The following is a 230,686-nucleotide window of genomic DNA, read 5'->3' as shown; positions in this document are numbered from 1 at the left end:
TCTTCAAAATTAGAAAAGAAAAGTTCGAAAAGTATTGATGGCCAAATGTACTCGTATTTGAGTTGGTTTGCTTTAAAATCCGTCTCGCTCAGGACGTTAAACTGGAGAAATTAAGGTAAGCCAACCAAGTATTGTAATTTAATCAATTTGTGTATTATGCTCTTTCATAAAAGCATAACCAAATTCTGTTAACTTATAATGATTTACTTTGTTCACCTTAGTTTTATAGATAATCTCTGAAGTTTCTAATTCATGAATTATCTTAACAACATACTTTCTTTTTTCAATCTTTGAAATTACATAGACATCTTTTATAGATAACCCTTTATCATTGGTGTTATTATAAAAAATATTCATAATAAGAACTCTTAAAAAAGATGTTCTAAGGTCATCTATTGTTGTAACAGTGCCAGAATTATGAAGCAGCGTCTCATGCGTATTAGATGCCAATACTTTTTTAATTTCTCGAGTTACTTTTACAAAAAGAGCATCTCTTTGACCTTCAGTCATACTCACCAAAGGCTCGGAAGGTGCGTTAATAGCCTGAAATTTTGAAATAGCATCTATATCAGAAAACATGCAATGACTAACGATGATGATAAAAATATTAGCCCCTTCGTCTTTGGCCATACTTAACAAAGCGGGTAACTCTTCATATCCTATAAACTCTGAAGAAATAAAATTAGCGCTTACCAGTAAAACTGCTACCTTGGTATTATTAATAGCATTATGTATTTCACTACGCCAATCGGCTCCAGCTTCTATTCTTGAATCTTCCCATATTGTAAATTCGTACTTTCGTTCTAAATAACTAAGATGTGTTCGTAGATAATCTAACCATTTAGCATCTTTCTTGCTATAGCTTATAAATACACCTTGTCTTTTGCTCATACTGTTTCTTTGAGAATAACGAATTTCTGAATTGAATATTTAAATATCGTCATATTGCGAGAAATAAATGACAATAATAGATGATTAAATATAATTAGAATCTTTTCCATATTAAAATAGAACATCTACGTATTATTTTGCAAGTGTTACACCAAAGCTAATCGCATTATTTCTTTTAAATAAAGGCTCCTCTTGTCCGTTAGAATAAGTAACATTAAATCCTACATTTGGCGTAATGTATATATCTAATTTACTACTGAAATAAAAATAATTATCATCTTGATTAATTAGTGGGTTATCCTCATAAACATAATTATATTTAAGCGAGCTAATCCAGTTTACTCTTCTATATTTTCGTTCTTTAGGTGATATTGCATTCCAAAAGTTCATTTTTAAAAAAAACGGAATAGTAAGTCTACCATACGAATCGGTTTCAAGTTCTATCTGATTCCTGACCCCATTGGCATTGGTTACTCCAGACCAAACATCTATCAAAATATCGTCATTCAAGAATTCATATTTAAAATATGCGTTAATAGACAAATAATGTAGATTGTTTTTAAATGTCTTATCTGCAATCATTTCGGGAGATCCTTCTAGATAAAATGAGAAAATCCCGATATCACTTTTCTTAAAATCATATACCAAACCTATAGGTACACCTAATGATATATTATTAGGAGAGCTAGAAACACCACTACCAATATTTACATCTATAGTAGGTTTTATGTAATATCCCCAACCTTTGGTTCCTATAACATCATTTACAAAATAATAACCTCCCGCCCTTTCACTTTGACCAGGGATTCTATTCAAATCCAAAGTTAAATTAACCGTTGTAGAATCATTGGATACAAAAGTTTTTCCGTATCCAATAGAAAAAAGCTTTACTTGACTATACGAACTAGCGCAAAGCAAACAAATGACTAGTGTAAAAATTGCTCTTTGTATCATATCGTATAGGAATCAACTTTAACAACAATATCAGCTATCTTTTTTATACTCACGAAAAGTTCATTTGTTACAGATGTAGTATCTATTTCCTCAAATTTTCGTTTAAGTTCTCTTGCTAATCTATCCGCCATAAAAGAAGAAATGAATTTATCTATAGGGTCTGATAATTTTATCTCATCAAAAGAAAATCTACTGTTTTGAGCTACTACTTCTTTAACACCTCTTTCTGTTCGGGTCATTTAAATTTAGTTTTTAATTATTATGCTCTTCTACAAAATTAGTTAATCATTGGTTATAAAAAATACCCAATCCACGGTATATTTTAGCAGATATACTCTGCTTACGTTAATATATTGATTTGTTAATACTTAAAATTTAATATCAAAATTTTATTAAAATAAAATAACATGTTACACTACTAAATCTGGAACCACAGATTCTAGGTAATGTTGCGTGAAATATTTACTCAAAAACATATCTGTATTATTGTAAAAAACCCTATCTGCAACCTCTGCAGCTGTTTGTCCTAATAAAAATCCTTGAATTTCTACACCCGAAAGTTCGCCCTCTTTGCGCTCATTATCGCCTAAGGTTATAATCTTATAATTATGATTATCAGGATGGTCATAATTGTCAATGAAATTAACGATATCCATTTTAAAATCTGTAAGATCGGCCGCAGTATCATAATGATCAAAAGGGTCAACTATTCCATCATTATCACTACCTAAACCTATGATTTTCCAGGCATCTTTTTCTTCTATTTTAGACGTTACTCTATTTTCATTTTCCACTCGAATAAAATTGAGATTTACTTTTACAATATGAAATACATTAGTAAGAAACATTTGTACATGAAGCTTTTTCAATTTTTTTCTGTCTTTACCGGCTTGTTTAATTTTTTTTCTGAATTTACCCCCTGGCATTCGACCATCGTGCATACATATTCCTATCAAACCATCAGATTTAAAGGTTTCTATAATATCCTCGTTGGTAATATTAATATCATACCTACTCACAAATGAGTGCTTATCCGAAGGTCTCGAATCGATTTCTTCCTCAGCCTTTTGTAATGTCGAAATACCACTTACAGCTGTATGACTACTAATAATAGGGATGTTTTCATGTAAAGAATCATCTTTTCTAATCTCATTAATCATTTCATAATAACGTCTACGAGCTTTTATAGACATGTGTTTGGTATCTATTAAAATTCTTGGACCATGCTCTCTTGATAACAGGTATTCTCTGATAAGTTTTTCACCAAAAGAAGTTATTCCTGTATTCATTCCTGGTAATTGATTAAAAATATCTTTAAATCCAGGTTGTATAAATTTATGATCTGCAAAACTAGCCGCATGACCTGCAACTAGACTATTAAAATGATGTGAAAGCGTAATAAAAAAAGGCGGGTATTTTTGCTTCTTTACCTGCACTATATTATTTGTAAATTCCCTTTTTAAACGGTTTTGATCATTATCCGATAGGTCATCAATACTATTCGCAAACAAAAGATTACTTCGTTTGTATTTCGCAAAAGAATGAATCCCTTCTACTGTAAATACACCACATATAACATCTTTATTTTTTTTAGTTTGTAATTCTTCATAATTCTTTACCAAACAAAATTTTGGAGTAACACCGTCTTGTGTATTAGGAGAAGTAGTATTATCGTAATTAAAAATAAAGTCGCGTTCTTTAATATATTCATCATAATATTTGATGTATTCTACACCATCTCTATGTATTCTATCAATTACCTTTTGCAACCACTCTAAAGATCCCCCAGATAATAGACTACTAATTTTGACATCAATTTTGATACCCCACGGGTATACCTTTTTTCTAAATAAAACTTTAAGAGCAAATCTATGAAATCGCTTGGCTCTAGAAAATGGTCTATCCGGTCGTAAAAAAGGTCGTTCGAAAGGGTAAATTGAGCAAAATACTAGTCGATTCCCCCCTTTATAGCAATCATCAAGATTAGATTGCGAAAAAGTAGCCATCTTTTTTAAAACTGCATTTATGATCCATTTCCTAATGCTTATTGTTTTAAAATAATCCTTTGGTTCTTTATTTCTGCCATGAACCCATATATTCTTGAACTGCTCTTTATTCCTAAAAGGTTTAATACTAGGATGGCAGTGTAAATCGGCAATTGGTTTTTTATGTGTCATGTTAACCCTATTTAATTAATGTATATACACTTTGTATTAATTAAACATATTGTCATCAACCACGCCTAGGGCAAAACATTTTGAAGAAGGACATTTACAAACATCTAATATCGATTACTAAGAATGATACGATGTTCTCAATTTATTAATACATATATGGGGTAAACATGACGATTGAAGTAGGTTAAATGTACCACGTTTTTTTAAAATACACCAATTTCTTAATCCAAAATAAGCCAAATTGGAGTAGATATTATATGGAATCAAGAAAACGTTACACAAATCAATAAAAAAAAAGGAAAACAACTGTGAAGCCGTTTTCCTTTGCATAAAGGTTAGTTCAGGGTATTGATATATATTTTAATTCTCTGCTAGTAGTACATATGCACTGGTTACAGGAGAAATACTATAATCTTTAATATTTTTAACATCTTTCAAATGTTTCTCAGCCTCCATAAAAGCGGTTTCTAACGCGCTTAAGTCTGAATCTTTATCCACAACTATTGTTTTAGAAATCACACTACCATTGGTGTACTCGATATTAATTTTCCACTTCTTTACAGAGTGAACATTTTTATTTTCAAAAGTTCCTTCTCCTCCATCTTTTTTCTTTTCGGTAGCATTTTTCTCTTTTGAATTCGTAGGCTCTGTAGATAATGATTTAGCGTTCCCGAAGGTCACACAAAACAACATTGTTGCTAATAAAAGTTTCATAGTTGATGATTTGAATTTGTATTTCACGAATATACATATAAATTTTTAATATTCAAGTATTTTTTTAATAAAAATTTATTTGTATATTTGATTCCTTTTTACTTATTTTATTATGGTTAACAAGAAATTAAAAAAGCTCTTAAGAAAAAGTAAAGGAGCAAAAACAGTGTACGGTATATCTAAAGCTCTTGGGGTTAGCCCACAAGCTGGAGATTATGTCGTGAAACGAAAAAATTTGGTTAAGGACTTTGAACGATTACAAAAAATCGCTGATTATATGGGAGTCGAAATAAAAGATATCCTTGATCATAAGGAGCAATAAATTAATATGTGGAAACAACATTTCGGTTATTGAATTCTTTCTTTTTAATCCTTCTGCAAAACATCTACTACTCCACTATTACGATTTTTAAGAAGTAAGTCATTACAACATACATCCCATTTTTCTAAAGTGTTCTTTATTCTATATTGTATTTCTTTAAGATATATTTAATACGTACTACATAAAGATTTTGTTATTTCTTTAACTGTAGACGCACCACTTTTTATCTACTTTTAGAATCAACGATCATTCTATAATTCTTATCTCATGAAAACATTAATAACTTTCGTTGTTCTTCTGACATTATTTTTCACAAAGAGCATAGCAAATGACATTTCTTCTCTTAAAGAGAATTTTAAAACTGGAGACCCTGGTATTACCTCTATCAATGCCATTACTTTTGGCCCTGAGAATATCCTATTTATTGGAGATAGCAAATCGGCACAAATCGTAGCCCTTGATGTTAGCAATCATTCGGAAGTCGATAATTCTAAAGTAAAAATTGATCAATTGGATAAATTGATTGCGGATAAACTAGGGACAGCATTAGATCAAATACAGATCACAGATATGGCTGTAAATCCAAAAAATAAGAATATATACATATCAGTTTCGCATAGCTCGGGTTCTCCGGTACTCTTTAGGATTGAAAACAATTCTTTAAGTCCAGTGGATTTAAATAATGCTTCGTACAGTAAAATAGCTTTGGTAGATGCCGTTACCAAAGATGCTAAAGATAAAAGAGGTAGAGCACTTAGAAAATGGGCTGTAGCTGATATAAAATATGCTTCAGGAAAAATATTCTTATCAGGATTGAGCAATAAAGAATTTGCTTCGACTTTTCGATCTATTGATTTTCCTTTTACCGAAAAACAAGATTATGGTTCTTTAGAGATTTATCATGCTGCACATGGTAAATATGAGACTCATGCTCCTATTAAAACATTTATCCCGACTACCATAAAAGGTAAATCTCATATTGTAGCGGCTTATACATGTACACCTCTTGTTGTTTTCCCTACAGATGATATCAAATCTGGCCAACACAATAAAGGGAGAACAGTTGCCGAGTTGGGTAGTGGCAATTCTCCATTAGACATTGTTGAAGTAAAAAGTGATGAAACTCGATATCTTCTTATTTCAAATAGTAATAGACCTTTAATGCGTCTTGATTTTTCTGATCTTGAAGCTTTTGATAAAACAATGACCACTCCCGTTACCATAAAAGGAGCCGCTGAAGGGGTTGCCTATGTTAATATGCCCTTTGTAAATGTACAGCAATTAGATGCATATGGTGATAATGGTTTTGTAATCATACAAAGAGAATCTTCGGGTAATCTTGCTTTGAAACAAGGAAGTAGTTGGTGGATTCAGAAATAAAGTATACTGTTTGATTCATTTAAAATAGTCATACCCATAATGCATGAGAAATCTCATCTGTATTTTAATAGTCTTAACTCATATTCCAGAGATATTAGCACAATCATCTCTGGAATTTAGTTTTAATAAAGAATCTATCTCAATATCTAGATATTCTAGTTCGCCTGATATCGTTAAAATATATCGAGGTCATCTAACCGAAAAAGAAATTAAAAACACCTCTGCCATTTTGGGGCAGATTGTTGTTAATCTTGATAACCTTCAATTCGCACCCATAGTACCTTTTAGCATAAATCAAGAATACACAATAGTATATGACGATTTTATTGAGTATTTTAAGATTAATATACCTAAGTCTTATTCATATCTAACGGTAACATCTGTCTATCCCTCGGCCAAAAAAATACCCGCAAATATTCTTAAATGGTATATTCAATTTTCTGAACCCATTAATGAAACCTGGGTATATAAACACGTACAATTTAGAAATGCTCAAGGAGATACCTTATCAAGGGCTGCTCTTGCATTAAACAACGCCCTTGTGAGTGATGATGGTAAACTTTTAACTATATGGGTAGAGCCAGGAAGACAGAAACGTGATCTCATTCCTAATAAACAGTTAGGAGCGGTTTTTGAAACTGGTAAATCATATACCCTATGGATTCAAAAAACGCTAAAAAACAAAGATGGCACCCCAATGCAAAACGATTATGTGCATTATTTTGAAATTGAAAAAGCAGATCGAAAACAACCCGAAATAACCACGTGGACAGTTGATACTCCTATGCCAAATTCGATATCAGATCTAACCGTACACTGTAACGAATCACTAGATTATGGTAGCATTATACATAGTCTTGCCATACAGGATAAAAACGGTAAAGAAGTAATGGGTACATGGACATTACAAAATGCAGAAACTATATTAAGTTTTACTCCTCTCCTGCCTTGGATTGCTGATACGTATAAAATTATATGTAATTCTAGAATCGAAGATTTGGCTGGAAACAATTTAGAAAGAATGTTTGATCAGAATATTGAAAAACCTTCGATCTCGAATCATCCAAAAAACTATACTTTAGATTTTATTATAGAATAAAAAAGACTTCAATTGATATTGAAGCCTTTTCTTAAAATAGATTCGTTTCTACTACATTTTAATAAATCGTATGGATCTTGTTTCTTGATTACGTACTATTTCTATTATATACACTCCTTTAATCAAACCAGATACATTAACATTATCCTCGATCATTCTACCCTTCATCACCGTTTGACCAATATAATTTGATATACTATATTCAATATTTTCACCTTTTATTCCACTTAAGTACAAGTAATTATCATATACTGGATTTGGATATAGTGAAATTTGATCCAACGCAATTGTCTTTGCTATATCGTTTCCTTTGGCAGAAACAACACCACCAATATTAACCGTATAGTCTTCAACTTCTCCATAAGTAAACGTTTCGCAGGCTGTAGGAGCACTATTATATTTCATAGATACTCTCATTCTAGTCTCTCCGGACAAAGCTGATGTTGGTATAGTAAAATTATAAGATTGATCCGTGCTACTTGATGTAGATTCAGAAACGATTTGCTCAGAAGATTCAAAAGTTCCATTTTTATTATAATCGATCCAAACAGCCCAAAATTCTGTGTATGAAGTATTTGCAAACCCGACGCTTAACGTAATTGTATTTGCTCCATATGGCAAAATAGCAGCTGCCAAGCTTGTAAAATCACTATAACCCGAAGTTGCTGTAGTTGGATTACTCACACCTCCTAAAGCAACTAAATCGATATACTCAAAATTTATATTATTTCCTTGCGAAGCACAATAGGTAATATCCCCTTCAAGCGTAGTAGCGCTAGCGGTATTACTAGATGCAGATGTATTACCTGCTCCATCTTTTGCAACTACCGTAAATGAGTACGCCGTATTAGGCGTTAAACCAGATACCACACTAATCAAACCACTACCAGTTGTACTATCAATCAAATTAGTTCCTTGATATACATCATAACCCACAACCCCGATGTTATCACTTGATGCTTCCCACGAAAGCGTAATGCTCGATGAAGTTATATTAGATGTAACAAGATTAGTAGGAGCCGATGGTGCTTCGTTATCTGGAGTTGACGATTCTATTTTAATATTATCTATAGCCATATCACTTCTCCAACCGGAGCCCGTGATACCTTTAAACTGTAATTTAACTACTGACCCACTATAAGCCGAAATATCTAGAGAACCTTGATTCCAAGAATTTCCTTTATTACCACTCTCTGACCAGATCGAAGTATAGGTTGTTCCATCATCTGTACTAACTAATACTTCCATACTTCCCATGGTGGCACCGTACATATGATATCCAAACTCTAATGATGCACTTGCAAATGCCGACAAATCGATACATGGACTGTTAAGAATTGCTGTTTTGTTTGGGCTACCCGGAGGGTTACCGCTAGTAGAAGCTTCTGTAAACAAATAAAAAGCTCCATCTTGCCCTGTTGATGGTCCTGTTGTGTTTGAAGGTGTACCCCCCGAATCACGTGTCCAATTAATATCATCTCCGGTAGCATTGGTCCAAGCGCCAAGTCCAGATTCAAAACTCTCTACATAAGGAAAAGCATTAATTCCAGCACAAGCTGGTATTGCCGTAGTTGTAAAGTTTACAGAAGTACTATACGGGGAACTTGATCCTCCTGCACAATTACTTCTTACTTGAGCTTCATAATCTGTAGTTGCAGATAGACCTGTTATATTTATTGAATTATTGTTAGAAGGTACCGTAGTCCAATTCGTATTACCTATCGCTCGATAGCGTACATCATATGTTGCACTAGAAGTACCTTGCCAGCTTATCGTAGCTGATGATGATTGAACATTTGTAGCTGACAAACCTGCTGGAGCTACTCCTCCTATTGGAGTTAACTGCACATCTTGAATAACTGTAGCATAATCCGCAATACTTATTCCTGTTAACGTTAACGTTTCATAACATTCAGCCTCGTATATAATATTATAAGTTCCAGCTTTTATGGGCCTATAATAATCTCCTTCGGGTAACTCTGTAGGCACCCATGATTCGTAATTTTCTTTTCCAACAATAGTAACCTTGGCTTGTATTGCTTGATTAGTTATTGCATCTGTAACTACTCCTCTTATCCCATAGTTTACCTGTTTAAGAAAAGCTATAAGTGCATCCTGATTGTAGTTCCAAAAATTTACCAACTGATTTGCTGCTGGAGTTTTGGCATCTGATAATTCTACGGTCACTTCTCTTCCTTTGTGATTATAAATCTGATAATCCTGTCTTCCTCCTTGTACTTCATACCAAGCAAAACCATTTGTGATTCCATTATTTAAGGCATCAAAATACCCTGATGGACTATTGGATTGGCATAGATCTCTATACTCTTCAGAAACATGAATAAAATAATCTTCATCTGGATGTGCACCTGCATACGTATCCCACGGATAGTTGATTAGTTCGATACCACCATGAAAATTTGCTGATAATACAAAATGTTTTGTACTTGCAAAATTCATAAAAGCCAAAGTCTCTGTTTGATAAGCATTACCATCAGGATTGGCGCCATCATCGGGATCGGGATAATTTCTATTTAAATCTACATTATTTGCATTTCCTCGAGTTGCATTGGCTACAGATGTGTTTCCTGGGCTATTTCTAAAAGTACCATCAGGATTGGCTAATGGGTTTATCCACACTTCATTATTATCTAATAAATTTTTGATTTCTGCATGTCGAGGATGACTTGTATCATTATAAGTTTCTAATAAAAAATCAATTAGATTAAGCATCATAGGATATCCTGCTATTTCATCTCCGTGCATAGATGACGTATACATAACTCGGGGTTCTTGTTCATTTGCATTAACGTTGTCTGATAGTTTCACAAATAGTAAAGATTTATCTCCCTCTGTGGTAGCTCCTATATCTTCAACTTTACATAATGTTGGATTACTACTTGCAAAACCACTCATCATATCCACATAATCCGAATATGTTGGATAAGCAGTTAGTGGAAAGCCTGGCGACTTACCTGTAAGATCAGATGTCATCGTTCTATACCCAATCACATTATCTTTGGGATGAACATTAAACGTTATTTTCTTTTGTAAAAAAGAAGAAAATTGTGTCGCATTTGCCATTACCTTAACGATATTGGTTTGCTCATCAAAATGAACAATAGACAGTTCTTTTGTAATGGTACTCAATGATGATTTATCATTTACGACAAAATCAAAAATCACTTCTCCTTTAAGGTTAAGATAGGTGTTGGCTAGTTCTTTTGCACTTTGTTGTGCAAATACGGGGATACTTATGGCGAATGCCAAAAGTATCAGGATTGTACTTTTTTTCATGGTTTTAAGAGTAAATTAAATTGAGTTAATGATTAGGTTTTAAAATTGTGTAAATATTTAGTTATTTAAAGGTACTATAATTCTTTAGAATAAAAAACATCAACTTAAAATACTGGTAATAAAACAAATAACAATAAACCTCTCTTGACAACTATTCAAAAAATCAATACAATTTTTATTTTCATCTTCATATTATTTAAGTAAAATACGTATCTTAGAAACATATTTCACCCCTCCTAAAGCATATCTTTTTGAAAATCTTATTGATTATCAAATGTGTGTGATTTCATTTTAACAATATATAATATAACCAACTTAAAAAATACATTGCATTATGGCTTACGATGATCAATTCTTGAAAGCTGTTCAAACACATTTATTATTTCATAAAACTATTGAACAGGATGAAACAGTAACCAATAGAAATATAAAAAATCAAATTTTCGAATTTCAGGAAAAAGCAGATATCTTTACAGATGGTATTATAGGGCCCGAAACATTATGGGAACTTCAGTTTCCATTTGTTACCAGTACTCAAAAAATGAACTGGGTTCGTTGTGAAGCTGATAAAATTAACGGGATTGAAGGTTTTAATAATTTCATTTTACGCGAAGATGCCGCTCGACAATATAATTTACTGAGACAAGAAATTGTAAGTCTAGGTGGTAAAATTACTAGTAGTGGTGGTAAACGTTCTTTACATGCCGGTGTTAATCAGCATAGATCAGCAAAATCTATGCATTATGCTGGTCTTGCCATGGATCTTTCTATAAATTCTGGATTCTTTTCTCCAAAAACAGATCCTTTTGTAATGGTAAAGAACAAAAGTAATTCTAGCACTAGTTATTGGCAAGTGTATTGTAGAGCCAGTGGCGGAGATTTGATTGAGATTGAAGCAACATACTGGGATAGTTGGGGTTCTGGTAAGGATAAAAAAATGAAGATTAAAGATCGATTTATTGATTTCACTACAATAGCCGATAAATATGGGTTTCATCCCATACCTCCCAGAAGAGGATACCTAAGATCTAGTAATAAACAGTATTTAAGTTCAGAATGGTGGCATTTTCAAGTGAATCCATTACTTATTCCAGGGTTTTCGCAATTTGGTATTGAGTTATTAAAAATAGAAGATTATACTCCTGAATTTATTCGAATGCAAAATCGAAGTATTTGGGAAAATAGAAAATCAATATTTAGAAAAAATTGGTGGTAAAACTACTGCACCGTTTATACTACTATTAATAGTTATCGTATATGACTACCGGCGTTCATATCTATAGTGGCTCCGGTAGCATGATCCATATGACCGCTACACATTAGCGCAATAATAGATGTCAGATCTTCTGGTTTTGTTAGTTCATTAAGTGCTATTTCGTTAAGTATTTTTTCTTCGCCATGATCTTTAATGAAACTCTCTGCCATTTGTGTGCGCGTAAATCCAGGAGATAAAATAAAAGACTTAATATTGTGTTTACCAAAAGAACGTGCTACACTTCTTGCTAATGAAACCATTCCTCCTTTTGATGCGGCATAACCCAAATATTCTTCGGTTTCTCCCCTAAAAACTGCTCTACTACCTACATAAATAAACCTTCCGCCTGTATGAGTCATAAAATGATCAATTCCTAATTTGGTAAGTAATCCAGTTGAATTTAGATTAATATCTATGGTTCTTTTCCATGTAGAAAACCAATCAGCAGTAGTATTAGCTATTGGATGTTGCATAAAAACACCTGCATTTAAAATAACGCAATCAATTTTTCCGAAAGCTTTTTCTACCTCTTCAAACATGGTGTACACTTCATTTTCGATAGACAAATTTGCTTTAAAAGCCCTTGACCTCGTTTCCTTATAGTTTTGTACAAGGGTATCGGCCGATTCTTTATTCGTATTGTAATGCACAGCAACCTTTGCTCCCATTTTCATAAGAAACTTAGCTGTAGCCTTCCCTATCCCATCAGAAGCTCCAGTTAGAAGTACTGTTTTATCGCGTAAATCTATTTGTACCATGACTCGTATTTATGATAAAAATAAGAAATGTAAAATCACATAACGTCTTTAAAAACAAAAAAACCAAATCCGTATGGGATTTGGTTTTAAAACAAGAACTAAAAAGCATCGCCTAGCCTTATTATAGGTTAATTTTGGGTTTCAAATTTCTTTAAATTGTTTTCAAAAATCTCTAATTGTGCATCCTTATGTTTTGTTGCAGTTGCTACTGCTTTTTTATAATTTGCAAGAGCTAGTTCTTTATTATTATTTCTGGCAAGAGCCTCTGCGTAACTATCGTATACATTGGCAGATTCGGGAAACAATAATGTGTTGGCTTTAAAAAGAACAATAGCAACATGATTCTTTGCATTTTGTAAATAAGAATATCCTAAATTATTAATTTCTCCCTCATCAAGCATATTTACTTTTAACAGCGTTTTTAGATTAGCAAGAACATCAGTATGGTTATTATTGGAGATGTTTTTATCTGTTATCTCATTTATTGCTTTTTCTAATGGCTTATACAAAGCATTACTATAATTTTTCCCCGAAGTTTTTGACAGTTCTTTTGCTTTATCCAAAGCAAGATCAGCAGACATTTTTATATCTGGTTGTACTCCCGTTCCTTCCCAATTAGTTTTAGTTATTGTATTGACTGTTCGAGCAAAAGGAATACTAATTCCAAAATCGCTATTCTCTATCTGATGATATCTTGTGGGGTGAGCTCCTCCTCCTGTAACCTCTCCGATTATAATAGCTCTTTCTCTACTTTGCATTGTATACGAAAAATCTTCAGCACCAGAGAAGGTTTTTTCGCTTGTAAGAATATAAACCGGAACTTCGGGTCTTTTATTACCATTTACATCTGCAACCCACATTTCTTCGGTATGATCATGTACACGTGCATAGATCGTATTTAATAATAGTTTCTCATCAAAAAAATAGCTGGATAAGTAATTTACCGTATCAGGACTGCCGCCGCCGTTTCTTCTCATGTCAATAATTATTGCATCTGCTACTCCCATTTCTTTCATCACTAAATCTATTTTGGCTCTATGCTGTGGTGAGCCACCAAAAAAAGCAAGGTCTATATATCCAATATTATCATCCATAAGCTGAAACCCTCTAAGCATAGGAGTTCTATACCTTCCAAAATTCTCGGTAAATTCTATTTTAGATTTTTTTGAAACTTGTCTTGATTTTGTATATGAAAACCTAAGATGTTTATCCTTAGTGATTTTACGCAGTTCTTTTGTTAGTAATGTTGCGAAATCATTTGGAGTTGTATTATCAAAAGCCCCGTTTTGTACCAGCTTATCCAGATGTGCATTCGTTTCTTTTGCTTTATCCAAAAAAATATAATTTTTTTCTAAAAGCTCTTTAACCTGATTAATGGTTGTAGTATATGATGATTGTCCGTAATTGATTGATTGAATTAAAAAAGTAACTATAATAATAGTAAACTTTATGAATATGATGATCTTTCTCATGTCATAAGTAGTATTAGGTGATTTTGATTAATGAGTTGTACAATTTTGAATTATCTTATTTAAAGTTTGTTCTAATTGTAGTAGTTCTTCATGTGTAATTTCTTTTAAAGCAGTATTTCTATTTTCGAGAATCACTGGCGGTAATTTTTTAAGTATTTCCTTTCCCTTACCCGTAATTTCTATAGTATGTCTTCTTCGATCTTTACTATGGGTAGATCGTATTAAATATTCTTTTTTAACCATCAAGTCTATCATTCTAGTCATAGAAGCGTTATCCTTAAATACCAGTGCTGCTATTTCTTTTTGAGATAATTCTGGATAATCATTTAAAAACAATAATATCAGTCCTTGATCAACAGTAATATCATCTATCGTTTCAGAAATCTTTTTTTGAGCAAATTTCCGATACTCCTTTATTGCTCTCTCTATTCTATAAAAGACCACCTGTGATGGATTTTCAATATTCATATTCTATATTTGATACAAATATATTTGATATATCAAATACTTGCAAAATAATATGATTCTTTTAACAGATAAAACCATTTATAACATACAGGAAATAACATCTTTTTCATCAAATTTAAGATCATATTATCGTTATCAAAATTGATAATAATATTAACAACAAACACGGCTAAAAATAGAATAAATTAACGTATATTTAACCCTAGATCTCTTCTTGTCAGCAAGTTACATCTTACAACAAATCACATGCATTTTATCTCTTATTAACTTTTAATTCCTAAAATTATGAGTATCTCACAAGCATCTCCAAAAAGTAGTGTAAACAAACCAAGTTTTAAAGCTCAATATGAAAATTATATTGGTGGCGAATGGACCGTACCAATAAAAGGCCAATACTTCGAAAACATCTCACCTGTAGATGGAACAAGTTTTACAAAGATAGCCAGATCAACTGCTGAAGATGTTGAATTGGCAATTGATGCTGCCTGGAAAGCTGCACCAAAATGGAACAACTCTTCGGCTACCTACCGTAGTAATTGTTTATTAAAAATAGCGAATGTTATTGAAGATAATCTTGAACTACTAGCACGTTCGGAAACCTGGGATAACGGAAAGACTCTACGCGAAACCTTAGCTGCAGATTTGCCTTTGGCTATAGATCACTTTAGATATTTTGCCGGAGTTATTAGAGCCGAAGAAGGTTCTGTTAGTGAATTAGACGCAGATACAGTGTCACTCAATCTTCAAGAACCATTAGGTGTTGTAGGGCAAATCATCCCTTGGAATTTCCCTCTATTAATGGCTACTTGGAAAATTGCACCCGCTCTTGCAGCCGGAAATTGCGTGATTCTAAAACCAGCTGAGCAAACTCCGGTTGGAATAATGATCTTAATGGAACTTATAGAAGGTATTCTTCCAGATGGTGTATTAAATGTTGTAAATGGTTTTGGAGCAGAGGCTGGTAAACCACTAGCATCTAGCCCTAGAGTAAATAAGGTTGCTTTTACTGGAGAGACTACGACCGGGCAACTTATTATGCAATATGCGTCTAAAAATATAACCCCAGTTACTCTTGAGTTGGGTGGAAAATCTCCAAATATTTTCTTTGAAAGTATTATGGAAGCCGATGATGACTTTTTTGACAAAGCAATAGAAGGCGCAGTAATGTTTGCTCTTAATCAAGGGGAGGTATGTACATGTCCTTCAAGAATTTTAATACAAGAAAGTATATACGACAAATTTATAGAGCGCGTGATTGAACGTACCGAAGCTATAAAATTAGGTCACCCTTTAGATCCCCAGACAATGATGGGAGCACAAGCCTCTAATGATCAATTCGAAAAAGTGTTGAACTACATTAGCATAGGAAAAGACGAAGGATGTGAAGTGCTAACTGGTGGTGAAGAAGCGTACATTGAAGGCTTAGAAAAAGGCTATTATATCCAACCAACATTATTGAAAGGCAATAATAAAATGCGTGTTTTCCAGGAAGAAATTTTTGGTCCTGTAGCGTGTGTAACTACATTTAAAAATGAAGCCGAAGCTATAGAGATTGCAAATGACACCCTTTACGGTTTGGGTGCCGGAGTATGGACACGTGATATGCATCAAGCATACCAAATATCGAGAGCAGTACAAGCAGGTCGCGTTTGGGTGAATTGTTATCATAATTATCCAGCTCATGCTCCTTTTGGAGGATACAAAAAATCAGGTATTGGTAGAGAAAATCATAAAATGATGCTTAACCATTATCGCCAAACCAAAAACATGCTTATCTCATATGATAAAAAAGCAATGGGATTCTTCTAATATATTATTATGGTACAACGGGTAAAAATAACAGATGCAGCTGCTGCTGTAATTGATACCCTTAAAAAAGAACACGGGGAGTTGATGTTTCATCAAAGCGGAGGATGCTGTGATGGCTCCTCCCCGATGTGCTTTGAAAAGGGTGAATTAATGATTAATGAAACCGATATTTGGTTAGGCACTATCCATGAATGTGATTTTTATATGTCTCATGATCAATTCGAATATTGGAAACACACACAACTCACGGTAGATATTGTAAAGGGTCGTGGGGCTAGTTTTTCTCTTGAGATTCCTATGGGTATACGATTTATAATCAAATCAAGAATATATAACGATCAGGAAGCAAAAGAATTAACTCCAGTTCATAGTGGCGAAATCATCTAAAATATAATAGAACTATTGTAGGTAAATTACAACATTAAAGTCAATATCATCAGAAAGAGCTTTATCTCCTAAATCTTTATAAATACTACCAGATTTATACATTACATTCCATCGAGTACGATCGATCACAAATTTTGATGTAAAAATAGTCTGTTGATCACTAATAGTAAATATACCATCAAATTGGATAGGCTGCGTAATACCTTTTATAGTAAGGTTTGCCTCTACTTTTACGTTTGGATGATTCGTATAATCCATTTTGGTAATTTCTAATTTTGATATGGGATAAACGTTTGTTTCAAAAAAATCTTCATCCTTCAAATGATCAATAAGAGAAGGACTATATTCTCCATCAGTATTAATGATTGTATTCATATCTACAACAAATTGTCCGCCATTAATAATGTCATCTTCGAGTAACCACTTACCACTTTTAAAACTTATTCTTCCAAAATGATTATTGAACTTAAAAGCATCATAACCAGTCCATTCTATATAGCTTTTTTCTACATCTATTGTTCTTGCTTCTCCTTGTTTAGAATGAGTACTTGTTTCTGTTACTATATCAACAAGTTTAATTTCATGTATTAATATAGAATCTGGATGAGAGAAAGTAACTTCTTCTGATTTTATATATAGAGAGGGAGGTACAATTAGTTTACGAATTTCTCCTATTTTCATTCCTATAAGTCCCTCATTTAAGCCTTGAGTCTCTTGTTCATCTATCAAAATCTTAATTGGTTTTATCTGTTTATTAGATGAAAACACAACAGAACTATCTCTGTACTTTGTAGTTTGATGAATTAAGATTTCTTGTCCTTTATGTATACCAGATCCATTTCCTTGTTTTACAATTTTATATTGCAATCCAGAAGTAGTGACAGTAAATTTATCATTCTTAGTATGCTGCGCGCATGATAATGAGATTATACACAATAAAATAAGACTATTCATAATTTTAAAATTCTTCATAAGGTTTTTATGATTTTTTAGCTTTTTTGTTATACTTTGTTTGGTAATTACAATTGTATTTTAAATATAGAGTCATCACCAACCTAACCTTATAAATCAATTGTAAAAAAGTGTAATCGAATTGTAAAACCTTAAGAATTGAAATCGTATACAAGTTTTAAAAGTATAATTATCAAAATGTTACCCCTTTTATCGATTTTATGCGTTGGGCTATTTAAAAGTTATGCCCAAGAAATTAAACCTGCATATCAACTAGAAAAGATAAAGATTGCTGTACGAGAAATTGGAAATAGTTTGCTCTTGGATAATAACGATTCTACTTCTTTGGTCATGCCAGTGAAAAAACTGAAAGACAATGAATTCGAATTATCCTTTCAGTACGACTTATCTATAAGTCCAGAAATTCTAATTAGTGCTACCAAAACAGCATTTATACGTTCAGAAATAATCTCAGACTATATCACCGAGGTATTAGATTGTCGTATGCAAGAAGTAGTTTATAGCTATCAAAGTAAAGGAGCTCTAGAAAACAATTTAGTTTCTTGCGGAGGGAGAAAGCTTTCAAACTCTTGTTATACCATACGTATCATCTTTATTTCTACAGAAAACTCTTCCTTACCTCCCACCTCAATTGTCAAATCTACAATTAACAATGCCACTATTTCAACTTCTAGTATTCCCGGTACAACTTATTTGATTTCGACACTTTTAATTTTATTTATTTTAACTACTGGTGTTTTATTAGTTAAATATCAAATCATAAAAAGGCACTTACCAGATCAATCAGATAAAAGTGTAAAAATTGGTAACTCCATTTTTTACCCAGAACAACAACTGGTAAAACGAGGAGATCATAAAATTGACCTTACGGTTAAAGAATCAGAATTACTCAAAATTTTTAGCCAAAGTCCAAATCAAATCATAAAACGTGAAGAGTTACTAAAAATGGTTTGGGAAGATCATGGTGTGGTTGTAGGTAGAAGTTTAGATATGTTTATTTCAAAATTGAGAAAAAAATTACATTATGATGCTACAGTAAAAATTGTGAACATACATGGTGTAGGATATAAGATGGAAGTTTAATACGTTTATTCTTTATTCGATTTTACTCCTACTAGGACCCATATTCTTTTATCGGATTCGTTTTTCCAATTTCCAAAATCCTTTATTTCTGTACTAATTAAAAAACCGGCTTCTTCTAATTCAGATTTCACAAAACCTAAGGATAATGTATGTGCACCTACCTGCTCTTCTCTACTTTTGTTGAGCATGTGTTTTTTAAACTTTTCAATAATTACAATTTTACCACCAGGCTTTAAAGACTTTTTAATATGTTCTAAAATGATCATATACCTTTCCATTTCATGATAAGTATCCATTACCACAACAACATCTAATGTTTGTAATGGCAATTTAGGATTATCATAATCTCCTAATATAACGTCGACATTAGATAATGCTCTATTTTTTAAATGCTCTTGTAATATATCAAGTCTATCTTTTCGTACATCGACAGCATATACTTTTCCTTGTTTTCCAACTTTTTTAGACAGGTGTATAGAGAGATAGCCCTCATGACAACCCACATCTGCCACATTATTTCCTTCTTCAATTTCGGCAAGGTCGAATATTTTAGATACATCCATCCAAGTATCTCTACTCTTCCAATCGTTTTCTTTGTATTGAGCCTGTATAATCTGAAAAGAAATCATTACAAACGAAAAGGCTAATAATCTACATCGATACTTCATCTCATTTTCTTTTTGGAATATTACATATTGATATTCAAAATACTCCTTAAATGAATAGCGTACTTTCATTTTATGAAAAGTTTGTGTTTTTGGCTCTCTTTATTAAGTTAGGTTTTTACTTTTTTTCGACATAATGTTTCTAAAATTAATTGAAAATCATAGGTTAACCTCAATTTTTAGGCGTATCAAATGTTAATTTTAGTTAAAATAGTACCTTTTTATACATAGTACTGTAACGAATTTGAATTAAGTACGTCTTGTAGGTATATAACAATTTAAAAACATATAAAAATGAAAAATCAAATTAGTAAAAAACCACAAGCAACAATTGGAAATATCTGGAACGCTAAAAGACGTTATAGATAATCAAAAAGAGTAAAAACAATAATTAAAAAATCAACAACATGAGAACTTTAGACAGTAACCAAATCAGTAAAAAATTAATAACATCCAAAGGATATATCTGGAATACCAAAAGACGCTATAGATAATCTAATCAAATAATTAATTAAAAAATCAACAACATGAGAACTTTAGACAACAATCAAATCAGTAAAAAATTATCGACTACAAAAGGATTTATCTGGAATACTAGAAGACGTTATAGGTAGTTACACCTTATTTATCAATCATAAAAACACTAATCATGAAGTCATTAAAGAATCTTAGAAAAAAAATAAATGTGGCTGTACAAAAACCTAGTGCGTTTTTGGATCATTCACTAAACATTTACAGTCATGAGTACATTATGCATAAAAAAATTAAGTGCTATACTTATTAATAAGACGAATTATTTAATTATAAGCTGAATATTACTTTAAAGGTATATTCAGCTTTATTTTTTTATCCCATTAATTATGAATTTAGGGTGTTTCTTTTTCAAACTTTGATCCTTCGGGAGCTCTATATCCATCAAAAGGGAGTTTAAGTAATTTCGTAATTTTTGCATTAGAATCAACATCTGGGTAAGTATCTACTCCATATATTAAATCTTCATTCCTAATTTTTGCAAAAGTACCAAACATTCTATCCCATATAGAAAATATATTTCCATAATTTGTATCTGTATATGGCAATACATAGTGATGGTGTACTTTGTGCATATCTGGAGAAACAATCAACAAACTGATAATATCATCCAATTTTTTAGGTAGAGATATATTTGCATGATTAAATTGAGATAAAATCACAGATAGGGACTGATATAACATGATAATACCGACGGGTGCTCCTACTACAAATACAGCCAAAATCGTAAACAAAAAGCGTATTATACTTTCACCTGGGTGATGCCTGTTTGCCGTTGTTGTATCCACATGATTATCTGTATGGTGAATTAAATGAAACATCCATAACGGTTTAATCATATGTTGTACATAATGAGCCAACCAAGCTCCGATTAAATCCATTAACGCCACTCCTATCAAAATAGTAGCCCAAAGGGGTAAATCTAACCATTGTAATACTCCAAAACCATTATTAACCGACCAATCGCTAGTTTTTAATAAAAGAAAGGCAAGAATAAAATTAACAATTATAGTAGTTAATGTGAAGAAAATATTAGGCCAAGCGTGCTTAATTTTTTTATAGTTAAATCTAAATAAGGGAATGGCATATTCTATGATCCAAAAAAAAGCTATTCCTCCTACCAAAATTAGACTTCGATGTGATGATGGTATTGTTTCAAAATAGTGAATGATCTTTTCCATAGGTACAAAATATTCTATTTTTTAAAACTAAGCAAGTTTTTCCGCTATCCAAGCCTTTGCATAATCTAGATTATCAAAAGTCATAATACCATCTTCAAAAAACATATTTTCTATACGTACACTAGTTTCTTGAAACTTATTATATACAACAACAGCAAAAGCTGTAAGATTCGGAAAAACCTCTTTTATCCTCATATAATCTGTAGCTTCTAATGAATATGAGTTTACACGATGTGATATATAACCAAATGGAAGATCTCCGAAATGCAAATTTGTTAATACGGACAGTTTTGTTGCTTTTTCATGGTTAAAAGAAATCCCTTCGGCCACTTCAATCACTAAATAGTTTTTATAAAAAATTACTTTACCAATATCAAGATCATAACTTTTTACTACATCTTCTACATTCATAAATAAATATCTTCTGTAAGTTTTGGTTTTACTAGGGATACAAATATGAATAATAAATTCGGAAATAGACCAAGTAACAGCGGTTTTAACTATCATGACGCCTATTTAGTATTTGCAATTTAAACCGTTTCTAGTTACATTGTTTATTCAAAACAACTTAATAATCAACATCATATGGAAAACACAAACAAACTCCCTGCATGGTACTGGGTCGTTAGTATTGTAGCATTTATTTGGAATATTATAGGCGTACTAGCATATATAGCTCAAGCATATATGACCGAAGAAGCCCTAGCCGCGATGCCCGAAGGAGATCAAAATTTTTATAACAATATGCCAGCCTGGGTAACTGGAGTATTTGCAATTGCCGTATTTGGTGGTACATTGGCATGTATTGGATTAATCTTAAAGAAAAAATGGGCCTACCTCCTATTTTTGGTATCACTTATAGCTGTGTTAGCACAAGCTATATATAATTTCTTTTTACAAGATTATGTTTCTCTATCGGGTCCAAGAATAATGATGCCTTTATTAATAATTATTGTAGCATTATTTTTAGTTTGGTTTTCAAAAAAAGCTATAGCCAAAGACTGGATTTCCTGATTAAAAACGCTATTAATTCCTTCAACCTGTATCTGTCTGATACAGGTTTTTTTGTTCAATCTATACTTGTTTATTTTTAAATTTTAAGAAACTTTAACGGTTTTTTTAACGCCTTCTTAAACACTATTCATCGATTTATACTAGTTAATAACACGTGCACAAATTCACTATTTTTTTAAATTTAAACTAAACTCAATGAAAATTAAAACAGCATTAAAAGGACTAAAAGTTAGCATATTAGCTATAGCTTTGTCTTTTGCTTCATGTGAAAAAAACGAAAACTTTGATCAAGAAACCGATACCACAGGTCAAGAACAAGAATTAATTGAAAAATACTTCTTGGGTGAACGTGTTCTTGTAAAAAAAGAAAATGATGGTACATATAGCCTTCAAGGAACCGATGCCCGATTATTTGAAGATCAATTAACCGATACAAAAATTGCTCCGGATCTTGATGCAGCACCAGACGAAGGAATCAACGAAAAACTCGGATTAGCCGGCGGTGTAAGGAAATGGACTAACAATACCATAGTCTATGTTACCCAAGGTTTAAGTAATTCTGTACGTAGCGAACTTCAAAAATCTATGGACGAGTGGTCAAGTAAAACCAATGTACGGTTTAAAGAACGTACTAATGAATCTAATTATGTTACCATAAGCAGTAATGGTGATAATTGTAACTGTGGAGTCGCCACTCTAGGAATGAATGGATCTAGAGGATTTATACGATTAGGTACACGTACCACGGCGGTAGTAATTATTCATGAAATAGGACATACACTTGGATATATACATGAGCAAAATCGATCAGACAGAGATAATCATGTCATTATCAATTTTGAAAATATTCAAAATGGTGCAGAGGACCAATTTTACAAAAGTAATTCTGCTACCCTGATTACCAGAGATTTTGATATTAACTCAACTATGATGTATGGTAGTTACACATTCAGTAAAAATGGCCAGCCTACAATTACAGATTTAAACGGAAACGTATTACCTAGAAGACAAGCAGCTATTTCTGCTCTTGATATAGAAGGAACAAATAATGCGTATTCATCAGATACGGGCGGGACTCCTGATACTAACCCTTGTCAAGGTATCGAAGAATGGGTAAGAGGAAGATCCTACTCTGTTGGTGATAAAGTAACATATAGAGGATTCTTATACGAAAGAGATTTTACACGTTGGAACAGAATTGCTGAGTGTACAGATACTCCTGCAAGTGCCGATATTTGTACGGATGTTTCTGAATATGACAGTAGAAGAAGTTATACCGCAGGAAGCAAAGTAACGTATAATGGTTATCTATATACTTTAGGAACTAATGGAAGATGGGCCAATGGTGGGCGTTGTGGTTCATAATTATAAAGTAAAAACATTAACTTATTAATACCAAAAAAGGACTGTTTTACTACAGTCCTTTTTTAACATGTCTTTACTTCTAAATCCTAAACATTTGTGTCTTCTAATTCTTTTATCAAAGACTCTGCAGAATTAATATTGTTATTATAAAATTTCATTACCCATTTCGAAAAAACAATAAAAAACACAATAGCCAAAGGTATTGCGATAGCAAAAGGCCAAACTCTCTTTGTTTCAGAAAATAAATCTTTATTATTAAGTATTTTGGTTGTTACTGGCATAATAGCAAACATCAAAATAAAACCAAGATAGTATCCCCATTTTGTAACCGTCTGAAATTGTTTTTTCCCTTTGGCATAATTCAAAAGTGTTTCTTTATAATTACTGGTTGCTATTTCTACTTTACGCATTCTATTGATTGATGTTAAAGACAATACAGGCAGTATAATCAAAATAAATAGTGTCACTATTCCCGATAGAAGAGTATACCAATTATCCAATTTATTAAAGTTTACTATTATCAAAATAGCAGCTCCAAAACAAACAAATGTTCCTATTATTTCTGGGTATGCTATTTTGTTTATTTTACTTCTAAATTTGTCTTGCGTCATCATAATAATCATTTTATCCGTTAATTTCTTTTGTTTTTCTAATTGGCCGCTTAGTTCAGACCAAATTGATTGCATTTCTTCTAATTCCATTTGCTTATTCTTTAATGATCTGTGTTCTTAACTTTTCTTTTATTCTTGATATCCTTGTTCCAACATTACTAGGCGAAAGCCCCGTAATACTTGCTATCTCTTCATATTTCTTACCTTCGAGAAGTAATAGCATTAATCCTTTTTCTAGTTCGTTAAGTCCTTTAATATGAGAATACAATATTTTTAATCGCTCTTCAAACTCTGTATCATATTGCTCGGTTTGCAACATGATTACTTTATCAATTCCAATTCTGTTTCCTCTTCGTTTTTCTTTCTTTATTCTCGTTATAGCTGTATTTAATGCTACTCGATACATCCATGTACTAATTTTAGCATCTCCTCTAAAACTCTCAAAAGCCTTCCATAACTGATAAACAATTTCCTGATACAGATCTTTTTGATCCTCTTGATTGTTTGTATAAATTGTAGTTATCTTAAAAATGACGCCCTCGTTATCCTTAATTATTTGAGTAAACTCATACTCTTTACCCATATAGTTCACGTTTTTTATAATTAGTATACGTTAGATTAAAAAAATCACAGAAAATGTAAAAAAAATATTATGAATAACTTTTTCTATATATAGAATAAAAAGAAGTGGTATAGAAATGTTACCGAATAGCGGTTATATGTATTGTGTAGAAGATTACGAAAAGAAAATACTATTCTTTTACCACAATTAAGGTAGCCTTTACACCTGTAGTAAGGTTCCACTCATTTCCGGTAATTAAATTTCCTTGATCATCATAAAGTTGAAACTCTGCAGTATTAGGGCCAGATTCACCTTGGTTTAGAGCTTGAATATCTATTTTATTGAATCCTTTTATTAAATCAATTTTAATACTCTTATAATTCGCTGTAAGAAATACTCTAGGACCAATGATGTCTTCATTAATGAAAATCCGTACTATATCTCCATCCACATATTCATGATCTCGATATACAAGATTTACAAATTTGCCATTATTTTTAAAATCGCCAAGGTATTGATCGCTTTTGTACTCATCCTTGATATCACGATCCTTTGTAAACCATTTTGGCGTAGCTTTGGTTTTAGGTTTAAAAAAACCATCATTATCATTCATACTAAATGATTGTTCTTTTTTTCTAAAATCGCTACCATCTTCAGGAGTGCTTGAAAGCGTAAATTTATTTTTGGCATCGGGCTTAGGTAAACCCGAGGATAGTCTATATTTATCAGTTTTTAAATCTCCTGTATCAATGCGCAATGAAGAAGACTTTTCTATCTGTCCATTCATAAAACCGTAAACACCAATAAAAAAAACTAATAAAAATTTACTTCTCATAATCATAAAATCTACTGCTCACAAGGCTTAAAGATATATATTATAATATATATGTCTGTTAATTCCCTGTAAAACTTTAGGTTTTTTATCGATAATTATAAAAAATAACAATCCAAATTTGTAAGATAAACCTTATATATCTTACTTTGCTACTAACAAAAAAACAACTATGATATTTTATATACTCGGAGGATTACTTCTGGCTATAATTCTTTTTCTTTGGATGCGATGCAGAAGTATTACAGAAACACTGAATAAAAAGAGTACAGAGTTTGAATCTTTACTTAAAGAATCCGAGAAACAGTTTCAAGCACAACAAGATTATATTTCTCTTCTTAGTCAAGAACTAAGGATTCCTTTATATGGAATCATGGGATTAACGAATTTAATCGCCGAAGAGCACCCAAAACTAAAAGAAGATAAAAAATTAAAGTCTTTAAAATTTTCAGGAAATTACCTGTTAACATTGATTAATAATGTTTTACACGTTAATTATATTAATTCTGAAGAGATCAATAGTCACAACATAATTTTTGATTTAAATCAAATTACGCAAGATTTAACTAATTCTTTTAGTTATGCAACAGAGAGTAGTGATAATACCTTACAATTTGATTTTGACCCAGAAATCGATCAAATGGTTGTAGGAGACCCAGCTATATTATCGCAGATATTAATGAATTTAATAAGTAATGCTCTAAGGTTTACTAAAAATGGAAATGTGAATTTTTCTGTCAACTTAATTAAAAAAAAGGAAGACAATTTTACCGTTTCATTTAAGGTTACTCATAATGGTTATGGAGTATCTAAAGAAGATCAAAAATCAATCTATCAGGAATTCATTAATGTAGATCAAGCCAAAACATCATACTTAGGTACAGGGCTCAATTCTAAAATTGTTAAAAAATTAACCGCCGTATTAGGGGGAGAAATTATCATAGAAAATAATTCGAAGACAGGTTCAGAATATGCATTGGTGGTTGATTTTAAAATATTACCAAGCCAAAAATCTAAAAAAGATAAAAACGTACCTCATATTACTACACTAAACACTACGAGTAAAGAACAGTTAAAAGCATTGGTCGTAGATGATAACAAACTAAATTTACTGGTAGCCGAAAAAATGTTATCCAAAGAAAATTTTAATTGCACTACTATTGATAATGGTTTTGATGCTATCGAACTTGCAAAAGAAAATCAATATGATGTTATATTAATGGATATTAATATGCCAAAACTTAATGGTATTGGTACTACAAAAAGGATTCGTGAGTTTGATCCAAAAACGCCTATTATTGCTTTAACAGCAGTTGATATAACGCAACTGAACCGACAAATTATACAGGCAGGTCTTAATGATTATATTTTAAAACCATATAATAGAAGTCATTTATTAGAAATGATCAATAAACATATAAAAGATAATGTACCTAAATGATATGAGTTTAAAGGGCAGTTAAATTAATTTACAATTATTTGCTGTCCTATTTTTAAAACTGAGTTATGGCGTATAGCATTTATTTTGCAGATTTCGGATACTCCTAACCCATATTTATTGGCAATACCATACAATGTATCTCCTTTTCTAACGGTATAGATCTTTTTTTGATTTTCTTTAATTTTCGCAATATCATCCAAAGTCGTACATATAACAATTTGACTTTTTCGAGTTGATCTATGATATCTTGGAGTTATCCATTTTCTGGTAACGAATAATTTATTTGATCTTACCTTGGTATTATCATTAGAAAACTCAAATAAATACTCAGGGTTTATTGATTTACCATGATATCTAACTTCAAGATGCAAATGGCTACCTCTAGAGTTACCGGTAATACCACCTTTTCCTATTGCTTCTCCTTTTTTTACTTCTTGATTTTCTTTTACCAAATATTCTGACAAGTGTGCATAAACGGTTTCCAAACCATTCTTATGTCTAACCACAACAGTCTTACCATGCCCTCCATGATATCTTACATAACGTACCTTACCATCCAAGATAGTTCTAACGCTATCGCCAACTACTAAGTCTATATCTATACCCTGATGCGGTCGCCCTCTTCTCCAACCATAACGCGAAGTTACTACCATTTTGCGATCCACAGGAGATGCAAATTCTTTACTATCAAAAGCCAGTTCTAAAGGGAATTCAATATTCTCTCCATGAAAAGGATTAAACCTAACGGTATCCCATTTTACTGCAAAATTATCTATTACCTGCTCTTTTTCAGCTATATTAAGAGGGTCAATATTATCTAGAATTGATTTTTTATTTTCAGGAAGAATTGGTAGATACAAGATTTTACTTTTTACGATAAGAGTCTTGTAATCAACACTAACATTGTTTTGTTGGCTAATCATTTCTTGAGTGAACATCAAGAAAAAGGAAAATAAAAATACACTATAAGATACGTGCCTTCTTTTGGTGAAAAACATCAATTTTAATACTATTCTTTTAAATTTTACTTGTAGATATGGGCAAGGTATCTTCGTCGTACAATATAACAGTAAAAATAATACGTTGTTGCATTAAACCTAAAATTTATCTTCAAAAAATTAACTTCTTCAATATCTGATTTTTATACAACTATGAAAATCAAGACATTAAGATAGCCTTCGTATGAGAGCTCTCCGTAATCGGATTATGGGATAACATTGTAAGTGAAATTTATTAACACTTTTTAAGAAATTGATATGAAAAAATTAGTAATCGTGGAAGCAATAAATAAAATAAGAGATAGTTAAAATAGCATAAAATAAAATTAAATAACCATGAAAAAATCATTCACACTAATCGTATTGTCTGGAGTATTAACTCTGACTTCTTGTGTATCAAAGAAAAAATACGTGGCCTTAGAGCAAGATCTACAAGATACTCGTAGTACTTTGCAAAAAACTGCTGTCGAAAAGGAAGAATTAGAAGAAAAGTTTGCTAAGATAGAAGCTCGTGTAGCAGATTATAATTCAAAAATTAATTCTTTAAAAGAATCTAGCGATGAAAAAATGGTAATGGTAGATGACGTAGCCATGATATCTAATACTACTAAAGAAAAAATGAAATCAACACTAAGTAAAGTTGATTCTGAAAAACTTGCTGGAGCCACTTCGCTTAAAGATTCTATGAATTTGGCAGTTTCTTACAACCTAAAAAGTTCTTTATCTGATAACTTAAAAGAAGATGAAGATATTTCTATAGATATTGACAACACTGTCGTTATGATTTCTATTTCTGATAAAATGTTATTTAACAGTGGAAGTTATAGAGTAAGCAACAAGGCTGATGATATTCTTAAAAAATTAGCTGATGTAATTAATTCTGAACCAAGCTTAGAAGTTATGGTAGAAGGCCATACAGATCCTAGAACAATTAGCACCACAGTGCTTGAAGACAATTGGGATCTAAGCGTAAAAAGAGCAACTTCTATCGTAAGAAAACTACAAAAAAGCTATAGTGTTGATCCTGGAAAATTAATAGCATCAGGAAGAAGTAGTTATAAACCATTGGTTGAAAATGACACTAACGAAAATATGGCCATTAACAGACGTACACGAATTGTACTGTTACCAAATATGGATAAATTTTTCGCATTATTATCTGCTAACTAATAAGACGTTTACCACTCTTATTAAAAAAGGGAAGAGTCATTCTGATTCTTCCCTTTTTTTGTTTTTTGTTTACAAGATTTGAATAATATTTTTTAAAAAAACATCGCACATATTAAACCTTTTCTAAAAAGTATAGTCAAAACAGTATTCAAATAAAATTCTTAAAGACTATGAAAAATACAATCCAGAGAACCCTTGCAATACCTTTATTACTAATCATACTGTTTGTTGGAAATAGTTTTACATCAAAAACTTTAAGATGGGAACATCTTGGATCTAGAACTGTGAACTATAAAATTGATAGGGATGTAATTAAAGTTACTGCAAAAGAAGGTGGTTTTAGAAAACTTAAAATCAAAGTTACGGGTGGTGCTATAAACATGCACAAAATGATCGTACAATATGGTAACGGAAAAAAAGATATTATTTCCTTAAAATATAATTTCACAAAAGGCAGCACTACTAGATTAATAGATTTACAAGGAAATAAAAGAGTTATTAGAGATATAACTTTCTTTTATGACACTAAAAATTTATCGAGAAAAAAAGCAAAAGTGCATGTCTTTGGAAGGCATTAGAATACAATATTTGTTTGAAAGCTATGAACATTCAGTTTTTACTAAATAGTAATTTCTGAATGTTCTTAATCTAATATATAGTATCCGCATTTCAGATATGCACCTTCAGTAAAATTGATAGGATGATCGATATCATGATACGTTTTATCCTGTATTTCAAAACTTCTTCCTGCTGCAAGTATATGCTCCTCTGATATCTCAAAAAAATCATCTGCAACAATTCTTGAAGAACATGAAGCTAACACAAGAATTCCTTTAGAATTTACCAGTTGAGCTCCTAGTTTGGCCAGTTTAGCATAACTTTTCTTAGCCCGCGAAATTTCGTTTTCCCTCTTAGCAAAAGAAGGAGGATCTATAACTACGACATCATATTTTTGTTTTTGATTAATTAAATCCTGTAATCCATCAAAAGCATCTGCAACAATAACTTCATGTGCTCCTTTATGAGAATTCAGTAATGCATTTTCTTTAGCCATTTCTATAGCTTGCTTACTAATATCTAAACTGGTAACATTTTGAGCGCCTCCCTGCAAAGCATGGACCGAAAATCCTCCAGCATAAGAAAACACATCTAAAACTGTTTTATTATAGGACAACTCCCCTACTCGTTTTCGATTATGACGATGATCTAAAAAATATCCTGTTTTATGGCCTTTAATTACATTAGCTGAAAACAATACTCCGTGCTCCTTAAAAATGACAACTTCATTTTTCAGATCACCATAAATTACTTGCCCATCCCGCAAACCAAAGGTTTCTCCTTTGGATTGTAATGATCTACTTAAACGTAATACAACAGCGGTACAATCAGTAATTTCAATCAAACTAGGAATTATCCAATTTAAATACGGAAACCAAATATGCGAATACAACTTTATAACCAATACGTTATTATATACATCTGCTATAAAACCAGGTAAATGATCATTTTCACCAAAAAACAACCGATAACTATTAGTATCTGTTTCTAAAAGAGGTTGTCTAATTTTAAAGGCTTCTATACTTCGATTTATGAACCACTCTTCATCAATCTGAGATGGTTTTTTATATTGGATTAATTTAACCCGGATTGGCGAATGTGGATCATACAATCCACAGGCCAAAAAGTTATTTTTTTTATTGTCATATATAATGGCAAGATCCCCTGCTTTTCCATCTTCATTTTGTTTGAAGATGCTATTTTCAAAGATCCATGGATGCCCTTGCTTAACCATCTTTTCGGCAGCAGGCCTAAGTTTAATAGCTAATCTTTTAGTTTCTATAAAGGGTGTGATTTTCATTGTAAACAAGGATAAGCATATTTTCTATGATTTCTTGTACGATTTATCTGTTTTTTAAATTTCATAAGTTATCACTTATAATCTTTTATAATACTCCAAAGAATAAGAAATGTTACAAATAAAAAAAGCACCTATCTCAAGAAGTATCAAGATAGGCGCCCTTATGTGTATCGTTAAAACTAAGTTTGTATTCAGGTGATTACAAATTTTCTATAGCCTTTATTTACTAGACGAGCATATTGCAATTTTGTTACATCAAATCAAAAAAAATATTATTCAATAACATATTTATAAAATTAAATATGTATATTTGTTTTATGACAGATAAAAAAATTCTTGAAATTAATAAAGCCTTATCTAATGCTACTCGCCTAGATATTTTGAAATGGTTAAAAGATCCAGAATCTAACTTTCCGCCACATGAAAGTCTTGGTCATTTTAATGATGGTGTATGTGGACAACATATTAAGGATAAGTCCGGACTGTCTCAACCTACGATTTCTCATTATCTATCTGGAATGCACAAAGCTGGCTTATTGAGCACTACAAGACATGGCAAATGGACCTATTTTAAAAGAAATGAAGAGGTGATACAAGAGTATCTTAATACCTTAAATACAATATAAAAAAATTTAACAATACATATTTATAAAATTAAATATATAATTATGAAGATATTAATAATTGGGGCAACAGGAACTATAGGTAAAGCGCTCTACAACAGCTTTAAAGAAGAATATGCAGAGGTATACGCTGCCCATCGAAATAGTAAACATTATCCTGTAGATATTACCAACTCGACATCTATTGCGAATTTATTCGAAAAACTTCCAAAACTCGACATTGTCATTAATGCCGCAGGTACCGCAGTATGGAAACCATTAATAGAATTATCTGAGGAAGATTATTATGTTGGCATTCGCAGTAAACTTATGGGGCAGGTTAACCTTGTACATATCGCCAAAGATTATATAAATGACAATGGAGTCATATTACTCACCACAGGTATTCTTGCAGAACATTATGAACCCAATGCAGTTGCATTATCCCTTATTAACGGTGCAATCCATAGTTTTGTCAATGCGGCTTCTAATGAAATCGGTAGAGGAATTCGTCTTAATGTAGTAGCGCCCGGAGCTATATCTGGGGATTTCCCTAAAGACAAAAAATTTGCTAATCATCTTCCCATTACTATAGAAGAAACTATTAATACCTATAAACAAGGATTACAAACAACGAACACAGGTCAAATCTTAAAAAAATATTGAATATGAAAATTCCAATGTATCAAATAGATGCTTTTACCAAAACATTATTTGGCGGGAATCCCGCAGCTATATGCCATCTACCCTATTGGCTCGATGATTCGCTAATGCAAAACATAGCCAAAGAAAATAACCTAGCCGAAACGGCTTATTTTGTGAAAAAAGACGATATATATGAGATACGATGGTTTATGCCTCATGCAGAAATCGATTTATGCGGTCATGCTACTTTAGCTTCTGCCTATGTGATTTTTAATTATCTCAATTCGGATATTAATGAAGTTACATTTTCATCAAAAAGTGGTCTGTTGAAAGCTACAAAAGAAAGTGATGGAGCTATTACATTAGATTTTCCGTCTAGACCTCCTCAAGAAATTGAAATTCCTAAAGAAATACATGAAGCACTAAATACTAAGCCGCTTAAAGCATTTGCTAGCAGAGATTTGTTGATTACAGTATCTTCTGAAGAAGAAGTACTAGCCATAAATCCTAAACTCGAAATGCTTAAAGAGCTACCATACTTATGTATTATTATTACGGCCGAGGGTGAAAATTCTGATTTTGTATCTCGAGTTTTTGATGCAAATGCTCCCACTCTCCCCGAAGACCCAGTAACGGGATCGGCTCACACTTCTCTAGTACCATATTGGTCTCAAAAATTAAACAAAACAAACCTAAAGGCATTACAATTATCAACGCGTCGTGGTGAACTGGATTGTAGGTTAGATAAAGATCGTGTGTTTTTGAGCGGTCATGCTGTCCCTTATTTAAAAGGCGAAATCGAAATATAGTTTAATACATATCACACAACCAAAACAAAATTAAAATGAAAACAATTGGATTAATTGGTGGGATGAGCTGGGAATCATCTACCATGTACTATGAATTGATCAATAAACACACAAAAGAATTACTAGGAGGACTTCATTCTTCCAAATGCATTTTAAATTCTGTTGACTTTGCCGAAATTGAACGTTTACAACGTCAAAACGATTGGGATGGTCTAAATCAATTAATGATACAATCTGCAAAACAATTAGAAAATGCTGGTGCAGATTTAATCGTATTATGCACGAATACTATGCATTTATGTAGCTCTCAAATAATTAAGAACATTTCTATTCCATTTATTCACATTGCAACTGCCACAGGTCAAGAAATTAAATCTACTGGGCTTAAAAAGATAGCTCTTTTAGGGACTAAATTTACCATGGAAAAAGATTTCTATAAAAACATCCTTAAAGAAGATTATGACATTGATATTATTATACCAAACATAGCAGATAGAGAAATTGTTCATGATATTATTTATAAAGAGCTCGTACTTGGTAATATTAGAGATACTTCTAGGGAATCTTACAAAAAAATCATAAAAAAATTAGAACAACAAGGTGCCCAAGGTGTTATTTTGGGATGTACAGAAATACCGCTATTGATAAAACCTACCGATGTTGATATACCAGTATTTGATACTACAAAAATTCATGCAAAAAGTGCAGTTACAATGGTATTAAATCATGAATCCGCGCAGCACTCATAAATTATGAGTGCTTTATGTTCGTAAAAATGAATTTATTCCAAAAGCACTAAATATGTTGTGGTACAAAAAATGGAAAACTAATCGTAATAAGGTAATCAAAAATTATTCGTCCATAAACAATTGATTAATTTTGGATCTTAACTTTCGTTTATAATCTTCTTCTAACCAATCCCTATAGTTTTTGGTACTCTTACTAATACAGTACGAATATCTACGTACTCTATACTCAATATCATTATCTAGTAGTCTACTAAGAATACGCGCATCAAATACGTCTTCACTATTTTCTGCACATATTTTTGCGTGCTGATCTATTGATTTTTCTAGAACCGTTAAACTTCTAAGACTATATCGTTTAGTTTTTGCATATTCTTCTTCAACATCAAAATCGAAATCAGTAGATTTTGCAAACTCTTTTTTAATATCGTCCGGCATAACATATCTAAAATTCCTTTCGATTTCTTCATCTCCAACAAGGTTATCATAATAGAAATCCGGTGACCTAAAAATGGATTGCCAATCCACATCAGAGTTCCATAATCCAAATCGAGCTGTATTATTACCCAAATCAATAATAGAAAATTCAGGTTTAGTAGGTAATATCCTAGACCCCCTACCTATCATCTGAAAATAAAGAGTTAGTGATTTTGTTGCTCGATTTAAAATAATACTTTCTACGGTAGGTTCATCAAATCCCGTAGTTAAAATACTAACCGAAGTTAATATAGCATCCTCGGTTTCCTTGAACCAAGCCAAAATATCTTCTCTTTCTTGTCTACTATTGGTGTTATCCAAGTGTCTAATAGGATACCCTGCTTTTTTAAAAGTATCGTATACATAAACAGATGTGTTAATACCGTTATTAAAAATCAAAGTTTTTTTACCCTTGCATCGTTCTTCATATGCAATAAGGAGCTTATCCTGCATTTGCATATTCGTGTATAACTCTTCTGATGATTTAACTGTATAATCACCATTCATTCCTATTTTTAGAGATCCGAGCCCTACATCATACGTATACGTAACTGGTTTGGATAAAAACCCATGATTAATTAATGAATCAATAGTGTCACCCACTATCAACTCATTGTAGTTATCCTTCATCGGGAGTTTCATATTAGAACTTAAAGGAGTAGCAGTTACTCCAAGAATAAAACAGTTCTTAAAAAACCTAAATAGTTTTCTGAAAGAATTATAATGAGCTTCATCTATAATGACCATCCCAATATTGTCCAATTCTAATTGATCGTCGTTAAGGCGGTTATTAAGTGTTTCTACCATTGCCACAAAACACATATACTCACCTTGATCATAAAGTTGCTTTACAGCACTATTAATGATTTTATTCTTAACCTGAAACTCGGTTAACATTTTGGATGTTTGCCCACAAAGTTCAATACGGTGTGTCAAAACCACTACTTTCTTTTTTGTAGTTTCTATATACCGTCTAACGATCTCTGAAAAAATTACCGTTTTCCCTCCTCCCGTAGGAAGTTGATATAAAAGATTAAAGTTTTCTGGAAACTCTTCTAGACGGCTGAATATTTTATCAATATCCCGTTTTTGATAATCATATAGAACTTTTTGTTCCTTTTTTTCTATCTCTGTTTGAGATAATCCCATGAAATGCTGATTAAAAATAAGCTACAAAATTAAGCACTTTATCAAGTTATACGAAACAATTCTCTAAATATATTTCTTAACTCTCTTTTTTTTAAATGTTAATTATTCCTAATTCTTTGATTCAAAAGTGTCTATTACATTAATTTTGAAGCCTCAAATCAACCAATTATTTTACAAAGTGGAAAAAGATTCAATTCCTGTCCAAGCACTATTACTTCCTAAATCTATATTATATACTGGAAAAATATTAAACTGGATTTCTCCTTTTCTAGCCTCTAGGTTTGCAGCTAGAATGTTTCTTACTCCTTATAGTTATGAAATGCCTAACCGTGAGAAAGAGATGTATGATAAAAGCGCTAAAGAACTGGTTAGGGTTACAAAAATTAATCGTGAAATTATGGTGTATACTTATGGCCAATCTGATAAAAAAATTCTTTTGACTCATGGCTGGTCTGGTAGTGGCACTCAACTTTCAAAAATTGCAGATCAATTACTAAAAAATGGGTATAGCACTATTAGTTTTGATGCTCCTGCTCATGGTAAATCTCCAGGTAAAAGAACTATATTACCTCATTTTATAGAAACTATTCACCATCTAGAACAATCCCATGGACCTTTTGATGCTGCAATTGGCCATTCTTTAGGGGGTATGTCTTTATTAAGAACTACAAAGTATGGTTTAAACATAAATAAACTAGTCATTATAGGTACCGCAAATAGTATTACGGCAGTTACTCAAAATTTTGTCAAAAACCTTCAATTAGATCAAAAAGTTGGTAGACTATTAAAATCATATTTTGATAAAAGATATGGTGAAGATCTTAACAACTATTCTGGTGCTGAATCTGCAAAGGGAGTAAAAACACCAACCTTGGTGATACATGATAAAAACGATGTTGATGTGCATTACAGTGCTGCTCATGAAATCATGGACGAACTAGAGAACGGAACGTTATTAATTACAGAAAAGTTAGGGCATCGAAAAATTTTGGGAGATAAAGTTGTAATCTCTAAAATTATCGAATTCATTTTGGAATAGTTGTTGATACGTTATTCAAAGATGATTTATACGACTATTACTAAAACTTTAATTAATTTTAATCAAAAAAACATGACACGTTCAATTTTATTATGTTTAGTTGCTGTAGTAATTAGTTGTACTGGAACCGCTCAAAAAAAAGTAGAAAAGGAGAAGAAGACCTATGCTGTCTCCAAAACAAATGCAGAATGGAAAGAGATTTTAACTCCAGAGCAGTATTATATTCTTAGACAAGCAGGGACCGAAAGCCCTTATTCTAGCCCTTTAAATAAAACATATGCATCAGGAACTTTTTACTGTGCAGCATGTAACACGCCTTTATATGAAAGTAAACACAAATTCGATAGTGGTACGGGGTGGCCAAGTTTTGATCGTGCTGTGAAAGGAAATGTAGATCAAGATGTTGACTATAAAATAGGATATGCTCGTGTAGAATTATTATGCGGAACTTGTGGAGGACACCTTGGACATGCATTTAACGATGGTCCTAGAGATACAACCGGATGGAGACATTGTATAAATGGAGATGCTTTAGTTTTTGAATCCAAAAAAACAGACAAATGAGTAAGTATCAGATAAAAAAATCCGAAGCTGAGTGGAAAGCTCAGCTTAGTGAAGAAGAATATAAAGTACTAAGAGAAAAAGGGACAGAAAGAGCATTTATGGGAGAGTATAATATGCATTTTGACGATGGTACTTATACATGCATGGCCTGCAAGAACCCTCTATTTAATAGTAGTTCAAAATTTGATTCGGGTTGTGGATGGCCAAGTTTTGATGAATCGATTGAAGGTAGTGTAGAGTATATTAAGGATACTAGTCATGGTATGATAAGAACCGAAATATTATGCACAAATTGCGGAAGTCATTTAGGTCATATTTTTAACGATGGCCCTACTCAAACCGGACAGCGGTATTGTGTTAATTCAGTAAGTATAAACTTTGATAAAAAATAATTTACAACAAATAAATAATTAGAATTCATGAAAAAAATTTTCACCTTACTTTGTTTAGCTACATTTATATTTTCATCTTGTTCAAGCGATGATGACACTGATTTTGATACTATTGGTAGTACTTTTGAAATAACAGGAACATTTAATACAGCGAACAATTTTCTTGTAGAGGCTGTGGTTCCTGATAATATAAATGTATTTGATTCTGATGTAGCGCTAGTATATGTATTAGATCCTACTAACTCTACAGCACAAGTAGATGTATGGGAGCCATTACCAAGAACATTTTTCTTTAATGGTGGGGGATTTGCGCAATTTCAATTCAATTTCATTTTTAATGCACAACAAAACATTGCAAGTGTAGAAATATTTTTAGAAAGTGATGATTTAACCGCATTAGCAGCAGATATTACAGATAATCAAGCATTTAGAATCGTGATTGTACCATCTGCTTTTGCTCAAAGCACAGATATCAATTTAAAAGATTTTAATGCCGTACAAAAAGCCTTAAAATTAGAGTTTTAATAAAAATTATTCCTTTTTATAGGGAATTTTGAAAAAATTTAAACTTATAAATCAAAAAATTAACACTATCATTACGATAGTGTTTTTTTATTCAGTTTAGTTTCCGAAACCTTATTCACACGGAATGGTCAATTCCCTTTTCGATTAGCCGAATTATCCTTAAATTCGTGACTTCAAAAAATCGACATTTATGAACACATATGATATCATCGTTTTAGGAAGTGGCCCTGGAGGTTATGTAACCGCAATTAGAGCTGCTCAGCTCGGTTTTAAAGCTGCTATAATCGAAAAAGAAAGCCTTGGAGGTGTATGTTTAAATTGGGGATGTATTCCTACCAAAGCACTTTTAAAAAGTGCTCAAGTATTCGAATACTTAAAACATGCTTCTGATTACGGACTAACTATAGAAAAGTTTGATAAAGATTTTGATGCTGTTGTAAAACGTAGTCGTGGTGTTGCTGATGGGATGAGCAAGGGAGTTCAGTTCCTAATGAAAAAGAATAAAATTGATGTTATAGAAGGCTTTGGTAAATTAAAAGCAAGTAATCAAATTACCGTTACTGATGCCGATGGTAAAGCTACAGATTATGAGGCAAAACATATTGTTATTGCCACTGGTGCTCGATCTAGAGAACTACCTAATTTGCCTCAAGATGGTAAAAAAGTAATTGGATATAGAGATGCAATGACATTACCATCGCAACCCAAAAAAATGATCGTGGTTGGTTCTGGAGCAATCGGAGTAGAATTCGCACATTTCTATAATGCCATGGGTACCGAAGTAACTATTGTCGAGTTTTTACCAAATTTGGTTCCATTAGAAGATGAAGAAGTATCCAAGCAATTTGCACGTAATTTTAAGAAAGCGGGGATTAAAGTAATGACCAACTCTTCTGTAGAAAGTGTAGATACTAGTGGAGATGGTGTAAAAGCAACCGTAAAAACCAAAAAAGGAGAAGAAATTCTTGAAGCAGATATCGTTTTATCTGCCGTAGGAATTAAAACAAATATTGAAAACATTGGTTTAGAAGAGCTTGGTATTGCTACGGATAGAGATAAAATTGTTGTTAACGATTGGTATCAAACTAATATTCCCGGAATATATGCTATAGGTGATGTTGTAGCGGGACCTGCGCTAGCACATGTTGCCTCTGCAGAAGGAATTACTTGTGTAGAAAAAATAGCCGGAATGCATGTAGAAGCCATTGATTATGGAAATATCCCAGGATGTACTTATGCTTCTCCAGAGATCGCAAGTGTAGGTATGACTGAAAAGCAAGCAAAAGAAGCTGGTTATGAATTAAAAATTGGTAAGTTTCCTTTTTCTGCATCTGGTAAAGCTAGTGCGGCAGGAACAAAAGATGGTTTCGTAAAAGTAATTTTTGATGCTAAGTATGGAGAATGGTTAGGTTGCCATATGATAGGAGCTGGAGTTACAGATATGATCGCCGAAGCAGTGTTAGGAAGAAAACTTGAAACTACTGGTCACGAAGTATTAAAAACAATTCACCCTCACCCAACAATGAGTGAAGCGGTTATGGAAGCTGTTGCTGACGCCTATGATGAAGTAATTCATTTATAGAAAGCATATAATAATAAAAACAAACCCCAAAAGTTTAAAACTTTTGGGGTTTGTTTTTATTATTTTTTGGGAATCAAATCACAATACCAAAATGCAGTATCCCATTTTTTTTCTTTATCATCAACAAAACAATCATCATCATCATTTTGTGATGGTTCATAACCCCTAAGCACCTTCTCTCCTATCTCAAAATCAATCGGGTTTGTAAATATCGGCCCATCAAAAACAAATGTATGAAACTCTCCATTTTCTCCACAAGGATCTACATTAGATGGCAAATCCTCAAGAAACTGTTTATCTAATAATCTTCCGCAAAAATTTTCATCCAAGTATTTAGCATTTACACATACCGTAATAGCCTTAAAACCCAAATCCAAGAATTCTAACAATAATTCTTTTGTGTCTCTTTTCCAAAGCGGAAAAGAAGCTTTAATATTAACTATCTCTAATTGTTTTTCGCGATACGTTCTTAAATCTTCTAAAAAAATATCTCCAAAAATGCAATGCGTATATCCTTCTTCCTTTAATTCTAGCACAGCCCTTTTCATAGTCTCATTATAAGAGTCCATAGAAACTTGTGCCGGAAATTGTATTTTTTGATGTAGAATACCAATATTAATCGCCTGAAGATCCAAGAGTTCCTCTCTTAGTCCATGCATGGATACTCTTTTATACTCTTGATTAACCGTAGTTATCAATCTAGATATATCAAATTCTTTTTGTTGGAGCGCATAATACAAGGCCAAAGACGAGTCTTTTCCGCTACTCCAGTTAAAATATGTTTTATGCATCAGGATTTAAGAAACTTTGTATTGCTAATTCATAACTTTGTAAACCAAAACCGAGAATTACACCCTTAGCATTTGGCGAAATATAAGATTGATGTCTAAACTCTTCTCTACCAAAGGTATTTGATATATGTACTTCTACTACTGACGTTTGTATTGCTTTTATTGCATCACCAATACCAATAGACGTGTGCGTATAAGCGCCAGCATTAAGAATTACTCCATCAAAAGAGACATCTGCGTTTTGAAGTTTTGTAATTAATTCTCCTTCAATATTAGATTGAAAGTATGATAATTCTAAATTAGAAAATCGATTTTCCAACTCTTTAAAATATTCTTCAAAAGTTTGACTCCCGTATATACCTGGCTCTCTCTTGCCAAGTAAATTTAAATTTGGGCCATTTATTATTATTAGTTTCATTCTTGTATTGCTGGTTCTTGTCTTCTATTATTCTTTGTTTTAAATAAATAACCAACTGATAATTGAGCCAAAGAGTTATTGCTCGATATGTCAATAATATCTGTATTTATAATGTTACTTATTCCTAAGTTATAATGTAATTGAAAAAACAAACCACTTTCTAATTTATACCCTGCGCCAAATATCCATCCAAAATCAAAATCTTGAAAAGAATCAAAAAATTCATCGGGAGTATCATCTGCAGACTCACTAGCATTCGCCAAAGTAGCAAAGCGAGGTCCCGTCTCTAAACTAAAATGATTCCCGAAATAGAATTTTGAAATAATTGGTAACGCCAAATAGTTTAAGCTTATTTTGTTTTCTTCACCATTTTCATCAAAAGTATATCCTTGCGCAGAATAAAGTACTTCTGCTTGTATATATATTTGTTGAGAAATAGGAAATTCTATCACAGCTCCAAGATGCATTCGAATTCTAGCATCAGTATCTTCAATATCTCCTGTAACATTTGCATAGTTTAAACCTGCTTTAAAACCAGCTCGAGTAAATAATGGGTTATCATCTTGAGCGTTTAAAGAAAAGGTAGCTGTGATCAATCCAATAAGTAGTACATTAAGTTTCTTCATAGTAATTGGGAATAACAACTCAAAAATACTTTTATTTTTTTAATAATAAAGAGTTCTCTAAACTAAAGAAGCGTTTTGGTGATGTCCAAAACGCTTCTTTCACCTCTTAAAGAGAGTATATATTAAAACTTGTATCCAACAGAGAATTGAAATACAGAATTTTGTACGTTATCACCTTCGGCAGTATCTTCGTCAAAGACATTTGATATCCCCAAGTTATAGCGCGCGTCAAAGAAAACACCCATATCTAGTTGATATCCTGCTCCAAAATTAAGTCCAAAATCAAAACTACTTAATTCATCTTTAAGATCTTGATCAAATGATTGACCAGAATCCTCCCCTTCAGCATTTGCAGATAACAAAAACCCAATTTGTGGTCCAGCTTGAAGACTAAGTCCTTGAGCTACATAATACTTTGCCATTAATGGGATATTAAGGTAATCTAACTTCGTTTTAGACTCAAAATCAGTTACATCAATTTGAGTTCCTTGTGATGAATACAGTAATTCAGGTTGAAAAGCGAATTTTTCAGTGATTGGTATTTCGGCAAGTGCTCCAACGTGGAAACCAGTTCTACTATCCACATTTTGGCTGTCCCCTTTTACAGTAGCAAAATTAACCCCGGCTTTTGCCCCAAAACGGATAGATTCTTCTTGAGCTTTTGCTACAAAACTAACTGAAGCCAATACGACAAATACTAAAAATTTTTTCATAATAATTGTTTGTTTAAGTTTTTATGAGAACACATTTATCAAACGTTATGCCACAAATAATACCCGCATTTGAAATGAAGCCCTCCTTTACCCATTATTTAATAATCAAATACTCTGATTCTAATATATTTCTTTGTCTATTATGGCTTATATAATCCTCATGCAAAAAAATATTTATGATAAAGGTCATTCTTGTTAGTCTAGATGGTTATTCTTTTTATATTAGTATTAATGAAATGGAAACATGCCATAAAAGATTATGAACATTATTTGAAAATTGAAAGAGGACTATCCGATAACTCGATAGTGAATTATGTTCTTGATCTAAAAAGATTACTTAGCTTTTTAGAAAGTTCTAATATTGAAACTTCTCCTCTATCAATCGAAAAAGAAACGCTTCAATTGTTCGTATTCGAGACCGCTAAATTGGTTAATGCAAGATCCCAATCTAGAATTATTTCTGGACTTAAAAGTTTTTTTAATTATTTGGTTTTTGAGGATTACAGGGAGTCTAATCCTATGGAGCTAATCGAATCTCCTAAAATCGGAAGAAAATTACCTGACACATTATCTGTTGATGAAATAGATGAAATCATAGCTCAAATAGATCTTGGCAAACCCGAAGGGGAAAGAAATCGTGCTATTATTGAAACCCTTTATGGTTGTGGTTTAAGAGTGAGTGAGCTAACCGAATTAAAGCTCTCTAACCTCTTTTTTGATGAAGGCTATATTAGCGTAACGGGAAAAGGTGATAAACAACGCTTTGTACCTATTGGAGAAACCACTCAAAAATATATCGATATCTATCAAAATGAAATACGAAATCATTTAGATATTAAAAAAGGCCATGAAGACACTTTATTTTTAAATCGTAGAGGAAGACAATTAACCAGAGCCATGATTTTTACAATTATCAAGCGTTTGGTTGAAAAAGCAGGAATCCATAAAACGGTGAGTCCACATACCTTTAGGCATTCTTTTGCCACCCATCTATTAGAAAATGGCGCAGATTTAAGGGCTATACAGCTCATGTTAGGTCACGAGAGTATTACGACTACAGAAATATATATGCATATCGATAGAAGCCATTTAAGTGAAGTAATGAATAATTTTCACCCTAGAAGATAAGATGGAAAAACAAATCTTAAGAATATTTACTTTGTTAACTTTATTCTTATGTTGTACCGTTTCTTCTCAGAAACTGAATGCAAATGGTGGCCTCCTTCTCAAAGCTCAAATTGCTTTGGGGAATCAAAATCAATGGTTAAAACTGGGAATATTCGGTTTTGGAACTTTAAATTATGGTGATATATCTGTAGAAAGTGGTTTGTCATTTGCCTCTTATCAATTTTTAAAGCGGCATACAGTAAAAATATCTGGATTAGGATATTCATATGAGTTTTTTGCACTGGGCGGTATTGGTAAGAATAGTAACCTGTTAGGTTCGTCTGTGTCTAATGCAAACACATCAATTATATTCAATCCAAAAGGTAAAGGTGGATTTAATGGACTTGGATTTGGGTTTAGCAAAGACTATTTGCCAAAATCATTAAAATCTTACGGACTTAAAAGAGGGGCTTTGATAATGCGCTTTAGTAATGCAGATCATAATTTACATTTAGCTTTCTTAAATGATTTTAAAATAGGTTGGTTTAATGGATCTGGTACAGATTATGGTGTTACAGGCTCATTAGACATTGGGTTTGCCAAAATACAAGATCTGCACACAGCATATCAATTAGGGTTTGGTCTTGATCTTTTTACACCAAGGCCAAATTATAGTAAATCCCCTAGAAACCCCATTAATTCTGATGATGGCCGAAAAAATGTTTGGTATACCTTACCTCCTATCCAAGATCTTTTTTATGGTAATATATACGGGTATGGAACCTATCAAGAGGACAATTATGCTATTAATTTAAAATTAGGAGTAAACAGTCAAAAAGCTGGAGCATATATACAAAATATCTTACATGATGGTTTAGGGCTTAATCCTCGTTTTCCTTGGAAAGTTAAAACAAAAGATAAAATTTACCTCGAAATCTCAGGAAATAGTTTTTTAAAAGAAGTACATGATGATTAAGCGATTAATACCATATTCTTTACTATTAATTTTGATAACCACTACTACTAGTTGTAGCACATACACCAATTTTTATAGTGAGACATTTACATCTATCGACAAAACCTCCTCTAAGATTCATAGACTAGATTTAAGCAACCAAAATTTAACCGTTTTACCTGATTTGTCTGCAGTAAAGAATTTAAGGATGGTCAATCTAAGTAATAATCCAAAATTAAATGTACACAAAGTATTTGAGCAACTTATCCCTTACAAAAGCATAGAAATATTAATATTAGACAGTTTAGCGATAGAAGTTCTTCCCAAATCCATACATCAATTTTCAGGTTTAAAACAATTATCTCTAGCCCATAACCCCGATTTGGATATTGAATCGATGGTTAATCAAATAAAAAACCTTCCTATTGAATTTTTGAATTTGAAGGGAAATAATATTGAGGTTTTACCTGCAAATTTCAGCCACATACAATCTTTAAAAGATCTTAATCTATCGTATAATAACTTAGCTACTAATCAAAATTATGAGATCATAAGTAAACTTCCTAATTTATATTCATTGTGGATTGATCATAATGAACTGGTTACACTACCAAAAAGTATTGGGAAAATAAGTCAAATACGCTTTTTGTACATTGATCATAATAAGTTAAAAGAATTACCACTAGAAATGAATTCGATGAAAACTTGGGTTATCCATGCTGGATATAACTCTTTTAAAGAACTTCCTGCTGTTTTTACCAAAATGCCTTCTTTACTAATGGTCCATATAAACAACAATAACATTGAGACGATACCAAAAGATTACCACACAGAAAAATATCCTCTAGCTGGGTTAATATTAGATAATAACCCACTTTCAGAAACGGAGAAAAATAATATAAAGGAATTATTTAAAGGTTTTTTCCTTTTATCATTTGAGCAAAAATAAAACCCTACAGTATTGCAGGGTTTTAGGTATATATATTGATTTCTTGCTTTACATACTCGGTCTTGTCGCTCTACCAGATGGCACCGCAGTATTAGAGGTCATCATTACAGGATTACCTGGTCCTGTTGTAATTCCTGCCGTAGCACTAAGTGGTTCGATAAAAAACGGTGCTGGATCATTATCCAAATAAGGCTCAACAGTAATAAAAACCCTTCGACTTGTTACCGCAGCAGGGAGAGTAATCCCTGTTAAAGGAATCTGGCTAGGGATAACCAGAAAATCTTCTCCAGGAAAATCAGGAACAGTTCCTCCTGATCCTTTAAAAAAGTTACCATCATCCGTAACATCAACTTTAGAAAAAGTACCTGTAGAAAGTATTTTGGTTCCAAAATCTACCCATCCTTCATATTTCCAACCACTACCAAGGTCCGGAAGTGCTAATCCTGGAGCCGTAAGTCCATTCATAAACCAAACTCCAAACTCATCATTATCTGCTACATCATCGGTTGGTGTTGCCAGGAAAAATTGACCAGATGTAATCGAAAGATCAGCAACTACAGACTCAAAACCGAGTTGAGCAGATGTTCCGTTAAAATTACCCGTTAGTATTTTAGCATCTGAAGGTAAATTATCAATATCACCAAAAGGTTCTACAGTTAAAACAAATTGTGTAGCATCCTCAAGGTCAGATTTAAGTACTTCTAAATTTACTGTTCCTGCTGGATCAGTAAACTTTGCAGTTGCCTTAGCTACTCCATTTACTATAAGCCATCCCTGGTATGAGGACCCTCCAGTAAGCGCTTTTAAACCAATGGTTTCTAATTGTAAATTAGCAACGGGAGGTCCATCATCACTAGAACACGATACAGCAAATATGCTTACTATCAATACCGTAAACATTAAAATTTTTCTATTCATCATTTTGCTTTTTAAGTTAGAATTCGAAACGTATTGTCATCATGACAAATAACTAGAAAACAACAACAAAATTGTACAAATAGTTCACATTATTTTTAACTGCGGAGTACATATTTTAGGCTTGAGGTTCATTTGGGTGATCACTTTTAAACAACTCTAAGAATGCCTGACCTATATTATTAACAATATCTCCTGCTATCAATCCTTCAAAACTGGTTTTTTGCGCACTAATATCCCCTGCACTACCATGCAAATACGACCCAAAGACCGACGCGCGAATAGGATCATATCCTTGTGATAATAAGCCTGTAATCATTCCTGTTAATACATCACCGCTACCTGCAGTCGCCATTCCTGGATTACCCGAATTATTCACATATAATTGATCTTCATATACCGTAATAGAATTAGCTCCTTTAATAATAACTACACAACCATATTTTTTAGAAAATGCTTTTGTTTTTTCTATTTTATCAAAATCATCCTCCCATTTACCAATTAATCTTTCTAATTCTTTAGGATGTGGTGTTAGTACCGTTTGCAAAGGAAGATTATCTAAAAATTCTGAGTGCTTCGCTAAAATATTAATACCATCAGCATCAATAACAAGCGGTGCTTTATTCTCTTTCAAAAACAACTCGAAAGCTTTTATTGTATTTTCATGTGTACCTAAACCTATTCCTATTCCTACCGCCGATGGTTCGAAATCAAGATCGACCTTAACTATTTGATCATCTTCATCGGCAATAACCATAGCCTCAGGAACAGCGGTTTGTAATATTTCATATCCACATTCTGGTATATAAGCCGTAGTAAGACCCGCTCCTATTCTTAAAGCAGCTTTTGTTGCTAATACCACACTTCCCATTTTACCATAACTACCGCCAATTAATACAGCATGCCCATATGTACCTTTATGACTATACTTATGCCTAGGGCGATATAATGGTTTTACTTCATTTTTATGAATTAACTCTGCAACCCCCGAAGTTTGTTGCAAAAATTCTCGATCCAATCCAATATCAATAACTTCTACATCTTTGGTGTATCCACCTGTTTGGGGTAAAAAGAATAGTAATTTGGGTAATTGAAAAGTTACAGTAACATCAGCGAAAATGACACCTTCCCAATCATCTGGTTTTTTTGTATCATATAATCCCGAAGGAATATCTACTGAGAGGGTAAAACATCTTGCATTATTAATATGTTTAATAAGTGAAACCACCCAAGGCACTAATGGTCTATTAAGACCTATTCCAAAAATGGCGTCAATAACCATATCCTGATATTGAATAACTGGTATATCATCTTTAGATTTAAGTTGTACTGGCCATTCTTTTGAAATTTCTTTAAGACGGTCATAGTTTATTAAAAAATCTTTGGACCTGTTCTCGCTAAAATTTACAATATATGTTTTTACATTGTATCCATGCTCAAGTAACAATCTAGAGATTACTAAACCATCTCCTCCGTTATTCCCTATTCCGCAAAATACATGAATAAGAATAGGTGCTCCTTGTAATCTTGCATGAATACGATTAAAAATCTGAGACGCTGCGCGTTCCATTAATTCTATAGAGGTAATTTTTTCGGATTTCATCGTTACTTCATCCGCTGTTCGCATTTGTTCTGCAGAAAATATTTTCATAAGACAGGTTTCAACTTTTTTTTTGAGAATCTTACAACGAAACTAGATCAATATTATTGAAATAACAAAAGTTTAAGAATAGTGCTCAATTAATTTTCTCTAAAACTAAAAAATTATACATTTGAACCATGTAATTTAGAGCAAACTAATGTTTAGTACCATTTTAATCTTAGCTTTATTTATTTTCTCAGGAACGATTATCGTTGCCGAGACTACTACTATTACAGGTACTATTATTACCCTTAGGGGTTAATGTATCATATATCACCACCAGAATAAGTACGTAGTTCAAAAATAAGAACTACCGAAAACAAACTTTACCATTAATTTCATATAAAAAATATATCATGAACGTTCTAAAATTTGGAGGTTCTTCTGTCGCTAATGCATCTACTGTTGAACATGTAATAGCTATTATACAAAAACAATCAGAAAAAAAATCCCTTTATGTAGTTGTATCTGCTATGGGAGGAATAACAGATCTATTATTACAAGCTGGCGAAGAGGCTTCATCAAACAACGAAAATTACAAAAATATTCTCGCTGAAATAGAAAAACGACACTTAGAAGCTGTAAAAGAGCTTATTCCAGTAGTGTCTCAGAGTGCTATAATCAGTAAGGTTAAATCTAAATTAAATACACTAGAATCTCTTTGTGAAGGAGTTTACCTTCTTAGTGAGCTATCCGAAAAAACTGCTGCAGTTATAGCCAGTTTTGGAGAAATACTATCATCTTATATCATCTCGGAAGCAGCTAAAGTAAAAGGACTTGATATCGTATTAAAGGACTCTCGGGATATTATAATAAAAACGGTGAACTCTAAGATTGCTGTTAATTATGTGGAAACTAATAAAAGAATACAGGAATTTGCTGATAATAACAATCATAAAATTGTACTTTTTCCTGGTTTTGTTGCAAGAACTCTAGACGGTGAACCAACAACATTAGGAAGAGGTGGCTCTGATTTTACAGCTGCTATATTGGCATCTGCAATAGATGCTGATGAGCTGCAAATTTGGACTGATGTAAGTGGTATGTATACCGCCAATCCTAGATTAGTAAAACAAGCTAAACCTGTATCGCATATTTCTTATCAAGAAGCTATGGAGCTTTCGCATTTTGGTGCAAAAGTAATTTATCCACCAACTATACATCCAGTATTAGATAAGAATATTCCGATTGTAATTAAGAATACATTCGAGCCTTTAGATCATGGCACACTTATAACTAGAAAAGTAGATGATAGACAAAAGCCTGTAACGGGTATAAGTCATATCGATAGTATTGCAATTATTTCTCTCGAGGGAAGCGGTATGGTTGGGATACCAGGGTTTTCCAAACGCTTATTCGAAGCCCTTTTTGTAGAAAGTATAAATGTAATTTTAATTACTCAAGCCTCATCTGAGCATTCTATTTGTTTAGCTGTTGAAGCTTCTGAAGCAGAAAAAGCAAAAGCTACTCTGGATGCTATATTCGAATTTGAAATTTCGAAAAATAAACTGGATCCAGTAAAAATTGAGAATGATGTTGCTATAGTAGCCTTGGTTGGTGATAATATGTATCATCATCAAGGATTAAGTGGTAAAATGTTTAGCACGCTTGGTAAAAATAACGTAAACATTAGAGCCATCGCCCAAGGAGCATCAGAAAAGAATATTTCTGTTGTAATTGAGAAAAAAGATATAAAAAAGGCATTAAACACGCTACATGAACGCTTTTTTGAAGTCAAAACAAAACAATTAAATTTATTTATAACTGGTGTTGGTAATGTTGGTAGTAAGTTATTAGAACAACTAGATCAGCAAAAGATGTACCTTAAAGATAAACTACGATTAAAAATTCGAGTAGTTGGCTTATCTAACTCCAGAAAAATGGTGTTTAATGAAAATGGTATTGATCTAGATTCTTGGAACGAAAATCTATCCCAAGGCATCGAAGCAAATGCAGAAGACTTTTTTAAAAAAGCTAAAGAAATGAATCTTCGTAATTCTATATTTGTTGATAATACTGCCAATCCAGATATTGCCCAAGTATATAAACACTACTTAGCAGAAAGCATGGCTGTAGTAACCTGTAATAAAATTGCCTGTGCAGATGAATATGTTAACTATGAAGAGTTGCAAGATTTATCTCGAAAATTCAATGCTTCCTTTTTATATGAAACTAATGTAGGAGCGGGTTTGCCCATTATTGATACGCTTAATAATTTAATCGCTTCTGGAGATAATATTCATAAAATACAAGCCGTTTTATCCGGTAGTTTAAATTTTGTTTTTAATAACTATAATGAAAACGTTACTTTTCATGATATTGTGAAACAAGCGCAACAAGAAGGATATACAGAACCAGATCCCAAAATAGATCTTAGTGGTATAGATGTCGCCCGTAAAATTTTAATTCTTGCCAGAGAAAGCGGAAAAAAAATGGAACTTACCGCTATCGAAAATGATGCATTTTTACCCAAAGAAAGTTTAGAAACCAATTCGGTTGAAGATTTCTTCACTTCTTTGAATGAACATGAAGAACATTTTAAAAAAATTCTTACGACAGCCACCCAAAAAGAATGTCGTTTAAAATATGTAGCTCAATATGAAAACGAAAAAGCAAAAGTAGGATTACAATTTATCCCATCGGATCATCCTTTCTATAACCTAGAAGGTAGTGATAATATTGTGCTTTTTTATACAGATAGATATTCACAACAACCATTAATCGTAAAAGGCGCGGGTGCTGGAGCAGATGTTACTGCTTCTGGTATTTTTGCAGATATTATCAGAATTGGTAAAAAATAAAAAACATGATTAAAAGTATCAAAATATTCGCTCCTGCAACAGTCGCCAACCTTTCATGTGGGTTTGATGTTTTAGGATGTTGTCTGGATAATGTAGGAGATGAAATGAACATTTCTCTTGTTTCTGAACCTGGAGTAAAAATCACGAAAATTGAAGGGGCTGACCTTCCTTTAGAAACGCACAAGAATGTTGCCGGAGTTGCTGTAGAAGCTTTACTAAAAGCTTATGATAAAATGGTTGGTGTGCATATAGAAATCTACAAAAAGATTAAAGCCGGTAGCGGTATTGGCAGTAGTGCTGCCAGTAGTGCCGGAGCAGTTTGGGCAGTAAATCATTTGCTAGACGAGCCGTTTACTCCTCACGATTTAGTGTCTTTCGCAATGGAAGGTGAAAAATTAGCGAGTGGCAATGCCCATGCAGATAATGTAGCTCCTGCCCTTCTTGGTGGTTTTACTTTGGTGCGTAGTTATGATCCTTTGGATGTTATCAAATTACATTCCCCAAAGGATTTAGTGATGACTGTTATTCATCCTCAAATTGAAGTAAAAACTTCAGATTCTAGATCTGTAATCAAACAAAATGTTGCATTAAAAAAAGCAATTCAGCAATGGGGTAATGTTGGAGGACTTGTTGCCGGTTTATTTACCGAAAATTATGATCTCATTGGTAGAAGTCTTGAAGATGTAATTATAGAACCTTTACGATCCATATTAATTCCAGAATTTAAAGCTGTAAAAGAAATCGCAATGGCCAAAGGAGCTTTAGGGTGTGGTATTTCAGGCTCTGGCCCATCTATCTTTGCGCTTAGCAAAGGTACAGAAACTGCAAAAATTGTATCTGAAGCCATACGAAGCGTATACATCAAAACTGGGTTAGATTTTGATATTCACGTATCACCAATTAATAATCAAGGTATTAAACTAATCAATCCGTAAAATGAAAAAAACAAGTAAAATATCTACTGGAGCCCCTTGGGAAGATATTGTTGGGTATTCTAGAGCAGTTAAAGTTGGAGATGTAATAGAGGTATCAGGAACAACAGCACAAGGTGCTAATGAATATGAACAAACCGTTGAGATCATTAAAATTGCGGAAAAAGCATTAAAAGAACTTGGTGCGAATTTATCTAATGTTATACGAACCAGAATGTATTGCACCAATATTTCACAATGGGAACAGATTGGTAAGGCCCATGGCGAATTTTTTGCTAATATTAGACCTGTAACCACAATGGTAGAAGTATCAAAATTAATATCTCCAGAAATATTAGTAGAAATAGAATTTTCTGCTGTCGTCTAATACAAATAACAATATAGAATAATGAACTATTATAGTTTAAACAATAACGCACCAAAAGTAACTTTCGAAGATGCTGTTATAAAGGGACTAGCTCCAGATCGAGGCTTATACTTTCCCGAAGAAATAACTTCTTTGCCGCAATCATTTTTCGAGAATATCGAAAACTTAGATAATGTAGAAATAGCATATCAAGCCATTCAACAATTTGTTGGGGATGAAATCCCCGAGGTCGAGTTAAAAGATATTTTAGAGGATGTTTTAAGTTTTGATTTCCCTGTTATAGAAATTGAAGAAAATATTGCAAGTTTAGAATTGTTTCATGGCCCTACGATGGCTTTTAAAGATGTAGGAGCCCGTTTTATGGCACGTTGTCTTGGATATTTTAACAGAGAAAATGAAAATCATGTAACCGTTCTTGTGGCAACTTCTGGTGATACAGGCGGTGCTGTAGCCAATGGTTTCTTGGGAGTAAAAGGAGTTGATGTGGTTATTCTTTATCCAACTGGTAAAGTAAGTGCTATTCAAGAAAAACAACTAACCACTCTTGGTCAAAATATCACAGCACTAGAGGTAGATGGTGTTTTTGATGATTGCCAGGAAATGGTGAAAACAGCATTTTTGGATAAAAGCATTACAGATTTCAAACAATTAACATCTGCAAATTCGATTAATATTGCGAGATGGCTTCCTCAATTATTCTATTTCTTATTCGCTTACAAACAAGTAAAACATAAAGGAAAAGACATCACTTTTTCGGTGCCAAGTGGCAACTTCGGTAACATATGTGCCGGTATTGTAGCACATAAACTAGGGCTACCTGTAAAACATTTTATAGCTTCTACAAATATTAATGATACTGTTGTAAGATATCTTAAAACTTCAGAGTATAACCCGAAACCCTCTAAAGCTACAATCTCTAACGCAATGGATGTAGGTAATCCCAGCAATTTTATACGAATTCAAAAACTATTTAATAATAATTTTGAAGAACTAAAAACCTCTTTCTCTGCATATAGTTTTAATGATACGCAAACAAAAGATGCTATGCAAAAAGTATACAGTGATACTGGTTATATTACAGATCCTCATGGAGCAGTTGGATATTTAGGATTAAAAAAGAAAGGGCTAAATGGTTCTGATTATGGAATATTTCTAGAGACTGCACATCCTGTTAAGTTTTTAGATACAGTAGAAGAAACTATTGATACTACAGTAGAAATACCTTCTCAAATACAAAAGATAATAAATAAAAAGAAGAAGAGTATTGCTATTGATAGTTATGAAAATTTAAAAGAGTTTTTGTTAAAGTAACAAAAACTCTTTTAAATAAAATTATTTTGTGTGCGACTTATTACTTAGCTAATGCCTTCATTACTTTATATGTAATTTCTGTAGTAGAAGCTAAATATTTAAAGTTTACCGTTGTATACTTATCCTCACTCTGACGAACAAACGGAGAGTTATCAGCATTTTTAAGTTCTGCTGTTAATGTTACTGTATCATAACCAAAATTAGAAAAGAACCTGCTTTCTGGCGTTGCCACTGTTCTTTTATATACCGGCACAGGAGATTCTATTCTATAAAGAGATTCTAAACTAATATTAGAAGCTAACAATTCGATTGCACGATCTTCGTCATTATCCCATCCCATATAATCTGATCTATGCATAGAGTGAACATTGTAACCTTCCTTTTGCAATTTTTTGGTAAACATTCTAGTACCAATCATATTGCTTTTCCAATGATCAAAGAAGACGATCATAAAATTTTTATTTCGTGATTCGAGTTCTGCAATTTTTTTAGCAACATAATATGCAATGGCAACACCCGTTGCATTATGCACAGCACCAGGGCTGTTTTCTACGGTATCATAATGTGCACAAATAATTACCCATTCGTCATTATCAGTTGTAGCGGGAATTTCTGCATATACATTTATCCCTGCATACTGAGTTCCTTTTTTATCTTGCACATTATATGTGTCTTTTTCAGCATCAAGTCCTATATCCTTTAAAGAATTGAAAAGAAAATCTGCTGTGATTTTTCTTTCTGACTTACTTGATCTACTTGATAATTTTTTCTTACCCTTAATAGGTTCATGACCAGTTAATTTGGCCACTATGCCTCGTTCGACATTAATAATCTCTGCTTCTAATCGATCTTGTTCAGATTGGGCTGGGGCGATCTGACTTACGAAAAAGAACAATAGTAAAAATATTCTATAATACTTCATTTTGTAGGTTTTGTATTCCAATTTACTTTAACACAAATTTAGGAAAATTATATAACAATCCAATTTTGTACTTTTATTATTAAAATAATACTTCAAAAATGAAATTTGCAAAAACCGTACCTTTTTTTCTTATTTTAATAATTTTTATTAAATGTACGACAAATAATTCTTCCAAAAATCATTTATTGGCACCAGATAATTGGCGGGGCGAAATTATTAAATTTCCATTAAAATTCGCTCCTTCTTTAAAATATTCTGGTACAGAATACGTACGTTTCGCTCCGGGATGGGGTACAGAGAATGCAAAAGACTATTTTTCATATACTTTTTTGTGGGAAACAAATGAAAACCCTAAACTATCAACTAAAAAATTAGAATCTGAAATGGAAACTTATTTCGACGGTTTGATGAGTATGATACATGAAATGAGTACCGAATCTCAAAAAGAAATTAATCCTTCTAAAGCTTTTTTCGAAAAAATAAATGATTCTATTTATATAGGCAAAGTAATTACCTACGATGCATTTATAACAAAAAAAGACGTTACCTTAAACATCATAGTTAATTATGAATTTTGTGACCTTGCAAAGAAACATCTTGCAAAATTTAATCTATCTCCTCAATCACCGGATCACTCTATATGGAAAAAAATGGATAATATAGTTATTGATAAACCCTGCGAGTAAAATTCTCATTATTATCCTAACCTTAAAAGTGACTTCGAGTAATTTGAAATTATAAATTTGGGAAAATTATTGTGCTAGTCCCGCTTCAGCCAGAGTGATTAGCAATGCCATTTTTATACTTTCGGTTCCGTTGATATTTGTCCAACTCTCATGTAATGAATGAGCCCCTTTTCCTTTACCTCCTCTACTAATTGTGATTGCAGGAATATTTTTGGCTATTGGGATATTACTATTCGTAGAACCAGTACTCAATTTTGGTTGGATATTAAAAAATGACGTTACCGAAATAGCACGCTGTACTAAAGGTGTATTTTTATCTAATGTTCCCGAAGGTCTATCTCCTATTGGTATAATTTCAAGAGTAACTTTATTTTCAACCCCCGAAGAATTGTACTTTATTTCAGCATTTTTCATGCTTCTCTTAAAAATACTATCTATTTCCAATAATCTTTTAGGACTAAGTGATCTCATATCTACTTCCATCCATGACTCAAAAGGAATAGAATTTACAGAGGTTCCTCCTCCTATTCTCCCAATATTAAATGATGTTTTTGGTCCTTTTATCTGCGTATACTTTGTAGCTTCTTCAACAAAAAGCGTAATAGCATTCCCTAGGGCATGATGTGGATTAGCTAACCCAAAAGCTCCCCACGAATGACCTCCTTTTCCTTTAAAAACAGCTTTATATCTTTTAGACCCTAATCCCCCATTAATTATTCTACCAACTCCTCCTCCATCAATAGAAATCCAAGAATCTATTTTAATATCTGAATTTGCGCTAAACAAATGTTTCACACCTCTAAGATCTCCTAATCCTTCCTCTCCAACCGTACCAACAAAAACAATATCTGCATCTGTTTTAATAGAAGCTTTATTCATTCCATCTAGAACCGCTATTAACATTGCCATACCACGAGTATTATCACCAATTCCGGGAGCAGTATATGTATTTCCTTCTTTTTTAACGCTTACATCGGTTTCTTGAGGAAAAACGGTATCCATATGTGCGTCTAAAACCACCAATTTGTTTCTTTTTTCCCCTTTTCGCAATGCCAATACATTACCTTCACTATCCATCCATACACTATCTACTTTGGATGCAATGAACAAGTCTTTAAACTTCTCTGCTCTTTTTGTTTCTCCAAAAGGTGGAGCAGGGATTTCAGTTAGCATTACCATATTATCAATGGTCTGTTCATCTAACGAATCGATAGTATTCATAGCCAACTGCACAGCTTTACTTTTTATTATGGTAGATATTTCATTAGCATATTCTTTTGTAACTTCTGGTTTATCTTGAGTGTACCCAAAGAAAAAATTTATAAAACCAATAATGACTAGCAATTTAGATCGTTTTCTATTCATAAGTGTGCATTACTATTTATCAGTGCCATACCCAAAATCTTTTCCTTTTTGGGTTCTTGGGACTCCTTTAGTCATCCACTCTGGAGCTGGTGCATCTTTTAAATAATGATCAAAAAATTGCATCATTCTTATAGAAAGGTCTTGTTTGTTTTTTACTTTTCTAAGGTTATGTTCTTCATCATTATATACAAGCAACCAAACGGGCTTTTGTAACCTTCTCATCCCCATGAACATTTCTATTCCCTGATAATAAGGCACTGCGCCGTCCTTATCGTTATGCATCATAAGTAATGGTGTCTCTATTTTAGGTATACCAAATAAAGGAGAATTTTCAATATACAAATCGAATCCATCCCAAAGGTTTTTACCGATTCGACTCTGTGTTTTTTCATATTGAAAAGCTCTACTTAATCCCGATTTCCATCGTATCCCTCCATATGCAGAAGTCATATTACTTACTGGAGCACCGGCCATAGCCGCTTTAAATTTATTTGTTACGGTTATCAAATATGCCACCTGATATCCTCCCCAACTTTGTCCTTGTAACGCCATATTTTTAGAATCTATATAGCCCAATTCTTCTAACGCCTCTACACCCGAAACAATACAATTATATGCGCTAGGACCTGGCTTACCTTCTTGATAAACAATATCAGGAACAAACATAATATACTCATTACTAACTAAATAAGAAGGGTTAACGATAGAAGCACTTGGTTGCGGAGATGAGTACTGTCGATATGCATCTGATCGTTTTTCGTAGAAATATGTAATCAAAGGGTACTTTTTTGAAGGATCAAAATTTTCTGGTTTGTAAATAATACCTTCCATTTTTTCACCATCATATGCATTCCAAGAAAAAAGTTCTGCTGTACCCCACTTAAATTCCTTTTGTTGAGGATTAGCGTCTGTAATTTTTACAGCATTTTTAAAATTATCATTTGTAAAATAAATATCGGGGTATGTATTAAAATTTTGTTTTCTATACGTGTATACCTCAGCATTCTTTGCCTTGTTATAACGGTTAATTAAAAACATCCCTGGTTTTATTTTTTCATTTAATTTCTGATTCTTTAATACATACAATCCAGAAGATTTATTAATCTTGTCAAAACCTGTAATTAATAACCCTCCTTCCAAATACGAAGCTTGATATTCGTTTTCTGGATCTAATCGTTGAGTTCTATACTCAATATTGCTTTCTCTACCATTTTTCGTAATATTTACGGCTTTTTCTTTTCCGGTTAGTGCTACTTTCCAAATGTCATACTTATCATAAAGTAAAGTATTTCCTTTTTTATCAAAACCACCAAAACCATAAGGAGAAGGCAATGCTGGTCTATCATCATCTTCATCGTAAAACACCTCTTTAAGATCTTTTGTTAGGTTTGTTTTTTTGAGCGTTTCTAAATGAAGCGAAAACCAATGTTGCTCATGAATGTCAAAATATAAAGCATATACTCCATCAGGTGATAAATATGGTAATAAAGCTTTATTTTGAAGCACTAATTTCTTATCTCCCGTATTTGTATTTATTCTATAAAAATCTTTGGTTTGTGGATAATCCCATGATCGTTTTACATCATAAGGAGAACTTGTAACACCAAGTATATATTTTTGATTTTTATTTTTATCAAAAATCAAATAATCAATGTTTTTATCTTGAAGATGCACATATACATCCCTATCAATATCAAAATAAGAAGCATAAGCTTTTTTATTAAGTTCTTCAAATTTTGATTTTTGTTCTGGTTGAATCATTTTATCTTTCCAGTTCCAAACATCAACAGCTGGTATTTCTTCATCTAGCAGTGTAGTATCTTTATCATATTTAATCTTGGGTTTCGTACGAAAATAAAGTCTTTTTCCATCTTCCGAAAAATTCAAAGATTGTTTACCGCAAAGCTGCCAATTACTCCTTAAGTTTTTGTCCAAAATTCCTATACGGTTGTATAATGTACCCTTATGATAATTATACAACTCAAATTTTAATGAATCTACCGATGTAGAATCTTTGGCAGACACAAAGGCCAATTCATCCCCTTCATGATTCGTTATTAGCTTGTCATAGATATATTTACTACTATCAATTGTTTTTCTTGATCCAGATAGAAAATCATATACATATACTCCTATATCCCTTGCTTTACCTTTTTTATCTTTTTCACTGTCCTTTTTCAACGCTTTACTTGTAGTACTGTAATAGAATTTTTTTCCTTTTTTAGGAATCGCATACTCCTTTATTTGCAGAATTGTGTCTTTTTGTTTTGTTTTGAAATTATAAACCAAAGCATAATTTTGTTGATATGATTTAGGCATAAATTTTTCATTAGATTCTTGCTCTACACCATTCTTTTCATCTGATTTCTTAAAATTTTTAAAATTTTCGACAACCATCCAATCATTGTATTCTTCTGGAATTTTATAGCTTTTAACTCTTAGAATAGAATCATGAATAGCATTATTTTTTACATTATAAATAAACAATGCATCCTTGGAGAGGTTTTCTTTTTTAATTTTCGCCTTCTTTTCTTTCCTAATAGATTCATATTTTGGTTTCTTTTTTAGAATCACAAAATCTTCATTTAAAGATATTGATGTATCATATCCATTAAAAAAAGTGAATTTCTGTTTCGTTTCCGTATTATATATCTCAACATATCCATCTCCCTTTTTAGTGGAAGTTAGGATCGTAGAAACTATTAGCCTTCCATTGTTCGAAATTTTAACGTCACTTATTGATTTCCACAGATCATAATCCTGATGTGTAAGTGTTTTCTTTTGTGCAGAGAGAGATATTGCACACAAAAACAAGAGAAAGAATAACTTAATTTGCCCCATAATAATTAATTTCATTCATAAAGGTGTTTTGAAAATATTTAATTTGATCACAACGTTATCACATTACCTATTATGTATCAAGGCATTATAAATATTTTCATTTACCTTAGTAAAACTAATATATATAATGAAACGTATAGCACATATTATCATATTTCTTATGTAATTTAATCAGGATTCACTTTGGAGTATCTTAAAAGTGATCTCTGGTTCTATATAAATCAATGTAAAATTATATTAACTATCATCTTACAATTAGAATAAGCTTGGTTTTGTAGTAACCAAGCTTATTTTGGCTAACTGTAAATAAACATCATATTCGTTTAGTAAGAATATGATATGTCTTATAATGGATTTTGCCTTAAAAGAGGATTGGCATCCAATGCCCTCTGTGGTATCAACCATTGCCATCTATTATCCCCTGCTGGCACATCAAATATTACTGCCAACGAAGATGTATGATTGGCTCCGTTTCTATTTAAAGGAGCATTAGTTCTTTTTAAATCATAGAATCTAAAGCCTTCACCCCATAACTCCCAACGTCGTTGTAATAAAATTTCATCTACCAAAGCAGTTCCTGTATTGGTAGATAGAGTATATGATGGATCTCTTACAACTCCATACTCTAAGAGCACGTTTGCTGCCGTAGCATCATTTAAACGAGCCTTGGCCTCTGCTTCTATTAAGTACATTTCTGACACTCTCATATAAGGTACATCCATTCTACTATCCCCTGTGCCGGCCGCAATAAATTTTTGACTAGTAAAGGGTCTTTTACGATGTCTCGACGAAATTTCTATGCCAGGAGGTAATACATCATGGTCTCCAGAAGGATCAAACAATGGCTTACGCACATCTGTATCAGGAATTGTATTATATAAAGTACTATTAATGGCTTTAGGATTTCCTCTAATATTCGATGAACTGAAGTTTCGAGAAATAAAAGCTCCAAAATTACCAAACGTATCACTTTGGTCTTCTACAATACGACTTCCCCACATCCACTCTTCACTTTCGTAATCACTAAAATTATTAAAATAGTCATCTGCAGACATTAATGTATATCCTGCTCTAGCTTGTTCTGCAAAATTAGCTGCAATACTATAATTGCCTTGTACTAAGGCAACTCTAGCCTTTAATCCTTGAGCTACACTTTGATCTAAATGTGATCTATTTGGTCTACCATATCCATCTAGAAGAATAATAGCCTCATCTATATCCTGATTTACCTGTTCATATACTGCTTCTACTGATGCTCGTGGTAAAGGTTCTATTTCTGTATTTACGGCTATAGGTACACCTAACTGAGCGTTATCAGTTCCGGATTGATATCTAATTCCATATAATTGAACCAATTGAAAATGCGCCCAAGCTCTATATACTAATGCTTGCCCTTTGGCCGCATTTCGATCTGCATCAGGTCCTACAGCATTATCCGCACCGTTAATAACAGTATTAGCATTTCTAATAATTCTATAATATGTTCTAAACGGAAATAAATCGTCTGCATCGGTAGCATTGGTATGATCATTCCATCTATAGGCATTAATAAACCAGCCATTAGCTCTTGATGTCATTACAAAATCGTCTCCTAATACTTCATTTTGTAAAATAAGCGCTCCTACTCCAGTTCTTCCTTGAGAACCGTACCGAATATATAGCGATCTATGGATACCGTTAATTACGGAGAACAAATTTGCCGTGGTAGCTGTTGCTTCATCGGTTGACACCGATTCTGTAGGCGTTTCTTCTAAGAAATCCTCTGAGCAAGAAGTAATAATTATATTGGTAAGAATTAGAATGAATACCAATAATTTTTTAGATATTTTCATAATTTCTTTTTTAAAATGTTACGTTAAACCCTAACGAAATAAGTCTAGATGGAGAAAATCTATTTGAAGTGGTACCATTAAATCGTTGACCAGGCTCCAAACCTTTTCTTTCGTTTATAACAAAAATGTTTTCTCCGCTCATATATACTTTTGCACCTGCAAGTCCCAATTTATTTGCTAAATCTTTATTGAAATTATAAGCCATGCTTATTTGTCGTAGTGCTAGGAAATCTGATTTAATCAACCATCTATCTGATGCCGCTCCAAATGCGGCAGTTTGATTAGCATCTAACCTGGGTACATCAGTAATATCTCCCGGTTGCTGCCAGCGATTAAGTATATCCGTGCTTAAAGCGACTCCATAACTCCCAGAGTGCATTAGATTTTGATAATTAGAATCATATGTTTCTCCGCCCAATTGATACGTGAATGTAAATCCTAAATCAAAATTTTTATATCTAAAATTATTCGTGAAAGCTCCAAACACATCAGGAATTGCAGTACCTGTAAAATCAAATTGTGCTTTATTTTGATTTGTAGTTACGACGGTTCCATCGGCGGTAGTTCGTACATCACCGTCTCCAATTGCACCGAGATCTGGGTCCAGAATAAACAATCCAGAACCATCATCAGGATCAACTCCATACCAATCTCTTAACCAATATGCAAAAATATCACCTCCAACAACTAACTTTTTTGTTCCATTAATGATTTCTTCTTGAGGAAGTTTTGTAATTTCATTAGAGATAGTTGCAGCATTAATATTTAAGTTCCAATTAAAATTAGTGGTTTTTATGATCCCTAAATTAAGATCAAACTCCCAACCATTATTAACCATATCACCAATATTATCAGGCCTTGAATCTAAACCTGAAGCCGTTGGAATTGGCACTAAGAATAATAAATCCTTGGATTCTCTTCTATAATATTCTATTGTTCCTGAAATTCTATTATTAAAAAATCCAAATTCTAACGCTGCATCAGACTGTATATTAGTCTCCCATGTAATATCCGGGTTTCCTGTAGTTCCAGCTAGAACTCCCCCTTCTAATTGATTGTTAAAACCAAGATCAAATAATCCCTGACTTATGTAAAAATCACTAACACCTGCGGCATCAAGTAGGTTATCATTACCTACTTCACCATAAGACGCTCTTACTTTAAAAGCATTGATCCAATCTATATCACTTATAAAGCTTTCCTGATCAAGTCTCCAGGAAGCACCAATAGAAAAGAAATCTCCCCATCTATTACTATCATTAAATCTCGATGAAGCATCTCTTCTATAAGACCCCGATAAATAGTATGTATTTCTAAAATCATAATTAAAACTACCAAAATACCCTTCTCTGGTTAATCTTCTGGTATTAGATTCTACATCTTGAGTAGTCGTAAAGTTAATCAACTCGATATTACCATCTACAACTTGCCCTCTTCTATTAGCAGTAAAAAAGTTTCTTTCGGTATCAAAACTTTCATGACCAAGTAATACTGTTATTCCATGATCATCAAAAGACTTATTGTAGCGTAGTAACTGGTTATAGTTTATTGTAGTATTGGTTATTTCATCTTTTTCTGCCACTCCATCAGGAGCACCATCACCAACAATAGGATTATTAAATTCTACATTGCTAAAAAATCGCTTATCTAATGCGGCATTAAGAGTAAAAGTAAAATCATTTAAGAATTTAAATTCTGCATAAGTCCTGGCATTAACCGAAAATATTTTATCAGAATCTTTATTTAATATTGTTTCTTGAATTACATTTCTACCAGCAGAGCTTCCTACTCTACTATTACTACTATCAAATTGTCTATCCCCATTATCATCTAATATAAATTCTCCTGTATCAGCATCATGTAAGAACACTGGATATATAGAAGCAATTAACCTTGTAGTTCTAAAAGGATTTACCAAACTGTTATTACCTCCGTCATTCGCATTATTAGATTCAGACGAGGCAACCGATAAATTAATACCAGTTTTAAAATTCTTAGTTAATTGACTATTAACATTAACACGTCCAGTAATTCTTTGAAAATCAGAATTAATTATATACCCATCTTCTTCTAAGTAACTTAATGATGCAAAGTAATCCGTAGTTTCGCTAGCCCCACCATATGAAAAACTTAAATTAGATCTATACCCTGTGCGTACCAAAGGATCTTGCCAATCCAAATCATCATATCGTAACTGAGCCGCTGGGTTAATTGAGCCATCTGTTAAAACAATTTGATCATTAGCAACATTAAAAGGGTTAATACCTAATTCATCAAATATCTCATCACTAGCTTGTTGATTAGCTTCGTCTAAAGGCGTGCTACCAGATACAGAAAGACCATTCCTTAGTGCTTCCCACATTACTTGATAATACTGAGCTGGGTTCACTCTTTCATATTCTCCAATACTTCTTGTACTAACACCTTGACTGATATCTAGCGTAAATGTGTCTTTTCCTTTTTTTCCTTTTTTTGTTGTAATAATAACAACACCATTTGCCGCTCTACTACCATAAAGTGAGGTAGAGGCTGCATCTTTAAGAATACTAACATTTGCAATATCATTTGGGTTAAGGCTAGAAAACTGCCCTACAAATTCGACCCCATCTACAACTATTAAAGGGCTATTAGAAGCGTTAATAGAACCAAAACCTCTTACACGAATAGCTGGACTCGATCCAGGTTGACCGTTAGCCGGAGTGATTTTAACCCCTGCGGCTGCACCATCAAGAACGGTTAGAACATTGGTAACTGGTCTTCTTTCAATATCTTCGGATTCTATTTGTGTAACAGAACCAACTATAGATGATCTACTAGCGGTACCATAAGCAACCACTACAACTTCATCTAGGGTACTTACATCTTCTTCTAAAGTAACATTGAGCTGATTATTAGTGGCAATAATCTCTTGAGTTACAAAACCAACATAGGAAAACACTAATACATCTCCTGGATTGGCTGCTAAATCATAATTTCCATCAAAATCTGTTAAAGCGCCTTTATTTGTTCCTTTAACCAAAACATTAACTCCAGGTAAAGGTAACCCATCCTGCCCTGTAACTATACCTTTAATACGATTTTGAGCAAAACTAAAATTATCTGGTATGGCGGTTCTTTTAATAGATTTTTCTGCATTCTCCTGTATGTAGCTTAACAAGTTTTTAAATGCTTGTTCTGATGCTCTAACATCTCTAGGAAATAGCACTATTTGGTTTTTATATATCTTAAAACCAATGTTAGTATCGGCAAATAATCCATTCAATACTCTTCGTACTTTTTCGTTGCTAACAGTAAGAGACACTTTTTTTGAAATGTCTATTAAACTGTTATTATAGAAAAAACTATATTCACTTTTTTCTTCGATTTCCTTGATTGCCGTCTGTAAAGTGACTTCATTCAAAGAAACAGAAATATTCTGAGAATACGTATTGTATGAAAATAGCTTCGAAATGGTTATAAAAATGAGTAAAGAATAAATTTTCATAATTCTTATTAGATGTTTTCTGGACAAGAAAACCCCTGATGGTTTTTTTTTCATAATTTTGTATGATTTTAATTATTCGATTTCTGAGTCTAATTAAATGATCTATAGAGAAGGTGTTCCAGCATCTTCTCTTTTTTTATACTCTATTCTGAGTTTAGCATAACTTTATTGTTTTCATATTTGTATTGTATGGATGACGATAGTTTAAGGAACTTGAGAACCTCATCCAAATCAAGGTTATCAAACTCTCCTGTATATTTATAATTTAAAAGGGAATCGGATTCTATTACAAAATCCACATTATATTTTCTTTTCAAATCCAAGACAACTTGTTGTAAAGGGGTTTTATCAAAAATCAATTTTCCTTTTTTCCAAGCTACTATCTTTTCAGAATCAACGCGATCAACTTTAATTCCATTCTTTTCTTTATTAAATATTGCTCTTTGAGAAGGGACCAAAACTATTGGCGTTTTTACTCTATCCTGAATAACCTCTACCTTACCCGTTACGAGTGTTGTTTCTATGTTTTTGTCTTTGGCATACGATTTTACATTAAAAGATGTACCAAGAACTCTTACCTTCAGATGTTCTGTATGTACAATAAAAGGCTTGTTTGTATCTTTTTTGACATCAAAAAAAGCTTCACCTTTTAAATTAACCTGCCTAATATTATCTGTAAATTCTTTTGGGTAATTTAAACTACTACCAGCATTTAAAGTAACCATAGATCCATCTGGTAATACTACTGTTTTTTGATTGCCATGCTCTGTAACAATACTAATAACATTATCGGCAATAAACTCCTGCGTAGAAACTATCAGGTTATCATTATTAATATATATATACGATTGCCAAATTATTAAAGGCAGTATCACAGCGGCTATTACAGCGACCACTGGTTTATATATAGTTTTTCTCTTATCAATTTTCTTTGAGGAAAAATTGGTATACGCTTTTTGTACATCTTGAGAATCAGTATCAACAAAATCGAGCGTAGAAGCTACATATTTTGCTTTGAGAGTAGAATAACGTTTCTGATGTTCAGGATCCTGCCTAATCCATTCAATTACAGCACTCCTTTCTTCATCATTAGATTCTCCCGAAATATATTTAAGTAGTTCGTTTTCTTGCATTGATTATAGTCTTATACTAATAAAGACGTAAAAAAATAAACTACCCCCTAGTTAATATTTATATTTTTTAGAAAAAAGATAAGAATTCGCGAAGATGCACTCTCATATGTTTTAAGGCTTTTGACATATGATTTTCAACAGTTTTGATAGAAATATTCAGCTCATCAGATATTTCTTTATTCTTTAAGCCCTCTATTCGGCTCTTAATAAACACTTTTTTACATTTTTCTGGTAATAAAGCTATTCCAGATTGTATTTTTTGCGCAAGTTCCTTTTCAATAATCAAAGAAGAATCAGAATCTGCTAAAGCGTTATGGTTTATAAACGCTTCTAATTGAATTAGATTATTCGAACTACTCAATTTGTATTTTCTTGACCTTAAATAATCTAAACAAGAATTTTTAGTAACCTTAAAAAGATAACCATTAATATTAGAAGATATTTTTTTTCTTTTTTTCCAAGCTTTTACAAAGGTATCCTGTACGATTTCTTCAGCATCTTCTTTGTTAGAAATATAGCTCTGAGCTACATATAACAATTTGTTATAGTAGAGTTCAAAAAGAACTTTAAAGGCTTCTTTATTACCTTCATTTAGATTCTTAATAAAAAAATCATTCGATATTTGTAATTCGCTTTCCAATGCTACAATTCTTCATCATAAAGGTAAATATTTTTTTGATTGCTTAACGTTTTTATAACAATGTTTTGTTATAAGTTTATTATGCATAACATTTTATTTACTATTAAGACAACCTTTTTCTTCATGCAGGATTTATTCAATCTTGTGTAAACGAAAAAACTAATTTAAAGTTAAAAAACTAAATATCAGCTTGTTAAAAAAAACTAATTTCTATCTTTTATTCGATACACGAACTTTAAACCACTCCAGTTATCATCGACAGCAGCAACTTTTATATCAACCAACCCGATACTAATAAGATAGTCTCTAATTGGATCTCTCTTAAGGTCAGTAGCAATATTCGAACTACCTTTGGGCCAACTAACCCATAACATCCCTGTTTTTTTTAAGGCCGGTTTAAACTTAGGAGCAACTTGTCGTAGTTCTTTAAAAGAAGTGCAGAAAATATGAATAAAATCAGCGCTTTCATTTCTTAAAACATCCAATTTCTTAACTCCATCCGGAAGATCAATAAGCAAATCAAAATAATTTATTGGTTGATTATACAATGTAATCATATTGCCCTCTTTTATACCTAATTTTTTAGCAAGTGGTGTTCCAGAATATCCCGATGGCATGTTATTTATGTTTGGTTACGAAATGAGATCAAACTAAAAGTATAAAAACTTTTACAATACCTACAATTATTAAGTAATAAATGTATCTCTTCCTATATTAGGGATATCATAATATATCCATGCAAATGGATAATTATACTCATAAATTAATTAAGATTATAACAAAAAAGCATTGTATACCTAAACAAAGTTTTTTACTTTCGGCGTCAATTTAATAACCTGTCACACAATGAAAAATACAGCTTTAACAGAAACTCATACAGCTCTTGGAGCGAAAATGGTACCATTTGCAGGATATAATATGCCTGTATCTTATGAGGGAGTTAATATTGAACATGAAACAGTACGTAAGGATGTTGGTGTTTTTGATGTATCTCATATGGGTGAATTTTTGATAACTGGCCCAAATGCATTGGATCTTATTCAAAAAGTAACTTCAAATGATGCTTCTAAATTAGTAGATGGTAAAGCCCAATACAGTTGTTTACCAAATGATAAAGGTGGAGTTGTAGACGATTTGATTGTATACAAAATTGCCGACGAAAAATATCTTCTGGTAGTAAATGCTTCTAATATTGAAAAAGACTGGAACTGGATAAGCAGTCATAATAGCATGAATGCGGAAATGCGTGATTTATCTGATGATTATTCATTACTTGCTATCCAAGGTCCAAAAGCTTCTGCAGCAATGCAATCTCTTACCTCTGTTGATCTTGAAGCAATGAAATTTTACACTTTTGAAGTATCAGATTTTGCAGGAATAGAACATGTTATTATTTCTGCAACAGGATATACCGGTAGCGGTGGTTTTGAAATATATTGCAAAAACTCTGAAGTAAAGCAGATATGGGACAAAGTACTTGAAGCAGGTGCTGATTTTGGGATCAAACCAGTAGGATTAGCTGCCAGAGACACTCTTCGTTTAGAAATGGGATATTGTCTTTATGGAAACGATATTAGTGATACTACTTCTCCTATAGAAGCAGGATTAGGTTGGATAACAAAGTTCTCAAAAGACTTTATCAATGCCGAGGCATTAGCCAAAGAAAAAGAACATGGCGCAGAACGAAAACTAGTAGGGTTTGAATTAGATGATCGAGGTATTCCTCGTCATGATTATGATATTGTAGATGGAAACGGTAATACCATAGGGATTGTTACCTCTGGTACAATGTCGCCTTCATTAGGTAAAGGTATTGGTTTAGGATATGTTCCTACTGTGTTTGCAAAACCGGGGAGTAAGATTAATATTCAAGTGCGAAAAAAAGCAATTCCTGCAACCGTAGTTAAATTACCATTTTATAAAGGCTAGTTTTACAATAAAAAATAGTAAAGTTAAGTTTCAAAGTTACATATGTAATATTTGAAACTTAATTTTTTTATAGCAATATCAGTTTGAAGAAGATTTTAATTTTAGGAGCTAGTGGTTTTATAGGAAATGCTCTGTACAAGGAGTTAAATTCCTATTATGATACTTATGGTACATATTGTACTGATAACACCTTCTTTGAAAAGAATCAAAAATTTTTTCAATATGATATGGAACTAGAAGATATCTCTATTTTACTAGATAACCTTAAGCCTACTATTATAGTTTCTGCCATTAGAGGTAATTTCAACTCACAATTAGATGCACATCAACGAATTATAAATTGGATCAAAAACCATAAATGCAAATTAGTTTTTATGTCAAGTGCTAATGTGTTTGATTCCTTTAGTAACTATCCCTCATACGAATACGACAAAACCTTAAGTAATAGTGTATATGGTAGATTTAAAATTAAGATCGAAAATGCATTAATGCGATTACCTACAAATAAATATGTAATTGCCAGAATACCAATGATATTTGGTGCCGTCACTCCAAGAGTACAAGAAATAAAAACACTATACGATTTAAAAGCTCCAATAGAAGTATTTCCTAACGTTATTATTAACGCTACTTCGATATCAAAGTTAACGCAACAAATACACTATATTATAAATCGAGGTAGAAAAGGTATTTTTCATTTGGGCAGTACTGATTTATCCTATCACTTTGATTTAATTAAGGAAATTTGTGATATTTTACAACTTAGTGACCCTATTTACAAACAAGTTTTTGATTCTAATAGTGATCGCTATCTTGCTGTGTTACCAAAGGATAACAAACTCCCAAAAAACTTGCAAATTACTACGCAACAGGTCATAGATTCAATAATTTTAAAGTAACTCTTAACGAATTACTAAACCCTCATTTTTAATTAATTTTTCATTGTATCTTTGTAGTATGATCGAAAAAGGGAAAAAAATCATATTATTTGACGGTGTCTGTAACCTTTGTAATAGTGCTATTAATTTTATTATTAACCGTGACAAAAAAGATGTTTTCAGGTATGCTTCCCTACAAAGTGATATTGGCAAAAAATTAATAATTGAAAGAAATATAGATACTACGGGAATTGATTCAATTTTACTAATTGATACAGGTGTATCATATTATCATAAATCAACAGCTGCATTACAAATTGCAAAGCAGCTGACTGGTATTTATCCCTTATTTTCTGTTTTCCTTATTTTACCCAAATTCTTTAGAGATTGGATTTATGATATTATTGCCAAAAATAGATACAAGTGGTTTGGCAAAAAGGAAAGCTGTATGATTCCTACTCCAGAACTTAGAGCATTATTTATAGACCAAAGAGGTTAATTATCACCTATAATTGTATCGACTTGGTATGCATTTTTTTATCCTGTTTCTTATCTAAAGCTATTTTCTCCTTATTTAGCTTATTCATGTTATCAATATGAACAAAAACTAAGCAAAGTATCGTAAAACAAATTAACACTACAGGTAATAAAAACTGTTTCATATTATTTTATTTTGGGATTAAGGTAATTGGGAGCAAAAAAAGACCATACTTTAATTACGGTATAAAAGTAACTATGTATCTAGGTCATTTTTGATGTCTTTTAGAATTCGTAGTTGTTCAATTAGAATTCGTAAGTATTGGTTATACATCTATCTCACAACGTTTAATCCCTATTTATATAAGTTTAGCTATAAACTATTAAGATTTAGCTATGGGTCAATTACAATAGAATCGTTAACCCTTCATTTAGTCTTGGATCTATCTATAGATGGAGAGTGATCAGGTATATTAGATGAATTGACCTCTGTTTTTACTTTCTTTCTAAGTTTGTTTGATTGAGCATCCAACTTATTAACATTGTCTATATGCACTATACTAAGAGATATTGTAGCAAAAGCAATGAGTGCTATGGGTAGTAAAAGCCGTTTCATATTATTTGTTTATTAGTGTGATAAAAGTGATACCCAAAAGTATGTATAAGTGCAATACTGTGTAAGGGGAGTTTAACTAATAATGGTTAGGGGGAAATCCCCCTTTTTTTGCTCATCACATCATCATAGCTTAAAAATATTGAAACGAAAACATTGGTTTTAACGACTAAAAGTAAATCTAAAACCATCTCTAAAATTCTCATCTACTATGAATTGACTACCAGAAATTTCAAAATTACCAAGATTTCTATTATCAACTACTAATTCCTGATTTCCTTGAACTTCTAGTATCGAATAGTTATAAGTTCCTGTTGGGAAAGAATCTTCGATCGTATCATCCGTATTCGAATTGGTAATGACCACCTTATTATTAGTTTCATTAAAATCCCAGACGATGATGCCATTCTCAAAATCATGGTTTACACCAACAAAACCGCCATTAACATTAACTAAATTCCATTTTCCAGATAATCCTGATAATACAACCTCTGGATTAGAATCATCATCATTACTACAGCCTAATAGTATAGAAAAAGATAACAATATATACGCTAAACGTTTCATCTTTAATTAATTTGGTTACTATATAACTGTAGATGAATCACTTTTAGTGTTAGTTGCGTGAACAAAAAGTTAAATTTCTCTAAATTGATACTTTCTTCTTATGTTCAAGACGTTTTGCAATCATTTCTATCTCATTTAACAAAGCATCGAAATCTTTTTCATTCGTAAAAGGATTCATTATAGTTGTTCTCAAATAACGATGCTCCCCTATTGTTGTTTGCACAATATAAAATTTACCCGACTCTACTAAAATTTGCCGCACTCCATTATTAATTGAATTAATATCCACATCACTAGTCGCTATATATCTGAAATTAACAATATTGGCCTGAGGATCATGTGCTAGTTCAAAATTTTTATTTTGTTTTATTTTATCCGCAAAAACAATGGCAAGATCATAAAGTGTATCGATATTCTTCTCGAATATATCCTCACCATGCGCTTTTAAAATTGCATATATCTTTATAGACATCATTAATTTGGTACACTCAAAAGTTCTTTTTCCTGAGTTATACCATTCTCTAGTATGTTGCGAATCCCATAAATATTGTGCCTTTTGCTCAAAAGTTCGATAAGAATCCTCTGCATTCTTAAAAATCAAACCCGTATTTAATGCTGGAGTCATTAACATTTTATGAAAATCAATTACTACAGAATCAGCTTTAGCAATGCCTTCGACTAAATGTTTATATTTTTCTGAAAACACAACTCCTCCACCGTGAGCCCCATCAACATGAAACCATAAATCATTTTGTTCTGCAAATATTGATAAAGCATTTAAATCATCATAAGATCCCGTTGCCGTTGAACACGCACAACCAATTAAAGCAATGACATGCAATCCTTTTGCTTTTGCACTATTTAAACACTGGTCCAGTTCTCTTGTATCTATGCTAAAATCTTCGTTAACGGGTACTTTAATAATCCCATCATCACCAAAACCAAGGATTCTTGCTGCTCTATCGATGCAATAGTGGGCTTCTTGAGACACCATTATGGCTAATTTTTCTTGATGACCCTTTTCCCAAACTGAAGAAGGCCCCTTTGCTTTTCGAGCAGCCAGTAGGGCCGTAAGGTTTGCAAGAGTGCCTCCTGATGTGAGTAATCCCAAAGCTTTTTGAGTATATCCAATTTTTTTGGCTACCAAATCTGTTACTACTCTTTCAATAGCATTTGCCGCCATTCCCATTTCATAGACTCCAGTACCATTACTTAACAAATCAGACATAAGCCCTGCAAGACTTGAAATAAAGGCTGGAACCGCCACTTGATGACCAATATACCTAGGGTGATGAACATTAATAGATTGATTCAAAATATTTCTAAACACATCCATAATCCCTGAATCCGAAGAAAAATCTTCTTGCCAATATGCATGAACATCCTCTGGTGATTGATAAGATAATACAGGATGGTCTCTATTGGTTTGCACATTTTCTATATGATCAGCTAGTAAATCAATAACCTCATGACCTATAGCCCTAAAACTATCTGTTTCGTATGCTTTTTTTAAAATATCATTACTCATAGCGTATTCTTTATTCGAAGTAAAAAGTAAACTTTTTCAAAATTAATCATCTTTATTTATAATAAAAAATACTTAATTTTGATACACTAATAACAATTTGTTATCAATGAATATTCAAGTACTTAAAAACATTCTTGTTCTGGCCGAAAAATTGAATTTCACAAAAGCTGCTGACGAACTCAATATTGTTCAACCAGCTTTAAGCAGACAAATAAAACTTGTAGAAAATCAAATTGGAGCTATTCTTTTTAAAAGAGATAAACGTAATGTCGAACTTACTCATGCAGGTATATATTTTGTTAAAGAAACTAAGAAACTTATCACACAAGCGGAAAGAATGACCAAGCAAACCGCACATATTCATAACGGAGATGTTGGAGAAATTAGAATTGGTTTTACACACTCCATTATGCAAACGATTTTACCTGATATATTAAAAACAATTAATGATCAGATTCCTGGTATAAAAACTGTACTTAGAGAAATGAATAATCGAGATCAATACCTTGCATTACAACAAAACGAATTAGATATTGGTTTTGCAACAAACCCTCTAGTACCCTTTAGTTTAAAAAGCAAAGTATTACATATTGACAATTTTGTAATCTTATTACCCATAAATCATCCAGTAGACCGTCATAATTATACCGATTTTTCTGTTTTTTCAGATGAAGAATTTATATTTCCTTCTGTATCCGATGGGCCAAACTATGTGCATATTTTAGAATCCATATGTACAGATGCCGGTTTTAATCCTAAAGTAGTTCACGAAACCGATTCTGCCAGTACTGGATTCAGGTTAGTAGAAGCAGGGCTTGGTGTAGCTCTGGAGCCAGTATCATCACTGCATGGTCATGAGTTTCCTATAAAAAATATAGAATTACCAGACATTCAACAAAAAGCAAAACTAACTATGATGTGGAATCCAGAAAGAGAATCAGAATACCCTGTTTTATTTGAATTACTCAAAAACTGGAAAGTAAATTAACAGCTACTTTACATCATCATAATGATCATCCCATTCTTTTACATTAGGATCTCCTAGTTTACCTACAGATTTTGCTACAATCATAGATACCGTAGCATCTCCTGTAACATTAATAGTAGTACGAAGCATATCTAAAGGTCTATCTACAGCAAAAATTAATGCCAATCCTATTGGTAACTTATCTGAAGGGAATCCAATAGCTTCTAGAACTATTACTAACATTACCATTCCTGCTCCGGGAACAGCAGCAGATCCTATTGATGCTAATAAAGCAGTTAATACAATTGTTATTTGGTTGCTGAAAGTTAATCCCTCTGGCCATAATACTTGCATAATAAATACCGAAGCTACCGCTTGGTATAAACTTGTACCATCCATATTAATAGTCGCTCCTACCGGTAACACAAAACTAGATACTTCTTTATCTACACCAATATGTTCCTCTACTCTCTCCATTGTTACTGGTAGCGTTGCCGCACTAGAACTAGTAGAAAAAGCTAACAATTGAGCAGGACTAATCTGTTTTAAAAACCATAAAGGAGATTTTTTTGTGATCACAGAAACCAAAATACAATAGAATACGATCATTAATGATAATCCAAATATCACAACACCAGCATATCGTAACAATGCTAACAATATATCAGGATCATCAGAGGTTACAACCACATTGGCTAATAATGCAAAAACGGCAAATGGGGCAGTAAGCATAATTAGATCAACCATTTTTAAAACCACATCATTAAGACTGTCAAAGAATTTTTTAAGTGGTTTAGATTGTTTTGGTGATATGAGTAACATACTGATCCCAAGGAAAATTGCAAAAAATATCACTTGTAGCATCATCTTATTGTCACTCATTGCTTTAATAGCATTTTGTGGCACCATATCTACTACAAATTGCAAAGGGCCACTTTCTTTTTGTCTACCCGCCTCGGCAATACGTTCGGATATTTTGGCATTACCAGCATATTCTGTTGTTAATTTCTCAATAGTTTCTGGCGTAATCCCATCTCCCGGTTTAATAACATTCACTAATAATAAACCAATAGTAATTGCAATAACTGTGGTAAGAACATAAATAACAATGGTTCGACCTCCAATTGCCTTAAACTTAGAAATATCCTTTAGATCAGAGATACCTTTAATCAAAGAAGCTAAAATAAGAGGAACAGCAATTAATTTTAAAAGGTTTACAAAAATAGTCCCAAGTGGAGCAATCCAATCTCCTGTAAATCCTTTACCCCAAGAGATTGTTGTCATTATAAATCCGAATACTATACCTAGCAGCATTCCGATCATGATTTGCCAGTGCAGTGCAATTTTTTTCATGTAAATGTTTTAATTTATAAGCCAAAGAGGGTCGAAGATATAAATTAAAAACAAAAAAACGGCAACCTTATTAAGATTACCGTAATTATTTACTTGTATTGTGTGATCATTTCTTAATTGTTCTGTTCATTAACCAATAATCAACTAAAACCAAAGCTGCCATTGCTTCTACAATAGGTACTGCTCTAGGTACCACACAAGGATCATGTCTTCCTTTACCTTGCATATTTACCATGTTTCCTTCCTTATCGATGGTTTCTTGATCTTGCATAATGGTTGCCACAGGTTTAAAGGCTACATTAAAATAAACATCCATCCCATTAGAAATACCTCCTTGTATACCACCAGAAAGGTTAGTTTTTGTAGTACCATCTGCATTAAATAAGTCATTATGCTGGCTTCCTTTTAACTCTGCTCCTGCAAAACCACTACCATATTCAAAACCCTTTACGGCATTTATTGATAGCATCGCTTTACCAAGTTCTGCATGTAATTTATCAAAAACAGGTTCTCCTAATCCAATAGGTACTCCAGAAATTGCACAACTCACAATTCCACCTACAGTATCTCCTTCTTTTCGGATTTGTTTAATGTACTGTTCCATTTCATTGGCTTTTTCTGTATCAGGGCAACGAACAATGTTACTTTCTGTTAGCGAAAAATCTAATTCAGTATGACTTTTTCCAAGTTTAATAGCACCAACACCACTAACATAGGCGTTTATGCTAAGTTCAGGAAGCACTTGTTTTGCTATGGCACCTGCCACTACTCTACTTGCAGTTTCTCTCGCCGAAGAACGTCCTCCTCCTCTATAATCTCTAACACCATATTTTTGATCATATGTATAATCAGCATGAGATGGTCTATATGAATCTTTTATATGTGAGTAATCCTTAGATTTTTGATTTGCATTTTTAATTACAAAACCTATTGGCGTACCTGTAGTAACTCCTTCAAAAATCCCTGAAAAAAATTCTACCGTATCGGGTTCTTTACGCTGTGTAACAATTGCAGATTGACCAGGTTTTCTTCGGTCTAACTCTCCTTGAATGGCTTCTAAATCTAATGTTACCCCTGATGGACATCCATCAATGATTCCTCCTATCGCAACGCCATGCGATTCTCCAAATGTAGTCACCTTAAAAAGGTTTCCAAATGTATTTCCTGCCATACAGTACAAATTTTCAACAAATGTAATTGTTAATCTCTAAAAATACCATAGTAATATGATAGAAAAACTATACTTTAAACAATGAAAATTGAATCAATTCCAGATTTACCATACTTTTTTTGAACAAATCTGATTTTATGTTCTGATCACATCCTATACTACTGACATATAGTTGTCATATGTTCCGACTAATTTTGATTATTCTAAACAGAATAATTCTAAAAAATATGGCCGAAGCATTAAAAAATGTATATAATCAATCTTTTTTTGAAGAATTTATAAAAGTTTTAAAAAAAGTATATCCTAACCTTAATCAAACCCAATTCTTAACAGATATATATATTAAAGATTGGGAATGTAAAGAACTCAAACAAAGGATGTATCATATCTCTGAAACAATGTACCAACATTTACCCAACGATTACTTCAAGGCTGTAGGTGTAATTATAAAAATTACAGAATTATTAAATACTAAAGAGGAAAGTTTATCCTTTGAGTACATGTTTTTACCCGATTATATCGAGAAATATGGTATCGATGATTATACGACATCAATAATGGCTATAGAAAAGATTACACAATTTACGAGTTGTGAATTTGCTGTGAGACCATTCATAATAAAATATCCGCAACAAATGATACTACAACTTTTAGTATGGTCACAACATCCACATGCCATGGTAAGACGTCTGGCTTCAGAAGGATCTAGACCCAGATTGCCTTGGGCAATGGCTCTACCTAAATTTAAAAAAGATCCTTCTCCTATAATTCCTATACTCGAAAATCTAAAAAATGATCCATCAGAAATGGTACGAAGAAGTGTTGCCAATAATATGAATGATATATCAAAGGACAATCCCACAACAGTTATAGAACTAGTAAAAAAATGGCAAGGAAAAACAAAAGAAACAGATTGGCTTATTAAACATGCTAGTAGAACTTTGCTAAAATCTGGAAATACAGATATATTAGATTTATTCGGTTTTGGGTCCATTGCACATATAAAAGTCACTAACTTTCAAACACATACACCAAAAATTAAAATTGGGCAATCCTTATTTTTTTCATTTAAATTACATAATTCATCAAACTCTTCTTCCAAAATTAGACTCGAATATGGAATCTATTATAAAAAAGCTAATGGCACATTGTCTAGAAAAGTATTTAAGATTAGTGAAAAAATATATGAAGCAAATACAATTACAGAAATTCAAAAGAAACAATCGTTCAAAATTATCACTACACGGAAATTTTATAAAGGTCAACACCGATTATCCTTAATCGTAAACGGAAAAGAATTTCAAAAAATTGATTTTATGTTAATTAATTAGTTCTTTTTAAAAAACATACCACAAAACCAAGGACATTATTAATCCAATAATTGCTATAAGTACTGTCATCATTGTCCAGGACTGAAAAGTTTGTTTTTCGGTTAAACCTAAATATTGACCAACTAACCAAAAACCACTATCGTTTACATGGGATAATATCGTCGATCCTGAAGCAATAGAGATTACCATTAGAGCAATTTGTGCCGGGCTAAAACCGCCTGCAATTACAATTGGTGACATAATACCTGCACCAGCAATCATAGCCGTCGTTGCCGAGCCTTGTAATACACGAATTAAAGCGGCTACAATAAAAGCAAATATTAAAGGATGAATTGAAGCACTATGTAGCGTAGAAGCTAATAACTCCCCTACTTTTGTATCCACTAGTATTTGTTTAAACGCACCTCCAGCTCCGGTAAGCAATATTATAGCTCCAGCCGGACCAAAAGATTTCATAGAAAGTTTAAGAAGCGCATCTCTACCCACACCTCTTCGTATTCCAAGTACATACCAAGCGATCAAATTAGCCAAAATTAAAGCCGTAAAAGGATGCCCCAATAAAGTAACAGCATATACAAGTATTTTTGGGAGTCTATCAACATTAAACCAATCCCCTAGTAAAACGGTCTTTAATACGATTAACATAATAGGTAAAGTGATAATGGCAATAATAGCAAATGGATTAGGATAATCTTCATTATTAGCACTAAACTCTTTATTTTCTGGAACTACTACTGTAATTTTTTTTGAAATGTATTTTGCAAATAAAGGACCACTAATAATTGCTGTAGGAATTCCTGCAATACATCCAAATATAATTACCCAACCTAGATTTGCTCCCAAAATATCAGCTACTGCAACTGGACCAGGAGTTGGAGGAATAAAACTATGTGTGATTGCCAATCCTGCTAATAATGGGACAGCATATAATAACAATGATTTTTTCGTCTTTTTGGCCATTGCATAAACAAGAGGAACCAATATAATAAAGGCTACATCAAAAAAAACAGGTATTGCTACAATAAAACCTGTGACCATAAGTGCCCAAGAAGCATTTTTTTCTCCAAATAGTTTTAAAATATAAATAGCCAAACCTTGAGCCCCTCCCGAGTGTTCTAGCATTCCTCCAAAAAGAGCTCCTAAACCTACCACTGTGGCTACAAAACCCAGTGTACTGCCCATTCCATTTTTAACGCTATCCAAAATGTTTTCTGGAGATAATCCGGCTACAATCCCTACAAGAATACAAACAATTAATAATGCTATAAATGCCTGCATTCTTAATTTTAGAATCATAAATAATAAAGCAAAAACCCCTACTGCTACCGCAATTAACAATTGATAATCCATATGTATTAATTTTTCCAATCTGTGTGAAAATATTCTCCTTCTTTTTTATCTATTCTTTGATATTTATGTGCCCCAAAATAATCTCGTTGAGCTTGTATCATATTGGCGGACATTTGCGCAGAAGTGTAATTAAGAAAGTAATTTGAGGCTGCCGAAAGTACTGGTAAAGCACATCCTATTTGAAGCCCATTAGAGACTACAAAAGTTAATTTACTAATATGAGAATTCATTGTATCCACTATTTCAGGAAACAACAAAACAGAGGTGTCATTATCATTACTAAGCAGTACTGCCATTTTTTCCATCAAATCACTTCGTATGATGCATCCATTAGTCCATATTCTAGCTATTTCAGATAGATTAAGGTTCCAATCGTATTCTAAAGAAGTTTGTTTCAACGAATCAAAACCAATAGCATGGTTAATAATACTTGCTGCATAATATGCTTCTTCTAGCTGTTTTAATAAAAACGCCTTATTTTCTGATGAAATTGAGATTTCATAATTATAAATATTAGAAGCCTTGATACGCTCATCTTTTTTTGCGGATAGAAATCTTACCATCACTGCCTCAGAAATTGTAGAAAAAGGCACTCCTGTTTTTAATGCAGAAATCGATGACCAACTTCCTGTTCCTTTTTGATCGGCTTTATCCAAAATTTTGTCAATCAAATAACCTGAACCTTCTTTTTTTAGCAAAATATCGGTAGTAATTTCTAAAAGATAACTGTCTTTGTTTCGGGTTCTCCATGATGTAAAAATCTTTTCGATTTCGCTTGGTTTTTTCTCTAGATAATGTCTCAGTAAATGATAAATTTCTGCTAACAATTGCATCTCTCCATACTCTATACCGTTATGAATCATTTTTACAAAGTGCCCAGATCCTTCGGAACCGATATACGAACAACATGCTTTGTTTCCTTTATCTTTTGCCGCAATAGCCTCAAGAAAATTCGAACACTGTTCGTATCCTTTTCTTGTGCCTCCCGGCATAATAGAAGGACCTTTAAGCGCCCCTTCTTCTCCGCCCGATATACCTACACCTAGAAATGAAATTCCTTCAATTGATAATAGTTTTTCTCTTCTTATGGTATCCTTATAATGAGAATTACCTCCATCCAAAATACAATCTCCAGTATTTAAAAACGGAAGTAAATCTTTAACTACCTGATCAATAACAGGTCCTGCACTAATCATTAACATTATAATACGAGGTTGTTGTAAAGATTCTACAAACAGTTGTAAATCATCAAAAGGTTTAGGTTTTACTGTAAGTTCATCTGCGAAGTTTTTGGCTACATCCACCTCTTTCTCTTTTATGTGTCTATTATAAACAGATAAACTAAAGTTATTAGACAATATATTCTTTGCTAAACTCTTACCCATGACTCCTAGTCCAAAAAGGCCTATTTGTGATTTCTGTACATTTAACTTTGATTTTATTTCGGTGACCATATGGGTTGTACTTTGATTAACCTTAATCGAAATGCCTTTGGTGGGTTTTTCTAACACATCGAATTGAGAAGTGAGTAGCTCACTTTGAAAAAAATGACCTTTTCTTTCCTTAAGTCGAGAAAGAATAAGATCATAATCACCATCAAGAAAAATCCAATGAATAAGATCTGAATTAAACGACTCTAGCTTTTCTCTATATTTTATTTTTAATGCCGAACAGGCCAATACTGCGCCCTTATCTTGATGCCAGTTTTTTATTTGATCCGTCAAAATGGATAACCAAGGTGTTCGATCATTATCATCGAGAGAATAGCCATCGGACATCTTTTGAATATTGGATTGAGGATGAAAATCATCTGCATCAAAAAAAGGAATGTCCAGTTCTTTTGCTAATACGTTTCCTATAGTAGTTTTACCACTTCCAGAAACACCAAAAACAATATAAACAGGTTTCAAAATCATTAAAACTTTCTTTTTAGAATAATAGAATCAATACGTATTCGAACAAGATGTTACACTCTTATTTATATACATAAAACAATCGATTACTTTACTAAAGAGCAGGTATATATAAAGACATAGACGATCAATTGTAATTAATAGTATGACACATTATCTAAAAAAAAATGATTTTAAAATCATAGGTGTTTTGTTTTAATAAAATTATGTTTAAACCTTTTTGACAATAATCTTCACATAATGTTCTCTTAATATTATCTCAAAAACTTGAAATATCGATAACAATCTGCTGACACTGCCTTAATTATACTTTAACCTTTGAGTATTTTATTTGTAGCTATAAGTTATTTTATGAAGAAACGTCCTGTGGATCTTGTAGTTATTTCTGATGTTCATTTGGGGACTTACGGTTGCCATGCAAAAGAACTCCTTAGTTATTTGAACAGTATTAAACCTAAAAAACTTATTCTTAATGGTGATATTATTGATATATGGCAATTTAGGAAGCGATATTTTCCAAAATCACATCTTAAAATACTCAAAAAGATTATAGCCCTTGCCTCTAAAGGGACCGAAGTAATCTATATTACAGGAAATCATGATGAAATGCTGCGTAAGTTTAGTGATACTGAAATGGGTAATTTTAAATTACTCGATAAATTAGTAATAGATCTCGACGATAAAAAGGCATGGTTTTTTCACGGCGATATTTTTGACGCATCGATACAGAATGCTAAATGGTTAGCCAAACTAGGAGGTTGGGGATACGATATGTTAATTCTTGTAAATCAATTAATCAATTGGATTTTAGTGAAATTAGGAAAAGAAAAATTTTCTTTATCCAAAAAAATCAAAAACAGTGTAAAAAAAGCTGTGAAATATATTAATGATTTTGAAGATGTTGCTGGAGAACTAGCCGTAAAAAATAAATATCAATATGTAGTTTGTGGCCATATTCATCAACCTCAAATGAGAGAGTTTACCAATAAAAATGGTTCATGTCTTTATCTTAATTCTGGCGATTGGATCGAAAACCTTACCTCTCTAGAGTATCACGATAAAAAATGGCAGTTAATGCATTATAAGGATTTAAAGCATAAAAGCATTGAGGAGTCTATCGAAGAAGAAGAAGAAACAATCGACCTAAATCTAAATCCTAAAGACTTAGGAACATCAATACTAATGGATCAAATTGTATCCTACAAGCGTTAAAAAGAATACTGCTACATAACAAGTTTTTAAAATGGAATACTAGATTGTATATCAATAAAAATTTAATCCAATTTTTCTAACAATAATTTTGCTTTATTTAAATTAAAATTCTTTTCATCTTTTAGGATTAGTGATAATTGCTCTTTGGTTCGTTCCTTATCTCCTTTTTTCATATAAACCAATGCTTTATACCAATAACCCTTAGATCGATCCAATGCATTACTCTTAAGTAAAATATCAAATGTTTTCAAAGCACTTTCATAATCTTCTAATTCTAAATAACACACTCCTGTATATACTAGAATATAAGGTACCAAACCATTAATCTTGTTTTCTGGTTGATTCTTTAACTCAGTATCAAAAATAGAAATAGCTTCATTATATCTTTTTTCATAAAAAAGTTGTTCTGCTTTGGCTAAATAACTCTCAGGATCTCCTTGAACTGTTAACGAGGGTAATTCCCTCCAATCATTATAATCTGAATACAATGAATTGACTGACGAATTAGCAGTATTAAAATAATAAGTTAATAATAAGACACATAACACAGCAGCTATAATACCCAAGTAGTTTCTCCATTTTTTATTCTTTTCACTATCTATGTTTTTAAAATACTGGTTGCTTACTTCTTGGATGTTTACTTCAATACCGGTATACAATTCTCCTTTTCTTAAGTTTTTAATTTCAAGTATTTCATCACCGTTCTTCATATCCTCCCTTGTACTCCATGCTTCTTTTCCAAAAGTAGATTTTAAAGAACGATGAAGGTCAACTTCTGCTCTCAATTCAGAATCAGTTTTAATCCTTAATTCAAATAGTTCTTTATCGACCTGATTCATTATTCCTGATAAATAAGCATTTATTTGATCGTATGTACTATCCTCAAACTTCATTCTTATAACTAGTATTGGTTAAATCGGCTATCCGATTTTATCATTTCAATTAACTTTTTTTTACACTTAAATATTCGTTGTCGAGCAGTATTAACAGTAGCATAAGCAAGTTCTTTTACTATTTCATCATAGGACATTTCATTAAAAAATAAAGACAATATTTCCTTACAATTCTCTGAAAGCATACCGAATTTTTCTCTATACAAATCTAATTGTTCCTGTTCAATCATAAACAAAGCAAAATTAGTTTCTTTATCTACTAGTGCTATTACATCCTCTTTTATTACCCGTTTTTTTAGTTTTTCTAATTCTTTTTTCCACATGTTTTTACAAATAGTATATAAATATGCCTCAAAACAATCAACTTTCAAGTTTCGTTCCTTCACGCCAATAACAATACACAGTAATGCTTCTTGAAAAATATCTTTAGCTTGACTATGAGTTCCTTTGTTTTGTAAAATATAGACTAGTGCTTTTGGGAAAAAACGCTCATAAATTTCCAAAATGACAAGGTCATCACCTTGGACTAATGCATTTATAAACTTACCTTTAGGTATACTATTCTTACTCATAAAATCAACCTGTTTCAAGTTTTTCTGTAGAAAAATTTAATCTAAGCATAATACAATATAACCTTAAGTGTTTTTTTATAAATAAATTTGTGTGTTGGAAAACATTACAAATATTATCTTGAAATCTGAAAAGCCCATATTATAAGTTTAAAACAGAAACTACACACCAAAATCATGCTGCTCTATTTTATAAAAAATGGGTAATAAAATAATGTTTTATACACTATAGGATAAAAATAATATTTAAAAACACAAATGAAATGAAAAGCATGAAATTTTCATACCACATACTAATAATATGTTTTTTTATCCTTGGATGTACGAATGAAGATATCCATGATGAACAATTAGTGCCAGATGTATATAATAAAATCACTCCAAATACAAGTAATCCAAAAAATCTAATAAATTATGCTAGAAAATCTAGCAAAGAGTTAATTATAGAATATCAAACGGGAATTAGCGAAAACTTAAAAGATAGTTTAAGAAAAAAATATCATGTTATTCGATATGAAAAATGTGATTGCACAACCGACAGGATTGAAAAATGGGAGTTTGGTCGAGGCATTAATATCGAAGGAGAAAAGGAAGACATTTCTGAAGAGGGAGGTGTGGAAGGAACGGATTATGAATTCACATTCTATAATGATGATGCAATTAATGGAAATGGAGGGTCTCAAGGTCAAAACAATAATTTAATCTCTTCTTATATCAAATCTCAAAATACAGGAGTAACAATAGCCATTATTGATACAGGAATAGATTTTAATAAATTCTCTTTGAATCACCCATTTTTATATAACCCCGAATCTAATGATGTACTATGCGAAATTGGTAAAGAAATAGAATTATCTGGATGGGATTTTATCAACCATGACGCTAATGTTTATGATGATAATGGTCATGGTACATTGGTTACACTTCGTGTTATTAATAAATTACGAGAAGAAAATGTAACCGATTACCAAATACTATCAATTAAAGCTTTTAATCACTTAGGCAAAACAACCAATTTTACTCTACAGTGTAGTTATTTGAAAACAATAAAATCTCCAATTTCTATTATTAACATGAGTTTTGGTTGGTATGGTACCTCTGGGAATTTGCTTAGAAAATTTATCAGTGAAAACCCTGATATTTTGCATATAACCTCTTCTGGAAATAATGAATATAATAACGATAACACAATCCACTATCCTTCTTCATATACATTAGATAATATAGTAGCAATTGGAAGTATTAATTATACTCAAAACGCTATCGCTTCTTTTTCTAATTATGGTCCATTTAGTGTAGATTTTTTATCTTTTGGTGATTTGATATCCATACATGATAATAATTACAATTATTATGAAGTATCTGGAACTTCTTATGCAGCTCCATTAGTAACTGCAAAATCCGCTAAATACTATACGAATGGTTATACTACTTCTGCCACTATGCTAAATCAATTGGAAACTAATGGTACAAATTTGAGTTTTGTTTCTGAAATAAAATACAATCTTCTTATAGAATGATATATCAATTTCACAAGATATCTTGAAATTTGAATAAATACTCATTATTGCTTTGTTTTTTTAAAACAAAAAAGATAGTTATTTTAGACAATATGTAACTAACTAATATGTGGAACCCCTTTAATCAGTCAAACTATTATGTGACTTTTAGTTATTGTCTTTTTTTCCTTTTTTTCAACTTTTTGAATGCTCAAGATCTTTCAAAAACCTTAGAAATTGAATACAACAATTTAGAGAATCTCGACTATAATTACTCTACCAGAGTAAAAAAAATTAATGAATACATAGATACTAAAAGGCCTTATATCGAAGAGATTCAATTAAGTTTCATTTACAATTATTTTAGCAAATTTAACTATCGCAATAAAGACTATGAAAATGCAATACTAAATGGAAAAAAAGCACTCAACATTCAGAAAAAATTCATCGACTCTATCCCATCTATCGTAAATAAAAGTTATAACAATCTTGCCTATATGTATAAAAACTCTGGAAATGAGGTAAGTGCTATAAAAACTTTTAAAACCTTAATTAAACAATCTCATAAAGATACTTATGTGATTAAAGCTTATAGCTTAGGATTATCCAATTTATACTTAAAGCGAGGAGATTATTATAAGGCAATAGATTACCTAAAAGAAGGTGAAAACACTATTATAAAAGCAAAAAAACCTACATTATCAAAAGAATTATATCGTATATATTTAGGCTTTTCCATGGCCTATTATAAAACAGGAAAAGTTTCTAATTACACCAAAACTATACAATACTTAGAAAAAACAGAGGAGGTTATTTCACATTTATCTACCATAGATCAAAAAAAAAGGCGAATTGAAATATATAATGGATATGGAAATACCTATGATGAATTAGGTCAGTTTAATAAAGCTATATCTTACTATAATAAAGCATTGACTTTAAGTTTAAATTTAGAAAAAATAAACAAAAGTCACGTTTCGCAGATATATAACAATTTGGGATATATACATTCTAGAATTAAAAAACATGATATTGCTTACAAATATTATCAGGAAGCATTACGATATGATAAGTATAGAACATCCGTTTATGATAATCTTGGTGATTACTATGTTTTTAAAAAAGATTTTAATGAAGCATTAATACATTATCAAAAAGCCATAAATCATACTATTAAGAACGGTGAGAATTACGATTATCAAGAACTACCTTCTTTAGATATATTAGCACAATCCTCTAATAAAATTGGTTTAGAAAATTACCTAAAAGACAAAGCTAATGCATGGTACAAATTCTATTTAAAAACAAAAAACGTAGGTTATCTTAGACACGCTCTATCAACAGTTATGTTGGCCGATAAAGTCATTGACATTATACGATCCGAAAGTAGTGAACAACAATCAAAATATTTTTGGAGAAAAAAAGGAGTGGATCTATATATGTTAGCAACTTCTATTTGCCACAAATTAAACAACTCTAAACAAGCTTTTTACTTTATGGAAAAAAGTAAAGCTTTGTCTCTATTGGAAAACCTAACTCATGAAGAAGCAAAAAACAGAGCTATTCTTCCTGAATACATAAAAGATAGAGAATATAATCTCAAACAAAGAACTTATAAAACGATTAAACAGCTTAAACTGGATACAACCTATACAGAACAACAAAGGCAATCGCTTATATTTAAACAAAAAAAAGAGTATGAGAATTTTATAAATTCTCTAGAAAATGAATACCCTGGTTATTATACTTATAAAAAAGAAATAGGTATTTCTTTGTTTGATGAAGTATTTTCAGAACACCTCTCCTCCTCTAATAATATTGTGCAGTACATTTTAAATGAAAATGAAGGATATGGCCTGTTTATTACTAATAAAGAAACTCATTTCTTTAAAATTCCTGATGTTAACATTTTAAATCGAGAAATCTTAGAAATTAATAAATTGGTATCCAAACCATTTGCTACCCAGCTGCAATTAGATGTTTTTACTAAAAAATCCTTTTCGGCCTTTAACAAGTTGTTTCCCTTTAAAAATGCTACTAAATTATTATCCAATAAAACAACACTAATAATCCCAGATTATATATTACAAAGTTTTCCTTTTGAAACTTTAATTACCGAAACATATACTGATAAAAACTCACCTTCGTATTTAATATATTCTGCAGAGATAAGCTATGCTTATTCAATATCCTTATTAAAAAAAATTGAGCAAAAAAATCGAAATCCTAAATCAAATCTAATTGGATTTGCTCCAATTCATTTTAAAAATCAAAAGTTAGCTAGTCTGAACCGGAGTACATATAAAATGAAAAAAATTGAGCAACAATTTTCTGGTAAAATTTTATATCAAGATCAAGCCATAAAATCTAACTTTATTACTCTTGCCAATGATTACAACATAATTCATTTATCTACGCATGCCAGTGCAATTGGTAATCAAGAACCTTGGATATCTTTTTATGATGAAAAAATAACGTTGAACGAATTATACTTTATAAAAAACCAAGCTGACTTGGTTATTCTGGATGCTTGTAAAACTAATATTGGAGAGTTACAGCCTGGAGAAGGCATCATGAGTTTATCTCGTGGTTTTTTTCATTCGGGGTCCCGCAGTATAATCTCTTCCTTATGGAGTACAAACGAAAAATCAAATTCTAAAATTATTTTAAATTTTTATGCCAACTTAAAAAAAGGAAAATCAAAATCAACTGCTTTAAGACAGGCAAAACTTTTATACCTAAAAGAACATCAATTATCGGAGAACTCACCATATTTTTGGGCTCCATTAATTTTGACTGGAAGTACAAAAAATACTTTATCAAATGAACACAACTACCTACTGTATATTTGTTTACTTTTAATACTAATTGGTAGTATCTGGTTAATCTATTTTAGAAAAAATAAAAATAATCAATCAAAAAAACAACGCTCATTTGATTGATTATTTAAGAAGAGTTGTATTAGTTCGTTTGTCGAGTGAAGTTTACCCAATAATTTAAAGAACTCCTCGCAATAGAAAGTGCAATAAACAACGATTCCTTTTCTTTTTCTTGTAGTTCTTTAGAATCCATAATATTCTTAGAGTAAAAAGATAAAAGTAAAGAAACATCAGTATCCGAATTACATAATAAAAGCCCTTCTTGCAAATGAGTAAAAACTATTGCCACATTTTGAGAAATTAACTCCTGTTTTTTATACTCCTCAACCAAATAATCTAATTCAAAACCTGAATTTAAATAATTAGTACTTATATCCAAGATTTTTGATTTCATCTGTACAACTTCATCTGAATTGAAAACAGACAATACTTCTTCTCCATAAATTGATAGGATATATTGGTCTATCTGAATATTATGATGATAAACATTTCTTAATATATCATTATGTCGTTCACCCAAATCCCATTTTGCATAATGATCAGGTAATTTATACTTTATATCAAAAGAACCAATACCAGAACCATTAAATGATGTTGATACCGCATCTGAAGCAGCTCCTGCGGCAGCAGATACAACGCCTGCAGTAATAAACTCACCTTCTCCATCCGTAATCCAATCCATTACCAAAAACGATCCAACACCGGCAGCTACATCAGCCAAAGCAACTTTGACAGCTTGCCAAAATTTCCCCCCTTTTTTTTGTACAACTTCTTTTTTTAGCTTGTTATTATAATTCTTGAAAATTTCCTCTACTCCTAATTGTTTATTTGCTTCTTTTTTAAGTTCGTAATCATTTGTACAAGATAAAAAACCAATTAATACGAAAACTAATACTGTTAAGTGCTTTAAAGATTTCATTGTGTGCGTGTATTAAAATAAACCTACTCTATTAAAGGCTTTTCGGTATCCGCCTATAAAGCTATTTTACACTTAAGTGCTCTAGAAACAATTTCATTACCCGTTTTTTCAAAAAAAAGATTTATCCCTAAATATTAATATGAGGAAATAGGTTTTATGGGTAATGAATTTGAACAATCTACACTGTACTAAGATCGATCACATAAAACCTAGAAAAGTTCTAGGAATAATTTATCACTCTTTTAAAACTTATAGTATGAAAACAAATCTAATTCACAACCTTTTAAAACAAAAAGGTATTTCCTCTGGACGTTCAAATATTATTTTATTAATGCTACTAGTAATAGTATCGTTCAGTTGTGAAAAAGAAGAAATAATCAAAAATTTAGAAACAGAAGCTAGCCTAACAAATGTTAAGAATTATATCCTAGATAGTATTCCTATTATAAATAATGAACAGGACATCCATAGACTCATAAAAAACACAGAGGATAAGGATGAAGAAAAACTAAACCAATATTTATATGAAATTGGGCTTGCCACCAGGGAATTAATCAAAGACGATAATTTTAATAAAATCATCATTAATATGGCTCGTGAATCTAAAAGTCAGACTGCGTATTTACTAGATTTAAAAATAAAAGCTCCTAGATATTTTAAGAAAATAAACAATAAGCTTAAAACACAAGGATTATCGCTGCAAAAAATAGCCGATGATATGACTCATAAACCAATTTCTTCAAATTCAGAATACCCTGAAACAGCGGAAATTGAAAAGTATATTCCAGCTATTTTTATTCCTAATCTAGATCTAATTGATGGTAATAAACAACCTATACTATCTCCAAATATCGAAACTGACAGTTCTAATAATGAGAAAATAGAAGATTTTATAGTGTCCTGGTATTTTACTAGTAGTGGAGAATTAAGGGAAATCATCTTAGGAGAAGAAACTTCTTTAAAAACATCTAATCCCTTATTTTTAATTGATCACGCCATGATGTTTCATGATAATGATGCAACTATAGTTCTAGAAAATGACAATTCAATAAAAGGATCACTTGCAAAAACCATAATCAGGTATGATTCTCGTAACATAAAAATAAAAAACGGCTATCGATATGAAAGCGGTTGGGGTAACAAATCAGAATATGCAATTATTGGGTATCGTATACAAAACTTTCCTACCTATGATCTTGCATCAGGATACACAAAGGATTTAGCCAAAATTAAACCTAATCAGATAGGAACAACTTTAGACAAACCATCATTACATGCAGATGTATGGTTACCGCTAGCTACAAATAAATTTTATTGGAATACCTATGAACGAGATTGGAATAGATCTGAGAAACCACTAGGATATATCACTAGTCCAATTAACAATTATGTTTTTAACTCAAAAAGAAGATATTATAACGATTGGTATGCATGGATCCCCAGTACAGTAAATATTCACAACACTCCTTTTGAGTGGTTTGGTTGGGAAACTTGTGTGAATTTCACAAGTTGGAAAGCAGAATATCAAGTATGTAAAGTCGAATAAAAGCACAAAAATTATATATGCTCTAAACCTATTCGATTCATCTCTGATAATACAAAACTATTTTAATCAATAGGTATAGAGTTATATGCGTAAACTAAAAATTAATACAATTACAAAATATATAACTCATGAAAAAAGCATTTACAATTCTTGTTTTTTTGATAATTCCAATACTAAGTATTGGTCAAAATCTAGTAATTAATCCAGATTTTGAAGATGGAACGGTACCCACTGATCGGGGTCAAATAAACTATGCAACAGGATGGAGTCATCAATGTACAGATCCTTTAATTTTCACATTTGGAGGAAGTGGTGTGGATTTATTAGACAGATCCTCAAGCAATTCTAATATACAGGTGCCTAATAACATATATACTACACCTGCTGGTTTAGAAGAAAGAACTGGAGATAATCGTTATGCCCATTTATGGCAAACACAAAATGGTGGTTCTACAGGAAACACATTAATAGGAGAACGGTTAAAAGGTTCGTTAATAGGCTCATTAACTGAAGGAACTTATGATTTATGCTTCTGGGGAGCCCGTGCAAGTTCTGGAGTAATCTCTATTAGTGATCCTTACCAGATCATTGAAGTTTATCTAGTTAACGATAATGATTGTTCTGATAATGGGAAATGGATATTAACAACACCAACAATGACTTTTGATGGAAGTGGTAACTCTGTATGGAATCAATATTGTGCAAATTTCACAATCAATGCCGCAGAAGCAACTTTAGGATATAATAAAATTCTTTTTAAAATTAAAGACCCAGGAACAGTAGCTATGGTGCATAGTCAATCCATCTATATCGATGAAGTTGAATTAACCAAAGAATGTGTAGATATTACCATCAAAATACCTAAAAAAATCGCTGTTTGTGATTCTAATTTTGAAGAAATTTGTGCTCCATTACCAATTTCAGGAAGTGCATATTCTTATGAATGGTGGGGGCCTGCACCTGGTTTACCTATGAGCATTTTATTAGCAACGACTCCTTGTTTTACACCTTCAAATTATGGATCGTATCTTTTAAAAATTACTGATGAAAACGGATGTGTCACAGTATATACATTTAGCATTATTGAGGATCATGGGCCAACAATATCTATACCAGATGTATATTATTGTGACGAATTTCCTTCTCGATTAATTGGATTCGATTCTGATCCAATAGGGCCAACGTTATATAGATATTCATATAATTGGACTTATAATGGAGTGCCTATAAGTGGACATTCAGGGGATTATCAGATCCCTCCAATGGGAGATGGAGAATATTGTGTAACCATTAACTGGCCGTCAAATACCGGATGGTGTTCTTCTTCTACTTGCTTTACCGTTAAGGAATGTTGTAAACCAGATCCATCTTTTAACGTATTTTTTAGTGCTTCTTCAACTCCAAATAACTTAATAATTAGTAACATTCCGACTAACGCTGATGATTATGAAGAAGAAACATTTTACGTATTTAAAAAATGTGCTGGAGATACTAGTTGGTCTTTATTAAATTCTTTTACAAGAATTGGAGCAGCAATGTATACTCCAATATCGTTAACCGTAGATCACACTTGTGAATATAAAATTCAGCATGTGATAAATCAAACTTGTTTACAAAAAGTGTTTGTTTCAACAATTTACCTTAATGAAACAAAAAACATTACTGTTTCACCCAATCCATTTGGAGATCGTTTCAAAATTGCTATAAAAGATTTTAATAAATTTAAAGACATAGAACTACGAATAATAAATCAACAAGGCAGAGAAGTTTATTCCCGTGGTATAAAAGAAAATAATCATTTTGTAGACGGCATCGATTGGCCCGTTGGTTTATATTTTTGCTATATCACTATCGATGGTAAAACTGAGATAAAAAAAGTGATAAAAAATTAAAATCATAATTCAATAAACACAATTTCTAAAATATTGATGAGATGTAACGTTGATCGTTACATCTCATCTTTTATTTGATATTACTACTATGTAATATGTATCTTTGGTGTCAAGATCTAAACTCAAAGAATATGCTTGGTTTAAAATTAGCTACTGATCCACGTTGGGCAACTATTGCAGAATCAAATATTGAAGAAATTTTAACTGATCATGCTTGGTGCGAACAAAAAGCCGCGACAAATGCTATTACGATCATTACCTTAAATTCTGAACATGAGGATTTGGTTACTGAATTAATACTACTAGCACAAGAAGAATTAGAGCATTTCCAAATGGTTCATGAGATCATAAAGAAACGTGGATATAAATTAGGGCGTGAACGTAAGGATAGTTACGTAAATAAACTATTTAAACATAAAGTTAAACAAGGTGGTAGTAGAACACAAGGTTTGGTAAGTAGATTGTTGTTTTCTGCTATGATTGAAGCCCGCAGTTGTGAACGCTTTAAATTACTTTCGGAAAAAATAACAGATCCTGAATTATCCAAATTCTATCACGATCTTATGATTAGTGAAGCAGGACATTATACTACATTTATCCGTTTTGCCCGTAAATACGGAAAAGATATCGATGTTGATAAACAATGGAAAGATTTATTACAATTTGAAGGAGAACTTATTCAAAACTACGGCACTTCTGAAACTATACATGGATGATCTATTAATCCATTTCTTATCTCTATTTTTATATGAAAAGCCTAATTTTTTAAATCTCACTTACAATAAAGCGTTTCTCATTATACTAACAGGATGCAGTGCTTGTCGAGTTGTTCCGTCCATAATTTGATGTCTACAACTTGTTCCTACTGCTGCAATTATCGTATCTACCGAAGTTTTTCTTACAGTTGGAAACAATATCTGTTCTCCTACCTGCATACTAATTTCATAATGTTCTTTTTCATACCCAAAAGATCCTGCCATACCACAACAACCAGAAGGAATTATAGTAACTTTAAAGTTTTTAGGTAAATTTAATAACTTAAATGTATTATGAATATTAGACAGTGCTTTTTGATGACAATGCCCATGTAATTTTATGGTCTTAGTTTCATTCGAAAAATGATCAGAAGTAACATTTCCTATTTCTATTTCTCTAGCCAAGAATTCATCAATCAAAAACGTGTTTTCTGAAAGAGACACTGCCTTTTCCTTATTTTCACCCAATCGTAAATACTCATCTCTAAAAGTAAGTATTGCTGAAGGTTCTAAACCAATTATAGGGGTTTCTGAAGAAACCAAATCACAGAAAATATTAATATTTTCATTTGCTAATATTTTTGCTTGTTCTAGCAAACCCTTAGAAATAAAAGTACGACCGCTTTCTTTGTGATTTACAATTCTTATTTCATAATTTAATTCTGTCAGTAATGTAATAGCATCTACTCCTATTTCCGAATCTAAATGATTTGTAAATTCATCAACAAAGAAATATATTGTTTTAATAGGATTGCTAGGTTGTAATTTCTCCAGATTATTTTTGCACCAACTTCTTAATGATTCTTTGCTTAAAAGAGGTAAACTACGTTGCTTTGCAATTCCTAAAGCAGATTTCATAACCCCCGATGTGAAATTATTTTTAAAAATGAAATTAGTTAACCCTGGAACTATTCTTCCTAATTCGTTTAATCTATTGTTATTTGCAAACAGTTTCGTTCTTAAGGAAATACCATTTTTTTGTTGATATTGGTATTCAAATTCCGCCTTTAAAGTTGCCACATCAACATTAGACGGGCATTCGCTAGAACACCCTTTGCAACTTAGACACAAATCAAAAACTTCTTTAAGTTCTTTATTATCAAATTTATTTGCCTTTTCTGTATTGGTTAAAAACTCTCTTAAAGCATTGGCTCTCCCTCTCGTTGTATCCTTTTCATTTTTTGTTGCTCGATAACTAGGACACATAGTTCCTCCTGCCTCTACAGATTTACGACAATCTCCACTCCCATTGCATTTTTCGGCAGCCCGCAAAATTCCCATCGAATCAGAAAAATCAAAAATCGTTTCTATCTTGGGCTCGGTACGATCTATTTCATACCGCAACTTTTTATCCATTGGGTACGCATCAACTATTTTACCAGGGTTAAAGATATTATCTGGATCAAAAACTTTCTTGATGTGCTCTATGATTTTATAATTTTCCTTTCCTATCATAAAAGGGATATAGCCAGCTCTTACAATACCATCCCCATGCTCCCCACTCATAGAGCCCTTATATTTTTTAACTAATGATGCTACATCATCGGTAATTTTTTTAAAAAGCACGACATCCTCACTTTTCTTAAGATCCAAGATGGGTCTTAAATGTAGTTCACCCGCTCCAGCATGCGCATAATACACTGCCTGTTGATCATATTTTTTCATTATCGCAGTAAATTCCGAAATATAATTTGCTAAATCAGGTATGGCAACAGCCGTATCTTCAATACAGGCCACCGCTTTCTTATCACCAACAATATTTCCTAACAAACCTAATCCTGCTTTGCGTAACTCTAATGCTTGATCAATTTCTTTTCCTTTCAAGATAGGATTTGCATAACTCAATTTAGATATATTAAGAGTATGTAAGACATCATTTTTCTGATTTTCTAAATCCGTAGAACTATTACTTCTTAATTCTAATAAAAGAATAGCTTCTGGATCATCTACGATAAAAAAACGATTTTTTAACTGCTCAATATTGTTTTTGGTACAATCTAAAATGGTTTTATCCATCATCTCGCAAGTGAACAAAGAATGTTCCATTATAGGAACAATTGCATTCATACAATCATCAATACTATGAAAGTGAGCCGCGATTATCAAAGATTCTCTTGGTGGTAATTCATCTAATTGCAAAGTGATTCGAGTTGTAAATGCTAATGTTCCTTCGCTCCCAGATAGAAGTTTACACATATTAAAACGAGTATCATCATCAGTAAAAACATCTGAAGAAATTAATTCATCAATAGCATAACCAGTATTTCTTCTATGAATATCAGGTTTTGGGAATTGGGCTTTGATTTGTTCTTGAACTGATCCTGGTAAAAGAGAAGAATAAATCTCATTATAAACCTTCCCTTCTAAGGTGTTCAATTTTCGTTTCTCATGAAATAACGATGAGGGAATTTCAGAAAATCCAGCTTCACTTCCATCAGATAGTAGTGTTTGTAGTGCGACCACTTTATCCCTAGTTACTCCATATTGAATTGAAGTCGTTCCGCTACTATTATTACCAACCATGCCTCCTATCATACAACGATTAGAAGTAGAAGTGTTTGGCCCAAAAAATAAACCATATGGTTTCAAAAACCGATTTAAGTCATCGCGAATTACTCCAGGCTCTACGGTAACTGTTTTTTGTTGCTCGTCTAAAGAAATTATATTCGTAAAGTACTTTGAAACGTCTACCACGATCCCCTCTCCAACACATTGTCCTGCCAAGGATGTCCCAGCGGTTCGTGGTATAATTCCGATTTTATATTCTGATGCAAACTCTATAACCTTTTTCAAATCAGAAATGGATTTTGGAAAGACAACTGCCTCAGGTATTCGTCTATAAACTGATGCATCGGTAGCATACAATGTTTTGGTAAGTTGATCATAATGTAACTCACCTTCAATTTGATTACCTAATGAATTTAATACCTTTCTATTGATCATATTTATCCTTTTTAACCAAAGAATCCAAAGATACGGGTCTTTTAAAATTAGTATCAAAACAAATAAAACTATCTGTTCCTGCCACTCCCTCTATATGATGTACATCTTCATATAAAATCCTTCTCAAATGTTGATTATCATATGCAAAAATAAGAATGAAAATCGCATAATTACCCGATACGTAATTACATTCAAGGATTTCAGGTATTTTTTTTAACCCTTCAACCACTGATTCTGCATATCTTGCTTCTCTTAATCGAATACCGACATAAGATTTTGTTCTATATCCTATCTTTTTTTCATCGATAACAAATTCTGCTTTTCGAATTACTCCTTGTTCTTTAAGTTTTCGAATTCGTTGATGTACAAGAGAGTTAGAAATTTTTAAATCTTCGGCAATCTGAGAAAAAGGCTTTCTTGCATCTTCTCGGATATGCAATAAAATTTGCTGATCTACATAATCAAAATGATGCATAGTTTTTAAAAATTAAAATAATTAACTGTCAAATAGACTAATCAAAAAACAATTAAAATTAAATTGACACAAAATACAACATTAGACAACTAATAAATTAAATTAATACGCTAATTATAATCAAAACTAATAATTTTGTAGAAAAACAAAAACATTATTAGAATGAATTCTACTTATTTTTTTGAAGAGTTATGGAAACAGTATTCTGCAAAAACTCCTTCTGCACAAAAAGTAAAATCTTTATTTGAGGCTGAAGGAAATCATATTTTTAATGATCATATTGCAATACGCACATTTAATGATCCTCGAATAGATATTGATGTGATAGCTAAACCATTTCTTAAAATGGGATATGAACCAAAAGGCGAATATCATTTTAAAGCTAAAAAATTATTTGCCAAACATTTTGAACATAAAAATGACTCTGATGCGCCCAAAATCTTTATCAGCCAACTGTTATTAGAAGAATTCTCTATAGATCTTCAACAAAGTATTCATACTATTTTAAGTGAAGTAGATCAACCTATATTTCAATTAGATGATCTAATTCTCAAAGGTAGAATTTGGTCTACTCCATCATTTAAAACGTATCAATTACTGTTAGAAGAATCAGAATATGCTGCATGGATGTATGTAAATGGATTCTGTTCTAATCATTTTACTGTAGATGTAAACAAATTAGAATCTTTTAAAAATTTACATGAAGTAAATGAATTTCTTAAATCAAATGGTTTTGAAATTAATTCTTCGGGAGGTGAAATAAAAGGAACTAAAGAGTTATTATTAGAACAATCAAGCATTTTGGCCGATACTACAGAGATGATTTTTGAAGAAGGAACAGAAAAAATCACAACATGCTATTACGAATTTTCTTACAGGTACCAAACAGAAGATAATCACTTGTTTACTGGTTTTATAGCTAACTCTGCCGATAAAATTTTTGAAAGCACCGATGTGAAATTGCAAAAAACTATGTAAAAAACATATTTAGTTACATTAAATATAAATTTGTAACGTTATATTTGAGACAATAAATCTAAAACCTATTTACTATGACGAAACGTATTTTATTCATTGTAGCTTTTCTTTTAGCTTCAATAAGTACTATTCAATCACAAGAAATTTCTAAAAACGCTATCGGGGTTAGATTCGGAGATAATGATGGATTTGGAGCTGAAGTTTCTTATCAAAGAGCCCTAAATAATGGTAACCGATTAGAATTTGATCTTGGTTGGAGAGATTTTGATGCTGGTAATGCCATTAAATTAACGGGACTCTACCAATGGGTCTTTAACCTTGATAAAGGGTTTAATTGGTATGTAGGACCTGGTGGAGGAATCGGTATTGTTGATTTTGACAACGATCTTCCCGGAGGTGATAGCAGTGATAGCTATTTTTTCATTGCAGGTGATGTTGGGATCGAGTATAATTTTGACATCCCAATTCTTATCTCTTTGGATATCAGACCCGAAATTGGTTTTGGGGATTTTAATGACGACCTAGACCTAGATATTGGTCTTGGTGTAAGATACCAATTCTAATAACAAAATTACAGAAGAACTAATCGTTCCTAAGATATTGCAAGTGCGCCCTCGTATAAAGCAATATACTTAGGAACGATTTCGTTTACATCAAATCGTTCGGCTTCTTTAAATGCATTTTCTTTAAACATTTCTAACCTACTAGGATCTTCAAGAATCTTAATTGCATTTTCTGACATGCTTTTTACATCACCTACTTTACTTAAATATCCAGAAACTCCGTGTTGATTTACTTCTGGAATCCCACCTGCGTCACTAGAAATAACTGGTACTCTGTTAACCATAGCTTCTAATGCTGCTAAACCAAAACTTTCTCGTTCTGAAGGGAGCAAAAACAAATCCGAAAAACATAATATTTTGTCTATTTCATTACTGTTACCAAAGAAAATCACTTTCTCTTTAATACCCAACTCTTTACATTTCTCTTCTGCTGGTTTACGTTCTGGTCCTTCACCAACCATCAATAATTTAGCAGGCATCTTTTTCTGAATATTATAAAATATATCAATAATATCTGTGATTCGTTTTACTGGTCTAAAATTACTAATATGCGTAATAATTCGTTCTTCTGGTAATGCCATAAGCTCTCTTTGACAATCTGTAAAACTAGTCTTTCGGTGACCTACGTCTATAAAATTAGGTACTACTTTAATTTCTTTTTTGATATCAAATAATCGTAATGTATCATCTTTTAAGCTTTGAGAAACAGAAGTTACAATATCACTATTGTTAATACTAAAGGTAACTGCTGGTTTGTAAAAAGGGTGATTTCCTACCAATGTAATATCGGTACCATGCAATGTTGTAACCATAGGGACAAAAATACCTTCTTCTTCTAACATCTTTTTTGCCATATACCCTGCATAAGCATGTGGTATTGCATAATGCACATGAAGTACATCGATTTCATATTTCTTGATCGTATCTACTAATTTACTTGATAATGCCAATTCATAAGGCTGGTAATGAAAAAGAGGATATTCTGGAACATGAACTTCGTGAAAATGAAGGTTCGGATTTAATAAATCTAAACGTACAGGTTGTTTATAGGTTATAAAATGTACCTCATGATTAAGTTTAGCTAGGGCACTTCCTAATTCTGTGGCCACTACTCCACTACCTCCAAATGTTGGATAACAAACAATAGCAATTTTCATTTGAGACAATTTTTCTTGCGGTACAAGGTACAAGAAAATTAGTATTGCATATTGTTAAAGTAGTTTTAAAAAAAAGCAGATCATAAGCCGGATTCTGTGTCCTGAGTTATCAAGATCCTTATCATTTATCTAGCCCCAACATTGCTATTGGGATCAAACCGCCTACCCTCCAACATTGGGCGCGCAACCCTTAAAAGCTGGTTTACATGGCGTTGCACCGTATAGAGTTTACCTGGTTTCACTACAGCATTACCTGTACATTCTTTCTGCTGCACTTGTCCTCGTCTCTCGACGGACGGGCGTTACCCGCTATACTGCGCTTTGGTGTCCGGACTTTCCTCGACCGTAAAGTCGCGATAAGGTGATCTGCTTCGTGCAAAAGTATTATAATTATGAGTTCTTAATTTAGATTTCTTAATTATTTTTTTTCTGTTAATAACTAAAAATAAAAACCACAGACCAACATATGATATTTGTATGCAATTTTTAACTTTGTATTAATGGAGCATTTCATAGTATCAGCACGTAAATATAGACCTCAAACATTCAAAGATGTTGTGGGACAACAAGCTATTACCAATACGCTGCTTAATGCTATCGATAATAATCATTTAGCTCAAGCTTTATTATTTACGGGACCTCGTGGTGTAGGAAAAACATCGTGTGCAAGAATATTGGCAAAGACAATTAATCAAGATGGTAATGAGCATCCTGATGAAGATTTTGCTTTTAATATTTTTGAACTCGATGCGGCTTCTAATAATTCTGTAGATGATATACGTAGCCTTATTGATCAGGTTCGTATACCACCACAGGTAGGTAAATACAAAGTGTATATTATAGATGAGGTACATATGCTATCACAAGCTGCTTTTAATGCCTTTTTAAAAACATTAGAAGAACCTCCTAAGCATGCTATTTTTATCCTGGCTACTACAGAAAAGCACAAAATCATACCTACCATCCTATCCAGATGTCAAATATTTGATTTTAAAAGGATTACTGTGACCGATGCTAAGAATCATTTAATGCAAGTGGCCGCTCAAGAAGGTATTACGGCAGATGAGGATGCTTTACAAATTATTGCTCAAAAGGCAGATGGAGCAATGCGCGATGCGCTCTCTATTTTTGATCGTGTTGTGAGTTTTAGTGGTCAAAATCTTACGCGACAAGCAGTAACCGAAAACCTAAATGTATTAGATTACGAAACATACTTTAAAGTAACTGATCTTATACTACAAAACAATATCCCACAATTACTCATAGAATTTAATGAAATTCTTGCACAAGGATTTGATGGGCATCATTTTATAGCTGGTCTAGCATCACACTTTAGAGATTTATTAGTTTGTAAAAACCAAGCTACTATTAGTCTTTTAGAAGTTGGAGAACAAACAAAGGCCAAATATTTAGAACAATCGCAAAAAGCACCTCATGATTTTCTCATAAAAGGCATCTCTCTAGCAAACGATTGTGATTTAAAATATAAAACCAGTCGCAATCAAAGACTGCTTGTAGAATTAAGTTTAATGCAATTAGCCTCTATCCTATCACCGGATGGAGAAAAAAAAAATGACAAACCCTATATAATTCCACCTTCTTATTTTAAAGAAAAAGGAATAACTGCTGTAAAAGTTTCTAAAGAGGTAAAAGAAAATGCCATTGCAAAGGCAGAAACAGAGACTGCTACAACACATATTGAAGTCAACGACCCACCCGAAACTACACCACCTCCTAATACACATCAAAACCCTGTTGTCGAGGAAAAAGTTATTTCTAAAAAACCTCTTGTTGATCATTCTGAAGCTAATAATGAATCACCCGTGGTTACAGAAAAAAAGTCGATTGCAATCACTACGCAACGAAAGACTTCTGGATTATCTCTTAGTAGTATTAGAAAAAAGAAAGAGCATCTTGAAAAGAAAGTAGATAATATTGTAGATCCTAAGAACCTCCCAACCGAAAAGTTTACAGAGAACGAAATGCAAGAGGCCTGGACAGAATATGGAAAAATACAAGATAAAAAAGGAGAACGTATCATTGGTTCTATGTTTGCCATGAATATTCCCGTTCTTAAAGATGAAAAAATTCATCTAGAATTGCCTAATCAATCTATGAAAGTTGATCTAGAAAATGCGCTTCCGGGTTTGTTTCAATTCTTGTATAAGGAATTAAACAATTATAGTGTTGAACTCATAATAAATGTCAATGAGGAAGCTTCAAAAAAGTACGCCTTTACACCACAAGACAAGTACGAGAAATTACGCGAAAAAAACCCATTAATTGACAAGTTGCGTTCTAGTTTTGATTTAGATATATAATTTTCATTTATATCCCTGAGATAATGATATATTTCAAAAAATAAAGTTGACTATTAAAAGGAGGACCTATACCTTTTATTCAACAAATTTTATGTATCACATCCAATTAAAAGTCAAATTCATTATAAATCTTTCATTGCTTTAAAACCAACATAGTAGTTCACAAAATGAGTATATTTAAAGCTTAAATACTGCTTTATTATGAACAAGCTGATACAGAACCTTTTTGGATTAGTTGATTTTGAAATTAAGAAACTTGTAGGGTACGATAACATTAATTATCTGATAAAATCAGAAAACAATAAATGCATTTTTAAAACATATCCATATACTCAAGAATTGCTCGATCTTCTTAAAGCAGAAACTGAAATTCTCTTTGCTATCAATAAAAATGATCCTAGCAAGTTTCCTATTCCCATAGAATTCATAGATGAGTTGACTATTAAGATCAATACAAGGGATCATAAAAAATCTATATATAGAGCTTTATCTTTTCTTGACGGTACGTTTATCGGGAATGTCGAATCTACAAAAGAACTGTTTCAATCTCTTGGAGTTTTTCTTGCACAAATGGATATATATCTTGAAAAGATTACAAATTATACAATACAGTCAAGGTGTTGGGAATGGGATATTCAATACTTGCTCTTAAATAAAAAATATATTAATGATATCGTTAATGTCAAAGATAGAAATACGGTACTTTATTTTTTTCAACAATTTGAGGAAAATGTGACACCTGTTCTTCATAAGTTAAGAAAACAAATTATTCATAATGATGCCAACGAATGGAATATACTCGTTAAAAACAATACAGTTTCTGGTATTATTGATTTTGGAGATTTGGCTTATTCTCCTCTTGTTAATGAACTAGCCGTAGCCATTACTTATGGTTGCTACGATAAAGAAAAACCGTTACTATGGGCGTGTTACATTATTGAAGCATATCATGGAGTACTACCTTTAGAAGAAATTGAAATTCAAACCCTATATTACCTCATTGCTGCAAGGCTATGTATAAGTGTTTGTAATTCTGCTCATTCTAAAAAAATAAATCCAGATAATGCGTATGCTTCGATTAGTGAAAAAAATGCATGGAACATGTTACATATTTGGTTAACAATTAACCCAATAGAAGCCGAGAATAAATTTAGATCTGCAATTGATCTACCTTTAAAACAATCACAAAAGGTAAATAAAATCATAGAAAAAAGGTATCGATATACAAGTCCTATTCTATCTCTTAGCTACCAAGAACCCATTTATATGGATCGTTCTGCGTTTCAATATATGTACGACAGTTACGGTAACACTTTTTTAGATGCTTACAATAATATTCCTCATGTTGGTCATTCGCACCCTAAAGTCGTAGACGCGGGGCAACGCCAAATTGCAAAACTCAACACCAATACTAGATATATTTATGACCTATTAACGGATTATTCTGAGAAATTACTTTCAAAATTCCCGAATTCACTAAACAAGGTATATTTTGTAAATTCTGGAAGTGCTGCAACTGATTTGGCAATTCGAATGGCAAAGGCACATACCAAACTTAAAAAAGTAATGGTCGTCGAGCATGGGTATCATGGTAATACGCAAGCTGCAATCGACATTAGTGACTATAAGTTTAATAATCCAAAAGGTGAAGGTCAAAAAAACCATGTTTTAAAGACTGTTATTCCGGATACTTACAAAGGGAAATATACTACACAAGATGCTGGATCAAAATATGCAAATGATGCCATCGAATTAATAAAAGACTCAACAGATCCAATAGCCTTATTTATTGCAGAACCTATTGTTGGTTGTGGTGGACAAGTACCCTTAGCCAAAGGATACTTAAAAGAAATTTACCCTGCAATAAGAAACCAGGGAGGAGTATGCATAAGTGATGAAGTGCAAACAGGTTTTGGTCGTTTAGGAGATCATTATTGGGGTTATGAAGCACAAGAAGTAATTCCAGACATTGTTATTGTTGGAAAACCAATGGCCAACGGACACCCTATGGGTGCTGTTATATGTACAGATGAAATAGCAGAATCTTTTGGTAAAGGAGTTGAGTTTTTTAGCTCATTTGGCGGCAATCCAGTTTCTTGTGCTATAGCTTTATCGGTTATAGAAACAATTGATCATGAAAAATTACAACAAAACGCAAAGATCGTTGGAGACTATTATAAATCTCTATTCATTAAACTTCAAGAAAAACACGTATGTATTGGGGATGTTAGAGGGTCGGGGTTGTTTCTAGGAATTGAAATCATAAAGGAAAACACCCACGAACCTAATACAGCCTTAGCACAAAATATCAAAAACAAACTAAGACATAACCATATCCTTATTAGCACCGACGGCCCATATAACAATGTTCTCAAAACCAAACCTCCATTATGTTTTACAAAAGAGAACGCAAAAATGGTTGTAGATACTATTGATTACATTCTGGAATTACCTTAGAACATTCACTTCCTTATTCCTTGAAAATTAGATCAATACCAAAAATTAAACTAGATTTAAAACGTGATTATGAACAAAAATATAACTATATTCAGGGTATAAACTAACCTAAATATAGTATGACATGAAAAAAACATTTTTAACAATATTCTCTTTGGGATTTTTTTTGATAGCATGTGTTGACAAAAAAGCGGAAGAAGAGAAAAAGAAAGTTGAAGAAGCTGCCAAATTAAATGAACAGATCGAAACCGTTGATCAAGAAATCGACAAGGATTTTGATTCTTTGGAAAAAGAAGCGAAAGAAATTGATAACGCCTTAAATGAATTAGACAACCTATAAAAAGATACATCTATGAAACTTTCAAAATATTTACTAGTAGTATTAATGATTATTGGGTCTGTCGGAATTACAAATGCCCAGAAATCTGAAGAAGTTGTAAAAGAACGAAAAGAAAAAGTGAAGCAGAAGAAGGAGGAGATGAAGGCGAAACGAGAAAAAGTGAAGGAGAAGAAGGAAGAAATGAAAGCCAAAAAAGGTGAGATTAAAGAAGCTAAAAAAGAACTTAAAGAAGGTAAAAAGGCAATATTGGGTGAGCATCATGAAAAAATGAAAGGAATGACCGCCGAAGAAAAGAAAAACTACCTAGAAGCCAACCCAGAACTAAAAGAAAAACTACGTGCGTACAAAGATGCTACAAAGGAAGAAAGGAAAAAGTTAAAAGTTAAAAGAGTTGAATTTAAAAATGAAAAAGCAAATGTTGTTCAAGGTAGAATTGAAAACAAAAAAGAAAAATTAGCTTTTTTAGAAAAACGCAATAGTAAAGGAACTGATAAAATTCAGAAAACTAAGGATCGTTTACTAGCTCAAAAAGAAGCTGGCGAAATTACAGACGAAGAATACAATGAAAAAATGACCAAAGTAAGCGAAATAGAAGAAAAGCTTAAAAAGCATCAAGACAGGGTTACCAAAGTTAGATCTGGCATCAAAAAAGGTGAAGAAAAACTTATAAAACTTAACTCTAAAAAAGAAGAGGATAATTAAAATATCTTGTAAATGATTTTTAAAACCTAAGGTTCTTAAGGGCTTTAGGTTTTAATTTATTTAATCTCAATCAATAGTTAAACCTTTGACACTTCACTTTCTACATCCAAATAATAATAAGAAAAGTAAGTTTCTTTATTGAAATCATAAAAACATTAAGATGATGTTTATAATATAAATATCTTTGTATTCTAAATATTGATCACCCATTACGTAGAGGTGAATTAATAATCATAAAACATTTAGGATGCTTGGTTTAAAACTCCCTACAGACCCACGATGGGTTAATATAGTTGAAAAGAACATTGAAGAAATACTTACCGATCACGCCTATTGTGAGCAAAAAGCAACATCTACAGCGATATCGCTTATTGTAAGTTTTCCTGAGTATACCGAGCTCGTTCAAGAAATGACTAAACTTGTAAAAGAAGAAATTAGTCATTTTAAAATGGTACATGACAAAATATTAGAACGAGGTTGGATTTTGGGTAGAGATAGAAAAGATGAATACGTAATCCAGTTAATAACTTTTTTCCCTAAAGGAGGCAGTAGAACAACTCAGTTAGTTCACCGCTTATTATACGCTGCACTAATTGAAGCCAGGAGTTGTGAGAGGTTTAAATTATTGTCTGAAGAACTTGAAGATAAAGAATTATCCAAATTTTATAAAGACCTCATGGTTAGCGAAGCAAACCATTACACCATGTTTCTTGGTTTTGCAAGACAATATGGAGATCGAGAAGAAGTTGATAAAAAATGGCAGGATTTACTCACCTATGAAGCCAAAATCATGAAGAACTTAAGTAAAAAAGAAAGTATACACGGTTAGTTAGTATATACATATAAAAAATTAGAATAAGGCTATCGATGATAGCCTTATTCATTACTTCACATGCAGATAAAAAATATAAACCTGAACAGTGAAAACGGATCTTTAACCCCATAACTACTAATTCATTGATCATAGATTAACACTTAAATTTGTTTTTTATCTCCTGTGGTTATCCGTGAAGTATTTTCTAATTGCTCTACACTTTAGAATGGAATAAATGCCGATACTTTATAAAACTCATCAGAAGCCCCTACATCGGTAACTAAGTTGGCTCCTGCAGAGAATCTAAAAGCGATTCCACTATCCATTTTTAGTTTTATGGATCCGCCTAGAAATCTATATACTTGTATATTTTTTTCTGGTATCGTATCGTCTTCAAGCCCCATAAAAGCAAGCTCCTCAAAAAAACCTCCTAAAACCACCCTGTCACTAACATTAATGCCTGGTGCAGCCCAAAAAAGAAAAAGGTCTCTAGTAGATATATCTTCTCGGTTTCGTAACGATTTGTAATACGCTATATATGCTTCAAAATCAAAAATAGAATCGTGGTATGCCATAAAAGTATTTGGTATAATGGCTTCTCCTACCAAGGTTCCTCCTACGGTAGAAAAGAACTTTCCATGAGCAAAACCAACCCCTGGATTTAAATACAAACTTCCTTTCATAAGTTTAAACCCTAAGCCTACACCGGTTTCAAGCAATTGATCACTACCCGATTCTAAGTTTCCGAATGCCGTATTGGTCCAAAACATACTGTAAAAAGTGATATCAAAATTCTTATTGGTTTCAAAACTTCCAACAAATAAAGGAGAGAAACCCGCGACGCTATTTTGTATGATTTTAACTGCAAAATGTGTTTTGTTTTTTTCTTGTTTTTGCTCTTGATCTTGAGCATTAGATACATTGTAATATAAGCATAAACAAATGCATAATATGATGACTTTTTTCATGATATTTATTTTGTGAATAGAGTTTGTATTAACTCTATTTTGAATTTTTAAAATGATGTTGAAACTTCTTTTTCGTTTGGAATATGAAAATCAGGAGCTCGCTTTTCTGTAAAAGCACTCATACCTTCTTTTTGATGTTCTGTAGCAAAAAGTGAATGGAAAGCTCTTCTTTCGTATAGAACCCCCTCTCGAAGACTCAACTCTAACGCACGATCTATAGTTTCTTTTGCGACCATAGAAGTCGTTTTACTGTACGATGATATCGTTTTGGCTATATCGAGAACTTCATTTACCAATCGATCATCAGGGAAAACTTTAGCTACCAATCCTGATTGCTCAGCTTCGATCGCTCCCATTAATCTACCAGTAAGAATCAAATCCATAGCTTTATATTTACCTACGGCTTTGGTGAGTCGTTGTGTACCTCCTATACCAGGGATCACCCCTAATTTTATTTCGGGCTGACCAAACTTTGCAGTATCAGATGCGTAAATAATATCGCACATCATGGCGAGCTCACATCCTCCTCCAAGAGCATAGCCTGCAACAGCTGCAATTTTAGGAGTACGTATATTTGCAAAGGCTTCCCACCTTGAAAAATAATCTTCGTTGTACATATCCAAGAAAGATTTACCAGACATTTCTATAATGTCTGCTCCTGCAGCAAAAGCCTTTTTTGATCCGGTAATTACAAAACAACCTATATCTTGCCTTTTATCTAGTTCTTGCATACTAGAAATAAGCTCTTCCATTACATCCGAATTCAAAGCATTTAACGCTCTAGGACGATCTAATGTGATGAGAACTACCCGTTTTCTGTGTTCAATTTTTATATTCATAAATTTATTTTTAGACATAGCTTTGACAGTACAATCCGTGTAAAACATTGATTATTTTATCAAAAACTAAAGTTTATACTTAGTAAAAGGGAAAGAGGTATTTTACTTTCTGTTATTGTTTATGAATCCCATATCGCTCCATATGCGGGAATTCCTCGGCTTTCCATTCCGTAGACTACTTTCCAGGTTAATTTCTTATTAGAAATACATATTATTGCTTCGGCATCAAATTCTTTATAAGCCTTATATGCTAATTTTACCATATCTGGTTTACCATGAGCGTCTGTATCCCATATAAGTGCTTCTGGCTGTACCGCCAGAATCTCGTCTACAAGTTCGTCACCATATGTTTTTCTAGGGTTTCTGGTCGCCCATATCAATCTGGATGCTGTTTCCATAGAGAACAAGTGCGGTAAGCAAGGTCCTATTCCACTTCCCGTAGCAACCCATATCACTTTTTTAAAAAGTTTATCTACGTTACCCACTCCTGCTGTAGTAATCCCTTTGACCCACACATGTTTTGGTATATCATCAATCAACTTGCCAGTCCAATCTCCTGCTCGCGAAATAGTTAATCTAAACCCATCCCTTCCTGGTTCTGGAACATTAGCAAAAGAATGCCATTCCATTAATGGATTTCTACTAATTGCAGTTGATGAGCCAGCAAATGGTGTTTCGCCATAATTAAACCTAGCCAAAATCACATGATTAGAAGGTCTAGTTATATTAACTTTCACTTTTTTTAACCGTAACCATGGTAATGCTATACTGGCCGTAATAATAACCAATAACCAAAAGTTTAAAGAATTAAATATTGCCTCTAAAAAACTTAACTCCTGATTTTGTTCTTGTATTACAAGTATCATTTGTACCCAAAATAGAAGTAAAGCAGACCAACCACCAAAACGATGTGATTTTTCAAAATTATTATGATGTTTCGCCCTTAATTTGGGTAATGCCATAATAATCATGAATATCAATATACCCGAAAGAATTGTTGTCACCCAAAGCAAAGAAATCTCATTTAAATTTGAATTGGGGTTTTGAAAAAAGTTATAGAATAAAGAACCTACAAATAATAAAAACCAAATTGTACCACTTACATTTCCTCCTATATGTATGCCTCCAAAATGATATATCTTTCCGGCTCTTCTACGTATAGATAACGGCCAACTTGTTGGAATACTAGTAGCTAACCAAAATAGAAAATTGATTATATATTGCTGTCTAATAAGAATACCAATCGTAAAATTAATAAGTGAAATTTTCGAAATTACATCTAATCGAAGATTCTCTTTTGCCCACCAATCGCCTGTATTTACTCCATAAATAATTAAAGTAGTATTAACTAGTAGAAATAGTACAAACAATCGATAATAATGCATTAAAGTTTCTCCTTTCCATATGCGACTAAAATATTTTTTTTGCTTGGGTAACTGTACGCTACTTAGATCCGGAATTTCTTCATTTTCTTTTTGATATGTACTAGTTTCTATTATTACAGTATCCATTTTTGAGTCTAAATTATTTGCTGCCTTTTCATTATGGTTAGATGATAACACATTCAATAGTTTTCTTTTGTCAATTTTACCTCTATTGGTCATGGGTAATTCTGACATCGTAATTACCACCTCAGGAACACAATAATATGGTAATGCATCTGCTATTTTATCCTTCACTTCATCCTTATCAATCGTATCAGGGCTTATAAACGTAGCTAATGTTCTATTATCAACTTTTAATGTTACTGCCCTTTTAGCATTTGGCATTTTTTCGACAATAGATGATATAGAATCCAATTCTACTCTAAAACCGCATATTTTTACTTGATCATCGGTTCTTCCTAAATGTTCTAATTCACCATCGGCAGTCCATCTACCAATATCTCTAGTTCTAAACATCTTTTTTCCTCCACCCAAAAAAGGATCTTCAACATATCTCTCTTTTGTTAGTTCCTTATTATTAATATACCCTTTGGATACGCAATATCCACCTGCCCACATCTCACCTGCTTCACCTATAGCACATGGATTTAAGTTTTCGTCCAAAACATATACAGTGTTATTAGGCATAGGTTTCCCTATAGACAATATTTGATCGGTTGGAAAAAAACGTTGTGCTGTATTTATAATGGTAGTTTCAGTTGGGCCACATGAGTTATAAAAAGCACAGAAACTTGACCACTTTTCTGCCAAAATTCTGGGGCATGGTTCTCCTGCAACTGCAGCCACTTTAATATTTCTACAACGATCTATATCTAAAGAACTTAAAATTGTCGGGGTAGAAATAACAATATCCACTTGGTTAACCGTTTCTTCTATATTCTTCCCTCGTATTACAAGTGTTGCCCCATTACACAAAGCTCCCAAAATTTCCCAAACAGACATATCAAAGGCTATACTTAAAATCTGTCCTACTTTAAGTCCAGGTCTCATCCCCAAATTACCAGGATCTGTAAGTAACATATTACATAAATTACCATGAGTTACCTGTACTCCATTCGGCATTCCTGTGGTACCAGAAGTATAAATAATATAGCACACTTCATTTTTGGTGACATTAATTTCTGGAAGTTTGACCGGTTTATGAATATTTTTATTTTCTTCAAAAAACGTATCTATGCTAATTATCTTTTTATTCGGAAAATCAGGAACCAAATGCTCATAAGCCGACAAAGTGAGAATTACATTAATTGATGCGGTTTGAATTACATATTTTAACTGATTTTCTGGGGCTAATCCAATATGTTGTGGCACATAGGCAGCTCCAGCCTTTAGAATTGCTAAAATCCCAACCACCATAGGTATAGATCGTTGAACAAAAAGACCTACATTATCACCAATTTTTACTCCATTTGCAATAAGTTTTAATGCTAATAGATTTGATTTATCGTGTAACTCTTTATAGGTAATCGTTTTTCCTAAATGGTTAACGGCTATTTCTGATGGGTGGGCAATCACTTGAGCTTGAAAAGCATGATGAATGCATTGGTATGGAATCTGAGTTATAGATCCCTGGCCAAATCTTTGAAAAAGATATTGTTCAGATAGATTAAGGTTTTTATAAGCTTCTTTTACAAATGTGTTTCTACCGACTTTTGCCGATATTCCATAATCTTCGTAAAACTCTGCTTCAGAGTTTACACGAGAAACTGTAGTTTCCATAATAAATAAAAACTACCAACAATCTGATTTGAAAATAATCCGATTTGAAATGGTTATGTACGAAGGAAGGGAAACAGATGATTTATCCCGAAATTTAGAACTTTTGTGTTTCATAAGTTTAAGAGGTTTTAAGATTTAATATTCCTCTCGAAATTATCGTTACCTCAAAAAAAGTGTTGTAAACATTCTAACACCGAAATATTTTAATTTTAATTAATAATTTGAAAAAATTATGCGCTTCACTCAAAAAATTGATGTGAAAATGATAATAAAACACTTAATTATATGTTAATACCATAATTATTTAACAAACTTTAGTAGTCAGTCATCAGTATTAATGTCAAACCATTTACTCTTATGGCTATTAAATTATTCGATCTTTTAATTCAAGATGGATTGTATGAATGTAATGAGTACCATAAAAATGAAGTAATCAGGTACGCTCATGAAATAAACCCCAAAAGAATATATCTTATCAAAAGTGGTGTAGTAAAGATGAGTTACTTAAACGAATTAGGGGAAGAAATCATTATTACTATTTTGGCTAAGAACGAGCATTTTGGAACAAATCGAATATTTTGTGAGTCTAGTTTTAAGTATAACTATGAGTCGATTTACTTGAAAACTATGGTATACGAATTTGAATTTTCTGTGGTAAGATCAGTTATTGAAAAACACACCATTTTACATAAAGAAATCTGTTCCATGATTGGAAAGGAATATTCTATGCTAGAAAAAAGAATACGCATATTACAAAATAGATTTGTAGAACAAAGACTTGTGCAGACCATTGAGGAATTTAAAGACAAATTTGAGGTGCACAAATTTCCGGATAAGTCTATCTGTATTTTTTTTCCATTTACTCAAGACGAATTATCGGCATACATTAGAGCATCGAGAGTAATTACCAATAAAATTATCAATGAATTTAAACGTAAGTTTTTGATAGAATGTAATAATAACAATACTATTATTTTAAAAAAGAACTATTTCGATTTATACAAGTTTTGGTAAACCTCAAAATGGCTTTTATTTCTAAAACTTATTGGATATGGTGGTGATAAATATTAGAGTCTATATCCAAACGATAATTGAATATTTCTATTATTTCCTTCGGCCCCTCCAGGGATACCTTCATCATCAATAATATTAGATAATCCAAAACCATAGCGTAAATCAGCAAAAAAGCTTTCGGTAATGTTTACTCCAACACCTGCTAAAGCAGTAAAATCAAATGTATTAAAATTCGCATCAATTCCGGCGTTATCTTCCCACTCCCATATTTTTAGGCCTACTTGCGGGCCAATATGTACATTAAATGTATTCGAAAAATTATATTTCAATAATATTGGTAATTGCAAATAATCAACCCGTAGTGTCTCATCATCGTTACCTTGAGAAGAGTATTGAAATTCTGGTTGAACACTTACTTTTTCTGTGATTGGGTATTCTGCCAAAAAACCAACAACAATTCCAAAACGACTATCTTCTAAGTTAGCCGGTATATCGTCAGAACTAATCGAACTTAAATTGGCTCCTAATCGTATACCATAAGAATTATCCTGAGCTATAGCTCCAAAAGTAAATGCTAAAAGGATAGTCAAAGTAAAAAGTAAAGTTTTGTTCATAACATGGGATTTTGGTGATAATTTAATACAAAAAAAACGTTTTTTTTGATAATTCAGGATTTTATAACGCAAAATATCATTAATAAAATCGATAAAAGAACCTAAATTAATGATATAATACTAATTATTATTAAGTTTATCATTGTACAACGATTTAATGATTCCGTCTGATAATCCAATTTTGGGAACGTATATATCTTTTGCTCCACTCCATTTCATAGCCGAAAGATAAATGCGTGTTGCCGGTAGTATTACATCTGCCCTATCTTGATTTAAATTAAGCTCCCAAATTCTTTCTTCGTAGGTTAATGAATTAAGCAATTGATAATATGAACTCAGGTATAAGAATGATAATGACTTACCTGTACTTTTACCACTATTTTTAAAAATGTTATTAATATTTCCACCAGATCCGATAAGTGATATTCTTGGGTAATTTTTTGTACTTTGTTTTATCCAGTATTCTACATCACTCCATGCATCTTCGGTAACCAAATTATTAAGTAATCTAACCGTACCTAACTTAAAAGATTTAGAAACAATACTCTTACCATTATGAAACAAAGTAAACTCTGTACTTCCACCACCTACATCTACGTATAAATAAGTTGCATCCCTATTAATTAATTGGTTAAGATCAGTCATAGCGATAATAGCAGCTTCAGCTGTACCATCAATAATATCGATTTGTATCCCGGTTTTTTCTTTGATGAGTTGTACTACTTCTTTTCCATTTTCGGCTTCTCGCATCGCAGAAGTTGCGCATGCCTTATAGCGAATCACCTTATGAGTTTTCATCAAGAGTTGATACGCTTGCATCGCATCTATCATACGAGTGATATTTTCATCAGAAACTCTTTTATCCTTAAAAACATCTGCTCCCAAACGTATCGGTACTCGTACCAAACTTGTTTTTTTAAATCTAGTAGTTTTTCCTTCCTCTTCATGGACACTACTAATTAGTAATCTTACAGCATTAGAACCAATATCTATTGCTCCGTATTTTTCTATTGTTAGCAAAATAATTAATTTCCTAGTTTTTGTAAATAATAATCATAGGTCGCGATTTGCGATCTTACTTTAGGATTATCGTTTCGAATGTACGCATTATCTTGATCTTTAGAAAGTAGTCTACCCTTCACATTGTCGTTCCAACAAATATCAAAAGTTTCCATAAGCTCTAATTTTATGTCCTTATCATAGATAGGACAAGAGATTTCTACTCTTCTATCCAAATTTCGAGTCATCCAGTCTGCGGAAGAAATATAAACATCTGGGTCTCCCGCATTTTCGAATATATAAAGCCTTGGATGTTCAAGAAACTTATCTACTACGCTAATCGCCCTAATATTTTCGCTCATACCTGCAATACCAGGAACCAAACAACATATACCACGAATAATCAAATCAATTTTTACTCCAGCTCTACTTGCTTCGTAAAGCTTGTCTATCATATCATAATCACTTAGACTATTAAGTTTCAATTTAATTCGCGCTGGCAGACCATTTTTACTATTATTTATTTCAGTATCAATAAGTTTTACAAGAGAAGATCGGGTATAATGTGGTGAAACTAAAAGATGCTTGTAACGATTAATTTTATAATTAATCTCGAAAAATTTGAATACCCTATTCGTTTCTTTTAGGATTGCCTCATTAGTTGTAAATAAAGTATAATCTGTATAAATTTTTGCTGTAGACTCATTAAAATTCCCCGTACTTATAAAACCGTATCGTTTTAACTTACCTTTTTCTTCTCTTTCGATAACGCAAGCTTTACAGTGTACTTTTAATCCAGTAACTCCAAAAATTAGATTTACGCCTTCTCTCTGCATTTGCTCGGCATAACGAATATTAGCAGCCTCATCAAAACGTGCTTGCAACTCTATTTGCACGAGTACTTTTTTTCCGTTTTTGGCAGCATTAATAAGTGAACTAGCAATATGGGAAATATTAGCCAACCTATATATGGTGATTTTAATACTCTTAACCTTAGGGTCAATTGCAGATTCTCTCAAAAATTTCACCGTATATGAAAAGGTATGATACGGTGTATATTGAAGATAATCCTTCTTGGCAATTTTATCTAACAAACTACCTTGTAAACTTAATCCCGCAATAGTAAGTGGTTGAATCGATTGGTATACTAAATCTGAAATACCTAAATCTGGGAAATTCATATAATCTCTGCGATTATGGTATCGCCCTCCTGGGATAATACTATCTGTATTGTGTACTCCCATTTTTTCCATTAAGAAATCCAAAGTGTCCTTCTCAATGGTTTCATCATATACAAATCGAACGGGTTCACCATCTCTTCTAGATCGAACACTGCTCGAAATTTTTTGAATAAAGCTTTTACTCAAATCATTATCAAAATCTAATTGAGCGTCTCTAGTGATTTTAATCATATGAGCGGATGCACTTGCATAATCAAAAATACTAAAGTTAATATGCATACAATAGCGAATAAGATCATCCAAAATGATAATATATTGTTTACCATCTTTTTCTGGAAGCACAACGAATCTCTCTGTATTTTTAGGAATTTCGATTAGTGCATATATCTTTTCCTTGGTTGTTTGATGTAAAATTTTTGAAATCCGCCCTTCTTTGGGTATTTTTTCGTTCAACACTAATTTTACCGCCAAATAGGCTACGCTATCCTTTAAATGTGGAAATTCGTCAAGGTCATTAAGTATATATGTTACCAAACCTGGACTAACCTTGTTCACAAAATAATTACGAATAAACGTATCTTGATCTTCACTTACTTGATTTTCATCTATTACAAAAATATTATGAGATTCAAGTTTTTCTTTTATTGTATCAATCGTTTTTAGACTTTCAGATTGTTGTTTGATTACAATCTTAGTTATCTTTTCGAGCATATCACTTGCCGTGGTTCCCTTAAGTACGTTTTTACCATCTTTACCGGCTAAATCTATTCTTTTTATAGTAGCATATCTTACCTTAAAAAATTCGTCAAGATTGTTCGAAAAAATACCTATAAATCGTAATCTTTCCAACAACGGAACAGTATCATCTGCCGCTTCCTGCAATACTCTTGCATTAAATTGTAACCAACTTAGTTCTCTATTAATATACTGGTTTGTATTCTTTTCAGACATTATCGCAACGATTTAGGGACGATTTTTAATAAGTTTTTTCCTACAGTAATGTTTTTCCAGCTATCGACATCAAATTCTATTCCTACACAACCCGCAGTCGGCAAGTTATCGATACTTTCGTTTCCATAAAGGTTAACTATTGATGTAAATGCATGATTATGTCCAAATATCATTAAAGTATCAACTTCATCATTACAATTTTTAATAACTTCGATAACCTGACTACCACCAAAATCATAAAGATCTGGTTCTAAACCAAATACATTATGAGGGAGATCCAAATACCCTAATACAATTTTTGCAGTTTGGTAAGCTCTTTCTGCTGGGCTACAAAGTACCGTATCTATAGGAATATCTAGTGTTTTTAGGTATTCTCCCACTAATTCAGCATCTCTAAGTCCTCTAGCATTAAGGGGGCGTTTATCGTCTGGCAAATCAAATTCCCAAGAGGATTTTGCATGTCTCATTAGGTATAAATTTTTCATGCTTTCTAAAATATAATTAGTAAAAAAGAGTTATTACAATACAAGTTTAGTGATTAGGATTAATAATTTTCAATATTACTTATAAAAATATTCTTTTCTTAAAATACGAATCAAATCTTGTTTCTTTTTTGTAGCATATTATTTAGGGTAACTATAAGTCACTAGCCAAAATGAACAACCAGCTAAAACAATGAAAATGAACATGATATAGTTATGGATTTAATCGATAAAAAATGTATTTACGTCGAAAACCTGTTTTTTTTCGTATAAAATCAAATGTTAAAATCTAAATTTACATACGGTTTTCCCTTAAATCAGAGTGTTTTCCCCCCAAAACATTATGAGCACAAATTATCATAATATTACTAGGGTAAAAAAAACAAAAGAAGTGGAAAAAGAGATTATGAAGAAAAGAAGTCTATTACGATTTCAGGATATAAACCTACTTATTATACTATTTGGCTTTTGTTCTACAATAGCCTTTGGTCAAGTAGAAGTACCCCTTAAGAAACGCACTGAGTTTACTTTTAAAGGGGATTTCAAGTTTGTATCTAATACAATTCTGGGAAAAGTTAGTAATGATGATGGGTCTGGAGTATTTGATCCTAATAAAAGTTATAACGATGGAGGGCTGAATAATCAGTTCAAAATGGGGTTTATTGATATTGACAACGATGATACTACTTTTAATTCTAGTAGTGCCGATTTGGCCATTGAATCAGAGTGTAGTACTATAAAACATGTTGGGTTATATTGGACAGCTTCTTATGCTGATGAGAATAGAAAACAAGACATTACCACAGTACAAATAAAATATCCTGGTCAAGAATCATATTCTACGATTACCGACGCACAAGTAATTCATGATTATTATAATGATGATGATGCTTTGTTTAAACAATATTCATGTTTTAAAGATATTACTCAAGAAGTATTAGCTTTAAAGAATCCTATTGGTACCTACACTCTAGCAAACATCCCTGCTACAACTACCGCTATAAACGATGATCAAGCCTTAGGTAATGGTCTTGCCGGTGGATGGACTATGGTTGTCATCTACGAAGATCAAACAAAACCAAGAAAACGATTTTATGTGTACGATGGCTTTGTAAACATTGATTCTAAAGCAAAACCTGTAGCTTTTTCATTTGACAATTTTCAAACTATACCCAATGGAGCCGTACATGGTAAGATTGGAGTGATAGCTTATGAAGGAGATAAAGGAATTAGAGGTGATCGTTTCCAAGTAATGTCGAACGAAACAAATAGATATAAAAGTTTGGCAGATGGCACCAACCCTATGAATAACTTTTTTAACGCCAATATTACCGAAAACGGTAGAAATGTTAAAACAAGAGTTCCTGCTAGTCAAAATACTTTAGGGTATGACGCAGATTTATTTGACATCAAAAATATTAGAAATAGCATTATAGGAAACAATCAAACTGAAGCTAAATTTAGATTATCAACAGATAATGATGGATACTCTGTAATGGCAGTAGCGTTTAGTGTTGATATTTACGAGCCTGCGATTCATATTATTAAAAGATCAAAATACGCTAATAACAAATTTGTTCATCCAGACGATATTTTATCTCCGAAACAAGAAATCACATACCACCTAACTGTCTATAATGATGGTAACGATGATGCAAAAAATACTATTATAAAGGATGTATTACCAAAAAATGTAATTTTCTCAGAAAAATCACTTGTATTACCTTCTAAGAAAATCAAAGCCAAATTTGATAAGCAGACTAGAACCTTAAGTCTAAGTGTACCAAATAAAATGGTAAAAATAAATAGTGAACCTTTTGAGATTAGTTACAGTGTTAAAGTAGATACAAGTTGTGAATCTATATCTACTATCGACGATATTTTGGTTGTTGATCAACCTGTTTCTGCAGAATTTAATGGCTCTTTAAATGAAACGGTAAAATACTCTAAGGGATATAACCATATTAATAAATGTGATTTACCTGATTTTTATCAGTTTAAGTTAGCTATAGATATTAGTGAATTAAACTGCCCTAATGCTAGTAGTTTGGTAGCAATTCCTAAGAAAAAACTAGAACATAGTTTAGCACAAGTACAACCAGGGGATTATGATAAAACGCGTAAATCTAATAATACAGAAAGTGGAGGAATAAGCCCAGGAGATATTGTACAGACCTCTACTCCTCCTGAAACTGCATTACAATCTAATATCACTTTAGATAGAACCATTAATGATCTTATTAATCTAAATGAGATTTATTTTGATTTTGATAAATGGGATATTACCTCTAGGGCCGAATCTGAATTAAGTAAAATTGTAGATTTAATGACTAAGGAATACCCCGATATGGTTATCAAAATTGAAACGCATTCTGATAGTCGTGGTAATCATGATTATAATCTTGATTTATCTCAAAAAAGAGCCGAATCAATTTATAATTACTTAGTAAGCAAGAATATTTCTAGAAATAGAATTTTATCTTATGTCGGGTTTGGAGAAACAAGACCAGTAAATGATTGTTTAGACGGGCAAGATTGTGAAGAAAATGAATATCGCAAAAACAGAAGGTCAAATTTTGTAATCATGGATTAAGGCGACAGTCTGTCGGCTTTCCAGTTCATTTCAATGTCTTTATATCGAATACGATCATGCAGTCTATTTGCTCTACCCTGCCAAAATTCAAATTCGACAGGCTTTACACAGTATCCTCCCCAAAATGGTGGTTTCGGTATTTCTTTTTTACTATATTCTTTTTCTAAAGATTTCAATTTTGCCTCTAGAATTTCTCTAGATTCAATACGTTCACTTTGTTTAGAAGCCCAAGCTCCTAATTGACTGCCTATTGGACGTGATTTAAAATAAGCTATACTTTGTTCCTCATTTATTTTCTCTACGATACCTTTTATAATGATCTGGCGTTCTAGATTTGGCCAAAAAAAGGACAAACATACTTTATTATTGTTTGCCATTGATCTCCCTTTCTCAGAAAGAAAATTAGAATAAAAAACGAAGCCATTTTTGTCATAGTGTTTTAATAACACTATCCGACCCTTTGGAAAACCATCTGTACCAATAGTAGATATAGTCATCGCATTTGCTTCTTCAACTCCTCCTGCATTTTCTACTTCCGAAAACCATCTCGAAAAAAGCTCAAAAGGAGAATCTGGAAGGTTTTTCTCATCGAGAATACTCTTTTCATATGATTTTCTGTAATTAGTCAAATCTCTATTCATACATCCAATTTATAAGGAAATTATGCTCAAATTTACATATTAAATAGACAAAAATTAATCATTCAATTATCAAAACTCAAAAATTTTGCCATCATCTGCTATTTCGACATTATCAAAAACGGTTTTAGCCTCATCTCTAAAAAGTTCAAGGTTTTCATATCGTGTAGAATAATGTCCTAAAATTAAAGTTTCTACATTGGCTTTTTGAGCAATCGTAGCAGCTTCGATAGCAGAACTATGACCTGTTCTAGCACATAAATGCTTGTGACTCTCTAAAAACGTAGACTCATGATACAAAACAGTAGTATTTTTGATTAGCTCTAACTTAGCCTCATCATACCTAGTATCACTACAATACGCATAGCTTTTTACAGGTTTCGGATCATCGGTTAATTCCTGATTTAGAATAACCTCTCCATTACCAAGAACCACATCTTTACCTTTTTTAATAGATCGGTAATACGCTAGATCAATTTCAAGTTCCTGTACCTTATTCATCAAGAGTTTTCTATCGCCAGGTTTCTCTACAAATAAAAAGCCATTACAATATACTCTGTGTTGCAATGGAATAGTAGAAACTGTTACTTTTTCGTCTTCAAAAATTATTTCCGATTCTTTATTCGTTAATTCGTGAAAATGTAAAGGAAAATCTGTCCAAGAATTAGAAAGTTTTAATTGAAGTGTTATTATTTCTTTTATTCCTTTTGGCCCGTGAATATGCAATGGAGTGTCTCTTCCTAAAAGTCTAAACGTAGAAACCAAACCGATTAAACCAAAAAAATGATCGCCATGAAGGTGTGAAATAAAAATATGTTTAATTCTTGAGAATTTTATTTTATTCCTTCTAAGTTCTACCTGTGTTCCCTCACCACAATCTATAAGGAAAATATGATTATTTATTTCAAGAACCTGAGATGTAGGGTTTGTAAATGTTCTGGGGGTTGCTGAGTAGCAACCCAATATAGTAAGTTTCAAAATGGTTTGATCTCTTAATTTATCAAAACGTGAATATAGTTTAATCTCAACTATAAATCAATCTATCTCCCAAAAGAATCAAAAGAAGTCAATAATTCTATATAACCTTTTACATCTAAGTCACTTCTATACCCTGTAGCACCAAGAACTACTCCTTCTTTGTTAAGAATTAAAATTGCCGGAAATAGTTTTTTCTTGTTATATCGTTTGGCTAATTCTTTATTTTTAGCTTTTTGTTCTTGAGAAAGTCTATTTTTCTTACGTCTAGGAAAATCTGCTCTTAACCAAATATATTTTTCATATGTGAAAGCAGCAAATTCATCACTAGTTAAAAGGTTTCTCTCAAGTTTGATACATGGCGGACACCAATCAGAACCGGTAAAAAATAAAACGATTTTTTGATCCTTTTCTTTGGCCAAAGTTAATGCTTCTTCCAAATCATATTTCCAATCTTGGGCATAGGTCATGCTACCAAAAAACAAAAAGAATACTACTAAAAATTGTGGGGCAAGTTTTTTCATACCAAATAAGACGTAACAATTTGTTACAGATTACAAAAAATTAGTGTTTTTTTTCAAAACCCTAAATCTCTTTCAATCTCTTCCATTTCTACCAAATCGTAAGCCTCTTGCAAAGTAGGTACAATCGTAATATCCTCTATAGATTCATCATACCCTATCTTATCAGTTACAATAACAAAAGAGTGTTTTGATAATCTGTGCTTATTGGAAACTCTCAAGAATTCTGTAATATCATCAACCGATATTTGTTTTAATGAAAATAGGTTAATAATGATATTGTCGTTTTTAAGAGAGTCGTACTTATTTTCCAACCTTTTTACAAACTCAACAATTGTGGTTTTTTCTTGCGTAATTATAGTTGTAGAACCGTCTTTATTAAAAATCATAAGTTATCGTTTAATTTTTGAAGCTAAAAGATATATCACTGCCATTCTCACTGCAACTCCATTCTGTACCTGATCCAATATAATGGCCTGATCCGAATCAGCAACATCACTCGTGATCTCTACTCCACGATTGATAGGTCCTGGGTGCATAATTACAATTTCCTTATCTAAACTATCAAGTAATCCCTTATTTAATCCAAATTGTTGGGTGTATTCTCGTGTAGATGGAAAATAACTAATTTCCATTCTTTCATTTTGAACCCTAAGCATATTGGCTACATCACACCACTTCAATGCTTTCTTTAAATTGGTTTCGACTTGTACCCCTAATTTATCTATATATTTAGGAATCAAAGTCTTAGGCCCGCATACTTTTACTTCTGCTCCTTGCAATTTGAGAGCAAAAATATTAGAAAGTGCTACTCTCGAATGTAAAATATCACCTACAATCACTATTTTTTTTCCTCCGACTTCTCCTAATCGCTCTCTTATCGAGTATGAGTCCAACAATGCCTGTGTAGGATGCTCATGTGCACCATCACCCGCATTAATTATTTTTGCATCTACATGCTTAGATAAAAAAACTCCTGCTCCTGGATTTGGATGACGCATCACTACCATATCCACTTTCATAGAAAGAATGTTATTTACCGTATCAATGAGCGTTTCTCCTTTTTTTACAGAAGAAGAAGCAGCCGAAAAATTAATAACATCTGCCGAAAGTCTTTTTTCTGCAAGCTCAAATGACAATCTCGTTCTTGTACTGTTTTCAAAAAAAAGATTAGCAATCGTAATATCTCGTAGCGAAGGAACTTTTTTAATAGGACGGTTAATTACTTCTTTAAAATGATCTGCTGTTTCAAAGATAAGATCAACATCCTCTTTGGTTAAATATTTTATTCCTAGTAAGTGATCTACACTTAATTCGCTCATGTTCTCGTTTTAACTGTTAGTTTTAAAACAAACTTTTTTAGATCATTTTATTCTCCTATCAAATACACTGCATCTTCTCCTTCATTCTCTATCCAATGCACCTTAACTTTTTCCTGATTAATAGCATCTACTTGTCTCCCCCTATAATTAGGTTGAATAGGTAAATGTCTGCTAAATCGTCTATCGATTAAAGTTAACAATTCTATTTCTAAAGGCCTACCAAAAGATTGCACAGCTGTTAATGCGGATCTAATACTTCTTCCTGTATATAGTACATCATCAATAAACACAACTCTTTTATCTTCTACAACAAAATCGATATGTGTTTTATTCGCTTCTAAAGGTTTTTCTCCTCTTCTAAAATCATCTCGATAAAATGTAATATCGAGATACCCCAGATCTACTTCTGCCACTTGATAATCATTTATCAGAATTTGTTTTATACGATCTGCTAAGAAAATACCTCTAGGTTGCACACCGATTAGTACTGTGTCCTTAAAATGTGTATGATTTTCTATTAATTGACAAGCCAAACGGTGCAGAATAATATCTATTTCTTTCGCACTAAGTAGTAATTTTTGACTCATAATCTCCAAAAGGATATTTGGAATACAAAAGTAATGAAATTTTGGAATTAATACATCAGATTATTTACGATAAGTTTATCAATTGGGTAAATCGTACAAATCGAATAACAAAACAAAAGGGCCGTTCATAAGAACGGCCCTTTGATATATCATGAAAAGTATTGAGAATTACTTCCCTCCTTTTTCCATTTTCGCTTTAAGATCAGCTAAAGCATCGATATCACCAAGCGTAGTTTTCTCTGCTGAACTGGCAGCAGCTTTCTTAGCAGCTTGTTTTACGATCTTAGCTTCTTCTTCTTTGAATAAAGCTGTATGAGAAGCAACTACTCTTTTGAATTCTTTACTAAATTCAATAATTTGGAATTCTGCTTCTTCTCCTTTTTTCAGTTTGTTTCCGTCTTCTTTTTCAAGGTGACGAGAAGGAACGAATGCAACAATATCTTCGTTAAATTCAATTGTAGCTCCTTTATCAACTATATCTGCAATAGTAGCAGTATGTTTAGTTCCTAAACCGAATTCAGTTTCGTATTTATCCCAAGGGTTCTCTTCAGTTTGTTTGTGACCTAGACTTAATTTACGTCCTTCAACATCAAGTTCAAGAACAATTACGTCTAACGTATCACCAACATTAGTAAAGTCTGATGGGTGCTTGATTTTCTTAGTCCAAGATAAGTCTGAAATATAAATCAAACCATCAATTCCTTCTTCTAATTCAACAAATACACCAAAGTTTGTAAAGTTACGTACAATACCAGAGTGCTTAGAACCTACAGGGTACTTAGTAGTAATATCAGTCCATGGATCTGGAGTCAATTGCTTAATACCAAGAGACATTTTACGCTCTTCTCTATCTAACGTAAGGATAACAGCTTCAATCTCATCACCTACTTTTACGAAATCCTGTGCAGAACGCAAGTGCGTAGACCAAGACATTTCAGAAACGTGAATTAATCCTTCTACTCCTTCTTCAACTTCGATAAATGCACCGTAATCAGCAATTACAACAACTTTACCTTTTACTTTATCACCTACTTTAAGTTCTTTATCAAGAGCTTCCCATGGGTGAGGTTTCAATTGCTTAAGACCTAATTGAATACGTGTCTTAGCCTCATCAAAGTCTAAGATTACAACATTCAATTTCTGATCAAGTTCTACAATCTCATTAGGATGGTTGATTCTTGACCAAGAAAGATCTGTAATATGAATAAGTCCGTCAACTCCTCCAAGGTCTACGAATACACCGTAAGAAGTAACATTCTTAACAGTACCTTCTAATACTTGACCTTTTTCTAATTGACCAATAATTTCTTTTTTCTGCTCTTCGATATCAGCTTCGATAAGTGCTTTATGCGAAACAACAACGTTTTTAAATTCGTGATTAATTTTAACCACTTTAAATTCCATTGTTTTTCCTACATATGCATCATAATCACGAATAGGCTTAACATCAATTTGAGAACCAGGTAAGAATGCTTCGATACCAAATACATCTACGATCATACCTCCTTTAGTTCTACACTTTACAAAACCGTTTACGATCTCGCCAGTATCATGTGCAGCATTTACTCTATCCCATGCTTTGATTACACGAGCTTTACGGTGAGATAAGATTAATTGACCTGTAGCATCTTCACGCACATCAATTAATACCTCTACCTTATCACCAACTTTAAGATCCGGATTGTAACGGAACTCATTTAATGAAATAACACCTTCACTTTTTGCATTAATGTCGATAATTGCATCACGATCAGTAATATTAATTACTGTACCATCAACAACCTCATCATTAAGGGTGTCAACAAAATTCTCGGCAACTAATTTTTCAAACTCTTCAAGTTTTGAATCTTCGATAGGATCAATTCCTTCTTCGTAGTTATGCCAATTAAATTCTTTTAGAAATTGTTCAGGGTTTGCTTGTTGTGCAGATACTTTTGGAGTTTCTACTTCCTGAACGTCTGTGTTTTTTGTTTCTTCAGACATTGAAGATAAAATTTGTATTCTATATATTATTGAGAATCAAGGCAAAAACTATACAGAAGCGTTAAAATTAAATATTTACATCCCTTTTTTTATTCTCTTACTCGCTAAAAAGGAGTGCAAAAGTACAATTTAATTTATTAGAAAACAACAATTTAGTTACTGATACTAATATTGTATGATTTCAAATTCACTTCTTCTATTAGTTTGGTGCTCATCTTCATTACACACTTTACTTTCACAATTAATTAGCGGTATAGATTCTCCAAATCCAACAAACTGCATTCTACGTGCATTTACATAACCTATTAAGGCCAAATAATTACGTGTAGACTCCGCCCTTCTCTCAGACAACACCTGATTATACGACGCAGTTCCTCTACTATCGGTATGAGAACTTATTTTAATATATACTGTTTTATACTTTTCTAGTTTTAATGCCAGTTTATCCAAAACCTTCTTAGAATCTGCTCTAATGTTCCATTTGTCGTAATCAAAATAGATTGGTGGCATTTTAAAGTATAATTTACCATTTTTCTCTACAACTGGCGGTCCTTCTTTATCTCCTAGTAAAAGCTCTCTTAATCTCGCTTTACTAATTTCTTCTTTCTTTTTACTACTGGTACTAATATCTGTAATATTGGTTCCTTCTTTAATATTTATACTATCTTTTATATTCACTCGATCTTCATTATCCTTCTTCTTATCCAAATAAATAACATAAACCCCTTCTTTCTTCTCTTTTACCAGTACAGGTTTTGTTCTTGTTTTATAGCCATCTGCAGAAGCCTTAAAATTATACTTACCCGGAAATATTTTAATATCAAAACCGGCAATCGAATCTAATTGACTTTCATAAACAATTTCATTTTCATTGTCGTATAATACAGCTTCAGAATTTGGAATATAATTATCAGAGGCAAAATCTTTTACTTCAAAACGAGCAAGATACTTTTTAGGAAAAATATCACCTATTTGAGAAAATGAATAAATATCATCTCCAACTTTTTTTCTATTTGATGCAAAAAATCCATCTGTATCATTAGTATAAGCAAAAGAGAAATCATCATAACTAGAATTAATTGGTGCTCCTAAATTAATTGGCTTAGTCAACTCTCCTTCTCTTAACTCAGACACAAAGACATCCATCATTCCAAGTCCAAGATGACCATTTGAAGAAAAAAACAAGTGATTTTCTTTAGATACATAAGGAAATTGCTCTCTGTTCTTAGTATTTATGACAGCACCCAAGTTAACTGGCTGTCCATAAGTCCCGTCTTGATTTACATCTACATGGTAAATATCAAAATCCCCATACCCACCTGGCATATTAGAAGAAAAATACAACTTACTGCCATCATCGGATAACGTAGGATGTTCCATTGAAAAATTGACATTATTAAATGGTAATTTCTCGGGTGTAGTCCATTTTCCTTCTACTTTTGTTGCTTTATATAAATGAATTGAATTATTCTTAATACTATCGTATTTTTTCTTCCCTTTTTCAGAATTACTCTTTGAGATATAAATGGTATTTCCATCTTTTGAAAAACAGAAATTACCTTCATGCAGTTTCGAATTAATTTCTTTAGAAATAGTTTCAATTTCTGAAATAGGCTGATTATCCTTATCTACTGTAACTTTATAAATATCTAAAAATGGACGATGAGTCCACTTATATTTTTTATCCAACGGACTATACGGAGTTCTATCGGTAGTGAAATACACTATACTATCTTTTTTTACAGCCCCAAATTCTGATGCATCAGAATTGAAACTGGCTGCGGCTACCTTATAATCATCATCTTTAAGCTTAAAATCTTCTATGATCGAAATAGCGTCAGATTTATCCAAATCGGTATTAGATTCATTTAAGGTATACAACGCCAAAAAATCGACAGATTTTTCGTATTCACCAAGTGCAGAAAGCACTTGATACATCATGAAATTATATTGATTGTCATATGTTTTATCTCGACCATAAAATTTGCCCGAAGTCAAAACTTTAAGATATCGATACGCCTGCCTAAACTTAAAAGTATTGTAATATGATGTCGTAATATTTTGAAGTATATGTTTTGTATATCCCTCTTGATTTAACTCCTCTTCATATTGCGATGCAGCATTAATATAATCTCCTTTTTCAAAAAAACGATCTGCTCTGCTTTTCTTTTGAGAAAATGCAATCTGAGTAAACAGAAGTATCAGTGTTAGTATTGTCTTTGTATTTGCCATTTAGAAGAATCTTGGAGAAGTATGTTTATTACCAAATTTTAAGAGATCAAAATTATATAACAATACAATTTCATGACTCCCATCGTTATAACCACTTAAATCACTAACACTAAAATCATAAGAATATCCTATTTTTAAATTTTGAGTTACATTAAACCCCGCTAGTGCGATAAATGAATCTGTATACCTGTATGATACCCCAAGTTCGAACTTATCATAAATTAAAGAATTTAAAGATAGATCGAATGTCATTGGTGAATCAATAACTTGTTTCACAACAAACGATGGTTTTAATCTTACCTCATCAATAAAATCAAAAATATAACCAGCTACTCCATACAAATGTGTTTTGGTCTCGGCTACACCGATTCCATTGATATCTACATCGCTAGGCAGTAAATTGGGAGAAGAAACCCCAGCATAAAAATTGCTAGTGAATAAAAATATCCCAGCCCCTATATTTAACTGTGTTGTAGAAGTATTATCAAAAAACGCAGGATCGTCGGCTACATCAGATCCTGACGGATCAATTTTAAAACTATTAACACCTGCTTTTAAACCATAAGAAAGTTTAGCTTGGTCCGAAATCCTTGTAATGTATGCAAAATCAACATTGATATAATTATTCGTAACAGGAATAGCATCACCAATTCTATCATTTACATAATTAACACTAAGTTCAATCTTCTCACTAATCGGTATGTTACCAAAAACGTTTGCTGTTTGCGGACCTCCTTCGATACCGGTCCATTGACTACGATACAATAACCCTGTAGATATTAATCCACTTTGGTTAGTAACGTACGCGGGGTTTACAGTACTCATATTATACATGTACTGCGAATATTGTGGTTCCTGCTGTGCAAAAATTATCGAGCAGAAAACTATGGTTGTTATAAAAGTTAACTTTAATTTCATTGGTTTATCTGCTTAAGTAAAAACTTCCTTGTATTGGTAAATTATTTTCAAAATTGGGAGTAAATATGTAGAAATAAGTTCCTGAAGGTAAATCATCCCCTAGTCGCACTGATGTATTACTTTCTCCTCTAAATTCTTCAGTATTATTATTTCCTTCATATACCAGACTTCCATATCGATTATAAATCTTAAGATCGAAATCGGGAAAGGCTTCTGGAAGATTATATACGTCTTCGATAAACAAATCGAACGTATCATTTTGATTGTCGCTATTAGGAGATACTCCATCCTGAAAATCTAGAGTACAAAGCTCACCACTTGATGATCGTTCTCCAGTATTAAGAATGTTTATATTCACTTCAAGTCTTTCGGATTCACAATTATCAACATCAACATTTGCGATGTAAAACACTTGATTATCAAAAAGTAAAGGATTATCTAAAATTGGAGTTTCACTTTCGAGCGTGGCATACCAATTATAATTTAACACATCGACTTCGATATCATCCAACCTAATGGCATCAAGAATACAAAACTCTTGACCTGGAACATTAGGAATAGGTAAATCAACAATTTGTACAGCTACATTAAGAGTAGATTCGTTACAAGGTGCTGCGTTTGGTATTACATAAGTAAAATTGTAAATCTCATTGGTTAGTGTTTCGAACTCTACAACACCATCAACCGAAAGTGCTCCTGTTCCATCAGTATCTTGAAAAACTCCTGTTCTAGGCGTATCTCTATCCAAAAGAGAAAACAAATTTACACGACCCTCAATCTTACAAAACGTTTCGGCTCTATCTGTACCAATTGTAACTGGTTCTACAATCGTAATATTAACAATAGCGCTGTCTGGTGTAGTACATCCATCATTTGCAGGTACCGTATACGTATAATTTCCTCCACCAAGAATTGGTAAGGTTTCATCGTTAATATCAAATACTCCAAGATGATCTGTAGACACAAACCCAAAAGGTCCTGTCCAAGTACCTTCTGTACTAGGGGTTCCTCCCAACTGATCAAAAAGGGTAATTACTAAGTTATCAGAACATATAGCAATATCATTATCTTCCCCAGCATCTGGCACGGGATCTATTACGAAGCTTAATTGAGCAATCTCAACACAATTATCGCTAGTGGTTGTCGTATAAATAAAATTAAACAATTGTGATGTTGTAATTGTTGGAAAAACAAAAGTATTATCAATAACGTTACTAGATGAATCGGTCCAAACTCCAGTATCAACAACCGTATCTGCGCCGTTAGTTTCTAATAAGTTCCTTAAATCTACTTGACCTAATGATGCACATAAAATGATATCATCCGTATCTTCTCCTGCATAATCAAACGGCAGAATTTCAATAACCACTTGAGCAGTTAATATATCACAAGGGTTATTCGAAAAAGTGGGATCTAAAGGATCTATAACAAATGGATCACAAATCTGTGAAGGATTGGGACAATTAATATCTGGTGTCACTCCATATTCAAAAGTATATATACCAGCAGGGGCCAATGTAAGATTTACGGTTCCTAGATAATAATCTATACTATTATCAAATGTATCCAACGTGTTTGGTTGTTGTACGAGACCTAATGAAGAAGGTCCTGAAACCAAACGCCAATTTACATAATAACTATTATCATACACAAAATCAAATCCACCTTCTGTAGTAAACTCTAATAAATCATACAGATTTATACTACCTGCAGTATTCCTACATATTCGAGGAGGCACATTAGGTTGATTAAAAGATCTTAATTGTTCATAAATAGTAAAAGATACCCCAGTACTTCTATCATCACACACACCAGATCTTTGGTTTACAGTATATTGATAACTAAAAGTTTCACATCCAAATCGTAAATTATTTCCTCCATCAACAATTTGATCATATACCTCTTTTATATTAATAGTCGAATCTAATTCATCTGATATTTGACCTGTTGTATCTGCCCCTACATTCCATATCCCTTCAATATCCTCTCCTAGTAGATACAAATCATCTCTTAAATTAATATCGGCATCATATGCTCCCGCAAGGATTTCATCTTCGCAAATATCTGTAGCAGTAGACGCACCAGCATCAACCTGACGTATCATAGATATTCTAACTGTTGTTTCCTGGAAAGGATCACAAGGGGTTAATCCAGGAACTCTATATGTAAATTCGAATACTTCTTGATCTACTAAAGGTAATCCAGGCTGATAAGGTATTCTAGCCGCAAAAATCGACCCTGAAAGATCTAGAAAATTTGGACTCGTACCATTGTACATCCATTCCCCATTTAAATGAGGCGGTGGATTAGCCACATCAGAAGTTAGTGCATTAAATAGATCAAATGTATCTAGGTCACATGCTTCTACATTAACATTAAGTGTCCCGAAAGGAGCTAGTGCCACTCCCGAATACGGACCCAAGAATAATCTAGCCGTTCTAATAGGCACATCACCACAGGCCACACTTCTTAACTCAAAAAAGTAATCATTAGGCGTAATAGCTGTTGTAGAAAATTGTAAATCCCACGTAGAGAGGTTACCTGTTGTAGCATCGAACGCAGCTGAAAATCTTGGCGCTATAGTCCAAGTTCCATCTGCAGGCGTAGTACCTGTTTCATCATAGATATTAATGATTCCATCTGCCGTACCATTCATATCGAAGTCGACATTTTCCATGTCACATTCACTAATTGTAATAAGTCCAGGATTGGTACATTGAGAATAAGAAAGTTTTGAAATGCAAAATATCCCTATCAGTATTTTTACAAGATGTTTCGTCATAACAGCCTGTGGTTTACCGTCTTTAAGTTTCAAAATTCGTTGGTTTAGGTATGCGAAATTATAATTTTTTGTTAACAAAACAAGTTTTTATCGATAAATTTAGCTTTTAATCGATTATTTAAGTGACTTAATTCAACTTCTTGACTTTAAAACATTTACTACATCTTTTAACTTATACCCTTTTGCTTGTAATAGTATTAAGTAGTGAAATAATAAATCTGCACTTTCGCTCAAAAATAACTCTTCATTATCATCTTTGGCTTCAATTACCACCTCTACCGCTTCTTCTCCTACTTTTTGAGCTACTTTGTTAATTCCTTTTCTAAATAATGAAGCCACATAGGATTTCGAATCATCTTGATTCTCTTTTCGATTTTGTATAACCGCTTCCAAATTGGATAAAAACCCAAACGATTGCTCGTTATCTTCTCCCCAACAAGTATCCGAACCTTTATGACAAGTTGGACCAACAGGATTCACCGTTATCAAGAGCGTATCCTGATCACAATCGTTTTTAATCGCTACCAGATTTAGAAAATTACCACTTTCTTCACCCTTTGTCCAAAGTCTATTTTTGGAACGACTAAAAAAAGTTACCTTATTAGTTTCAATTGTCTTGGTGTAAGCTTCTTCATTCATATACCCTAACATCAATACATTTTTTGTAGATGCATCTTGTATAATTGCCGGAACCAATCCGTCATCGTTTTTATTAAAATCTATTTTCATAAGTATCTATAATCGTACGGGAATATTGTGATCTCGTAATTCAGTTTTTAAATCTTTAATTTCTATTTCTTTAAAGTGAAAAACACTAGCGGCAAGTGCAGCATCTGCTTTTCCTTTATTAAAAGTGTCTACAAAATGTGAAATGTTACCAGCTCCTCCAGAAGCAATTATTGGAATATTTAATTCATCGGACAATTTTGCCAAAGCTTCATTAGCAAAACCATCTTTTGTTCCATCATTATCCATCGATGTAAAAAGTATTTCTCCTGCTCCTCTTTGCTCTACCTCTTTGGCCCAATCAAACAAATTAAGCTGAGTAGGTACTTTACCCCCTACCAAATGCACAATCCACTCTCCCTTGATTTGTTTAGCATCAATAGCTACGGTAATACATTGACTTCCAAATTTTGCAGCCAACTCATTAATCAATTGCGGTTTTTTTACAGCAGATGAATTTACAGATACTTTATCTGCACCATTTTGTAATAAAACATCCACATCCTCTACTGAAGTTATACCGCCTCCTACAGTAAAGGGAATATTTACTTTTTCGGCCACACGAAGCACCAAATCAGCCAATGTCTTACGCCTTTCTTCAGTGGCAGAAATATCTAAAAACACCAACTCATCGGCACCCGCCTTAGAATACAGGTCTGCTAGCTCTACTGGATCTCCAGCATCGCGAAGGTCCACAAAATTAACTCCTTTAACGGTACGCCCATTTTTAATATCTAAGCAGGGTATAATTCTTTTTGTAAGCATTATGCTATTTTTTATTTTTTATATTGAGGTCCATTCCATCATAGAACCCTAAACTTTTCTTATCCTTTAATTGTTTTGTCCAGAATGCGATTTGACCAGTATGATATGAATAATGCTCGGTAACATGAATTGCAATTCCAATCCCCGAAAAAACAAAGCCTTGTACCTCCCTTTTTCTCAGTAATTCATTTGTTGCACAATTTCCAAGTACTTCTTTAGCCTTATACAAAGTAGACTGCAATTTTTCTAAAAGTTGCTTCTTCGTATACCCTTCATCAATGGTAAACTCTTCATCTCTTTTTCGTTCGTCTGTTGTTCCTCCCAAAGAAGCAATCGCATATTGCGTTATGTTTCCGCACAAATGCAAGATTAAATTCCCTATACTATTAGAATTCAAATTCGGTCTTTTCCAAATATCTTCTTCAGATAGTTGATCAAAGCTTAATGAAACCATTCTAGTACTTTCATCCCATCTAAAAATGATTTGTTCTACAAATTCTTGAGTTACAATCTCATTCATCTTTTATGCTTTTGAAAGAATATAATTTTCTAATTGCTTAAGGCTTATTCTATTTTCATAAATAGCCTTACCTATAATTGTTCCCTCACACCCTAACTCTGCTAACATAGGTAATTCTTCAAATGTTGAAATCCCACCAGAAGCAATCAGTTTAATACTTTTATTTCGGTTAGTATCCTTTTCTGTCTCAAATCGACATTCATTAAGTATTTTTTTATACAAATCAAAAGAAGGTCCTTGAAGCATACCATCTTTACTAATGTCTGTACAAATAACGTAAGACACTCCTTCGTTTTGATACTCCTTAATAAAAGGAATCAACTCCCTATCACTTTCTTCTTGCCACCCGCTAATTGCAATTTTTTCATTATTAGCATCTGCGCCAAGAATAATTTTATCTGCACCAAATTTTTGTAACCATGACTTAAACACTTCAGGAGCTTTTACAGCAATGCTACCCCCGGTTATTTGATTAGCCCCACAGTCAAAAGCAATTCTAAGATCTTCATCAGTTTTTAATCCTCCTCCAAAATCTATTTTTAAATCTGTCTTGGTGGCAATTTGCTCTAACACTTTATGATTAACAATGTGTTTTGATTTTGCTCCATCAAGGTCTACCAAATGTAAATTTTCGATCCCATGATCTGCAAACTCTAATGCAACTTCTAACGGATTTTCATTATATATTTTTTTTGTATCATAGTCTCCTTTTGAAAGTCTAACACATTTTCCATCTATAATATCTATTGCAGGAATAATTCTCATAATTCTAAGAAGTTTTTAAGTATTTGCTCTCCAGCCAAACTACTTTTTTCTGGATGAAATTGAGTGCCATAAAAATTATCTTTATGTAAAGCGGTACTATACTCAACACCATAATTGGTTTTTGCAACAGTATTTTTGATTACCGGAGCATAATAACTATGCACCAAATAGATATAGTCCTTTTCTTTAACACTATTAAATAAAGGGGATTCTAGAGATTCTATCTGGTTCCACCCTATTTGAGGAACTTTTACTCCATGATTAAAACGAAGTACATCCACATCAAAAATACCAAGGCCTTTTGTATTTCCTTCTTCAGTAGCATTACACATTAGTTGCATCCCTAAACATATCCCTAATACGGGTTGTTTAAGCTTAGGCACTAAAGCATCTAATCCGGAAGCTTTTAATTTTCTCATCGCACTACTAGCCTCTCCTACTCCAGGAAATATGACCTTATCTGCCGCTTTTATCTCTTCAGGATTATCACTTAAGACAGCTTCATATCCTAATCTTTGGATGGCAAACTTTATGGATTGAATATTTCCTGCTCCATAATTTATGATAACAATTTTCATCTATAACATTCCTTTTGTACTTGGTAAAATCATTTTCTCTGCATCTCTTTTTACAGCTACTTTAATCGCTTTGGCAAATGCCTTAAAAATTGCTTCTATCTTATGGTGTTCATTTGTTCCTTCGGCTTTAATATTTAGATTTGCTTTAGCACCATCTGTAAATGATTTAAAAAAGTGAAAAAACATTTCTGTAGGCATTTTACCAATCATTTCTCTTTTAAAATCTGCCTCCCACACTAACCAGTTACGACCACCAAAATCAATAGCCACCTGAGCAAGGCAATCATCCATAGGCAAACAAAAACCATATCGTTCGATTCCTAGTTTATTACCTAATGCTTTAGAAAACACTTCTCCTAACGCAATTGCCGTATCTTCTATGGTATGGTGCTCATCTACCTCAAGATCTCCCTTTACCTGTATATCCAAGTCCATCTGTCCATGACGAGCAATTTGATCCAACATATGATCAAAAAAATCTAAACCTGTGCTAATATTACTTTTACCAACTCCATCAAGATTGAGTGTAATAGATATATCAGTTTCATTAGTTTTTCGGGATATCTCGGCTGTGCGATCCTTTAGTTTTAGAAATTCATAGATTTTCTCCCAATCATTACTCTCTAGTGCTATATGCGCATCTAGTTCATCTCTTTTTATCGTAATTTCACCTGTACCGAGGTTAGTGTTGTCATTTATAAAAACTCCTTTAGACCCTAGATTTTTGGCTAATTCCATATCTGTTAAACGATCTCCGATAACAAAGGAATTTTCTAGATCATATTGATCAGAAAAATATTCGGTTAACAATCCTGTTCCCGGTTTTCTTGTATTAGCGTTCTCATGCGGAAAAGTTCTATCTAAAAACACTTTATCAAACACCACTCCTTCATTCTCAAAAGATTTCATGATGAAATTATGTACTGGCCAAAACGTATCTTCAGGAAAAGCATCTGTTCCTAAACCGTCTTGATTGGTTATCATTACCAATTCATAATCTAATTCTTTAGCTATTTTTCCTAAATACGTAAATGATTTAGGATAGAAAATCATTTTTTCAAATGCATCTATCTGTTCATCAACAGTTTCTTTTATGATCGTTCCATCACGATCAATGAATAGTACACGTTTCATCTTTTTAACTTCTATTGTATCAACTAATTATTCTTCTTTACTTCCAAAAATTCTTTTCTTAAAAGCCATAAACGCTCCTCCAACCCCTATGGCAATAAATTTCCAAAACTTCAAAATTATTGCCAAGAAACCTGTTTTTGCTAATATCTTTCCTGCAATTAAACCACCAATTCCATATGCCGCAACTTCATCTATATCTGGATTAAAATCATCATACCTATTTCCTGATTGAAACTCTACACTTGCCAAAATAGGATCTAAGTTTGTTTTCACATCATCCAAAACGTTCATATCCCCTATAACATTAAGGTTAATAAAACCTTTACGTCCTAAAACTCTAATATTATAGTTCAACGTATTTTCATCATAATCTCCAAATTTTAACTCTTTTGCCCAATGTAACTTTTTATTTTGTTGATCATAAAATGGTGCAGATGCCCAACCCACTAATTCGATAGATGGGTACCCTTGTTTAATTCTTTCAGGGTTTACACTTTTAGTATCTTTTTGCATACTTTCTAACAGTTCATCATAATCAATATCATCTGCATCGTCATCTTCAATATATCCTTCTTCAGAATAAGAAACCTCTACAGCATATGTAACCTGAATAGGCGATTCATTTTCTTTCACTAACATTCCTAACAAGCCTTCATCTTTGGTCGAAGGGTTACCCCATAAATCAGTTAGCACATAATCTGCCTGCTCTTTATCCAAAAATTTATATCCAACTGGCACTTCCAATAGCGCTAGTTTATCTCCTAATACTACATTTCCTGTTTTATAATTAAAGGTGTCATCTATACTATCCTTATATTTTTGATAAGCTAAAACTAATTCTTCTTCATTCACAGTTTCTTCAGGATCCGATGTCTCTTTAATTTTTTCTTGATCTTGAGCCCACATATTTACTCCAGACAAAACAATACTTAGTAGTAATACAAATTTTTTCATTTTTGATTTATTTAGTTAATTATTTCCCTAATCCTTTGTATTAGCACATTATTCTCCTCGCTTGTGCCCACTGTAAATCTAAGTGTGTCCTCGCACAAAGGTTGTGTGCTTCTATTACGAACTACGATACCCATATCTAATAATTGTTTATACCTTTTATCTGCATTGTCTACCTGTACTAGAATAAAATTGGCATCGGTTTCGTATATCTTGGTAACAAAACTCACTTCTTGCAATATTGCAACAAGTTCGTTTCTTTCCTTTAGTATCTTTGATACTTCAATTGTTACCTTACTAGGATCTGAAATTCTACTAAATGCTCTCTGTTGTGTTAATTCATTTACGTTATATGGAGGTTTTATTTTATTTAATATTTCGATTATGGGTTGGGAACTATAACATATTCCAAGTCTTATACCCGCTAGTCCATAGGCCTTGGATAACGTTTGGGTAATTATCAAATTTGAATATTTCTCTATTGAGCTTAACCAACTATCTTTAGTTGAAAAATCTATATACGCTTCATCTATAACCACTAATCCTTTAAAGTTTTCTAAAATTTTAACAATACTTTCTTCAGAAAAAGAATTCCCTGTTGGGTTATTAGGAGAACAAAGGAAAATTATTTTTGTATTTTGATTAACAGCCTCAAAAATTGCTGACACATTGGGCTGGAACCCTTTTGTTAGTAACACTTTTTGATTTTCAATATTATTTATAGTCGCTAATACTTGATACATTCCATAAGTCGGCGGCAATGTAATAATGTTATCTTCTTTGGGTTCGCAAAAAGCTCTAAAAATAAGATCTAACACTTCATCACTTCCATTTCCTAAAAGAATATTTTGTTGTGTAACTCCTTTTTGCTGAGCGAGTATTGATTTAAGATTTCTTTGTTGAGGATCGGGATAACGATTTACTCCATTATCAAAAGGGTTTTCATTAGCATCAAGAAAAATCATTTTCGATCCATCACTCACATATTCATCTCTTGCCGAGGAATACGGTTGTAGATCTTGAATATTCTCTCGTACTAACCATTTTATATTGAATTGTGTGTTTTTCATAAATGTTATAACATTTTTTTAAATCCTACCCCTCCATTAAGGAACCATTAATTCCAAATACAATACCGATTATAACCCCTAATACAATAGCTATAATACCTATAACTAATATGAATCCAATAGATACCAAAATGAATTTCAGGAATTTGAATATAGTATCTTTAATCGATAGATTATTTATTTTTTTATAGGTGATTAAATAATAAGAAATAGTAATAATTGAACTAAACATATACATAGACGGATAAAGCACTAATGACATTAAGAAAAATATCATTCCGATCATTAAAGCAAATCCAACTATATATGCATTAGCCACCAAGTGTTCTCCGTAATTAAATGGTTTCTTCCCGAACACCAGAAAGGCCATAAAAGCATACACAGGAGTAAATAAAAAAACAAAAATATTAAAGTATTTCAACAGTAGAGTTTGTATATTAACGTTCAATTCTACCTGAGAATCTCTATATTTGATATATTCTTCTTGATACGATATCGCATTTTTGTCTTTTCCTGGATTCATTAACGAAAACAATTGCTCATAAAGAGATTCATCTTGAGTTGGGTTTATTCTTTCCATATACTCATCAGAAAATGAATTTATTACAAATGTAGAAAGGGCGGCTACAATTGCTAGAAAAGCAAAAGGGTTCATGTATCGTTTTCGTGTTCCCGAAGTATATTCTAAAACTACCTGATAAGGAGCTATAATAAGTGTTTTTACTGTTCTAAAGAAAAGGTTATCTAACCCTAAAACATCATTAAAAAAATCTTTCTTCAATTGGTTTAAAGTAATTCTTTCTCGAATAACTTTTGCACCACAGCTTTGACAATACTCTATATCCTCTGATAACTGGTATTCACAGTTTCTACAATCCATTTTACTTTATTAATTTTCGGAAAGGTTAGTTAACCTTAATGTTACCGCATTTTTGTGCGCCTGTAAACCTTCAGCTTCTGCCATAACCTCTATAGCATTGCCTATATTTTTAATACCTTGTTTCGATATTTTTTGAAATGTCATTGATTTCATAAAACTATCTAGGTTAACACCACTATATTGTTTGGCATATCCATTAGTTGGCAATGTATGATTTGTACCCGAAGCATAATCTCCAGCACTTTCGGGAGTATAGTTACCTATAAATACTGAACCTGCATTTGCAATATTATCTATATAATATTCTTCATTATTTACACATACTATAAAATGCTCTGGCCCATATTCATTAATCAAATCAAGAGCATCTTGATCATTTTCTACAAAAATCAACTTAGAGTTTTCAATAGCGGCTAATGCTATATTTTTTCTGGGTAATTCATTGAGTTGCTTGGTTACTTCTTTTTCTACATTATCTATAATTTCTTTAGAAGTTGAAACAAGAATCACTTGACTGTCTTTACCATGTTCTGCCTGACTTAATAAATCTGAGGCTACAAAAGCAGCATTAGCACTATCATCGGCAACAACCAATAACTCACTAGGACCTGCGGGCATATCTATAGCTACACCAAATTTGGTAGCCAATTGTTTCGCCACAGTTACAAATTGATTACCAGGACCAAATATTTTATACACTTTAGAAATAGTTTCTGTACCAAATGTCATCCCGGCAATAGCTTGAATTCCTCCTACCTTACAAATCTTGGTTACACCACAAAGGTCTGCTGTATATAAAATTGCAGGGTTAATTTTCCCTTCTTTATTAGGGGGAGAACATAATACAATCTCATTACATCCTGCTATATTGGCTGGTACTGCCAACATCAAAATAGTAGAAAACAATGGTGCTGTGCCTCCCGGTATGTATAATCCCACCTTTTGGATAGGTCTTTTTTCTTGCCAACAAGACACACCATCAGTAGTTTCTATGGCTACTTTATCTGTTTTTTGAGCGTTATGAAATGCCTCAATATTTGATTTTGCCAACAAGATGGCTTTTTTCAATTCTTCACTAACCAATTCTTTAGCTTCTTCAATTTCTACTTTAGAAACTTCGATATTCGCTAGATCTACAAGATCAAATTTTTGAGTATACCTATTAACAGCTGTATCCCCTTTTTCTTTTACTTCATCAAACACCTCTAAAACAATCCCCTCTATGTCTGCAACCGTTTGTGTAGGTCTCTTTAATATTGTGGACCAAGTATTTTTATTTGGATTAAATATTTTATTCATTGTTCCTGCTTTATTCTATTCCAAATTATAATACCATTTTCTCTATTGGGCATACCAAAATACCCTCTGCACCTTCGGCTTTTAACTCATCTAGGATATCCCAAAACTTATTCTTTTCTACTACTGTATGAATAGAGCTCCATCCTTTTTCTGCCAAAGGAAGCACCGTAGGGCTTCTCATACCCGGTAATATTTTGACTATATTTTCAATTTTATCATTAGGTGCATTAAGCAATACATATTTTGAATTCCTTGCCTTTAATACAGCTTGTATTCTAAACTGTAATTTTTTGAGCAACCCTCTATTGTCATCAGATATATTTGGAGATACGGCAAGTACTGCCTCTGAAGTAAGCATTACTTCAACCTCTTTCAAATTATTTTTAAATAAAGTACTCCCACTAGAAACAATATCACAAATAGCATCTGCCAATCCTATATTTGGTGCTATTTCTACAGAACCAGAAATTTGGTGTAGATCTGCCGATATCCCTTGTTTATTTAGATATTCATTTACCGTATTTGGATAAGATGTAGCAATACGTTTTCCATCGAGATCTTTAATAGAATTGTATTCGAATTCTTTGGGAACCGCCAATGAAACTTTACATTTCGAAAAATTAAGCCGTTCTTCGATCGATATGTCTTTTCCTTTTTCAATCAGTACATTTTCACCAATGATAGCAATATCTACAACACCATCTCGAAGGTATTGCGGAATATCTCCATTCCTTAAAAACATAACTTCCATAGGGAAATTGCGTGTTTCGGCCTTTAACTGATCTTTTCCATTATCAATAGAAATACCACAATCTTTTAGAATTTTTACCGAGTCTTCATTTAACCGACCACTTTTTTGAATAGCAATTTTAATTTTTGACATTGTTAAGTTTTGTTGTGTTTAATCAGTCGAAACAAGTTTATGAAAACAAAAAACCCGTTTGAACTTCTCAAACGGGTTTTGATTTATATTTGTGTTATACACATACCAAACTTACCACGCCTGAGCGAAAATGTAAGAATGATGATGATGTATAGTTATGTTTCTCATTAGTTTTTGTAAATACATCGCGAATTTATAAAAAAATATCTTTTCGAAACGCATTTCAACTTAATTTTTTGCAATTGATCTTTTTCTGCCCATAAATTTTCATTATTTATTACCCATAATAGGTTGATTATAAACATTTTTATAACTTTAATAGAACAATACTAATCAACAACTTATGAAAAATTTTATCTCATTTCTTATTTTTTTACTTTTTGCCTGGCTGGCAATGTGGTGGTACTATTCCTGTGATTGGTGTTCAAAAAGCGAAAGCCAAAACCCGGGTATTGTTGAAGAAAAGTTAAGCCCAGAGGCAGAAGCATTGGCCAAAAAGGCATATGATGATAGCATTGCCGCTATCAAAAATACTAGTATCGGATTATCTATAAAAGATAATCAAAATCAAGATGTGTTCTCGTATAACGAAAATCTTCAGATTAATAATGCTAATGGAGAAGTTTTTGTTCCCTCTGCACTTAATGGGTTTGAAAGTCAAATCGCAGATTATCTCGGTGCAAACCAAGATAAAGAACTAATCATTACTGGGTATGAAACCTCTGCAGAACAAAGTAGTGGATCTAACTTCGGTGAATCAAGAGCCAATTTCATTAAAGATCTCTTGATCAGAGCCGGAATTAATGCTGATCGTATCGTATCGAAATCTGACGTTAATTCATACTCCTACTCTAATGAAGGTACATACAATGGTGGAATATCATTAAATTTTAACACATTGGACGAATCTCGCCTTGCCGAAGTAGAAAAAAGTGTGGCTAATAGAACATTATACTGCGAGTTTGCTCAAAAAACCTTTAAACCAGATGCTACATTATCGAATTATGCATTAGAATTAAAAAATTATCTAAATAAATATCCTGAAAAGTCTGTTCAGATTATTGGACATACAGATGATATTGGTGATAACCAAGCCAATCTTTGGTATGGCCGACAACGTGCCAAAAATGTGAAAGACTATTTTATTTCTCAAGGAGTAGCTAAAGAAAAAATGAAAATATCATCAAAAGGAGAATCTAGTCCTATTGCTCCTAATGATAGTGATGCAAATAGAGCAAAAAACAGAAGAATTGAAATTATTGTAAACTAAATAACAACAACTATGTTAGATTTTTTAAACGAAGTAAATTGGTGGTGCCTTTTATTATTACTATTCCTTGCATTTTTACTGGGATGGTTGTTATCACGATGGGCGCTCAAAAACAAATATAAATCTGAACTTGAAGAATGTAGAAGACAAAATTCAAGATTAAAAAACTCAGAATACACTAAGGCAAAAACTACTTTTACCTCGCCATCTGAAACCTCAGAGACAGAAGACGAAATAAAAGCTATAAAAACTAGAGATCATGGAGGTGTCGCTGTTGTAAATACTGATGACGATACCAGTAAAAAACCCGAATTAAATTTTGCAAGTTTCGGGAAGGCGGTTGCTTCCGATAAAGATGATTTAAAGTTAATAAGTGGTGTTGGACCTTTTATTGAAGAAAAATTAAATGGTATAGGTATTTATACTTTCGATCAAATTAGTAAATTTACCAATGAAGATATAGACACCGTTACACAACTTATACAATTTTTCCCAGGGCGTATAGAAAGAGATAACTGGAAAGCTCAGGCAGAAAAATTGAAAAATAAATAGTAATCACTAACCATTTACTATTAAATAAAGCCTCTATAATTAATTTTATAGAGGCTTTTTCATTTTAAAAAAACATAAAGAAACCCCGAAACTAAAAAGCTTCGGGGTTTTTTGTTCAATACGTAGATTTAATTTATTTCTTCACAAATCGTCGTACTTGACCATCAACGACTAAAGTATATAGGCCATTCTGTAAACCTGAAACATTAATTATATTCATAAATGCTCCTTGATCAATTTTTTGACCTAACATATTATATATCTCATATTCTTTTGATCCAACGGTAGAAGTAATCACATTTACATTACCATCTGTAACCGGGTTTGGAAACAAACTGAATGGTATTGCCGGACCTTCTTCTAAACTAATATCAAAAGTATTTACTGATGTTGTTACTCCACATGGGCCTAAGTTTACCCAACTAGTAGCTGTTCTTTCATAAAGGTTTCCTTGAAATGTAACTCTATCTCCAGCCTGATACCCTTGTCCTGTACCATTATATGGTGGAACACCTGTACATGGATCGGTAGGAACTGCTCCACTTGTAGTAACTGTAAATGTACTACTAAATCCTGATTCATTGCCCGCAGCATCTTTTGCTTTCACTCTAAATTGGTATGCTGTATTTGCATCTAGAGATGTAATATTAGCAGAAGTACCACTTACACTACCTAGATTTGCGTTTCCTTGATAGATATCATAACCCGTTACACCCACATTATCTGATGAGGCTGTCCAACTTAATGTTATAGATGTTTCTGCAACATTAGAGGCAGATAAATTTGTAGGCACTGATGGTGCTTGAGTATCTGTATTATTGGTTCCTCCGCCGGCTGTTAAAGAAATAGTATCAACCGCCATATCACCTTGCCAACTACTACCAGATGTGCCAGTAAAACGAAGTTGCATTGAATTTCCTGTGTAACTTGCTAGATCAATATCTGCTGTATTCCAAGCACTTCCTTGATCACCAGATTTACTCCATATTTGAGTCCATGAGCTACCATTATCATTACTAGCTTCTAATTTAAGTACGCCAACAGCATTACCGGTCATTTGATATTTAAATGTTAAACCTGCAGAGGTCGCACTACTTAAATCAAAACATGGTGAATTTAAAATAGTTGTCTTACTTGGATTGTTAGGGTTAGAAGTTTCAACGTATACATAAAAACTTCCTGAATCAGCACCAGAAGGACCTGTATTACTTGATGGAGTTCCTCCAGATAGACGAATCCAATCAAAATCATCTCCGCTACCTTGAGTCCAACCACCTAATCCGCTTTCAAACCCTTCATTATATGGGAAAGCAGTTATTCCGTTTGTACATCCTGCAGTACCTGTAGATCCGCTTAAAGTAGTAACATTAACCGTACTACTAAATCCCGATTCATTACCAGCAGCATCTTTTGCCTTTACTCTAAATTGATATGCAGTATTTGCAGTTAAAGAATTAACATTTGCAGACGTTCCATTTACATTACCAAGATTTGTATTTCCTTGATATAAATCATACCCAGTGACACCAACGTTATCTGTTGAAGCTGTCCAAGTTAATGTTAAAGATGTTTCTGCAACATTAGAAGCAGCTAATCCTGTAGGGCTAGTTGGCGCTTGTGTATCTGCCACAGCATTTGACGTAAACGACCCTGTAAATACCCCACGACCGTAAGTTGAAGCAATAATTTTGTTGTTATTATCATCTCCATTTACTGCCCAATAATCAAAAGAGGTAACACTTGCATCGCTCATACCATTATATGCTTGCGTCCAATTAGGATTAGTTGCATCAAAATCTTTGGTGATCCAAACACCTAATTGTGTTGCTAGAATAACTTCTTTTGTATCTAAAGGATTTTGAAGAATATCTCTTACAGGAATATCTGGAAGATTTCCTTCTTTATTCAACCAAGTAGTTCCCCCATTAGAAGAAAACCATACACTGGTTACACCATAATTATGCATTGTGATCATAATATCATTAGCAGTAGCTCCTAATCGTACAGAAGAAACAGAACCCACAAATGGTGTCGTAATTTCTGACCAATTAGCCGAACCAACACCAACACCAGTTAATCTTAGTAATTGTCCTGTTGCGGTTCCTACATACCATGTATTATTAGCAAAAGGTGAAGCTATAAAGGCTGTTGGCTTGCTAGTTAACAAAGCATTTGTAATATTAGCGTTACTATTTGATGCTACATTAACAGTTTTTATAGCATAATTAGTACCAGAAGTAGCATTGGATAATAAGAAATTAGCATCACTATCATACCCCATTTGATTTACAAAATCACCAGTCGTTCGTTCATTTAGTAATGTTGTTGCTCCTCCTCTAATTCTACTTAAACCATTCCATGGTAAGCTAAATCTATAAATAACATTATTGGTATATGTAGCAATCATATATTGACCACCTTTATCTACGAAAGTATAAAAACCGTCTCCTCCAGTTAATTCTTCTGATCCATTAATACCAGCTACTGTATTTCTAAATGCCTGAGAACCGTTATCCTGAGCTCCTGCAGAAAAGATTCCACTAGCATCTCCTGCTCCATTAGGCCCTATACCTGCTTTTACATATTGAGTAACGTTATAATTACTATTTCTTGCTGCAAAAACATTAGAATTTTGTGCTGTAGATAAACTACTTGCAAAATAGATTCCACCATCGTTTCCAAAAATTGCTTGATTAGAATTTCCTGGTCTAAACGTCATTGCATGCTGGTCTGCATGAACCGTAGAAGCACTTAATCCTGCTAAATTGTTGTTGTTAGACCATTTTGAAATTTGACTCCAAGAAGTCCCTCCATTTGTAGAACGGAATAAATCAATTCCACCAACATATAGGATATTATCATTGTTAGGATCAGCTTCAATCATTAAATCATAAAAAGCTTGTCCCCTTGTAAAATCATTTGCAGGTATCCCTGTATCTACATCATTTGGTAAAGCGGTAGCCGTTACTGTAGCAAATTTATCTGTTGTTCTATATATATGTACAGGATCTGTTACTCCCTGTGTAAGGGCATATATTTTATCTGGATTAGTTGAAGAAACTTCTAATTCTACTCGATTTGAATCTGTCAAAGGAGAAGCTGCAGCTTCTGTCCAAGTACCACCATTGGTAGAACTGAAGACTCTTCCTCCACCCCCGCCTCCAATACCTGGCGTTGTGATTGTTCCCATCCATAATGTATTATCTGCTCCTACTTCAAAATCATTAGGAATCATATAATAGTTGGTTCCTTGGAAATCAAAAGCCAAGTTTGATGACTCAATTCGATTCCAAGTAGAACCTCCATCAACAGATCTATACAAACCTGCTGTTTGTAAACCTAGCCAATTTGAAGGGCTACTGGCATCTCCATATACATGAGCACCAACTCCAACAAATAGTTCTGTACGGTTTTGTGATGTGTTATTCCAGGCCACAACATCATTCACATAAAACAATCCTGAAAGGAATAAATTATTTGCATTAAAACTAAGGGTAGCAGCACCGGCAGCAGGAATATTTACCGCCTGCCAAGTTGTTCCTCCATTGGTAGAACGGTAAACACCGTTACCTACAACAGCTCCTGCGGTATATTGCTCTCCAGTACCTATATATAATGTATTCGAGTTTCTCGGATCTACAGTAATCGAAGTTACTGAAAGGTTTCCTGGTACATTTTGCACTCGGTTCCATTGTGAGCTACTTGAAGTAATATCGTTGTTTACCCATAAACCTCCACTAACACCGCCAGCAAATACTCTTCTATTGGTAGCGTCATTTGGATCAAATAAAATAGCTCTTGTTCTTCCTCCTACATCATTAGGTCCTCTTTCTATCCATGGGTTACTTGCATCATCACCCGGAGCATTTTTTGAAATACTACTCTGTAATTTTGCTTGTAATGCGTAGATGTTTTCTGGTTCCGTCTTTCCTGTTGCAGGATTCATTGTCAATTCCCACATTTGTTCGAAGTATCTATTTGGTGGGAGTCCTTGAGCTTTACGCTCTTTTTTGGTAAGTTTAATAGTTTCCTTAAAAGGACTATTATTTAAATGTTCTACATGTTGACTTCTTAAACTTACAATTTCATTTTCACTTGTTGTTTCCTTCGGTTTTTCTTCTTTTGAAAAAAATAATAACAAAATAAATGAAGTCACCAAGCCTAAGCCCAGTAACATGGGGCGAATCAATCTTTTATTCATAGTAATAATGTTGAGTTTGAGGTTTAAAAGTAATATTTTTACGGTTTAAAACCTAATTTCACAAAAAATTAACATTATTAACATTTTATTAGTACGTAGATCGCTTCCAAATATATTCACAAATTATTGCAATAAAAAACTGTTTATAGTTAATTCTATAAACAGTTTTTTTATTTATTACTAAGTATAATATACCTTATTGATTTCCAAGTATTAAAGGCATTCCATCTTTACCCGAACCTACAACCACTACTTTTGCATTTGGAGACTTAGCAAGTTGTAATGTAGCTTCTATTCCTTTTTCTTTTAATATTTTATCCGTTAGTGAAGCACTTAAGATTTGATTGGCAACTGCTTTACCTTCTGCATCAATTTTTTGTCTTTCTGCTTCTTTTTTAGCTTTTTCAAGTCTAAACTCATATTCTAAAGCTTCTTGCTCTTGTCTTAACTTACGTTCGATTGCTTCTTTAATAGTCGGCGGTAATGTTACATCTCTTACCAGTACTTCATTTAACTGGATGAACTGATCACCTACAATCTTCTTTGTTTCTTCAAAAATCTCTTTCTGAATAGCATCACGCTTACTAGAATATAACTGTTCTGGTGTATATCTTCCTACTACACTACGCGCAGCGGATCTAATAGTTGGCAACAATACTCTTGCTACATAATTTTCGCCTTTTTGTTGATGTAATAAACCAAGTTTGTTATAATCTGGTTGAAACCACGCTGATGCATCTAATTTAATTTCTAATCCATTAGATGATAATACTTGCATTTTTTCAAAAACTTCTTGTTGTCTTACTTCATATACAATTACTTTATTCCAAGGAGCAACCAAATGAAATCCTTCTCCTAGTGGTGGCTGATCTGTAACTACCCCGCCTCCAAATGTTTTATATAACACTCCAGCTTCACCCGAACCAATAGTAACCGTAGACTTTGAAACAAAGACAATAGTTAATACTAGAAGAATTAGAATTGGTAATCCTATTTTTGGTAATTTTTCCATAATAATTTTAAATTTTAATTTTAAATAAGTCCGTTATATTTTCGTGCAAACCATTCTATCCCCAATAATACGATAACAATTACAAGGAGATATTTCCAATCAATTAAAGATACTACATTTTCCTTGCTTTTTTGGATCGTTTGATATCTTCTATCTTGGATTATATTTTGAAACAACTCGTTACTTTGCGTCAGGTTATATAGCTTACCTTTAGTATTAGTTGCTACTTGCCTCAGTTTTGTTACATCTGCATTAAGAAATTGTTGTTCTACATTATATTCTAAAACCTTAAAGTTACCTGAACGACTTATGTTTTCTCCAATTACAGTCACAGTATAATCATAATTTCCAGCTGGCAAATCACTCAAATCCACTTCGTAAGCGTTATTTTTTAATAACATTGGAATAGTTTGTGCAGCTTCGGTAATTTTATTTTTAAGGGTAATACGTAAACTTCCTCTTTTATCGAATTCATAGTTTTTCGTGAAATACTCTGCCAGAATTTTAATATTTGTATTTCCGTAATAAAAAGATTCTGAAATTGTATTTAACCTACTCTTCCTTTTATTAGACGCTAAATACTGAACTAATTTTCCGAAAAAATCATCAAAGTTCTCAAAATTCTTAGTATCCAAATAATTTTGAGCTCTCCATCTCCATAAACCCTCTCCAAAAAGAACAGCTTCACGGACACCATCTTGTTCGATGGTAGCTAACAAAGGTTCTTCCGTCTCAATATCACTTATGGTTCGATAAAGTAATGGATCATAATTCGTGTTTATATTAATTTCTCCAAAAGTACCTATCAAAGGTGGGTAGCTCTCAAAACCAATATCATCAAACAAAAACGTAGAATAATTACTATTAAATCTGGGTACATAATATTCAGTCTGCCTGGTAATTTCTTGGGCATATGAATTTTGTATTTTATTTAGAAATACCCAATCCGTTTTGGATCCCGTAATAGTAAATCTATTTTTTCGAAGCAGATTTAGTTTTTCATACACCCCCCCAAACCTAGTATTAGGCTGGTAGACAATGATCATTTGATAATCTTCTAGATTGGTGACTTCAATAGGTCGAAGTATTGTTGTACTACGACGTTCGTTACTCTCTATGCTTTTTTTAATTGCCCCTAAATCAGGGTGTACAATATCACTTACGATTAGTACATTAGTTTTTTGATCAATTATCTCTACTGCAAAAGCTTTACTATTATTGATTTTGTTCTTTTCGTTAGCCATAGGGATCAGAACAGCATTATACTGAACCACTCCTGCAATACTGGCCGGTAGCGTAAAATTGATTACAGCAGAGTTCTTTTCTTCAGAAAACAAAACCTCTTGAGTATATATCGTATTATTGCCTGATCTCACTTCAAATCTAGAAGTAACATTTTGATCTCCAGAATATGTTAGAATAACTTCTACTGGAAATTTATTTTTTAGATACGCATACCGATTTACATTTAGCTGTTGAATTTTTGTATCCGTCACCTGAGTAGTATCGCCCGAAATAATAGGGAATATCGCTTGCTTATATCTATTACTACTATACTGATAGTCCCTACCATATGTTTGATTTCCATCTGTAATTAATATAGTAGGTGCTATTGAATTTTTATAAATCTGTCTTAGATCATCTAACGTTTTTGAAATATTGGTTTGTTCCTGATCAAAAGAAAGACTCAATGAATCATTCAATTTTTCTGCGAAAGAGTAATATTTAATATTAAATCGATCATTAATCTGATCATCGTTCTGAATATCATTTACAAACCTAATAACCGATTGATCTTGTTTAAGGTGTTTTATAGATGCGGAGTTATCTACTGCTATTACTAAGGTTGGTTTTTCTGTATAATATGTATTCTTCTTAAACGAAGGGTTTATTAATAAAAGTAAAACTGCAAAGACACTTAAGAAACGTAAAAAAGCAAAGAATAAATTTTTCTTATTTCTATTCTTTGCTTTATACATATATTGATACAGCGACACCATCAAAGCGAATATAGCCGCCGATATAATCAATAAAATTGTTTGTGTTTGCATGTATACTAATTACGAGCCGTTATCAAGTTATAAATCATACATTGATTAGGACCGTTACTCTTTTTGATATCGGTTGAATTTAAAGATTTTAGAATCAAAAAATATTAAAATCTTCAAAAATGATTTAAATCGTTTATCGCAACTTAAGAATTAGGTTAACATTCCTCCATCAACGTGCAATACCTGACCAGTAACATAAGCACTTAGATCACTTGCCAAATATAAACATGCATTAGCTATATCCTCTGGCGTCCCCCCTCGTTTTAGAGGAATCGCATTTCGCCATCCGTCTACAACTTTTTCATCAAGTTTTTGTGTCATCTCTGTTTCGATAAAACCAGGAGCTACAACATTACTTCTTATATTTCTAGATCCCAGCTCTAAGGCAACAGATTTAGAAAAACCTATAATCCCCGCTTTTGATGCTGCATAATTTGCTTGTCCTGCATTACCTTTCACTCCTACTACAGAGCTCATATTAATGATACTACCATGACGTTGCTTAAGCATTGTTCTTTGCACAGCTTTTGTCATATTGAAGACACTTTTTAGGTTAACCTCAATAACCTTGTCAAAATCTTCTTCGCCCATACGCATTAGAAGATTATCCTTGGTTATTCCTGCATTGTTTACAAGAATATCCAGGCTTCCAAAAGTTTCTAAAACATCTTTAATCAATTCTTGCGCCTGATCGTAATCTGCTGCGTTACTTTGGTACCCTTTTGCCTTAACTCCCAAACTATTTAATTCCTTTTCTAATTTGTTGGCTGCATCCACAGATGAGCTATACGTAAAAGCAATATTTGCTCCATTTTGAGCAAAAACTTCAGCTATTCCTTTTCCTATACCTCGAGTAGCCCCAGTAATAATGGCCGTTTTACCTTGTAAAAGATTCATTCGCTCTATTAATTTTTATTGTTAAATTTTGTAATATCAAATATAAGAATTACAAACTGCTGTCCAACAATAAACCCCGTGATTTATCACGGGGTTTATAAATATATTATGACAACACCTTATAACTTAAGGTCTTCATTTTTCTTCTCATAATTAAAAAGAAAATCTACGTCTATTTCTTGTACTTCTCCTAATTTGGATAATGCTTTCATATCAACATCTTTCTTGTTACCTACAACGAGTACATTATATGTCTCTCCACTTATATTTTCATTAAAAAAAGTTTTTAAATCTGTAAGTTCCATGTTTTTAATGGTATTATACATTTCCTCTCGATTATCATAGTCAATACCTCTTTTCTTTAATCCTTCATATGTCCAGAAAATATTAGATTTAGTAATTCTCTGTGCAGCTATCTTTTTCAAGGTAGCTTCTTTTGCTGCATTAAATTGCTTCTCTGCTTCTGGCATATTACTCATAAGATCCATCATAGCATCTACAGCTTCTGGCATTTTATTAGCTTGCGTACCTATATATGCATATACATAATCTGATTTATCCTTTTCTGATGCAGTTGAATATGCAGAGAAAGCCGAATACGCTAATGATTTTGATTCTCGAATCTCCTGAAAAACAATAGATGACAAACCGCTACCAAAATACGTATTGAACAATCTTGAAGCCGCCATCTTTTTTGGATCAAACTCAGCTCCTTTTGCCAAAAATATCATTTCACTTTGTACCATATCATAATCCACAAAATAAACATTACCACCTGTTTCTTTTTGTAGATATGTTGTTTTTTCAGGATAATCTGCTAATTCTGCATTAACATTATGATTTTTATTTAAAGATGCAAGTGCCGCGTCTACATCTTTACCGTAGTAAAAAATACGTTGCTTGAAGTTTTTAAGCTCTTTTATCTTATCCACTAATTCTTGCGGATTGATTTTTTGTAATTCTCCTACAGTAAATATATTTCTTAACGGAGAATTCTCACCATACATTCCATAATTAAGTAAACCATTCCAAAGGATATTTCCTTTTTGAGTTTTACCATCATCACGTCCTTTTGCTATTTGATCAACATATTTATTATACGTTTCTTGATCAGCAACAGCATTATTCCATAAATGTTCAAGCAAAGTTAAACCTTGATCTAAATTTTCTTTTAACCCTGATAATCCAACAAATGTAATATCAGAACCTGTGCTAACATTATAATTAATCCCCAATTTGTAAAACTCTTTCTTCAACTCTTCTGGAGAATATTTATCTGTTCCTAAATAATCCAAATATCCAGCAGCCAAGGAAGCTTTACGGTCATTATCTTGACCCATATCAAAAATAACATTTAGATTAAACAGATCATTATTCGGATTTTCGATATAAGAAACCTTGACTCCATTATCCATTGTGGTTTCGTTAATTGAAGTTTTATAATCAACAAACTTAGGTTGTAATGGTTTAGTCTCGATAGCACTAAATTCTTTGTAAAATTCAGACTGCTTGTCTCTATTTAACTGCACCGGAGTAATCCCAGGGTTTTGCACCTTCGTGATATTACTATCCTCTCCTTTTCTTTTATAGACCATTACATAATTGTCCTTATAAAAAGTATTCGCGAAATCTACCAATTCTTGTTTACTAATCTTTTTTAAGCCATCAAGGAATTTTATTCTATTATTCCAATCCTGTCTATGAATAAATGCGTTGTAATATGCTGATGCAAGAGCAGTATTATTTTCATACTGGCGCGTTTGCGATAATTTCAAATCGTTAACTACAGCAGACATCATCCAATCATCGAATTCTCCTTTTTTTAGTTTCTCAATTTGACCTAAGATCAAATCTTTTACTTCATCGAGAGATTGACCATTTTTTGGCGTTCCCGTAAATCTATGAAAACCATAATCATTCTGAAATGTTGGAGAACAACTTGCATTTTGGACTAATTGTTTCTGATTTAAGTTTAAATCAATTAGACCAGCTGTACCATTAGCCAATAACATATCTGCCATCGTAAGTAATTTTTCTTCTTTTGTACCTATACCCTCAGAACGATATGCAATTGAAACATTTTCTGCAGTTGGACCAAATACTTCTTTTACAATAGGACCTGTAATTGCGCTCTCTTTCGGTAATTCAGGATGAGTTACTTCTTTGTTTTCAAAATGTCCAAAAGCGTCGTTTACTTTCTTAATAGTTTTATCAAAATCGATATCCCCTACCAAAACAACGGCAATATTATTAGGGACATAATATTTATCAAAATAATTATGAATAGCTACCATTGATGGATTTTTTAAGTGATCTGAAGTACCAATAGTTCTTTGTTGTCCATAAGGATGATTAGGGAACAATCCTTCTAGCATTGCATAATATGATTTTCTGAAGTCACTATCTTGTGATCTATTATACTCTTCATAAACAGCTTCTAGTTCTGTATGAAATAAACGTAGCACTAATTGACTAAAACGCTCACTTTCTACTTTTAGCCATTTATCCAATTCGTTTACTGGGATTTTGTTCTTATAAACAGTTTCTTCCCACGATGTATGTGCGTTAGTACCTTCTGCTCCTAAAGAGTTAATCATCTTATCATATTCATTAGAAATAGAAAGTTTTGACGCTTCTTGTGATACTTCGTCAATCTTTTTATAAATTTCACTCTTTTTTTCAGGATCTGCTTCATTTTTATGACTTTCATACAAATCAGAAATCTGTTGAAGCATTATTTTTTCCTTTTCAAAATCCTGACTACCAATCTCATCGGTACCTTTAAATACCATATGTTCTAAATAATGAGCAAGGCCTGTAGACTCTTTAGGATCATAATTTGATCCAGCACGTACAGCGATATAGGTTTGAATTTTAGGTTCTTCCTCATTTTTAGAAAGATATACCTTAAGTCCATTATCTAATGTATATAATCTTAACCCTGTAGGATCGTTTGTTACAGTTTCATAATTAAAGCCAGTAGCATCGACATGCTTTTCTACTTTAATTTCTTGGGCTATTTCATTTTTTGATGATGAATCTTTGCAATTACTAAGAGATATGACTATTAGTAACAATAAAATAGATTTAATTAATTTCATATGTTATTATAATTGTTGTTTACTGATGATTTAACACATCAAAGTTGATTATATGAATTCATTCATAATTAATTTGCTATAATACGTGTAGTTATTATGAATATGGCATATTTTAATATTATTTTAACAAGAAAAATCTTCAATAAAAAACCTCTTGAATTTAACTCCAAGAGGTTTCGATATAATGTCATGTTAGTTTTTAGCCCAATACTTCTAGTACTTTTTTACCAATTTCTGCAGGAGAATTTACTACGTGTATTCCACATTCTCTCATAATTGCTTTTTTAGCAGCAGCAGTATCTTCACTTCCACCTACAATTGCTCCAGCGTGCCCCATGGTACGTCCAGCAGGTGCTGTTTCTCCAGCAATAAACCCAACAATAGGCTTCTTGGTTCCGCTATCTTTGATCCACTTAGCAGCATCTGCTTCAAGTTGACCTCCAATTTCTCCAATCATTACTACACACTCTGTCTCAGGATCATTAACCAATAATTCTACAGCTTCTTTTGTTGTAGTTCCTATAATAGGATCTCCACCAATTCCGATTGCTGTAGTAATTCCCAATCCTTGTTTTACAACCTGGTCTGCAGCTTCATACGTTAATGTTCCAGATTTTGAAACAATACCTACGTTTCCTTTTTTAAATACAAAACCTGGCATAATACCAACCTTAGCCTCTCCCGGAGTAATCACTCCTGGACAGTTAGGACCAATAAGTCTACATCCTTTGTCTTGAATATAACTAGACGCTGTAATCATATCTGCAACAGGAATTCCTTCAGTAATAGTAATAATCACTTTAATACCTGCATCCGCAGCTTCCATAATAGCATCTGCTGCAAAAGCTGGTGGTACAAAAATAATAGTAGTATCAGCTCCAACTTCTTTAACTGCTTCTGCAACAGTATTAAAAACTGGTTTATCTAGGTGAGTTTGACCACCTTTTCCTGGAGTAACACCTCCAACGATATTTGTTCCATATTCAATCATTTGACCGGCATGAAAAGTACCTTCACTACCTGTAAAACCTTGAACAATAATTTTTGAATCTTTATTAACTAAAACACTCATTGCGTTATGATTTTTTTATTTCTTTTAAAGCTTCAAAAGTAAGCTTTTGATTACTATGGTTAAAATGAAAGTTTAATTATTTTGAAAGAAATGATTTCATACTCTCTGGAGTACTATCTCCCTGTTGACTTATCTGGTATCCTCTATAAAGTTTAGCATCTTTTAACTCCCATATAGAAATAAAATGTGCTATTGCTTCTTCTTTATCAGGAGTTTCAATAGTTTTAGCAAAGTACGTATACCTAATGGTTACCTGATTATCTTCGGCAATTAGATGACTTATTTCACATCTAAATGTCTCGAAGGATAATGCCATTTCACTAAACATCGTCTTGATATCATTAAAATTTTTCTTTGAGAAACCAAAACTACTATTCCAATACAACTCAATCTCGGGGTGTAAATACTCAGAAAAAGCTTCGGAATTGTGTATTAAATCTGTTTCATAAAAGGACTTTACAATATCCTTTGCTGTATTACTCATTCTTTTTCAATTTTTCTATTAAATCAGGTATCTGCCTAATAGCGGCAATTTCTTTATACTTTTTTCTAAAATCATCTGCTGGAGTTCCAAAATAACTCTTATTACTATCTAATGATTTACTAACTCCAGATTGAGCAGAAATAACAGCTTTTGTTCCAATAGTAATTCCGCTAGTAATTCCAACTTGTCCCCATATTGTCACCTCATCTTCTATAACCACGCAACCCGCTATACCTACTTGAGAAGCTATTAAACATTTCTTACCGATAACAGTATCATGACCAACATGTACTTGATTATCTATCTTTGCGCCTTGCTTGATAGTTGTATCTCCGGTAACTCCTTTATCAATTGTGCATAACGCACCCAAATCTACATTATCCTCGATAACAACTCTACCGCCAGAAATTAACTTATCAAAACCTTCGGGTCTTTTCTTGTAATAAAAAGCATCTCCACCTAAAACAGTGCCTGCATGTATTGTTACATTATTACCTATAATAGTGTTGTCATAAATAGTAACGTTTGAATGTATCAAACAGTCATCTCCGACTATAACATTATTACCAATAAAAGCTCCTGGTTGAATCACGGTTCCTTTTCCTATTTGTGTTGAAGAAGAAATCAAAGCATTTGCCTTATTAAAAGGTCTAAAATATGTTGTAAGCTTATTGAAATCTCTAAAGGGATCATCGGAAACAAGTAAAGCTTTACCTTCGGGGCAATCTACATCTTTATTAATTAAAACAACAGTAGCTGCACTTTGTAATGCTTTATCATAATATTTAGGATGATCTACAAAGACAATATCGCCTGGGGTAACCACATGGATTTCATTCATACCTAAAACCGGAAAATCTGGATCCCCAATAAATTTTGAAGATATAATTGTGGCAATTTGTTGTAAGGTGTGCGCCTGAGGAAATTTCATTATAAAAATTAAGAATGTTTATTATTCTTTGATTCTTTCTTTATAGGTACCTTTTTCTGTTTCTACCTTAATTTTATCACCTTCGTTAATAAAAAGAGGTACCATAACTTCGGCTCCTGTTTCTACAATTGCAGGTTTAGTCGCATTGGTAGCTGTATTACCTTTCACTCCTGGTTCTGTAGATGCTACTTCAAGAATAACACTTGCTGGCATTTCTACTGATAAAGGCATTTGATCTTCAGAGTTAATAATAACAGTTACCACTGCTCCTTCTTTTAATAATCCAGGCGAATCCAGAGCAGATTTCTCAAGAGTAATTTGATTATAATCCTCCGTATTCATAAAATGGTATGTATCTCCTTCGGCATATAAGAACTGAAACTTATGCGTTTCTACACGAACATCATCAATTTTATGACCTGCTGAAAAAGTATTATCAATTACTTTACCCGTAGTTACACTTTTTAACTTTGTTCTCACAAAAGCAGGTCCTTTACCCGGTTTTACATGTAAAAATTCAATAATCTTATAAATATCATGATTGTATTTAATACACAAACCATTTCTAATATCGCTAGTACTTGCCATTCTTATATACTTTTATTCTTATTATCTAAAATGCTTAATTCGAGAAGTATCCTTTCATAATACCTCTTTGAGAGTTCTTTATAAATTCAAGAACTTCATCTCTTTCTGTAGTCGCTTCCATTTCGGCCTCGATAATAGCCACCGCCTGAGAATTATTATAATTTTGTTGGTACAAAATTCTATATATATTCTGCACTTCTCTTATTTTCTCTGTAGAAAAACCCCTTCTACGCAATCCTATCGAGTTGATCCCTACATACGATAAAGGTTCTCTTGCTGCTTTAACAAATGGAGGCACATCTTTTCGAACTAAAGACCCTCCTGTAACAAAAGCATGATTCCCTATACTACAAAATTGGTTTACAGCAGCCATACCAGCTAAAACCACATAATCACCTACATTAATATGTCCTGCTAGGGTACTATTATTTGAAAATATGCAATTATCACCTACAATACAATCATGTGCTATGTGACAATAGGCCATTATCCAACAGTTTTTCCCGATTTTAGTTTTCATCCTATCTGTAGTCCCTCTATTGATAGTAACACACTCTCTAATCGTTGTGTTATCGCCAATTTCGGTTATAGTATCTTCGTCATTAAATTTTTTATCCTGAGGAACTGCCGAAATTACTGCTCCCGGAAAAATACTACAATTTTTCCCTATACGAGCACCTTCCATAATAGTAACATTAGAACCTATCCAGGTCCCCTCTCCTATCACTACATTATTGTGAATTGTTGTAAAAGGTTCTATTACAACATTTTTTGCAATTTTTGCTCCTGGATGAACATAAGCTAAAGGTTGATTCATCGGTACTTAGTTTATTTTTATATAAAGATCAAACAAAATTAGGTATCAAACCATTTACGGTTCGCAAGGATACTAAAATATTACCTATTTCATTTGCATTTATTATTTATTTTGATTTTACAATTTGAGCCATTAACTCTGCTTCGGTTACTAATTTCCCATTGGCATAAGCGAAAGCTTGCATATGACAAATACCTCGACGAATCGGAGTTATTAATTCTAATTTGAATATAAGTGTATCTCCTGGGAGGACTTGTTGTTTAAATTTTACCTTATCTATTTTCATAAAATAAGTAAGGTAATTTTCTGGATCAGGAACAGTACTTAATGCCAAAATCCCTCCCGTTTGAGCCATTGCTTCAACTTGCATTACGCCAGGCATTACAGGAGCTCCAGGAAAATGACCAACAAAGAAAGGCTCATTCATGGTAACATTCTTTAAACCTACCACATGACTATCAGACATTTCTAATATTCTATCTATTAATAAGAATGGTGGTCTATGTGGCAACATATCCATAATCTTATTAATATCCATTAGTGGTTCTTTAAAAAGATCAAATTGAGGCACTTTATTACGTTTCTCAATTTTAATAATTTTTGAAAGTTTTTTGGCGAATTGAGTATTTACAAAATGCCCTGGTTTATTAGCAATAATCTTACCTCTAATTCGAGTTCCTATTAATGCTAAATCTCCAATAACATCTAATAATTTATGTCTGGCGGCTTCATTAGGATAATGTAATGTAAGATTATCTAAAATACCATTTTGTTTGATAGCTATAGAATCTTTTCCAAAGGCTACTTTTAATTTTTCCATAGTAGCCGAACTTAATTCCTTATCGACATATACAATGGCATTATTAAGATCTCCTCCTTTGATTAAACCATGCTCAAGTAACATTTCTAACTCATGCAAAAAACTAAAGGTTCTTGCATCTGCTATTTCTTTCTTAAAATCAGACAAGTGTTTTAAAGAAGCATTTTGTGTACCAAGTACTTTCGTACCAAAGTCCACCATAGTAGTAACTTGATACTCCTCAGATGGCATTACAATTATCTCACTACCCGACTCTTCATCTGTGTAAGAAATAACATCCTTTACAATATATTCTTCTCTTTCTAATTCTTGCTCTACAATATCCGCTTGTTCTAAAGCTTCAATAAAAAACTTACTAGAGCCATCCATTATTGGTGGTTCTGAAGCATCTAATTCTATTAAAAGATTATCTATCTCTAAACCAACACATGCTGCTAATACATGCTCTGAGGTTTGAATACTAACACCATTTTTCTCAAGATTTGTCCCTCTTTGTGTATTTACCACATAATTAGCATCAGCTTCAATAATAGGGCTACCTTCTAGATCTACCCTACAAAATGCATATCCATGATTTTCTGGAGCTGGTTTAAAGGTTAATGTTACTTCTTTTCCCGTATGTAAACCTACCCCAGTAAGCTTAACTTCTCGTTTAATGGTTCTTTGTTTATTTCCAACAACGTCACTCATTATTATTTATCTTTTTCTCTAGTTTGTATACCCTATCCACAATCTTAGGGAGATTTTTAAAATGTACATATGACTTATTATAGTCTGAATATCCCAAAGCGGGAGATCCCTGAATGGCTTCCCCATCCTTTATATTTCTTCCAATACCTGATTGGGCTTGTATGCGTACACCATTACCAATCGTAAGATGCCCTGCTATACCTACTTGACCTCCTATAAGGCAATTCCGGCCTATTTTAGTAGATCCAGCTATACCTGTTTGAGCAGCAATAGCAGTATGTTCTCCTATCTCAACGTTATGCGCTATTTGTATCTGGTTGTCCAGCTTTACTCCTTTACGTATAACCGTAGATCCCAAAGTAGCTCTATCAATCGTAGTGCCCGCTCCTACATCTACATTATCCTCTATTATCACATTACCGGTTTGCGGCACTTTGCTGTATTCTCCTTTTTCATTAGGCGTAAATCCAAATCCATCTGCTCCAACAATTGCTCCACTATGGATTACACAATTGTCTCCAATAATAGTTTCTGAATATATTTTGGCTCCAGCAAAAACAACTACATTATCCCCTAAAGTAACATTATCACCAATATATACATTAGGAAATATTTTGGCATTTTGCCCAATGGCTACATTTTCTCCCATATAAGAAAATGCTCCAAAGTAAATACCATCTCCATAAGATGCCGTTTGCGAAATAAAACTTGGTTGTTCAATACCAGTTTTATTCATTTTTACCATATTATAATATTCAAGTAATTGAGAGAAAGCTTTATAAGCATCATCTACTCTAATAAGAGTGGTCTTAATTTCTGATTCTGCTTCAAAAGATTTATCCACTATAGTAATAGACGCATCAGTAGAATAGATAAATTGGGTATATTTAGGATTTGATAAAAAGGTTAATGTACCTTTAGTCCCTTCCTCTATTTTAGCTAGTTTAGATACTTCAACAGATTCATCTCCTTCGATTTCTCCGTTCAAAATACCTGCAATTTGTGTGGCTGTAAAAATCATTCTAGCAAAAGTATAAAAAATGTATTAATGTTTGTACTTTGGAGAGCACATAAAATATTTAGTAACGGGTTTTGATAACGCTTCAAGGTTATACTCATCAGTAGCTTTCACAATATCCATTATTTTTCTGGACTTAAACAAAATGTTTATGTTTTGTTTATTTTGGTGATAAGCCTGATTAGAAATTGTACCTTCAAACACAAAGTAACGCGCTTCTTCTTCCGAAATTTTATGTTTTTCTATAAATTTTGCAATATGCTTTTCTTTCTTATTCGATTCAAAGGGCTTCTTTTTAATCTTTATTTTTAAAAGATCTCTATTTATAATCATCGAGGATAGTGTACTAAGCACAAAATCATCAGAGTACATCCATTCTTTCATCGCTGATACTATGTCGTAATCATCCAACTGAGAAAATGTTCCTAAAACCTCTGTACTAAAATTCTCATAAGTAATTTTATGTTCCAAAAAGAATGTTAGAGCATTGCTTGCTTTCAGTTTTATTCCATTTTCAACCAACTCTTTTGCTCTTTTTAATACTCTAATCAATATACTTTCTGCTACCAAACTTGTCTTGTGCAGATACACCTGCCAATACATTAATCTTCTTGCTAGTAAAAATTTTTCTACAGAATAAATTCCTTTTTCTTCTATTACAAGTTCATCATCTTCAACAGTTAACATTGTAATCAAACGTTCACTATTTATATTACCTTCCGCAACACCAGTATAAAAACTATCTCGTTTCAAATAATCCAACCGATCCATATCCAATTGGCTAGAAATTAACTGATGTAAAAAAATTCTATGATATTCTCCCTTAAAAATTTGTATTGCAAGCGTTAAACTACCGTTAAATTCTTTATTAATTTTTTGCATAAACATTAACGAAATAGACTCGTGACTCACCTCGTTAACAATACTATGCTCCATCGCATGAGAGAAAGGCCCATGACCAATATCATGTAATAAAATAGCTGCATAAAGCGCCTCTTCTTCTTCATTAGATATTGTAACCCCCTTAAAACGAAGAACTCTGACCGATTTTTGCATTAAATGCATACATCCCAGTGCATGATGAAAACGAGTATGATGAGCTCCTGGATATACCAAATACGAAAGTCCCATTTGAGAAATCCTACGTAATCTTTGAAAATATTTATGCTCTATGAGGTCAAAAATTAGTTCATTAGGTATAGTAATAAAACCGTAAATTGGGTCGTTTAATATTTTGAGCTTATTTCTTTTTTTCAAGTGTACTATAATTTTACAATAGCAAATATACATATATGCCATTCATATGGCACATTTCCTGCAAAATTTAAATTATAGTATCTTTAAAAAATATCCTAGTAAGCCGCACAAAAAAGTTCACAAATAATAAAAATAGAATTGATGAGTAAAATAAAGATCTTATGGGTTGATGATGAAATTGATTTACTTAAACCACATATATTGTTTTTAGAAAAGAAAAACTATGAAGTTACCAAATGTCAAAGTGGTACTGAGGCATTAGATATTCTTGAAGATGAAAATTTTGATATTGTTTTTTTAGATGAAAATATGCCCGGCCTTTCGGGAATAGAAACATTGTCTGAAATCAAAGAAAAAAAAGACAGTATACCTGTAGTTATGATCACTAAAAGTGAGGAAGAATATATAATGGAAGAAGCTATAGGTAGTAAAATAGCAGACTACTTAATTAAACCCGTCAATCCTAATCAGATACTTCTTAGCCTCAAAAAAAATCTAGATAATTCTCGTTTAGTTTCAGAAAAAACCACATCAAATTACCAACAAGAATTTAGAAAAATAGCTATGGATATGGCTATGGTAAATTCTTTTGAAGAGTGGGTGGATTTATATCAAAGGTTGATTTATTGGGAGATTCAATTAGAAGATATTGAAGATACAGGAATGTTCGAAATACTAGAATCTCAAAAAGTTGAAGCTAACTCACAATTTTGCAAATTCATAGACAAAAATTATCCAGATTGGTTTGATGGAAGGCATGATGCTCCGGTAATGTCTCATACTTTATTTAAAGAAAAAGTAGTTCCCGAAATAAGTAAAGACCAACCCACTTTATTAGTCGTTATAGATAATTTGCGGTATGATCAATGGAAAGCATTTGAACCAACCGTGAATAACTATTACAAAAAAGAACAGGAATCTTCTTTTTTCAGCATCCTTCCTACAGCTACTCAATACGCCAGGAATGCTATCTTTTCTGGATTAATGCCTTCGGAAATGAAAAAAAAACATCCTGATCTTTGGTTAGATGACACCGATGAAGGCGGAAAAAATATGTATGAAAATGATTTCTTAACTGCTCAACTACAAAGATTAGGTTTAGACATAAAACATGAATATTACAAGATCACAAATGAACGCTCAGGAAAGACCTTAGCCGCTAATTTTAAGGGATTAAAAGACAACGATCTTACTGTAGTGGTATATAACTTTGTAGATATGCTTTCTCATAGTAAAACGGAAATGGAAGTTATAAAAGAACTTGCTTCTAATGACAAGTCATATAGATCTTTAACGCAAAGTTGGTTTAAGAACTCACCTCTTTTAGAAATGATTTCTCAAGCACAACAACTAGGTTTTAAATTATTAATAACCACAGATCACGGAACAATTAATGTTAAAAACCCATCAAAGGTGATTGGTGATAAAAATACAAGCCTTAATCTACGTTACAAAACAGGAAAGAGTCTTACTTATGAAGATAAAGAAGTCTTAGAAGCCACTAACCCCAAAGATATCTATCTACCATCAATAAACATGAGTAGTTCATTTATTTTTGCAAAAGGAGATTATTTCTTTGCTTATCCAAATAACTACAACCATTATGTAAGTTATTATAGAAACACATATCAACATGGAGGTGTGTCTTTAGAAGAAATGATTATTCCTTTTATTGTATTAAATCCAAGATAATTATTGTTTCATACTATTGAAGCTCTTGATTTTTAAATTTTAGCGTATACAAAAATGACACTAATATATACTCTAGATGATCTGCCAGATGTTGCTACTAAGATCATCAAAAATGTGAATAGCAAAATATTGTTATTTGATGCCGAAATGGGGATAGGTAAAACTACTTTAATCAAAGAAATTTGCAAGCAGCTAGGTGTGCAAGACACCATATCAAGCCCTACATATTCATTGGTCAATGAATACCAAGGAAGTACTGAGCTCATATATCATTTCGATTTTTACAGAATCGAAGATGAAGAAGAAGCACATCATATTGGTTTTGAAGAATATTTAGATTCTGAATCGTGGGTGTTTATAGAGTGGCCAGAAAAAGTAACTAACCTATTGCCAGAAGATGTAGCCCACCTAAAGATAAATCTCTCAAAAGAAGAAAAAAGAGTACTTACTTGGGGTGAATGATTCGCAAAACTTGTACTAATACTTAATCCTATTTGCTTTCTTGGCATTTTTATTCGTAATTTGAGTTACAGAATTTCACGCAAATGAGTACACCTAAATCTCCTTTTACCAAAGAACAACTGCTACCACAGGAGGAAATGATCGAAGTAGCACGTAAAAAAGGAAAACTCTTTATTGGGATCCCCAAAGAAACAAGTTATCAAGAAAAAAGAGTATGCTTAACTCCAGATGCAGTAGCAGCCCTTACTGCACATGGACATCGAGTTTTATTTGAAACCAATGCAGGTATTGGTGCTAGTTTTACAGATCGGGATTATAGCGAGGCTGGAGCTGAAATCACCAATGATAAATCAAAAGTATTTGGATGCCCAATTATTCTTAAAGTCGAACCACCTTCTTTAGAGGAATTAGAGCATATCAATCCGCAAACGGTATTAATCTCGGCATTGCAATTAAAAACGCAATCCAAAGACTACTTTCAGGCTTTAGCCAAAAAAAGAATTACCGCTTTAGGTTTTGAATTCATAAGAGATATTGATGGGGCTTATCCCGCAGTACGTGCACTAAGCGAAATCGCAGGAACTGCTTCTGTACTTATTGCATCCGAATTGATGAATAGCGTTAGCAATTCGGGTTCTGGATTAATGATGGGTAATATTAGTGGAGTACCTCCTGTCGAAGTTGTTATATTAGGCGCAGGAACTGTTGGAGAGTTTGCAGCACGTTCTTCCATAGGACTAGGAGCGAATGTAAAAGTATTTGATAATTCAATTACTAAATTACGTTGTATACAAACCAACGTAGGAAGACCTCTTTACACCTCTACAATACAACCAAAAAATTTACTAAAAGCCCTACGCCGATGCGATGTAGTTATCGGTGCAATACGAGGAAAAAACAGAGCCCCTATTATTGTGACTGAAACTATGGTAGAATGCATGAAGCAAGGTGCCGTAGTAATTGATGTAAGCATAGACATGGGAGGGTGTTTTGAAACAAGTGAAGTGACTTCTCATGATCATCCAACTTTCGAGAAACATGGAGTTGTACATTATTGTGTACCTAATATTCCTTCTAGATATGCGCGAACCTCATCGCTTTCTATAAGTAATATTTTTACACCCTATTTATTGCAAATCGGAGAAGAAGGCGGTATTGAAAATGCAGTTAGATTTGATCGAGGGTTAAAAAGCGGCCTTTACTTTTATCATGGTATCCTAACAAGCAAACCTATTGCAGATTGGTTTGATCTTTCTTATCGAGATATAAATTTATTGATTTTATAAGTCAGAGTTGGTTTTATTTTTCAGTTATCAACATCTAATACATTTCCTAGCGATTCTGAGTCGAACACCATAGTTTTTAATTTTAAAAAACTTTGTAGTAATAGGTCTTTGATTTTTTGAAACTTTACTTACTTTTGAGCTCTTAATTATATTGGGTTTATGAAATTTGCGCAACGTTTATTCTATTATTTAGGAGGGTTTGCTATAGGGCTTATCCTATTGTTTTTCTTTTTGGGAGGAAAAAAAACCTCGTGTAACTACAGTCCTACTGCTCGTGTTTTAAAAAACGTAAGAATCAAGGAGAGAATATTCTCTGAAAAAGCCCTAATCGCCATGAAAAACCACCAATTAGACACGGCAGACATATCCACATTACTTACCAAAGGAAATGTTGATTTTTCTAAAAGCAACACCGAACTGGATTCTTGTAAAGTTTACTTAATAGAAGGGGATATCGATGAAAAAACAATAAATCTATTGGTCGAAAATTGCGATTCTATTGCTACAGTAAAAACTATGAAGATTATCCATTAATAATTCTTAATAAATAAAATTTTCAAACATCCCAAGTATAAAAATTACTGTCTTTATTGCAAACAAATCCTGTTTTTGGATATAAATTGTTTCCAATCATATTTGTTTTTTCCGTTTCAAGAATTAACCCGCATGAATCAGATTTCACGGCAAGTTCTTTAGCCTTATCGATTAGCTGTATAGAAATTTTTTGACCTCTAAAATCTGGATAAACGTATAAATCATTTAGCAACCACAACTTCTTCATTCTTGTTGAAGAAAAAATTGGATATAATTGTACAAAACCTACACATGATCCTTCATCATTTTCTACTATATAAATTATAGATTCTTTATTCATTATTCTATCGCCTAAAAAGGCTTTAGCACTGTTAACATCAGGTTTCTTTCGATAAAATACTCTATAACTATCAAAAATCAATGATAATTGGGGTATATCCTTCAAGTTTGCTTGTCTAATTTCCATTATGTGTTTTCAGTTTTTGCAGCATCTAATTTTTTACTCATCACCCAAAAATCAAATTTTTGCTTGCCAATAACAAAAAGGTGCTCCCCTGCTATATAATAATTATTTCGCTCATAAAATTTAACTGCTTCTTTATTTTCTTTAAGAGCAGACAACCATAAATAATCACAACTATTTGTTTTAGCCTCATCAAATATTAATTGCTGTAATCGACCTCCTATACCTTTACCTACATGGCTATTTAAAAAATAAATCTTTTGCAGCTTACAAACATTGGTACCCTCTACAAATTCTGAAGGTGCGTTTAACTGTAATTTACCATAGCCTACTGGCAAATTATTCTCTACTGCCAACCAATATAGATTATCAGATTTCACTAAGCTGTTTTGGATTTTTTCTAAATCAAAGGTTGTGTCCAGATAGTGTTTTAATCCTTCGCTATCATGAAAAAGATGTCCAAAAGATTGGTCAAATGTAATCGCCCCTAAATAAGAAATATGTTTTGCATCATCGATCGTAGCTCGTCTTATTTCAATCATAATTTACCTTTTTCTAGGTTCAATATTCATAAAAGTCTTTAATATCACTTTAAACTTATTGCTCTCTACAGGTTTAAAAACTTTACGTTTGCCAATGGGATACTTCTCTACACAATTACCAGTTAAACAATTAACAGGTCTAGTTGGTCTTTTTTGAAAACCACCCCCACAATTAGGACATACATTCTGCAATATTGTAGATACACATTCATTACAAAATGTACATTCAAAAGAACATATCATAGCATTATCACTATCGTTGGGTAATAATGTATTACAATTTTCGCAATTAGGTCTTATTTCTAGCATAACAAATACGTCTTATTTATTTTGATTTACATAATTTTTAACCGCCTTAGGAACTTCTATTCCCTCCAATAAATCTTCATCTGATATAGCATCATAAGCTATCTGTTTTATGGGCACTACTCCTGCCCAAATAGGTTCTTTATGATCTTCGAGCTCGTCATTCACTCCTTCCGCCCTTACTTTTGCAGATGCCGTTTCAATACATATTTCGAGCACTAATGTAGCATTAAATTCTTTATCATTAGGTCTTCTTACATTATCCCAATGCCCGGCAATCATATGGTTTAAAATGCATTCAAGAGCATCCATTTTTTCTGTTGGATCTTCTATTTTACGTACTTTTCCAAAAATAGCCACAGACCGATAATTTGCAGAGTGATGAAAAGCAGATCTTGCTAACACCAAACCATCTAAATGCGTAACCGTTAAACTACCTTCTCCTGCTTCAAGCAAACCTAACATCATACGGTTTTTTAAGGAGCCGTGAATGTAAATTTTATCTTCCTTTCTCCCATAAGCAGTTGGAATAACAATAGCTTGATTTTTCCATACGTATCCTACATGACACAAGAAAGCGTCATCCAAGATTGCATTTATGTCACTCACATTATAATTTGCTCGTTTTGGTCCTCTTACAACCTTATTTAATTCTGAAACTGAATAACTTGCCATATCTTCTTTTATTTTCTACTCAAAAATATTAGTTTTATGGATCATTCAAATAATCCACTTTAGACATAATGAGTAGTCCAGTCTTATTTCCTTACAAAAGCACTATTGTATTAGATCGTTCCATAAACAGACATCTATACCTTCAATTATGCGATCAAATTATTGGACTAATAAAATCTGGGAAATTACCTCCTACTACAAAATTACCAGGATCCCGAAGCTTATCAATAAGCCTACAAATTCATCGTAAAACTGTGATAGCCGCATACGACGAATTGTTATCCCAAGGATGGATAGAAAGTTTCTTAGGAAAAGGAACCTTTGTTACCAATGATTTACCTATTATAAAACCTTTACATTTAAAAAACATAGCTACCAGTACCACTATTCCTCAGGAGAGATCAAATTTCAAATTTAATATTCACCCATATCTAGATAGAAAAGCAATACATGTTACAAAAGATACACTTTTAATTAATGATGGTATTCCTGATCACAGATTAGCTCCTACAGACGAGATCGCCAAAATATATCGCAATATCACAAAAAAAGTCCATCACCAACATTTACTTACTTATAGTGATATTTATGGTAATAAGGACTTAAGAAAAGCACTAGTACTTTATCTAAATCAAACTAGAGGTTTAAAAATTAATATCGATAATGTTCTTATTACCAGAGGTAGTCAAATGGGAATCTACCTAGCTAGTCAGTTATTATTACAAAATCAAAATAACATAATTGTTGGTGACACAAATTATGCAACTGCCAATGACACTTTTATTAATGCAGGCGGTACCATTCGAACCGTGCCCGTTGATATCAATGGTATAAATACTTACGAAATTGACAAATTATGCAAAAAACATCCTATAAGAGCAGTATATGTTACTTCTCATCACCATCATCCAACTACTGTAACCTTATCTGCCGAAAGAAGAATGAGATTATTAGAACTTGCGCAAGAGTACAATTTTGCGATAATTGAAGATGATTACGATTATGATTTCCACTATGACAATGCTCCGATTTTGCCCTTAGCTAGTAATGACTACATAGGAAATGTAATTTATATCGGTGGTTTTACAAAGATTATAGCACCAGCATTGAGGATAGGATATTTTATCGCTCCAAAGAATGTAGTAGATGAAGCTGCAAAATTTCGCCGTATTATCGATAGACAAGGAGATACCATTCTAGAACAAACTCTTGCGCAAATGATTACGCAAGGTGATATACAACGACACAGTAATAAAGTTCTAAAAATATACAAAATAAGAAGGGATTTATTTTGTAGCTTGTTACAAGATAAATTAAACAGATATCTAACTTTTGAAATACCAAAAGGAGGTATGGCCGTATGGGTATTGCTCAACAAAGAATATAGTTGGGATACCGTATTTGGTGAAGCCAAAAAATTACACTTATGCATGAATAATGACTGGAAACGCTATGGCGGAGCACATGCTCGTCACAATGGTATTCGTATAGGTTTTGCCTCACTTAACGAAGAAGAAATACACAAAATGATAGCTATTTTAGTTCAAATCTTCAATTTATTAAAACATAAACATGTAGTTATAGAGAAGCAATAGTTGTTAATGCTTTAACTAAATAATCAATATCTTTTTTTGTTATATAAATAGCAAAAGAAAAACGCAGGGCATTTAAATTAAAATCGGTCATTGGTCTACAATCGATTCCAAATTGTTCTATCAATTTTTTTTTTATTTCTTTTGCGTCTTTACCAATAACTTCCACAACTTGTATAGCTCCAGATAAGTCATTTGATGCTGGGGTTTTTATTTTAAACCGAGAATCATTTTGTATTTGAGATCTAAAATATGATTTCAATTCTTTCGATCTTTCATCTATATTTTGTTTACCTATTTTATTATAAAAATCGATTGCTGTTCCTAACCCTAGCACTTCTGGATAGTTACGAGTATTGTAATTTTCTAACCTTCGGATACTTTTATCATTATGTCCTCTAGCCACCATAAGTGGTTTTAGAAATTTTTGACTTTCATATTTTGCATATAACACTCCTACTCCTTTAGGAGAAAACAACCATTTATGAGAGCTCGCTGCATAAAAATCACAACCTAAATCATGAAGATCAATGGATAACATCCCAGCAGATTGAGCCCCATCAACCGCTACCAAAATCCCTTTATCATGGGCCATTTTAGATATTTCTTTAATTGGCAACATCATTCCATTAGTATTTACGATATGACAAATAGAGATGATTTTGGTACGAGAAGTAATTGCATTTTTATACACTGCCACCACCTCATCTGTATTATCCGGCAATATTGGCAATTCGGGCCTCACGATTTTAATTCCTTTTGTTTCTTGCCAAACTTCCCAAGGGATTGTTCCACTCGGATGCTCATGATTGGCTACAATTATTTCGTCATCTTTCTGTAAATCAAAACTTCTGGCAATTAAATTCATTCCTTCGGTCGTATTATGAATCAAAGCAATTTCTTCATTAGACACAGAAAATAATGAGGCAACCTTAGAACGTACTTTTTCGACATCATCTTTCCAGGCTCCCCACATATATTTAGACGGAAATGCATCTAAGGTATCTCTAAATTTTCTAGTTGCTTCTTGCACCACGATTGGAGAAGGTCCTAAAGAAGCATTATTAAAATAATGCAGATTAGGTTGAAAAATAAATTGCTCTGCAACCTGTTCCCAAAAGTTTTCATCTAAATCTTTATAATCAAACTTAGATAACTCTAATAAAGATGTTCTTTGTTTATCAAGATCCGTAGCGGCAAATACAGGTGTGAACATAGATGCCGTTACTCCAGCACTAAATGATTTTATGAATTTTCTACGATTTGTGTGATTCATGTGCTATTATTGATTAAAATACCTTTCACATTCCTATATAAGGAATATAAAAAGAAGGATTACTCATTTGATAAAATTAATCTTTTTTAATCTATTCAGGAGATGAGATAAAATAACACGTACAACATATTTAATATACTTTAGGAGATATTTATATTAAATTTACGTAATAAACCAATCAAGTTGTTTTTAGAAAACTTAGCGTTTTTTAGTTTATTCTGAGAAGGATCAATATCAAAATTATTTGCTAAAGTAAAATCTACTTTTTCTGCGATAGTATTATTAAAAATTGCTCCAGATAATTCGCTATTACTAAAGTTAGAACCTGTTAGATCAGCATCTGTAAAATCGGTTTCTTTAAGCAAACAACTATCAAACAGAGTGTTTTTTATAACAAAGCCATAAAAAGAAGCATAATTTAGATTACAGTTTTTAAACTGAATAGAAAACATAAAATCGTTACAAATACTAAAATTGACTCCTTGCATTTTACACTCTACGCAAACGACGTTTTGTACTGTCGTATTTTTTAACATAACCGATGTAAAATCACAGTTTTCAAATCTACACTCTAAAAAAGTGATAACAGACATATCTACATTAGAAAAATCACAATGCTTGAACACGCAATTATCATATTCTTTTGCGGGCATTTTTTGACCCGAAAAGTTCATGTTTTCAAAAGATTGATCTATTATTGTTTCGGTCACAGTTTTTAGTTTTGAATTAACTAATTAACTCTCCAAGGTGGATTTTTTCTATTATCCCCAGCAAAATATAGAATTACTTGATTCTGATCTGGATCTTTTAGTCGAGCTTCTCGCCATAACCAAGTTTGATCTACTGGCATTTGATCAAAATGAATTCCTTCTTTTATGAGTCGATCTACTTCTATATCTAATTTTGAAGTTTCAAAATACACATACACACCATCTCCTTTGGGCAACTCTTCTACTTTATGAATAGAAAAAGTAGCATCACCCTCTGCACATTCAAAACGTGCATAATTTGGCAAAGCTTCAACTATTAAGCTCAGCCCTAATTTTTTATAAAAAGAAATTGATCTTTCTACATCTACAGAAGGTACAGTAACCTGGTTAAGATTCATTTATAATTTTCTTCGTTTCTTTTCTTGAGACAACAGGTTCAGTTCTCTACTGGTTTGTCCTGCAACCGAAGTATTTTCTTCTGCTCTCCGAATTAAATAGGGCATCACATCACGTACAGGCCCAAAAGGAACATATTTGGCCACATTAAACCCTTCATTCGCCATATTAAAGCTAATATGATCACTCATACCATACAATTGGCCAAACCAAACTCTCATATCTGTTTTATCTATCCCTAGTTGATTCATAAGCTCCATAGCAAGATAACTACTATGTTCATTATGCGTACCAATAAATACAGATATATCATCTAAGTTTTCTAAAACATACTTCATAGTATCATTAAAATTTTGATCCGTATGCTGTTTATCTTTACAAATTGGTGTTGGGTATCCATTTTCTTTTGCACGTTCGTTTTCTTTCTCCATATACGCTCCTCGTACAATTTTAACACCTATTTTAAAATCGTACACTCTGGCTTCTTCATGTAAACCTTGTAAATATTCTAATCTATCGTGTCTATACAATTGTAACGTATTATACACAATTGCCTTATCTTTATTGTATTTACGCATCATTTTTGACACTAGATCATCTGCAGCATCTTGCATCCAACTCTCCTCTCCATCAATTAATAAGGCTACATCACATTCATGTGCTTTTTTACAGACCAAATCAAATCGCTCTTCAATTCTCCTCCACTCCTTCTCTTCTTCTGGAGTTAAATCTGTTCCTTCTGTTTTCTTTTGCCAAATTAAGAAACGCCCAAATCCTGTAGGTTTAAATACGCCAAAGGACATCGCATCTTTTTGATCAGCAAATTCAATAATCTGAAGTGTTTTTTCTAAAACAGCATCAAATTGTGCTTCTTCTTCTTTCCCTTCTACCGAATAGTCCAATACAGAACCAACTCCCTTACTATACATCTTATCTACAACCGGTAAGCAATCTTCTTCACTGACGCCACCACAAAAATGATCAAATACAGTAGCGCGAATCAATCCTTGAACAGGTAAATGTGCTTTGATAGCAAAATTGGTAACTGCCGTTCCTATTCTAACGAGCGGTTCGTTCGATATCATTTTAAACAAAAAATATGCTCTTTCTAATTCAGAATCACTTTTTAAAGCGAATGCAGTTTCAGTATTATCAAACAAGTTGTTTTGTTCCATTAAAATTAATTTTAATAATTCTCAATATTAAACTCATATCGATAGAAATATCATTAGTTTCTATAAATACGCCGTATTTATTTTACGTTTTCTGCAAATATAGAACTTGCGAGTATATTTTATTACAAATTCTACTTAATTTCGTGCCTTATAATTTACTATCATATGAAGCCTATCGTCTCTAAAGATTCTATCGTATATTTTGGTCAAGAATGTTACACTGCCCTAAATTCTTATTTAGAAAAGTCTAATCACTCTAAAATATTTATTCTGGTAGATAGCAATACCCACGAATACTGCCTTTCTTTACTAATGAGTAAGATCGAAACGGAATACGATACTGAAGTTATCGAGATCGAGCCTGGCGAAATTCATAAAAATATAGAAACTTGCAGCGGTATATGGAATGCCCTCGCAGAGTTACAAGCAGATCGTAAAAGTCTTATCATCAACTTAGGCGGAGGTGTTATTACTGATTTAGGAGGTTTTATTGCCTGTACGTATAAAAGAGGAATCAATTATATCAACATCCCCACATCACTTTTGGCAATGGTAGATGCATCTGTAGGAGGTAAAACTGGGGTTGATCTTGGTAATTTAAAAAACATGGTTGGAGTCATTAGTGAATCAGAAATGGTACTAATTGACACAGAATATCTAAGTACTTTGCCGGTAAATCAAATGTGTAGCGGGTTTGCTGAAATGTTGAAGCACGGGCTTATACAAGATATAGGATATTGGGAAAAACTAAGTGATCTTTCTCAATTAGAGTTAGATGATCTTAATCAAATGATACATGAATCTGTTATGATTAAAAACAAAATTGTCATTGAAGATCCAACAGAACAAAATATTAGAAAATATCTCAATTTTGGCCATACATTAGGGCATGCAATAGAATCTTTTTATTTAACGCATCCTGAAAAACCAACTTTGCTTCATGGCGAAGCTATTGCAGTTGGTATGATAATGGAATCTTATATTTCTAAAGAATTATTATCACTTACAAACAATGATCTACAAGATATCGGTGATGTTATACTTGCTACATTTCCGAAATTAGATATCGATCCTTCGGATCGACAAGATATTATGAATTTACTGATTCATGACAAAAAAAATGAAAACGGAAACATTCTTTTTGTATTACTAAATGCTATAGGCGAAGCGAAATATAATTGTACCGTATCTAATGATTTAATTGTCAAGTCCTTTGAGTATTACGATTCTCTTTAATTCATTTTTTATACATTTAAGATGTTTATGTTAACTCTTTTAAATCTATCAACTTGAAAAAGAAACTCTTCAAGCTTCTCAAGATCTTAATATTAAGCATCTTAATTTTATTGATTTTGACCATCGCAACGTTATATTTTTCATTAAATGAAAAAATTCCTGAAGGCGAATCTGGACAAAAAGCTGATGATTTTGCATTAAATATCCAAAATGCTGTAAAGCATGATCTTTACCTCAATACAGATTACCTGCAATGGTCGTTCAGAAATAAGCATCATTATTTTTGGAACAAAAGACAAGGTTTTGTTCAAGTGCGCTGGGATAATCATGAAGTACAGTTAGACTTGGATAAACCTAACAAGAGTTTTGTAAAAAGCGACAACACCAGCTCAGCAGAAAAGAAACAAGAACTTTTAGAAATTGCATTGGCATATTTTAATAATGATTCTTTTTGGGTAGTGGCACCTCATAAGCTTTTTGACAAAGGGGTCTCGAGACAATTGGTCACATTAGAAGATAACACCAAAGGTTTGTTAGTGTCTTATGCTCATGGTGGTACAACACCAGGAGATTCTTACCTTTGGAAGGTAGATAAAAACTACATTCCAACAAGTTATCAGATGTGGGTTTCTATCATACCTATCGGGGGCATAGAAGCTACATGGAAAGGATGGACTACTACAGAAAGTGGAGCTTTACTTTCACAAAAGCATAGGTTGTTAGGCTTTGAAATTCCTATCTCCAACTTAAGAGCATGGAACGAAAATAATTAACTAAATTATTTACTTCGACTGCCAATCAACTGTTGCGATTTATTCTTAAACAACACATTAAACGTTGTCAAACTACCATAAATCCTTGTAATGTATTGTTGTAAATCGATTTTATCCTGCTCCTCAAGAGTAGAACTATTAATTTTTTGCTCCATAACCCGTATTCGATCACGAACCATAACAATTTTATGAAAAAAAGTTTCGATTGGTAATTCTTTTGAAGCTAAACTAGTATCACCAGGCTTTAATACAATTGTTCCTCCTTTCCACTTATCTGCTATAGGCACAATTTCCGAAACATCGCTATATCTTTTTAGGATATCCTTAAGTGTTTTTTCAACCTCATAAAAACTTACAGTATCCACTTCATCTTCAACGCCATCAATTACTTCAAAATCGTCCTCTATATCGATAGTTTCTAATCCATTTTCAATAAAAGTAACCCAATACATTTTTGCAGTAACATTCGTTACTACACCCAACCCATATGTTGGATGTTTTACTCTAGAACCTATACCTAATATCATTTTTAAATTTTTGTTTAAAAATAAATATTATAAAAATAATATAATACTTGATCAATAAATTAACTTAATTGATCTTGAGTAAAAATGAATCTTAATCACTCCTTTTATTTTTCTTCCCCTTTAACAATGACACAACTATCTCATTAGACATAAATTAACTATTTCTTCCATTTTAAAAAGCAAACAATAATAACCCTGGTATTGTAAAACAGAAATACTGAAGGTTTCACAAATTATAACATCTCTTTAACTAAAACTGAAACTAAACCAATTTTCCTAAACGCTACCAAATACCTACATTTGCATTCTTGGTTAAAATTTTATGGCAGTATCTGAAGAAAATATTGAAGTTTTAGGGGCACGAGTTCACAACTTGAAAAATATCGATGTTACTATACCTAGAGAAAAATTGGTAGTAATCACTGGTTTATCGGGTTCTGGAAAATCTTCATTAGCGTTTGATACTATCTATGCCGAAGGGCAACGTAGATATATTGAAACCTTCTCTGCCTACGCTCGTCAATTTTTAGGAGGATTAGAACGACCAGATGTTGATAAAATTGATGGACTATCTCCTGTAATTGCCATTGAACAAAAAACCACCAGCAAAAGTCCTCGTAGTACAGTTGGCACCATAACTGAGATTTATGATTTTTTGAGACTTCTATTTTCTAGGGGTAGTGATGCCTATAGCTATAATACTGGAGAGAAAATGGTAAGCTATAGCGATGAGCAAATTAAAGATCTTATTTTAAAAGATTTTTCTGGTAAAAAATTAAATATTCTTGCTCCCGTTGTACGTTCAAGAAAAGGGCACTACAGAGAACTTTTTGAACAAATCGCGAAGCAAGGCTTTGTAAAAGTTCGTACAGATGGAGAAATAAAGGATATCGTAAAAGGAATGAAACTTGATCGATACAAGACTCATGATATTGAGATTGTTATCGACAGACTGATGGTTACCGAAGGACAAGAGAATACAAAACGACTTATGGAAACCATTAACACCGCTATGTATCATGGCGATGATGTATTAATGGTGATTGAGCAAGACTCTCAAGAAGTTCGATTCTTTAGTAGAAATTTAATGTGCCCTTCAAGTGGTATTTCATACCCAAATCCCGAACCAAATAATTTTTCGTTCAACTCCCCGAAAGGAGCATGTCCAAAATGCAATGGTATTGGTAACTTACATGAAGTAAATATTAAAAAAATAATCCCTGATGACTCTCTATCCATCAAAAATGGAGGCTTAGCTCCTCAAGGGCCTCAAAAAAACAATTGGATTTTCAAACAACTTGAACTCATAGGTCAGCGATTTGATTTTCAACTTAGTGATCCCATCAAAAAAATCTCTAAAGAGGCTATGGAAATTATTCTTTATGGAGGTAAAGAGAAATTTAGTGTGGATAGTAAAACTCTTGGAATAACCAGAGAATATAAAATTGATTTTGAAGGAATAGCTACATTTATAGAAAATACATATAACAATAACGATTCTACTTCATTAAAACGATGGGCAAAAGAGTTCATGGATAATGTGCAGTGTCCCGAGTGTAATGGTTCTCGATTGCGTAAAGAATCTTTATATTTTAAGGTAAATGAAAAAAACATCGCTGATTTGGCAAATATGGATATCAATGAACTATCTGACTGGTTTAGAGATCTACCAGAGCAACTCAGTGACAAACAAAAGCAAATTTCTGGTGAGATATTAAAAGAAATCAATACAAGGCTGCAATTTCTTGTAGATGTAGGTCTTACATATCTTTCATTAAACCGAAGCAGTAAATCTCTTTCTGGAGGAGAAGCACAACGTATACGACTTGCTACACAGATTGGTTCTCAATTAGTCGGTGTACTTTATATACTTGATGAACCTAGTATTGGACTACACCAAAGAGATAATGAAAAACTTATTAATTCATTAATCCAATTAAGAGATATTGGTAATTCTGTTATTGTTGTAGAACACGATAAGGATATGATAGAGCGGGCAGATCACGTTATCGATATTGGACCACTAGCTGGAAAACACGGAGGTGAAATTATTAGCGAAGGTACTCCTGAAGAATTACAACAACATAATACGCTGACAGCTGATTATCTAAGTGGTAAAAAACAAATTGAAATACCTTCAAAACGTAGAAAGGGTAACGGAAAAACAATTTCGTTAAAAGGAGCAACTGGAAACAACTTAAAAAATGTATCTATCGATATTCCATTAGGGAAAATGATAGCGGTTACAGGTGTATCCGGAAGTGGAAAATCAACGCTTATCAATGAAACACTTTACCCTATCCTGAATGCTTATTACTTTAATGGTGTAAAAAAACCAATGCCGTATAAAAGTATAAAAGGGTTAGAACACTCGGATAAGGTAATAGACATCAATCAATCTCCTATAGGACGTACACCGCGTTCTAACCCAGCAACATATACTGGTGTTTTTTCTGAAATAAGAAGTTTATTTGCTAAAACTCCAGAGGCCATGATTAGAGGATACAAACCTGGTCGTTTTAGTTTCAATGTTGCAGGAGGAAGATGTGAAACATGCAAAGGTGGAGGTTTACGGGTTATTGAAATGAACTTTTTACCAGATGTATATGTAGAGTGCGAGACATGTCAAGGAAAACGATTTAATAGAGAAACTCTAGAGATACGATACAAAGGAAAGTCAATTTCTGATGTTTTAGAAATGACAATTAATGAAGCTTGTATGTTCTTTGAGCAAATTCCTAAAATATTTCGAAAACTAAAAACTATCCAGAATGTTGGATTGGGGTATATCACTCTGGGTCAGCAATCCACAACTTTATCTGGTGGTGAAGCTCAACGCATCAAACTAGCTACAGAACTCTCTAAGAGAGATACAGGTAATACTTTTTATATTCTGGATGAACCCACCACAGGACTGCATTTTGAAGATATTAGAGTTTTAATGGATGTATTAAACAAACTTGTAGATAAAGGCAATACTGTTTTAATTATTGAACATAATCTTGATGTTGTAAAAATGGCCGATTATATTATTGATATTGGATACGAAGGAGGCAAAAAAGGAGGAGAAGTTGTAGCAAAAGGAACACCTGAAGAATTAATTAAAGATAAAAAAAGTTATACAGCTAAGTTCTTAAAGAAAGAACTTAGTATTTTAAATTAAAAGCATATTTTTTATGAGAAAAGAACAACACCACAAAGGTTGGAATGAGATAAAAACAAATGATTCTTGGGCCATTTTTAAGATCATGGGAGAATTCGTAAACGGATTTGAAAAAATGAGTAAGATAGGACCTTGTGTGTCTATTTTTGGATCGGCACGTACCAAAACCGATGATAAGTATTACCAATTAGCCGTTGATGTAGCAAAGGAAATTGTAGATAATGGTTATGGAGTGATAACAGGTGGAGGACCTGGTATTATGGAAGCAGGTAACAAAGGTGCTCATCTTGGAGGGGGAACCTCTGTAGGTCTTAATATAGATCTCCCTTTTGAGCAACATGATAACCCTTATATTGATAGTGATAAAAGTTTAGATTTTGATTACTTCTTTGTTCGTAAAGTAATGTTCGTAAAATACTCTCAAGGATTTGTAGTAATGCCTGGTGGATTTGGAACATTAGATGAATTATTCGAAGCGATGACTTTAATACAAACAAAAAAGATTGCCAAATTTCCAATCATATTAGTAAGTACTGAGTTTTGGGGAGGACTAATTGACTGGGTGAAAACAACTTTACTCGAAAAATTTGGAAATATAAGTCCTGGTGACCTCGATCTTATACATGTTGTAGATACACCTGAAGAAGTACTACACATTTTAGATAAATTCTATGGTGAATATAATTTAAGTCCTAATTTCTAAACACACATTACAAAAAAATCACTAGTATTGAACATCAATTCTTTGCACAAACCATTAAAACTTTAAGTATTGAGTAATTTAAAAGAAGCATATTTTATTTTTAATTTCGGCCCATTAATTGATGGGATATCTATAATCGCATTTAAAAATTGAATATTAAAAAATTACTTCATACAGCTCTTGCCTTTTTTTCGCTGCTTATAGCAACAGCGCAAAACAGTATTTTAATTAATGCTGAACTGGACACAGATAAAAAAGTTATATCCATTGAGCAGGAGATTGTATATACCAATTCTTCTCAAAAAGCGCTTAAAAAGATATTTCTTCATGATTGGGCTAATGCTTTTTCAGATAAAACGACACCATTAGGTGAACGATTTTCTGAAGATTTTTTAAAACGTTTTTACTTTGCAAAGGATCATGAAAGAGGAGGTACAACTGTACAATATATTACTGATTCATCTTCTCAATCTCTTCAATGGGGAAGAATTGAAAATGAACAAGATATTGTTTGGATAGAGTGTTTACAACCTTTATTACCAGGAAAAAGCCAAAAGATCATTTTAAAATATAAAGTGAAAATTCCTAGTAGTAAGTTTACGCGTTATGGTTACAAGGATAATGGAAATTTTGATCTTAAATATTGGTATATGGTCCCTGCAGTACATGATACCAATTGGAACATCTATAGCCACAAAGACCTAGATGATCTTTATACTCCTCTAATCGATTACACTATAAATTTTACTTTACAAGAAGATTATGAAATTGTTAGTGACCTCAGAAGAGAAACTATAAATATTTCAGAAGAAGAAAGAAATAGAACTATTCAATTAAAGGGTAACAATAGATCAGAAATAAATCTATATATTACTAGAGGAACTAGTTTGTTTTATAGCTTTCCAGCAGATGGAATCCAGTTTATTAGCGACATTGATGACAATAAGTTAATGCCAGAAATGAAATCTGTAGCTACTACAAGAATTGTACAGTTTTTACAGAAAAAATTAGGCCCCTACCCTTTTGATAAAATCCTTATTTCAGAAAGTGATTATAAAAACAATCCCGTATATGGCTTAAATCAGTTACCAGATTTTTTAAGGCCTTTCCCTGATGGATTTCAATTTGAAATTAAACAACTTAAAGCAATTACCGAGAGTTACTTAAAAAAGACTCTTATTATTAACCCTAGACAAGATGCATGGTTAAGAGATGCTATTCATATCTACTTAATGATGGCTTATACTGATCAATACTATCCCGAAATGAAAATTATCGGGAAACTTAGTAAAGTAATAGGAGTAAGATGGTTTCATGCAGCAGACTTAAAGTTTAATGATCAATATTTTTTGGCGTATAAAAATATGGCAAGACTTTACTTAGACCAACCACTATCACTGCCACAAGATAAACTAGTAAAATTTAATAAAAATATTGCCAACGCTTATAAAGCAGGTGTTGGCCTTAAATATCTCGAAGATTACTTAGGAGATGATAATATTGTTGCAGAAAGTATTAAAGAGTTTTATGGTCAAAATGTTTTACGGTATACAGATTCAAAAAAATACAAAGAGGTTCTCACCTCGTTGTCTAATAAAAACATAGACTGGTTTTTTGATGATTATGTAAATACCAATAAAAAACTTGATTTTAAAATCAAGTCCGTAAAAAAAGATAAAGATTCTATAGAAGTTACTATTAAAAACAAAAGAGATAACACTATGCCGGTATCCTTATACGGGTTTAGAAAAAAGGATATTGTGTCCAAAACTTGGATCTCTGGTTTTACAGGTACTAAAAAAGTAAAGATTGCTAATGAAGATCTTAGCAAGCTTGTACTTGATTATGATCAAAATATTCCTGAAGTAAATAGAAGGAATAATTACAAAAATTTAAAATGGATATTTAATAAACCGATACAATTTAGACTCTTACAGGACATCGAAGACCCTAGATATAGTCAGTTATTTTTTATTCCTGAGTTTGAATTTAATGTATATGATGGGTTTACGTTAGCTTCCAAATTTTACAACAAAACTATTATCAGAAGAGACTTTGAATATAACATCTCACCCGCTTATGGCTTAAGATCTAAAAAACTACTAGGTTCTGCCTCTTTCTTTTTTAGAAATCAAATTGCAGAACATGGTCTTTATCAAATACGATATGGCGTAAATGGTAGTATGTTTAGTTATGCACCTGATTTGCTATTTAGAAGATTCTCCTCTTCGGTTAGTTTTTTGTATCGACCAGAAGATCTTAGATCTAATAAAAGGCAACGATTATCACTTAGAAACATTAATGTATTTAGGCAACGAAATGAAGAAAACCCCGTTGTTACACCAGATTATAATGTATTTAACGCGAGATATCGACATTCTGATTTTAACCTTATTAACTTTTTAGGATATACAGTAGACTATCAATTATCTAAAAACTTTAGTAAAATATCTGCTACAGTTAATTACAGAAAGTTATTCCTTAACAACAGGCAAGTTAACCTTAGACTGTTTGCCGGTACTTTTTTGTTTAACGATACAGAAAAAGATGGAGACTTTTTCAGTTTTGCATTGGATAGACCAACAGATTATTTATTTGATTTTAACTATCTAGGTCGAAGTGAAGACACAGGGTTAACAAGTCAACAAATCATTATTGCGGAAGGTGGATTTAAATCTCAACTCGAATTTCCTTTTGCTAATCAATGGATAACAACATTTAATGCAAATAGTAACATCTGGAATTGGATTTATGCCTACGGAGACGTAGGGTTGGTTAAAAATAAAGGGGTTTCTCCAGAATTTGTGTACGATGCTGGAGTAAGATTAAGTCTTGTTGCCGATTATTTCGAATTATTCTTTCCGGTAGTGTCTAATAAAGGTTGGGAAATAGCTCAACCAGATTACGATCAACAAATTAGGTTTATAATTACGTTAAGTCCCGAAACGCTAATTGGTTTATTTACCAGAGAATGGTATTAATTAAATTAAAAAGCAAATGCATATATAAATGTGAAAATTTTGAGCATTTGTTAACCAATTCCTAAAATAACACCAAAAAACTATAATTTGATAACAAAATATCGATTTTAGTAAAATATATTCAAAAACTTTAAGAGTTTTCATTTTGCAATTGGCTTGTATTTTAACTAAATTTGCAAACCTTTAAACGTCGTTCGTATGCAACCTGAAACTGTTACTACATCTAATATTTCCTTTGAAGAATATAGAAATCAAATACTTAGAGATTATAAGATAGCCCTTATAAGCCGAGAGTGTAGTCTTCTAGGGCGACGAGAAGTATTGACAGGTAAATCCAAGTTTGGAATTTTTGGAGGTGGAAAAGAATTACCACAACTAGCAATGGCTAGAGTTTTTCGAAACGGAGACTTTAGATCGGGATACTATCGCGATCAAACTTTCATGATGGCAATTGATCAATACACTGTTGAACAATTTTTTGCAGGGCTTTATGCTCACACAGATATAAAAAGAGAACCTTTTGCAGCTGGAAGACAAATGGGAGGGCATTTTGCTACTCATAGTCTTAATGAAGATGGGACATGGAAAAACTTAACTGAGCAAAAGAACTCTAGTGCAGATATATCCCCTACTGCTGGTCAAATGCCCAGACTTTTAGGTCTCGCACAAGCATCCAAAGTATATCGTAATGAAAAAAGTGTATCAGACTTTTCTAATTTCTCAATAAAAGGAAACGAAGTAGCTTGGGGCACTATAGGTAACGCAAGTACTAGCGAAGGATTATTTTGGGAAACTATAAATGCTGGTGGTGTACTACAAGTACCGATGGTTATTAGTGTATGGGATGACGAATATGGTATCTCTGTTCACGCTAAGCACCAAACTACAAAAGAAGACATCTCTTTAATTCTTGAAGGATTCAGACGTGATGAAAATCATGAAGGTTATGAAATCATAAAAGTAAATGGTTGGGATTATCCAGCTTTGATGAGTGCTTATGAAACTGCTGAAGAACTTGCAAGAGAACAGCATATCCCTGTTATCATTCATGTAAAAGAATTAACACAACCACAAGGTCACTCTACTTCTGGATCTCATGAACGATACAAAAGTGAAGAGCGTTTGAACTGGGAAAGAGAATATGATTGTAATAAAAAGTTTAGAGAATGGGTTATCGATCATAATATCGCGACCAATGAAGAACTTCTTGATCTTGAAAAAGCTGCGAAAAAAGAAGTTCGAAAAGGAAAAACTAACGCCTGGAATGCTTACATATCAGAAATCAAATCAGAACAAAAAGAAGCATTACAATTATTAAAGGCAGTAGAAAATCAAAGTGCAAATAAAAATTTCATATCTCCTCTAACACAAACACTTTCTGAAAAAGAAGAACCTATTAGAAAAGATATACTAGAGGTTTCAAGAAAAATATTACGCTATTTAACCAAAGAAAGCTTTGCAGAAAAATTAAACCTGCAAAATTGGATAAATAGCTATATCGATAAAATACAGCCTAAATATAGTGCTCACCTATATAATGAATTTGACTCTAAAGTTACCAATATCAATGAGGTAGCTCCTATATACGACGAAAACACCGAAATGGTAGATGGTAGAGTTATAATCAGAGATAATTTTGATAGTATATTTAGCAGAGTACCAGAAGCTCTCATTTTTGGTGAAGATAGTGGTAAAATTGGTGATGTAAATCAAGGACTAGAGGGATTACAAGAAAAATTTGGTGAAATCAGAGTTTCTGATGCTGGTATTAGAGAAGCTACTATTCTTGGACAAGGAATCGGAATGGCTATGCGTGGATTACGGCCAATTGCTGAAATTCAATACCTAGACTATATCTTATATTGCATACAAGGGTTAAGTGATGATCTTGCCACATTGCGCTATAGAACCTTAGCAAAACAAAAAGCTCCTTTGATCATACGAACAAGAGGACATAGATTAGAAGGGATTTGGCATTCTGGATCGCAAATGGGAGGATTAATCCATTTATTAAGAGGAATCCATATTCTTGTACCAAGAAATATGACCAAAGCTGCAGGTTTTTATAATACATTACTAGATAGTGATGAACCAGCTGTGGTTGTAGAATGTCTAAACGGTTACCGCTTAAAAGAAAAAATGCCATCTAACCTTTCAGAAATTAGAACACCAGTAGGTATAGTAGAAACCGTAAAAGACGGCGCAGATATCACTCTAGTATCTTATGGATCAACATTGAGACTTGTAGAACAAGCTGCAAAGGAACTTTTAACAACAGGTATTAATGCTGAAGTTATAGATGTTCAATCATTAGTGCCATTTGACCTAAATCATGATATTGTAAAAAGTATCGCCAAGACTAACAGATTGTTGGTTATAGATGAGGATGTGCCAGGTGGAGCAACAGGATATATTTTACATAAATTAATAGACGAACAAAATATTTATCAATACCTGGATAGTAAGCCACAAACACTAAGTGCACAGCCACATAGACCTGCATTCGGAACTGATGGTGATTACTTTAGTAAACCATCTACAGATGATATTTTCGAAAAGGTTTATGAGATCATGAATGAAGTAGACCCTAATACATATCCAAAACTAAGATAAGTTTTACCGAAAATCTTCTATTTTCAAGCGTCTTCCTTGTTTATAGGATATTACAAAAATCCGTTTATCATAGATACCAGATTGAATTAGTGTTTTTCTAAAATCTTGTGCTTCAATCAAGGTTTCAAATATCCCTAAACTAAATTTATATAGTGAAGTATCATTATACACCAAGGAGTTCGTGTATTTTTCAGAAATTGAAGATATCCTCCTATCATTAAGTGCTTTAATTTGCACAGAATATACGGTGTCTTTATCAATTAGTTTTCTGTATAAATATAAGTTCCTGATTTCTTCAAGGTCAACCTTCTTACGCTTGAGAACATCTAATTCTTCTCTTGCTGTTTGGAGTTCATTCTGAAGTGTAGATAACTCTTTTCGATTTATATCCTCTGCCGTAAGAGAGGCAGAAGCCGATTTGCTAGAATAAAATGCATTAGCCACAAGAAAAACGGCTAATAACAATAGTACTAGTGAAAAAGACCCAAATAGTCGATTTGATTTTTTGCTTTTTTTAAGCATATCCGATTCTGCATCAAGCAAATCTTCAAGCTTTTTCTGTTTTATCTCTGCTTTCTCAATCTGATAATGTAAAGATAAAAGATCCTCATCTTTCATAACTTTCATGGCTGGGGTAGTTTAAGAAATTTTCAAGCACACTATTATACATGTAATCACCACGCCTAAGGGAGTTTCTGCTGAGTTATTCTATACACTACACCATTATTAGTTTCTAAAATTAAAACTGGCTTTTCTTTGATTATTTTTTGAAAAGCTTTTAATGGAAACCCATTAGAAATTTGATTAATATTATTAATCCTAACCCTTGCTCTATCGTCAAGTTCTAAAATTCTTGGTTTAGAATTCTGATTATGAATATAATAATTATTATATAAAAAATACAATGTATCGCCATTTTTGTCGATATCGTACTCTGCTTCACCAAATTCCTTTGCTTTTTTTACCGCTTTTTTACCTTCATAAAACTCTATAAAATCAGCCTCAATAAATACAACATCGTTGCTTTTAAAAGCTTTAGTAATATAGCAGTAATTTCTTTCAAAATTCAATTTAGGTTTCCCGTTAACAGAATCGAGAATCTCTCTCCCTTCTTCTGCTATGCTATCATTGATATCCGATTGCGCATTCTTATATTCAGAAATATCTACTTTCAACTTATTCAACTCCTCTTTTAAAGAATCATTAGTAACAAGAAGGTTTTTCACTTCATTAGAATTCTCAAAAGATGCATCTTCAGAAGAAAAAAGCATATTATTCTTTGACAAATAAAAACCTGCAATACCCATTAAGGCTAGTAGGATTACAATGAAAATAAAGTATAAATTCCTTACTACTTTACTTTTTTTCAAATCCTCAGAAATAGATACCAGTCGGTCTTCCATCTGTTGCTGCTTAATATCAGTTTTTTCCATCTGATAATGCATTGATAATAGTTCTTCCTCCTTTTTATCCATATTCTGAAAATTTAAAAGTATACGTTTCTGATTAATTAAGTATACAATTTATGGTATCCATTTAATATTCTTAAAATCAGGTTTTCTTTTTTCAAGAAAAGCATTCCTACCTTCTTTTGCCTCTTCGGTCATATAAGCCAATCGTGTTGCTTCTCCTGCAAATACTTGCTGCCCAACCATACCATCATCGGTAAGATTCATTGCAAATTTTAGCATTTTAATTGATGTTGGCGACTTTTCAAGAATTTCTTGCGCCCATTGGTATGCCGTGTCTTCTAACTCTTCATGAGGGATTACAGCATTTACCATACCCATTTCATATGCATCCTGAGCCGAATAATTTCTACCTAAGAAGAAAATTTCTCTTGCCTTTTTTTGTCCAACCATCTTAGCCAAATACGCAGAACCGTATCCACCATCAAAACTAGTAACATCGGCATCAGTTTGTTTAAAAATAGCATGTTCCTTACTAGCCAAAGTAAGATCACAAACCACATGCAAACTATGCCCTCCTCCTACTGCCCATCCTGGCACTACAGCTATAACCACTTTTGGCATAAAACGAATTAATCGTTGTACCTCAAGAATATTTAACCTATGCATCCCATCTTGACCAACATATCCTTGATGACCTCTTGCTTTTTGATCTCCTCCACTACAAAAAGAATACACACCATCTTTTGATGATGGGCCTTCTGCCGATAGCAATACAACCCCAATTGACGTATCTTCCTGAGCATCATAAAACGCATCATAAAGTTCACTTGTTGTTTGTGGCCTAAAAGCATTACGTACATCAGGTCGATTAAAAGCTATCCGAGCTACTCCTCCTGATTTTTTATAGGTGATATCTTGATATTGTTTTACTGTTTTCCAGTCTACTGAACTCATTATATATTTTTTTGTCCCCCAAAAATAACACAATATAGCATATTCGACCGCATCATTTATAGGGTAAATCCCTTAAAATTTAATTTTAAATATAAATTAGAAGAGATTTTAGCATAGTTTTTGATGATTTTAATCGAATAGACTTTATATTTATGCACATGAAATCGTTTTTGATATTATTTTTTGGAAGTATTAGCATTTTATCATTTGGACAAGAAACCACAATTCACACTATTGAATGGGAACAATTAGCTGCTCCTTTATCCTTAGTGGTAGAAGAAAATTCTGTTGAAAAATATCAGTTGTTAGAGATAGATCTTTCAATAGATTTAAGAGAACAGTATTTAAGAAAGAAAACTTCGATTTTAGAATTACCGCAAGAACATTTTATAGCTCCAAAATACAATGTAGCTATAGAACAACCAAAATCGTTTAGTTTTAGAGTCTCAGGAAACGGATCCTCCAATTCAAACAATAGTGGCGGCGTAAAAAATATTGCTTATAAGGATGCTGGGTTTTATAGTGGTGCCTTTTGCCCTATTACTGGGTTAGCGTATTAAGTATTTTTTAGGATTGCTCAAGCAATCGTATTCCATCTTTTTCGATAGAAATTTTTCTGGCTTTATATAGAGTTCCTATAGCTTTTTTGAAACTTTTTTTGCTTAATTGAAAAACCTCTTTGATATCATCAGGGTCTGACTTATCATTTAAATCAATAAATCCACCACTAGCTTTCAATTCATTTAGAATTTGCTGAGCATTAGGTTCAATACTTCTAAAACCGTGTCGTTGTAGGGTAAGATCAATTTTACCATCGGGTCGTACTTTTTTCACATACCCTTTAATTTGATCGCCAGGAGTAATTTTCTGAAAAATCTCATCAGAATACACCAATCCTAAATGTTTTTGATTTACAATCATATTCCAACCTTGAGGGGATGGATGAGATGCAATTAATTCAACTTCATCATATGACGACAATAGCACTAACGAATTATCAAGAAATGCATTGGTTTTACTAGAAGCGACAAGTCTATTCGTTTCTTCATCTAAATATACATAAGCCAAATACCAGCTCCCAACCCTCATTTTTGATGCCTGTTCTCTAAATGGGACGAAAAGATCTTTCTCTAATCCCCAATCTAAGAAAGCTCCAATTTCAGAAACATTAGTACATTTTAAATAAGCAAAGGATTTTACAGTAGCATAGGGCTCTAATGTAGTAGATACAATGCGTTCAGAGCTATCTAGATATACAAATACTTTTATTTTATCTCCGATTTCAAATTCCTCCGGAACATATTTATTAGGAAGCAACACTTCATTCCCATCTTCATCTCCCAAAAATAAACCGGGTTCTCTATCTCTTAATATTTCCAATGTATTATAGACTCCTAATGCAAGCATGTCTTATTTTTTGCGCAAAGATAATTTTTTAATCTCTCTCTACGGGGTAATTAAACGAAAAAAAGGTGCGCCAATGGCACACCTATTATTTTTTTCTGAAAGAATATCAAATACTATTTATATACAGACTCTTTCTTAAAATGCTTTGTTAAAAGATAATAAACAACCGCTCTATACTTATTACGGTTTGATTTACCATATTGCTCGATAACAGAAGCTATAGCTTCGTCTAACTTAGAACCATCAGAAAGCCCTAATTTTTTGATAAGAAAATTCTTTTTCACAGTATCTAGCTCGCTTTGATCGCTACCAGAAACAGTTGCAGCATCTGCATTATAAATTGAAGGCCCACAACCAATCGTAACCTTAGTTAATAAATCCATGTCTGGAGTCTGACCAATTTTGTCTTTGATATCAGCAGCATACTTAGCGATTAATTCGTCTCTTTTACTCATAAGATGATAATGTTTTAGGTTTTTAGTTAATTTTTAACATCGATATATCAAATATAGATGAATTATAAATGAATAATTCATCTACAAATTATATTAAACTAAAGAAATTAGATGAAATGCTTAAAATAACCGATTAAAGCACTATCGTTTTCTTTTCTTGGGGTAAAAATCTCTAATATCCTGGGTTGGTCATCATGTTCATATAACTGTTCTAGACCTTTTTGAACCTCTTGATAAGTGTTTGCACTTTTATAAATAAAACCAAACATCTTGGATAAATGTTCTGCAGTTAACTGATGTGCTGTTTCAAAATATGTACTAAAGTTAGCACTTTCTTCTTTACCAGGCAAAATTCTAAATATACCTCCTCCACTATTATTTATAATAATAACTTTAAAATTAGATGGGATGTAATCATTCCACAAAGCATTACTATCATAAAAAAAACTTAGATCTCCTGTAATCAACGTAGTTGGTACTTTTGATGCTAGTGATGCACCGATGGCAGTAGATGTACTTCCGTCTATACCACTAGTTCCTCTATTACAGTATACCATAAACGAAGGTTTTAATGAAAACAACTGAGCATATCTAACTGTTGAACTATTACTTAATTGTATCATTTGACCCTCTGGAATTTTATCAAAAATTGATTCAAAAACCTTTAAATCTGTATAGGCAACCTGCTCAAGATACTGTTCATGCTTTATTCTTCTTTGCTCTCTAACAGAAATCCAGGAAGTTTTATATTCACTTCGTACAAATTCAGTCTTTTCGAGAAACCAAGAAAAGAAAGAATTAGGGCGCAATTTTATATGTTCGGATAAACAAAAATAAGTATCAAACGCCTTCATTTGATCGATATGCCAATGAGATTGAGGTTGATACTCTCTTAAGAAAGCTTTAATACGCTTAGAAACCACCATTCCTCCAACTGTCAAAAGTAAATCAGGTCGTAAATCATCAAATTGCTCTAGTGTTAACGATGTAATTAATTGATCAATACAATTAATATGAGAAGGATGATGAATATTAGATGTCGTTTCGGTTAATACTAAAACAGATGGATCCTTAGCAAAATGATTTATAAAATTTTGATCTATCATCCCTGGAGAGCTTACTCCTATCAAAATCATTTTTCGTTTTGCAGTATTCCATTGCTGCAACATCTCACCTTCTAACACATTTGAAATACGGTGTTGAGGAAACTCAACTGGTATGTTTTTCGGAAAAATAGTAGGCTCCTCAATCTTATCATACAAGGGCTCATAAAACGGAACATTAATATGAACAGGGCCTTTTTTCTCTATTGCTTTGTTTAATGCAAGATTAATTTCTCTCTCATTATGCTTTTGCGCCTCTCTTTGTTTTTGCCGTATCTTAAGGTCTTGTATTTCAGTTTCTGTAACTACTTCAGAATACAAATTTGCAGAATATAAGATATGATTTTCAAATACGTTTTTCTGCCTAATCGTCTGCCCATCACCAATATCAATGCGCTCAATAGGCCGATCAGCACTTAAAACCACTAAAGGAATGTCACTGTAAAAAGCCTCAGCGATCGCGGGATAATAATTAAGTAGTGCACTTCCTGATGTACAAATAAGCCCTACAGGTTTTTGTAATTGCTGTGCTATCCCTAATGCAAAAAAAGCTGCACATCGCTCATCAACAATACTATAACAATGCATTTTTGGATGTTCACTAAAACCTATGGTTAGTGGTGCGTTACGAGAACCGGGAGAAATTACAATATGATCTATTCCCTTTGCTTCGCAAAGTGCAACAAGTGTTTGTGATAAAGGGATTTTGGAATATAAGCGTTTCTTCATTCGAAATGCTAAATTACAATATCGTTCTAATTTAAGCCAATGTTTTAAAAGTAATTTAAAACAAAACCTTTTTCATGGTCTCCGTCTTCCTTACTGTTTCTTCCCATTCTTTTTCTGGATCAGAATCCTTTGTTATTCCTCCGCCTACATATACATTAACGACCTCGGGTTCTACTTCCATACAACGAAGGTTTACAAATAGATTAGATTCTGTTTTTTGACCAGTAGTTATGTTCAACTCTCCAAGAAATCCGGTATAGAATTTTCTGTCATAACCTTCATTACTTAATATAAACTTCTTAGCTTCTTGTTTTGGCAATCCGCATACTGCCGGTGTTGGATGAAGAGTATTAAGTACATTTTGTAAGCCAGGTTTTTCCAAATCCAGGTCTCCGTTAATATCCGTTCTTAAATGTAATAATGTTCCTGCTCGATGTGTATACGCCTTTGATGAACGAATATCTTTAGAAATCAAAGACAACTCCTTTAAGATAAACTCAGTCACCATCTCTTGTTCTTCTACTTCTTTATTCTCCCAGTTTGCTTCAGTATTTGGATCATATAATTGTGTACCTGCCAAGGCCATAGTAAAAAACTGTTTCCCATCACTAGATAATAGTGTTTCGGGAGTTGCCCCAAGCCAAATTCCAATTTTGGGATGATACCAGAGATACACAAAAGCATTAGGGTATGTAGCAATGAGGCGTTGAAATAAAATCAATAGATCAATAGGTTTACCCGTTTTTATTTCTTCTTTACGAGATAAAACAACTTTTCTAAATTGCCCTGTCTTAATGCTTTTTACACCATTAATTACTAATTGTTTATGATGCTCTTTAGTTTTATCATTTATATCTGAGGTGATATTAACATGCGGTTCCTTAGCAATATCATTATAATTATCTTTTAAGAGAACAGCATTGTAATATCTGGATGAATCAGCAGGAATAAGAAATGATTCTTTCTTTTGATCAAAGGGAGCAAATACAAAACCCGAATTAGAATAATCATTTGCAGTATATATAGTATCGCTTTCTTGAAGAAAAGCACTAAGCACATCTTTATTGGCTTTTCGATAAGCAACAAAAGGTAGTTGTAATACCAATTGTTCTTCAATTTTAGCATAAATAGCCCTAGAATCCATACAACTATCTTGTTTTTGGTAATGCGATAGTGGTTAACTTAACTATAGATACTAGGTTTTTTTCTTCATCGCGTATTTTAATATCCCAAAGCTGAGTAGTTTTCCCTTTATGGATTATCTCTGCTCTTGCAAACACATAACCTTCTCGAACACTTTTTACGTGATTTGCCGAAATCTCAATTCCTCGAATAAAAAAATCTCTTGCATCCAAAAAAATATAAGAAGCTGCACTTCCTACACTTTCGGCAAGAGCAACCATAGCACCCCCGTGCAAAACTCCATCGGGCTGATGTACTTTTGGTGTAACTGGCATTTTTGCAACAAGATAATTTTCACCTACTTCGCAGAAAGAAATACTAAGTGTCTCCATCAATGTGTTTTCACACATCTTAGCGCATTGCTTTAAGATTTCTGCCTCGCTTAAATTCATATGATTAACTAATTTGTAACAAAAATATACAATGCCATTAAATAATTCTAACTATATTTGATTATTATTTTAACGAACGTTCAATAAAATGCCTAAAATAAAAACATCAAAAGAAGAAGTGCTAAAAAAGGTTATACCTATTATGCGCATTAGAGGCGTTCAAAACAGTAGTTTAAGTGAGTTATCAAAGGTATGCGGTATTCAAAAATCACATTTCTACTACTACTTTAACAATAAAGAAGAATTAGTAAAAGAAGTATTAGCAACTGTTCATAGCTATTTTAATCATAATCTTTTTAAAATAATTAAGAACGATACTCTAAGCCTTGAGGATAAGATCAAGAAAATGAAACTACTTATGTACAAGATATTTGGCGTGTCTAGTGGAGGCTGCATTATGGCCAATACAGCTCTAGAAACTATCCATCTCGATCCTATATATAAAAAAGAAATACGATTGTTTTTTCAGGATTTTATCTCTGGACTTCAACAATTATTAGAAATCAATTATACTGAAGAAGAAGCATTGAACCTAGCAGAACAAATGGTACAAGATATAGAAGGAGGCATTTTATTAACTCAAGTGTATGATGATCCTAAATACCTTAACAATGCAGTTAGTCGCATGGAAAAAATAATTACGAACAAATGAAAAGTTATTATAAGCTAATTAAGAAACCGTTTTTTGGGCGATTTATGGTTTCCTGGCGAAATCCTCTATCTATCAAACAATTAGAAGAATGGACTCCCATTTCATTTAAGAGTGATTCTGGCGCTATGTTGAAAGGCTTATACTCATCATCAACAATACACGGTCAGTCTAAAGCCACTATCGTATTGGGTCATCCAATGGGAAAAGAAGCTAAAGGGTATTACCTTAAAAATGGATACACTGATATCCTTAGAGCCAATGGTTATAATGTATTTGTATTTGATATCAACGGGTTTGGCGAAAGTAAAATCGGAAATTTCTTTTATTATCAAGATATTATTGCCGCAGGAATAGAAGCTAGGAATGTTTACCCTAAACTACCTTTAGGTTATTTAGGCGTATCTCTTGGAGGACAATGGGCGACTATTGCCTTTGCCGAACAGCACAATTATAACTTTGCAATAATCGAAAGTGCTGCAAATACCTTAGATGAATTTTGGGTTCGTTTCCCTACAGCGAATAAGGTTCTAAAAATCATGAATTTTCTTAACCCAAGACTAAAGAAAAAAATCCGAATGATTGATCGCATAAAAGATGCCCATAGTTTGCAAAAAGTATTATTCATCTATTCTGCTACAGATACATTTGTTGCTCATAAAGCGGGGCAAAGATTTAACAAGGCCATTCCTATCGCATCAGAATTATACACTATACCTGAAGCAAAACACGCTCAAATAACAAAATCTTCTTACAGAGATGAATACTTTAATACAATCCTCTCTTTTTTCAATCAACAAACGGAAGACTTTCAAAAAGTAAAACACTAAACAAATGGAATCATACACTATACAATCTTTTGACGGCTACCCTATTTCGGTTCATGAATTCATCCCTGAGTCTCCAAATAACAAAACGATTGTCTTTGCTCCCGCTGTAGCTGTACCACAAAAAATTTACTTCAACCTAGCTACTCAACTTGCAAAAAAGGGTTGCAATGTATTTACATTTGATTACAGAGGAATTGGATTATCAAAATCTAAAAGTTTACGTGCCTTAAAAAAACATGGGTATTTTTCTTGGGCCAAAGATTTTAAAGCCGTGTCCAAACATGTAAAAGAAAAGTTTCCTGCAAATCAACAGTACATGATCGGTCATAGTTATGGTGGCAATAGCATTGGATTTAGTGATGCGCATCAATATTATGACAAATACATTACTATTGCTTCTCAATATGGATTTTACAAACATTTTACATCAAAAATGAAGATGTTAATCCTTATGAATTTTAAAATATTTGTCCCCGTAACCACATCAATTTTGGGGTACTATCCCTCTGGTTGGTTTGGATTAGGAAGCCCATTAACGTCTCAAGTAGCAAAAGATTGGGCCACTTTTTTATTACACCCAGACTCTATGCTACATTTTACAAAAGGGAATAATACTACATATTACAATGACATTAAAGATCAGATGCTTTTAGTAAGTATCGAAGATGATCTCTTTGCTCCAAAAAAATCTGTTGATATTTTAGGAACTAAAGTCTATCAAAATGCCTCGGTAACCCGAAAACATCTCATACCATCAGATTATAATTTGAAGGCTATCGGGCATTTTGATTTTTTTAGAAAGAAAAATCAAGATATCTTGTGGCCCATTGTTTATGATTGGTTTAAACTTAATTAAACCCTATTATAAACAACACATTATTTATTATCCATATGAATTCACAAGAAAAAGAAATTTCGTATCAAAACACGAATACTTATTCGACCCTAAACCGTCTAACTCCTGCAACAAAGAATGTATGGCTGGTATTTCATGGTATAGGCTACTTAAGCCGGTATTTTATTAGATTATTCGACAGCTTAAAAGAAGAAGAAAACTATGTTATCGCTCCGCAAGCCCCATCAAAATATTATAAAGGTGAAGGTTATAGAAGAGTTGGTTCTAGCTGGTTAACAAAAGAAAATACATTACGAGAAACAGAAAATATTCTTAGGTACGTAGATGCTGTTATGGATTATGAAAAAATCCCTGAGCATGTTAATTTTATTGTATTAGGATATTCTCAAGGAGTAAGTATTGCAAGTCGATGGATTGCTCGTAATAAAATTAATAGTGATGCCTTTGTAATGATTTCAGGTGGTTTCCCGAAAGAGCTACAAAAAGAAAACTTTACTTTTTTAAACCAAAACACTAAAATCACTCACATCGTTGGCGAAAAAGATCCTTATTTTGAAATAGAAAAAGTAGAAGCCGAAAAAATACGTGTAAAAGGGATTTTACCTCAAATAGAATTTAGAACACATCCAGGAGGTCATGAACTAAATATCAATAGTTTAAAAAATATTGTTTAAATTTAAGGAAGGTTTAAACATATACTGATGACAAAAAATGCACTACTTCTCATCCTTAGCTTGTTTTCCTTTTTTCATGCCTCTTCTTTTACCAGTACTTTATTGGATATTTATATAAATAGAGTCACCGGAGAACAACTCGGATCAGACGGTTCTGGAACAAACAACTTAAGAGTAATTGATGTAAGAGAGTGGAATTATGTGATTGAAGAGAAAGGAGGACCTAATTCTTCTCCAGGGATTCGAGAATTACACAAAAACAGTTATGTGATCACTGCTAACGAAAAACAAATACAAAAAGAAATTCAAAAAGTAGCAGACGACACATTTAGAGAAGGCATAGAAAATCAAGTATTTATTGTTTTAAATGTAAATACTGGGAAAATATTTGCTATTAGAGACTGGTTACCAGAATCTAGAACTAACAAAGGAATTATTATCAATACATATAGGGTTGGACTAAACAGCGCTCCAAGAGTTGGAGAAGGACTTATGCTTCTTGCTCAACTACATGGTCACCCCAAAGAAATGCAGAGAAACAAAAGAAATATTAGATCAGTATCAGAGTTTGATATCGAAACCGCTAAATACTTAGGAATTACAATTTTTGCCATTGATGCGTTTGATTCTGTTGATAAATTTGACGTATTTCAATCCAGGATTTCTCAAAAACGGTCTACGGGCTTTCATATCCATATGTCTTCAAAAAATGGTTCTGTAAAAAAATTTGTGGGTCAAACTTTTGGAAAAAATGGATTAAACACTTTTAGTTTTTCTAACTATTTCGATTTGATGTTAAGAAAAAACGAATATACGCAGGCTTTATAATCTATATTACTTAGTAAGTAAATCTCTTGCATTAACAGTATCATAAATAATAGCCAGCTTTTTAATTTTATTTTCAGAAGTAAGCTCTATAATATCCACAACTTTAAATTCAACTACATTACCATTTTTCATGCTCCATTTATAGTCAAAAAGCAACGATATTCGATTAGTATTATTTTCTAAAAATAATCCATCAAACTTTAGCTCTGATAAACTTGTGTCTTCAGAAAGCAGTTTATAAAAAGTTTTTGCAGGTTTTATTCCATACAATGGGGATTCTACAATTCCATCATCAGCGAACAAATTAACCACATTATCCATTTCTCCTTTTTCTAGAAATGAAAGATATTGATGTGCAACTTCTTCTTTTGTCATTTTTACAAATACTTTTTATTAATCACTTCAAAATGATGTTTTTGATGTCCTGGCAAAATATACCCTACTGCTCTTGCGCTCATAGGACTACTACTCGCTTCTCCTATATTAAGCAGCATCTCATCTGTAAAACTTCTAAACAAAGTAACCGAACTATTTCGCACTGCTTCAAAATCCTCAATAATTTCAGTCAAACTATAATGATTGGCATTTGAATTAGGAGCATAACTATCCTGATCAAATCCAGCTAATGGTGTAGTGTCTTTCCTGGAAAAACACAAAGCTCTATAGGTAAATATTCGTTCGGTATCTATAAGATGTTGCAAAACCTCTGCAATCGTCCATTTTCCGTCTGCATAGGCGTAAGTAAGTTTTTCTTGAGGGATAGATTTCACAAAATCTATAAATTCTTGTTTCCCTTTTCGCAACCCTTCAACAATATCCGGATATTCTGCCTTAGCAATATAAATACCATAATAGGGATTAAATTCTCCTTCTTTTAATTGAGTTAACATATGCGTATAATAATAATGAGGTAGAAATTTAATCATTCCCACCTCATTATAAATACTCCTTAACAGTACTTTATAAATTATGCCGAATTACGACTGGCATTTATATTTCCGAACAATGAACGAGTTACCATTTTCTCATACACCTCTAACTCTTCAGTATCAATACTTTTAGATTTATGTAGATCCTGAATTTTTTTAAGAGCATACTGTTGTATGGTCAATAATGGTAATACAATATTTTCTCTAATATCAATTGAAGCTCTACCCGCTTGCTCATTCTGCATAAGCTCCTCATAACCAGTTAGCTTAAACAACAATCGCTTAGTTAACAAATATTCATCATGTATAACATCCCAAAACGCACCATATTCAGAATCTTCTTTCATATAAGCTGTTAATTCAAAAAAGGATTTTGTAAGACTCATCATACTATTTCCTAACAATGCTCTAAAAAAAGCAGATTCTTTATATAACGCTATAACTTTATCAAATTCTCCTCGATCCTCGAATGCTTTTAAAGAAGTACCCACTCCATAAAAACCAGGCACATTTTGTTTTAACTGGCTCCAACTACCAACAAAAGGAATGGCTCTTAAATCACCAAAATCCAGAGTATCACTTTTACTCCTTTTGGAAGGACGGCTACCAATATTAGCCTTACCGTAATATTTTAAAGTACTCATGTGTTCTAGGTAAGGCAGAAACTTTGGATGATTTTTGAAATCTACATAAGTTTTATAACTAATATCAGCAAGTTCTTGCATTGTTTCTTTATTAGCCGTAGAAAAAAGATTGCTCTCATTATCGGTTAACTCATTCTCTACCCCTGCTCCTAGTAATTGCTCTAGATTATATTGACAAGAATCTAGGGTTCCAAAATTAGAACTAATGGTTTGCCCTTGGACTGTTATTTGTATTTCTTCATCTTCTATAGTTGGTCCAAGAGATGCATAGAATTGGTTAGTATTCCCTCCTCCTCTAGCTGGTGGTCCTCCTCTACCATCAAAGAACACTACTTTCACATCATATTTCCTAGAAATTTCTGTCAATGCTTCTTTAGCTTTAAAGATTCCCCAATTGGCCATTAGATATCCTCCATCTTTTGTACCATCTGAAAATCCTAACATAATTGTTTGTTTCATCCCACGACGTTTTAAATGGGCCATATAAACAGGATTACTATATAAGGTTTCCATTACATTATGAGAAACCTGTAAATCAGGTACCGTCTCAAATAATGGTATTACATCTACTGTAGGAAACTCCCAATCACACAATCTAATTAATGCAAAGGTTTCCATCACATTTAATTCACCTCCATTATTACTAATAATATATCTATTAGCAGCACGTTCTCCATTACTTTCTTGTATAGTCTTAATAGCATATACAGACTCTAATGTACCTCGTGTAATATCCTCTTCAAAAATCGAAGGGTCTAACTGTCCTTTTACACCTGTTAGTATATCAATTTGTTCAGATTCTGTTAAAGACAGATAATTTTTAGGAAAAATCCCTAAACCTAAAGCATTGGTTTTATTGACCACATCTGTTAACACTTTGTGATGAACTCTGGAATCTTGCCTTATATCTAAAGTTGCAAAATGAAACCCAAAGATTTTAACCTTATTAATCAAATCTTGTAGCTCTTCTAAAAACAAAGATTGATGTTGAGTAATCAATTCTTCTCTTATCTCTAACAAACCGTTCATTAAAACATCTATGGATAACGGTTCTGCCGTTTTAGAATAATAGAAGTTATCATATAATGCATTTTCTAAAACAGTAATTTTATCCTGAAGATCACCAAAGGTTATTCTTCTTTTTAAATTCCGAATATCTCTATAATAATTAATCAAAACGGTTTTACGTAATCTTTTTGCTACTTTCAGAGTTGTTTCTGTAGTAACAAATGGATTACCGTCTCTATCGCCTCCTGGCCAAAACCCTAAATTGATTAAGTCATTTTCAAGGTCTTCACCTTCAAATATATTTTGTTGAACATAATTATAAATCGCACCTGCAGAATGATAAAATACATTCTCTAAATACCAAATTAAACTTACAGCCTCATCATAAGGAGTCGGTTTTTCTTTCTTAAAAAAAGCCGTTTTCCCGAGCTGAGCTAATAATTTTTTAATCCTAGAAGAATCATTATCTCGTATAGCACTATCTAGATCATGAATTATTCCTAGAACTGTTCCTGGATAAAATTGAGTAGGGTGCGCTGTTAACGTAGGTCGTATTTTAAATCGCCTTAAATACTCCTTAAGCTCTTCTAATTGTCCTTTTGCCTGTGCTTCTTCTTTAATACTTCTAAGAGTACCTCGACCATCCATATTATTTACAACAGGAAAAGCTGCATCTTCGATAGCATCAAATAATACAACTTGACGCTCTATATACTGGATAAATCTAAATAATAAATCATGTTTTTCTTTGACCGAAGGATGATCTTGATAGAGTGTGAAAAAATTTTCAACTATTTCTGTTGGATTCTTATGCGCCTCATACCCTTTCTCGCACACTTCTTTAAAAAGAGGTAATAAAACACCTGTATTGGTTATGGTGTCAAAAGGTAATGTTATGAATATACTATTGTATATCTGATACTTCGCCAGAACGTTTTCACTGAAACGTTCAATTTTTGGTTTTCTAGCCATTTTGTGTGGTGGTAAATACTAGTTGTGGTTAATAAAATAAAAAAACCCTCTAAGAGCTTTTCTTAAAGGGTTTAATATATGTCAAATAAAAGACCCTTTACATATCCTGAAAAATCGAATGCATTAAGCGTTTTTTATCATTAATACTCTCTTCTAAAGAAATCATTGTTTCTGTACGATACACTCCATCAATATCATCTAACTTAAAGATAATTTCTTTGGCATGGTTTGTATCCTTCGCTCTTACTTTACAGAAAATATTAAATTTACCTGTAGTAATATGAGCAACGGTTACAAAAGGTATTTCATTAATTCTTTCTAAAACAAACTTGGTTTGAGATGTGTTTTGAAGATAAATACCTACATAAGCGATAAATGAATACCCTAATTTTTGATAATCTAATGTTAATGAAGATCCCTCGATAATACCGGCCTCTTCCATTTTTTTAACACGAACGTGGACCGTACCTGCTGAAATCAATAGTTTCTTAGCGATATCCGTAAATGGAGTACGCGTGTTTTCAATCAACATATCCAAAATTTGGTGATCAACTTCGTCTAATTTAAATTTTGCCATAGTAACTAAATATTATTTTTCCCGATTATTTACATTGCAAAAATAACAGAAAAATACAGTTTTAGCATATTTTATTTCACCTTTTTACCGGTTCTATTGAGAATAATTCAGAATCTAAGTAGAATTTTAACAACTCGACCTCCGGAACTATCTCTACTGTAACGTTTTCGTTACGGATAACCTTATTTTTACCGATAATTTCCCTATGTCCGTAAAAATTTTGTAAATCATCAATTTTAACAATTTTAGGTACGAATTTCACATGGTCTACATCCAATTGCTCTGTATATTGAACAGCGATATCAACTTTCTTTTCATTCAAAACAACATCTCTAATAATTACGTCATAAAAACATTTCCCATTTTCAGGAATTAAAAAATAGTCTTTAAACTCGTTTCCTGTAATGGTAGTTTTGGCGATATATGCTATTGAGGTCACCATAGCGTAAAAAATATACTCTCTAGTAATTTCTCGCTCATAATCATTAATATAATGCCCTGCTTCAAATAAAACAGTAGGAATACCTTTATTAGCCAATGTATCTCCCACACAATTAATATTAAAACCATCATCATAACGCCCTACCTGGTTAGGGATACTTTGTTGTAGTACATCATTCATTTTTGCTATAACCTCCATAGCTATCTTACGATCTGGTGTTATAGAGCGTTTTTGATCTCCAGCCGGTGACAAAAAAGAAACTGTAGCGGGTAAATTTGTTTGTCCAGCGCTAAAAATTGTACGCTGACCATGTAAATTAAACGCAAAATCAGGTTTCACTTTATGAATAAGCTTATCTAAAACAATGCTTTCTTTTTGAGTCTTATCTTGAGCATCTCTATTAAGATCTACATCATTGAAATTAAGCCTGGTATAGCGTTTGGCTCCATCAGGACTTAAAATAGGAACAATAAACAATGTACACTCATTTAAGATACTCTTAGCTACATTATTATCATGATCACCTAGAAGGTTTATAAAATCAAATAAAGCTTTTGTAGTTGTGCTTTCATTACCATGCATTTGCGACCATAGTAGAAGTCTTTTTTGACCTTTACCCAATTTTATGAGATGAATAGGTAAATCATTTTCAGAAACACCTATTTGTTCAATTTCAATTAATAATGATAATGAATCAAGAAGAGGAGAGATATTATCTTGAGGAATATATCTTCCAGACAAGGATTTTTCTTTATATGTATTATACCAACTGTGTAAGGTCTTACTATCCATAATCTATATTGAAGGTTACGAAATTAGTATAGTTTAATGAGTATTCATAGTATTTAAAAGGATTATTTACACTTGTAAACTAAGATATATTTTACAATTGTAAAACAACCTCTGTTACATTTGTAAACAAGAGAAATAAAAGTATTTGTTTACAGTGGTAAACATATATTATGTATGAGTTTCCAAATGTATTCTAGTTATTAACAATTATTTTATTATAATTAATTATATATATTAAAATATCTTATAATTAGGTATTTATATTATTCAACTTAACTCAATTGTTTAACCTATTAATATGATGATTTACATTTGTAAACTCCTTTTTAACAAGATATTGTTTACCTTTGTAACCTAACTTAACATTAAAACCTGTTTACAATGGTAAATAGTAAAGATTTTGGAAAAAGAATCCAAAAACTAATGGATCACTATGGTGTATCTGCCTCATCTTTTGCAGATTACATGGGAGTTGGACGTTCCTCTATATCGCATATCCTTAGTGGAAGAAATAAACCTAGTTTAGACTTTGTAATGAAAATTACTGAAGCTTATACTGACGTTGATATGCAATGGTTATTGTATGGAAAAGGAACATTTCCTAAATCAGAAAAAGCAGTATCTCAAGAAAATATTTCTGTTCCTGAATCTATATCTTCTCCTACTCTAGAACCAATATCAACTCCCAACACTGATACTGATTTATTTTCTCAACATAAAGAAGAAATAAAACCTGATCTACAAAACATACCTTCCCTAGCAAAAATAGATACATCAAGTACAGCAGAAAATCGTATCGACAGAATTGTTATTTTTTATGCAGATGGTACTTTTGATAGTTATCAAATTAAAAAAACTTAATAAGTTTTTTTAAGCTTCCTATTAACTTTATGGAAATAAATTTATTTTCGCTAATAGTTAAATTGTTATATGAGGCAAATAGCTTTAATACTCTTTTGTATTTTGTTTTTTTCTAGTTGTTATCAACAAGAGAGAGATTGCACTAATTTTCATACAGGAACTTTTGAATTTGAAACTTTGCTGGATGGAGAGTTAGCAAAAACTACATTTATCAGAAACGATTCTATCGAAATTGATTATTTCAAAGGAAAAAGCGATACTGCTAGTATACGTTGGATTAATGATTGTGAATATATTCTTCAAAAACTACATCCTAAAAGCATGTTTGAAAAAAAAGCTATTCATATGAAAATTCTAACTACAGATAACGACACCTACACATTTGAATATGGTCTAGTAGGCGCAACAAATAAACAACGTGGAACCGCAAAAAAAATAAAATAATGTTCGAAATTTTCGCATCAGCAGACGCTTGGGTCGCTTTATTGACTCTTACTTTTTTAGAAATAGTTTTAGGAATTGATAATATCATTTTTATATCAATAGCTTCTAGCAAATTGCCTGGTGAGCAACAAAAAAAAGCTACTAATATTGGATTATTTCTTGCCATGGTCATGCGTATAGTTTTATTATTTGGTATCTCGTTGCTTGTGGCAATGGAGGCTCCTTTCTGGCATATTAATTTACCTTGGTTAGAAGCAGGAATTAGTGGGCAAGCATTGATATTATTTGGAGGAGGGATTTTTCTACTTTATAAAAGTGTACACGAAATCCATGAAAAAGTAGACGAAAAAGGAGAAGAAGAAAAAGAAATTGAAGCCAAAAGTTCTTCTTCTTTATCAAACGCCATTGTACAAATCACTTTGATTAATGTTGTCTTTTCTTTTGATTCTATTCTTACTGCGGTGGGAATGACCAATGGATTAAGTGACAACCCTAATGATGCACTTATTATTATGGTGATAGCCGTAGTAATTTCTGTTTTAATTATGATGTTATTCGCTACACCTGTTGGGAGGTTTGTAAACAAACACCCTTCTGTACAAATTTTAGGATTATCCTTTTTAATCCTTATTGGATTTATGTTAATTGCAGAAGCTGCACATCTAGCACACTTTGAGATTTTTGAAACACAAGTTGGTACAATACCTAAAGGATATTTATATTTTACAATTGCGTTTTCTTTATTTATTGAGTTTTTAAATTTTAAACTTCGTAAAAAAAGTAAAACGGTTAATAGTGCAAAAAAATCATAACTTTCTTTTTTAGTTTAGCGGTTCTCAACAAATTTTGATGTACCCACTATTTTTATGACCAACAACTTTAACTTATGGAAAATAAACATATCGGCTGGATAAGAGTCTTAATTTTAATTTTACCATATCTTTTTGTAGTTGCTGGTTTTCAGTTAGTCGCTGCATTAATCACAAATATTGATATTAATGATCGTAGCTATCAAGAAACATCGTTTCAAAGATTAATCATGTCATTTTTTAATCTATTGGGAACGTTTTTTATTTTATGGATCTTTATGAGATTTCTTGATAAAAACAAGTTTATCAACCTTGGTTTTCATACAAAAGGTAGATTAAATGAATTTGTGACGGGTGTTGGTCTGGGAGCTGTAATAATGGGGATAGGATACTTAATTCTGCTATTTATCAACGAAATACAATATAAAGAGATTGTATTTGATCCCAAAGAGTTTGTTATTTCTATACTTGTTTTTTCATTAGTTGCTATAGTTGAAGAAGTGCTATTAAGGGGTTATGTTTTAAGAAACCTCATGATTTCTTTTAACAAATATGTAGCTTTACTCGTTTCTTCTGCATTATTTGCAATCATGCATGGTTTTAACCCTAATCTTAGTACATTTAGCTTGTTTGGATTGTTTTTGGCGGGTCTTTTATTGGGGATATCCTATATCTATACAAAAAATCTTTGGTTTCCGATTGCGTTACATTTTAGCTGGAATTTTTTTCAAACACATTTTGGTTTCAATGTAAGTGGAATAGATTTTTACTCTCTCATAGAAACTGAAATTACAAATTATAATGTATTGAATGGTGGCGCTTTTGGTTTTGAAGGCTCTATTTTTTCTATTACAGCAGAAATATTAGGAATCATCGGGATTGGTTACTACTATTTCAAGAGACATTCGAGTAATAATATTTCTGTTTCAAACGCTACTTAAATAAACATATTATTGCATTTTTACAAAATAGACAACTTATAAACATCAAATACACTAATGAGCTTAGAGCGAGAACTACATAAACGCAGTGGATCTGTATGTGAATTATCCGGATCAACTGAAAATCTGAATGTATATCAAGTACCAAAATCTCCTGGAACTGGTTTAGATGCTCATATACTGATTTCTAAAATGTGTCTTGAGCAAATTGAAAATCCAGAAAAAGTAGATTCTAATCATTGGAGGTGTCTTAATGATAGTATGTGGAGTGAGGTTCCGGCGGTACAGGTTATGGCATGGAGAATGCTGAACCGTTTACGTAATGAAGGGTGGCCTCAAGACTTATTAGACATGCTCTATCTCGATGAAGACACAATGTCTTGGGCACAAGCAACAGGAGAAGGAAATGATCCCGATAATACAATTAAACATATAGATGCAAATGGAGTTCTACTCACTGCGGGTGATAGTGTTGTACTAATCAAAGATTTGAATGTTAAAGGAGCCAATTTTACAGCTAAGCGCGGAACCGCCGTGCGAAATATTTCATTAGTTCATGATAATCAAGAACATATCGAAGGTCGCGTAAATGGGCAACATATTGTAATCTTAACAAAATATGTAAAGAAGACCTAATACAAACCGATATCAAAAATTATTTCTTAAAATAAACTTGCCTGTTCCCCTTCTTCATTTTTATCATTATCATTAGACGATTCTGAACTTGTATCTCTGGTTTCATTTGTCGAAGCTGCTGAAACATTTTCTTCTTCTACAACTTCTATTTCTTCTGCAGGTGTAGGCTCAGGCTCTTCAAAAGGAAGCGGGTCTAATAAATTGATTTGCTTAACCTTATGAGTTGTTAACTGATTTCCTAATGCTTTAATTCCTTTAATAGAAATGAATTCTTCGAGGTTTACCTCTTCATTAGGACGTTGATCTTTACCTCTAATTTTATTAAATACTATTTCGGCTACAGGTCTATAATCTGTAGAAATTACTTCTAGAAAAGATTTAGGGTGTTCTGAAATAAATGATTCTTCTCTTTCCGAATTTTCTATCAAGAAACGTTTCACATTATAACGCTCTTTTTCTCCATCCCAATAAATCGCAGAAATAGGTTTTTTAGGCTTCCATTTTTCTAAGACAATCATATCAGAATTAAAATGTACCGTCATTTCAGGAATAATAGTCTTTACTATTCCCTTCTGATCAATAATCAATAATCGATCTTCTCCTTTAAACTCTCCTAGTAATTCTCCCCTTCCATCAACATTTAGGCGTTGTACAGTATCATCAAACCAAATTTTTCGAGGTTTCAAAGTAGAAACTCCTAATTCTTTCAGTTCTATACGTTTAATATTATATTTGGTTACAATATTCCCTTTTACTCCCCTACCTTTGATCAGTAAGTCTGAAAAATCAATATCAAACTTTAGTTTTTTAATACTTCCTGCCTGACGTAATAATATGGTTACAATCTCGGCTTCGCCATTAGGATTGGCAGAGAAATAAGAAATTTTAGAACTTTTCTTACCTTGTGTAAGGTCATAATCTTTATCTCGAGTTACACCGGTAACTGCAAACCTTTTTACATACGAAGCTCCACCTCTACCATCTTGATAAATCATATTATATATAGTACGTTTATCCTTTTTCTTGAAAACGGCTACATGAATAATATTTTTACCTACAAATGTTTTTGAGCCTACTTTCGTAATCATCATTTTACCTTCTCCAGTAAAACATATAATATCATCAATATCAGAACAATCGGTAACATATTCATCTTTACGCAAAGAAGTACCTACAAAGCCTTCTTCTCGATTTACATAAAGTTTTGTATTTCTAATAACAACTTTGGTGGCTTCAATATCATCAAAAATTCTAATTTCGGTTTTTCGCTCTTTACCTTTACCGTATGTTGTTTTTAACCTTTTAAAATAATCAATTGCAAACTCAATAAGATGTGCCAGGTGATGTTTAATCTTAGCAATATCTTCTTCTAGAGCTTCAATTTTTTGTTGTGCTTTATCAATATCAAATTTAGAAATACGCTTAATTCGTATTTCTGTTAAACGAACAATATCTTCTTCGGTTACGGCACGTTTAAGATGTTTAATATGTGGTTGTAATCCTTTATCAATAGCTTCAATTACGCCTTCCCAAGTTTCTACTTCTTCAATATCACGGTAGATACGGTTTTCAATAAAAATTCTTTCTAAGGATGCAAAATGCCATTGTTCTTGTAACTCCTCTAATTGAATTTCGAGCTCACGCTTTAATAATTCTACTGTATTATCAGTAGAACGACGCAACATTTCAGAAACACCAATAAAATTTGGTTTATTGTCTTCTATTACACAACCTAACGGAGAAACAGAAACCTCACAATTTGTAAAAGCATACAATGCATCAATAGTTTTATCTGGCGAAATTCCAGAAGGAAGATGTACCAAAATCTCTACCTTTGCTGCTGTATTATCTTCAATTTTCTTGATTTTGATTTTCCCCTTATCGTTGGCTTTAAGTACAGAATCAATTAATGAGGTTGTCGTCGTTGAAAATGGAATTTCGGTAATTACTAATGTGTTTTTATCTTGCTGAGACATTTTTGCACGCACTCTAACCTTACCACCGCGATTACCATCATTATAGTTTGTAAAGTCTGCTATCCCCGAAGTGGGAAAATCTGGTAATATTGTAAATTTCTTTCCTTGCAAGTGTTTTACAGATGCATCAATTAACTCGATAAAATTATGAGGAAGAATTTTTGTACTCAACCCCACGGCAATACCTTCGGCTCCTTGGGCCAATAATAATGGAAATTTTACTGGAAGATTTATAGGTTCTTTTTTACGACCATCATAAGAAAGTTGCCAATCAGTAACCTTTGGATTATAAACTACATCTAATGCAAACTTGGATAAACGTGCTTCAATATACCTCGAAGCTGCTGCCCTATCACCTGTGAGAATATTCCCCCAGTTTCCTTGCATATCGATCAACAACTCTTTTTGCCCAACTTGTACCATAGCATCGGCAATACTAGCATCTCCATGAGGATGATACTGCATTGTATGTCCAACGATATTAGCTACTTTGTTATATCGACCATCATCCAAATCCTTCATAGAATGAAGAATACGACGCTGTACAGGTTTTAAACCATCCTCTATTGCTGGCACTGCTCGTTCTAGAATTACATAAGATGCATAATCTAAAAACCAATCTTTATACATTCCTGTAACCTTAGTAATCACTTCTTGCGGTTGATGATCTTCAGGTGTTAATTCGTGATCTAATTCTTCGTTTTCGTTTTCCAAATCCATATATACTTTCCAGGGGCTCTAATAAAATTATAATTCTTCCTCTACTGCGTCTAACTCTACCTTTAGGTTATCAATAATAAACTCCTGTCGTTGCGGAGTATTTTTCCCCATGTAGAAAGACAATAATTCTTCAATAGATTTATCTTTATCCAACATTACAGGATCTAGACGTATATCATCTCCAATAAAATGTACAAACTCATCCGGTGAGATTTCACCTAATCCCTTAAATCGAGTTATCTCAGGTTTACCAGATAGTTTTTGAATAGCATCTCTTCTTTCCTGATCAGAATAACAGTAAATCGTTTCTTTTTTATTTCTTACTCTAAATAAAGGGGTTTGCAGAATATACAAATGACCTTCTTTAATCACTTCAGGAAAAAATTGTAAAAAGAACGTTATTAATAATAATCGAATATGCATTCCATCAACATCCGCATCAGTAGCAATTACAATATTATTATATCTTAAATCCTCTAGAGATTCTTCTATATTTAAGGCCGCTTGTAAAAGATTAAATTCTTCATTTTCATAAACAATCTTTTTACTCATATTATAGCTATTTAGTGGTTTCCCACGTAAGCTAAATACTGCTTGTGTATTTACATCTCTAGATTTTGTAATCGATCCACTTGCCGAATCTCCCTCTGTAATAAAAAGTGTACTCTCTAGATTACGATCTTTCTTACTATCGGTTAAATGAATACGACAGTCTCTAAGTTTTTTATTATGTAAACTTGCTTTTTTTGCACGTTCTTTGGCAAGTTTCCTAATTCCCGATAAATCTTTACGCTCTCGTTCTGCTTGCAATATTTTGCGCTGTAAACTTTCGGCAGTAGTTGGATTTTTATGTAAAAAATTATCTAATTTGGTTTTTACAAAATCATTAATATACGTTCTAACGGTAGGCAAATTTCCTCCCATTTCAGTTGACCCTAATTTTGTTTTAGTCTGGCTTTCAAAAACCGGTTCCATTACTTTGATACTTATCGCAGAAACTATTGATTTACGAATGTCACTTGCTTCATAATTCTTGCCGTAATATTCTCGAATAGTTTTTACAACTGCTTCACGAAATGCCGCTTGATGGGTTCCTCCTTGAGTAGTATGTTGTCCATTTACAAATGAGTGATACTCTTCACTATATTGTGTTTTACTATGTGTTATAGCAACTTCAATATCATCTCCTTTAAGATGAACAATTTCGTATAATCGATCATCCTCATTAATATTATCCGAAAGTAAATCCCTTAATCCGTTTTCCGAAAAGTATTTTTCTCCATTAAAAATAATGGTTAACCCTGGGTTAAGATATACATAGTTTTTAAGCATCTTTGCTACGTATTCGCTACGATACTTATAGTGCTTAAAAATAGAGTTGTCTGGTACAAAAGAAACTTTGGTTCCTCGTCTTCTAGAGGTCTCATCAAGAGATTCCTCAGTAATTAAGTTTCCTTTTTCAAATTCTGCTGAAGCAGATTTTCCATCTCTAGTAGATTCAACTTTAAAAAATGTAGACAATGCATTCACTGCTTTTGTACCTACACCATTTAATCCAACCGATTTTTTAAATGCTCGAGAATCATATTTACCCCCTGTATTCATTTTGGATACTACATCCACTACTTTACCCAAAGGGATACCTCGACCATAATCTCTTACAATAACTTTATCTCCTTGTATAGATATCTCAATCGTTTTACCGGCTCCCATTACATATTCGTCGATAGAGTTATCGAGTACTTCTTTCAGCAAAATGTAAATTCCATCATCTGGGGATGATCCATCTCCTAACTTACCAATATACATCCCTGGTCGCATACGGATATGCTCCTTCCAATCGAGGGATCGTATATTATCTTCGGTATACTTGGTTTCCTTACTCATAAAATTTTGGGTACAATGCCAGCTAATATAAGGCTTCACTTACAAAATTAAAACAGCCATCGAACAAAGTAATTAACAAATCAATAACCAATATTGTTGATTATTTGGTATACAAAGCTTTAACCCTGATTTGGATTAAAAATAGCGTTACATTTAATCACATTCTACTCCCTAAAAAATGTTGAAATTGTTATTATATGTACTTTGGGTTATTACACTATATAATTTGATCAAAATTTATAGTAAATTGCATAAACCCCTCAAGTTTTTATTTAAAAAACTAAAATACAACAAGTTACAGACTTAAAACATTCTAGACGAAATTAGGATCATATTAATAAGCAACGAATAACTTTTCACTCAATCATGAAAAATAAACTCAAAATAAAGGTTGAAGATCTCACATTTGATCAAAAGGTTGAATTTCAGAAATTAAAAAACGACAGATTTAAATCAATTGTCGAAATCATAAAGTGGGGGTTGATTTCTATAGGGGCAATCGTTTCTTTTTTAATTATTGATATAGGAAACTTAAATATTGAAAAATTTAGAGCCGACTCTAGTCATGAAGAAAGCCTCCTAAATTCGTACTTAGAATCTACCAAAACCGCTAATCCAGATTTATGGAGAAGAAAACTAAGATTTATCAGTAAATTCTCTTCTGATACTATCATTACCGACTGGGCCATAAAAGAAGAAGGATACGTAAAAAATAAAGCCGGTCTTTTAGCTCTCTATAAAGAAACTGTAGGTATATGTTCTATTGTAGCGAATAGAAGCTTATACGGGACCGAAGAATGGAAAAAAGCTTCTAAACGATACTATCAATTATATTGGGCAGAGTTACCTTTCTATGGCGAAACACAACCAGTAATCGAGGCTATGATAAATTTTAAATCGCATCTTGAACAGATTACCAATACTACGGAAGTAGAGAAATGGCAAAAAATGGACTTGGCTCTAATAAAACTTTCTGATATTTTGAAAAAAGAATCCAAAATCCTTGAAGAGAATTAAACACTTTATAACAAACAACACCCCTCCTTACTGTAACAACCTAAGCATTAGGAGCAGATGTTGTTATTGATTATACCAAAAAGATGTTACCAAAAAATAAAATACGACCTCATCTTGGACGTTGTGGCCCATCGCTCTATATTTGATTATAAACGCATCCTTAACCCTAAGGGTATCTATAGTATGATAGGTGATCATACAAGTCTTATTTTTTAATCTTTGTTTTTAGGCCCTTTACTTTCAATAATTGAAAACAAAAAAATGAGAATCCTTGCACATCAACCAAATAAAGGGTTGGTTTTTTTGTTGTCACTAACAGACAAAGGAAACGTAGCTCCAACAGTAAAAATATGTTACAAATCAAGTAAACTTACTGGGGCTCTTAAACATATTAGAAATAGACAGATAAAAGGGAAAATTATTATTACTGTTTAAAGTATTTACATATACATTTTTTGTAATTTCATGGCTCCTTTACATATGATTTATAACTCACTTGTATCACATGAAAACTGTACACACATATGCGGCAAAAGAAGCCGGTGCTGCCTTAGAACCATATCAATATGAATTACCTGATATTCGTGATGAACAAGTAGATATAAAAGTTCATTATTGTGGAATTTGTCATTCTGATCTAAGTATGATCAACAACGAATGGGGAAATGCTCAATTTCCTTTAGTTCCTGGTCATGAAGTTGTTGGAGAAATAATCGCTACAGGGTCAAACGTGAAAAATATAAAAAAAGGGGATTATGTTGGGTTAGGTTGGTTTTCTGAATCTTGTATGCACTGTGACCAATGTATGAATGGTAGTCATAATCTTTGCGCCACAAAAGAAGAGGTGATTGTGGGTCGTCATGGTGGGTTTGCTGATTATGTACGCTGCCACTGGTCCTGGGCTATTCCTTTACCCAAAGAAATAGATATGAGTAAAGCTGGACCCCTATTTTGTGGAGGAATTACTGTTTTTAATCCAATTATGAGTACTAACGTCAAACCTACAAATAAAGTAGGTGTGATTGGCATAGGAGGTCTTGGGCATATGGCCGTTCAATTTTTAAATAAATGGGGATGCGAGGTAATAGCCTTTAGTTCTAATCCCAATAAAAAGGATGAAATATTAAAAATGGGAGCCCACAAAGTGGTCAATTCAAGAGATAGTTCTGAAATGGGAAAAATCAACGGTACATTAGATTTTATTCTTAATACCACAAATGTTACCCTTGATTGGCCTGGGTATTTAAGAGTATTAGCTCCAAAAGGAAAATTACATAATGTAGGAGCTGTTTTAGAACCTATGGGCATTCCAGCTTTTAGTTTAATTGGAGGTGATAAATCTGTTTCTGGAAGTCCTTTGGGTAGCCCCGCTTTAACTCGTAAAATGCTTGAGTTTTGTGTACGACACAACATATATCCTATTACAGAAGAATTCTCGTTAGACAACGTAAATGAAGCTTTAAATCACCTGAAAGAAGGTAAAGCACGATATCGTGTGGTACTAAAAGTAATTTAAAAAAATAGTTTTTTTATGAATAAACTATTTGCCATACAATTCTTAAAATCATCAAAATAAAATACATATGAAATTTTCAATAGTTACGTTATTATTCTTTATTACTTTTTCATCAATAGCGCAAACTCATCCCGCTAAGGACAAAAATTCTAAAAAAATTGAAGGCCCTTTGGTACACACCGTACTCTTCTGGTTACAAAATCCCGACAATGAAAAAGAAAGAAAAGCCTTTGAAAATGGAGTAAATGATTTACTCGACAATTGTAAATCTATTACCTCAAGTCATTTTGGTATTCCTGCGAACACAGAAAAGAGGCCTGTTATTGACACCTCATACACTTATTGTATTGTCGTAACGTTTGAGTCTATAGATGCACATGATAAGTATCAAGTTGATCCTATTCATAAAAAATTCATCAAAGAGAACCAACACCTGTGGAGTAAAGTATTGATATACGATTCTTCTCGTTTATAAATCACATTTAGAATATAAACCAATAAAGGCTACCACTTGGTAGCCTTTATTGGTTTATATATATCATAATTTAGCTATCCTTTTATCCAAGCCTCTCGTAAAGCCAATTGAGCTTTTGTAGCGTTTTCAGAAAGCCCTAATTTTTCTCCATGGGTATATGATTTAGCTACCTTTGTTTTTATTAGAACTTCTTCACCTGCTCTATCAAGTTTTACTTCTAAATCATCTCCTTCTTGCCATTGAAAAGTTGCACCAAGAACATTGTTTGCATTTTGAATAGTCAATTTCGTTCCGTTAACCTCTACAATATCATCATTTGGCTTAACTCCATTTTCTGCCCAAAAACTATTGTCGGATACCAAATCCGTAAAGAATATAGTTCCTTTTTCCTGATTTCCGGCAATAATTAAAGCTCCAGAATTTTGGATATAATTTGTAACTACTTTTTCTTTTTTTACAGTAAGCCCTACTTTTTCAAAAAACTTACTATAATCAATAGGTGTATTTCCCTCGACATGTGTTTTTAAGAATTCTCCTATCGAAGGATATGTCATATTTATTATTTCTTCTATAATTTTATCATCCTCAAAAGGTTTGTTTTTACCATATTTTAAAGACAATTCTTTCATTAAGGATAAGATTCCTCGATTTCCATTACTTTCTTCACGCATTAGTATATCAATACACATACCAATCAAAGCACCTTTTTCATATACATTTACATAATTTGATGCGTATGGTTGATCTAAAATATTCTCACTCATTTTAGTAAAGCTCATAGCGTCATCAAATCCTTTAGAGCTCTGAATTTTCCCCATTATTTTATCATAAAACTCTCCTTCTTCTACTATATCTTGATTTACCTGAAACAAGGTTGCAAAATATTCTGTTACTCCTTCATACATCCATAAATGCTTAGAAAAAGTAGGGTCATTATAATCAAAATAATGTACATCTTCAGAATGTACACTAAGTGGAGTTACTATATGAAAAAACTCATGAGATACTACATCTATCATTGCAGATGCTAGAGCCTCATCGGCCATTTGTTCAGGCAAAACAACAACTGTAGACGTATGGTGTTCTAAAGCACCAAACCCCGTTGGAGATTCTTCTTTTCCCTCTGCCAGGTATAAATATATATCATACCTTGGTGTACTATTAATATCTCCCAAATATGCTTTTTGTCCTTTCATCATTTTAAAGACAGTCTCTTTAATTTTTGCCGCTGTATGCACATTATTAGGAGAATATACACTCAGCACTATTTTAATATCACCTACCAAAAACTCTTCAACATCAAGATTACCATACATCATAGGGTTATCAGTAATTTCAAAATATCTAGATGCAAAATACTTATCTGTAACAATAGATCCATCTTCATTCTCATCCGTTCCTACTTTTTGCAAAGCAGAAGTCCTTTTCATATCCTTTGGCGCTTTCACATCCAAAGCATATTGATTATTTTTCAACACATCAAAATACCCAATAAAACCATGTAAATTCAATACATAGTTCTCTGTTTCAATATTAGTTCCTGAAGGAGAAAAAGGAGTTCCTTCTCCACCATTTTCAATATCATATGTATCGTTTACCATATACGAAATCTTATCGAGCTGTTTCGCATTTGGAATTAACCATGTATTTGTATCTAATTTTTCAGATTTCATTTCATTTCCTTCGTAATCAAAAACTTTGAAATCATCTACGAATTTTCCAAAATCACTAACTGCATATGTTCCTTGCACTACTTTTGGCAAATAGTACTTAACAGAATCTTGAATAAAACGACCAGGATTAATTACAACCGGAACTTTATCATCTTTTGTTTGAGTAAGATCTATAGCAGTAACAATAGGCTGACTAGTGGCAACATTATTAACAGGGTTCTGCGTTCCACATCCTACAACAATAAAAGAACCCACAAAGATTTTGGCAAAAACATTTTTCATTTTAACAATTTAATATATTTACTATAGCTAGACGGCAAAAACTATAAGGCGTTACAGTTTTACTGCCGCAAAATATACAATTTGTATAGACTTTAGCTTATTTTTAGCACTTTTTATAACAAATACAACGCTTTGGATTTAATTATTAACAGCCATAGATTACGATTTTCTACAAACCCAAAAGAACTATCAATTCACAAGCCGACTATTGTTTTTTTACATGATTCTTTGGGTTGTATTGAACTATGGAGAGATTTCCCTAAAAAGATTGAAATTGCTACTGGCTGTAATGTTATTTCTTATGATCGCCAGGGATACGGAAAATCCTCTGAGTTTAGCATTCAAAAGCGAGATAATGATTATTTAAAAGATGAAGCAAAAATTTTAGGCAATATCATTGATACACTAGCATTAAAACAAATAATTCTATTTGGGCATAGTGATGGTGGTAGTATTGCTTTATTGGCAGCCGCATTATTTCCCAGCAAAATACTCGGTGTTATTACCGAAGGTGCCCATGTATTTGTAGAAAAAGAAACGTTATTTGGTATTAAAGAAGCTGTTATTTCTTATCAGGATACAAACTTGAAAGAAAAATTATCAAAATATCATGGAGATAAAACAGATAGCGTTTTTAAAATGTGGACAGAAACATGGCTTTCTAAAGATTACCTATCCTGGAACATAGAGCAATACCTATACAAAATACAATGTCCTTCTCTAATTATCCAAGGAGCAAACGATGAATATGGTACCTTTGATCAGGTTCATTCAATCGTTAATAACACATCTGGAACATCTGAGGCTTTAATCATTCCTGACATCGGGCATACGCCACACAAAGAAAACGCAGAAATAGTAATAGCCAATGTGACTCAATTTATCGATGATCTTGCATAAAATGTTAAAAAAATAATAAAACCCTCCACCTTAACGTATTAATTTAAAACCTTGTAGAATTATTATTCCCTAAACATCAAATCATCTAAATAAAATTCTAAAATATTTACATAATGAAATTCATCAAATCATACTTTTTTCTATTTGTATCCTTTACAATATGTAATGCACAAGAAAAATTAGAATACCAAAAACCTTCAAAAGAAATACTTGACTTAGTAGACGTTTCATTAGCACCGAGTGTTAATGTTGATGCTAATGGTGAAAATCTTATTTTCCTTTACAGGGAAAGTTTTAAAACTATTTCAGAACTATCCGAACAAGAAATGCGATTGGCAGGATTACGCATAAATCCAGCAACGAATATTTCGAGTAGGGCAAATTATTTTAATAATATCCAAATAAAAAAGCCTAATGATAAAGAAGCTATTCAAGTCAATGGTTTAAGTGCGAATATGCGGATAACCAATTTAAAATGGTCACCTGATCAGAATATGGTAGCGTTTACAAATACCACGACAAAAGGAGTTGAACTTTGGATTCTTAATATTGCCAAGAAATCTGCTAAGAAAGTAACAGATGCAAATTTGAATGCGAACTTAGGTAGTCCTTTTATATGGTTTAGAGACAATTCTGGTCTATTGACAAAATTTATTCCTCAAAACAAAAAATCGTTAATCAATACCTCGAAAGCTGTACCCAAAGGTCCAACAATTACAATAAGTGAAGGAACAAAAGCGCAAAATAGAACCTATCAAGATTTATTAAAAAACACGAATGATGAATTTAATTTTGAGCAATTAGCCCTTTCAGAAATCAAGAAAGTAAATTTAGACGGCAGTATCAAAAATTGGGCTTCGTCTGCCATGTATAGTAGTATTTCCTTTTCTCCAGATGGAAAATATACAATGGTGAGTCAAATCCAAAAACCTTTTTCCTATATAGTACCATATAGACGTTTCCCGCAAGAGACAACATTACATAAGAGTTCAGGAGAAATTATAAAATCTATTAATAAAGTGCCACTTACCGAGGTTCTTCCAAAGGGGTTTATGTCGATTAGAACGGGTAAAAGATCAATGTCATGGAGGTCAGATAAACCCGCAACCTTAGTTTGGGCTGAAGCGTTGGACAAGGGTGATCCCAAAGTAGAAGTTGCATATCGCGATGAAGTTTTTCAGCTAGAAGCTCCTTTTACAAGTACACCAATATCAATCCTAAAAACTATTGGCAGATATTGGAGAATAGAATGGACTAATAGCGATTATGCAATAGCATATGATTACTGGTGGAATACGCGAAATACTAAAACGTATGTATTTAACCCATCTAAGCCAGGTGTAAAATCAACTATACTTAATGACAGAAATTACCAAGATCGATATAATGATCCTGGGAATCCCGTAACTATAAAAAATGAATATGGATATTCGGTTATTGACCTTGAGAATGATACTATGCACTTAATAGGTGATGGTTATAGTAAAGAAGGACAGTTTCCGTTTATTGATAAACTTAATATAAAATCACGTGAAACAACACGAATATATCAATCCAAATACACTAATAAAATCGAAACCATTAATTCGGCAATTGATTTAAAAAAAGGAACTTTTTTAGTTAGAATAGAATCGCCCAGTGAATATCCCAATTACTATATTAGAAATATTAACAAAAAAGAAGGTTTAAAGGAAATTACTTCATTTAAAAATCCTTTCGCAAGCATACAGAACGTTCATAAAGAAGTTATAAAGTATAAAAGAGATGATGGTTTAGAGCTTTCAGGTACATTATATCTTCCAATAAATTACGATAAAGAAAAAAAAGAGAAAATGCCAATGATTTTATGGGCATATCCAGTGGAGTTTAAGGATAAGAGTAGTGCTTCACAATCAACATCGAATCCTAACGAATTTATTTACCCTTTTTGGGGATCTATGTTATATTGGGTAACTAAAGGTTATGTTGTATTAGATGATGCTTCTTTTCCTATTGTTGGTGAGGGGGATAAGGAACCAAATGATTCTTTTAGAAAACAATTAGTCGCTAATGGTAAAGCCGCTATAGATGCTGTTGATGCGATGGGATATATTGATCGAGATCGCGTGGCTGTTGGTGGTCACTCTTATGGAGCATTTATGACTGCCAACCTACTTTCACATTCAAATTTATTTGCTGCCGGGATTGCTAGAAGTGGAGCTTACAACAGAACTTTAACCCCATTTGGTTTTCAAAGTGAAGAAAGAAGTTATTGGGAAGCACCAGAAATATATTATACAATGTCTCCATTCATGCATGCAGATAAAATGAAAACACCATTATTATTGATTCATGGAGAAGCTGATAATAATTCAGGAACGTATCCTTTACAAAGTGAGCGCTACTTTAATGCTTTAAAAGGGCTAGGAGCTATTACAAGATTAGTAATGCTACCTAAAGAAAGTCATGGTTATCGTGCTAAAGAATCGATTTTACACTTATTATGGGAACAAGATCAATGGCTGGATAAATATGTGAAGAACAAAAAGATAAAAGAACCGGAAGGAACTAATTAATCATAAAAAACGGCCTCTTTTTAAGAGGCCGTTTTTTATGGTGTTAAATTCTTTAATATAATATTCCTAAGGTCATTTTTATTCAAAGGTTTATTAATAATATCGTTCATCCCTATAGATAAACATTCTTCTTGAACCTCGCTCAATTCTGCTGCAGTAAGTGCTATTATCGGGGTTTCTTTATCAAATTCTCTAATTCGTTTTGTTGCCTCCATCCCATTAAGGTAAGGCATGTTAAGATCCATTAAAATAAGATCGAAATCTTCTTTCTGAACCATTTGCAAAGCGTTAAAACCATTTTCTACTACAGTGCAACTATACCCAATAATATCTAGAAGATTCTTGGTTACAATTTGGTTTATTTTATTGTCTTCTGCAACCAATATTTTCTTAAAAGCTTGAGGCAAACCATTACTTACAGGCTGCAACTCTTCATCTTCTTTTTCATCTATTATTTCTAAATCAAGATCAAAATAAAACTTAGTACCTCTACCCTCTTTACTATCCAGATGAATTTCACTATCCATCATTTCTAATAAGTTTTTTACAATCGATAATCCTAAACCTGTTCCTTCTGATTTATTAAATTCTCTTCCCAATTGTGAAAACTTCTCAAATACAAACTCTTTTTTATCTTCAGGGATACCCAATCCATTATCTTCGATTTCGTATCTTATTTTCACTACATCCTTATCGATAGATATAATCTTGATTCTTAACCAAATTTTTCCGTTTTCAGTAAATTTTGTTGAATTACCAATTAGGTTTATTAGAACTTCAGAAAGTTTTAACGAATCAACATTCAACACAGTAGGCAATTCTTTTGGTATATCTAAAATCAATTCATTATTCTTATTTTTAGATTGATACTCAAAAGAGTACAGTAAATTTTGAGAAAGCTGTAAAAGATCAGTAGGTGTTTTTGTCAACTTCTCAGTATTCGATTCTATCTTACTTATTTTTAAAACCTTATTTATTAAATCGAGTAAGTAATCCCCAGAAAACTTTAATGAGTTTAATAATTTTTTATGTTTAGCAGCAATATCTTTTTCTTCCAACAATAACGTAGTTATACCCACCACACCATATAAAGGAGTTCTTAGTTCATGACTAACCGTAGAAATAAATTGAGACTTTACATTTGTGAGATTTTCAGCCTCAGTTTTTGCTTGGATTAGTTCAATATTCTTTTCCCGCAATACGCTGTTTAGCTTTTTCTTAGATCTATACCCCGAATAGAAGAAAAACACAGCTCCCAACATAAATAATAAACCAATACCCGAAATAATAAGTATGATTTTGTTATTTTTTGCCATACCAGCTTGGTGATCCTTCTCTTTATGCGCAATTTCTAATTCTCTTTTATATTCATCTACATTAAAACTTACTCTTGCAACTTCTATTTGTTTTAGTTTCTCTTTATCATATAACTTATCCTTATATTCTTGATATTTCTTAATATCCATATAAGCACCTGTTATATCACCTTTTTTTTCTGATAATTCGGCCTTTGCCTTAAATAGATAAGAAAGTTCGAGAATCATATCATGACTCTCGGCTATATCAATAGCTTCTAGAAAGTGCTCTTCGGCTTCTTTCAACTTGCCCTTATTTAAAGCATATCTCCCTTTAAGATAAAAAACTTCGCAATATCCTTCTATGTTTCTATGATCAACAACTAATTTTCGAGCTTCTTCAATATGCGGAAGTGCTTTATCAAAATCTTCTATGTCTACATATGTTCTAGCCAAATTAATTACTGGAGACATATATTCTAAGGAGTTATTTAAAAGTTTTCCTAATTCTTTGGCTTTATTATAATACTCAAGAGATGTACTTAAATTCTTATACCCTTCGTAATACACATTACCCAAACCATTATAACTCCATAATAAAAGTATAGAATCATTCGAAACTTCTGCATATTTCAAAGATTTCTTGTAATACTGCTCTGCATTCTCATAATCAACCAAAGTTTGATAATTATTACCCATACTATAATAAGCACGACCCTTGTAATAATTATTATCCAACTTATGAGCATAATTAGCTGCTTTTATTGCATACGTAATGGACTCCTTTATTTTATAATCGTATGTAAATTTATTCGATTTGTCAATCAAAGATTGTAGGCTGTCATTAAAATTTGGATGTATTTCTTCCTGTCCATAAGAAAACCACCCTATGGATACAACAAAAAATATGGACATAACTATCCTCATGCACTTCTAATAATTAATTATAAGAGCCTGCCTCTCAATAAAAATTTTGTTTTTAAAAAAATTCCCTTTGTAAGCATCAACTTACTTTTTCCGTATGTTAATTTAATGAAAAAACATTAGAAAACGTTAAAATTGTAAAAATGATATCATCCATAACATCATTTAAAGTACTCAATCGAACAATGAAAACCCCTCATAATATATCATTATATATAAAGCTGAAACAAAGTTTTAGTCACTAAAAAAACCTTTCTAAAACATATAGAAAGGTTTAATAAAGAATTTAAATTTTGCTTTTATACGTTAAACAGAAAATGCATCACATCCCCGTCATTTACAACATATGTTTTACCTTCTACTCCTAATTTTCCTGCTTCTTTTACTTTAGCTTCGCTTCCAAATTTCACAAAATCATCGTACTTAATTACCTCAGCACGTATAAAACCTTTTTCAAAATCGGTATGAATAACACCTGCCGCTTGAGGAGCCGTAGCACCAACATTAACTGTCCAGGCTCTTACTTCTTTTACTCCAGCTGTAAAATAGGTTTGTTGATTTAATAATTTGTATGCCGCTCTAATCAATACTGAAGCTCCTGGCTCTTCTAACCCCATATCCTGTAAAAACATTTGTCGCTCTTCATAATCTTCTAATTCGGTAATATCAGCTTCTGTACCTACAGCCAATACTATTACTTCAGCATTTTCTGCTGCAACAGTTTCTTTTACTTTAGTAACATAGTCATTACCATTAACTGCCGATCCTTCATCTACATTACAAACATACAATACCGGTTTATCTGTAATAAATTGTAGCGGTTTTACATATGTATCATGATCATCTTCAGAGATGTCTATAGCTCTAATAGATACTCCAGATTCAAGTCCTTCTTTAAGTTTCAATAAAATTGATTCTTCTTTTTGCGCTTCCTTATTTCCGGTTTTAGCAGCACGCTTTACCTTATCAAGTTTCTTTTCAACACTGTCAAGATCATTTAATTGTAATTCGATATCGATAGTTTCTTTATCCCTAATTGGGTCTACAGATCCATCTACATGAACAATATTGTCATTATCAAAACAGCGCAATACATGTATTATAGCATCAGTCTCTCTAATATTTCCTAAAAACTGATTCCCTAGTCCTTCTCCTTTACTAGCTCCTTTAACCAAACCAGCAATATCTACAATCTCTACAGTTGCAGGAATTACTTTTTCTGGCACCACCAATTCTTCTAACTTTTCTAGCCTTGGATCTGGTACATTAACCACTCCTATATTAGGCTCAATAGTACAAAATGGAAAATTAGCACTTTGTGCTTTAGCGTTTGACAAACAATTAAATAAAGTTGATTTTCCAACATTTGGCAATCCTACTATTCCTGCTTTCATGATAATTACATTATAATATTTTGAGTTATATTTTTATAATCAAACTCAATTTTAAGAGTGCAAAGATAATGCTATTCATTGTTAGTACGCAAGTACAGCCAAATAAGATTATATAATCTTACTTTTATAAACTACTATCTAAAGTAACTAATAGTTGTTTTTAACAGTTTTTATCATTTTTTTGTAATTTTAAACCCCAATAACCAAACAAATGAAAACTTTAAAAATTTTATTTATTATTGTAGTACTAGGAAACACTACTAGTATGTTTGCTCAATCAGAAGTAAGCAAATCAAAAGAAAACTCTTCAAAAGAAACAGTAACCAAAATTATACGAATAAAAGGCCCTAATGGCGAAGAAAAAGTAATTAAAAAACAAGAGGTCATTACTAAAAAAAGTGAAATAAAACTTAATCCAGGAGATGAAGATAAGACAAATCAATCTGCTTCATATACCGACCAGGAGGTACAGGTTCAAAAATCTCAATCTTCATCTGATACGGATAGATACTCCAAAATTTCTGATGGCAAAGGTTATGTAATGACTTTTTTTAAAAAATCTGGAAATAAAACATCTAAGGTAAGGTCTTTAAACAATGGGTTTTATATTGTTAATTTTGGAGGTAACAATAATTCTATCGGTCATTTTGATACTGATAAAAACTTTATTGTCGAATCCTATGATTCGAATTCGGATCAAGTGATCACTACTATTTATAGAGCTAATTAAATGTACCTGAGTAAGTATTTGGCTTAATAAAATTTATAATAACTTTACCTTAGTCACCTATTATTATTTATCTTAAAGAGGTACCTTAGGTTTTAATCTTTTAAAACCTAATATTATGTTATCATGTATTTTAAAATTAAACGGAGTTGAAAAATTAAGTAGAAACCAACAACAAACTATTAAAGGTCGTGGTTTTTTTATTTTTGACGAAGAAACTTGTCTACGCTGTAATGGTGAATGGGATGTTTTCTTATGCGCACTACCTATGAATTCACCTTGTCTATAGGTGATACACATTTCGAATTAAACATTACAAAGGAGCCTTTTCTAAAGCGCTCCTTTTTTTATTCGAAACTTTACTACATCCAGCTTGAGCGGACGCTATTCCAAGAATATCAAAGCAATAGGTTTTTACAACTATTAAAAAACTAAGTCAAATACGACATTTAATAATTAAGTTTTAAATATCTTTAACATTACAATCATCTTAAATAAACAATAATACATGAAAAAATTCACTCTTATTTTGTTCGGCTTATTCACATGTCTGAGTTTTAGTCAACAAATCGTTACAGGAACAATCACCGATTCTTCGGGTTCACCTCTTCCTTTTGTTAATATTCTCGAAAAAGGCTCTTCTAAAGGGACAACCACGGACGAGGTGGGAAAATACACTATTGCTGTAGATTCTGGAGCAATACTTGTATTTAGCTTCGTAGGTTTTGAAACTCAAGAAATCGAAGTAGGAACTCGTGAAAAAATTGACGTCGTTCTTCTCGAAGGAGAAGCATTAAGTACTATTATAGTAGTTGGATCAAGAAGTCCCAAAAGGACTGCTACAGATACGCCTGTGGCTATTGATATCATCGACATGCAAGATGTCATTACTAAAAGTGGTAAAATCGAAATTAATGAACTCTTACAGTATACCGCACCTTCATTTAATGCAAACAAACAATCTGGATCAGATGGTGCAGATCATATAGACCCGGCAACCTTACGTGGTCTTGGGCCAGATCAAACTTTGGTATTAATAAATGGTAAAAGAAGGCATTCTTCTTCTTTAATTAACATTTTTGGTACTAGAGGTCGAGGAAACTCCGGAACAGATCTAAATGCAATTCCAGCATCTTCTATCAAAAGAATAGAAGTTTTAAGAGATGGAGCAGCTGCACAATATGGTTCTGATGCTATCGCAGGAGTTATTAATATTGTATTAAAAGATAATATCAATAAAATATCCGGAAGTGTCAGTTATGGTGCTTACAACACTAATGCAAAGGGTGATTTTCCGGCAGGAACACCTAACACTGATGGAAATAGATTAGATACCGACAATGATGGTAACCGTATTGCTGATGATAAAAGTTTCGATGGGGGATCTGTAAAAGTTACCGCTAATTATGGTGTTGGTATAGGCGATGGTGGATATGCAAATTTTACTACAGAATATGTGAGTAAAAACAAAACGCTACGTCCTGGTTTTGATTTTAGAAGAGGTTTTGGAGAAGCGGCTATTGATGGATTTAATTTCTTTGCCAATGCAGCAATACCATTATCCAAGAAAACCGAATTATACGCATTTGGAGGAAGAAATTATCGTGACACAGATGCTTTTGCCTTTACCCGTAATGGCGGAGAACGAGTAGTAACTTCAATATTCCCTAATGGATTCACTCCAAGAATTACATCTAACATCATAGATAATTCGGTGTCTGCAGGAATACGCACAGAAACAGATAGCGGTTGGAAAATTGACATTAATAACACCTGGGGTAAAAATAACTTTCATTACTTTATTCTTGGTACATTAAATGCCTCTCTTCAAGAATCATCTCCTACAGATTTTGATGCGGGAGGGCATAGCCTAAGTCAAAATACAACCAGTTTAGATTTCTCAAAGTATTATCCTAATACTTTAAAAGGATTGAATATTGCTTTTGGTTCAGAATATAGAACAGAAAACTTCATTATTTTTGCTGGTGAAGAAGGATCATATGCCACTTATGATATTAACGGGTTACCAATTACCGACCCTGCCAATCAAACACAACCTGTAGATCCTGATTCTGGAGAATTACGCCCTGGTGGATCCCAAGGGTTTCCTGGGTATAGTCCAGCCAACGAAGTAGATCGCTCAAGATCGAATCTATCTCTTTACGCAGATGCAGAACTTGATATTACCGATAACTTTTTATTAGGAGGTGCCGCTAGATTTGAAAATTATAGTGATTTCGGGAGTACAATTAATGGAAAACTCGCCTTTAGATTAAAAGCTACAGAAGACATAAATATTCGTGGATCGGTAAGTACAGGTTTTCGTGCTCCTTCATTAGCACAAATCTATTATAATCTTAGGTTTACAGATTTTCAAGGCGGTGTAGCCACAGAGACATTATTATCTCCTAACAATAGTCCTGTAACAGCCTCTTTTGGTATTGATGACCTCGAAGAAGAAACTGCTGTAAATGGTGCTTTAGGAGTTACAGCCAATTTTGGAGGCTTTACAGTTACCGTAGATGGATATTACATCAGCGTTAAAGATAGAATTGTACTAACGGGTACATTTGCGGCTCCGCAAATACCAAATGTAAACGAAGCTCAGTTTTTTGCTAATGGAGTAGATACAGAAACTACTGGTTTGGATATCATTCTTTCTTGGAAAGGAAACTATGACTTTGGTAATCTTTCGGCTACTCTAGCGGGTAACATAAACAACATGACTATCGAAGAAGTAAAGAATGGAAATCTTGATGAAGCCACTTTCTTTGGAGAAAGGGAAAAATCATTTTTGTTAGCTTCTGCTCCTGATAGTAAATTTGCTTTTAATGTAAACTACAGTAAAGAGAAATTTAATGCTGGGATAGGACTAACTCATTTTAGTGAAATTGTATTGATTGATTTTGTTGATACTGAAGATGTATATGGTGCTAAAATTACAGCAGATCTAAACCTTGGTTATAAGCTAACAGATGATCTTAAATTCACTATCGGAGGAAACAACATTTTTAATGAATACCCCGATCAGCAAAATGATGGAGAAACTGAAGCAGGAGGATACTGGGATGCCGTACAAATGGGCTTTGGTGGAGCGTATTACTACGGAAGATTAGATTTTAATTTCTAAAAGTATATTTTAATATGCAAAAACGCTTTATTCGATTGGGTAAAGCGTTTTTTTATATATCAAATTTGAAATTTTATAAAAATCATAACTATAATTTTTTATTAAATCCCTTAGAGAGTTTAATTTTGCATCAAATTTTAGCATCCACCCTTTATGAATGATTTAACTCGATATTTTTATAACCTTTTTGTTTCTAAGGGACTTTCAGAAAATACAGCAGAATATTTAAACGTAATCATTGGAGTCTGTATTCTATTCATTACTTTATTTATTATTGATCTTATTATTGGAAAAGTATTCATGTCTATTTTTAAAGGATATGCCACAAAATCAAAAAATGTCTTTGACGATTATTTGGTTAAAAATAAAACTTTTGATTACCTGGCGCATATCGTACCGTTGTCACTAACTATATGGATAGTACCAAAGCTTTTTATTGCATTTCCTACTACCGAAAAATATCTTGAAATCCTGTTCGATATCATGATTATTGTATTGACCATTTGGATATTAAGAAGCCTATTTAGAACATTAAGAGATTTTTTAAAATCTTTAGAGTCTTTTAAGGATAAACCTATTGATAGTTATGTTCAGGTATTTATGATATTCGTATGGTTTATCGGTGCTATTTTAATCTTTTCGTCTATAACAGGTAAATCGATCTGGACATTTTTAACAGCTCTTGGGGCTATGTCTGCAGTAATACTTCTAATTTTTAAAGATACTATTCTTGGATTTGTAGCTAGTATACAAGTAGCCGTTAATGATACGGTAAGAATTGGAGATTGGATTACAATGGAAAAATATGGTGCAGATGGAGACGTGGTTGAGATTAACTTATCCTCGGTAAAAGTTCAAAATTTTGATAAAACCATCACCACTATCCCTACCTACTATCTTACATCCGAGTCGTTTCGAAATTGGAGAGGTATGATGGATTCTGGCGGAAGAAGAATTAAAAGATCTTTACTTATTAAAACCTCGAGTATTTCATTTCTATCCCCTGAAGACATCTCAAGGTTAGAAAAAATAGAATTAATTAAAGAATATTTAAAAACATCACAATCAAAAATTGATACATACAATCAAAAGCAAAGCATAGATAAAAGTATTCCTGTTAATGGGAGAAATCTTTCTAACATGGGGGTGTTTAGAAATTATGTAGAATCTTATCTAGAAAACCACCCTTATATCAATCAAGAAATGACCATAATGAGCAGGCAATTAGCTCCAACTGCACAGGGCACGCCTTTAGAGATTTATGCTTTTAGTAATGATAAGGTTTGGAAAAATTATGAAAAAATTATGGCCGATATTTTTGACCATTTACTATCTACAATTCCTTATTTTAATCTTGAAGTTTTTGAATTAAATTATACTAGCGAAAAATAACAAAATATATGATCACAAGTTTTAGATTTATTAGCTATCTCGAGGGTATCTCTTATCTTCTTATATTATTTGTAACTATGCCATTAAAGTATATGTTCGAATCCCCAGAACCTAATAAAATTATTGGTATGGCTCATGGTGTATTATTTTTATTATATATCGTTTTTGCCATTGTGGTAAAGACTGAGAAACAATGGAATACTAAAACACTTGCTATAGTATTACTATGTTCTATTATACCCTTTGGGACGTTTTGGATGGATAAAAAATACTTGCGTTAAAAATTTATTGATCCATTAAAATTTCCTTCATACACACTATGAATATTGATTACGTTTCGAAATTGCCCGTTACCCAACGGTTGCAATGATAAACTACCGTTACGCAATGGTAATTCTTCATTATTTAAAAGTACTAAAAGTATTGAGTTACTATCTTGGCAATTTTGACAACTAGGGTCGTAATATTGATAATTATAATCACTAGGGTTTAGAGTAGAAATAATAATCTCAAGGATTTCACCAGTATCCAAATGATAAACTACTTTTTCTTCACCATTATCTATCGGTAATAAAGAAGCTTCGGTTACTTTATAAATATATCGTCCGTTTGGTCCATTTTGGTGATTTATAGTTCCTAGACTATCAAAACACGAATGATCACAGGTATGAATAACAGCTTGCCTACATCTTACACGTGGTCCTGGTCTTGGAGTTTCTGATCTTTCCGCAACAATAACAATATCAGGAATTGGTAAATCTATACTTACTCCTATAGATACTCCACCTCCTATCCGAATTTGAGAATACATCGAATTTGTAATTATCATGACTATAATAGCCAAAAGAAACTGCTTATTTTTCATAATGATTTTGGTTTCGTTCTTGCAAATAACTCTGCATCAAACAACATGCCGTAATTAGAACCAAAATCTAATACATTACATCTATAGCGCTTACTCTGGATATTCTATACGTAGGTGATATATATTTGTAAGCTTGCGCTTAAATACTTTTTTAATTTGTTGAATTTCTTTAAAAGTAATATTCGAATTCAAAAACTGATCATTTTCCATTTGATTATTCACTATTTTTTCTACAAATGAATCGATCAAACTACTCGTAGGGTTTTTTAAACTTTTTGAAGCCGCTTCTACACTATCACTCATCATCAAAATAGCAGTTTCTTTAGAAAACGGCATGGGACCAGGGTATTGAAAATCTTCAATATTTACATTTTCATTATTTTCTTTTTCTTTAGTATAAAAATAATATACAGTACTTGTACCATGATGGGTTCTTATAAAATCTATAACCCTATCCGGTAATTTGTTTTTCTTAGCTATTTCTACGCCTCTTATAACATGATTAATGATAATTTTCGCACTCTCTTTAGGCGATAACACATCATGAGGATTTCCGGAAGCCGATTGGTTTTCTGTAAAATAAGTAGGGTTGATCATTTTTCCAATATCATGGTAAAGAGCACCTACCCTAACGAGCATACCATTAGCTCCAATCTCATTCGCAGCTGCTTCTGCTATATTGGCCACATTAAGTGAATGATGAAAAGTTCCTGGGGCTTTATTAGACAATTCTTTTAATAATACCGAATTGGTATCACTAAGTTCTAATAATGACACATCTGATATCAACCCAAAAAGCTTTTCATAGGCATATATCAAAGGATGTACAATCAAAGTAGCAAATCCACTGATTACGAATAACACTACTGTCGTCCAATCTATATTACTTATACTACCCTCATGTATAATATGAAATGCAATATAGGCAATGATATAAATCACTGTAATTTGCCCTACTGAAATGAATAAATTAGCTCTTTTAAATGACTCAGAAATAGTAAGTATAGTAACTATTCCTGCAATAATTTGTAAAAACGTATATTCATAACTATTAGGAACTACAAAACCTAATATCAATACTGTTACTACATGAGTAAACAAACCTAATCTCGAGTCGAAAAATGCTTTTAATACTAAGGGAAGAATACACAAAGGCACCACATAAATATAACTAGAGCGATATTTAACCACCAAAGTGGTAATCAAAACCATAAACAATATATTGAAAAATATAAAGGTTACCTGAGTATTACTTTCATATATATCTTTTCTGTATTTTCTAATAAAGAGCAACAGCATCATTAGAGCAAGCGAAACTAAAAGACAATACCCCAATACAATCCAATAAAAGTTTTTATCACTCCAAACTTGTGATTCATATTCTGCTTTTAAAGAATTTAATATTTGTAATTCATCACCTTCTACTACTTCTCCTTTAGCAATTATTCTACTTCCTCGAGATACTCCTCCTCTCGTCGTTAGTACTTTGGCAAGTTCTGCTTGTAGTGTACTTTCGGTTAAATTTTCATTCAACTCAACATTGGGTTTTATTAAATCGTAGAACAAAGCGACAAAATCGCTTTTGGATGGAGCATATTCACTTTTATCAATTCTTGTATTGATAAGATTAGTTAGCTGGTTTGAAGTCAAAATCTGGCCGTATGTAATAGCCTCTGCTTCATTCCCTTTATTCAAAAATATCTGCCTTTTACTATCGTAAGAGTACGTTTCCTGTAAAACACCGTATCGATAAATATCATTTAATAATATCCTCCCAAAAAGCTTTGCCTGTTCCCGATCTCGAGAACGTGCTTGATTAAATTCTTTTAAATAATTAGCAAATGCGGTATCATAAGATTCTTTTGCAGTAGTAGAAATTACAGTATCATATTGAAAATACGGAATGATATTATCTGTAATTCTATTTTTCTCGGTTTCTATTTCTTCTTCTGTTTTTGCTATTGCAAAATCAAAAGGAGCATATAAATTTTCGTATTGCCAGGGTTTTCCTTTGGTGAATTCGTATTTAAATATCCCCCCTTTCGGAAATAGATACACGATAAGTGCAGTGGTACAAATAAAAAGAAAGATCTTATAAAAAGAGGATTGTCTTTTGTATAATTTATTTAAAAATCGTTTCACAAGTTATGCGCTATTAGTTCTTCAAAAATAGTAAATCAAAGTTAGATGCACGAAGTAAGCATCTATATTTAAGAATTATAAACTCATTACTTATAACTCTTAACTCTTTACTTCTTTTTTATCCTTTAAAAATCCTTAAATTCGCACCAAACAATACACACAATTTAAATTTCATATAAATGAGTAAAGAAGTAGTAATTGTATCTGCAGCCAGAACACCTATAGGAAGCTTTATGGGAAGTTTATCAACGGTTCCTGCAACACAACTTGGTGCGACAGCTATAAAAGGTGCATTAGATCAAATAAACCTAGACCCTTCTCTAGTACAAGAAGTATTTATGGGTAATGTAGTTCAAGCAGGAAATGGTCAAGCTCCAGCAAGACAGGCCGCATTGGCTGCCGGAATTAGCGACACAGTACCTTGTACTACAGTAAACAAAGTATGTGCCAGTGGTATGAAAGCTGTTATGCATGCTGCTCAAGCAATTGCCTTAGGAGATGCCGATATTATTGTGGCGGGTGGTATGGAGAACATGAGTCTGATTCCTCATTATGTTCGATTAAGAGCAGGTCATAAATTTGGGCCGCAAACTTTCGAAGATGGTATGCAGCGTGATGGTTTAGTAGATGTTTACGATGGTAATGCTATGGGAGTTTGTGCAGATTTATGTGCAACCGAGCATGAATTTAGTAGAGAAGATCAAGATGCCTTTGCTATACAATCTTATGAAAGATCTGCAAAAGCATGGGCAGATGGCAAGTTTAATAATGAAGTTGTTCCTGTTGCTGTTCCTCAACGTCGAGGAGAGCCTGTTATGGTTAGTGAAGATGAAGAGTTCAAGAACGTAAAGATGGAGAAAATTCCTGCGTTGCGTCCTGCATTTAGTAAAGATGGTACTGTAACAGCTGCAAATGCCTCTACAATCAATGATGGTGCTGGTGCTGTTGTTGTAATGAGCGCGGATAAAGCTGCTGAATTGGGGTTAACTCCTCTTGTGAAAATCAAAAGTTATGCAGATGCCGCTCAAGAACCAAAATGGTTTACTACTGCTCCTGCAAAAGCACTTCCGAAAGCTATTGAAAAAGCCGGAATTGCTCTTAATGATGTTGACTTTTTTGAATTTAACGAAGCTTTTTCTGTAGTAGGATTGGCCAACATGAAAATTCTTGGATTAAACGATACTAATACCAATGTAAATGGTGGTGCTGTGTCTTTAGGACATCCACTAGGATGTTCTGGTGTTCGAATTATAATCACACTTATTAATGTACTAGAACAAAATAATGCCAAAATTGGTGCTGCAGCTATTTGTAATGGTGGTGGTGGTGCATCAGCAATGGTTATTGAGCGTGTGTAATTATTTAATTAAGAATTTTTAATCAAACTTTTACATGCAATACGGTATTTGCAATCTAAGTATTGTTCCTTTACGTTTTGAACCCAAAGATCCTAGTGAAATGGTTTCTCAAGTGCTATACGGAGAACATTTCAAGGTGTTGGAAAAAAGAAAAAAATGGAGTAAAATTCGCTTGGCTTTTGATAAATACGAAGGCTGGATCGATAATAAACAATATATAGAAATTACCGAAGAAGAATATCAAAATTTTGACCAGCAAGAATCTAGCTTAGCTGGTGATTTGATAGAATATATAAGTTGTGAACAAAACCAGTTAATGGCCATACCTTTAGGCTCATCATTGGGTGCTCTTGATTTTTTCAAACATCAATTTGAAGGCAATAGAATAACCAAAAAACAATCTAAAGAAAGTATTATCGAAACTGCTTTTATGTTTCTTAATGCTCCATATTTATGGGGAGGAAAAACAAGTTTTGGTATAGATTGTAGTGGTTTCACTCAAATGGTATACAAGT

The 230,686-nt window shown here is 32.6% G+C and carries 202 protein-coding genes and 1 other RNA gene (2 of these 203 only partly in view); 86 read left to right on the top strand and 117 right to left on the bottom strand.

The window, feature by feature from the left end; translation table 11 throughout:
- Positions 1 to 114, top strand: the final stretch of a protein-coding gene (locus tag DK508_RS21105; protein ID WP_160114657.1) for a hypothetical protein. 147 nt of this gene lie to the left of the window's left edge; 114 of the gene's 261 nt are visible here — the last part of the coding sequence; its start codon lies beyond the left edge, outside the window; the stop codon is at positions 112 to 114.
- A 24-nt stretch (positions 115 to 138) separates the two neighbouring features.
- On the opposite strand, the gene DK508_RS11350 is transcribed toward DK508_RS21105, so the two are convergent.
- The 5 genes from DK508_RS11350 to DK508_RS11330 form a co-directional block, all read right to left on the bottom strand.
- Positions 139 to 891 (bottom strand): toll/interleukin-1 receptor domain-containing protein, encoded by a 753-nt coding sequence (locus DK508_RS11350; RefSeq protein WP_109300878.1) that lies wholly within the window; start codon positions 889 to 891, stop codon positions 139 to 141.
- Between the two features lie 132 nt (positions 892 to 1,023).
- Positions 1,024 to 1,845: a hypothetical protein gene (locus tag DK508_RS11345; RefSeq protein ID WP_109300877.1), complete on the bottom strand. Its 822-nt coding sequence runs from the start codon at positions 1,843 to 1,845 to the stop codon at positions 1,024 to 1,026.
- A complete protein-coding gene (locus DK508_RS11340) occupies positions 1,842 to 2,084 on the bottom strand; it encodes a hypothetical protein (protein ID WP_109300876.1) in 243 nt (80 codons plus the stop codon). The genes DK508_RS11345 and DK508_RS11340 overlap by 4 nt, the downstream gene beginning before the upstream one ends.
- Before the next feature lie 171 nt (positions 2,085 to 2,255).
- Positions 2,256 to 4,022 (bottom strand): hypothetical protein, encoded by a 1,767-nt coding sequence (locus tag DK508_RS11335; RefSeq protein WP_109300875.1) that lies wholly within the window; start codon positions 4,020 to 4,022, stop codon positions 2,256 to 2,258.
- A gap of 360 nt (positions 4,023 to 4,382) precedes the next feature.
- Positions 4,383 to 4,736: a hypothetical protein gene (locus DK508_RS11330; protein WP_109300874.1), complete on the bottom strand. Its 354-nt coding sequence runs from the start codon at positions 4,734 to 4,736 to the stop codon at positions 4,383 to 4,385.
- Between the two features lie 112 nt (positions 4,737 to 4,848).
- Here DK508_RS11330 and DK508_RS11325 point away from each other — a divergent pair, with 112 nt between their 5' ends.
- From DK508_RS11325 to DK508_RS11315, 3 genes are all read left to right on the top strand, one after another.
- Positions 4,849 to 5,058 (top strand): helix-turn-helix domain-containing protein, encoded by a 210-nt coding sequence (locus DK508_RS11325; RefSeq protein WP_109300873.1) that lies wholly within the window; start codon positions 4,849 to 4,851, stop codon positions 5,056 to 5,058.
- A gap of 267 nt (positions 5,059 to 5,325) precedes the next feature.
- Positions 5,326 to 6,438, top strand: coding sequence for a hypothetical protein (locus DK508_RS11320; protein ID WP_109300872.1), 1,113 nt, complete (start codon positions 5,326 to 5,328; stop codon positions 6,436 to 6,438).
- Between the two features lie 43 nt (positions 6,439 to 6,481).
- Positions 6,482 to 7,537, top strand: a complete 1,056-nt coding sequence (locus DK508_RS11315) for a hypothetical protein (RefSeq protein ID WP_109300871.1) — start codon at positions 6,482 to 6,484, stop codon at positions 7,535 to 7,537.
- Positions 7,538 to 7,588: 51 nt separating this feature from the next.
- Here DK508_RS11315 and DK508_RS11310 read toward each other — a convergent pair whose 3' ends face one another.
- On the bottom strand, positions 7,589 to 10,834 hold the full coding sequence (locus DK508_RS11310; protein ID WP_109300870.1) for a M14 family zinc carboxypeptidase: 3,246 nt from the start codon (positions 10,832 to 10,834) through the stop codon (positions 7,589 to 7,591).
- 334 nt (positions 10,835 to 11,168) lie between these two features.
- On the opposite strand from DK508_RS11310, the gene DK508_RS11305 reads away from it, so the two are divergent.
- On the top strand, positions 11,169 to 12,050 hold the full coding sequence (locus DK508_RS11305; protein ID WP_109300869.1) for a hypothetical protein: 882 nt from the start codon (positions 11,169 to 11,171) through the stop codon (positions 12,048 to 12,050).
- Between the two features lie 32 nt (positions 12,051 to 12,082).
- Here the strand turns inward: DK508_RS11305 and DK508_RS11300 are convergent, their stop codons facing one another.
- The 3 genes from DK508_RS11300 to DK508_RS11290 all read right to left on the bottom strand — a co-directional run bounded on the left by DK508_RS11300 (position 12,083) and on the right by DK508_RS11290 (position 14,787).
- Entirely contained in the window at positions 12,083 to 12,847 is a 765-nt protein-coding gene (locus tag DK508_RS11300; RefSeq protein ID WP_235016381.1) for an SDR family NAD(P)-dependent oxidoreductase, read from the bottom strand.
- A 128-nt stretch (positions 12,848 to 12,975) separates the two neighbouring features.
- Positions 12,976 to 14,319 (bottom strand): S41 family peptidase, encoded by a 1,344-nt coding sequence (locus tag DK508_RS11295; RefSeq protein ID WP_109300868.1) that lies wholly within the window; start codon positions 14,317 to 14,319, stop codon positions 12,976 to 12,978.
- A gap of 27 nt (positions 14,320 to 14,346) precedes the next feature.
- Complete coding sequence (locus tag DK508_RS11290) at positions 14,347 to 14,787, bottom strand: MarR family winged helix-turn-helix transcriptional regulator (RefSeq protein ID WP_109300867.1); 441 nt, start codon at positions 14,785 to 14,787, stop codon at positions 14,347 to 14,349.
- Positions 14,788 to 15,072: 285 nt separating this feature from the next.
- On the opposite strand from DK508_RS11290, the gene DK508_RS11285 reads away from it, so the two are divergent.
- Both DK508_RS11285 and DK508_RS11280 read left to right on the top strand, forming a co-directional pair.
- A complete protein-coding gene (locus tag DK508_RS11285; protein WP_109300866.1) occupies positions 15,073 to 16,596 on the top strand; it encodes an aldehyde dehydrogenase family protein in 1,524 nt (507 codons plus the stop codon).
- A 9-nt stretch (positions 16,597 to 16,605) separates the two neighbouring features.
- On the top strand, positions 16,606 to 16,983 hold the full coding sequence (locus DK508_RS11280) for a DUF779 domain-containing protein (protein WP_109300865.1): 378 nt from the start codon (positions 16,606 to 16,608) through the stop codon (positions 16,981 to 16,983).
- A gap of 12 nt (positions 16,984 to 16,995) precedes the next feature.
- Here DK508_RS11280 and DK508_RS11275 read toward each other — a convergent pair whose 3' ends face one another.
- Positions 16,996 to 17,955, bottom strand: a complete 960-nt coding sequence (locus DK508_RS11275) for a YceI family protein (protein ID WP_109300864.1) — start codon at positions 17,953 to 17,955, stop codon at positions 16,996 to 16,998.
- A gap of 177 nt (positions 17,956 to 18,132) precedes the next feature.
- On the opposite strand from DK508_RS11275, the gene DK508_RS11270 reads away from it, so the two are divergent.
- Positions 18,133 to 19,038 (top strand): winged helix-turn-helix domain-containing protein, encoded by a 906-nt coding sequence (locus DK508_RS11270; protein WP_109300863.1) that lies wholly within the window; start codon positions 18,133 to 18,135, stop codon positions 19,036 to 19,038.
- 5 nt (positions 19,039 to 19,043) lie between these two features.
- Here the strand turns inward: DK508_RS11270 and DK508_RS11265 are convergent, their stop codons facing one another.
- The 3 genes from DK508_RS11265 to DK508_RS11255 form a co-directional block, all read right to left on the bottom strand.
- A complete protein-coding gene (locus DK508_RS11265; RefSeq protein ID WP_235016379.1) occupies positions 19,044 to 19,775 on the bottom strand; it encodes a class I SAM-dependent methyltransferase in 732 nt (243 codons plus the stop codon).
- Positions 19,776 to 20,569: 794 nt separating this feature from the next.
- Positions 20,570 to 21,415 (bottom strand): sterol desaturase family protein, encoded by an 846-nt coding sequence (locus tag DK508_RS11260; RefSeq protein ID WP_109300862.1) that lies wholly within the window; start codon positions 21,413 to 21,415, stop codon positions 20,570 to 20,572.
- Positions 21,416 to 21,442: 27 nt separating this feature from the next.
- A complete protein-coding gene (locus DK508_RS11255; RefSeq protein ID WP_109300861.1) occupies positions 21,443 to 21,922 on the bottom strand; it encodes a hypothetical protein in 480 nt (159 codons plus the stop codon).
- A gap of 78 nt (positions 21,923 to 22,000) precedes the next feature.
- Here DK508_RS11255 and DK508_RS11250 point away from each other — a divergent pair, with 78 nt between their 5' ends.
- Together DK508_RS11250 and DK508_RS11245 are read left to right on the top strand one after the other, a co-directional pair.
- Positions 22,001 to 22,429 (top strand): hypothetical protein, encoded by a 429-nt coding sequence (locus DK508_RS11250; protein WP_109300860.1) that lies wholly within the window; start codon positions 22,001 to 22,003, stop codon positions 22,427 to 22,429.
- A gap of 195 nt (positions 22,430 to 22,624) precedes the next feature.
- Positions 22,625 to 23,794 carry a M12 family metallopeptidase gene (locus DK508_RS11245; protein WP_109300859.1) on the top strand — a complete coding sequence of 390 codons (1,170 nt, stop codon included), beginning with the start codon at positions 22,625 to 22,627 and terminating at the stop codon, positions 23,792 to 23,794.
- Between the two features lie 86 nt (positions 23,795 to 23,880).
- Here DK508_RS11245 and DK508_RS11240 read toward each other — a convergent pair whose 3' ends face one another.
- From DK508_RS11240 to DK508_RS11230, 3 genes are all read right to left on the bottom strand, one after another.
- The gene (locus DK508_RS11240; protein WP_109300858.1) at positions 23,881 to 24,495 is read right to left on the bottom strand and encodes a hypothetical protein; all 615 of its coding nucleotides are present in this window, start codon (positions 24,493 to 24,495) and stop codon (positions 23,881 to 23,883) included.
- A gap of 4 nt (positions 24,496 to 24,499) precedes the next feature.
- Positions 24,500 to 24,988, bottom strand: a complete 489-nt coding sequence (locus DK508_RS11235) for an RNA polymerase sigma factor (RefSeq protein ID WP_109300857.1) — start codon at positions 24,986 to 24,988, stop codon at positions 24,500 to 24,502.
- 169 nt (positions 24,989 to 25,157) lie between these two features.
- Positions 25,158 to 25,802 (bottom strand): hypothetical protein, encoded by a 645-nt coding sequence (locus tag DK508_RS11230; RefSeq protein WP_109300856.1) that lies wholly within the window; start codon positions 25,800 to 25,802, stop codon positions 25,158 to 25,160.
- 169 nt (positions 25,803 to 25,971) lie between these two features.
- Here DK508_RS11230 and DK508_RS11225 point away from each other — a divergent pair, with 169 nt between their 5' ends.
- Entirely contained in the window at positions 25,972 to 27,240 is a 1,269-nt protein-coding gene (locus DK508_RS11225; protein WP_109300855.1) for a response regulator, read from the top strand.
- Positions 27,241 to 27,263: 23 nt separating this feature from the next.
- On the opposite strand, the gene DK508_RS11220 is transcribed toward DK508_RS11225, so the two are convergent.
- Positions 27,264 to 28,163 carry a M23 family metallopeptidase gene (locus DK508_RS11220; RefSeq protein WP_235016378.1) on the bottom strand — a complete coding sequence of 300 codons (900 nt, stop codon included), beginning with the start codon at positions 28,161 to 28,163 and terminating at the stop codon, positions 27,264 to 27,266.
- 411 nt (positions 28,164 to 28,574) lie between these two features.
- On the opposite strand from DK508_RS11220, the gene DK508_RS11215 reads away from it, so the two are divergent.
- Positions 28,575 to 29,408, top strand: coding sequence for a flagellar motor protein MotB (locus DK508_RS11215; protein WP_109300853.1), 834 nt, complete (start codon positions 28,575 to 28,577; stop codon positions 29,406 to 29,408).
- A gap of 170 nt (positions 29,409 to 29,578) precedes the next feature.
- Positions 29,579 to 29,986, top strand: coding sequence for a DUF2541 family protein (locus DK508_RS11210; RefSeq protein WP_109300852.1), 408 nt, complete (start codon positions 29,579 to 29,581; stop codon positions 29,984 to 29,986).
- A gap of 65 nt (positions 29,987 to 30,051) precedes the next feature.
- Here the strand turns inward: DK508_RS11210 and DK508_RS11205 are convergent, their stop codons facing one another.
- Positions 30,052 to 31,266: a class I SAM-dependent rRNA methyltransferase gene (locus DK508_RS11205; protein ID WP_109300851.1), complete on the bottom strand. Its 1,215-nt coding sequence runs from the start codon at positions 31,264 to 31,266 to the stop codon at positions 30,052 to 30,054.
- Positions 31,267 to 31,583: 317 nt separating this feature from the next.
- Between DK508_RS11205 and DK508_RS11200 the strand changes: the two genes are divergently transcribed.
- Genes DK508_RS11200 through DK508_RS11185 form a run of 4 tightly spaced genes read left to right on the top strand, consistent with a single transcriptional unit; the run spans position 31,584 to position 34,071 of the window.
- Positions 31,584 to 31,892: a helix-turn-helix transcriptional regulator gene (locus tag DK508_RS11200; protein WP_109300850.1), complete on the top strand. Its 309-nt coding sequence runs from the start codon at positions 31,584 to 31,586 to the stop codon at positions 31,890 to 31,892.
- 42 nt (positions 31,893 to 31,934) lie between these two features.
- On the top strand, positions 31,935 to 32,534 hold the full coding sequence (locus DK508_RS11195) for a short chain dehydrogenase (protein WP_109300849.1): 600 nt from the start codon (positions 31,935 to 31,937) through the stop codon (positions 32,532 to 32,534).
- 2 nt (positions 32,535 to 32,536) lie between these two features.
- Entirely contained in the window at positions 32,537 to 33,322 is a 786-nt protein-coding gene (locus DK508_RS11190) for a PhzF family phenazine biosynthesis protein (RefSeq protein ID WP_200831865.1), read from the top strand.
- A gap of 35 nt (positions 33,323 to 33,357) precedes the next feature.
- The gene (locus tag DK508_RS11185) at positions 33,358 to 34,071 is read left to right on the top strand and encodes an aspartate/glutamate racemase family protein (protein WP_109300847.1); all 714 of its coding nucleotides are present in this window, start codon (positions 33,358 to 33,360) and stop codon (positions 34,069 to 34,071) included.
- Positions 34,072 to 34,173: 102 nt separating this feature from the next.
- Here DK508_RS11185 and DK508_RS11180 read toward each other — a convergent pair whose 3' ends face one another.
- Positions 34,174 to 35,694 (bottom strand): DEAD/DEAH box helicase, encoded by a 1,521-nt coding sequence (locus tag DK508_RS11180; RefSeq protein ID WP_109300846.1) that lies wholly within the window; start codon positions 35,692 to 35,694, stop codon positions 34,174 to 34,176.
- A 178-nt stretch (positions 35,695 to 35,872) separates the two neighbouring features.
- Between DK508_RS11180 and DK508_RS11175 the strand changes: the two genes are divergently transcribed.
- From DK508_RS11175 to lpdA, 5 genes are all read left to right on the top strand, one after another.
- On the top strand, positions 35,873 to 36,733 hold the full coding sequence (locus tag DK508_RS11175) for an alpha/beta hydrolase (RefSeq protein ID WP_235016376.1): 861 nt from the start codon (positions 35,873 to 35,875) through the stop codon (positions 36,731 to 36,733).
- A gap of 72 nt (positions 36,734 to 36,805) precedes the next feature.
- Positions 36,806 to 37,297, top strand: coding sequence for a peptide-methionine (R)-S-oxide reductase MsrB (msrB, locus tag DK508_RS11170; RefSeq protein ID WP_109301322.1), 492 nt, complete (start codon positions 36,806 to 36,808; stop codon positions 37,295 to 37,297).
- The gene (msrB, locus tag DK508_RS11165; protein WP_109300845.1) at positions 37,294 to 37,689 is read left to right on the top strand and encodes a peptide-methionine (R)-S-oxide reductase MsrB; all 396 of its coding nucleotides are present in this window, start codon (positions 37,294 to 37,296) and stop codon (positions 37,687 to 37,689) included. The genes msrB (DK508_RS11170) and msrB (DK508_RS11165) overlap by 4 nt, the downstream gene beginning before the upstream one ends.
- A 27-nt stretch (positions 37,690 to 37,716) precedes the next feature.
- Positions 37,717 to 38,214 carry a hypothetical protein gene (locus tag DK508_RS11160; RefSeq protein ID WP_109300844.1) on the top strand — a complete coding sequence of 166 codons (498 nt, stop codon included), beginning with the start codon at positions 37,717 to 37,719 and terminating at the stop codon, positions 38,212 to 38,214.
- 190 nt (positions 38,215 to 38,404) lie between these two features.
- Entirely contained in the window at positions 38,405 to 39,796 is a 1,392-nt protein-coding gene (lpdA, locus tag DK508_RS11155; protein ID WP_109300843.1) for a dihydrolipoyl dehydrogenase, read from the top strand.
- Positions 39,797 to 39,855: 59 nt separating this feature from the next.
- On the opposite strand, the gene DK508_RS11150 is transcribed toward lpdA, so the two are convergent.
- The 4 genes from DK508_RS11150 to DK508_RS11135 form a co-directional block, all read right to left on the bottom strand.
- Positions 39,856 to 40,587, bottom strand: a complete 732-nt coding sequence (locus DK508_RS11150) for a diphthine--ammonia ligase (RefSeq protein WP_109300842.1) — start codon at positions 40,585 to 40,587, stop codon at positions 39,856 to 39,858.
- Positions 40,580 to 41,005, bottom strand: a complete 426-nt coding sequence (gene aroQ / locus DK508_RS11145) for a type II 3-dehydroquinate dehydratase (protein WP_109300841.1) — start codon at positions 41,003 to 41,005, stop codon at positions 40,580 to 40,582. Before aroQ ends, DK508_RS11150 begins: the two co-directional genes overlap by 8 nt.
- The gene (locus DK508_RS11140; protein ID WP_109300840.1) at positions 41,002 to 41,631 is read right to left on the bottom strand and encodes a porin family protein; all 630 of its coding nucleotides are present in this window, start codon (positions 41,629 to 41,631) and stop codon (positions 41,002 to 41,004) included. The genes aroQ and DK508_RS11140 overlap by 4 nt, the downstream gene beginning before the upstream one ends.
- A gap of 122 nt (positions 41,632 to 41,753) precedes the next feature.
- The gene (locus DK508_RS11135) at positions 41,754 to 42,344 is read right to left on the bottom strand and encodes a porin family protein (RefSeq protein ID WP_109300839.1); all 591 of its coding nucleotides are present in this window, start codon (positions 42,342 to 42,344) and stop codon (positions 41,754 to 41,756) included.
- Positions 42,345 to 42,575: 231 nt separating this feature from the next.
- Between DK508_RS11135 and xerD the strand changes: the two genes are divergently transcribed.
- Genes xerD through DK508_RS11120 form a run of 3 tightly spaced genes read left to right on the top strand, consistent with a single transcriptional unit; the run spans position 42,576 to position 45,355 of the window.
- Positions 42,576 to 43,472: a site-specific tyrosine recombinase XerD gene (gene xerD / locus DK508_RS11130; RefSeq protein WP_109300838.1), complete on the top strand. Its 897-nt coding sequence runs from the start codon at positions 42,576 to 42,578 to the stop codon at positions 43,470 to 43,472.
- Position 43,473: 1 nt separating this feature from the next.
- Positions 43,474 to 44,427: a hypothetical protein gene (locus tag DK508_RS11125; RefSeq protein ID WP_109300837.1), complete on the top strand. Its 954-nt coding sequence runs from the start codon at positions 43,474 to 43,476 to the stop codon at positions 44,425 to 44,427.
- On the top strand, positions 44,417 to 45,355 hold the full coding sequence (locus DK508_RS11120; RefSeq protein ID WP_160114655.1) for a leucine-rich repeat domain-containing protein: 939 nt from the start codon (positions 44,417 to 44,419) through the stop codon (positions 45,353 to 45,355). The genes DK508_RS11125 and DK508_RS11120 overlap by 11 nt, the downstream gene beginning before the upstream one ends.
- 48 nt (positions 45,356 to 45,403) lie before the next feature.
- On the opposite strand, the gene DK508_RS11115 is transcribed toward DK508_RS11120, so the two are convergent.
- Positions 45,404 to 46,273, bottom strand: coding sequence for an anti-sigma factor (locus DK508_RS11115; protein WP_109300835.1), 870 nt, complete (start codon positions 46,271 to 46,273; stop codon positions 45,404 to 45,406).
- 115 nt (positions 46,274 to 46,388) lie between these two features.
- On the bottom strand, positions 46,389 to 47,921 hold the full coding sequence (locus DK508_RS11110) for an NAD(P)H-hydrate dehydratase (RefSeq protein ID WP_109300834.1): 1,533 nt from the start codon (positions 47,919 to 47,921) through the stop codon (positions 46,389 to 46,391).
- A gap of 347 nt (positions 47,922 to 48,268) precedes the next feature.
- Here DK508_RS11110 and thrA point away from each other — a divergent pair, with 347 nt between their 5' ends.
- Genes thrA through thrC form a run of 4 tightly spaced genes read left to right on the top strand, consistent with a single transcriptional unit; the run spans position 48,269 to position 53,323 of the window.
- Complete coding sequence (thrA, locus tag DK508_RS11105; protein ID WP_109300833.1) at positions 48,269 to 50,713, top strand: bifunctional aspartate kinase/homoserine dehydrogenase I; 2,445 nt, start codon at positions 48,269 to 48,271, stop codon at positions 50,711 to 50,713.
- 5 nt (positions 50,714 to 50,718) lie between these two features.
- Positions 50,719 to 51,648 carry a homoserine kinase gene (locus DK508_RS11100; RefSeq protein WP_109300832.1) on the top strand — a complete coding sequence of 310 codons (930 nt, stop codon included), beginning with the start codon at positions 50,719 to 50,721 and terminating at the stop codon, positions 51,646 to 51,648.
- A 1-nt stretch (position 51,649) separates the two neighbouring features.
- A complete protein-coding gene (locus tag DK508_RS11095) occupies positions 51,650 to 52,012 on the top strand; it encodes a RidA family protein (RefSeq protein ID WP_109300831.1) in 363 nt (120 codons plus the stop codon).
- Between the two features lie 21 nt (positions 52,013 to 52,033).
- Positions 52,034 to 53,323 carry a threonine synthase gene (gene thrC / locus DK508_RS11090; RefSeq protein ID WP_109300830.1) on the top strand — a complete coding sequence of 430 codons (1,290 nt, stop codon included), beginning with the start codon at positions 52,034 to 52,036 and terminating at the stop codon, positions 53,321 to 53,323.
- A 40-nt stretch (positions 53,324 to 53,363) separates the two neighbouring features.
- Here the strand turns inward: thrC and DK508_RS11085 are convergent, their stop codons facing one another.
- Positions 53,364 to 54,245 (bottom strand): M28 family metallopeptidase, encoded by an 882-nt coding sequence (locus DK508_RS11085; protein ID WP_109300829.1) that lies wholly within the window; start codon positions 54,243 to 54,245, stop codon positions 53,364 to 53,366.
- Between the two features lie 185 nt (positions 54,246 to 54,430).
- Here DK508_RS11085 and DK508_RS11080 point away from each other — a divergent pair, with 185 nt between their 5' ends.
- Positions 54,431 to 54,931 (top strand): hypothetical protein, encoded by a 501-nt coding sequence (locus DK508_RS11080; RefSeq protein WP_160114654.1) that lies wholly within the window; start codon positions 54,431 to 54,433, stop codon positions 54,929 to 54,931.
- Between the two features lie 66 nt (positions 54,932 to 54,997).
- On the opposite strand, the gene DK508_RS11075 is transcribed toward DK508_RS11080, so the two are convergent.
- The 7 genes from DK508_RS11075 to DK508_RS11045 all read right to left on the bottom strand — a co-directional run bounded on the left by DK508_RS11075 (position 54,998) and on the right by DK508_RS11045 (position 66,843).
- Complete coding sequence (locus DK508_RS11075; protein WP_109300827.1) at positions 54,998 to 56,296, bottom strand: M20/M25/M40 family metallo-hydrolase; 1,299 nt, start codon at positions 56,294 to 56,296, stop codon at positions 54,998 to 55,000.
- A gap of 12 nt (positions 56,297 to 56,308) precedes the next feature.
- A complete protein-coding gene (locus DK508_RS11070) occupies positions 56,309 to 59,152 on the bottom strand; it encodes a S9 family peptidase (RefSeq protein WP_109300826.1) in 2,844 nt (947 codons plus the stop codon).
- Positions 59,153 to 59,481: 329 nt separating this feature from the next.
- Entirely contained in the window at positions 59,482 to 60,969 is a 1,488-nt protein-coding gene (locus DK508_RS11065) for a RagB/SusD family nutrient uptake outer membrane protein (RefSeq protein WP_109300825.1), read from the bottom strand.
- A gap of 10 nt (positions 60,970 to 60,979) precedes the next feature.
- The gene (locus DK508_RS11060; protein WP_235016374.1) at positions 60,980 to 64,507 is read right to left on the bottom strand and encodes a SusC/RagA family TonB-linked outer membrane protein; all 3,528 of its coding nucleotides are present in this window, start codon (positions 64,505 to 64,507) and stop codon (positions 60,980 to 60,982) included.
- 89 nt (positions 64,508 to 64,596) lie between these two features.
- Complete coding sequence (locus tag DK508_RS11055) at positions 64,597 to 65,586, bottom strand: FecR family protein (RefSeq protein WP_109300823.1); 990 nt, start codon at positions 65,584 to 65,586, stop codon at positions 64,597 to 64,599.
- A 67-nt stretch (positions 65,587 to 65,653) separates the two neighbouring features.
- On the bottom strand, positions 65,654 to 66,226 hold the full coding sequence (locus DK508_RS11050) for an RNA polymerase sigma-70 factor (RefSeq protein WP_160114653.1): 573 nt from the start codon (positions 66,224 to 66,226) through the stop codon (positions 65,654 to 65,656).
- Positions 66,227 to 66,429: 203 nt separating this feature from the next.
- Positions 66,430 to 66,843 (bottom strand): DUF3052 domain-containing protein, encoded by a 414-nt coding sequence (locus tag DK508_RS11045; protein ID WP_109300821.1) that lies wholly within the window; start codon positions 66,841 to 66,843, stop codon positions 66,430 to 66,432.
- A gap of 229 nt (positions 66,844 to 67,072) precedes the next feature.
- Here DK508_RS11045 and gcvT point away from each other — a divergent pair, with 229 nt between their 5' ends.
- The 3 genes from gcvT (at position 67,073) to DK508_RS11030 (ending at position 69,532) form a co-directional block, all read left to right on the top strand.
- Positions 67,073 to 68,155, top strand: coding sequence for a glycine cleavage system aminomethyltransferase GcvT (gene gcvT, locus DK508_RS11040; RefSeq protein ID WP_109300820.1), 1,083 nt, complete (start codon positions 67,073 to 67,075; stop codon positions 68,153 to 68,155).
- A gap of 83 nt (positions 68,156 to 68,238) precedes the next feature.
- Entirely contained in the window at positions 68,239 to 69,054 is an 816-nt protein-coding gene (locus tag DK508_RS11035) for a sugar nucleotide-binding protein (RefSeq protein WP_109300819.1), read from the top strand.
- Between the two features lie 58 nt (positions 69,055 to 69,112).
- The gene (locus DK508_RS11030) at positions 69,113 to 69,532 is read left to right on the top strand and encodes a thiol-disulfide oxidoreductase DCC family protein (protein WP_109300818.1); all 420 of its coding nucleotides are present in this window, start codon (positions 69,113 to 69,115) and stop codon (positions 69,530 to 69,532) included.
- A gap of 405 nt (positions 69,533 to 69,937) precedes the next feature.
- Here DK508_RS11030 and DK508_RS11025 read toward each other — a convergent pair whose 3' ends face one another.
- The 3 genes from DK508_RS11025 to DK508_RS11015 all read right to left on the bottom strand — a co-directional run bounded on the left by DK508_RS11025 (position 69,938) and on the right by DK508_RS11015 (position 72,218).
- Positions 69,938 to 70,126 carry a hypothetical protein gene (locus DK508_RS11025; RefSeq protein ID WP_109300817.1) on the bottom strand — a complete coding sequence of 63 codons (189 nt, stop codon included), beginning with the start codon at positions 70,124 to 70,126 and terminating at the stop codon, positions 69,938 to 69,940.
- 159 nt (positions 70,127 to 70,285) lie between these two features.
- Positions 70,286 to 70,690, bottom strand: a complete 405-nt coding sequence (locus DK508_RS11020; protein WP_109300816.1) for a hypothetical protein — start codon at positions 70,688 to 70,690, stop codon at positions 70,286 to 70,288.
- Positions 70,691 to 70,769: 79 nt separating this feature from the next.
- Positions 70,770 to 72,218, bottom strand: a complete 1,449-nt coding sequence (locus DK508_RS11015; protein WP_109300815.1) for an aminotransferase class V-fold PLP-dependent enzyme — start codon at positions 72,216 to 72,218, stop codon at positions 70,770 to 70,772.
- Between the two features lie 106 nt (positions 72,219 to 72,324).
- Between DK508_RS11015 and DK508_RS11010 the strand changes: the two genes are divergently transcribed.
- On the top strand, positions 72,325 to 73,206 hold the full coding sequence (locus tag DK508_RS11010) for a LysR substrate-binding domain-containing protein (RefSeq protein WP_109300814.1): 882 nt from the start codon (positions 72,325 to 72,327) through the stop codon (positions 73,204 to 73,206).
- Between the two features lie 3 nt (positions 73,207 to 73,209).
- Here DK508_RS11010 and DK508_RS11005 read toward each other — a convergent pair whose 3' ends face one another.
- A complete protein-coding gene (locus DK508_RS11005) occupies positions 73,210 to 74,538 on the bottom strand; it encodes a dicarboxylate/amino acid:cation symporter (RefSeq protein ID WP_109300813.1) in 1,329 nt (442 codons plus the stop codon).
- 106 nt (positions 74,539 to 74,644) lie between these two features.
- Entirely contained in the window at positions 74,645 to 75,709 is a 1,065-nt protein-coding gene (aroC, locus tag DK508_RS11000) for a chorismate synthase (RefSeq protein ID WP_109300812.1), read from the bottom strand.
- 227 nt (positions 75,710 to 75,936) lie between these two features.
- On the opposite strand from aroC, the gene DK508_RS10995 reads away from it, so the two are divergent.
- Positions 75,937 to 77,040: a DNA alkylation repair protein gene (locus DK508_RS10995; RefSeq protein WP_109300811.1), complete on the top strand. Its 1,104-nt coding sequence runs from the start codon at positions 75,937 to 75,939 to the stop codon at positions 77,038 to 77,040.
- Positions 77,041 to 77,046: 6 nt separating this feature from the next.
- Here the strand turns inward: DK508_RS10995 and DK508_RS10990 are convergent, their stop codons facing one another.
- Entirely contained in the window at positions 77,047 to 78,390 is a 1,344-nt protein-coding gene (locus DK508_RS10990) for a GntP family permease (protein ID WP_109301321.1), read from the bottom strand.
- 5 nt (positions 78,391 to 78,395) lie between these two features.
- Positions 78,396 to 80,306, bottom strand: a complete 1,911-nt coding sequence (gene gndA, locus DK508_RS10985) for an NADP-dependent phosphogluconate dehydrogenase (RefSeq protein ID WP_109300810.1) — start codon at positions 80,304 to 80,306, stop codon at positions 78,396 to 78,398.
- Between the two features lie 348 nt (positions 80,307 to 80,654).
- Here gndA and DK508_RS10980 point away from each other — a divergent pair, with 348 nt between their 5' ends.
- The gene (locus DK508_RS10980; RefSeq protein ID WP_109300809.1) at positions 80,655 to 81,515 is read left to right on the top strand and encodes a UDP-2,3-diacylglucosamine diphosphatase; all 861 of its coding nucleotides are present in this window, start codon (positions 80,655 to 80,657) and stop codon (positions 81,513 to 81,515) included.
- A gap of 62 nt (positions 81,516 to 81,577) precedes the next feature.
- Here the strand turns inward: DK508_RS10980 and DK508_RS10975 are convergent, their stop codons facing one another.
- Positions 81,578 to 82,408: a tol-pal system YbgF family protein gene (locus DK508_RS10975; RefSeq protein WP_109300808.1), complete on the bottom strand. Its 831-nt coding sequence runs from the start codon at positions 82,406 to 82,408 to the stop codon at positions 81,578 to 81,580.
- An 8-nt stretch (positions 82,409 to 82,416) separates the two neighbouring features.
- Positions 82,417 to 82,980, bottom strand: coding sequence for an RNA polymerase sigma factor (locus DK508_RS10970; RefSeq protein ID WP_109300807.1), 564 nt, complete (start codon positions 82,978 to 82,980; stop codon positions 82,417 to 82,419).
- A gap of 260 nt (positions 82,981 to 83,240) precedes the next feature.
- On the opposite strand from DK508_RS10970, the gene DK508_RS10965 reads away from it, so the two are divergent.
- Positions 83,241 to 84,497 (top strand): S8 family serine peptidase, encoded by a 1,257-nt coding sequence (locus DK508_RS10965; RefSeq protein ID WP_109300806.1) that lies wholly within the window; start codon positions 83,241 to 83,243, stop codon positions 84,495 to 84,497.
- A gap of 182 nt (positions 84,498 to 84,679) precedes the next feature.
- Entirely contained in the window at positions 84,680 to 87,418 is a 2,739-nt protein-coding gene (locus DK508_RS10960) for a CHAT domain-containing protein (protein ID WP_160114652.1), read from the top strand.
- A 19-nt stretch (positions 87,419 to 87,437) separates the two neighbouring features.
- Here the strand turns inward: DK508_RS10960 and DK508_RS10955 are convergent, their stop codons facing one another.
- Positions 87,438 to 88,274 carry a hypothetical protein gene (locus DK508_RS10955; RefSeq protein WP_109300804.1) on the bottom strand — a complete coding sequence of 279 codons (837 nt, stop codon included), beginning with the start codon at positions 88,272 to 88,274 and terminating at the stop codon, positions 87,438 to 87,440.
- A 256-nt stretch (positions 88,275 to 88,530) separates the two neighbouring features.
- Here DK508_RS10955 and DK508_RS10950 point away from each other — a divergent pair, with 256 nt between their 5' ends.
- The 3 genes from DK508_RS10950 (at position 88,531) to DK508_RS10940 (ending at position 92,428) form a co-directional block, all read left to right on the top strand.
- The gene (locus DK508_RS10950; RefSeq protein ID WP_109300803.1) at positions 88,531 to 89,820 is read left to right on the top strand and encodes a hypothetical protein; all 1,290 of its coding nucleotides are present in this window, start codon (positions 88,531 to 88,533) and stop codon (positions 89,818 to 89,820) included.
- Positions 89,821 to 89,948: 128 nt separating this feature from the next.
- Complete coding sequence (locus tag DK508_RS10945) at positions 89,949 to 91,712, top strand: T9SS type A sorting domain-containing protein (protein ID WP_109300802.1); 1,764 nt, start codon at positions 89,949 to 89,951, stop codon at positions 91,710 to 91,712.
- A gap of 131 nt (positions 91,713 to 91,843) precedes the next feature.
- The gene (locus DK508_RS10940) at positions 91,844 to 92,428 is read left to right on the top strand and encodes a tRNA-(ms[2]io[6]A)-hydroxylase (RefSeq protein ID WP_109300801.1); all 585 of its coding nucleotides are present in this window, start codon (positions 91,844 to 91,846) and stop codon (positions 92,426 to 92,428) included.
- 60 nt (positions 92,429 to 92,488) lie between these two features.
- Here DK508_RS10940 and DK508_RS10935 read toward each other — a convergent pair whose 3' ends face one another.
- Together DK508_RS10935 and DK508_RS10930 are read right to left on the bottom strand one after the other, a co-directional pair.
- Entirely contained in the window at positions 92,489 to 95,410 is a 2,922-nt protein-coding gene (locus DK508_RS10935; RefSeq protein ID WP_109300800.1) for an FAD-binding and (Fe-S)-binding domain-containing protein, read from the bottom strand.
- Positions 95,400 to 95,885: an Lrp/AsnC family transcriptional regulator gene (locus tag DK508_RS10930; protein WP_109300799.1), complete on the bottom strand. Its 486-nt coding sequence runs from the start codon at positions 95,883 to 95,885 to the stop codon at positions 95,400 to 95,402. Before DK508_RS10930 ends, DK508_RS10935 begins: the two co-directional genes overlap by 11 nt.
- 162 nt (positions 95,886 to 96,047) lie before the next feature.
- On the opposite strand from DK508_RS10930, the gene DK508_RS10925 reads away from it, so the two are divergent.
- Together DK508_RS10925 and DK508_RS10920 are read left to right on the top strand one after the other, a co-directional pair.
- Positions 96,048 to 96,863: a DUF1338 domain-containing protein gene (locus DK508_RS10925; protein WP_109300798.1), complete on the top strand. Its 816-nt coding sequence runs from the start codon at positions 96,048 to 96,050 to the stop codon at positions 96,861 to 96,863.
- Positions 96,864 to 96,937: 74 nt separating this feature from the next.
- Positions 96,938 to 97,426 carry a hypothetical protein gene (locus DK508_RS10920; RefSeq protein WP_109300797.1) on the top strand — a complete coding sequence of 163 codons (489 nt, stop codon included), beginning with the start codon at positions 96,938 to 96,940 and terminating at the stop codon, positions 97,424 to 97,426.
- 29 nt (positions 97,427 to 97,455) lie between these two features.
- On the opposite strand, the gene bshA is transcribed toward DK508_RS10920, so the two are convergent.
- Positions 97,456 to 98,583: an N-acetyl-alpha-D-glucosaminyl L-malate synthase BshA gene (gene bshA, locus DK508_RS10915; RefSeq protein ID WP_109301320.1), complete on the bottom strand. Its 1,128-nt coding sequence runs from the start codon at positions 98,581 to 98,583 to the stop codon at positions 97,456 to 97,458.
- 68 nt (positions 98,584 to 98,651) lie between these two features.
- Positions 98,652 to 98,956: RNase P RNA component class A (gene rnpB, locus DK508_RS10910), an RNA gene on the bottom strand.
- Positions 98,957 to 99,083: 127 nt separating this feature from the next.
- On the opposite strand from rnpB, the gene DK508_RS10905 reads away from it, so the two are divergent.
- The 5 genes from DK508_RS10905 (at position 99,084) to DK508_RS10885 (ending at position 105,232) form a co-directional block, all read left to right on the top strand.
- On the top strand, positions 99,084 to 100,904 hold the full coding sequence (locus DK508_RS10905; protein ID WP_109300796.1) for a DNA polymerase III subunit gamma/tau: 1,821 nt from the start codon (positions 99,084 to 99,086) through the stop codon (positions 100,902 to 100,904).
- 201 nt (positions 100,905 to 101,105) lie between these two features.
- Positions 101,106 to 103,361, top strand: a complete 2,256-nt coding sequence (locus tag DK508_RS10900) for an aminotransferase class III-fold pyridoxal phosphate-dependent enzyme (RefSeq protein ID WP_109300795.1) — start codon at positions 101,106 to 101,108, stop codon at positions 103,359 to 103,361.
- 124 nt (positions 103,362 to 103,485) lie between these two features.
- The gene (locus DK508_RS10895; protein WP_109300794.1) at positions 103,486 to 103,701 is read left to right on the top strand and encodes a hypothetical protein; all 216 of its coding nucleotides are present in this window, start codon (positions 103,486 to 103,488) and stop codon (positions 103,699 to 103,701) included.
- A 12-nt stretch (positions 103,702 to 103,713) separates the two neighbouring features.
- Positions 103,714 to 104,403, top strand: coding sequence for a hypothetical protein (locus DK508_RS10890; protein ID WP_160114651.1), 690 nt, complete (start codon positions 103,714 to 103,716; stop codon positions 104,401 to 104,403).
- Positions 104,404 to 104,650: 247 nt separating this feature from the next.
- On the top strand, positions 104,651 to 105,232 hold the full coding sequence (locus DK508_RS10885; protein WP_109300792.1) for a tRNA-(ms[2]io[6]A)-hydroxylase: 582 nt from the start codon (positions 104,651 to 104,653) through the stop codon (positions 105,230 to 105,232).
- Between the two features lie 206 nt (positions 105,233 to 105,438).
- Here DK508_RS10885 and DK508_RS10880 read toward each other — a convergent pair whose 3' ends face one another.
- The 3 genes from DK508_RS10880 to DK508_RS21345 form a co-directional block, all read right to left on the bottom strand.
- Positions 105,439 to 106,185 carry a DUF6733 family protein gene (locus DK508_RS10880; protein WP_109300791.1) on the bottom strand — a complete coding sequence of 249 codons (747 nt, stop codon included), beginning with the start codon at positions 106,183 to 106,185 and terminating at the stop codon, positions 105,439 to 105,441.
- Positions 106,186 to 106,232: 47 nt separating this feature from the next.
- A complete protein-coding gene (locus DK508_RS10875) occupies positions 106,233 to 107,024 on the bottom strand; it encodes an enoyl-CoA hydratase (protein WP_109301319.1) in 792 nt (263 codons plus the stop codon).
- A gap of 119 nt (positions 107,025 to 107,143) precedes the next feature.
- Entirely contained in the window at positions 107,144 to 110,188 is a 3,045-nt protein-coding gene (locus DK508_RS21345) for an amino acid adenylation domain-containing protein (protein ID WP_200831864.1), read from the bottom strand.
- A 357-nt stretch (positions 110,189 to 110,545) separates the two neighbouring features.
- Here DK508_RS21345 and DK508_RS10860 point away from each other — a divergent pair, with 357 nt between their 5' ends.
- Positions 110,546 to 111,202, top strand: a complete 657-nt coding sequence (locus tag DK508_RS10860) for a Crp/Fnr family transcriptional regulator (protein WP_109300790.1) — start codon at positions 110,546 to 110,548, stop codon at positions 111,200 to 111,202.
- A 53-nt stretch (positions 111,203 to 111,255) separates the two neighbouring features.
- Here DK508_RS10860 and DK508_RS10855 read toward each other — a convergent pair whose 3' ends face one another.
- The 4 genes from DK508_RS10855 to DK508_RS10840 form a co-directional block, all read right to left on the bottom strand.
- Positions 111,256 to 111,816, bottom strand: a complete 561-nt coding sequence (locus DK508_RS10855; protein WP_109300789.1) for a porin family protein — start codon at positions 111,814 to 111,816, stop codon at positions 111,256 to 111,258.
- A 120-nt stretch (positions 111,817 to 111,936) separates the two neighbouring features.
- Positions 111,937 to 112,836, bottom strand: coding sequence for an exopolyphosphatase (locus tag DK508_RS10850; RefSeq protein ID WP_109300788.1), 900 nt, complete (start codon positions 112,834 to 112,836; stop codon positions 111,937 to 111,939).
- Positions 112,837 to 112,841: 5 nt separating this feature from the next.
- Positions 112,842 to 114,947: a polyphosphate kinase 1 gene (gene ppk1 / locus DK508_RS10845; protein ID WP_109300787.1), complete on the bottom strand. Its 2,106-nt coding sequence runs from the start codon at positions 114,945 to 114,947 to the stop codon at positions 112,842 to 112,844.
- Positions 114,947 to 115,432, bottom strand: coding sequence for a histidine phosphatase family protein (locus DK508_RS10840; RefSeq protein ID WP_109300786.1), 486 nt, complete (start codon positions 115,430 to 115,432; stop codon positions 114,947 to 114,949). The genes ppk1 and DK508_RS10840 overlap by 1 nt, the downstream gene beginning before the upstream one ends.
- 340 nt (positions 115,433 to 115,772) lie before the next feature.
- Here DK508_RS10840 and DK508_RS10835 point away from each other — a divergent pair, with 340 nt between their 5' ends.
- Complete coding sequence (locus DK508_RS10835; protein ID WP_109300785.1) at positions 115,773 to 118,022, top strand: OmpA family protein; 2,250 nt, start codon at positions 115,773 to 115,775, stop codon at positions 118,020 to 118,022.
- On the opposite strand, the gene pdxH is transcribed toward DK508_RS10835, so the two are convergent.
- The 21 genes from pdxH to hisG all read right to left on the bottom strand — a co-directional run bounded on the left by pdxH (position 118,019) and on the right by hisG (position 139,551).
- Positions 118,019 to 118,663 carry a pyridoxamine 5'-phosphate oxidase gene (gene pdxH, locus DK508_RS10830; protein ID WP_109300784.1) on the bottom strand — a complete coding sequence of 215 codons (645 nt, stop codon included), beginning with the start codon at positions 118,661 to 118,663 and terminating at the stop codon, positions 118,019 to 118,021. The genes DK508_RS10835 and pdxH overlap by 4 nt on opposite strands.
- 69 nt (positions 118,664 to 118,732) lie before the next feature.
- Positions 118,733 to 119,638, bottom strand: a complete 906-nt coding sequence (locus DK508_RS10825) for a ribonuclease Z (RefSeq protein ID WP_109300783.1) — start codon at positions 119,636 to 119,638, stop codon at positions 118,733 to 118,735.
- Positions 119,639 to 119,700: 62 nt separating this feature from the next.
- A complete protein-coding gene (locus DK508_RS10820) occupies positions 119,701 to 120,159 on the bottom strand; it encodes a thioredoxin family protein (protein ID WP_109300782.1) in 459 nt (152 codons plus the stop codon).
- Positions 120,160 to 120,212: 53 nt separating this feature from the next.
- Positions 120,213 to 120,545, bottom strand: coding sequence for a ribonuclease Z (locus DK508_RS10815; RefSeq protein ID WP_109300781.1), 333 nt, complete (start codon positions 120,543 to 120,545; stop codon positions 120,213 to 120,215).
- A 3-nt stretch (positions 120,546 to 120,548) separates the two neighbouring features.
- The gene (locus tag DK508_RS10810; protein WP_109300780.1) at positions 120,549 to 121,478 is read right to left on the bottom strand and encodes an aspartate carbamoyltransferase catalytic subunit; all 930 of its coding nucleotides are present in this window, start codon (positions 121,476 to 121,478) and stop codon (positions 120,549 to 120,551) included.
- A gap of 47 nt (positions 121,479 to 121,525) precedes the next feature.
- Positions 121,526 to 122,065 (bottom strand): bifunctional pyr operon transcriptional regulator/uracil phosphoribosyltransferase PyrR, encoded by a 540-nt coding sequence (gene pyrR, locus DK508_RS10805; protein WP_109300779.1) that lies wholly within the window; start codon positions 122,063 to 122,065, stop codon positions 121,526 to 121,528.
- Positions 122,066 to 122,233: 168 nt separating this feature from the next.
- Positions 122,234 to 124,048 carry a 30S ribosomal protein S1 gene (rpsA, locus tag DK508_RS10800; RefSeq protein WP_109300778.1) on the bottom strand — a complete coding sequence of 605 codons (1,815 nt, stop codon included), beginning with the start codon at positions 124,046 to 124,048 and terminating at the stop codon, positions 122,234 to 122,236.
- A gap of 165 nt (positions 124,049 to 124,213) precedes the next feature.
- Positions 124,214 to 126,280 carry an OmpA family protein gene (locus DK508_RS10795; RefSeq protein WP_109300777.1) on the bottom strand — a complete coding sequence of 689 codons (2,067 nt, stop codon included), beginning with the start codon at positions 126,278 to 126,280 and terminating at the stop codon, positions 124,214 to 124,216.
- Complete coding sequence (locus DK508_RS10790; protein ID WP_109300776.1) at positions 126,281 to 127,198, bottom strand: type IX secretion system membrane protein PorP/SprF; 918 nt, start codon at positions 127,196 to 127,198, stop codon at positions 126,281 to 126,283.
- Between the two features lie 4 nt (positions 127,199 to 127,202).
- Positions 127,203 to 130,013, bottom strand: coding sequence for a gliding motility-associated C-terminal domain-containing protein (locus tag DK508_RS10785; RefSeq protein WP_235016371.1), 2,811 nt, complete (start codon positions 130,011 to 130,013; stop codon positions 127,203 to 127,205).
- 99 nt (positions 130,014 to 130,112) lie between these two features.
- The gene (gene hisIE, locus DK508_RS10780) at positions 130,113 to 130,709 is read right to left on the bottom strand and encodes a bifunctional phosphoribosyl-AMP cyclohydrolase/phosphoribosyl-ATP diphosphatase HisIE (protein WP_109300775.1); all 597 of its coding nucleotides are present in this window, start codon (positions 130,707 to 130,709) and stop codon (positions 130,113 to 130,115) included.
- A gap of 6 nt (positions 130,710 to 130,715) precedes the next feature.
- On the bottom strand, positions 130,716 to 131,471 hold the full coding sequence (gene hisF, locus DK508_RS10775) for an imidazole glycerol phosphate synthase subunit HisF (RefSeq protein WP_109300774.1): 756 nt from the start codon (positions 131,469 to 131,471) through the stop codon (positions 130,716 to 130,718).
- A gap of 4 nt (positions 131,472 to 131,475) precedes the next feature.
- Positions 131,476 to 131,991, bottom strand: a complete 516-nt coding sequence (locus tag DK508_RS10770) for a DinB family protein (RefSeq protein WP_109300773.1) — start codon at positions 131,989 to 131,991, stop codon at positions 131,476 to 131,478.
- Between the two features lie 3 nt (positions 131,992 to 131,994).
- A complete protein-coding gene (gene hisA / locus DK508_RS10765) occupies positions 131,995 to 132,756 on the bottom strand; it encodes a 1-(5-phosphoribosyl)-5-[(5-phosphoribosylamino)methylideneamino]imidazole-4-carboxamide isomerase (RefSeq protein ID WP_109300772.1) in 762 nt (253 codons plus the stop codon).
- Positions 132,753 to 133,334: an imidazole glycerol phosphate synthase subunit HisH gene (hisH, locus tag DK508_RS10760; protein WP_109300771.1), complete on the bottom strand. Its 582-nt coding sequence runs from the start codon at positions 133,332 to 133,334 to the stop codon at positions 132,753 to 132,755. The genes hisA and hisH overlap by 4 nt, the downstream gene beginning before the upstream one ends.
- Positions 133,335 to 134,468: a bifunctional histidinol-phosphatase/imidazoleglycerol-phosphate dehydratase HisB gene (gene hisB, locus DK508_RS10755; RefSeq protein WP_109300770.1), complete on the bottom strand. Its 1,134-nt coding sequence runs from the start codon at positions 134,466 to 134,468 to the stop codon at positions 133,335 to 133,337.
- Positions 134,469 to 134,495: 27 nt separating this feature from the next.
- On the bottom strand, positions 134,496 to 135,422 hold the full coding sequence (locus DK508_RS10750) for a DUF2167 domain-containing protein (RefSeq protein WP_109300769.1): 927 nt from the start codon (positions 135,420 to 135,422) through the stop codon (positions 134,496 to 134,498).
- An 11-nt stretch (positions 135,423 to 135,433) separates the two neighbouring features.
- Positions 135,434 to 136,489 (bottom strand): histidinol-phosphate transaminase, encoded by a 1,056-nt coding sequence (gene hisC, locus DK508_RS10745; protein ID WP_109300768.1) that lies wholly within the window; start codon positions 136,487 to 136,489, stop codon positions 135,434 to 135,436.
- Positions 136,490 to 136,514: 25 nt separating this feature from the next.
- Positions 136,515 to 137,369: a DUF3667 domain-containing protein gene (locus tag DK508_RS10740; protein WP_109300767.1), complete on the bottom strand. Its 855-nt coding sequence runs from the start codon at positions 137,367 to 137,369 to the stop codon at positions 136,515 to 136,517.
- Between the two features lie 9 nt (positions 137,370 to 137,378).
- A complete protein-coding gene (gene hisD, locus DK508_RS10735) occupies positions 137,379 to 138,668 on the bottom strand; it encodes a histidinol dehydrogenase (RefSeq protein WP_109300766.1) in 1,290 nt (429 codons plus the stop codon).
- A gap of 25 nt (positions 138,669 to 138,693) precedes the next feature.
- Positions 138,694 to 139,551 carry an ATP phosphoribosyltransferase gene (gene hisG / locus DK508_RS10730; RefSeq protein WP_109300765.1) on the bottom strand — a complete coding sequence of 286 codons (858 nt, stop codon included), beginning with the start codon at positions 139,549 to 139,551 and terminating at the stop codon, positions 138,694 to 138,696.
- A 343-nt stretch (positions 139,552 to 139,894) separates the two neighbouring features.
- On the opposite strand from hisG, the gene DK508_RS10725 reads away from it, so the two are divergent.
- Positions 139,895 to 140,821, top strand: a complete 927-nt coding sequence (locus tag DK508_RS10725) for an OmpA family protein (protein ID WP_109300764.1) — start codon at positions 139,895 to 139,897, stop codon at positions 140,819 to 140,821.
- A 12-nt stretch (positions 140,822 to 140,833) separates the two neighbouring features.
- Positions 140,834 to 141,373 (top strand): hypothetical protein, encoded by a 540-nt coding sequence (locus DK508_RS10720; RefSeq protein WP_109300763.1) that lies wholly within the window; start codon positions 140,834 to 140,836, stop codon positions 141,371 to 141,373.
- A 133-nt stretch (positions 141,374 to 141,506) separates the two neighbouring features.
- Here the strand turns inward: DK508_RS10720 and DK508_RS10715 are convergent, their stop codons facing one another.
- From DK508_RS10715 to DK508_RS10655, 13 genes are all read right to left on the bottom strand, one after another.
- Entirely contained in the window at positions 141,507 to 145,574 is a 4,068-nt protein-coding gene (locus tag DK508_RS10715; protein ID WP_109300762.1) for a fibronectin type III domain-containing protein, read from the bottom strand.
- 196 nt (positions 145,575 to 145,770) lie between these two features.
- Positions 145,771 to 146,586 (bottom strand): prohibitin family protein, encoded by an 816-nt coding sequence (locus DK508_RS10710; protein WP_109300761.1) that lies wholly within the window; start codon positions 146,584 to 146,586, stop codon positions 145,771 to 145,773.
- Between the two features lie 20 nt (positions 146,587 to 146,606).
- Positions 146,607 to 148,637, bottom strand: coding sequence for a hypothetical protein (locus DK508_RS10705; protein ID WP_109300760.1), 2,031 nt, complete (start codon positions 148,635 to 148,637; stop codon positions 146,607 to 146,609).
- 150 nt (positions 148,638 to 148,787) lie between these two features.
- Positions 148,788 to 149,534 carry a 3-oxoacyl-[acyl-carrier-protein] reductase gene (gene fabG / locus DK508_RS10700; protein WP_109300759.1) on the bottom strand — a complete coding sequence of 249 codons (747 nt, stop codon included), beginning with the start codon at positions 149,532 to 149,534 and terminating at the stop codon, positions 148,788 to 148,790.
- Positions 149,535 to 149,653: 119 nt separating this feature from the next.
- Entirely contained in the window at positions 149,654 to 152,635 is a 2,982-nt protein-coding gene (locus tag DK508_RS10695) for a pitrilysin family protein (protein WP_109300758.1), read from the bottom strand.
- Between the two features lie 199 nt (positions 152,636 to 152,834).
- Entirely contained in the window at positions 152,835 to 153,707 is an 873-nt protein-coding gene (sucD, locus tag DK508_RS10690) for a succinate--CoA ligase subunit alpha (RefSeq protein ID WP_109300757.1), read from the bottom strand.
- A gap of 76 nt (positions 153,708 to 153,783) precedes the next feature.
- Complete coding sequence (locus DK508_RS10685; RefSeq protein ID WP_109300756.1) at positions 153,784 to 154,191, bottom strand: nuclear transport factor 2 family protein; 408 nt, start codon at positions 154,189 to 154,191, stop codon at positions 153,784 to 153,786.
- Positions 154,184 to 155,122: a UDP-3-O-(3-hydroxymyristoyl)glucosamine N-acyltransferase gene (locus tag DK508_RS10680; protein ID WP_109300755.1), complete on the bottom strand. Its 939-nt coding sequence runs from the start codon at positions 155,120 to 155,122 to the stop codon at positions 154,184 to 154,186. The genes DK508_RS10685 and DK508_RS10680 overlap by 8 nt, the downstream gene beginning before the upstream one ends.
- Before the next feature lie 21 nt (positions 155,123 to 155,143).
- Positions 155,144 to 155,710 carry an elongation factor P gene (efp, locus tag DK508_RS10675; RefSeq protein WP_109300754.1) on the bottom strand — a complete coding sequence of 189 codons (567 nt, stop codon included), beginning with the start codon at positions 155,708 to 155,710 and terminating at the stop codon, positions 155,144 to 155,146.
- A gap of 34 nt (positions 155,711 to 155,744) precedes the next feature.
- On the bottom strand, positions 155,745 to 156,527 hold the full coding sequence (lpxA, locus tag DK508_RS10670; protein ID WP_109300753.1) for an acyl-ACP--UDP-N-acetylglucosamine O-acyltransferase: 783 nt from the start codon (positions 156,525 to 156,527) through the stop codon (positions 155,745 to 155,747).
- A 106-nt stretch (positions 156,528 to 156,633) separates the two neighbouring features.
- Positions 156,634 to 158,037 carry a bifunctional UDP-3-O-[3-hydroxymyristoyl] N-acetylglucosamine deacetylase/3-hydroxyacyl-ACP dehydratase gene (locus DK508_RS10665; protein WP_109300752.1) on the bottom strand — a complete coding sequence of 468 codons (1,404 nt, stop codon included), beginning with the start codon at positions 158,035 to 158,037 and terminating at the stop codon, positions 156,634 to 156,636.
- Entirely contained in the window at positions 158,030 to 159,058 is a 1,029-nt protein-coding gene (gene lpxD, locus DK508_RS10660) for a UDP-3-O-(3-hydroxymyristoyl)glucosamine N-acyltransferase (RefSeq protein WP_109300751.1), read from the bottom strand. The genes DK508_RS10665 and lpxD overlap by 8 nt, the downstream gene beginning before the upstream one ends.
- A gap of 24 nt (positions 159,059 to 159,082) precedes the next feature.
- Positions 159,083 to 160,312, bottom strand: coding sequence for an HD domain-containing protein (locus DK508_RS10655; protein WP_109301316.1), 1,230 nt, complete (start codon positions 160,310 to 160,312; stop codon positions 159,083 to 159,085).
- 141 nt (positions 160,313 to 160,453) lie between these two features.
- Here DK508_RS10655 and DK508_RS10650 point away from each other — a divergent pair, with 141 nt between their 5' ends.
- From DK508_RS10650 to DK508_RS10635, 4 genes are all read left to right on the top strand, one after another.
- Positions 160,454 to 162,004, top strand: coding sequence for a bifunctional response regulator/alkaline phosphatase family protein (locus tag DK508_RS10650; protein ID WP_109300750.1), 1,551 nt, complete (start codon positions 160,454 to 160,456; stop codon positions 162,002 to 162,004).
- Positions 162,005 to 162,058: 54 nt separating this feature from the next.
- Positions 162,059 to 162,466, top strand: coding sequence for a tRNA (adenosine(37)-N6)-threonylcarbamoyltransferase complex ATPase subunit type 1 TsaE (tsaE, locus tag DK508_RS10645; protein WP_109300749.1), 408 nt, complete (start codon positions 162,059 to 162,061; stop codon positions 162,464 to 162,466).
- 83 nt (positions 162,467 to 162,549) lie between these two features.
- Complete coding sequence (locus DK508_RS10640) at positions 162,550 to 163,752, top strand: alanine dehydrogenase (RefSeq protein WP_109300748.1); 1,203 nt, start codon at positions 162,550 to 162,552, stop codon at positions 163,750 to 163,752.
- Positions 163,753 to 163,911: 159 nt separating this feature from the next.
- Complete coding sequence (locus DK508_RS10635; protein ID WP_109300747.1) at positions 163,912 to 164,286, top strand: DUF4258 domain-containing protein; 375 nt, start codon at positions 163,912 to 163,914, stop codon at positions 164,284 to 164,286.
- A 22-nt stretch (positions 164,287 to 164,308) separates the two neighbouring features.
- Here DK508_RS10635 and DK508_RS10630 read toward each other — a convergent pair whose 3' ends face one another.
- Genes DK508_RS10630 through DK508_RS10615 form a run of 4 tightly spaced genes read right to left on the bottom strand, consistent with a single transcriptional unit; the run spans position 164,309 to position 166,272 of the window.
- The gene (locus tag DK508_RS10630) at positions 164,309 to 164,752 is read right to left on the bottom strand and encodes a GNAT family N-acetyltransferase (protein WP_109300746.1); all 444 of its coding nucleotides are present in this window, start codon (positions 164,750 to 164,752) and stop codon (positions 164,309 to 164,311) included.
- On the bottom strand, positions 164,752 to 165,291 hold the full coding sequence (locus DK508_RS10625) for a GNAT family N-acetyltransferase (RefSeq protein ID WP_109300745.1): 540 nt from the start codon (positions 165,289 to 165,291) through the stop codon (positions 164,752 to 164,754). Before DK508_RS10625 ends, DK508_RS10630 begins: the two co-directional genes overlap by 1 nt.
- Before the next feature lie 3 nt (positions 165,292 to 165,294).
- Entirely contained in the window at positions 165,295 to 165,600 is a 306-nt protein-coding gene (locus DK508_RS10620; protein ID WP_109300744.1) for a DUF1272 domain-containing protein, read from the bottom strand.
- A 12-nt stretch (positions 165,601 to 165,612) separates the two neighbouring features.
- On the bottom strand, positions 165,613 to 166,272 hold the full coding sequence (locus DK508_RS10615; protein WP_109300743.1) for a pyridoxamine 5'-phosphate oxidase family protein: 660 nt from the start codon (positions 166,270 to 166,272) through the stop codon (positions 165,613 to 165,615).
- 68 nt (positions 166,273 to 166,340) lie between these two features.
- Between DK508_RS10615 and DK508_RS10610 the strand changes: the two genes are divergently transcribed.
- A complete protein-coding gene (locus tag DK508_RS10610) occupies positions 166,341 to 167,867 on the top strand; it encodes a PLP-dependent aminotransferase family protein (protein ID WP_109300742.1) in 1,527 nt (508 codons plus the stop codon).
- Here DK508_RS10610 and DK508_RS10605 read toward each other — a convergent pair.
- The 4 genes from DK508_RS10605 to DK508_RS10590 form a co-directional block, all read right to left on the bottom strand.
- On the bottom strand, positions 167,851 to 169,140 hold the full coding sequence (locus DK508_RS10605) for an aminotransferase class V-fold PLP-dependent enzyme (RefSeq protein ID WP_109300741.1): 1,290 nt from the start codon (positions 169,138 to 169,140) through the stop codon (positions 167,851 to 167,853). The genes DK508_RS10610 and DK508_RS10605 overlap by 17 nt on opposite strands.
- A 140-nt stretch (positions 169,141 to 169,280) precedes the next feature.
- Positions 169,281 to 169,850, bottom strand: a complete 570-nt coding sequence (locus DK508_RS10600) for a pentapeptide repeat-containing protein (protein WP_160114650.1) — start codon at positions 169,848 to 169,850, stop codon at positions 169,281 to 169,283.
- Positions 169,851 to 169,870: 20 nt separating this feature from the next.
- Positions 169,871 to 170,248 carry a VOC family protein gene (locus DK508_RS10595; protein ID WP_109300739.1) on the bottom strand — a complete coding sequence of 126 codons (378 nt, stop codon included), beginning with the start codon at positions 170,246 to 170,248 and terminating at the stop codon, positions 169,871 to 169,873.
- A complete protein-coding gene (locus DK508_RS10590; RefSeq protein WP_109300738.1) occupies positions 170,249 to 171,421 on the bottom strand; it encodes a proline dehydrogenase family protein in 1,173 nt (390 codons plus the stop codon).
- Between the two features lie 165 nt (positions 171,422 to 171,586).
- Between DK508_RS10590 and aroB the strand changes: the two genes are divergently transcribed.
- Both aroB and DK508_RS10580 read left to right on the top strand, forming a co-directional pair.
- Positions 171,587 to 172,657, top strand: a complete 1,071-nt coding sequence (gene aroB / locus DK508_RS10585; RefSeq protein ID WP_109300737.1) for a 3-dehydroquinate synthase — start codon at positions 171,587 to 171,589, stop codon at positions 172,655 to 172,657.
- Between the two features lie 116 nt (positions 172,658 to 172,773).
- Positions 172,774 to 173,430: a hypothetical protein gene (locus tag DK508_RS10580; RefSeq protein ID WP_109300736.1), complete on the top strand. Its 657-nt coding sequence runs from the start codon at positions 172,774 to 172,776 to the stop codon at positions 173,428 to 173,430.
- Positions 173,431 to 173,435: 5 nt separating this feature from the next.
- Here the strand turns inward: DK508_RS10580 and DK508_RS10575 are convergent, their stop codons facing one another.
- The gene (locus DK508_RS10575; protein WP_109300735.1) at positions 173,436 to 173,957 is read right to left on the bottom strand and encodes a hypothetical protein; all 522 of its coding nucleotides are present in this window, start codon (positions 173,955 to 173,957) and stop codon (positions 173,436 to 173,438) included.
- Between the two features lie 322 nt (positions 173,958 to 174,279).
- On the opposite strand from DK508_RS10575, the gene uvrA reads away from it, so the two are divergent.
- From uvrA to DK508_RS10555, 4 genes are all read left to right on the top strand, one after another.
- Positions 174,280 to 177,120: an excinuclease ABC subunit UvrA gene (uvrA, locus tag DK508_RS10570; protein ID WP_109300734.1), complete on the top strand. Its 2,841-nt coding sequence runs from the start codon at positions 174,280 to 174,282 to the stop codon at positions 177,118 to 177,120.
- A gap of 13 nt (positions 177,121 to 177,133) precedes the next feature.
- Positions 177,134 to 177,823 carry a TIGR00730 family Rossman fold protein gene (locus DK508_RS10565; RefSeq protein ID WP_109300733.1) on the top strand — a complete coding sequence of 230 codons (690 nt, stop codon included), beginning with the start codon at positions 177,134 to 177,136 and terminating at the stop codon, positions 177,821 to 177,823.
- A 149-nt stretch (positions 177,824 to 177,972) separates the two neighbouring features.
- A complete protein-coding gene (locus DK508_RS10560; protein ID WP_109300732.1) occupies positions 177,973 to 180,804 on the top strand; it encodes a metalloprotease in 2,832 nt (943 codons plus the stop codon).
- Positions 180,805 to 181,002: 198 nt separating this feature from the next.
- The gene (locus tag DK508_RS10555) at positions 181,003 to 183,417 is read left to right on the top strand and encodes a thiamine pyrophosphate-dependent enzyme (protein WP_109300731.1); all 2,415 of its coding nucleotides are present in this window, start codon (positions 181,003 to 181,005) and stop codon (positions 183,415 to 183,417) included.
- A gap of 3 nt (positions 183,418 to 183,420) precedes the next feature.
- Here the strand turns inward: DK508_RS10555 and DK508_RS10550 are convergent, their stop codons facing one another.
- The 3 genes from DK508_RS10550 to DK508_RS10540 are packed head-to-tail and all read right to left on the bottom strand — an operon-like array spanning position 183,421 to position 185,783.
- Positions 183,421 to 184,044, bottom strand: coding sequence for a hypothetical protein (locus DK508_RS10550; RefSeq protein ID WP_109300730.1), 624 nt, complete (start codon positions 184,042 to 184,044; stop codon positions 183,421 to 183,423).
- A 56-nt stretch (positions 184,045 to 184,100) separates the two neighbouring features.
- On the bottom strand, positions 184,101 to 184,892 hold the full coding sequence (locus tag DK508_RS10545; protein WP_109300729.1) for a hypothetical protein: 792 nt from the start codon (positions 184,890 to 184,892) through the stop codon (positions 184,101 to 184,103).
- Positions 184,893 to 184,940: 48 nt separating this feature from the next.
- A complete protein-coding gene (locus DK508_RS10540; RefSeq protein ID WP_109300728.1) occupies positions 184,941 to 185,783 on the bottom strand; it encodes a 1,4-dihydroxy-2-naphthoyl-CoA synthase in 843 nt (280 codons plus the stop codon).
- A gap of 158 nt (positions 185,784 to 185,941) precedes the next feature.
- Between DK508_RS10540 and DK508_RS10535 the strand changes: the two genes are divergently transcribed.
- Positions 185,942 to 186,343, top strand: a complete 402-nt coding sequence (locus DK508_RS10535; protein WP_109300727.1) for a hypothetical protein — start codon at positions 185,942 to 185,944, stop codon at positions 186,341 to 186,343.
- A gap of 7 nt (positions 186,344 to 186,350) precedes the next feature.
- On the opposite strand, the gene DK508_RS10530 is transcribed toward DK508_RS10535, so the two are convergent.
- From DK508_RS10530 to DK508_RS10510, 5 genes are all read right to left on the bottom strand, one after another.
- Positions 186,351 to 187,190 carry a S1 RNA-binding domain-containing protein gene (locus DK508_RS10530; RefSeq protein WP_109300726.1) on the bottom strand — a complete coding sequence of 280 codons (840 nt, stop codon included), beginning with the start codon at positions 187,188 to 187,190 and terminating at the stop codon, positions 186,351 to 186,353.
- Between the two features lie 113 nt (positions 187,191 to 187,303).
- Positions 187,304 to 187,645, bottom strand: coding sequence for a DUF2853 family protein (locus DK508_RS10525; protein WP_109300725.1), 342 nt, complete (start codon positions 187,643 to 187,645; stop codon positions 187,304 to 187,306).
- A 107-nt stretch (positions 187,646 to 187,752) separates the two neighbouring features.
- A complete protein-coding gene (menD, locus tag DK508_RS10520; RefSeq protein WP_109300724.1) occupies positions 187,753 to 189,477 on the bottom strand; it encodes a 2-succinyl-5-enolpyruvyl-6-hydroxy-3-cyclohexene-1-carboxylic-acid synthase in 1,725 nt (574 codons plus the stop codon).
- A 55-nt stretch (positions 189,478 to 189,532) separates the two neighbouring features.
- A complete protein-coding gene (locus tag DK508_RS10515; protein ID WP_109300723.1) occupies positions 189,533 to 190,621 on the bottom strand; it encodes an isochorismate synthase in 1,089 nt (362 codons plus the stop codon).
- 4 nt (positions 190,622 to 190,625) lie between these two features.
- On the bottom strand, positions 190,626 to 191,051 hold the full coding sequence (locus tag DK508_RS10510) for a PaaI family thioesterase (RefSeq protein WP_109300722.1): 426 nt from the start codon (positions 191,049 to 191,051) through the stop codon (positions 190,626 to 190,628).
- Positions 191,052 to 191,139: 88 nt separating this feature from the next.
- Between DK508_RS10510 and DK508_RS10505 the strand changes: the two genes are divergently transcribed.
- Genes DK508_RS10505 through DK508_RS10485 form a run of 5 tightly spaced genes read left to right on the top strand, consistent with a single transcriptional unit; the run spans position 191,140 to position 194,888 of the window.
- On the top strand, positions 191,140 to 191,703 hold the full coding sequence (locus tag DK508_RS10505) for a TetR/AcrR family transcriptional regulator (RefSeq protein WP_109300721.1): 564 nt from the start codon (positions 191,140 to 191,142) through the stop codon (positions 191,701 to 191,703).
- Positions 191,700 to 192,530 carry an alpha/beta hydrolase gene (locus DK508_RS10500; RefSeq protein WP_109300720.1) on the top strand — a complete coding sequence of 277 codons (831 nt, stop codon included), beginning with the start codon at positions 191,700 to 191,702 and terminating at the stop codon, positions 192,528 to 192,530. Before DK508_RS10505 ends, DK508_RS10500 begins: the two co-directional genes overlap by 4 nt.
- 4 nt (positions 192,531 to 192,534) lie before the next feature.
- Positions 192,535 to 193,386, top strand: a complete 852-nt coding sequence (locus DK508_RS10495) for an alpha/beta fold hydrolase (protein WP_109300719.1) — start codon at positions 192,535 to 192,537, stop codon at positions 193,384 to 193,386.
- 35 nt (positions 193,387 to 193,421) lie between these two features.
- Entirely contained in the window at positions 193,422 to 194,060 is a 639-nt protein-coding gene (locus DK508_RS10490) for an alpha/beta hydrolase (RefSeq protein ID WP_109300718.1), read from the top strand.
- A 27-nt stretch (positions 194,061 to 194,087) separates the two neighbouring features.
- Positions 194,088 to 194,888 (top strand): hypothetical protein, encoded by an 801-nt coding sequence (locus DK508_RS10485; RefSeq protein WP_109300717.1) that lies wholly within the window; start codon positions 194,088 to 194,090, stop codon positions 194,886 to 194,888.
- A 6-nt stretch (positions 194,889 to 194,894) separates the two neighbouring features.
- Here the strand turns inward: DK508_RS10485 and DK508_RS10480 are convergent, their stop codons facing one another.
- The 5 genes from DK508_RS10480 to DK508_RS10460 form a co-directional block, all read right to left on the bottom strand.
- Positions 194,895 to 195,263, bottom strand: a complete 369-nt coding sequence (locus tag DK508_RS10480; RefSeq protein ID WP_109300716.1) for a nuclear transport factor 2 family protein — start codon at positions 195,261 to 195,263, stop codon at positions 194,895 to 194,897.
- 2 nt (positions 195,264 to 195,265) lie between these two features.
- Positions 195,266 to 195,814: a DinB family protein gene (locus DK508_RS10475; protein WP_235016369.1), complete on the bottom strand. Its 549-nt coding sequence runs from the start codon at positions 195,812 to 195,814 to the stop codon at positions 195,266 to 195,268.
- Between the two features lie 41 nt (positions 195,815 to 195,855).
- On the bottom strand, positions 195,856 to 198,441 hold the full coding sequence (locus DK508_RS10470; protein WP_109300715.1) for a phosphoenolpyruvate carboxylase: 2,586 nt from the start codon (positions 198,439 to 198,441) through the stop codon (positions 195,856 to 195,858).
- A 97-nt stretch (positions 198,442 to 198,538) separates the two neighbouring features.
- Positions 198,539 to 199,018: an Lrp/AsnC family transcriptional regulator gene (locus DK508_RS10465; protein WP_109300714.1), complete on the bottom strand. Its 480-nt coding sequence runs from the start codon at positions 199,016 to 199,018 to the stop codon at positions 198,539 to 198,541.
- Between the two features lie 76 nt (positions 199,019 to 199,094).
- Complete coding sequence (locus DK508_RS10460; protein WP_109300713.1) at positions 199,095 to 200,252, bottom strand: M14 family zinc carboxypeptidase; 1,158 nt, start codon at positions 200,250 to 200,252, stop codon at positions 199,095 to 199,097.
- Between the two features lie 381 nt (positions 200,253 to 200,633).
- Between DK508_RS10460 and DK508_RS10455 the strand changes: the two genes are divergently transcribed.
- From DK508_RS10455 to DK508_RS10435, 5 genes are all read left to right on the top strand, one after another.
- Positions 200,634 to 201,113, top strand: a complete 480-nt coding sequence (locus DK508_RS10455) for a helix-turn-helix domain-containing protein (protein ID WP_109300712.1) — start codon at positions 200,634 to 200,636, stop codon at positions 201,111 to 201,113.
- Positions 201,114 to 201,182: 69 nt separating this feature from the next.
- Entirely contained in the window at positions 201,183 to 201,557 is a 375-nt protein-coding gene (locus DK508_RS10450) for a DNA topoisomerase IV (RefSeq protein ID WP_109300711.1), read from the top strand.
- Positions 201,557 to 202,369 (top strand): TerC family protein, encoded by an 813-nt coding sequence (locus DK508_RS10445; protein ID WP_109300710.1) that lies wholly within the window; start codon positions 201,557 to 201,559, stop codon positions 202,367 to 202,369. The genes DK508_RS10450 and DK508_RS10445 overlap by 1 nt, the downstream gene beginning before the upstream one ends.
- A gap of 74 nt (positions 202,370 to 202,443) precedes the next feature.
- A complete protein-coding gene (locus DK508_RS10440; RefSeq protein WP_109300709.1) occupies positions 202,444 to 203,307 on the top strand; it encodes a CPBP family intramembrane glutamic endopeptidase in 864 nt (287 codons plus the stop codon).
- Between the two features lie 57 nt (positions 203,308 to 203,364).
- Positions 203,365 to 203,943 carry an alkylphosphonate utilization protein gene (locus DK508_RS10435; RefSeq protein ID WP_109300708.1) on the top strand — a complete coding sequence of 193 codons (579 nt, stop codon included), beginning with the start codon at positions 203,365 to 203,367 and terminating at the stop codon, positions 203,941 to 203,943.
- 26 nt (positions 203,944 to 203,969) lie between these two features.
- Here the strand turns inward: DK508_RS10435 and DK508_RS10430 are convergent, their stop codons facing one another.
- Both DK508_RS10430 and DK508_RS10425 read right to left on the bottom strand, forming a co-directional pair.
- A complete protein-coding gene (locus tag DK508_RS10430; RefSeq protein ID WP_109300707.1) occupies positions 203,970 to 206,639 on the bottom strand; it encodes a DNA gyrase/topoisomerase IV subunit A in 2,670 nt (889 codons plus the stop codon).
- Between the two features lie 27 nt (positions 206,640 to 206,666).
- Positions 206,667 to 208,526 carry a DNA topoisomerase IV subunit B gene (locus DK508_RS10425; protein ID WP_109300706.1) on the bottom strand — a complete coding sequence of 620 codons (1,860 nt, stop codon included), beginning with the start codon at positions 208,524 to 208,526 and terminating at the stop codon, positions 206,667 to 206,669.
- 366 nt (positions 208,527 to 208,892) lie between these two features.
- Between DK508_RS10425 and DK508_RS10420 the strand changes: the two genes are divergently transcribed.
- From DK508_RS10420 to DK508_RS10410, 4 genes are all read left to right on the top strand, one after another.
- Positions 208,893 to 209,543 carry a hypothetical protein gene (locus tag DK508_RS10420; protein WP_109300705.1) on the top strand — a complete coding sequence of 217 codons (651 nt, stop codon included), beginning with the start codon at positions 208,893 to 208,895 and terminating at the stop codon, positions 209,541 to 209,543.
- A gap of 261 nt (positions 209,544 to 209,804) precedes the next feature.
- Positions 209,805 to 209,978 carry a hypothetical protein gene (locus DK508_RS21100; RefSeq protein ID WP_160114649.1) on the top strand — a complete coding sequence of 58 codons (174 nt, stop codon included), beginning with the start codon at positions 209,805 to 209,807 and terminating at the stop codon, positions 209,976 to 209,978.
- Positions 209,979 to 210,048: 70 nt separating this feature from the next.
- Positions 210,049 to 211,059 (top strand): NAD(P)-dependent alcohol dehydrogenase, encoded by a 1,011-nt coding sequence (locus DK508_RS10415; protein ID WP_109300704.1) that lies wholly within the window; start codon positions 210,049 to 210,051, stop codon positions 211,057 to 211,059.
- 67 nt (positions 211,060 to 211,126) lie between these two features.
- Positions 211,127 to 211,534 (top strand): Dabb family protein, encoded by a 408-nt coding sequence (locus DK508_RS10410; protein ID WP_109300703.1) that lies wholly within the window; start codon positions 211,127 to 211,129, stop codon positions 211,532 to 211,534.
- A gap of 74 nt (positions 211,535 to 211,608) precedes the next feature.
- On the opposite strand, the gene DK508_RS10405 is transcribed toward DK508_RS10410, so the two are convergent.
- On the bottom strand, positions 211,609 to 213,489 hold the full coding sequence (locus tag DK508_RS10405) for a peptidase M61 (RefSeq protein ID WP_109300702.1): 1,881 nt from the start codon (positions 213,487 to 213,489) through the stop codon (positions 211,609 to 211,611).
- A gap of 132 nt (positions 213,490 to 213,621) precedes the next feature.
- On the opposite strand from DK508_RS10405, the gene DK508_RS10400 reads away from it, so the two are divergent.
- Positions 213,622 to 214,389: an alpha/beta fold hydrolase gene (locus DK508_RS10400; protein WP_235016367.1), complete on the top strand. Its 768-nt coding sequence runs from the start codon at positions 213,622 to 213,624 to the stop codon at positions 214,387 to 214,389.
- Between the two features lie 113 nt (positions 214,390 to 214,502).
- Entirely contained in the window at positions 214,503 to 216,944 is a 2,442-nt protein-coding gene (locus DK508_RS10395; RefSeq protein WP_109300701.1) for a S9 family peptidase, read from the top strand.
- 35 nt (positions 216,945 to 216,979) lie between these two features.
- Here DK508_RS10395 and DK508_RS10390 read toward each other — a convergent pair whose 3' ends face one another.
- Entirely contained in the window at positions 216,980 to 219,166 is a 2,187-nt protein-coding gene (locus DK508_RS10390) for a response regulator (RefSeq protein ID WP_109300700.1), read from the bottom strand.
- A 296-nt stretch (positions 219,167 to 219,462) separates the two neighbouring features.
- Complete coding sequence (gene ychF, locus DK508_RS10385) at positions 219,463 to 220,557, bottom strand: redox-regulated ATPase YchF (protein WP_109300699.1); 1,095 nt, start codon at positions 220,555 to 220,557, stop codon at positions 219,463 to 219,465.
- Positions 220,558 to 220,768: 211 nt separating this feature from the next.
- Here ychF and DK508_RS10380 point away from each other — a divergent pair, with 211 nt between their 5' ends.
- The 4 genes from DK508_RS10380 (at position 220,769) to DK508_RS10365 (ending at position 226,087) form a co-directional block, all read left to right on the top strand.
- Entirely contained in the window at positions 220,769 to 221,287 is a 519-nt protein-coding gene (locus DK508_RS10380) for a hypothetical protein (protein ID WP_109300698.1), read from the top strand.
- Between the two features lie 505 nt (positions 221,288 to 221,792).
- Positions 221,793 to 224,414: a TonB-dependent receptor gene (locus DK508_RS10375; protein WP_109300697.1), complete on the top strand. Its 2,622-nt coding sequence runs from the start codon at positions 221,793 to 221,795 to the stop codon at positions 224,412 to 224,414.
- A gap of 153 nt (positions 224,415 to 224,567) precedes the next feature.
- The gene (locus DK508_RS10370; protein WP_109300696.1) at positions 224,568 to 225,806 is read left to right on the top strand and encodes a mechanosensitive ion channel family protein; all 1,239 of its coding nucleotides are present in this window, start codon (positions 224,568 to 224,570) and stop codon (positions 225,804 to 225,806) included.
- 8 nt (positions 225,807 to 225,814) lie between these two features.
- Positions 225,815 to 226,087, top strand: coding sequence for a DUF3817 domain-containing protein (locus DK508_RS10365; RefSeq protein WP_109300695.1), 273 nt, complete (start codon positions 225,815 to 225,817; stop codon positions 226,085 to 226,087).
- Here the strand turns inward: DK508_RS10365 and DK508_RS10360 are convergent.
- Together DK508_RS10360 and DK508_RS10355 are read right to left on the bottom strand one after the other, a co-directional pair.
- The gene (locus DK508_RS10360) at positions 226,084 to 226,671 is read right to left on the bottom strand and encodes a hypothetical protein (protein WP_160114648.1); all 588 of its coding nucleotides are present in this window, start codon (positions 226,669 to 226,671) and stop codon (positions 226,084 to 226,086) included. The two genes, DK508_RS10365 and DK508_RS10360, sit on opposite strands and share 4 nt — an antisense overlap.
- Before the next feature lie 90 nt (positions 226,672 to 226,761).
- The gene (locus DK508_RS10355) at positions 226,762 to 228,813 is read right to left on the bottom strand and encodes an HD family phosphohydrolase (protein ID WP_109300693.1); all 2,052 of its coding nucleotides are present in this window, start codon (positions 228,811 to 228,813) and stop codon (positions 226,762 to 226,764) included.
- A 179-nt stretch (positions 228,814 to 228,992) separates the two neighbouring features.
- Here DK508_RS10355 and DK508_RS10350 point away from each other — a divergent pair, with 179 nt between their 5' ends.
- Both DK508_RS10350 and DK508_RS10345 read left to right on the top strand, forming a co-directional pair.
- On the top strand, positions 228,993 to 230,171 hold the full coding sequence (locus tag DK508_RS10350; RefSeq protein ID WP_109300692.1) for an acetyl-CoA C-acyltransferase: 1,179 nt from the start codon (positions 228,993 to 228,995) through the stop codon (positions 230,169 to 230,171).
- Positions 230,172 to 230,205: 34 nt separating this feature from the next.
- Positions 230,206 to 230,686: the 5' portion of a C40 family peptidase gene (locus tag DK508_RS10345; protein WP_109300691.1), read on the top strand. It continues 269 nt past the right edge of the window; the window shows 481 of its 750 coding nt (coding positions 1-481); its start codon is at positions 230,206 to 230,208; its stop codon lies beyond the right edge, outside the window.

It is taken from the genome of Aquimarina sp. AU474 (genome assembly GCF_900312815.1).
Taxonomy (GTDB): domain Bacteria; phylum Bacteroidota; class Bacteroidia; order Flavobacteriales; family Flavobacteriaceae; genus Aquimarina.
Note: the sequence above shows the minus strand (reverse complement) of the source record. Positions and strands in the feature narration are given on the sequence as shown.

Coding starts and splice junctions, on each gene's coding strand:
- DK508_RS11350 (WP_109300878.1), bottom strand. CDS start 891: ATGAGCAAAAGACAAGGTGTATTTATAAGCTATAGCAAGAAAGATGCT.
- DK508_RS11345 (WP_109300877.1), bottom strand. CDS start 1,845: ATGATACAAAGAGCAATTTTTACACTAGTCATTTGTTTGCTTTGCGCT.
- DK508_RS11340 (WP_109300876.1), bottom strand. CDS start 2,084: ATGACCCGAACAGAAAGAGGTGTTAAAGAAGTAGTAGCTCAAAACAGT.
- DK508_RS11335 (WP_109300875.1), bottom strand. CDS start 4,022: ATGACACATAAAAAACCAATTGCCGATTTACACTGCCATCCTAGTATT.
- DK508_RS11330 (WP_109300874.1), bottom strand. CDS start 4,736: ATGAAACTTTTATTAGCAACAATGTTGTTTTGTGTGACCTTCGGGAAC.
- DK508_RS11325 (WP_109300873.1), top strand. CDS start 4,849: ATGGTTAACAAGAAATTAAAAAAGCTCTTAAGAAAAAGTAAAGGAGCA.
- DK508_RS11320 (WP_109300872.1), top strand. CDS start 5,326: ATGAAAACATTAATAACTTTCGTTGTTCTTCTGACATTATTTTTCACA.
- DK508_RS11315 (WP_109300871.1), top strand. CDS start 6,482: ATGAGAAATCTCATCTGTATTTTAATAGTCTTAACTCATATTCCAGAG.
- DK508_RS11310 (WP_109300870.1), bottom strand. CDS start 10,834: ATGAAAAAAAGTACAATCCTGATACTTTTGGCATTCGCCATAAGTATC.
- DK508_RS11305 (WP_109300869.1), top strand. CDS start 11,169: ATGGCTTACGATGATCAATTCTTGAAAGCTGTTCAAACACATTTATTA.
- DK508_RS11300 (WP_235016381.1), bottom strand. CDS start 12,847: ATGGTACAAATAGATTTACGCGATAAAACAGTACTTCTAACTGGAGCT.
- DK508_RS11295 (WP_109300868.1), bottom strand. CDS start 14,319: ATGAGAAAGATCATCATATTCATAAAGTTTACTATTATTATAGTTACT.
- DK508_RS11290 (WP_109300867.1), bottom strand. CDS start 14,787: ATGAATATTGAAAATCCATCACAGGTGGTCTTTTATAGAATAGAGAGA.
- DK508_RS11285 (WP_109300866.1), top strand. CDS start 15,073: ATGAGTATCTCACAAGCATCTCCAAAAAGTAGTGTAAACAAACCAAGT.
- DK508_RS11280 (WP_109300865.1), top strand. CDS start 16,606: ATGGTACAACGGGTAAAAATAACAGATGCAGCTGCTGCTGTAATTGAT.
- DK508_RS11275 (WP_109300864.1), bottom strand. CDS start 17,955: ATGAAGAATTTTAAAATTATGAATAGTCTTATTTTATTGTGTATAATC.
- DK508_RS11270 (WP_109300863.1), top strand. CDS start 18,133: ATGTTACCCCTTTTATCGATTTTATGCGTTGGGCTATTTAAAAGTTAT.
- DK508_RS11265 (WP_235016379.1), bottom strand. CDS start 19,775: ATGAAAGTACGCTATTCATTTAAGGAGTATTTTGAATATCAATATGTA.
- DK508_RS11260 (WP_109300862.1), bottom strand. CDS start 21,415: ATGGAAAAGATCATTCACTATTTTGAAACAATACCATCATCACATCGA.
- DK508_RS11255 (WP_109300861.1), bottom strand. CDS start 21,922: ATGATAGTTAAAACCGCTGTTACTTGGTCTATTTCCGAATTTATTATT.
- DK508_RS11250 (WP_109300860.1), top strand. CDS start 22,001: ATGGAAAACACAAACAAACTCCCTGCATGGTACTGGGTCGTTAGTATT.
- DK508_RS11245 (WP_109300859.1), top strand. CDS start 22,625: ATGAAAATTAAAACAGCATTAAAAGGACTAAAAGTTAGCATATTAGCT.
- DK508_RS11240 (WP_109300858.1), bottom strand. CDS start 24,495: ATGGAATTAGAAGAAATGCAATCAATTTGGTCTGAACTAAGCGGCCAA.
- DK508_RS11235 (WP_109300857.1), bottom strand. CDS start 24,988: ATGGGTAAAGAGTATGAGTTTACTCAAATAATTAAGGATAACGAGGGC.
- DK508_RS11230 (WP_109300856.1), bottom strand. CDS start 25,802: ATGAGAAGTAAATTTTTATTAGTTTTTTTTATTGGTGTTTACGGTTTT.
- DK508_RS11225 (WP_109300855.1), top strand. CDS start 25,972: ATGATATTTTATATACTCGGAGGATTACTTCTGGCTATAATTCTTTTT.
- DK508_RS11220 (WP_235016378.1), bottom strand. CDS start 28,163: ATGATTAGCCAACAAAACAATGTTAGTGTTGATTACAAGACTCTTATC.
- DK508_RS11215 (WP_109300853.1), top strand. CDS start 28,575: ATGAAAAAATCATTCACACTAATCGTATTGTCTGGAGTATTAACTCTG.
- DK508_RS11210 (WP_109300852.1), top strand. CDS start 29,579: ATGAAAAATACAATCCAGAGAACCCTTGCAATACCTTTATTACTAATC.
- DK508_RS11205 (WP_109300851.1), bottom strand. CDS start 31,266: ATGAAAATCACACCCTTTATAGAAACTAAAAGATTAGCTATTAAACTT.
- DK508_RS11200 (WP_109300850.1), top strand. CDS start 31,584: ATGACAGATAAAAAAATTCTTGAAATTAATAAAGCCTTATCTAATGCT.
- DK508_RS11195 (WP_109300849.1), top strand. CDS start 31,935: ATGAAGATATTAATAATTGGGGCAACAGGAACTATAGGTAAAGCGCTC.
- DK508_RS11190 (WP_200831865.1), top strand. CDS start 32,537: ATGAAAATTCCAATGTATCAAATAGATGCTTTTACCAAAACATTATTT.
- DK508_RS11185 (WP_109300847.1), top strand. CDS start 33,358: ATGAAAACAATTGGATTAATTGGTGGGATGAGCTGGGAATCATCTACC.
- DK508_RS11180 (WP_109300846.1), bottom strand. CDS start 35,694: ATGGGATTATCTCAAACAGAGATAGAAAAAAAGGAACAAAAAGTTCTA.
- msrB (WP_109301322.1), top strand. CDS start 36,806: ATGACACGTTCAATTTTATTATGTTTAGTTGCTGTAGTAATTAGTTGT.
- msrB (WP_109300845.1), top strand. CDS start 37,294: ATGAGTAAGTATCAGATAAAAAAATCCGAAGCTGAGTGGAAAGCTCAG.
- DK508_RS11160 (WP_109300844.1), top strand. CDS start 37,717: ATGAAAAAAATTTTCACCTTACTTTGTTTAGCTACATTTATATTTTCA.
- lpdA (WP_109300843.1), top strand. CDS start 38,405: ATGAACACATATGATATCATCGTTTTAGGAAGTGGCCCTGGAGGTTAT.
- DK508_RS11150 (WP_109300842.1), bottom strand. CDS start 40,587: ATGCATAAAACATATTTTAACTGGAGTAGCGGAAAAGACTCGTCTTTG.
- aroQ (WP_109300841.1), bottom strand. CDS start 41,005: ATGAAACTAATAATAATAAATGGCCCAAATTTAAATTTACTTGGCAAG.
- DK508_RS11140 (WP_109300840.1), bottom strand. CDS start 41,631: ATGAAGAAACTTAATGTACTACTTATTGGATTGATCACAGCTACCTTT.
- DK508_RS11135 (WP_109300839.1), bottom strand. CDS start 42,344: ATGAAAAAATTTTTAGTATTTGTCGTATTGGCTTCAGTTAGTTTTGTA.
- xerD (WP_109300838.1), top strand. CDS start 42,576: ATGAAATGGAAACATGCCATAAAAGATTATGAACATTATTTGAAAATT.
- DK508_RS11125 (WP_109300837.1), top strand. CDS start 43,474: ATGGAAAAACAAATCTTAAGAATATTTACTTTGTTAACTTTATTCTTA.
- DK508_RS11120 (WP_160114655.1), top strand. CDS start 44,417: ATGATGATTAAGCGATTAATACCATATTCTTTACTATTAATTTTGATA.
- DK508_RS11115 (WP_109300835.1), bottom strand. CDS start 46,273: ATGAATAGAAAAATTTTAATGTTTACGGTATTGATAGTAAGCATATTT.
- DK508_RS11110 (WP_109300834.1), bottom strand. CDS start 47,921: ATGAAAATATTTTCTGCAGAACAAATGCGAACAGCGGATGAAGTAACG.
- thrA (WP_109300833.1), top strand. CDS start 48,269: ATGAACGTTCTAAAATTTGGAGGTTCTTCTGTCGCTAATGCATCTACT.
- DK508_RS11100 (WP_109300832.1), top strand. CDS start 50,719: ATGATTAAAAGTATCAAAATATTCGCTCCTGCAACAGTCGCCAACCTT.
- DK508_RS11095 (WP_109300831.1), top strand. CDS start 51,650: ATGAAAAAAACAAGTAAAATATCTACTGGAGCCCCTTGGGAAGATATT.
- thrC (WP_109300830.1), top strand. CDS start 52,034: ATGAACTATTATAGTTTAAACAATAACGCACCAAAAGTAACTTTCGAA.
- DK508_RS11085 (WP_109300829.1), bottom strand. CDS start 54,245: ATGAAGTATTATAGAATATTTTTACTATTGTTCTTTTTCGTAAGTCAG.
- DK508_RS11075 (WP_109300827.1), bottom strand. CDS start 56,296: ATGAATAGAAAACGATCTAAATTGCTAGTCATTATTGGTTTTATAAAT.
- DK508_RS11070 (WP_109300826.1), bottom strand. CDS start 59,152: ATGAAATTAATTATTATGGGGCAAATTAAGTTATTCTTTCTCTTGTTT.
- DK508_RS11065 (WP_109300825.1), bottom strand. CDS start 60,969: ATGAAAATATCTAAAAAATTATTGGTATTCATTCTAATTCTTACCAAT.
- DK508_RS11060 (WP_235016374.1), bottom strand. CDS start 64,507: ATGAAAAAAAAACCATCAGGGGTTTTCTTGTCCAGAAAACATCTAATA.
- DK508_RS11055 (WP_109300823.1), bottom strand. CDS start 65,586: ATGCAAGAAAACGAACTACTTAAATATATTTCGGGAGAATCTAATGAT.
- DK508_RS11045 (WP_109300821.1), bottom strand. CDS start 66,843: ATGCCATCGGGATATTCTGGAACACCACTTGCTAAAAAATTAGGTATA.
- gcvT (WP_109300820.1), top strand. CDS start 67,073: ATGAAAAATACAGCTTTAACAGAAACTCATACAGCTCTTGGAGCGAAA.
- DK508_RS11030 (WP_109300818.1), top strand. CDS start 69,113: ATGATCGAAAAAGGGAAAAAAATCATATTATTTGACGGTGTCTGTAAC.
- DK508_RS11025 (WP_109300817.1), bottom strand. CDS start 70,126: ATGAAACGGCTTTTACTACCCATAGCACTCATTGCTTTTGCTACAATA.
- DK508_RS11020 (WP_109300816.1), bottom strand. CDS start 70,690: ATGAAACGTTTAGCGTATATATTGTTATCTTTTTCTATACTATTAGGC.
- DK508_RS11015 (WP_109300815.1), bottom strand. CDS start 72,218: ATGAGTAATGATATTTTAAAAAAAGCATACGAAACAGATAGTTTTAGG.
- DK508_RS11010 (WP_109300814.1), top strand. CDS start 72,325: ATGAATATTCAAGTACTTAAAAACATTCTTGTTCTGGCCGAAAAATTG.
- DK508_RS11005 (WP_109300813.1), bottom strand. CDS start 74,538: ATGAAAAAAATTGCACTGCACTGGCAAATCATGATCGGAATGCTGCTA.
- aroC (WP_109300812.1), bottom strand. CDS start 75,709: ATGGCAGGAAATACATTTGGAAACCTTTTTAAGGTGACTACATTTGGA.
- DK508_RS10995 (WP_109300811.1), top strand. CDS start 75,937: ATGGCCGAAGCATTAAAAAATGTATATAATCAATCTTTTTTTGAAGAA.
- DK508_RS10990 (WP_109301321.1), bottom strand. CDS start 78,390: ATGGATTATCAATTGTTAATTGCGGTAGCAGTAGGGGTTTTTGCTTTA.
- gndA (WP_109300810.1), bottom strand. CDS start 80,306: ATGATTTTGAAACCTGTTTATATTGTTTTTGGTGTTTCTGGAAGTGGT.
- DK508_RS10980 (WP_109300809.1), top strand. CDS start 80,655: ATGAAGAAACGTCCTGTGGATCTTGTAGTTATTTCTGATGTTCATTTG.
- DK508_RS10975 (WP_109300808.1), bottom strand. CDS start 82,408: ATGAAGTTTGAGGATAGTACATACGATCAAATAAATGCTTATTTATCA.
- DK508_RS10970 (WP_109300807.1), bottom strand. CDS start 82,980: ATGAGTAAGAATAGTATACCTAAAGGTAAGTTTATAAATGCATTAGTC.
- DK508_RS10965 (WP_109300806.1), top strand. CDS start 83,241: ATGAAAAGCATGAAATTTTCATACCACATACTAATAATATGTTTTTTT.
- DK508_RS10955 (WP_109300804.1), bottom strand. CDS start 88,274: ATGAAATCTTTAAAGCACTTAACAGTATTAGTTTTCGTATTAATTGGT.
- DK508_RS10950 (WP_109300803.1), top strand. CDS start 88,531: ATGAAAACAAATCTAATTCACAACCTTTTAAAACAAAAAGGTATTTCC.
- DK508_RS10945 (WP_109300802.1), top strand. CDS start 89,949: ATGAAAAAAGCATTTACAATTCTTGTTTTTTTGATAATTCCAATACTA.
- DK508_RS10940 (WP_109300801.1), top strand. CDS start 91,844: ATGCTTGGTTTAAAATTAGCTACTGATCCACGTTGGGCAACTATTGCA.
- DK508_RS10935 (WP_109300800.1), bottom strand. CDS start 95,410: ATGATCAATAGAAAGGTATTAAATTCATTAGGTAATCAAATTGAAGGT.
- DK508_RS10930 (WP_109300799.1), bottom strand. CDS start 95,885: ATGCATCATTTTGATTATGTAGATCAGCAAATTTTATTGCATATCCGA.
- DK508_RS10925 (WP_109300798.1), top strand. CDS start 96,048: ATGAATTCTACTTATTTTTTTGAAGAGTTATGGAAACAGTATTCTGCA.
- DK508_RS10920 (WP_109300797.1), top strand. CDS start 96,938: ATGACGAAACGTATTTTATTCATTGTAGCTTTTCTTTTAGCTTCAATA.
- bshA (WP_109301320.1), bottom strand. CDS start 98,583: ATGAAAATTGCTATTGTTTGTTATCCAACATTTGGAGGTAGTGGAGTA.
- DK508_RS10905 (WP_109300796.1), top strand. CDS start 99,084: ATGGAGCATTTCATAGTATCAGCACGTAAATATAGACCTCAAACATTC.
- DK508_RS10900 (WP_109300795.1), top strand. CDS start 101,106: ATGAACAAGCTGATACAGAACCTTTTTGGATTAGTTGATTTTGAAATT.
- DK508_RS10895 (WP_109300794.1), top strand. CDS start 103,486: ATGAAAAAAACATTTTTAACAATATTCTCTTTGGGATTTTTTTTGATA.
- DK508_RS10890 (WP_160114651.1), top strand. CDS start 103,714: ATGAAACTTTCAAAATATTTACTAGTAGTATTAATGATTATTGGGTCT.
- DK508_RS10885 (WP_109300792.1), top strand. CDS start 104,651: ATGCTTGGTTTAAAACTCCCTACAGACCCACGATGGGTTAATATAGTT.
- DK508_RS10880 (WP_109300791.1), bottom strand. CDS start 106,185: ATGAAAAAAGTCATCATATTATGCATTTGTTTATGCTTATATTACAAT.
- DK508_RS10875 (WP_109301319.1), bottom strand. CDS start 107,024: ATGAATATAAAAATTGAACACAGAAAACGGGTAGTTCTCATCACATTA.
- DK508_RS21345 (WP_200831864.1), bottom strand. CDS start 110,188: ATGGAAACTACAGTTTCTCGTGTAAACTCTGAAGCAGAGTTTTACGAA.
- DK508_RS10860 (WP_109300790.1), top strand. CDS start 110,546: ATGGCTATTAAATTATTCGATCTTTTAATTCAAGATGGATTGTATGAA.
- DK508_RS10855 (WP_109300789.1), bottom strand. CDS start 111,816: ATGAACAAAACTTTACTTTTTACTTTGACTATCCTTTTAGCATTTACT.
- ppk1 (WP_109300787.1), bottom strand. CDS start 114,947: ATGTCTGAAAAGAATACAAACCAGTATATTAATAGAGAACTAAGTTGG.
- DK508_RS10840 (WP_109300786.1), bottom strand. CDS start 115,432: ATGAAAAATTTATACCTAATGAGACATGCAAAATCCTCTTGGGAATTT.
- DK508_RS10835 (WP_109300785.1), top strand. CDS start 115,773: ATGAGCACAAATTATCATAATATTACTAGGGTAAAAAAAACAAAAGAA.
- pdxH (WP_109300784.1), bottom strand. CDS start 118,663: ATGAATAGAGATTTGACTAATTACAGAAAATCATATGAAAAGAGTATT.
- DK508_RS10820 (WP_109300782.1), bottom strand. CDS start 120,159: ATGAAAAAACTTGCCCCACAATTTTTAGTAGTATTCTTTTTGTTTTTT.
- DK508_RS10815 (WP_109300781.1), bottom strand. CDS start 120,545: ATGATTTTTAATAAAGACGGTTCTACAACTATAATTACGCAAGAAAAA.
- DK508_RS10810 (WP_109300780.1), bottom strand. CDS start 121,478: ATGAGCGAATTAAGTGTAGATCACTTACTAGGAATAAAATATTTAACC.
- pyrR (WP_109300779.1), bottom strand. CDS start 122,065: ATGAGTCAAAAATTACTACTTAGTGCGAAAGAAATAGATATTATTCTG.
- rpsA (WP_109300778.1), bottom strand. CDS start 124,048: ATGTCTGAAGAAACAAAAAACACAGACGTTCAGGAAGTAGAAACTCCA.
- DK508_RS10795 (WP_109300777.1), bottom strand. CDS start 126,280: ATGGCAAATACAAAGACAATACTAACACTGATACTTCTGTTTACTCAG.
- DK508_RS10790 (WP_109300776.1), bottom strand. CDS start 127,198: ATGAAATTAAAGTTAACTTTTATAACAACCATAGTTTTCTGCTCGATA.
- hisIE (WP_109300775.1), bottom strand. CDS start 130,709: ATGAAAATAGATTTTAATAAAAACGATGACGGATTGGTTCCGGCAATT.
- hisF (WP_109300774.1), bottom strand. CDS start 131,471: ATGCTTACAAAAAGAATTATACCCTGCTTAGATATTAAAAATGGGCGT.
- DK508_RS10770 (WP_109300773.1), bottom strand. CDS start 131,991: ATGAATGAGATTGTAACTCAAGAATTTGTAGAACAAATCATTTTTAGA.
- hisA (WP_109300772.1), bottom strand. CDS start 132,756: ATGAGAATTATTCCTGCAATAGATATTATAGATGGAAAATGTGTTAGA.
- hisH (WP_109300771.1), bottom strand. CDS start 133,334: ATGAAAATTGTTATCATAAATTATGGAGCAGGAAATATTCAATCCATA.
- hisB (WP_109300770.1), bottom strand. CDS start 134,468: ATGAAACGTGTACTATTCATTGATCGTGATGGAACGATCATAAAAGAA.
- DK508_RS10750 (WP_109300769.1), bottom strand. CDS start 135,422: ATGAAAAAATTTGTATTACTACTAAGTATTGTTTTGTCTGGAGTAAAT.
- hisC (WP_109300768.1), bottom strand. CDS start 136,489: ATGAAAAACACACAATTCAATATAAAATGGTTAGTACGAGAGAATATT.
- DK508_RS10740 (WP_109300767.1), bottom strand. CDS start 137,369: ATGGATTGTAGAAACTGTGAATACCAGTTATCAGAGGATATAGAGTAT.
- hisD (WP_109300766.1), bottom strand. CDS start 138,668: ATGAATAAAATATTTAATCCAAATAAAAATACTTGGTCCACAATATTA.
- hisG (WP_109300765.1), bottom strand. CDS start 139,551: ATGTCAAAAATTAAAATTGCTATTCAAAAAAGTGGTCGGTTAAATGAA.
- DK508_RS10725 (WP_109300764.1), top strand. CDS start 139,895: ATGAAAAATTTTATCTCATTTCTTATTTTTTTACTTTTTGCCTGGCTG.
- DK508_RS10720 (WP_109300763.1), top strand. CDS start 140,834: ATGTTAGATTTTTTAAACGAAGTAAATTGGTGGTGCCTTTTATTATTA.
- DK508_RS10715 (WP_109300762.1), bottom strand. CDS start 145,574: ATGAATAAAAGATTGATTCGCCCCATGTTACTGGGCTTAGGCTTGGTG.
- DK508_RS10710 (WP_109300761.1), bottom strand. CDS start 146,586: ATGGAAAAATTACCAAAAATAGGATTACCAATTCTAATTCTTCTAGTA.
- DK508_RS10705 (WP_109300760.1), bottom strand. CDS start 148,637: ATGCAAACACAAACAATTTTATTGATTATATCGGCGGCTATATTCGCT.
- fabG (WP_109300759.1), bottom strand. CDS start 149,534: ATGAATCTTTTACAAGGTAAAACGGCCATTATTACTGGGGCTACTCGA.
- DK508_RS10695 (WP_109300758.1), bottom strand. CDS start 152,635: ATGAAATTAATTAAATCTATTTTATTGTTACTAATAGTCATATCTCTT.
- sucD (WP_109300757.1), bottom strand. CDS start 153,707: ATGAGTGTTTTAGTTAATAAAGATTCAAAAATTATTGTTCAAGGTTTT.
- DK508_RS10685 (WP_109300756.1), bottom strand. CDS start 154,191: ATGAGTAATACAGCAAAGGATATTGTAAAGTCCTTTTATGAAACAGAT.
- DK508_RS10680 (WP_109300755.1), bottom strand. CDS start 155,122: ATGAAATTTCCTCAGGCGCACACCTTACAACAAATTGCCACAATTATA.
- efp (WP_109300754.1), bottom strand. CDS start 155,710: ATGGCAAGTACTAGCGATATTAGAAATGGTTTGTGTATTAAATACAAT.
- lpxA (WP_109300753.1), bottom strand. CDS start 156,527: ATGAATCAACCTTTAGCTTATGTTCATCCAGGAGCAAAAATTGCAAAA.
- DK508_RS10665 (WP_109300752.1), bottom strand. CDS start 158,037: ATGAGTGACGTTGTTGGAAATAAACAAAGAACCATTAAACGAGAAGTT.
- lpxD (WP_109300751.1), bottom strand. CDS start 159,058: ATGATTTTTACAGCCACACAAATTGCAGGTATTTTGAACGGAGAAATC.
- DK508_RS10650 (WP_109300750.1), top strand. CDS start 160,454: ATGAGTAAAATAAAGATCTTATGGGTTGATGATGAAATTGATTTACTT.
- tsaE (WP_109300749.1), top strand. CDS start 162,059: ATGACACTAATATATACTCTAGATGATCTGCCAGATGTTGCTACTAAG.
- DK508_RS10640 (WP_109300748.1), top strand. CDS start 162,550: ATGAGTACACCTAAATCTCCTTTTACCAAAGAACAACTGCTACCACAG.
- DK508_RS10635 (WP_109300747.1), top strand. CDS start 163,912: ATGAAATTTGCGCAACGTTTATTCTATTATTTAGGAGGGTTTGCTATA.
- DK508_RS10630 (WP_109300746.1), bottom strand. CDS start 164,752: ATGGAAATTAGACAAGCAAACTTGAAGGATATACCCCAATTATCATTG.
- DK508_RS10625 (WP_109300745.1), bottom strand. CDS start 165,291: ATGATTGAAATAAGACGAGCTACGATCGATGATGCAAAACATATTTCT.
- DK508_RS10620 (WP_109300744.1), bottom strand. CDS start 165,600: ATGCTAGAAATAAGACCTAATTGCGAAAATTGTAATACATTATTACCC.
- DK508_RS10615 (WP_109300743.1), bottom strand. CDS start 166,272: ATGGCAAGTTATTCAGTTTCAGAATTAAATAAGGTTGTAAGAGGACCA.
- DK508_RS10610 (WP_109300742.1), top strand. CDS start 166,341: ATGAGTAGTCCAGTCTTATTTCCTTACAAAAGCACTATTGTATTAGAT.
- DK508_RS10605 (WP_109300741.1), bottom strand. CDS start 169,140: ATGAATCACACAAATCGTAGAAAATTCATAAAATCATTTAGTGCTGGA.
- DK508_RS10595 (WP_109300739.1), bottom strand. CDS start 170,248: ATGAATCTTAACCAGGTTACTGTACCTTCTGTAGATGTAGAAAGATCA.
- DK508_RS10590 (WP_109300738.1), bottom strand. CDS start 171,421: ATGGAACAAAACAACTTGTTTGATAATACTGAAACTGCATTCGCTTTA.
- aroB (WP_109300737.1), top strand. CDS start 171,587: ATGAAGCCTATCGTCTCTAAAGATTCTATCGTATATTTTGGTCAAGAA.
- DK508_RS10575 (WP_109300735.1), bottom strand. CDS start 173,957: ATGATATTAGGTATAGGTTCTAGAGTAAAACATCCAACATATGGGTTG.
- uvrA (WP_109300734.1), top strand. CDS start 174,280: ATGGCAGTATCTGAAGAAAATATTGAAGTTTTAGGGGCACGAGTTCAC.
- DK508_RS10565 (WP_109300733.1), top strand. CDS start 177,134: ATGAGAAAAGAACAACACCACAAAGGTTGGAATGAGATAAAAACAAAT.
- DK508_RS10555 (WP_109300731.1), top strand. CDS start 181,003: ATGCAACCTGAAACTGTTACTACATCTAATATTTCCTTTGAAGAATAT.
- DK508_RS10550 (WP_109300730.1), bottom strand. CDS start 184,044: ATGAAAGTTATGAAAGATGAGGATCTTTTATCTTTACATTATCAGATT.
- DK508_RS10545 (WP_109300729.1), bottom strand. CDS start 184,892: ATGGATAAAAAGGAGGAAGAACTATTATCAATGCATTATCAGATGGAA.
- DK508_RS10540 (WP_109300728.1), bottom strand. CDS start 185,783: ATGAGTTCAGTAGACTGGAAAACAGTAAAACAATATCAAGATATCACC.
- DK508_RS10535 (WP_109300727.1), top strand. CDS start 185,942: ATGAAATCGTTTTTGATATTATTTTTTGGAAGTATTAGCATTTTATCA.
- DK508_RS10530 (WP_109300726.1), bottom strand. CDS start 187,190: ATGCTTGCATTAGGAGTCTATAATACATTGGAAATATTAAGAGATAGA.
- DK508_RS10525 (WP_109300725.1), bottom strand. CDS start 187,645: ATGAGTAAAAGAGACGAATTAATCGCTAAGTATGCTGCTGATATCAAA.
- menD (WP_109300724.1), bottom strand. CDS start 189,477: ATGAAGAAACGCTTATATTCCAAAATCCCTTTATCACAAACACTTGTT.
- DK508_RS10515 (WP_109300723.1), bottom strand. CDS start 190,621: ATGGATTCTAGGGCTATTTATGCTAAAATTGAAGAACAATTGGTATTA.
- DK508_RS10510 (WP_109300722.1), bottom strand. CDS start 191,051: ATGAATTTAAGCGAGGCAGAAATCTTAAAGCAATGCGCTAAGATGTGT.
- DK508_RS10505 (WP_109300721.1), top strand. CDS start 191,140: ATGCCTAAAATAAAAACATCAAAAGAAGAAGTGCTAAAAAAGGTTATA.
- DK508_RS10500 (WP_109300720.1), top strand. CDS start 191,700: ATGAAAAGTTATTATAAGCTAATTAAGAAACCGTTTTTTGGGCGATTT.
- DK508_RS10495 (WP_109300719.1), top strand. CDS start 192,535: ATGGAATCATACACTATACAATCTTTTGACGGCTACCCTATTTCGGTT.
- DK508_RS10490 (WP_109300718.1), top strand. CDS start 193,422: ATGAATTCACAAGAAAAAGAAATTTCGTATCAAAACACGAATACTTAT.
- DK508_RS10485 (WP_109300717.1), top strand. CDS start 194,088: ATGACAAAAAATGCACTACTTCTCATCCTTAGCTTGTTTTCCTTTTTT.
- DK508_RS10480 (WP_109300716.1), bottom strand. CDS start 195,263: ATGACAAAAGAAGAAGTTGCACATCAATATCTTTCATTTCTAGAAAAA.
- DK508_RS10475 (WP_235016369.1), bottom strand. CDS start 195,814: ATGATTAAATTTCTACCTCATTATTATTATACGCATATGTTAACTCAA.
- DK508_RS10470 (WP_109300715.1), bottom strand. CDS start 198,441: ATGGCTAGAAAACCAAAAATTGAACGTTTCAGTGAAAACGTTCTGGCG.
- DK508_RS10465 (WP_109300714.1), bottom strand. CDS start 199,018: ATGGCAAAATTTAAATTAGACGAAGTTGATCACCAAATTTTGGATATG.
- DK508_RS10460 (WP_109300713.1), bottom strand. CDS start 200,252: ATGGATAGTAAGACCTTACACAGTTGGTATAATACATATAAAGAAAAA.
- DK508_RS10455 (WP_109300712.1), top strand. CDS start 200,634: ATGGTAAATAGTAAAGATTTTGGAAAAAGAATCCAAAAACTAATGGAT.
- DK508_RS10450 (WP_109300711.1), top strand. CDS start 201,183: ATGAGGCAAATAGCTTTAATACTCTTTTGTATTTTGTTTTTTTCTAGT.
- DK508_RS10445 (WP_109300710.1), top strand. CDS start 201,557: ATGTTCGAAATTTTCGCATCAGCAGACGCTTGGGTCGCTTTATTGACT.
- DK508_RS10440 (WP_109300709.1), top strand. CDS start 202,444: ATGGAAAATAAACATATCGGCTGGATAAGAGTCTTAATTTTAATTTTA.
- DK508_RS10435 (WP_109300708.1), top strand. CDS start 203,365: ATGAGCTTAGAGCGAGAACTACATAAACGCAGTGGATCTGTATGTGAA.
- DK508_RS10430 (WP_109300707.1), bottom strand. CDS start 206,639: ATGGATTTGGAAAACGAAAACGAAGAATTAGATCACGAATTAACACCT.
- DK508_RS10425 (WP_109300706.1), bottom strand. CDS start 208,526: ATGAGTAAGGAAACCAAGTATACCGAAGATAATATACGATCCCTCGAT.
- DK508_RS10420 (WP_109300705.1), top strand. CDS start 208,893: ATGAAAAATAAACTCAAAATAAAGGTTGAAGATCTCACATTTGATCAA.
- DK508_RS21100 (WP_160114649.1), top strand. CDS start 209,805: ATGAGAATCCTTGCACATCAACCAAATAAAGGGTTGGTTTTTTTGTTG.
- DK508_RS10415 (WP_109300704.1), top strand. CDS start 210,049: ATGAAAACTGTACACACATATGCGGCAAAAGAAGCCGGTGCTGCCTTA.
- DK508_RS10410 (WP_109300703.1), top strand. CDS start 211,127: ATGAAATTTTCAATAGTTACGTTATTATTCTTTATTACTTTTTCATCA.
- DK508_RS10405 (WP_109300702.1), bottom strand. CDS start 213,489: ATGAAAAATGTTTTTGCCAAAATCTTTGTGGGTTCTTTTATTGTTGTA.
- DK508_RS10395 (WP_109300701.1), top strand. CDS start 214,503: ATGAAATTCATCAAATCATACTTTTTTCTATTTGTATCCTTTACAATA.
- DK508_RS10390 (WP_109300700.1), bottom strand. CDS start 219,166: ATGAGGATAGTTATGTCCATATTTTTTGTTGTATCCATAGGGTGGTTT.
- ychF (WP_109300699.1), bottom strand. CDS start 220,557: ATGAAAGCAGGAATAGTAGGATTGCCAAATGTTGGAAAATCAACTTTA.
- DK508_RS10380 (WP_109300698.1), top strand. CDS start 220,769: ATGAAAACTTTAAAAATTTTATTTATTATTGTAGTACTAGGAAACACT.
- DK508_RS10375 (WP_109300697.1), top strand. CDS start 221,793: ATGAAAAAATTCACTCTTATTTTGTTCGGCTTATTCACATGTCTGAGT.
- DK508_RS10370 (WP_109300696.1), top strand. CDS start 224,568: ATGAATGATTTAACTCGATATTTTTATAACCTTTTTGTTTCTAAGGGA.
- DK508_RS10365 (WP_109300695.1), top strand. CDS start 225,815: ATGATCACAAGTTTTAGATTTATTAGCTATCTCGAGGGTATCTCTTAT.
- DK508_RS10360 (WP_160114648.1), bottom strand. CDS start 226,671: ATGAAAAATAAGCAGTTTCTTTTGGCTATTATAGTCATGATAATTACA.
- DK508_RS10350 (WP_109300692.1), top strand. CDS start 228,993: ATGAGTAAAGAAGTAGTAATTGTATCTGCAGCCAGAACACCTATAGGA.